Source organism: Bacillus sp. FSL W8-1127 (genome assembly GCF_038006725.1).
GTDB lineage: Bacteria > Bacillota > Bacilli > Bacillales > DSM-4216 > Bacillus_O > Bacillus_O smithii.
Genome location: NZ_JBBOVU010000001.1, coordinates 2,422,204 through 2,652,889, shown reverse-complemented (window position 1 = coordinate 2,652,889; position 230,686 = coordinate 2,422,204). Strand labels below are relative to the sequence as shown.

At 41.3% G+C, this 230,686-nt stretch carries 193 protein-coding genes, 1 tRNA gene, 1 pseudogene, 1 riboswitch and 5 other annotated features (1 of these 201 cut by a window edge); of the genes and pseudogenes, 162 read left to right on the top strand and 33 right to left on the bottom strand.

Annotation, left to right across the window (positions count from 1 at the left end; genetic code table 11):
• Window positions 1-27: 27 nt before the first annotated feature.
• From NST12_RS12430 to NST12_RS12420, 3 genes are read right to left on the bottom strand one after another with little or no spacing between them, the layout of a single operon-like run.
• On the bottom strand, window positions 28-1,185 hold the full coding sequence (locus NST12_RS12430) for an acetoin utilization protein AcuC (RefSeq protein WP_040342026.1): 1,158 nt from the start codon (window positions 1,183-1,185) through the stop codon (window positions 28-30).
• Complete coding sequence (locus NST12_RS12425; RefSeq protein ID WP_040342025.1) at window positions 1,182-1,829, bottom strand: acetoin utilization AcuB family protein; 648 nt, start codon at window positions 1,827-1,829, stop codon at window positions 1,182-1,184. Before NST12_RS12425 ends, NST12_RS12430 begins: the two co-directional genes overlap by 4 nt.
• 33 nt (window positions 1,830-1,862) lie before the next feature.
• Window positions 1,863-2,495, bottom strand: a complete 633-nt coding sequence (locus NST12_RS12420) for a GNAT family N-acetyltransferase (RefSeq protein ID WP_341101399.1) — start codon at window positions 2,493-2,495, stop codon at window positions 1,863-1,865.
• Between the two features lie 257 nt (window positions 2,496-2,752).
• Here NST12_RS12420 and acsA point away from each other — a divergent pair, with 257 nt between their 5' ends.
• Both acsA and tyrS read left to right on the top strand, forming a co-directional pair.
• Window positions 2,753-4,471 carry an acetate--CoA ligase gene (gene acsA, locus NST12_RS12415; protein WP_048623841.1) on the top strand — a complete coding sequence of 573 codons (1,719 nt, stop codon included), beginning with the start codon at window positions 2,753-2,755 and terminating at the stop codon, window positions 4,469-4,471.
• A gap of 301 nt (window positions 4,472-4,772) precedes the next feature.
• Window positions 4,773-4,983, top strand: a binding site (T-box leader).
• A 59-nt stretch (window positions 4,984-5,042) separates the two neighbouring features.
• Window positions 5,043-6,299 carry a tyrosine--tRNA ligase gene (tyrS, locus tag NST12_RS12410; protein ID WP_048623840.1) on the top strand — a complete coding sequence of 419 codons (1,257 nt, stop codon included), beginning with the start codon at window positions 5,043-5,045 and terminating at the stop codon, window positions 6,297-6,299.
• A gap of 176 nt (window positions 6,300-6,475) precedes the next feature.
• Here the strand turns inward: tyrS and rpsD are convergent, their stop codons facing one another.
• Window positions 6,476-7,078 carry a 30S ribosomal protein S4 gene (gene rpsD, locus NST12_RS12405; protein WP_003355671.1) on the bottom strand — a complete coding sequence of 201 codons (603 nt, stop codon included), beginning with the start codon at window positions 7,076-7,078 and terminating at the stop codon, window positions 6,476-6,478.
• Window positions 7,079-8,051: 973 nt separating this feature from the next.
• On the opposite strand from rpsD, the gene NST12_RS12400 reads away from it, so the two are divergent.
• Window positions 8,052-9,881: a sensor domain-containing diguanylate cyclase gene (locus NST12_RS12400; protein ID WP_341101396.1), complete on the top strand. Its 1,830-nt coding sequence runs from the start codon at window positions 8,052-8,054 to the stop codon at window positions 9,879-9,881.
• A 72-nt stretch (window positions 9,882-9,953) separates the two neighbouring features.
• Here NST12_RS12400 and NST12_RS12395 read toward each other — a convergent pair whose 3' ends face one another.
• Window positions 9,954-10,439 (bottom strand): GAF domain-containing protein, encoded by a 486-nt coding sequence (locus NST12_RS12395; protein WP_003355668.1) that lies wholly within the window; start codon window positions 10,437-10,439, stop codon window positions 9,954-9,956.
• 312 nt (window positions 10,440-10,751) lie between these two features.
• Here NST12_RS12395 and refZ point away from each other — a divergent pair, with 312 nt between their 5' ends.
• Window positions 10,752-11,399, top strand: coding sequence for a forespore capture DNA-binding protein RefZ (gene refZ / locus NST12_RS12390; protein ID WP_003355667.1), 648 nt, complete (start codon window positions 10,752-10,754; stop codon window positions 11,397-11,399).
• Here the strand turns inward: refZ and hisJ are convergent.
• Window positions 11,392-12,219 carry a histidinol-phosphatase HisJ gene (gene hisJ, locus NST12_RS12385; RefSeq protein ID WP_341030064.1) on the bottom strand — a complete coding sequence of 276 codons (828 nt, stop codon included), beginning with the start codon at window positions 12,217-12,219 and terminating at the stop codon, window positions 11,392-11,394. The two genes, refZ and hisJ, sit on opposite strands and share 8 nt — an antisense overlap.
• A gap of 649 nt (window positions 12,220-12,868) precedes the next feature.
• On the opposite strand from hisJ, the gene ezrA reads away from it, so the two are divergent.
• The 7 genes from ezrA (at window position 12,869) to rarD (ending at window position 22,075) form a co-directional block, all read left to right on the top strand.
• Window positions 12,869-14,566: a septation ring formation regulator EzrA gene (gene ezrA / locus NST12_RS12380; RefSeq protein WP_048623836.1), complete on the top strand. Its 1,698-nt coding sequence runs from the start codon at window positions 12,869-12,871 to the stop codon at window positions 14,564-14,566.
• A 212-nt stretch (window positions 14,567-14,778) separates the two neighbouring features.
• A complete protein-coding gene (locus NST12_RS12375; RefSeq protein ID WP_048623835.1) occupies window positions 14,779-15,921 on the top strand; it encodes a cysteine desulfurase family protein in 1,143 nt (380 codons plus the stop codon).
• A 2-nt stretch (window positions 15,922-15,923) separates the two neighbouring features.
• On the top strand, window positions 15,924-17,126 hold the full coding sequence (gene thiI, locus NST12_RS12370; protein WP_048623834.1) for a tRNA uracil 4-sulfurtransferase ThiI: 1,203 nt from the start codon (window positions 15,924-15,926) through the stop codon (window positions 17,124-17,126).
• 74 nt (window positions 17,127-17,200) lie between these two features.
• Window positions 17,201-17,404, top strand: coding sequence for an alpha/beta-type small acid-soluble spore protein (locus tag NST12_RS12365; protein ID WP_003355662.1), 204 nt, complete (start codon window positions 17,201-17,203; stop codon window positions 17,402-17,404).
• 383 nt (window positions 17,405-17,787) lie between these two features.
• On the top strand, window positions 17,788-19,374 hold the full coding sequence (mbcS, locus tag NST12_RS12360) for an acyl-CoA synthetase MbcS (protein WP_048623833.1): 1,587 nt from the start codon (window positions 17,788-17,790) through the stop codon (window positions 19,372-19,374).
• A gap of 66 nt (window positions 19,375-19,440) precedes the next feature.
• Entirely contained in the window at window positions 19,441-21,012 is a 1,572-nt protein-coding gene (locus tag NST12_RS12355; protein ID WP_341101391.1) for an amidohydrolase, read from the top strand.
• A gap of 127 nt (window positions 21,013-21,139) precedes the next feature.
• On the top strand, window positions 21,140-22,075 hold the full coding sequence (gene rarD / locus NST12_RS12350) for an EamA family transporter RarD (RefSeq protein WP_003355654.1): 936 nt from the start codon (window positions 21,140-21,142) through the stop codon (window positions 22,073-22,075).
• A gap of 1,009 nt (window positions 22,076-23,084) precedes the next feature.
• On the opposite strand, the gene NST12_RS12345 is transcribed toward rarD, so the two are convergent.
• Window positions 23,085-24,281 (bottom strand): MFS transporter, encoded by a 1,197-nt coding sequence (locus NST12_RS12345; RefSeq protein ID WP_341030060.1) that lies wholly within the window; start codon window positions 24,279-24,281, stop codon window positions 23,085-23,087.
• A gap of 237 nt (window positions 24,282-24,518) precedes the next feature.
• Between NST12_RS12345 and sppA the strand changes: the two genes are divergently transcribed.
• The 10 genes from sppA to argH all read left to right on the top strand — a co-directional run bounded on the left by sppA (window position 24,519) and on the right by argH (window position 34,330).
• A complete protein-coding gene (gene sppA / locus NST12_RS12340; protein WP_048623829.1) occupies window positions 24,519-25,535 on the top strand; it encodes a signal peptide peptidase SppA in 1,017 nt (338 codons plus the stop codon).
• A complete protein-coding gene (locus tag NST12_RS12335) occupies window positions 25,532-26,077 on the top strand; it encodes an RDD family protein (RefSeq protein ID WP_341101389.1) in 546 nt (181 codons plus the stop codon). The genes sppA and NST12_RS12335 overlap by 4 nt, the downstream gene beginning before the upstream one ends.
• A 59-nt stretch (window positions 26,078-26,136) precedes the next feature.
• Complete coding sequence (locus NST12_RS12330) at window positions 26,137-26,832, top strand: DUF2953 domain-containing protein (RefSeq protein ID WP_341101388.1); 696 nt, start codon at window positions 26,137-26,139, stop codon at window positions 26,830-26,832.
• 17 nt (window positions 26,833-26,849) lie between these two features.
• Window positions 26,850-27,332, top strand: a complete 483-nt coding sequence (gene ytfJ / locus NST12_RS12325; protein ID WP_341030058.1) for a GerW family sporulation protein — start codon at window positions 26,850-26,852, stop codon at window positions 27,330-27,332.
• A 198-nt stretch (window positions 27,333-27,530) separates the two neighbouring features.
• A complete protein-coding gene (tpx, locus tag NST12_RS12320; protein ID WP_048623825.1) occupies window positions 27,531-28,031 on the top strand; it encodes a thiol peroxidase in 501 nt (166 codons plus the stop codon).
• A 302-nt stretch (window positions 28,032-28,333) separates the two neighbouring features.
• Entirely contained in the window at window positions 28,334-29,314 is a 981-nt protein-coding gene (locus tag NST12_RS12315; protein WP_341030496.1) for a class I SAM-dependent methyltransferase, read from the top strand.
• A gap of 370 nt (window positions 29,315-29,684) precedes the next feature.
• Window positions 29,685-30,530, top strand: coding sequence for an EcsC family protein (locus tag NST12_RS12310; RefSeq protein ID WP_234395503.1), 846 nt, complete (start codon window positions 29,685-29,687; stop codon window positions 30,528-30,530).
• Window positions 30,527-31,045: a MogA/MoaB family molybdenum cofactor biosynthesis protein gene (locus tag NST12_RS12305; RefSeq protein ID WP_327824332.1), complete on the top strand. Its 519-nt coding sequence runs from the start codon at window positions 30,527-30,529 to the stop codon at window positions 31,043-31,045. The genes NST12_RS12310 and NST12_RS12305 overlap by 4 nt, the downstream gene beginning before the upstream one ends.
• Before the next feature lie 661 nt (window positions 31,046-31,706).
• Window positions 31,707-32,918 carry an argininosuccinate synthase gene (locus tag NST12_RS12300; RefSeq protein ID WP_048623822.1) on the top strand — a complete coding sequence of 404 codons (1,212 nt, stop codon included), beginning with the start codon at window positions 31,707-31,709 and terminating at the stop codon, window positions 32,916-32,918.
• Complete coding sequence (argH, locus tag NST12_RS12295) at window positions 32,915-34,330, top strand: argininosuccinate lyase (RefSeq protein WP_048623821.1); 1,416 nt, start codon at window positions 32,915-32,917, stop codon at window positions 34,328-34,330. The genes NST12_RS12300 and argH overlap by 4 nt, the downstream gene beginning before the upstream one ends.
• Before the next feature lie 113 nt (window positions 34,331-34,443).
• Here the strand turns inward: argH and NST12_RS12290 are convergent, their stop codons facing one another.
• The gene (locus tag NST12_RS12290) at window positions 34,444-34,890 is read right to left on the bottom strand and encodes a universal stress protein (protein WP_003355638.1); all 447 of its coding nucleotides are present in this window, start codon (window positions 34,888-34,890) and stop codon (window positions 34,444-34,446) included.
• A 1,060-nt stretch (window positions 34,891-35,950) separates the two neighbouring features.
• Window positions 35,951-37,048: a M24 family metallopeptidase gene (locus tag NST12_RS12285; protein ID WP_003355635.1), complete on the bottom strand. Its 1,098-nt coding sequence runs from the start codon at window positions 37,046-37,048 to the stop codon at window positions 35,951-35,953.
• A 226-nt stretch (window positions 37,049-37,274) separates the two neighbouring features.
• Between NST12_RS12285 and NST12_RS12280 the strand changes: the two genes are divergently transcribed.
• Together NST12_RS12280 and NST12_RS12275 are read left to right on the top strand one after the other, a co-directional pair.
• On the top strand, window positions 37,275-37,955 hold the full coding sequence (locus NST12_RS12280; RefSeq protein ID WP_003355634.1) for a metal-dependent hydrolase: 681 nt from the start codon (window positions 37,275-37,277) through the stop codon (window positions 37,953-37,955).
• A 158-nt stretch (window positions 37,956-38,113) separates the two neighbouring features.
• On the top strand, window positions 38,114-39,430 hold the full coding sequence (locus tag NST12_RS12275; protein ID WP_040341853.1) for a DRTGG domain-containing protein: 1,317 nt from the start codon (window positions 38,114-38,116) through the stop codon (window positions 39,428-39,430).
• A gap of 38 nt (window positions 39,431-39,468) precedes the next feature.
• Here NST12_RS12275 and NST12_RS12270 read toward each other — a convergent pair whose 3' ends face one another.
• The gene (locus NST12_RS12270) at window positions 39,469-39,777 is read right to left on the bottom strand and encodes a YtpI family protein (RefSeq protein ID WP_003355632.1); all 309 of its coding nucleotides are present in this window, start codon (window positions 39,775-39,777) and stop codon (window positions 39,469-39,471) included.
• A gap of 92 nt (window positions 39,778-39,869) precedes the next feature.
• Between NST12_RS12270 and NST12_RS12265 the strand changes: the two genes are divergently transcribed.
• A complete protein-coding gene (locus tag NST12_RS12265) occupies window positions 39,870-40,805 on the top strand; it encodes a DHH family phosphoesterase (RefSeq protein ID WP_048624511.1) in 936 nt (311 codons plus the stop codon).
• 31 nt (window positions 40,806-40,836) lie between these two features.
• Here the strand turns inward: NST12_RS12265 and ytrI are convergent, their stop codons facing one another.
• Window positions 40,837-41,343, bottom strand: a complete 507-nt coding sequence (ytrI, locus tag NST12_RS12260; protein ID WP_328203480.1) for a sporulation membrane protein YtrI — start codon at window positions 41,341-41,343, stop codon at window positions 40,837-40,839.
• A gap of 3 nt (window positions 41,344-41,346) precedes the next feature.
• Window positions 41,347-41,676, bottom strand: a complete 330-nt coding sequence (locus NST12_RS12255; protein WP_003355629.1) for a YtrH family sporulation protein — start codon at window positions 41,674-41,676, stop codon at window positions 41,347-41,349.
• Between the two features lie 170 nt (window positions 41,677-41,846).
• Here NST12_RS12255 and dnaE point away from each other — a divergent pair, with 170 nt between their 5' ends.
• From dnaE to pyk, 7 genes are all read left to right on the top strand, one after another.
• Window positions 41,847-45,263 carry a DNA polymerase III subunit alpha gene (dnaE, locus tag NST12_RS12250; RefSeq protein ID WP_341102222.1) on the top strand — a complete coding sequence of 1,139 codons (3,417 nt, stop codon included), beginning with the start codon at window positions 41,847-41,849 and terminating at the stop codon, window positions 45,261-45,263.
• 349 nt (window positions 45,264-45,612) lie between these two features.
• Complete coding sequence (locus tag NST12_RS12245; protein WP_048623820.1) at window positions 45,613-46,851, top strand: NAD(P)-dependent malic enzyme; 1,239 nt, start codon at window positions 45,613-45,615, stop codon at window positions 46,849-46,851.
• The gene (locus NST12_RS12240) at window positions 46,848-47,492 is read left to right on the top strand and encodes a FadR/GntR family transcriptional regulator (RefSeq protein WP_003355623.1); all 645 of its coding nucleotides are present in this window, start codon (window positions 46,848-46,850) and stop codon (window positions 47,490-47,492) included. Before NST12_RS12245 ends, NST12_RS12240 begins: the two co-directional genes overlap by 4 nt.
• An 83-nt stretch (window positions 47,493-47,575) precedes the next feature.
• The gene (gene accD, locus NST12_RS12235; RefSeq protein WP_003355622.1) at window positions 47,576-48,445 is read left to right on the top strand and encodes an acetyl-CoA carboxylase, carboxyltransferase subunit beta; all 870 of its coding nucleotides are present in this window, start codon (window positions 47,576-47,578) and stop codon (window positions 48,443-48,445) included.
• Window positions 48,439-49,419, top strand: coding sequence for an acetyl-CoA carboxylase carboxyl transferase subunit alpha (accA, locus tag NST12_RS12230; protein WP_003355621.1), 981 nt, complete (start codon window positions 48,439-48,441; stop codon window positions 49,417-49,419). The genes accD and accA overlap by 7 nt, the downstream gene beginning before the upstream one ends.
• 495 nt (window positions 49,420-49,914) lie before the next feature.
• Complete coding sequence (pfkA, locus tag NST12_RS12225; protein ID WP_340396326.1) at window positions 49,915-50,874, top strand: 6-phosphofructokinase; 960 nt, start codon at window positions 49,915-49,917, stop codon at window positions 50,872-50,874.
• Between the two features lie 24 nt (window positions 50,875-50,898).
• The gene (gene pyk, locus NST12_RS12220; RefSeq protein WP_341101382.1) at window positions 50,899-52,659 is read left to right on the top strand and encodes a pyruvate kinase; all 1,761 of its coding nucleotides are present in this window, start codon (window positions 50,899-50,901) and stop codon (window positions 52,657-52,659) included.
• Between the two features lie 908 nt (window positions 52,660-53,567).
• On the opposite strand, the gene ytvI is transcribed toward pyk, so the two are convergent.
• Together ytvI and NST12_RS12210 are read right to left on the bottom strand one after the other, a co-directional pair.
• Entirely contained in the window at window positions 53,568-54,701 is a 1,134-nt protein-coding gene (gene ytvI / locus NST12_RS12215; protein ID WP_048623817.1) for a sporulation integral membrane protein YtvI, read from the bottom strand.
• 239 nt (window positions 54,702-54,940) lie between these two features.
• Complete coding sequence (locus tag NST12_RS12210) at window positions 54,941-56,308, bottom strand: ISLre2 family transposase (RefSeq protein ID WP_003355652.1); 1,368 nt, start codon at window positions 56,306-56,308, stop codon at window positions 54,941-54,943.
• A 361-nt stretch (window positions 56,309-56,669) separates the two neighbouring features.
• Between NST12_RS12210 and NST12_RS12205 the strand changes: the two genes are divergently transcribed.
• The 23 genes from NST12_RS12205 (at window position 56,670) to NST12_RS12095 (ending at window position 81,736) form a co-directional block, all read left to right on the top strand.
• The gene (locus NST12_RS12205) at window positions 56,670-57,131 is read left to right on the top strand and encodes a DUF441 domain-containing protein (RefSeq protein ID WP_048623816.1); all 462 of its coding nucleotides are present in this window, start codon (window positions 56,670-56,672) and stop codon (window positions 57,129-57,131) included.
• 257 nt (window positions 57,132-57,388) lie between these two features.
• Window positions 57,389-58,504, top strand: a complete 1,116-nt coding sequence (gene citZ, locus NST12_RS12200) for a citrate synthase (RefSeq protein WP_341101379.1) — start codon at window positions 57,389-57,391, stop codon at window positions 58,502-58,504.
• A gap of 182 nt (window positions 58,505-58,686) precedes the next feature.
• Window positions 58,687-59,958 (top strand): NADP-dependent isocitrate dehydrogenase, encoded by a 1,272-nt coding sequence (gene icd / locus NST12_RS12195; RefSeq protein ID WP_048623814.1) that lies wholly within the window; start codon window positions 58,687-58,689, stop codon window positions 59,956-59,958.
• Window positions 59,959-60,043: 85 nt separating this feature from the next.
• Window positions 60,044-60,982, top strand: a complete 939-nt coding sequence (gene mdh, locus NST12_RS12190) for a malate dehydrogenase (protein WP_003355613.1) — start codon at window positions 60,044-60,046, stop codon at window positions 60,980-60,982.
• A gap of 197 nt (window positions 60,983-61,179) precedes the next feature.
• Window positions 61,180-61,890, top strand: a complete 711-nt coding sequence (locus NST12_RS12185) for a response regulator transcription factor (RefSeq protein ID WP_003355612.1) — start codon at window positions 61,180-61,182, stop codon at window positions 61,888-61,890.
• A gap of 326 nt (window positions 61,891-62,216) precedes the next feature.
• Complete coding sequence (gene polA / locus NST12_RS12180; protein ID WP_341101377.1) at window positions 62,217-64,847, top strand: DNA polymerase I; 2,631 nt, start codon at window positions 62,217-62,219, stop codon at window positions 64,845-64,847.
• A 21-nt stretch (window positions 64,848-64,868) separates the two neighbouring features.
• A complete protein-coding gene (gene mutM, locus NST12_RS12175; protein WP_003355610.1) occupies window positions 64,869-65,687 on the top strand; it encodes a DNA-formamidopyrimidine glycosylase in 819 nt (272 codons plus the stop codon).
• Window positions 65,688-65,710: 23 nt separating this feature from the next.
• The gene (ytaF, locus tag NST12_RS12170) at window positions 65,711-66,415 is read left to right on the top strand and encodes a sporulation membrane protein YtaF (RefSeq protein ID WP_255287949.1); all 705 of its coding nucleotides are present in this window, start codon (window positions 65,711-65,713) and stop codon (window positions 66,413-66,415) included.
• Window positions 66,416-66,468: 53 nt separating this feature from the next.
• Window positions 66,469-67,071 carry a dephospho-CoA kinase gene (gene coaE / locus NST12_RS12165; RefSeq protein ID WP_003355608.1) on the top strand — a complete coding sequence of 201 codons (603 nt, stop codon included), beginning with the start codon at window positions 66,469-66,471 and terminating at the stop codon, window positions 67,069-67,071.
• A gap of 185 nt (window positions 67,072-67,256) precedes the next feature.
• Window positions 67,257-68,288 (top strand): glyceraldehyde-3-phosphate dehydrogenase, encoded by a 1,032-nt coding sequence (locus NST12_RS12160; protein ID WP_040342004.1) that lies wholly within the window; start codon window positions 67,257-67,259, stop codon window positions 68,286-68,288.
• A 406-nt stretch (window positions 68,289-68,694) separates the two neighbouring features.
• Window positions 68,695-69,093, top strand: a complete 399-nt coding sequence (gene tnpA / locus NST12_RS12155) for an IS200/IS605 family transposase (RefSeq protein WP_003353326.1) — start codon at window positions 68,695-68,697, stop codon at window positions 69,091-69,093.
• Between the two features lie 11 nt (window positions 69,094-69,104).
• On the top strand, window positions 69,105-70,223 hold the full coding sequence (locus NST12_RS12150) for an RNA-guided endonuclease InsQ/TnpB family protein (RefSeq protein WP_341101374.1): 1,119 nt from the start codon (window positions 69,105-69,107) through the stop codon (window positions 70,221-70,223).
• 351 nt (window positions 70,224-70,574) lie between these two features.
• Window positions 70,575-70,955: an adenosylmethionine decarboxylase gene (speD, locus tag NST12_RS12145; RefSeq protein ID WP_003355605.1), complete on the top strand. Its 381-nt coding sequence runs from the start codon at window positions 70,575-70,577 to the stop codon at window positions 70,953-70,955.
• 149 nt (window positions 70,956-71,104) lie between these two features.
• The gene (gene nrdR, locus NST12_RS12140; protein WP_003355604.1) at window positions 71,105-71,563 is read left to right on the top strand and encodes a transcriptional regulator NrdR; all 459 of its coding nucleotides are present in this window, start codon (window positions 71,105-71,107) and stop codon (window positions 71,561-71,563) included.
• Window positions 71,564-71,706: 143 nt separating this feature from the next.
• Window positions 71,707-73,116, top strand: coding sequence for a replication initiation and membrane attachment family protein (locus NST12_RS12135; protein WP_341101372.1), 1,410 nt, complete (start codon window positions 71,707-71,709; stop codon window positions 73,114-73,116).
• Window positions 73,113-74,045 (top strand): primosomal protein DnaI, encoded by a 933-nt coding sequence (dnaI, locus tag NST12_RS12130; RefSeq protein WP_341101371.1) that lies wholly within the window; start codon window positions 73,113-73,115, stop codon window positions 74,043-74,045. Before NST12_RS12135 ends, dnaI begins: the two co-directional genes overlap by 4 nt.
• A gap of 297 nt (window positions 74,046-74,342) precedes the next feature.
• Window positions 74,343-75,203, top strand: coding sequence for a putative sporulation protein YtxC (locus NST12_RS12125; protein ID WP_048623808.1), 861 nt, complete (start codon window positions 74,343-74,345; stop codon window positions 75,201-75,203).
• A gap of 542 nt (window positions 75,204-75,745) precedes the next feature.
• Entirely contained in the window at window positions 75,746-77,689 is a 1,944-nt protein-coding gene (gene thrS / locus NST12_RS12120; protein WP_341101368.1) for a threonine--tRNA ligase, read from the top strand.
• A 195-nt stretch (window positions 77,690-77,884) separates the two neighbouring features.
• Window positions 77,885-78,024 (top strand) — a sequence feature (ribosomal protein L20 leader region).
• Between the two features lie 73 nt (window positions 78,025-78,097).
• A complete protein-coding gene (infC, locus tag NST12_RS12115; protein WP_169799153.1) occupies window positions 78,098-78,616 on the top strand; it encodes a translation initiation factor IF-3 in 519 nt (172 codons plus the stop codon).
• 23 nt (window positions 78,617-78,639) lie between these two features.
• Window positions 78,640-78,840, top strand: a complete 201-nt coding sequence (gene rpmI / locus NST12_RS12110) for a 50S ribosomal protein L35 (protein WP_048623805.1) — start codon at window positions 78,640-78,642, stop codon at window positions 78,838-78,840.
• Between the two features lie 31 nt (window positions 78,841-78,871).
• Window positions 78,872-79,231 carry a 50S ribosomal protein L20 gene (gene rplT / locus NST12_RS12105; RefSeq protein WP_003355596.1) on the top strand — a complete coding sequence of 120 codons (360 nt, stop codon included), beginning with the start codon at window positions 78,872-78,874 and terminating at the stop codon, window positions 79,229-79,231.
• Window positions 79,232-80,084: 853 nt separating this feature from the next.
• Entirely contained in the window at window positions 80,085-80,576 is a 492-nt protein-coding gene (locus tag NST12_RS12100) for a dUTP diphosphatase (protein ID WP_003355595.1), read from the top strand.
• A gap of 74 nt (window positions 80,577-80,650) precedes the next feature.
• Window positions 80,651-81,736 carry a M42 family metallopeptidase gene (locus NST12_RS12095; protein ID WP_003355594.1) on the top strand — a complete coding sequence of 362 codons (1,086 nt, stop codon included), beginning with the start codon at window positions 80,651-80,653 and terminating at the stop codon, window positions 81,734-81,736.
• Between the two features lie 261 nt (window positions 81,737-81,997).
• On the opposite strand, the gene sspI is transcribed toward NST12_RS12095, so the two are convergent.
• Window positions 81,998-82,204, bottom strand: a complete 207-nt coding sequence (gene sspI, locus NST12_RS12090; RefSeq protein WP_048623804.1) for a small acid-soluble spore protein SspI — start codon at window positions 82,202-82,204, stop codon at window positions 81,998-82,000.
• A gap of 385 nt (window positions 82,205-82,589) precedes the next feature.
• Here sspI and NST12_RS12085 point away from each other — a divergent pair, with 385 nt between their 5' ends.
• From NST12_RS12085 to pheT, 4 genes are all read left to right on the top strand, one after another.
• Complete coding sequence (locus tag NST12_RS12085; RefSeq protein ID WP_003355652.1) at window positions 82,590-83,957, top strand: ISLre2 family transposase; 1,368 nt, start codon at window positions 82,590-82,592, stop codon at window positions 83,955-83,957.
• 230 nt (window positions 83,958-84,187) lie between these two features.
• Window positions 84,188-84,958, top strand: a complete 771-nt coding sequence (locus NST12_RS12080) for a TrmH family RNA methyltransferase (protein WP_341101364.1) — start codon at window positions 84,188-84,190, stop codon at window positions 84,956-84,958.
• Window positions 84,959-85,096: 138 nt separating this feature from the next.
• Window positions 85,097-85,337 (top strand) — a binding site (T-box leader).
• A gap of 53 nt (window positions 85,338-85,390) precedes the next feature.
• Window positions 85,391-86,431, top strand: coding sequence for a phenylalanine--tRNA ligase subunit alpha (pheS, locus tag NST12_RS12075; RefSeq protein ID WP_003355591.1), 1,041 nt, complete (start codon window positions 85,391-85,393; stop codon window positions 86,429-86,431).
• A gap of 99 nt (window positions 86,432-86,530) precedes the next feature.
• Window positions 86,531-88,945 carry a phenylalanine--tRNA ligase subunit beta gene (gene pheT / locus NST12_RS12070; RefSeq protein WP_341030055.1) on the top strand — a complete coding sequence of 805 codons (2,415 nt, stop codon included), beginning with the start codon at window positions 86,531-86,533 and terminating at the stop codon, window positions 88,943-88,945.
• An 851-nt stretch (window positions 88,946-89,796) separates the two neighbouring features.
• Here pheT and rnhC read toward each other — a convergent pair.
• Window positions 89,797-90,720, bottom strand: a complete 924-nt coding sequence (gene rnhC, locus NST12_RS12065) for a ribonuclease HIII (RefSeq protein WP_341030054.1) — start codon at window positions 90,718-90,720, stop codon at window positions 89,797-89,799.
• Between the two features lie 84 nt (window positions 90,721-90,804).
• Between rnhC and zapA the strand changes: the two genes are divergently transcribed.
• The 13 genes from zapA to NST12_RS12000 all read left to right on the top strand — a co-directional run bounded on the left by zapA (window position 90,805) and on the right by NST12_RS12000 (window position 105,787).
• A complete protein-coding gene (gene zapA / locus NST12_RS12060) occupies window positions 90,805-91,077 on the top strand; it encodes a cell division protein ZapA (protein ID WP_048623800.1) in 273 nt (90 codons plus the stop codon).
• Window positions 91,070-91,621: a CvpA family protein gene (locus tag NST12_RS12055; RefSeq protein WP_341030053.1), complete on the top strand. Its 552-nt coding sequence runs from the start codon at window positions 91,070-91,072 to the stop codon at window positions 91,619-91,621. Before zapA ends, NST12_RS12055 begins: the two co-directional genes overlap by 8 nt.
• 151 nt (window positions 91,622-91,772) lie before the next feature.
• A complete protein-coding gene (polX, locus tag NST12_RS12050) occupies window positions 91,773-93,488 on the top strand; it encodes a DNA polymerase/3'-5' exonuclease PolX (protein WP_341030052.1) in 1,716 nt (571 codons plus the stop codon).
• A 112-nt stretch (window positions 93,489-93,600) separates the two neighbouring features.
• Entirely contained in the window at window positions 93,601-95,955 is a 2,355-nt protein-coding gene (locus tag NST12_RS12045; protein WP_341101361.1) for an endonuclease MutS2, read from the top strand.
• 288 nt (window positions 95,956-96,243) lie between these two features.
• On the top strand, window positions 96,244-97,938 hold the full coding sequence (locus NST12_RS12040; RefSeq protein ID WP_048623797.1) for a long-chain-fatty-acid--CoA ligase: 1,695 nt from the start codon (window positions 96,244-96,246) through the stop codon (window positions 97,936-97,938).
• A 117-nt stretch (window positions 97,939-98,055) separates the two neighbouring features.
• Window positions 98,056-98,643: a TetR/AcrR family transcriptional regulator gene (locus NST12_RS12035; protein ID WP_327824251.1), complete on the top strand. Its 588-nt coding sequence runs from the start codon at window positions 98,056-98,058 to the stop codon at window positions 98,641-98,643.
• Window positions 98,644-98,673: 30 nt separating this feature from the next.
• Window positions 98,674-99,447: an enoyl-CoA hydratase gene (locus NST12_RS12030; RefSeq protein WP_327796865.1), complete on the top strand. Its 774-nt coding sequence runs from the start codon at window positions 98,674-98,676 to the stop codon at window positions 99,445-99,447.
• A gap of 68 nt (window positions 99,448-99,515) precedes the next feature.
• Complete coding sequence (locus NST12_RS12025; RefSeq protein ID WP_048623795.1) at window positions 99,516-100,289, top strand: electron transfer flavoprotein subunit beta/FixA family protein; 774 nt, start codon at window positions 99,516-99,518, stop codon at window positions 100,287-100,289.
• 32 nt (window positions 100,290-100,321) lie between these two features.
• The gene (locus tag NST12_RS12020) at window positions 100,322-101,302 is read left to right on the top strand and encodes an electron transfer flavoprotein subunit alpha/FixB family protein (RefSeq protein ID WP_048623794.1); all 981 of its coding nucleotides are present in this window, start codon (window positions 100,322-100,324) and stop codon (window positions 101,300-101,302) included.
• 213 nt (window positions 101,303-101,515) lie between these two features.
• Window positions 101,516-101,830 (top strand): thioredoxin, encoded by a 315-nt coding sequence (gene trxA, locus NST12_RS12015; RefSeq protein ID WP_003355576.1) that lies wholly within the window; start codon window positions 101,516-101,518, stop codon window positions 101,828-101,830.
• Between the two features lie 297 nt (window positions 101,831-102,127).
• Complete coding sequence (locus tag NST12_RS12010) at window positions 102,128-102,298, top strand: hypothetical protein (RefSeq protein WP_341101359.1); 171 nt, start codon at window positions 102,128-102,130, stop codon at window positions 102,296-102,298.
• A 133-nt stretch (window positions 102,299-102,431) separates the two neighbouring features.
• On the top strand, window positions 102,432-104,201 hold the full coding sequence (uvrC, locus tag NST12_RS12005; protein WP_327805422.1) for an excinuclease ABC subunit UvrC: 1,770 nt from the start codon (window positions 102,432-102,434) through the stop codon (window positions 104,199-104,201).
• Between the two features lie 69 nt (window positions 104,202-104,270).
• Window positions 104,271-104,450: riboswitch (Lysine riboswitch) on the top strand.
• Between the two features lie 101 nt (window positions 104,451-104,551).
• Entirely contained in the window at window positions 104,552-105,787 is a 1,236-nt protein-coding gene (locus tag NST12_RS12000) for an aspartate kinase (protein ID WP_270583741.1), read from the top strand.
• Between the two features lie 151 nt (window positions 105,788-105,938).
• Here NST12_RS12000 and NST12_RS11995 read toward each other — a convergent pair whose 3' ends face one another.
• On the bottom strand, window positions 105,939-106,364 hold the full coding sequence (locus tag NST12_RS11995; RefSeq protein ID WP_003355572.1) for a YslB family protein: 426 nt from the start codon (window positions 106,362-106,364) through the stop codon (window positions 105,939-105,941).
• Between the two features lie 340 nt (window positions 106,365-106,704).
• Between NST12_RS11995 and NST12_RS11990 the strand changes: the two genes are divergently transcribed.
• The 25 genes from NST12_RS11990 (at window position 106,705) to NST12_RS11870 (ending at window position 137,081) form a co-directional block, all read left to right on the top strand.
• Window positions 106,705-107,313 (top strand): succinate dehydrogenase cytochrome b558 subunit, encoded by a 609-nt coding sequence (locus NST12_RS11990; RefSeq protein ID WP_003355571.1) that lies wholly within the window; start codon window positions 106,705-106,707, stop codon window positions 107,311-107,313.
• Between the two features lie 51 nt (window positions 107,314-107,364).
• Window positions 107,365-109,116 carry a succinate dehydrogenase flavoprotein subunit gene (gene sdhA / locus NST12_RS11985; RefSeq protein ID WP_341101355.1) on the top strand — a complete coding sequence of 584 codons (1,752 nt, stop codon included), beginning with the start codon at window positions 107,365-107,367 and terminating at the stop codon, window positions 109,114-109,116.
• Between the two features lie 26 nt (window positions 109,117-109,142).
• Entirely contained in the window at window positions 109,143-109,907 is a 765-nt protein-coding gene (gene sdhB / locus NST12_RS11980; protein WP_048624509.1) for a succinate dehydrogenase iron-sulfur subunit, read from the top strand.
• A gap of 534 nt (window positions 109,908-110,441) precedes the next feature.
• A complete protein-coding gene (locus NST12_RS11975; protein WP_003355567.1) occupies window positions 110,442-110,666 on the top strand; it encodes a helix-turn-helix domain-containing protein in 225 nt (74 codons plus the stop codon).
• 2,071 nt (window positions 110,667-112,737) lie between these two features.
• Window positions 112,738-113,622, top strand: a complete 885-nt coding sequence (galU, locus tag NST12_RS11970; RefSeq protein WP_327796868.1) for a UTP--glucose-1-phosphate uridylyltransferase GalU — start codon at window positions 112,738-112,740, stop codon at window positions 113,620-113,622.
• 91 nt (window positions 113,623-113,713) lie between these two features.
• Window positions 113,714-114,337, top strand: a complete 624-nt coding sequence (locus NST12_RS11965) for a sugar transferase (RefSeq protein WP_327797012.1) — start codon at window positions 113,714-113,716, stop codon at window positions 114,335-114,337.
• 55 nt (window positions 114,338-114,392) lie between these two features.
• Window positions 114,393-115,658, top strand: coding sequence for a glycosyltransferase family 4 protein (locus NST12_RS11960; protein WP_327796869.1), 1,266 nt, complete (start codon window positions 114,393-114,395; stop codon window positions 115,656-115,658).
• A gap of 51 nt (window positions 115,659-115,709) precedes the next feature.
• Window positions 115,710-116,945: a hypothetical protein gene (locus tag NST12_RS11955; RefSeq protein ID WP_327796870.1), complete on the top strand. Its 1,236-nt coding sequence runs from the start codon at window positions 115,710-115,712 to the stop codon at window positions 116,943-116,945.
• A 5-nt stretch (window positions 116,946-116,950) separates the two neighbouring features.
• Complete coding sequence (locus tag NST12_RS11950) at window positions 116,951-118,177, top strand: glycosyltransferase family 4 protein (protein WP_341101351.1); 1,227 nt, start codon at window positions 116,951-116,953, stop codon at window positions 118,175-118,177.
• Between the two features lie 27 nt (window positions 118,178-118,204).
• Window positions 118,205-119,311 (top strand): glycosyltransferase family 4 protein, encoded by a 1,107-nt coding sequence (locus NST12_RS11945; RefSeq protein ID WP_341101349.1) that lies wholly within the window; start codon window positions 118,205-118,207, stop codon window positions 119,309-119,311.
• A gap of 5 nt (window positions 119,312-119,316) precedes the next feature.
• A complete protein-coding gene (locus tag NST12_RS11940) occupies window positions 119,317-120,642 on the top strand; it encodes a UDP-glucose dehydrogenase family protein (protein WP_327796873.1) in 1,326 nt (441 codons plus the stop codon).
• A 48-nt stretch (window positions 120,643-120,690) separates the two neighbouring features.
• Entirely contained in the window at window positions 120,691-121,899 is a 1,209-nt protein-coding gene (locus NST12_RS11935; protein ID WP_341101347.1) for a glycosyltransferase, read from the top strand.
• Window positions 121,900-121,963: 64 nt separating this feature from the next.
• Complete coding sequence (locus NST12_RS11930) at window positions 121,964-123,346, top strand: sugar phosphate nucleotidyltransferase (protein ID WP_327796875.1); 1,383 nt, start codon at window positions 121,964-121,966, stop codon at window positions 123,344-123,346.
• Between the two features lie 192 nt (window positions 123,347-123,538).
• A complete protein-coding gene (locus NST12_RS11925; RefSeq protein ID WP_327796876.1) occupies window positions 123,539-124,393 on the top strand; it encodes an aldose epimerase family protein in 855 nt (284 codons plus the stop codon).
• A 27-nt stretch (window positions 124,394-124,420) separates the two neighbouring features.
• Window positions 124,421-125,368 (top strand): mannose-6-phosphate isomerase, class I, encoded by a 948-nt coding sequence (manA, locus tag NST12_RS11920; protein ID WP_327805414.1) that lies wholly within the window; start codon window positions 124,421-124,423, stop codon window positions 125,366-125,368.
• A 40-nt stretch (window positions 125,369-125,408) separates the two neighbouring features.
• Window positions 125,409-125,969, top strand: coding sequence for a DapH/DapD/GlmU-related protein (locus tag NST12_RS11915; protein ID WP_327805412.1), 561 nt, complete (start codon window positions 125,409-125,411; stop codon window positions 125,967-125,969).
• A gap of 43 nt (window positions 125,970-126,012) precedes the next feature.
• Window positions 126,013-127,761, top strand: coding sequence for a phospho-sugar mutase (locus NST12_RS11910; RefSeq protein WP_327824256.1), 1,749 nt, complete (start codon window positions 126,013-126,015; stop codon window positions 127,759-127,761).
• A gap of 17 nt (window positions 127,762-127,778) precedes the next feature.
• A complete protein-coding gene (galE, locus tag NST12_RS11905) occupies window positions 127,779-128,756 on the top strand; it encodes a UDP-glucose 4-epimerase GalE (RefSeq protein ID WP_341101343.1) in 978 nt (325 codons plus the stop codon).
• Window positions 128,757-128,785: 29 nt separating this feature from the next.
• A complete protein-coding gene (locus tag NST12_RS11900) occupies window positions 128,786-129,535 on the top strand; it encodes a YveK family protein (protein WP_327796881.1) in 750 nt (249 codons plus the stop codon).
• Window positions 129,525-130,226: a CpsD/CapB family tyrosine-protein kinase gene (locus tag NST12_RS11895; protein ID WP_327796882.1), complete on the top strand. Its 702-nt coding sequence runs from the start codon at window positions 129,525-129,527 to the stop codon at window positions 130,224-130,226. The genes NST12_RS11900 and NST12_RS11895 overlap by 11 nt, the downstream gene beginning before the upstream one ends.
• A 134-nt stretch (window positions 130,227-130,360) precedes the next feature.
• On the top strand, window positions 130,361-131,845 hold the full coding sequence (locus tag NST12_RS11890; RefSeq protein ID WP_327796883.1) for an MOP flippase family protein: 1,485 nt from the start codon (window positions 130,361-130,363) through the stop codon (window positions 131,843-131,845).
• A 16-nt stretch (window positions 131,846-131,861) separates the two neighbouring features.
• Window positions 131,862-133,115 (top strand): polysaccharide pyruvyl transferase family protein, encoded by a 1,254-nt coding sequence (locus tag NST12_RS11885; protein ID WP_327796884.1) that lies wholly within the window; start codon window positions 131,862-131,864, stop codon window positions 133,113-133,115.
• Between the two features lie 319 nt (window positions 133,116-133,434).
• Window positions 133,435-134,175, top strand: coding sequence for a hypothetical protein (locus NST12_RS11880; protein ID WP_341101342.1), 741 nt, complete (start codon window positions 133,435-133,437; stop codon window positions 134,173-134,175).
• A gap of 213 nt (window positions 134,176-134,388) precedes the next feature.
• Window positions 134,389-135,477: a hypothetical protein gene (locus NST12_RS11875; RefSeq protein WP_341101340.1), complete on the top strand. Its 1,089-nt coding sequence runs from the start codon at window positions 134,389-134,391 to the stop codon at window positions 135,475-135,477.
• A 131-nt stretch (window positions 135,478-135,608) separates the two neighbouring features.
• A complete protein-coding gene (locus NST12_RS11870) occupies window positions 135,609-137,081 on the top strand; it encodes a hypothetical protein (RefSeq protein ID WP_341101338.1) in 1,473 nt (490 codons plus the stop codon).
• Window positions 137,082-137,335: 254 nt separating this feature from the next.
• Here NST12_RS11870 and NST12_RS11865 read toward each other — a convergent pair whose 3' ends face one another.
• Together NST12_RS11865 and NST12_RS11860 are read right to left on the bottom strand one after the other, a co-directional pair.
• Window positions 137,336-138,400 carry an acyl-CoA dehydrogenase family protein gene (locus NST12_RS11865; protein ID WP_327824258.1) on the bottom strand — a complete coding sequence of 355 codons (1,065 nt, stop codon included), beginning with the start codon at window positions 138,398-138,400 and terminating at the stop codon, window positions 137,336-137,338.
• A 221-nt stretch (window positions 138,401-138,621) separates the two neighbouring features.
• Window positions 138,622-139,155, bottom strand: a complete 534-nt coding sequence (locus NST12_RS11860) for a DUF4242 domain-containing protein (RefSeq protein WP_341101337.1) — start codon at window positions 139,153-139,155, stop codon at window positions 138,622-138,624.
• Window positions 139,156-139,440: 285 nt separating this feature from the next.
• Here NST12_RS11860 and NST12_RS11855 point away from each other — a divergent pair, with 285 nt between their 5' ends.
• Entirely contained in the window at window positions 139,441-139,887 is a 447-nt protein-coding gene (locus NST12_RS11855; protein ID WP_327824259.1) for a winged helix-turn-helix transcriptional regulator, read from the top strand.
• Between the two features lie 116 nt (window positions 139,888-140,003).
• Here NST12_RS11855 and NST12_RS11850 read toward each other — a convergent pair.
• A pseudogene (locus NST12_RS11850) lies at window positions 140,004-140,661 on the bottom strand (ABC transporter permease); the annotation flags it as partial.
• 110 nt (window positions 140,662-140,771) lie between these two features.
• Here NST12_RS11850 and NST12_RS11845 point away from each other — a divergent pair.
• Window positions 140,772-142,055 carry an IS110 family transposase gene (locus tag NST12_RS11845; protein ID WP_048622726.1) on the top strand — a complete coding sequence of 428 codons (1,284 nt, stop codon included), beginning with the start codon at window positions 140,772-140,774 and terminating at the stop codon, window positions 142,053-142,055.
• A 495-nt stretch (window positions 142,056-142,550) separates the two neighbouring features.
• Here NST12_RS11845 and NST12_RS11840 read toward each other — a convergent pair whose 3' ends face one another.
• Both NST12_RS11840 and NST12_RS11835 read right to left on the bottom strand, forming a co-directional pair.
• Window positions 142,551-143,516 carry an ABC transporter substrate-binding protein gene (locus NST12_RS11840; protein WP_341101335.1) on the bottom strand — a complete coding sequence of 322 codons (966 nt, stop codon included), beginning with the start codon at window positions 143,514-143,516 and terminating at the stop codon, window positions 142,551-142,553.
• Window positions 143,517-143,626: 110 nt separating this feature from the next.
• Window positions 143,627-144,412, bottom strand: coding sequence for an ABC transporter ATP-binding protein (locus NST12_RS11835; protein ID WP_327824261.1), 786 nt, complete (start codon window positions 144,410-144,412; stop codon window positions 143,627-143,629).
• A 401-nt stretch (window positions 144,413-144,813) separates the two neighbouring features.
• Here NST12_RS11835 and NST12_RS11830 point away from each other — a divergent pair, with 401 nt between their 5' ends.
• The 8 genes from NST12_RS11830 to NST12_RS11795 all read left to right on the top strand — a co-directional run bounded on the left by NST12_RS11830 (window position 144,814) and on the right by NST12_RS11795 (window position 150,798).
• The gene (locus NST12_RS11830) at window positions 144,814-145,179 is read left to right on the top strand and encodes a PadR family transcriptional regulator (RefSeq protein ID WP_341101333.1); all 366 of its coding nucleotides are present in this window, start codon (window positions 144,814-144,816) and stop codon (window positions 145,177-145,179) included.
• Entirely contained in the window at window positions 145,145-145,813 is a 669-nt protein-coding gene (locus NST12_RS11825) for a hypothetical protein (protein WP_341101331.1), read from the top strand. The genes NST12_RS11830 and NST12_RS11825 overlap by 35 nt, the downstream gene beginning before the upstream one ends.
• A gap of 679 nt (window positions 145,814-146,492) precedes the next feature.
• Entirely contained in the window at window positions 146,493-147,308 is an 816-nt protein-coding gene (gene racE / locus NST12_RS11820) for a glutamate racemase (protein ID WP_048624508.1), read from the top strand.
• An 84-nt stretch (window positions 147,309-147,392) separates the two neighbouring features.
• Complete coding sequence (locus tag NST12_RS11815) at window positions 147,393-148,460, top strand: GerMN domain-containing protein (RefSeq protein ID WP_048623787.1); 1,068 nt, start codon at window positions 147,393-147,395, stop codon at window positions 148,458-148,460.
• Window positions 148,461-148,656: 196 nt separating this feature from the next.
• On the top strand, window positions 148,657-149,427 hold the full coding sequence (rph, locus tag NST12_RS11810; RefSeq protein ID WP_327796897.1) for a ribonuclease PH: 771 nt from the start codon (window positions 148,657-148,659) through the stop codon (window positions 149,425-149,427).
• Window positions 149,427-150,035, top strand: coding sequence for an XTP/dITP diphosphatase (locus NST12_RS11805; protein WP_048624507.1), 609 nt, complete (start codon window positions 149,427-149,429; stop codon window positions 150,033-150,035). Before rph ends, NST12_RS11805 begins: the two co-directional genes overlap by 1 nt.
• Window positions 150,032-150,520, top strand: a complete 489-nt coding sequence (locus tag NST12_RS11800; RefSeq protein ID WP_003355556.1) for a metallophosphoesterase — start codon at window positions 150,032-150,034, stop codon at window positions 150,518-150,520. The genes NST12_RS11805 and NST12_RS11800 overlap by 4 nt, the downstream gene beginning before the upstream one ends.
• 204 nt (window positions 150,521-150,724) lie before the next feature.
• Window positions 150,725-150,798 (top strand) — tRNA-Arg (locus tag NST12_RS11795).
• A gap of 519 nt (window positions 150,799-151,317) precedes the next feature.
• Here the strand turns inward: NST12_RS11795 and NST12_RS11790 are convergent.
• The gene (locus NST12_RS11790) at window positions 151,318-151,887 is read right to left on the bottom strand and encodes a manganese efflux pump MntP (protein WP_327824263.1); all 570 of its coding nucleotides are present in this window, start codon (window positions 151,885-151,887) and stop codon (window positions 151,318-151,320) included.
• 504 nt (window positions 151,888-152,391) lie between these two features.
• Between NST12_RS11790 and NST12_RS11785 the strand changes: the two genes are divergently transcribed.
• The 6 genes from NST12_RS11785 (at window position 152,392) to yihA (ending at window position 161,521) form a co-directional block, all read left to right on the top strand.
• Window positions 152,392-153,417, top strand: coding sequence for a tetratricopeptide repeat protein (locus NST12_RS11785; RefSeq protein WP_341030049.1), 1,026 nt, complete (start codon window positions 152,392-152,394; stop codon window positions 153,415-153,417).
• 154 nt (window positions 153,418-153,571) lie between these two features.
• Window positions 153,572-154,858, top strand: coding sequence for a trigger factor (gene tig, locus NST12_RS11780; RefSeq protein ID WP_048623784.1), 1,287 nt, complete (start codon window positions 153,572-153,574; stop codon window positions 154,856-154,858).
• A 262-nt stretch (window positions 154,859-155,120) separates the two neighbouring features.
• Window positions 155,121-156,392 carry an ATP-dependent protease ATP-binding subunit ClpX gene (clpX, locus tag NST12_RS11775; RefSeq protein WP_003355551.1) on the top strand — a complete coding sequence of 424 codons (1,272 nt, stop codon included), beginning with the start codon at window positions 155,121-155,123 and terminating at the stop codon, window positions 156,390-156,392.
• A gap of 215 nt (window positions 156,393-156,607) precedes the next feature.
• Window positions 156,608-158,269: an ATP-dependent protease LonB gene (gene lonB, locus NST12_RS11770; RefSeq protein WP_341101325.1), complete on the top strand. Its 1,662-nt coding sequence runs from the start codon at window positions 156,608-156,610 to the stop codon at window positions 158,267-158,269.
• Between the two features lie 346 nt (window positions 158,270-158,615).
• On the top strand, window positions 158,616-160,940 hold the full coding sequence (gene lon / locus NST12_RS11765) for an endopeptidase La (protein WP_048623782.1): 2,325 nt from the start codon (window positions 158,616-158,618) through the stop codon (window positions 160,938-160,940).
• Window positions 160,937-161,521 carry a ribosome biogenesis GTP-binding protein YihA/YsxC gene (gene yihA, locus NST12_RS11760; RefSeq protein ID WP_003355547.1) on the top strand — a complete coding sequence of 195 codons (585 nt, stop codon included), beginning with the start codon at window positions 160,937-160,939 and terminating at the stop codon, window positions 161,519-161,521. The genes lon and yihA overlap by 4 nt, the downstream gene beginning before the upstream one ends.
• Before the next feature lie 96 nt (window positions 161,522-161,617).
• Here the strand turns inward: yihA and NST12_RS11755 are convergent, their stop codons facing one another.
• A complete protein-coding gene (locus NST12_RS11755; protein ID WP_003355546.1) occupies window positions 161,618-162,103 on the bottom strand; it encodes a LiaI-LiaF-like domain-containing protein in 486 nt (161 codons plus the stop codon).
• Between the two features lie 247 nt (window positions 162,104-162,350).
• Here NST12_RS11755 and hemA point away from each other — a divergent pair, with 247 nt between their 5' ends.
• The 8 genes from hemA (at window position 162,351) to ysxE (ending at window position 172,077) form a co-directional block, all read left to right on the top strand.
• Window positions 162,351-163,691: a glutamyl-tRNA reductase gene (gene hemA / locus NST12_RS11750; protein ID WP_048623781.1), complete on the top strand. Its 1,341-nt coding sequence runs from the start codon at window positions 162,351-162,353 to the stop codon at window positions 163,689-163,691.
• 11 nt (window positions 163,692-163,702) lie between these two features.
• On the top strand, window positions 163,703-164,539 hold the full coding sequence (gene ccsA, locus NST12_RS11745; protein ID WP_003355544.1) for a cytochrome c biogenesis protein CcsA: 837 nt from the start codon (window positions 163,703-163,705) through the stop codon (window positions 164,537-164,539).
• A 15-nt stretch (window positions 164,540-164,554) separates the two neighbouring features.
• Window positions 164,555-165,475, top strand: coding sequence for a hydroxymethylbilane synthase (gene hemC / locus NST12_RS11740; protein WP_341101323.1), 921 nt, complete (start codon window positions 164,555-164,557; stop codon window positions 165,473-165,475).
• Between the two features lie 5 nt (window positions 165,476-165,480).
• On the top strand, window positions 165,481-166,272 hold the full coding sequence (locus NST12_RS11735; RefSeq protein ID WP_341101321.1) for a uroporphyrinogen-III synthase: 792 nt from the start codon (window positions 165,481-165,483) through the stop codon (window positions 166,270-166,272).
• A gap of 1 nt (window position 166,273) precedes the next feature.
• Window positions 166,274-167,260: a porphobilinogen synthase gene (hemB, locus tag NST12_RS11730; RefSeq protein ID WP_003355541.1), complete on the top strand. Its 987-nt coding sequence runs from the start codon at window positions 166,274-166,276 to the stop codon at window positions 167,258-167,260.
• A 21-nt stretch (window positions 167,261-167,281) separates the two neighbouring features.
• Window positions 167,282-168,571 (top strand): glutamate-1-semialdehyde 2,1-aminomutase, encoded by a 1,290-nt coding sequence (gene hemL / locus NST12_RS11725; protein WP_048623778.1) that lies wholly within the window; start codon window positions 167,282-167,284, stop codon window positions 168,569-168,571.
• Between the two features lie 1,273 nt (window positions 168,572-169,844).
• Window positions 169,845-171,011: a LysM peptidoglycan-binding domain-containing protein gene (locus tag NST12_RS11720; RefSeq protein WP_341101319.1), complete on the top strand. Its 1,167-nt coding sequence runs from the start codon at window positions 169,845-169,847 to the stop codon at window positions 171,009-171,011.
• A 49-nt stretch (window positions 171,012-171,060) separates the two neighbouring features.
• Complete coding sequence (ysxE, locus tag NST12_RS11715; protein WP_341101317.1) at window positions 171,061-172,077, top strand: spore coat protein YsxE; 1,017 nt, start codon at window positions 171,061-171,063, stop codon at window positions 172,075-172,077.
• Between the two features lie 153 nt (window positions 172,078-172,230).
• On the opposite strand, the gene NST12_RS11710 is transcribed toward ysxE, so the two are convergent.
• Together NST12_RS11710 and NST12_RS11705 are read right to left on the bottom strand one after the other, a co-directional pair.
• On the bottom strand, window positions 172,231-172,422 hold the full coding sequence (locus NST12_RS11710) for a hypothetical protein (protein ID WP_040341825.1): 192 nt from the start codon (window positions 172,420-172,422) through the stop codon (window positions 172,231-172,233).
• 175 nt (window positions 172,423-172,597) lie between these two features.
• Window positions 172,598-173,887 carry a dicarboxylate/amino acid:cation symporter gene (locus NST12_RS11705; RefSeq protein ID WP_341030043.1) on the bottom strand — a complete coding sequence of 430 codons (1,290 nt, stop codon included), beginning with the start codon at window positions 173,885-173,887 and terminating at the stop codon, window positions 172,598-172,600.
• A gap of 314 nt (window positions 173,888-174,201) precedes the next feature.
• Window positions 174,202-174,422 (top strand) — a binding site (T-box leader).
• Window positions 174,423-174,486: 64 nt separating this feature from the next.
• Here NST12_RS11705 and NST12_RS11700 point away from each other — a divergent pair.
• The 20 genes from NST12_RS11700 (at window position 174,487) to pheA (ending at window position 196,234) form a co-directional block, all read left to right on the top strand.
• Entirely contained in the window at window positions 174,487-177,111 is a 2,625-nt protein-coding gene (locus NST12_RS11700) for a valine--tRNA ligase (protein ID WP_445662347.1), read from the top strand.
• A gap of 165 nt (window positions 177,112-177,276) precedes the next feature.
• Entirely contained in the window at window positions 177,277-178,569 is a 1,293-nt protein-coding gene (locus NST12_RS11695) for a bifunctional folylpolyglutamate synthase/dihydrofolate synthase (protein ID WP_341101313.1), read from the top strand.
• An 855-nt stretch (window positions 178,570-179,424) separates the two neighbouring features.
• A complete protein-coding gene (locus NST12_RS11690) occupies window positions 179,425-180,426 on the top strand; it encodes an SPOR domain-containing protein (RefSeq protein ID WP_048623771.1) in 1,002 nt (333 codons plus the stop codon).
• A gap of 787 nt (window positions 180,427-181,213) precedes the next feature.
• On the top strand, window positions 181,214-181,789 hold the full coding sequence (locus NST12_RS11685; protein WP_341101310.1) for a Maf family protein: 576 nt from the start codon (window positions 181,214-181,216) through the stop codon (window positions 181,787-181,789).
• Between the two features lie 379 nt (window positions 181,790-182,168).
• Window positions 182,169-182,858, top strand: a complete 690-nt coding sequence (gene radC, locus NST12_RS11680) for a RadC family protein (RefSeq protein WP_003355529.1) — start codon at window positions 182,169-182,171, stop codon at window positions 182,856-182,858.
• 380 nt (window positions 182,859-183,238) lie between these two features.
• Complete coding sequence (locus NST12_RS11675) at window positions 183,239-184,252, top strand: rod shape-determining protein (protein ID WP_003355528.1); 1,014 nt, start codon at window positions 183,239-183,241, stop codon at window positions 184,250-184,252.
• A gap of 209 nt (window positions 184,253-184,461) precedes the next feature.
• A complete protein-coding gene (gene mreC, locus NST12_RS11670; protein WP_003355527.1) occupies window positions 184,462-185,364 on the top strand; it encodes a rod shape-determining protein MreC in 903 nt (300 codons plus the stop codon).
• Window positions 185,361-185,879, top strand: coding sequence for a rod shape-determining protein MreD (gene mreD / locus NST12_RS11665; RefSeq protein ID WP_003355526.1), 519 nt, complete (start codon window positions 185,361-185,363; stop codon window positions 185,877-185,879). The genes mreC and mreD overlap by 4 nt, the downstream gene beginning before the upstream one ends.
• Before the next feature lie 198 nt (window positions 185,880-186,077).
• Entirely contained in the window at window positions 186,078-186,755 is a 678-nt protein-coding gene (gene minC / locus NST12_RS11660; protein ID WP_003355524.1) for a septum site-determining protein MinC, read from the top strand.
• Between the two features lies 1 nt (window position 186,756).
• Window positions 186,757-187,566 (top strand): septum site-determining protein MinD, encoded by an 810-nt coding sequence (gene minD, locus NST12_RS11655; RefSeq protein WP_003355523.1) that lies wholly within the window; start codon window positions 186,757-186,759, stop codon window positions 187,564-187,566.
• A gap of 170 nt (window positions 187,567-187,736) precedes the next feature.
• Window positions 187,737-188,507 (top strand): M23 family metallopeptidase, encoded by a 771-nt coding sequence (locus NST12_RS11650; protein ID WP_003355522.1) that lies wholly within the window; start codon window positions 187,737-187,739, stop codon window positions 188,505-188,507.
• On the top strand, window positions 188,500-189,366 hold the full coding sequence (locus NST12_RS11645; RefSeq protein ID WP_048623766.1) for a M50 family metallopeptidase: 867 nt from the start codon (window positions 188,500-188,502) through the stop codon (window positions 189,364-189,366). The genes NST12_RS11650 and NST12_RS11645 overlap by 8 nt, the downstream gene beginning before the upstream one ends.
• Before the next feature lie 256 nt (window positions 189,367-189,622).
• The gene (locus tag NST12_RS11640; protein ID WP_048623765.1) at window positions 189,623-191,086 is read left to right on the top strand and encodes an Rne/Rng family ribonuclease; all 1,464 of its coding nucleotides are present in this window, start codon (window positions 189,623-189,625) and stop codon (window positions 191,084-191,086) included.
• A 47-nt stretch (window positions 191,087-191,133) separates the two neighbouring features.
• Window positions 191,134-191,212: a sequence feature (ribosomal protein L21 leader region), on the top strand.
• A gap of 13 nt (window positions 191,213-191,225) precedes the next feature.
• Entirely contained in the window at window positions 191,226-191,534 is a 309-nt protein-coding gene (gene rplU / locus NST12_RS11635) for a 50S ribosomal protein L21 (RefSeq protein ID WP_003355519.1), read from the top strand.
• An 11-nt stretch (window positions 191,535-191,545) separates the two neighbouring features.
• A complete protein-coding gene (locus NST12_RS11630; RefSeq protein ID WP_003355518.1) occupies window positions 191,546-191,902 on the top strand; it encodes a ribosomal-processing cysteine protease Prp in 357 nt (118 codons plus the stop codon).
• Window positions 191,895-192,185 (top strand): 50S ribosomal protein L27, encoded by a 291-nt coding sequence (gene rpmA, locus NST12_RS11625; protein WP_003355517.1) that lies wholly within the window; start codon window positions 191,895-191,897, stop codon window positions 192,183-192,185. Before NST12_RS11630 ends, rpmA begins: the two co-directional genes overlap by 8 nt.
• 237 nt (window positions 192,186-192,422) lie before the next feature.
• The gene (locus tag NST12_RS11620; RefSeq protein ID WP_003355515.1) at window positions 192,423-192,974 is read left to right on the top strand and encodes a Spo0B C-terminal domain-containing protein; all 552 of its coding nucleotides are present in this window, start codon (window positions 192,423-192,425) and stop codon (window positions 192,972-192,974) included.
• A gap of 314 nt (window positions 192,975-193,288) precedes the next feature.
• Window positions 193,289-194,578 (top strand): GTPase ObgE, encoded by a 1,290-nt coding sequence (gene obgE, locus NST12_RS11615; protein WP_048623764.1) that lies wholly within the window; start codon window positions 193,289-193,291, stop codon window positions 194,576-194,578.
• Between the two features lie 104 nt (window positions 194,579-194,682).
• On the top strand, window positions 194,683-195,138 hold the full coding sequence (locus tag NST12_RS11610) for an ACT domain-containing protein (protein ID WP_048623763.1): 456 nt from the start codon (window positions 194,683-194,685) through the stop codon (window positions 195,136-195,138).
• Between the two features lie 250 nt (window positions 195,139-195,388).
• Window positions 195,389-196,234, top strand: coding sequence for a prephenate dehydratase (pheA, locus tag NST12_RS11605; protein ID WP_003355511.1), 846 nt, complete (start codon window positions 195,389-195,391; stop codon window positions 196,232-196,234).
• A gap of 121 nt (window positions 196,235-196,355) precedes the next feature.
• Here pheA and NST12_RS11600 read toward each other — a convergent pair whose 3' ends face one another.
• Both NST12_RS11600 and NST12_RS11595 read right to left on the bottom strand, forming a co-directional pair.
• Complete coding sequence (locus tag NST12_RS11600) at window positions 196,356-196,895, bottom strand: transcription repressor NadR (protein ID WP_048623762.1); 540 nt, start codon at window positions 196,893-196,895, stop codon at window positions 196,356-196,358.
• A 44-nt stretch (window positions 196,896-196,939) separates the two neighbouring features.
• On the bottom strand, window positions 196,940-198,103 hold the full coding sequence (locus NST12_RS11595; RefSeq protein ID WP_341101303.1) for an IscS subfamily cysteine desulfurase: 1,164 nt from the start codon (window positions 198,101-198,103) through the stop codon (window positions 196,940-196,942).
• Between the two features lie 175 nt (window positions 198,104-198,278).
• Here NST12_RS11595 and nadB point away from each other — a divergent pair, with 175 nt between their 5' ends.
• From nadB to NST12_RS11560, 7 genes are all read left to right on the top strand, one after another.
• Window positions 198,279-199,874 (top strand): L-aspartate oxidase, encoded by a 1,596-nt coding sequence (gene nadB, locus NST12_RS11590; RefSeq protein WP_341101301.1) that lies wholly within the window; start codon window positions 198,279-198,281, stop codon window positions 199,872-199,874.
• Window positions 199,843-200,688 carry a carboxylating nicotinate-nucleotide diphosphorylase gene (gene nadC, locus NST12_RS11585; protein WP_048623759.1) on the top strand — a complete coding sequence of 282 codons (846 nt, stop codon included), beginning with the start codon at window positions 199,843-199,845 and terminating at the stop codon, window positions 200,686-200,688. The genes nadB and nadC overlap by 32 nt, the downstream gene beginning before the upstream one ends.
• 15 nt (window positions 200,689-200,703) lie before the next feature.
• On the top strand, window positions 200,704-201,807 hold the full coding sequence (nadA, locus tag NST12_RS11580) for a quinolinate synthase NadA (protein WP_341101298.1): 1,104 nt from the start codon (window positions 200,704-200,706) through the stop codon (window positions 201,805-201,807).
• Window positions 201,808-201,950: 143 nt separating this feature from the next.
• Complete coding sequence (safA, locus tag NST12_RS11575) at window positions 201,951-203,192, top strand: SafA/ExsA family spore coat assembly protein (protein ID WP_341101296.1); 1,242 nt, start codon at window positions 201,951-201,953, stop codon at window positions 203,190-203,192.
• On the top strand, window positions 203,176-204,141 hold the full coding sequence (locus NST12_RS11570; RefSeq protein WP_048623756.1) for a hypothetical protein: 966 nt from the start codon (window positions 203,176-203,178) through the stop codon (window positions 204,139-204,141). The genes safA and NST12_RS11570 overlap by 17 nt, the downstream gene beginning before the upstream one ends.
• A 103-nt stretch (window positions 204,142-204,244) precedes the next feature.
• Window positions 204,245-204,976 (top strand): YhcN/YlaJ family sporulation lipoprotein, encoded by a 732-nt coding sequence (locus NST12_RS11565; protein ID WP_048623755.1) that lies wholly within the window; start codon window positions 204,245-204,247, stop codon window positions 204,974-204,976.
• A 416-nt stretch (window positions 204,977-205,392) separates the two neighbouring features.
• Window positions 205,393-206,121 (top strand): YebC/PmpR family DNA-binding transcriptional regulator, encoded by a 729-nt coding sequence (locus tag NST12_RS11560; RefSeq protein WP_048623754.1) that lies wholly within the window; start codon window positions 205,393-205,395, stop codon window positions 206,119-206,121.
• Between the two features lie 147 nt (window positions 206,122-206,268).
• Here NST12_RS11560 and mprF read toward each other — a convergent pair whose 3' ends face one another.
• Entirely contained in the window at window positions 206,269-208,833 is a 2,565-nt protein-coding gene (gene mprF, locus NST12_RS11555) for a bifunctional lysylphosphatidylglycerol flippase/synthetase MprF (protein WP_048623753.1), read from the bottom strand.
• A 278-nt stretch (window positions 208,834-209,111) separates the two neighbouring features.
• Here mprF and NST12_RS11550 point away from each other — a divergent pair, with 278 nt between their 5' ends.
• On the top strand, window positions 209,112-209,684 hold the full coding sequence (locus NST12_RS11550) for a BofC C-terminal domain-containing protein (RefSeq protein WP_341030020.1): 573 nt from the start codon (window positions 209,112-209,114) through the stop codon (window positions 209,682-209,684).
• A 385-nt stretch (window positions 209,685-210,069) separates the two neighbouring features.
• On the opposite strand, the gene NST12_RS11545 is transcribed toward NST12_RS11550, so the two are convergent.
• Window positions 210,070-211,317 carry an MGDG synthase family glycosyltransferase gene (locus NST12_RS11545; RefSeq protein ID WP_341030019.1) on the bottom strand — a complete coding sequence of 416 codons (1,248 nt, stop codon included), beginning with the start codon at window positions 211,315-211,317 and terminating at the stop codon, window positions 210,070-210,072.
• Between the two features lie 424 nt (window positions 211,318-211,741).
• Here NST12_RS11545 and NST12_RS11540 point away from each other — a divergent pair, with 424 nt between their 5' ends.
• The 7 genes from NST12_RS11540 (at window position 211,742) to yajC (ending at window position 218,277) form a co-directional block, all read left to right on the top strand.
• Complete coding sequence (locus tag NST12_RS11540) at window positions 211,742-213,130, top strand: MFS transporter (RefSeq protein ID WP_174521033.1); 1,389 nt, start codon at window positions 211,742-211,744, stop codon at window positions 213,128-213,130.
• A 421-nt stretch (window positions 213,131-213,551) separates the two neighbouring features.
• A complete protein-coding gene (gene ruvA, locus NST12_RS11535) occupies window positions 213,552-214,163 on the top strand; it encodes a Holliday junction branch migration protein RuvA (protein WP_003355495.1) in 612 nt (203 codons plus the stop codon).
• 147 nt (window positions 214,164-214,310) lie between these two features.
• Window positions 214,311-215,312, top strand: coding sequence for a Holliday junction branch migration DNA helicase RuvB (gene ruvB, locus NST12_RS11530; RefSeq protein ID WP_341030017.1), 1,002 nt, complete (start codon window positions 214,311-214,313; stop codon window positions 215,310-215,312).
• Window positions 215,309-215,521, top strand: coding sequence for a DUF2905 domain-containing protein (locus tag NST12_RS11525; protein WP_003355492.1), 213 nt, complete (start codon window positions 215,309-215,311; stop codon window positions 215,519-215,521). Before ruvB ends, NST12_RS11525 begins: the two co-directional genes overlap by 4 nt.
• A 173-nt stretch (window positions 215,522-215,694) precedes the next feature.
• Window positions 215,695-216,723: a tRNA preQ1(34) S-adenosylmethionine ribosyltransferase-isomerase QueA gene (gene queA, locus NST12_RS11520; protein WP_048623750.1), complete on the top strand. Its 1,029-nt coding sequence runs from the start codon at window positions 215,695-215,697 to the stop codon at window positions 216,721-216,723.
• Between the two features lie 50 nt (window positions 216,724-216,773).
• Complete coding sequence (gene tgt, locus NST12_RS11515) at window positions 216,774-217,913, top strand: tRNA guanosine(34) transglycosylase Tgt (protein WP_341101290.1); 1,140 nt, start codon at window positions 216,774-216,776, stop codon at window positions 217,911-217,913.
• A 64-nt stretch (window positions 217,914-217,977) separates the two neighbouring features.
• Window positions 217,978-218,277: a preprotein translocase subunit YajC gene (yajC, locus tag NST12_RS11510; RefSeq protein WP_040341803.1), complete on the top strand. Its 300-nt coding sequence runs from the start codon at window positions 217,978-217,980 to the stop codon at window positions 218,275-218,277.
• Window positions 218,278-218,358: 81 nt separating this feature from the next.
• Here yajC and NST12_RS11505 read toward each other — a convergent pair whose 3' ends face one another.
• Entirely contained in the window at window positions 218,359-218,742 is a 384-nt protein-coding gene (locus tag NST12_RS11505; RefSeq protein ID WP_341030016.1) for a TIGR04086 family membrane protein, read from the bottom strand.
• Between the two features lie 172 nt (window positions 218,743-218,914).
• On the opposite strand from NST12_RS11505, the gene NST12_RS11500 reads away from it, so the two are divergent.
• Window positions 218,915-219,595 carry a DUF421 domain-containing protein gene (locus tag NST12_RS11500; protein WP_341030015.1) on the top strand — a complete coding sequence of 227 codons (681 nt, stop codon included), beginning with the start codon at window positions 218,915-218,917 and terminating at the stop codon, window positions 219,593-219,595.
• Window positions 219,596-219,750: 155 nt separating this feature from the next.
• Here the strand turns inward: NST12_RS11500 and spoVB are convergent, their stop codons facing one another.
• The gene (gene spoVB, locus NST12_RS11495; protein ID WP_341101287.1) at window positions 219,751-221,295 is read right to left on the bottom strand and encodes a stage V sporulation protein B; all 1,545 of its coding nucleotides are present in this window, start codon (window positions 221,293-221,295) and stop codon (window positions 219,751-219,753) included.
• Between the two features lie 109 nt (window positions 221,296-221,404).
• Here spoVB and NST12_RS11490 point away from each other — a divergent pair, with 109 nt between their 5' ends.
• The 6 genes from NST12_RS11490 (at window position 221,405) to dtd (ending at window position 230,225) form a co-directional block, all read left to right on the top strand.
• The gene (locus NST12_RS11490; protein ID WP_003355485.1) at window positions 221,405-221,722 is read left to right on the top strand and encodes a post-transcriptional regulator; all 318 of its coding nucleotides are present in this window, start codon (window positions 221,405-221,407) and stop codon (window positions 221,720-221,722) included.
• 117 nt (window positions 221,723-221,839) lie between these two features.
• Complete coding sequence (secDF, locus tag NST12_RS11485) at window positions 221,840-224,104, top strand: protein translocase subunit SecDF (RefSeq protein WP_341101285.1); 2,265 nt, start codon at window positions 221,840-221,842, stop codon at window positions 224,102-224,104.
• 137 nt (window positions 224,105-224,241) lie between these two features.
• On the top strand, window positions 224,242-226,611 hold the full coding sequence (recJ, locus tag NST12_RS11480) for a single-stranded-DNA-specific exonuclease RecJ (protein WP_341030012.1): 2,370 nt from the start codon (window positions 224,242-224,244) through the stop codon (window positions 226,609-226,611).
• Window positions 226,602-227,117 (top strand): adenine phosphoribosyltransferase, encoded by a 516-nt coding sequence (locus NST12_RS11475; protein WP_003355482.1) that lies wholly within the window; start codon window positions 226,602-226,604, stop codon window positions 227,115-227,117. The genes recJ and NST12_RS11475 overlap by 10 nt, the downstream gene beginning before the upstream one ends.
• 463 nt (window positions 227,118-227,580) lie before the next feature.
• Window positions 227,581-229,773, top strand: coding sequence for a RelA/SpoT family protein (locus NST12_RS11470; RefSeq protein ID WP_270584286.1), 2,193 nt, complete (start codon window positions 227,581-227,583; stop codon window positions 229,771-229,773).
• A gap of 11 nt (window positions 229,774-229,784) precedes the next feature.
• A complete protein-coding gene (gene dtd / locus NST12_RS11465; RefSeq protein ID WP_003355480.1) occupies window positions 229,785-230,225 on the top strand; it encodes a D-aminoacyl-tRNA deacylase in 441 nt (146 codons plus the stop codon).
• Window positions 230,226-230,260: 35 nt separating this feature from the next.
• On the opposite strand, the gene NST12_RS11460 is transcribed toward dtd, so the two are convergent.
• Window positions 230,261-230,686, bottom strand: the end of a protein-coding gene (locus tag NST12_RS11460; protein ID WP_341101284.1) for an N-acetylmuramoyl-L-alanine amidase. It continues 831 nt past the right edge of the window; 426 of the gene's 1,257 nt are visible here — the last part of the coding sequence; its start codon lies beyond the right edge, outside the window — the gene reads right to left on this strand; its stop codon occupies window positions 230,261-230,263.

Genomic DNA, 230,686 nt, shown 5'->3' with positions numbered 1-230,686 from the left:
ATATTTTTTATCAACTGACGGTTTCGTTTAATGTTCATGACGCAGCGGGTAAAGTGCTTTTTCTACGGTTAGGCGGTTTTTTTCCGTAATTTCCTGTTTACGGGGAATGGGTTTGTAGATTCCTTCAGGGTCTTCCCAAGCAGCAGGCAATGGAACAGGCGATTTTTTCGACCACTTCGATATCCATTTTTCTGGTAAAGGACCGTTAAAATGATTATTGTCGGTCATCTCCAGCCAAATTCGGGACCATGCCCGGGGAACGACTCTCCAAATATCATATCCCCCACCCCCTACGGCAATCCAGCGGCCGTCGCAATATTGATGGGCAATGGCGTGGGCCATTTTAGGAATGCGTTCATAAATTTTCATGGTAGTCGATAAGTGGGTCAAAGGATCATAATAGTGGGCATCCGCACCGTTTTGTGTCAAAATCACATCCGGTTTAAAATAGGCCGCGACTTCCCAAATGGCTGTTTCATACGCATGGAGCCAAGATTCATCTTCAGTGAAAGCATCCAAAGGGATGTTGAAGGAATAGCCGTAGCCTTTTCCGTTTCCCCTCTCGTTGATATTTCCAGTGCCCGGGAATAAATACCTTCCCGTTTCGTGGATGGACAACGTACAAACATTTGGATCATCATAAAAAGACCATTGCACACCATCGCCATGATGAGCATCGGTGTCTACATACAAAACCCTGGCATGATATTTTTCCAGCAAATACTGGATAGCGACAGAACTATCATTGTAGATGCAAAAACCGGAAGCTTTTCCGCGAAATCCATGATGCAGCCCTCCGCCTAAGTGAACGGCATGTTCGGCTTTGTCGGTCATGACCCAATCAACGGCTGTTAATGTTCCTCCTACCAACAGAGCGCTTGCTTCATGCATGCCTTTAAAAATGGGAGTATCCTCCGTGCCGAGCCCATATCCTTCGGCAATATCCGGGGATAGTTGTCCTTCTCCGGCTTTTTTTACCGCTTGAATATAAGAGGGATCGTGGATGAGGGTAAGCTCTTTTTCGGTGGCGATCCGCGGCGGAATGATATGTTCTTCTTTTAAGGCGTCAATGCTTTGCAATAAATCTATTGTCAAAGTGATTCTAAATTGATTGAACGGATGCTGATTATGGAATTTATAAGTTAATAGATCGTCTGAATAAATAAATACGGCCTTTTTTTTCATATGGAAATCCCGGGCATATTTGGCCATAAAACCGTATGCCCTTCCTTCTTTAATGCATGGATGAGTTCGAGAGGATTCATCGTTTGAACGCGAAAAACAAGAATTTTATATCGTTCATCCTTTTTGTCGGGATATACAAGAACGCTCAAAACATTGGCCTTCTGTTTATGAATCACGGTCACGACTTCGTACAGAATGCCTGTTTTATCAGGGACTTTTACTTCAATTTGGGACCCCGGCTGATTGGCTCCCGTCAATTCCACGAATGTATGGAGGACTTCTGTCTCGGAAAGGATGCCCACAAGTTTGCCGTCTTGGACAATGGGCAAACAGCCAATTTGATTGTCGTAGAAAAGATAAGCAACTTCTTCTACAAAGTCTAGAGGATGACCTGTCACCACTTTTTTGATCATAAAGGAATGAAGGGGTTTTTTCAGAATTTCTTCCCTTATTTCTTTTTGAAAAATGGAAGATGTGATATTTTTTAAATCCCGCTCGGTTACAAGACCAACTAAATGTTGTTTTTCATCCACAACCGGAATATGGCGGATTTTTTTAGATTTTAACAATTGAAGTGCATCTCGAATTGAAGCATCGGGGGGAAGGGTATAGACTTCCTTATTCATAATTTCTTCTACGATCATCATCATTTGCCTCCTTATCCTTTGACACAAACTTTAATACATAAAGCGGTTCATGAAACGAAGCTGATCGAATTTCTCAATGGATTGGGGGCTGACCCTTTTTCCTATCCTTGCCATCAAACAGTTGGCAGGGTGAGAACTGATTTCCGGATCATCGGTTGCATACCAAACAAGACCGCCGGCATTCATCATTTTTTCCATCACTTTTCGATATTCCCAAACATTTAAACCGGTGCCTTTTAAATCCCAATGCCAATAATATTCCGTCGTTATAATAATATAGTCTTCCATGGCATCATCCATCATGGAGACTCGCAAAAGATTCTTTCCTACTCCGAATCCCCGATATTCGGGAATTACTTCAATGGCTCCTAATTCAATAAGATCTTCCATGTTTCCTTCTGACCAGCGTTCTAGAGGATCAGGATATAGAAAGGTTACATAACCGACTATGGTTTGACGTTCCCGGGCGATGATAATTCTTCCTTCGGGGAGATCGGCAATTTCGATCAGCGCTTTATGCTGCTTTGAAGGCTGGCGAAAAGCGACTAAATCTTGATGAAACTCTAAGTTTGCCAGCGTGTTTGAGGAAATTGGACCTTCAATGATAAGTTCTCCTTTCGGAGTTTCCATTTTAAGAGAATGATATGTTTTTTTATGTTCCATCTGGTCACCACCTTGAAATCTTACTTTCATTATCTTATATAAGCACTATACCGGTAAACTATTTTTACAAACTTTTCAGATTGTTTTTGTTCTTTTGACAAAAATGGTATAATCAAGATAAGATGGAAAGGCAACGATGAAAAGAGGGAAATGACGGGATGGCAGAATCATGCAACATATGAAATTTTTAAAAAATTGAGAAAAAATAATAAATATAGTATAATAAAATTGTCATATTGAAAGGGGGAATCGGTCAAATGAGGTTGGAAGCGTTACCAGTCGTCGAAGGGGATTTCAATTTAAAAAATTATGAGGAAACTTATCAGTCGTTTGATTGGAAAGAAGCTGAAAAACATTTTTCTTGGTACGAAACGGGAAAAGTCAATTTGGCTTATGAAGCCATTGACCGCCATGTTGAGACTTTTCGCAAAAATAAAGTGGCTCTCTATTATAAAGACGCTGAAAGAAATGAAAAATATACGTTTAAAGAAATGAAAGAATGGACAAATCGGGCAGCAAATGTTTTGAAGGAGTATGGAGACGTTCAAAAAGGAGACAGGGTGTTTATTTTCATGCCCCGTTCGCCTGAACTGTATTTTGCCCTTTTAGGGACAATCAAGACCGGTGCCATCGTCGGTCCATTATTTGAGGCCTTTATGGAAGGGGCGGTAAGAGACCGGCTTCAAGATAGTGAGGCAAAGGTGCTGATCACTACAACGGAGCTTCTGCACAGGGTGCCCAAACAAGATCTTCCCGCTTTGAAAAAGATTTTTCTGGTTGGGAAAGATATTCAAGAAGATGAGACACATATCGACTTTTTGGCCAAACTGAAAAACGCCAGCAAACGGTTTGATATCGAGTGGGTCGATCGAAACGATGGTTTGATCCTTCATTATACTTCAGGGTCTACGGGAAAGCCAAAAGGTGTCCTTCATGTTCATAATGCGATGATCCAGCATTATCAAACAGCCAAGTGGGTGCTCGATTTGAAAGAAGACGATGTTTATTGGTGCACAGCGGATCCGGGCTGGGTAACGGGGACGTCTTATGGAATATTCGGACCTTGGTTAATGGGAGCATCAAACGTGATTGTGGGCGGACGTTTTAATCCTGAACATTGGTATAAGACGATTGAAGAGTTCGAGATTACCGTTTGGTACAGTGCTCCAACTGCTTTTCGCATGCTCATGGGAGCAGGAGATGAACTCGTGAAACAGTTCGATTTAAGTTCGCTCCGCCATATATTGAGCGTTGGTGAACCGTTGAATCCTGAAGTGGTGCGATGGGGAAAGAAAGTTTTTGATGTTCGCATCCATGATACGTGGTGGATGACGGAAACAGGAGCCATTATGATTTGCAATTATCCATGCATGGAGATTAAACCAGGATCCATGGGCAAACCGCTTCCCGGCGTGAAAGCCGCCATTGTGGATGACAGAGGAAACGAACTCCCTCCTAATCGGATGGGGAATTTGGCCATCAAAAAAGGTTGGCCTTCCATGATGTATACGATTTGGAAAAATAAAGAGAAATATGAATCTTACTTTTTAGCCGGAGATTGGTACGTATCGGGGGATTCCGCATATAAGGATGAAGATGGATATTTTTGGTTCCAGGGACGTGTGGATGATGTGATTATGACATCGGGTGAACGAGTAGGACCTTTTGAGGTAGAAAGTAAATTGGTAGAGCATCCCGCAGTTGCCGAAGCGGGGGTCATCGGGAAGCCGGACCCTGTACGCGGGGAAATTATTAAAGCGTTTGTTGCGTTAAGGGAAGGATATGAACCTTCTGATGAACTGAAGGAAGACATTCGCCAATTTATTAAGAAAGGCTTGGCGGCTCATGCCGCTCCGAGGGAAATTGAATTCCGCGACAAACTACCGAAAACACGAAGCGGAAAAATTATGCGCCGCGTCTTAAAAGCTTGGGAACTAGACTTGCCGACTGGCGACTTATCCACAATGGAAGACTAGTTCGAAATCGTTGTTTCATTGTCTGCATGTACAAAACGAAGTGAAGAGGTCTTTTCCTTCCTTTTGTGAAAAGGGCTGACTGTTTGCTTAGTCAGCCCTGTTTTTTGCTTTTGCTCATAAGAGAATGATTGACATTAAGGTCGTTGTCATAGCTAATGCCGAGATTTCTTCGATCCAAGTGATCCAACAAGCGGCTTGAATGGCAAATGACTTTGCCTAAATTTTTACGTCGCATTGACAATCCTATATAACTGTGATAAAAATTCATATATGAACGAATGTAGAATGACAAATGCATCGTGGAAAAGCCGTGAAGGGAATCAGTAGTTCGCTGTCTTTGCTTTCAGAGAGTCGGTGGATGGTGCAAACCGATACATGCAGTTGAACGAATTACCTCCCGGAGCTTTTGCCGTGAAAAGGAGAGTAGCGGCAAACGGTCTAAACCGTTAGCAATCAATGAGTGGAGAAGCAATTCTCAATTTGGGTGGTACCGCGCGAACAGCGTCCCTGCTTTTTTAGCAGGGACTTTTTTGCGTTTGGAAAAAATTTCTTGATCAAAGGAGGAACAACGGTGAATTTACTGGAAGAATTACAGTGGAGAGGGATCATTTACCAACAAACAGATGAACAGGATATTAAGGAGCTTCTTGAAAACGAAAAGATTTCGCTATATTGCGGAGTGGATCCAACGGCCGACAGTCTGCATATTGGACATTTGCTTCCGTTTTTGACACTTCGTCGTTTTCAACAGCACGGGCACCGACCGATTGTGCTGATCGGTGGAGCAACGGGGATGATTGGCGATCCAAGCGGGAAAAAAGAAGAACGCAAACTTCAAACGATTGAAACGGTTCAAGAAAATGTAAAAGGGTTGAAAAAACAATTAGAGAAAATTTTTGATTTTGATGGATCCAACGGAGCGGTGCTCGTCAATAATTATGACTGGACAAGTACGATGAACGTCATTACGTTCTTGCGTGATTATGGAAAATACATCGGCATCAATTACATGCTGGCAAAAGATACGATCGCTTCCCGCCTAGAAACCGGTATTTCGTTTACAGAGTTCAGCTACACGATTTTGCAAGGGATCGACTTTTTGCATTTGTTCGATGAGTATCAATGTAAATTACAAATCGGCGGAAGCGACCAATGGGGCAACATTACAACCGGATTGGAATTAATTCGAAAGATTCATGACGGAGCAAAAGCGTATGGTTTAACGATCCCGCTTGTGACGAAAGCAGATGGCACAAAATTCGGGAAAACAGAAAACGGTGCTGTTTGGCTGGATCCGGAAAAGACCTCTCCTTTTGAATTCTATCAATTTTGGATTAACACAGCGGATGAAGATGTAGTGAAATACTTAAAATACTTTACGTTCCTGACAAAAGAAGAAATTGAGGATTTGGAACAATCATTGAAAAAAGAGCCGCATTTGCGCAAAGCTCAAAAAGCGCTTGCGGAAGAAATGACCCGCCTTATTCATGGCCAAGAGGCGCTCAATCAAGCGATTCGCATTTCAGAATCGTTATTCAGCGGAGATATTAAACAATTATCAGCAGAAGAGATTAAACAAGGATTTAAAGATGTCCCTTCCTATGAAGTGAAGGAAACTCAAGAACTGGGTTTGGTTGATTTATTAGTCCAAGCAAAAATTTCTCCATCGAAACGCCAGGCTCGCGAAGATATTCAAAATGGAGCCATCTATATCAACGGAGAAAGAGTCACGGATACAAGCTATCAATTAACGGAAAATGACCGTATTGAGGGCCAGTTTACGATTGTCCGCAGAGGGAAAAAGAAATACTTTTTAATTAAATACTAAGAATAAAAACAGCGTCCTAAAAAGTCATGGGACGCTGTTTCTGTTATATGAATACGGATGTTAAAAGCTTTTTTCCTCAAAAGAGAAGAGATTCTTTCATTGAGGAATCGAAAAAAATGGGGAACCGACGAGCGAAGAAATGAAAAAAGAGCCTAAACAGGCTCTTTTTAAATTGATTAACGAGAGTAGAACTCAACGATAAGAGATTCGTTAATTTCAGCAGGAAGCTCAGAACGTTCTGGAAGACGAGTATAAGTTCCTTCTAATTTATCAGCATCAAAAGTTAAATATTCAGGAACGTAGTTGTTAGCTTCCACGGATTCTTTAATAATGTCAAGGTTGCGAGATTTTTCGCGAACACCGATGGTTTGCCCCGGACGAACTTGGTAAGATGGAATATCTACGCGGCTTCCATCTACAAGAATATGACCGTGGTTAACAAGCTGACGAGCTTGGCGGCGAGTACGCGCTAAACCGAGACGATAAACAAGATTGTCAAGACGGGATTCCAGCAAAATCATGAAGTTTTCACCGTGAACCCCTTTCATTTTGCCAGCTTTTACGAACAGATTACGGAATTGACGTTCATTTACTCCGTACATATGGCGTAATTTTTGTTTTTCTTGCAATTGAAGACCATATTCGGAAAGTTTTCTACGTTGGTTTGGACCATGTTGTCCAGGAGCATATGGGCGTTTTTCTAATTCTTTCCCCGTTCCGCTTAAGGAAATGCCAAGGCGACGGGAAATTTTCCATGTAGGGCCAGTGTAACGAGCCATGGAAAAACTCCTCCTTTATTTTATTTTGTTGTAAAATAAAAAACAGGCGTGAGACAGCAATTTTGGCCATTTTGTTTTCATGCACCATCGCCCCAGCAGCTAAGGGTTACGCGATGCACCTCATCCAAGATTTATTCTCATTGGATGTGAGGAACAAAATGAACGCAAAAATGTGTTCACAAAGGCTGCTTACTTTATTTTACACAAACCTCATTATATGTCGTCTTGTTGTGTGAGTCAAGGGCGTTTTAAGAAAAAGGTGAAAGTTGATTGGATAGCGAAAAGAAAGTGGGAGCACTGATTTCAGAATAAGGCATTGAAACGGAATCATTGCTTCAAAAGGATAGGATCAGCCTGCGAAATGAACTTGGAGTATCATTAAAATCGAAACAATGATTTCATAAGCAGCTGTGCTGAAATGAGTGTTTCTAATATGAAAATGAGAAAGACTGCCAAACTGCTTGCTTGAATCTGATCAATGAATTTTTTATTCCTCCTGTTTCTCTTTTCTGTTTTTGCATCCCCGACTAACTATTTTTATTGTCTTAATTAAAATTCGAGAGGAAGATAAAACTTATTTATTAGTGAAATAGTCATTTCTTTTTTCATATTTATGGAATTAAGGTAGTAAAAAAATAATAAATCAGGACAATGGAAAAAGTTTGAATAATATATATAATAATCTTTTTTTCTATGCTATACTATAAAGGATTGATTTGAAAATAATGCAAGGTGATTAAATTTATTTAATATTCCGAAAAATATTTAATTAAAAATCGTTTTGTATGATTGACATGGATCTAAATGAGGAAAATTTTATAGTTGGAAGGTACGAGTTTCAAAACCTTTACGTCAGTTGACGCAACATGATTGAAATGGAAACCGGGAATCCTTCCTTTTAAGCGTGCAGAGCTGTGTGGAGCTTTGCAGCCGCTGCAAAATCAATTGGATGGGAAACACAGGTGATTAAAGGATGGACGAAATCTTTTTGAAAAATATGATGACTTTGTACAAAGCGAAACTATATGAGCTTATCGTGGACCCGGATGAACAAAATGTTCAACAAAAATGGCTGAAATCTGTTTCTGACATTTTAAAGTCAGAAAAATTCCATTTTTTGGACAAAAGTTCGATGCAAACCGTTTCAAATGAACAGCGGAAAGAGATCGAGCATCTGTTTGAAAATAAACGATGGGTACAACGGGATATCCTGGATGTCAGTCGCTGCTATTCCGAATATTCGTTTGGCGTCCAGTTTCTTTGTGAACATGAAGTCTATGGCTGTTTATTTGTAAAAACTCCTTTGGAAGAAAAAATCACCGAAAGGTTTTTAAAAGAATTTACGGAAGAAAGCCATCGTTTTTTTCAACGTTATGCCTTTGTTTCTTCCATCTCGAATGGGGAAAAATTTTATAAAGAATTGTTTCAAGCAACAAAAAGATTTCATTCTTCAATGAATATTGAATGTGTATTAAACGAAATGGTGGACACCCTCAAACGCGTTTTTCCTCATTATTTTTATTCGTTAAATCTTACCATTGATAAAAATGACATAGAATTGCCCGTCCATTTATTTGAAATGGAAAATACTCGCTCTATGGCGATGGAAGCGTATGTAAGCGGCGAAGTAAAAGTGGAGCACTTAACGCAAGCAAACAAAAGTGTTTTATATGTCCCTATAAAAGGAAAGCAAGGGGTGTACGGACTTTTAAAAGTCGATTGTCCGCTTTTTCAATTGAACAACGAAAGAATTGAGTTTATTCGGCTGCTTGTGGAAACAGGTGGAAGCGCTTTGGAAAATGCCAAGCTTTATCAGCAATCGAGACGATTTATTGCCGATTTGCAGCTTATCAACGAAACATCGCGGCAGTTGAATTCCAATTTGCGCTTTTCCGATACTATATTGTTTTTGCAGTCCAAAATCCTTTCCTCCTTTGGAGCTTCTGCTTGCGGATTCATTTTTATAGAAAAAGATGGCTATAAAGTATTGGAAGGAAGCTCCCCGATTTTTTTGGATGAATCGGGAAAAATGTACATATCGTATGTAGGAAAGAGAATGGAAGAAGAAAAAGATTCGATATTTATTGGGGACATAGCCAGAAAAATAACGGATAGAAAATTTCCATATCGTTCATTAATGGCTGTCCCCATGTTTGAAAGCGACATGCTAAAAGGATTTTGCATTGTATTGAAAGACAGCGCCTATGGATTTACGTTTGATATGTATAAATTGCTGCAGTCCTTGATTTATCATTCCACATTGGCTTTGACCAATTCTCTTTTAAGAGAGGAACTTGAACGTCTTGTGATTACCGATTATTTAACGAATTTATATTCCCGAAACTATTTGGAGTCAAAGATGAGCGAGTCGCTGCAGAACGACGAACAAGGGAGCTTTCTTCTGATCGATATTGATGATTTTAAAAAAATCAATGACACGTACGGACATCAAGTAGGGGATGAGGTCATCGTTCAAGTGGCCAAAATTATTCAATCTGTCTCCGGTCAAAAAGGAATAGCTGCAAGATGGGGCGGAGAGGAGCTGTCTATCTATTTTCCTCATTTGACTGTGAATGAAGCAGAGAAACTTTCACAAAGGATAGTAGTAGAAGTGGAAGAAAAGACGAATCCGAAAGTGACGGTTTCTTGCGGAATGTCTCGATGGTACAAAGGAAGTGGAGAAGACGTAGAATCGTTGTTTAAAAAAGCCGACCAAGCACTGTACGTTTCGAAAGCAACCGGCAAAAACAAAATGACCATTAGTTATCATAGTGAAAACGACAGCAAAATGCCTTTTTCATAACAAGTCGGGATGAGGCGGATTCCAAATAAAATTTAGAATCCGCCTCTTTTTTTGAAAGCAAACAAGCCTTTCTTATAAAAATTCCACTAAAGCATGAACAAATTGTTCCAACATGCTTTGATCGATCTCATCAAAACGATTGATAATCGGACTGTCGATATCGAGAACACCGATTAACTGTCCCGCTTTAATCATCGGAACGACTATTTCCGATTGGGAAGCGGCATCACAGGCGATATGGCCGGGAAATTGATGGACATCTTCTACGCGGATGGTTTTTCGTTCTGCTGCGGCTGTTCCGCAAACCCCTTTTCCGAGCGGGATGCGGACGCAGGCCGGCAGTCCTTGAAACGGTCCGAGGACAAGTTCATTTTTTTCTTGTTCATATAAATAAAAACCGACCCAATTTATTTCTTTAAGAAATTGATTTAATAAAGCGGAAGCATTGCTTAAATTGGCGATTCTGTTCGTTTCGGACTCCATCAAGGCTTTCAATTGTTTGATGACGAGTTGATACTGCTCTTCTTTAGAGCCTTTGTACGTTTCTGCTTGAAACATCATGATCACCCTTCTCTCTGAAAATTCACGTCGATTCTGAAAGAAAATGTCGATAAAATTATAAAGGATTTTTACGTATGAATCCGAAATTTGATAAAGAATAAGTTTTACAGCTTTGATAGGTTGCAGACATAATCAATGGGCACGTCACCGTCATTCGCATCCTTGCAACAAAGAGAATCCCCGATTTCTCAAACGGGAAAGGCAAACAGTCAAAAAACAGAAAATTCTGATCGATCAATGAAATCAAAAATCCCAGTTTTTGTTTTGTCCTAAACATCGCGATCAATTAAGGAGAGAAGAGGGAAGAAAATGAACGCAACATTAAAGGAAACGAAAGAATTAATTATGGACGCAGCCATTGTTCTTTTTAATACAAAAGGCTATGACGGAACCGGGGTAAGGGACATAGCCAAAAAAGCGAAAGTGAACCCAGCGAATATCTCCTATTATTTTAAAGGAAAACAAGGATTATTGGAAGCGTGTTTAACCCAATTTTTTGAAGGCTATTTGTCTTGTCTGGAAGAAAAAGTATTTTTACTTGAAATGGCGCCCCCGGATGAATGTTTAAAACAAGGCTTGAAAAGCATACTTTCGTTTCAAAGAGAAAATCATTTATTGACTCGTTTTGTCTGGAGGGAAGTGTCTATTGACTCCCAAATCTCACGTGAAATTATTGCATCCTATTTAGTGAAGGAAAAATATCTTTTTCATTTGATTCTGGAACAAGGAATCAAAGAGGGAATTTTCGCCAATCTGCCGGAAAGTTTAGTGATCATTCAATTAAAATCGCTGCTGACGATGCCGTTTTTACAAAGTCAATATTTGCGGGAGGTTTGGCACACATTCCCTCAAGAAAAATATTTTGTTGAAAAATACATGATCATGATCGAGCGTTGGATCGACTCAACGTTATGCTCCTTGCAAGAAACGCGTCATTTTGACAGAAAAATTATTTGACTGTTTTGCCGGAGCCGTCCTCAAGAAGAGAAAAGATCATCTTTTTTCTGCCTTGGCCAAGATCCTTTGCTTGATGGGCGTCTGATCCATAAATAAGAGGGATGCCCATTTCAGCTGCTTTCAAAGCGATGTCATTCGACGGGTATGGTTCCAGACAATCCGGTTTGTGGACGCCTGCACCGTTGTAATCTAAGGAAAAGCTATTTTTCTTTACAGCCGATAAAATCGATTCAATCATATGGTCAAAAGATTTTCGGCAAGGAAATTTGTTTTGAAATTTGCGAACAAGCGTGACATGGCCGATTCTTGCCGGGCGATATGGGCCAAGATCTGCCGCTGTGGATTTTAATACCGTCTCGTAATAGCATTCATATGTCTTTTCAACGGAGCCGAAAACATCAACGATCTTTCCAAAGAGCTCAGCGCTGTAGTCAAGGCAGTACCACTCATTCCCTTTTTTTAGAAAGTGGACGGATAAAATGGCATCATCCAAAAGCGGCCCGTATCGATTCAAAAATTCTTTTGTTTTTTGCTCGTACCCCTCGATGTAATCCACTTCCAGTCCAATTTGGATATCAATGATCCCTTTATATTTCTTTTTCCATTCGGAAACTTCTTCTATGTAATCATCGATTTGGCCGGGATCCATACCGCTGTCTTTCGTCGGAGTCGTATCAATAAATCCGTCCGGAAGCGGGGCGTGTTCGGTAAAGGTTATTTTTTCAAAGCCAAGAGAAATGGCTGTTTCTATGTACGACTCGAAAGAATCATTGGTTCCGTGCGGGCAATAAGGAGTGTGAATATGACCATCGACCCTCATAAATAGTATTTCTCCTTTCAAATGCTCGAATTTATGATGGAAATAAGCTAAAATAAAGATTAGAAACGAAACCTTTATTATAATTGATCGGCAAAGTCAATTTTAATGAGAGAATCGAAAGTCGGATCCTCGATGAAAAGATATTTCTTTCGTATGAATAAAAGTGTATCAAATTTTTGAGTTTCCTGGTAAAAAATTAGAATTTATTTGTCAAAAAAGATCATTCACATGGTATCATATTTACATTAAGATATTTTTACGATAAAACGATGAACTATCCGTAACGGATCCTTGTTGGGTGAAGGGACAAGGATAAGTTATATACATATAAGAGCAGCGTTTGCCTTTGAATCAAAATATCTCACGGCGGGATTTGGCGGAAGGCAGAGAGCCGGAAGGGATTTTGTAACAGAGGCTTAAGCCGCAGAAGGATTAATAAAAAAGTGAGGCGACTGAAGGTGCGACAAGCACAAGACAGCTTGCGAGGTGGCGGTGTTTCAACCACCACAACAAGATGGGGGTTGACCTCGAGCACCTGGGAGCCACAACTGGATTAGTCCGTCCCCCTCTTTTACAGGCGGGAAATTATGGACAATAAAGCGGGGTTTATTTAGAGAAAGTACGGCATATGTGGAACAGGGGGCTTACGATGGAGTTCGTCATCGGCACATTCTTATTGATCATCATAATGGTCACAATAGGTTTCTTAATGAAAAGAAAAAAGTATCAAGTTGTAGATCAATTGGACAAACGCAAAATCGAAATTATGAATCGACCTGTAGCGGATGAATTGAAAAAAGTAAAAAAATTAAATATGACTGGACAAACGGAAGAATTATTTGAACGGTGGCGTCAAACATGGGATGAAATCATTACGACGGAGTTGCCGGCAATCGATGAAAAGCTGATAGATGCCGAGAGTTGCATTGACAAATACCGTTTTCGAAAAGCACAAGAAATCATGAGACAAATTGAAGAAAATTTGGACAGTGCAGAGGAGAAAATTGATAATTTATTGCAAGAGCTGAATGAACTAGTAGGCAGTGAAGAAAAGAACCGCAGAGATATGGAAGAGATAAAAGAAAAATATCGTTCCGCTCGAAAAAGACTGCTTGCTCATCGTCATACATACGGAAAAACCGCACCTATATTGGAAATAAAGCTTGATAGTCTGTCCTCTCAATTCGATCAATTTGAAGAACTGACCGCTGAGGGGAACTATTTGGAAGCAAGAGAGCTTGTATTGAATCTGAAAGAAGAAATGGCGGATTTGCTGCATAAGATGGAGCGTATACCGGTGCTGATTCCGGAATGCACAAGCTTGCTTCCTTCCCAGCTGGATGAGCTTGAAGAAGGATATAAAGAAATGGAAGAGCAAGGGTATATTCTTAATCATTTGCAGCTTGATAAAGAAATTGCGAGAATCCGGAAAGAGCTGGATCTTTATAAAGATTTAATCGCGAAAACCGAAATTCAAGAAGTAGAAGATTCGTTGAACGAGACGAGGGAAAATATTGACCTTCTGTATGAATTGTTGGAAAAAGAAGTGAAAGCAAAGCATGACATAATCCAAAACAACAACCAAACATTTGAGCTACTGCAAAAACTGAAAAAAAACAACAGAAAACTGAAAGAAGAAACCCAACTTGTTCAAGAAAGTTATCATTTAGTAGACGAACAAATTGATGTGCCAAAGAAATTAGATAAAGAATTGTCTCTGTTGGAGAAACGGTATGAAATCGTGTCCAGTAAAATATTTGCCAAACAGTCTGCTTATTCGCTGTTGAACGATGATTTAATGGAGATTCGAAAAAGCATTGAATCGCTTCAAGAAGAGCAGGAGAGATTTGCGGAGTTTTTAGGGAACTTGCGAAAAGATGAATTAGCCGCTAGAGATAAATTGGAAGAATTGAGAAGAATGATTCACGAATCCCATCGTAAAGTGGCGAAAAGCAATGTGCCCGGCTTGCCGGATTCCTATAAATCATTGATGGAGGATGCATCAGAACGAATCAATGAGGTCATTCAGTGCCTTCAAATGAAGCCGTTGAACATGAACCAAGTTCAAGACAAGCTGGAACTGGCTGTGGAAGCGGTGGAAGTTCTCAATCAAAAAACAGATGAATTGATTGAACAGGTGTTTTTGGCGGAAAAAGTCATCCAGTATGGTAATCGTTATCGGAGCCAATATCCGAACGTTCGGGAAAAACTGATAGAAGCGGAAAAAGCTTTTAGAAATTATGAATTCAGCGAGGCGCTTGAGCAAGCTGCAGCTGCAGTGGAAAAAGTGGATCCTCAATTTTTGAAAAAACTATCGGATCTATTGAATATGGATGGTAAAGACTAAAGAAAGCGGCTGATTCAAATGGATTTGGCCTCCCCATTTAAGAACAGGCTTAGATTGTGGGGAAGAGTTCGAATCTTACTTTGAATCGTCTGCTTTCTTTTTTTCTGTCTTTTAGAATGATAAGCTGCTTTCTTTCTGATTGTTCCCTACTTCAGGCTATGTTATTATTAGTATTTGAGTGTGAGAAATCATTCACAGAGAAGGTGTGAATTATGATTTACTTCGATAACAGTGCCACAACAAAACCATATAAGGAAGTAATGGAGTCATTTTTAAAAATAAATGAGAATTTTTATGCGAATCCGTCTTCCCTCCATTCTTTTGGAGGACAAGCGGAAAAATTATTGACTGAAGCGAGAAAGCAGATTGCTTCTTTGCTTCGTTGCAAACCAAGTGAAGTGTTTTTCACTTCCGGCGGAACAGAATCGAATAATTTGGCGATTAAGGGGACTGCGTTGCAATACCGCCATCGAGGAAACCATATTATCACGACTTCGATTGAGCATCCTTCCGTGCACAATGCATGCAAGCAGTTGGAGGATCTTGGCTTTGAAGTCACTTATTTGCCTGTGGATAAAAAAGGAATGGTTCGAGTGGAAGATGTGGAAAAAGCGATTCGGCCGGAAACCATTCTCGTTTCCGTTATGCATGTCAACAATGAAATTGGGTCTATACAACCGGTCGAAGAAATTGGAAAACTATTGAAAAATTTCCCGAAAATTTTCTTCCATGTTGACCATGTTCAAGGAGCGGGGAAAATTCCTTTGCCTCTGTCTGACGGAATCATTGATTTCTGTTCTATTTCCGCACACAAATTCCACGGTTTAAAAGGAACCGGCATTCTTTATATAAAAGAAGGCATTCGAATTTCGCCGCTATTTTCAGGAGGAAGCCAAGAAAAAAATGTGCGAAGCGGAACTGAAAACACCGGTGGGATTGTTGCCATGGCAAAAGCTTTGCGAATGACCATGGAAAAGCAAAAGACGGCTTTGAAAGAAATGGAAAATATTCGCCGTTATTTATTCAAGAGTTTGCGCTCTATAGAAGACGTCACGATTTATTCTCCGGATTCCGGGGCGCCTCATATCATTAATTTTGCCATATCCGGTGTTCGAGGCGAAGTGCTCGTTCATGCGCTGGAATCAAAAGGGATCTTTCTGTCGACTACAAGTGCTTGTTCTTCGCGGCAAAATCAGCCGAGCCGTACATTACTGGCTATGGGAGTACCGGAAAAAGAGGCAGATTTCAGCGTTCGCATCAGTTTATCGTATGAAAACACAATGGAAGAGGCAAAAGAATTTATCACGACGTTAAAAGAATTATTGCCTACGATTACGAAAACAAAGAGGAGATGACCATGATTTACGATCGCGTGTTAATTCGATACGGGGAGCTGTCGACAAAAGGCAGAAACCGAAATGTTTTTGTGACGAAACTGAAAAAAAATATAAAAGATATCATGAAAAATGAAGGGAATATCCAAATTCAGGCAGGAAGAGACCGCATGTATCTTCTTCTAAATGAGGCTTCCTATGAAAGAATCAAAGAAAAACTATCGAATGTTTTCGGAATTCAATCGTTTAGCCCGGTAGTACGGACGGAGAAGAACATCGAAAAAGTCAAAGAAGCAGCGCTTACGCTCGTTAAAGCCAATTTTTCGCCTGGGAATACGTTTAAAATTAATGCAAGACGTTCGGATAAGACGTTTGAAATCGATTCCCAGGAAATGAACTCTGTTTTGGGGGCTCACATTTTAAAAAACATAGACGGAATTAAGGTCGACGTGAAGCATCCTGATATTGAACTTTTAGTAGAGGTTCGAAAAGAGGGCGTATTTTTATCCTGCGAGTGGGTCAAAGGAGCTGGAGGACTTCCGGCCGGTGTAAGCGGAAAAGCAATGTTGCTGTTGTCGGGGGGAATTGACAGCCCTGTTGCAGGTTACATGATGATGAAACGGGGAGTAGAAATAGAGGCTGTTCACTTTTTTAGTCCTCCTTACACAAGCGAACGAGCTAAGCAAAAAGTCATTGATTTGGCGAAAAAATTAACATCCTTTGGTGGAACCATTAAACTTCATATTGTTCCGTTTACAGAAATCCAGCAAAAAATCCATGAAACGGTTCCGGCTAATTACACGATGACTTCGACAAGAAGATTTATGTTAACCATTGCGGATGAAATCCGGAAGAAAAACGGCGGACTTGCACTTGTCACTGGGGAAAGCTTGGGACAAGTAGCCAGTCAAACAATGGAAAGTATGCTGGCCATCAATGATGTGACCAGTACACCCGTTCTAAGACCGCTCATTGCCATGGATAAACTGGAAATTATTGAAATCTCTCGAAAAATTGGAACGCATGATATATCCATTCTTCCTTATGAAGATTGTTGCACTATTTTTACACCGCCTTCTCCAAAGACAAAACCAAAATTGGAAAGGGTGGAACACTACGAAAGCTTTTTTGATTTTGAACCTTATGTAAGAGAAGCGGTTGAAAAAACAGAAACGCTCTTGATCAGCGAAGAGTTTGAATCGAAAGAGTTTCAAGACCTATTTTGACGTATTGTGAACTGCATCGGGAATAAAGCGGACCGATTATGCACATTTTAATGAATACAGGGAGGTGAAAATGGATGGCTAGAAATAATCGGTCTAACCAGCTTTTAGTTCCCGGTGTAGAAAATGCTCTTGAACAAATGAAGGCAGAAATCGCGCAAGAATTTGGTGTGCAGCTTGGGCCGGATGCAACAGCACGCGCCAACGGTTCTGTCGGTGGAGAAATGACAAAACGATTAATCCAAATGGCAGAACAGCAGTTAAACGGTTTATCAAGATAAAGATACTATTTCCTTCGATAAAATGATTTCTTCAATAAGAACCATAAATAAATGGAAGCGTCAAACTTTAGAAGCAAGGGGAAACCCTTGCTTCTTTCTGTTCGAAACTTTGCAGTCAGTTTACAATACCCGATCGAAAATTTGATTCAAATTGTGTGGATCATTTTGATATAATGGATCTATGTGAAAAGACAAGCAGTGATAGGTACTTTAGAAGGGTCTTTTTTTATACGTAAGTGTTTATCGTGAAAGGAGCTCTTCATGAAAAAGCGAGGCGAATGCGAGCCTGCCAAATACTTCTGGCGAAAGGCCTCATGATTATGCCCCGCTCCTAAAAAGGCGAAAGCCGGGAGTAGCTAGCAAGATTAAGGAGGGATCTCTGGATGAAAAGAGAGGATTTGTTGGCGCCAGAAAAATACAATATCGTAATGGAATTCGAAAAATATGCTTCCGATCCAAAAAAAGTGGCGATCAAATGGGAAAATGAAAATGGAGATACAAGAGAAATTACATATAGACAATTGATTCAAAACGCCAATCGAATTGGAAATGCCTTTTTGAGTCGAGGCTTGAAAAAAGGGGACATTATTTTAGTCATGACCCCACGCTTAATTGAAGCTTATGAAATTTATACGGCTGCTCTAAAGACGGGATTAGTCGTGGTTCCTTGTTCGGAAATGCTAAGAACGAAAGATTTGAACTATCGTATTGAACATGGAGATGTAAAAGCCGTCGTTTCTTATCATTCCCTTGTCGGGGAATTTGAAAAAACAGAGAAGTTTATAGACGGAAAATTGCTGCCGTTTGTATTTGGCGGAAAACGCGAAGGATGGCTGTCTTTAGAAGAAGAAGCGGAAAAACAGTCTGATTCATTGGAAATGGCCGATACACGAAGTGATGATATGGCCTTTTTGCCTTATACTTCGGGAACGACCGGAAATCCTAAAGGGGTTGTTCATACTCATGGATGGGGCTATGCACATTTAAAAACGGCGGCTCCTAATTGGCTGTGCATTGGAAAAGACGATATCGTATGGGCTACAGCCGGACCGGGCTGGCAAAAGTGGATTTGGAGCCCATTTTTGTCCGTTCTTGGGTCAGGAGCAACAGGACTTGTCTATAATGGCCGATTCAATCCAAAGAAATTTTTACACCTTTTGGAAAAATATAAAGTCAATGTGCTATGTTGTACACCGACTGAGTATCGATTAATGGCGAAAGTCGACAATTTGGGCGATTATCGTCTGGATCATCTACACAGTGCTGTTTCTGCAGGAGAGCCTCTGAACAGAAAAGTCATCGAGATCTTTAAAAAACAATTTGGAATTTATGTCCGCGATGGTTATGGACAAACGGAGAGCACTCTTCTCGTCGGTGTGACGAAGGACATGGAGATTCGTCCGGGATCCATGGGAAAACCAACGCCTGGAAACCACGTGGAAATTATTGATGACGACGGGAATCCTTGTCCACCTGGCGTAGTAGGCGATATTGCCGTCCATGTGTCAACTCCGGCTTTGTTTAAACAATATTATAAAGATCCGGAAAGAACGGCTAAGCAGTTTCGAGGAGAGTACTATATTACCGGGGACAGAGCCAAAAAAGACGAGGATGGATATTTTTGGTTCGAGGGTCGAGGCGATGACATTATTATCAGTTCCGGCTATACCATTGGCCCGTTTGAAGTGGAAGATGCTCTCGTTAAGCATCCGTATGTCAAAGAATGCGCTGTTGTGGCGAGTCCTGACGAGGTAAGAGGGAATGTAGTAAAAGCTTTTGTCATCTTAAAAGAAGGAGTGGACAAAAACGATCCTAACTTAATTCCCCGATTGCAAGAACACGTGAAAAAAGTGACGGCTCCATACAAATATCCGAGAAAAATTGAATTTGTGGATGAACTGCCTAAAACGGCTTCAGGCAAGATCAGACGGGTGGAGTTAAGAAACAAAGAGCTGCAAGCATTGAGCTAAGCTTGAAGAAAAACAGGCGGCACAAGCTGCCTGTTTTCCATTTTGTTCAAAAGGAAGGAATCCGATATGAAAACCCTTTGGCATAATGGAAAGATTTTTACGATGAATAAAGAAAACGAAACATGTGAAGCAGTTGTGACAGAAAATGGCACGATCTTATTTGCCGGTTCAAAGAAGGAAGCGGAGTTGTGTCATGCCCCTTTTGACCGCACCATTTCACTGGATGGTGCCGTAATGTTTCCGGGATTTGTCGATAGCCATATGCATTTGCTGGGTCTGGGAGAAAAACTCGATCGACTGGATTTCACCGAGATGAAATCCAAGAGAGACGTTTTAGCTGCTGTCAAAGAAAAAATTTCTTCTCTAAAAGAAGGCGAATGGCTGATCGGTGAAGGATGGGATGAAAGTCGCTGGTCGACAGGCGAAATATTGACAAAAGACGATCTTGATCAAATTTCAGACACGATTCCAATTCTTTTAAAAAAGGTGTGCCGACACACGGTTGTAGCGAATACCCCAGCTTTAAAGAAAGCGGGGATTGATGAAACATCTGTTGATCCTGAAGGTGGGAAAATCGAACGGGATGAGGACGGACGATTAACAGGAATCTTAAAAGATCGCGCCATTGACAGAATGTTTCAGACGCTTCCCGAGTATACAAATGACGACTTGAAGAAAATTCTCGAAACAGGGATTCAACATTGTTGGGAGAATGGATTGACAGGAGCCCACACGGAAGACTTGAATTATTATGGAGATTTTTGGCGGACGTATCGCGCTTTTGAGCACGTGATTCATCGAAGCAACCGGAAATTCCGGACCCATTTATTAGTGCATCATGAAGTTATAGTTGAATGGAGGAAAGCGGGATTTGACTTTTTATTTGGCACTCCATTTTTGGAATTCGGAGCTATGAAAATTTTTGCTGATGGCTCTTTGGGCAGCCGAACCGCTTTATTAAGTTCGCCATATCAAGACGATCCGGAAACGAACGGTTTGGAAATCCATCCTAATGGCCAGTTGGTCGAAATGGTAAAAAAAGCGCGAGAAATGGGGCTGCCGGTTGCTGTTCATGCCATTGGCGACTTAGCTGTGGAGCGGGTATTGGATGTAGTGGAACAATATCCATCGGCGAAAGGAAAAAGAGACAGGATTATTCATGCAAATATTTTGCGACATGATTTAATCGCAAGACTAAAACAACAAAACCATCTTATACTCGATATTCAGCCTGGTTTTATTCGTTCCGATGTTTCCTATACAGGACGTTTGCCGGAATGTCTGCAGCAGTACGTATCTCCGTGGAAAACGATCTTAACAGAAGGGATACATTGTGCCGGCGGCTCGGATGCTCCTATTGAAGACGTGAATCCTTTTAAGCACATTGGCGCTGTCGTAGAAAGAGCCGATGGCCGTACGGATGAGAATCTAACTGTCTATGAAGCCATCTCGCTTTACACAAAAGGAAGTGCTTTTGCTTGTCATCACGAACACGATCGAGGCAAGATACAAAGAGGATACAAAGCTGATTTTACCATTGTGGATCGTGATGTATTCCATATTTCTCAAGAGGAGATTTCAAAAACGAAAGCAGTAATGACGGTGATAGACGATGAGATCGTTTATACTGCTTACTAGACCTATATTCAAACGGGTGAACGGCTTTTTAGTGAAAATCAACTGATTCGCCCAAGTCTTGTTAGGAAATTTATCAGTTGGGAAAATAAACATCGATATTATCATTGGACAGAAGGGGGAGACAGGGATGAAAAAAGACGAGAAATTGGGGATTGTATACGCAGGGCTTTCGTACTTGCTATGGGGATTGTTCCCTCTTTATTGGAAATTGCTGAAGCAAGTTCCCGCTTATGAAATTTTAGCGAACCGGATTTTTTGGTCTTTTCTATTTATGCTTGGTTTTCTATTGGTCACAAAGAAATGGTCGTTGTTTCGTCAAACGTTCCGGCAGCTTATTCAACAGCCAAAAATGGGGCTGACATTATTTTTCGCATCCGTGCTGATCAGTGCCAATTGGTTTTTATACATTTGGGCCGTCAATCAAAATCATATCATTGAAACAAGTTTAGGGTACTACATTAACCCGCTTGTGAGCGTACTGTTAGGCGTTTTGATATTAAAAGAAAAACTGTCAAAAGCTCAAGTAGTATCTTTTCTTTTGGCGCTTACTGGCGTTTTAATCCTTACGATTTCGTATGGAAAATTTCCATGGGTGGCCCTTGGGTTGGCTGTCACCTTTGGATTGTATGGTTTGGCCAAAAAAGTAGTCAAAGTCGAATCCGCAACGGGGTTAACGCTTGAAACGCTGTTGATTACTCCATTTTCGCTGCTATTTTTACTGTATTTAAATAGCAATGGTGAATTGATGCTATTCCACCAAAGTGTGGCGACCGATCTTTTGCTTATTGGCGGTGGAATTGTCACGGCAGTTCCTCTTTTGTATTTTGCCAAAGGTGCTCAGCGGATTCCTTTATATATGATTGGATTTTTGCAATACGTTACGCCCACCATGTCTCTGTTGATAGGGATTTTTATTTATCATGAACCATTTTCGACGATCAAATTCATTTCCTTTACATTCATATGGGCGGCGCTTTGTGTATTTTCATTATCACAAATTCGCTTCTTTCATAGAAATGGAAAGAATCCAAAAAGAAAAAGTGAGATTCCTGTTGAAAACTAGAAAATCAATGAAGGAGAGCCTTGGCTCTTCTTTTTTGACATTCATCTAAGTATTAAATAGGGAAGTCTACATTTTCGTATAAAATCCAAAAGTTCTTTCGACTATGTCGAAAGAACTTTTTTAAAAAGAACGGAACAAAGGAACATCATGAGAAGGTATGATCAGTCAGGAGGATGGACCGAAAAGATTCCAACTCTTGTTCTATTCAATTTTTTCTTCTTGGAAAAGTGATCACGCAAAAGGGATTGGTGACTCTTGGCCAATCCTTTTTATGTGCGCCCGGCATGTACATGAACTATAGGGTGTAAGTCCCGAACCCCGAAGACAGAAGTAGAGGTTAGCCAAGAGCAAGGGTGTCCGTGGTGACGCGGAATCTGAAGGAAGCTGGAGGCAAAACACCGGTCCGAGGAACACGAACCTCATATAAGGCTAGGTATGATTGAGTGAGTTTGCATAACAAAACAAAGCTCTTTCTGTCGAAGGTCATATCGAGTAAATGAGGCGGATAGATGGTGTGAAAGTGCATGTACTTACCCGGGGAGGTCTGGCGGATATGTGAAGTACTCTTCATAACCTACTTAGTGATAAGTAGCTGAACCGTCAGAAGTCAGCAGAGGTCATAGTATTAGTTGGTCTAGAACAACTAAGAAGGACCGAACAATTAAGAGAGAATAGCCCTTGGTATTCAGTGAGTCATGATGAACACAGAAAACGTAGTACCTCACTTGAGGGAGGAAGCGGTGAATCCCGTGGGAGACCTCTTGGAGGGTGGAGTGACCACTGGCATAAAGAGAACAGCTATTCACGGAAGTTATAAAGACTTGCGTCAATTATCTTAATTGAACCGCCGTATACGGAACCGTACGTACGGTGGTGTGAGAGGACGGGAGTTAATCGCTCCCTCCTACTCGATAAAAGGTCTAAGAAGAATTTTTAACCAATATGGTTCAAACAGCGATAGGAATTTTTTCAGCGCTCTTTGATTACGTTGTGAAATTGGCTTTATCGTTCAGGAAGCTTTTTTGATGGTTTTATCCTTATGTTTGTTTATGACAAAAGTAAATGTATATATCATGATTAACAAAAGTATAGGAAGAACACTATATGCATACATGGTGTGGTATCCGGTTGAGTTGGCCACAACCCCTAATCCGGAGGAGCCAATCGCTATACCAAGATCCATGGAAGAGAAGAACATGGCGTTGGCAGTCCCTTTTTTGTCTTGCGCCACTCTGCTTACAGCCAGTGCTTGGAGGGAAGGCTGAATAACTCCATATCCAAGGCCGTAAAAGAAACCTGCTATTAATAAGGTCGCCGTATTATAAGTGAAATATAATAACATTAGACCGATAATGCCTGCCATTGCGGCAGGATAAATAAGTACTTTATGTCCAAAATGATCATACAGGCGGCCCGAAATGGGACGTATCACAGTCATAACGATGGCATTGGTCAGAAAGAAAAGAGAAACCGTTCCACCCAGATTCGCTTCTTTTCCTAATTCATTCATGAAACTCACGACACCGCCAAGAGAAATAAAGTAACAAACAATTAATAAACAAGGCAAAAGGGCTTGTTTGTCGAAAGCATATTGAATAAGTGACTGTGCTTGGCTATTTGTCGGTTTGCCGTCCGTCTTTGAAGAGCTTTTGATTGAAAAGCTGAGAATGAGAATAATGGCTGTAAACAACACAGATAAAAAGATAAGAACATGAAATGAGAAGGCTGCCATCAATGACAATGCCAGCATAGGTCCCAAACTTGTTCCTAGGCTGGTGGAAAGCCCGTAGTAGCCAATCCCTTCTCCAAGACGATGATTCGGAATAATATTGGTTGCCATGGTGGACAACAGAGTTGTGATGATTCCAAAACCGATGCCATGGAAAACTCTCAAAAGGAGAAGGATCGGAACGGATTCCAATTTATAGCTTAATGCGATTGCCAACAGGACGAAGATGAGCGAAAAAATCGCCATCCGCTTCACATTCAGTTTATGCATCAGTATTCCGATAAACGGGCGTGTTACAATCGCCGCTGCCATAAAGGCAGTGGTCATCAAGCCTCCTTGTGCAGGGTTATGTTTAATATCCGAAATGAAGGCGGGATAGCCTGCTGTCAGCATTTGGAGGCAAATAAAAAAGAGAAATGCCATTAATAAGATGACGATAAATTGTTTTGTCCACAATTTTGAGGACTGATGATCCATTGTGATTCCTTCTTTCTATTCTAATTATTCCCTGATGTGTACTATTTTAAATGAAACGATGCATAAAAGCTTCATAAAATCCGTAAACTCAGATTTATGTGTTGGCAAATTCAGTGAAATGGACGAAAGGCTGTATGGGGCGAAAAAGCAAAAAAGGCTTTTGGTAGGTTCAAGTGGTTTGCTACAATAATTGACAGGAATGGAATTTCTTTATTTTAGAATTGGAGGACAGGATGGATGAATAGGAAAAGAATAATAGCTTTGGCTATTGCGGCTATATTGTTCGCAGTTTCTGTCATTGTCAATTTAGCCAGCATCACGCTGACTGCAGACGTTGAAAACCTTTTTGAAGGACTGACAAACCAAGATGGAAATTTCAATGAAGATGTCATCGAGAAAGGAAACACATTGAAGAAAATTGCGGTTTTGGAAGTAAATGGCGTGATTCAAGATACGGGTTCGACTGCCTCATTTTTTGAGACGGGATACAACCACGAAAATTTTATGAAAATGCTTGATAAAGTGGAGCATGATAAGAGCATCAAAGCGATTATATTGAGAGTCAATTCCCCGGGCGGCGGGGTGGCCGAAAGTGCAGAAATCCATGATAAATTAATGGAGATTAAGCAAAAGGCAAAAAAACCGATTTATGTTTCTATGGGCCCGACGGCGGCTTCAGGTGGCTATTATATTTCAACTGCCGGAGATAAAATTTTTGCCAGTCCTGAAACTTTAACGGGCTCTTTAGGAGTGATTATGAACACTGTGAATTACTCCAAATTGGCGCAAAAGTTCGGTGTGGATTTTGTGACTGTTAAAAGCGGTCCTTTCAAGGATATCGGCAGTTCTACCCGCCCGATGACAGAGAAAGAGAAACAAATTTTGCAAACGATGATTAACAACTCTTATCAACAATTTGTAAAAGTGATTTCAGAGGGGCGGCATATTCCGGAAGAACAAGTCAGAAAAATCGCTGACGGTCGTGTGTACGATGGCAGGCAGGCGAAGCAGCTTCACTTAATTGATGAATTCGGTTATTTGGATGATACAATCAAACAATTGAAAAAAGATAAACATTTGAGCGGTGCCGAAGTATTTCGTTATGAAACGAACAGCGGGCTTTCTTCCTTTTTTGCAGCCAGCGCGCAAAAAATGTTTCAAAAGGACGGCGAATGGAACGTGCTGATGAATCTTTTGACTCACTCACAGTCTCCGCGGCTCATGTATTTATATTCTGAGGAGGGATCGTTATGAATGAATCAAGGCACGATCCTGAATTAGAAAAGCCAATAGCCGCTGAAACGAAAAAAGAGGCGGATGACGGATATCATGAGGGCGCAAAGTCTTTTTTGTACGGCCCTCACTATGCTGGCTTTTGGATGCGTTTTTGGGCGTATTTACTTGACTTAATCGTGATTGGAAGTCTTAAACGGATATTGATTTTGCCGGTTTTCCGCTGGCTTGATCTACCCGTTTTTGCCCATGAACTGTTTGCCCCCATCCATGTGGCGAGTGCCGTTCTCTTTTACGGCTATTTTCTTCTATTCACGAAATTCACCGGACAAACGATTGGAAAAATGGTATTTGGCTTAAAAGTCGTCCCGCTGACAGAAGAACGTTTAACTTGGACTGTTGTTTTGTTTCGGGAATTGATCGGGCGCTTTATTGTAACCACTATTGTCATTCTGTATTTAATGGTTGCTTTTATGCTGAAAAAACAAGGATTGCACGATTATTTCGCTGATACAGCCGTTATTCATGAGAAAACGGTGGAAGCTTTAAAACCTGCTTCATAAAGCAGGTTTATTTTTTTGGGGTTTTGTCGATAATGGTGGAAAGGCAAGGGGGCTGCAGTATGGCAATTGTCATGACAATACTGATCTCGATCGTCGTATTGATCGTCGTTATTTCGGCAACGGTGCTTCATATCAACATCGTTTTTTGCCATGAGAAAGAAAATGACTACGTTCAGATCCAATTCAAGATTTGGTTTGGCCTTATAAGATATACGATTAAAGTGCCGTTTTTAAAGTTGGTAAAAAACCCCGAAAATAATGAATGGAATTTACAATATGAAACCAACGTCTCTTCTGAAAATCAAAAAAGGACGAAGTACCACTCCCGAAACAACTTGACTCCTGAAGAACTGGTACAAATGATACATAAGGGAAGAGAATTTTTAAAAAAAGTAAAGGATCTCCAGGAGATTGTGAAACACTTTTGCCGTCATATATCAGTTGATTCATTGGTGTGGGAATCGGCTATTGGTGTAAAAAACGCTGCATGGACCGGCATATTAACGGGAACACTATGGGCAGCCAAAGGTGAATTCATCGGTTTATTGAGTAAGTGGATACGATTAAAGACGATACCGAGATTAAATGTTGTTCCTACTTTTCAATCTCCTTACACAAAGACACGACTTGAGTGTATGCTTCATTTTCGAATAGGATATGCTATTATTGCCGGATTGAAAATAGTCCGTTTTTGGAAGGGAAAACCATCAGAACGTGAGTCTTCTTTCGCAAACAATAAACATCATTCTATCTAACAGGAGGTTGGATTCCCATGTCGGAACATCCGATTAAAGGTTTAATGACAACAGCTATGGAAAATTTAAAAGAAATGATTGACGTGAATACCATTATCGGAGATCCTGTTGAAACACCGGACGGCAGTGTCATATTGACAGTTTCAAAAGTTGGATTTGGTTTTGCGGCAGGAGGAAGTGAATTCAAACTGGATCAAAATGAGCAAAACAGCCAAGAAGAGAGCCTTCCTTTTGGAGGGGGAAGCGGCGGCGGTGTTTCCATCACACCCATCGCTTTTTTAATCGTCAACTCCCAAGGCTACAAGATGCTTCATGTAGATGAAAACACCCATTTAATGGAGCGGATTTTGGATGTAGCGCCTAATGCAATGGAGAAAATCCAAGGGATGTTTAAAAACAAAGATGGGGGAAGCGCAAACCAAAACAACAGCCAAACGAATAGTCAAAACAACGGTCAAAATAATGGACAGCAATCACAAAATTTGGACTTTAATATTTAAAGGAACAAAGGGGAGCTTTCTATGTGGAAGCTGCCTTTTTTGTGATGAGGCCTGCCTCATCTTATAAAATGAATGAAATCCATCTTCCTATATAAGGCAGCCCTGTTCGAAAAATAGGGAATAAAAAACAGGAAATTTGCATTTCTTTGCCGAATTTCTTTATGATGAAGTTGTAGACCTTAAATAGGAGGAAAAGATATGGCGAAAATTACATTTAAGGGAAATCCCGTTACTCTTTTAGGAAATGAAGTAAAAGTAGGAGATCAAGCGCCGGACTTTACCGTACTTGCCAATGATTTGTCAGAAGTCAAATTATCCGACTATAAAGGAAGCGTGCGGATTTTAAGCTCTGTTCCCTCTCTGGATACGGGAGTATGCGATGCTCAAACCCGCCGTTTTAATGAAGAAGCAGCCAAATTGGATGGAGTGAAAGTTTTAACGATATCAGCGGATCTGCCATTTGCCCAAAAACGTTGGTGTGCTTCAAGTGGATTGGAAGATGTGATTACGCTTTCCGACCACCGCGACCTTTCCTTCGGCAATGCCTACGGAGTCGTGATGAAAGAACTTCGTCTCTTAGCACGGGCTGTCTTTGTGGTTGACAGTAATGATAAAATTACCTATGTTGAATATGTGAGCGAAGGAACCAATCATCCTGATTACGAAGCTGCCATTCAGGCTGCTAAGGAAGCAAAATAATGGCTAACGTCTTTAGCGAAAGAGTATCTCCCAAATAGGACGTTCATCATACAATGTTCATTGCATAAAAAACAAAACGACATGATGGCCTGTGAAAAGGTATCATGCTTTTGTGAGCAAACAGTTGAAATTTTGCCGATCGTCCGAAACGGAATGCAGCTTTTACGGACGCTAATCAGGAAGAAACGGAAAAAACATGCCGAATAGGGATGCGATCTCTGTTCGGTTTTTTATTGAATGGGCTCTGTATTTTAATGAGAGATAAAGGAGGTATGTCGGTGAGTACCAATACAACATCTTCCATGGAATCGTTATTCTATGTTTTAGATCAAACAACGGACATGCTGCAAAAGGCTCTTTCTTGCACCTATCTGGAAGCTCTTGCGGAAAGTGCCGACAACTTGTTTCAAGGTATGGTGCTGCAAGAAGAAATCAGCGAAAAGACAAAAAAGGAGCTTCAAACGCAATACGATCGTATTTCATTAGATTCGATGCCAAAAGAACATATTCGAAAAGCTTATCAACTGGCCATCCTAAAAGGAATGAAAAAAAACATTCAGCCAAATCACCAAATGACGCCGGACTCCATTGGTTTGTTTGTCAGTTATCTCATGCAAAAATTTATGGCAGACTACGATCAATACAGTCTTTTGGATCCTGCGGTCGGAACCGGAAATTTGCTGACGACCATCTTGAATCAGCAATCTGATCAAAACATCCATGCAACCGGAATTGATGTAGATGATTTATTAATAAAGCTTGCCTATGCAGGGGCCAATCTGTTAAAGCATCCGATTCAATTTTATAATCAGGACGCTTTGGAACCGCTTTTCGTTGATTTGGCAGATGCAGTGGTGTGCGATTTGCCTGTCGGCTATTATCCAAATGACGATCAAGCCCAAAATTATCGGTTAAAAGCGAAGGAAGGCCATTCCTATGCTCACCATCTTTTTATCGAGCAAAGTATCCGCTATACAAAACCCGCCGGATTTTTGTTTTTTTTGATTCCAAATTTTCTTTTTGAATCGCCTCAGGCTGATCAATTGAGAGGCTTTTTGAAAGATGAAGTATATATACAGGCAGTGATACAGCTCCCTCTTTCCGTTTTTAAAAATAAAAATGCGGCCAAAAGCATTTTGATTTTGCAGAAGAAAAGCGAAGATGTAAAAGCACCTGAACAAGTGTTATTAGCAGACTTGCCATCTTTGACCAATAAAAAAGCGATGGAAGGAATGATCGCGAAAATTGAAAGCTGGTTTTTAGAGAAAAAACGCGGTCAATAATAAGCTGATTTCGTTCAGAAGGAGAGGGCTTGCAGAAGCGATGCCGTTCAAATCCCCCCTTATTGGCTGCAATAGAATCATGTTAAGATCAAACTTTTACCATGTTTTGTTTCAAGACTGACATTTGCCTGTTTAAGGCCAACATCAGCATTTAGCGCTCCTATAAAAATTCGAAAGGAGGGAGCATAGGGGTTCAATGGCTAGCGTGTGTTGGGACAATGGGGTATACCATCGCCGGACGGTATACGGTGGTTTACATTGTCCATGTGTCTAGGGAAAAAAGATGATGAATGAAAATCATTTCGTTTTGGACATGTTTTTCTTTCATCATCTTCTTGGATGCATAAAGTTGGAGTCCCCTGTGCGAATAATGATGAATTGGACCGAGCGAGACGAAGCCGTTTGGGAAGAAATTCTGAAATGGGAACAAACATTATTGGAATATGAAGGAAATGACCTCCAAACAACGTACATAAAATGGCTTGAACGTACCTTTGCCTCTTTTCCTGAGGAGTGGCAGGAAGCGTTTTTAACCAAACTGGATCAATGGATGTTTCAAGTTCAATCGCTGCTTCAAGGATCGCAAATTCAAGAAGAAGCTCGGGAAAGAATCCTCGTTTCAGCTCGCGCTTTTGATGATTCCGTCGTGGATATTCCGGATTTGCGGAAATTGACGATTGATCAGCTCCATTATTTAAACAGACAACATTCGGCTCGGCACCGTTTGTATTCGTTTATTCAAGGAGGAATGACCGGAAAAGGCGGCTTTTTGTCGGCCGTTTCCGATTTTCCCATTCTTATTGCCATTAATGTTCGGGCTGTTCAACTAACGGCTATGACTTACGGATTCGATGTTCAATCTCCTTATGAAACGATGATCTCCTTAAAAGTCTTCCATGCAGCAGTGTTGCCGAAACAGGTTCAAATTTACGGATGGAAAAAATTATTGGAAGATCTGGAAAACAAACAAGATGTTTATTTTTACGATGATTCTGAACAACTTGCGGACCCCCTGTGGTTGAATGAAATCGTGAAACAGCTGATGAAGCTGATGGCCATCAACATGTTTAAAAAGAAGCAAAATGACAAATTTCCTCTCATCCGGATGGCCATCGGTGCCAATTTCAATTATCAATTCACAAAAAAAGTAACGGAGTATGCAGAGAAGTACTACCAATACCGCTTGTTGTTGGATAAGAAAGGAGATATGAAATGAGTGCGTCAGACCATAAAAAGGGAGGGCCTCAACATGTGAAGGCTGCTGTCATTACGGTGAGCGATACTCGGACTCAAGAAAACGACAAAAGCGGAGCGCTTATTCAAAAACTATTGCTGGAACATCATCATGAAGTGGTTCAATATGAAATCGTCAAAGATGACAGTCTATCCATTCGCCGTCTTGTAACGGAAATTATTCGCAAAAAAATAGCGGATTGTATTCTTTTAAATGGAGGTACCGGTATTTCAAAGAGAGACGTAACAATTGAAACCGTTAAGCCGCTATTTGAAAAGGAATTGGCAGGTTTTGGAGAATTGTTTCGAATGCTCAGCTACACAGAGGACATCGGTTCTGCGGCTATTTTATCGAGAGCAGCAGCAGGTGTATCCGGCGGTGTCGCTATTTTCTCCATGCCTGGATCGACCGGGGCGGTGAAGCTGGCGATGGAAAAATTGATCTTACCTGAAATTCGCCATATTGTAAATGAAATTCGCAAGCAGGGGCTGTCCTAAAAGCTCCTTTTAAACAAGAAACCTCGACGAGATAAAACAATGTATCTTGTCGGGGTTTCTTTGTATCAAAAAGTTATGGGCGATGGCAATTGACCCTAATTCGATCGTTGCCTTAGTCGGTCCCATGTTGTATTTAATCAAAGCAGCTGAAAAGTGACTTGAAAGAATCACTTCATTCAATGTCAGCTTGGCGATTACATGATAATGAAAGGACGATTTTTTGCACCGGACTACGTGAAATTTTAGGTGATGATCTTGAAACCGGCGAGACTCCTGCGGGAAAAGGGAGCCAGGCGGACCCCGCAGCGAGAGACGAGCGAGGAGGTTTGCGGATCGGCCGCGGAAAGCACCTATGTCATTTTGAAACAATCCCTTTTTTGTTTTCAATATGCTCGTATTCTTATACACCTCCATTTGGTCGCGAAAATATTTTTTCAATCCCGAACGTTCTTCCTTCTTTTCAATAAGATATTTATTGTATACAGCCAGTGTTCGCTAAAACAAAGCATTGTTTGAAAAAGTATTGAATAAAAAATAAAATTAGAAAATTTTTATTCAATGGCCCTTGAAAGAAGAAACGGAAAATGATATTCTTATAGACATATAAAAAAGGAATAAAAATAACTATTGATGAATATTTATACGACCAAAAGGGGGATCCATGATGGGTAAAAAAGTTGTGCTCGCTTATTCGGGCGGTTTAGATACATCGGTGGCCATCCAATGGCTGAAAGATCAAGGGTATGATGTTGTTGCCTGCTGCCTTGATGTAGGGGAAGGAAAAGATTTGAAATTTATTCAAGAAAAAGCGTTGAAAGTCGGAGCTGTGGAAAGCTATGTCCTCGATGTAAAAGAAGAATTTGCTAATGAATACGCTCTGTTGGCTTTACAAGCTCATGCTCTTTATGAAGGAAAATATCCGCTGGTTTCAGCTCTGTCAAGACCGCTCATTTCCAAAAAATTGGTGGAAATAGCTGAAAAAGAAGGTGCCGTGGCGGTGGCGCATGGCTGCACGGGCAAAGGGAATGACCAAGTTCGCTTTGAACTTTCGATCAACGCTTTAAATCCGGATCTTGAAGTGTTGGCTCCTGTCCGTGAATGGAGCTGGTCGCGTGAAGAAGAAATTGAATATGCCAAACAAAAAGGAATTCCTATTCCGGTTGATTTAGACAGTCCTTTTTCCATTGACAAGAACTTATGGGGAAGAAGCAATGAATGCGGGATATTGGAAGATCCTTGGGCTGCTCCGCCGGAAGAAGCATATGAATTGACCACAAGTATTGAGTTTACGCCGGATACTCCGGAAATCATAGAAATCGATTTTGAAAAGGGAGTGCCTGTAGCTTTAAACGGCAAGCGTTACGCGCTTTCGGAACTGATTTTGGAATTAAACAAAATCGCAGGAAAGCATGGAGTGGGACGTATTGATCACGTTGAAAACCGACTTGTCGGAATCAAATCAAGAGAAGTGTATGAATGCCCAGGCGCGATGACATTAATTTTAGCCCATAAAGAATTGGAAGATTTAACGCTTGTAAAAGAATTGGCTCATTTTAAACCTGTCATTGAAAAGAAACTAACGGAAGTCATTTATGAAGGCTTATGGTTTTCCCCCATTAAAGACGCATTAAAGGCCTTTTTGCAAGAAACGCAAAAATTTGTCACCGGCACTGTCCGTGTCAAACTGTTTAAAGGCCATGCCATTGTAGAAGGAAGAAAATCAAATTATTCTCTTTACAACGAAAAACTGGCAACGTATACGGTTGAAGACGAATTTGATCATCAAGCAGCAGTCGGCTTCATTAAATTGTTCGGCTTGCCGACGAAAGTAAATGCGATGGTTCATCAAGAAAAGGAGAAGGTTCAAGCATGAAAAAATTATGGGGCGGGCGCTTCCAAAAATCAGCAGAAGAATGGGTAGACGAATTTGGCGCATCCATTTCGTTCGACCAAGAGCTCGTTCTTGAAGACATAGAAGGAAGCCTTGCACATGTCACCATGCTCGGAAAGTGCGGCATCCTTTCCCAAGAAGAGACGGATAAAATCAAAGAAGGGTTGCTCCGCTTAAAAGAAAAAGCGGAAAGAGACGAACTCACCTTTTCGATTTCCGAAGAAGATATCCATTTAAATTTAGAAAAAATGCTGATCGAAGAAATCGGACCTGTTGGTGGAAAACTTCATACCGGGCGGAGCCGAAATGACCAAGTGGCCACCGATATGCATCTTTATTTAAAAAAACAAGTTCAGTCGATTATCCAATTGATTACTTCTTTCCAAGAAACGATTATTGAAAAAGCGGAGAGGCATGTGGAAACAGTGGCGCCCGGGTACACACATTTACAGAGGGCGCAGCCGATTTCTTTTGCTCACCATTTGATGGCATATTTTTGGATGCTTGAGCGGGACAAAAAACGATATCAAGAATCGTTAAAACGTATTGACGTTTCTCCGTTGGGGGCCGGGGCGCTTGCCGGGACCACCTTTCCTATTGATCGGGAATATTCGGCCGCCTTATTGGGATTTTCAAGCATTTATCAAAATAGCTTGGATGCAGTAAGCGATCGCGATTTTATCATCGAATTTTTAAATGATTCCTCTATTTTAATGATGCATCTTTCGCGATTTGCAGAAGAGCTTATTTTATGGTCAAGCCAAGAGTTTCAATTCATTGAATTGGATGATGCGTTTTCAACCGGCAGCAGCATCATGCCTCAAAAGAAAAATCCGGATATGGCTGAATTGATTCGTGGTAAAACGGGCAGAGTCTACGGGCATTTAATTTCTTTGTTGACGGTATTAAAAGGATTGCCGTTAGCTTATAACAAAGATATGCAGGAAGATAAGGAAGGAATGTTTGACGTTGTCCATACGGTTATGGGTTCATTGAAAATCTTTAACGGAATGGTACGGACGATGAAGGTGAATGAATCGAAGCTGACGGAATCTGTCCATCATGATTTTTCGAATGCGACGGAACTCGCCGATTATTTGGCGGCAAAAGGAATCCCTTTTCGAGAGGCGCATGAAATTGTCGGAAAACTAGTTCTCCATTGCATCCAAAAGAAATGTTATTTGGCCGATTTGTCATTGGAAGATTTGAAGGAAGCCTCTCCGGTCATTGAGGAGGATATTTATCAAATTCTCTCACCCTACCAAGCAGTCAAAAGAAGAAATTCTTTAGGCGGGACCGGGTTTGAACAAGTGAAGCAGCAAATACAATATGCGAAAGAGCTTCTTTCACAACCGTTATCTAATGATAAAAGACAAATGGATCTCCCGGTGTAAAGGCTTCATTTCTACTAAAGGCTGAATACGGTGACTGCGCTAAAAAAGCATGCTTTAAGCATGCTTTTTTAGCGCAGATATCGGTCAAGCAAATCTTTGAAAAGTTTTGCCGATTATGATTTGTTTGTGCGGACAATTAAAACGTCGCATCGGGCTGATCGTGCGATATGTTCGGAAACGCTTCCAATCAAGAATCGTTCAACAGCATTCATACCTGTGGCTCCACAAATAATCAAGTCCGCTTCGACTTTTTTAGCGACATCTCTGGGAATGACCGCTTTAGGAGAACCGTGTTCTAAAAACGTAACGATATTTTTTACACCCGCTTTTTCGGCTTTCTTTTTGTAGTCTTCCAGAAGCTCCTGTCCGTATTTTTCAGCTTGTGCGGTGATAGTGTAGTCATAGGCTTCAACGCCTGCAAATACTCGGGTGTCGATGACATGAACCAAGTAGATGGTGGCTTCATTGCGCTTGGCGATTTCGATGGATTTTTTAAAGGCCCATTCCGCCTCTTGAGAACCGTCGACTGCTACCAGAATATGTTTATATTGGGTATCCATTTCTTATACCTCCTTTTTCTTCATTGTAAAACAAATAGGAGTATATATGTGTGGAATTTTTTCGAAAAATGTAGCAATATCATTATCATATGTGTGAAAAAGGAGAAAATGTACATTTGAAAATCTTTTTTGGCAAGGTCGAAAGTCAGGGGAGCCTAAAACGAATTTCTCATAAAGTGGAAGAGCAGGCCGCTACAGAAGAGTTATCATTGAAAAATCCTTTTTATCAGTCTTTTTTCTTAGTGAAAAAGAACTTGTCTATAAAACGGACAAGTTCTTTTATGTGCGCCCGGCATGTACATGAACTATAGGGCGTAAGTCTTGAACCCCGAAGACAGAAGTAGAGGTTAGCCAAGAGCAAGGGTGTCCGTGGTGACGCGGAATCTGAAGGAAGCTGGAGGCAAAACACCGGTCCGAGGAACACGAACCTCATATAAGGCTAGGTATGATTGAGTGAGTTTGCATAACAAAACAAAGCTCTTTCTGTCGAAGGTCATATCGAGTAAATGAGGCGGATAGATGGTGTGAAAGTGCATGTACTTACCCGGGGAGGTCTGGCGGATATGTGAAGTACTCGTCATAACCTACTTAGTGATAAGTAGCTGAACCGTCAGAAGTCAGCAGAGGTCATAGTATTAGTTGGTCTAGAACAACTAAGAAGGACCGAACAATTAAGAGAGAATAGCCCTTGGTATTCAGTGAGTCATGATGAACACAGAAAACGTAGTACCTCACTTGAGGGAGGAAGCGGTGAATCCCGTGGGAGACCTCTTGGAGGGTGGAGTGACCACTGGCATAAAGAGAACAGCTATTCACGGAAGTTATAAAGACTTGCGTCAATTATCTTAATTGAACCGCCGTATACGGAACCGTACGTACGGTGGTGTGAGAGGACGAGAGTTAATCGCTCCCTCCTACTCGATTTACAGGATGGAGGCGACATCGCGGAATCTCAGGGGAAGCGCAAAGCCGGCTCTCGTGCGACTGCAGCCAGTCTGTTAAGAGAAAGACTTTGTCACTCTAATCCCCGAATGTATTGCTTTTATTCCGCTTTCCCTATTTACTTAATAATTTGCAATTCTTTCGGATATTTCGTCAGCACTTCCACACCTTTGTCAGTCACGACAACATCATCTTCGATTCGGACACCGGCTTTTTCTTGGACATAAATGCCAGGTTCAATCGTGAAGACCATGCCTTTTTTTAAGGCTAAATCGTTTGTCTCCGTCACATACGGATATTCGTGGACGCTGATTCCTAATCCGTGACCGAGGCGATGGGAAAAATATTCTCCGTATCCAGCTTGTGAAATGATATTTCTCGCTGTCAAATCCAGTTCTTTCAATGGAACGCCCGGTTTGACCGCTCGGACTGCCGTTTGCTGGGCTGTTAAAACCGTTTGGTAAATGGTTTCTTGTTCATCTGTTATGTCCCCGTAGGCGACGGTTCGTGTAATGTCTGAGCAATATCCTTTATAAACAACACCTAAGTCAAACAATACTAAATCGCCTTTTTTCACTTTAGACGCTCCAGGAGTTCCATGCGGGGATGAAGCATTTTTTCCTGTTAAGACCATCGTAGCGAATGACATTTCCGAAATTCCTTTTTTCTTGAGTTCATATTCAATCGCGGCGATGATCTCAAGCTCGGTTTTTCCCTCTTTTAATTCTGAAACTCCCACTTGAACAGCGTAATCAGCATATTCTGCCGCTTTTCTCATCAGCTGTATTTCTTCCACATCTTTGATCATTCGCAGTTGGTTTAATGTATCATCCAATCCAGTAAAGGACGCATCAGAGAATCGGGAAGCCAGTTGTTCATATCGGCTAATATTTAAATGTTCCTTTTCCAGCGCGATTTTTCGTACGGAATTGAGCCGTGACTTGACGGCTTTTTCGATTTCTTCCCACGGATTCACAATGTCGCTGTAGCCGATGATTTCATGCTCCCAGCCGGCCTTTTTCGCTTCTTTCGCTTCCATCTGCGGACAAATCAAAAAAGGTTCCTCCCGTTGAAAAACGCCAACGGCTAAAACACGTTCGTGAGGATCGCTTCTATAATTCGTAAAATAAAAAACATTATCAGGCAATGTAATGAAAGAAAAGTCAATCTCTGTTTCTTTCATCCAATCTATCAAATTTCTCAATCGGCTGTTCATGGTTATATCCCCCTCATTGATTCCTTAAATATAAGCGTAACAGCAAAATATAGGAAAGTAAACAAAGATGTAGGCAGAGTGTTTTTTGATAAAATTTGGGCAATTTTGACAATACAGTAAATGATGGAATCTCAAAAAGAAATCTTATAAGGCAGGATTTTTGGACGTTGCCAACGAAATATGCAAAAATGAGAAATATAAATAGTGTAAGAAAGGAGATTGAAATATGAAAATTTCTTACCACGGCCACTCTATCGTTAAAATTGAAACAAATGGAAAGACGATTCTGATTGATCCATTTATCACCGGAAACGAATTAACGGACTTGAAGGCTGACGAGGTAAAAGCGGATGCGATTATTTTAACGCATGGTCATTCGGATCATGTAGGAGATACGGTTGAGATTGCCAAAAGAAATCATTCCCAAGTGATCGCCATTAATGAACTGGCTGTTTATTTAGGAAAGCAAGGACTGAACACTCATGGCATGAGCATTGGGGGAGCTTATGAATTTGATTTTGGAAAAGTCAAATTCACACAAGCGTTTCACGGAACCGGGTTTGAAACAAAAGATGGACAGATCCTTTATATGGGGATGCCGGCAGGCGTACTGGTCATGGCTGAAGGAAAAACGATTTTCCATGCGGGAGACACCGGGTTATTTTCTGATTTGAAACTGATCGGCGAAAGACATCCGATCGATATTGCGTTTTTGCCCATTGGAGATAACTTTACGATGGGACCGGAAGATGCGGCGATTGCAGCTAAATTTTTGGGAGCTAAGACTGTCGTACCGATTCATTACAACACGTTCCCGGTTATTAAACAAGATCCCGCTCGCTTTATTGAATTGCTGGAAGATCAAAACGGCAAAATTCTGGAGCCGGGTGACAGCATCGAGCTGTAATCAAATGACAGTAAGGAGCTGGCTGATCAAGGGAAATGCCTACCTTGTTTCGGTTCAGCTCTTTTTAGATGGTTTTCTTAACGGTCTCCATGCTAATTGAATCGCTCTGTTTTTCACTTTATAATGGGAATAGATGATGAAAGGGAAAGGTGAAAAACTTGGCGACCAAACATGAGCAGATTTTAGAGTATATAGAAGGACTTCCTATAGGTGAAAAGATTTCTGTAAGACAAATTGCCAAAGCGTTAAATGTAAGCGAAGGAACGGCTTATCGGGCTATTAAAGATGCGGAAACGAAAGGATTCGTCAGCGCCATTGAAAGGGTAGGAACCATTCGCATCGAGAAAAAGAAGAAAGAAAATATCGAGAAACTTACCTATGCGGAAGTAGTCAATATTATTGACGGTCAAGTGCTGGGCGGTCGTGCCGGGTTGTATAAAACGTTGAACAAATTTGTAATCGGAGCGATGAAGCTGGATGCCATGATGCGGTATACGGGAGCGGGCAATCTGTTGATTGTCGGCAATCGCACCCAAGCTCATGAATTGGCGCTGCGGGCGGGGGCAGGCGTACTGATTACCGGAGGATTTGACACAGAAGACCATGTGAAAAAATTAGCTGATGAATTAGAACTGCCGATTATATCGACCAGTTACGATACATTTACGGTGGCTACCATGATCAACCGTGCTATTTACGACCAGCTGATCAAAAAGGAAATTATTTTAGTTGGAGATACTTTGACTCCCGTTGAAAAAACAGCGTACTTAACGTTATCCGACACCGTTGGCGACTATCATGAAAAGAATAAGAAAACAGGCCACGGACGGTTTCCTGTTGTGGATCAACAATTGAAAGTGGTAGGCATTGTCACAACGAAAGATATTATGGGATATGAATCGGATGTATCGATTGAAAAAGTCATGACGAAAAAGCCTTTGACCGTAAGCCAACGGACGAGTGTCGCTTCGGCTGCCCATATGATGATTTGGGAGGGAATCGAAGTATTGCCGGTCGTCGATGATCAGAATAAGCTGCAAGGGATTATCAGCAGACAAGATGTATTGAAGGCCCTGCAGATGAATTCGCGCCAACCTCAAGTAGGGGAAACGATTGATGATCTGATTACGAAGCAATTCGATATTTCCACTTCCAATCAAGAACAGTCGAACGTGTATAAATTTGAGGTCACCCCCCAAATGACAAACCAGCTGGGTACTATCTCCTATGGAGTTTTTACAACATTAGTGACGGAAGCAGCCAATCGGGCATTAAAAGCGCAAAAAAAAGGCGATCACGTTGTGGAAAATATGACGATTTACTACTTTAAGCCTGTCCAATTAGAAAGCATGATCGAAATCCATCCGAAAGTATTAGAGGCTGGAAGAAAATTTGGGAAAATTGATATTGAAGTATTCAATGAGAACAAACTGGTCGGAAAAGCTCTGTTGATGGTTCAAATGATCGATAGATGACAGCTGTCCGCCAAAACGAGCAGCTGTCGAAAGAAATTTCAAGAGGATTTGTCCCATTCTGCTGCTTCTTGTTTGACATACGGGGTAAAATGACGGTAAGCTTTGAAGCCGGCCCATACGCTGGAAAATCCAAGAACTATAAAGATCGTCGCTATCGCGTAGGCCACTGTCGATTGCTGAACGAAAAACGTGTTGATGCCGAACAAACCTACAAAAAGACCCAGCATCATGCTTGATTTTGCGGAGAGCCATTTTCTTTCCATTGGACGGTTGCTTCTTACGTACTGAATTTTATAGAAAAGATAAAAAGCCAGCGATAAAACAATGAAAAAAACAAAAACGGGCATTTGCATTCCTCCACTAGTACATTCTCATTCCATTGTATCGAATTACGAACGGAAAAAAAAGGAAATATCGTGAATAAAGAAGGGAATTTATGATGAAAAAAGAGATACTAGAAAAAATCAAACAGTACGAAACCATTATTATCCACCGGCATATTCGCCCCGATCCCGATGCATACGGATCTCAAGGAGGATTAGCGGAAATTTTGCGCGCTTCCTTTACGGATAAACATATCTATACGGTCGGACAAGAAGATCCTTCTTTGCACTTTTTAAACCGCATGGATCAAATTGAAGATCAAGTTTATAACGGAGCGCTTGTCATCGTTTGCGACACGGCCAATCGTGAAAGAATCAGTGATGAACGTTATCAACTCGGAGATTTTATCATTAAAATCGACCATCATCCTAATGAAGATCCTTATGGCGATTTGCTTTGGGTGGACACGTCGGCCAGTTCGGTCAGTGAAATGATCTACGAATTTTACTTGGAATGCAAAGACGAAGGATTAAAGATGACCAACGATGCCGCTCGACTTATTTATGCCGGCATTGTCGGAGATACGGGTAGATTCCTTTATCCAAGCACGACGGAAAAAACGTTTCGATACGCTGCCGAGTTGATTCAATATGGATTTAACCGCAGCTTGCTTTATACACAGTTGTATGAAATGGATTTCAACTTATTAAAATTAAAAGGATTTATCTTGCAAAACTTTGAACTCCGTCCGAGCGGCGCCGGCAGTGTCATCATTAAAAAAGATCTCTTGGAGCAATTCCAAGTCAGCGTTTCCGAAGCTTCACAACTGGTGAGCGTTTTGGGAGACGTAAAGGGAATCAAAGCGTGGGCTTTCTTTATTGAAGAGGGAGATCAAATCAGAGTGCGATTGCGTTCGAAGGGCCCCGTTATCAATGGATTGGCGAAAAAGTACAAAGGTGGCGGCCATCCGCTGGCTGCGGGAGCTTCCGTTTATTCATGGGACGATGTGGAACAAGTGATTGAAGATTTGGATGAACTGTGCAGAAAATAAGCATAAATCGGCGCTTAAAAGGCGCCGATTCTTATTTGACCAGTTCCAATTCCAAGTAGATTTCAACGGTCGTGTAAAAATACACTTCTTTTACTTTTAGATGAAATCTTTTATTTTGAATTTTTAACATCTTGTTTTCGATAAGCTCCTTAATGATTTGCTTATTGGCGAAAACGGTTTCTAAGTTTTTGGCTAATAAGGCGTCCAAATCTTTTTTGATTAGCTCTTCCGCTTCAAATTGACTATGTGAATCTTTGATTCCATATTTTTCGAAATTTATGATTTCTACATCAATGTTTTGTACGGTTAGCATTTCTTGATTTTTCTTGTTCAGCTTCTTAAACTCTTCCTGCCAAATGGAAAGGTGATCGTTCAAATCGCTGATCTCTTCTTTTTGCCTTTCAATCGTATTCGTTTGTTTTTCTTGAAGAGAGCCGAACATGTACAAAAAAACAAGCCAGCCGACGCATGCTCCGATGGCGGTTCCTGCTATAAATATTTGCCAATTCTTTTTGTGATAAAGAGGCGGAATTCTCATCGTTTAAATATGCTCCTGGGTCAACCATTGGATAATGGCAGCGCCGGTCTGAGCCCCGCCCATTGCGGACAAAATCAAAAGAAATTGACGGATGAGTTCTTTTGTTTCACCTTGCAAAAAGCCTTTTTCAAAGCTGTACAAAGTGTCAAATGTTCCGCCGATCGCAGCGATGATCGCCCATATACGGACATTGTTGGAAATATTATAGATTTCCGTCATGGGTGGTTTACCAGTTATAAAGGACGCAAAACCGCCAATCAAGGATCCCCCTAATAGAACACCAAGAGCAATAAAAAAACATTTGAAAAATTCCGGGAAAAATGCTTCATTCACGTTTATCCTCTCCCGCTATTAAAAGTTTGCTACATTATGTATATGGACATACCGATTCATGTATGTAAAACATCGATGGTTTCCTTTTCATCCGTACAATTGTTCGTATGGAATTTTCCCTATATAATAAGCTGTAAGGCAATATCCATTCTTGGAGGTACGCGTTGAGGATGGAAAAAGAAGCGGGAAACAGGTCAGAAAGGAGGGACAAGCTGTTGTTTGCCCATTTGCAAATTAAAACGGGTTACAGTTTGTTATCAAGCACCATTATGCCTGACAAATTAGCGGAGTACGGTAAAAAACTAGGACTAAAAGCGCTGGCATTGACGGACCATAACGTCATGTACGCAGCCGTTCCATTTTATAAAGCATGCAAAGCAAACGGAATTAAACCGATTATCGGTTTGACGGCTGACATCCAATCTCCTATTGGACAAGGACGATCGTTTCCGCTTGTCCTTCTCGCAAAACATAATACCGGCTATCAAAATTTGCTGAAGATTTCCAGCTTGATCCAAACAAAGTCGCCTCAAGGACTTCCTATCAAGTGGCTAAAAGCTTATTCAAAAGGACTTTTCGCTTTTACTCCGGGGATGGAAGGTGAAATTGAACAGCTCATTCTGAACGGAGAATTTGAAAAAGCGGGCCAAGTCGCCCACGTTTTCAAGAACATTTTCGAACAGGAAAGCTTTTATTTTTCGCTTCAAGACCATTTGCTCTCCCAGGAAGAAGAAATTCGCGCCGGTTTGACGGCTTTAAGCAAAGAAATGGAGATCTCCTGTATCGTCACTCACGATGTCCAATATTTGGATAAAGGCGATTCTTTTTCTCATGAATGTTTGTTGGCGATACGAGACGGAGCCAAACTGGCAGATGAAAATCGGAAGACGCTTGCCACTGATGAATATGATTTAAAGCCGCCTGCCGAAATGTATAAGCGTTTTTCCGGATATCCTGATGCACTGGAAAATACGCTGAAGATTGTGGAGCAATGTACGGTTGAAATTCATTTTCACCAGCAGCTGCTTCCTAAATATCCGCTTCCGGACAATGAAAATGCCAAAGAGGTTCTTTACCGGCTGTGTATGCAAGGTCTTGAAAAAAAAGGCAAGAAAGAAGATCCTCATTATTTGGAACGGCTCTCCTATGAATTAGCGGTGATCGATAAAATGGGATTTAACGATTATTTTTTGATTGTCTGGGATTTTATGAAGTTTGCAAGATCACAAGCTATTTTGACGGGGCCTGGACGGGGGTCTGCAGCTGGCTCGCTGGTGGCTTATTTGTTGGAAATAACGGATATTGATCCATTAAAATACGGGTTATTATTTGAAAGGTTTTTAAATCCGGAAAGGGTGACAATGCCGGATATTGATCTTGATTTTCCGGATCATCGAAGGGATGAGGTCATACGGTATGTCGCCAAGAAATATGGAAACATTCATGTCGCTCAAATCATCACATTCGGAACATTGTCGGCGAAAGCGGTTATAAGGGATATTGCAAGAGTGTTCGGATTTCAAACGAAAGAATTGGATCGAATTTCCAAAATGCTACCGTCTCGCCTCGGCCTGACTTTATTGGATGCTTACAAGGATTCTTCGATGTTAAGAACATGGGTAGAAAGTGATCCGGTGCATAAACAAATTTTTGAAACGGCATTGAAACTTGAAGGGCTGCCGCGGCATGCGTCCACCCATGCAGCCGGCGTGGTGATCACGGAACAGCCGCTTGTGGAATTGATCCCCATTCAACAAGGTCATGATGAAATGTATATGACACAATTTACAATGGATATTTTAGAAGAATTAGGCCTTTTGAAAATTGATTTTCTCGGGCTCCGTAATTTAACGATTTTAGAAAGAATTTTAGAGTCGATTCAATACTCGTCAGGAGAAAAAATGGATCTCAGCGAGATTCCGCTCAATGATCGCAAAACCTTTGAACTGCTTGGCAAAGGACAAACAACGGGTGTTTTTCAATTGGAATCAGAGGGGATGCGCAAAGTGCTGATGCGGCTGAAGCCGAGCGATTTTGAAGATATTGTGGCCGTTAATGCTTTGTATCGTCCGGGACCAATGGAAAATATCCCTCTTTATATTGAACGGAAGCACGGGTTGAAAAAAATCGAGTATCCCCACCCCGACTTGGAAGGAATTTTAAAACAAACATATGGCGTTCTCATTTATCAAGAGCAAATTATGCAAATCGCTTCCAAAATGGCGGGATTTTCTTTAGGAGAAGCCGATTTGCTGCGTCGAGCTGTCGGGAAAAAGAAAAAAGAAGTGTTGGCGGAAGAAAGAAAACATTTTATTGAGGGCGCTGTTCGAAACGGCTACAGCAAGGAAACGGCCGATCAAATTTACGATTTAATTGTGCGATTTGCCAATTATGGTTTTAATCGCAGCCATGCAGTCGCCTACAGCAAGATCGCTTATCAGCTCGCTTATTTAAAAGCGCATTATCCGTTGTACTTTATGGCCGCCCTTTTGACATCGGTGATTGGGAGCGAAAAAAAAATAGCCCAATATGTGAGAGAAGCAAAAGAAATGGGAATTCAGATTTTGAGGCCTTCGATTCAGAGCAGTCAATTTTTTTTCAAAGCCGAAAAAGAAGGAATTCGCTTCGGTCTTGCTGCGATTAAAGGAGTGGGGGCGGCCGCCGTTAAGGAAATTTTAAGAGCCCGCAAGGAAAAGATGTTTGAAGATTTGTTTGATTTTTGTCTGCGTGTTTCACCGCAGGCTGTGAATCGCAGGACGATAGAATCTCTTATTTTAGCAGGGGCATTTGATGATTTTGGAAAAGACCGCGCGACATTGCTTGCAAGTGTGGATGCAGCGATAGACCATGCGGAATTTATGAGACCTGATCCAGATGAAAACGGCCATTTCGAATTGTTTGCAGATGAGAGTTTTTTTCCAAAACCTAAATATACAGAAGTGGAACCAATGCCGGATGATATGCGCCTGAAATATGAAAAAGAAGTGCTTGGCCTGTATTTATCCAGCCATCCGGTCTCTGTGCATAAGTCATTGTTTCAAAAGCTTGGAGTCGTCGATATCGCTTATTTGAAAAGCCAAAGGAAAAAAATGATCATCGGTGTCTATATCCATGAATTTCGAGTGATTCGAACGAAAAAAGGAGAAAAAATGGCCTTTTTGAGCATTTCGGATGAAAGCGGAGAAATGGAAGCCGTTTTGTTTCCTGAAATCTACCGTAAATTTTTCGGAATATGCGAAAAAGGGACCGTTGTCTTAATGGAAGGGACAAATGAAGAAAGAAACGGTAATGAACAATTTATTGTCTCAAACGCATACGGAATAGAAGAAGCAGAAGAACTGGCCGCTAGAATGAATCAGCGCCTTTACTTAAAAATTACAAAAGAAAAAAAAGAGAAAGAAACGCTTCAAGCTGTGTATCGCATTTTAAAAAAATACAAAGGGGAAACGGCGGTATGGGTTCATTATGAGGATGAGCATCGGACGATTCAGCTTCTTAAGGATCGCTGGGTCAATCCGACAGAAGCTTGCATAGTGGAGCTTAAAACGGTATTGGGAAGCGAAAACGTTGTATTAAAAAGAATATAGTTTTCCAACCAACTGACTTATGGTATAGTGGTAAATAGACATTAAAAATTGGTCTGACCACAAAAAATCATGCATTTGAGAATTACAACATTGGTTCAAAGAATAAGAGAGCTAGTTCGCTGTTTAGGACAGATCATGGAACAAAAGGTTAGACAATACAGACGATAGCGCCATCGTTTATAGCTGGCCTTGCCAGAATGGAGATGGCGCTTCGGAAAAGAAGTCACGGCCAGGCGGAAAAGTAGGAGACGGTTCAACGAAGGTTCAACAGCCGAGAGAATCCAAATGACGAACCCCTTTTCTCCAATCGATGGAATGCCGGCGTAGTACGGATGAAGGAGTGAATATTTTGTCATTAAGAGAAGAAGCTTTGCACATGCATAAGTTGAATCAAGGAAAATTGGAAACCGTGGCAAAAGTTCAAGTCATGAATCAAAAAGACTTAAGTCTTGCCTATTCTCCTGGAGTGGCTGAGCCGTGTAAAGAGATCTACGAAAAGCCGGAAACGGTTTATGATTACACAATGAAAGGGAACACAGTAGCCGTCGTTTCCGATGGAACGGCGGTTCTTGGATTAGGAAATATTGGTCCGGAGGCGGCTCTTCCCGTAATGGAAGGAAAAGCAGTGCTGTTTAAAAGTTTTGCCGGCGTTGATGCTTTTCCAATTTGTTTAAATACGAATGATGTGGAAAAAATTGTCGAGACAGTGAAGCTATTGGAGCCAACATTTGGGGGCGTTAATTTAGAAGATATTGCGGCCCCGAATTGTTTTATCATTGAAGAACGACTGAAAAAAGAGACCAATATTCCGGTATTTCATGATGATCAACATGGAACGGCGATCGTGACCGTTGCCGGCTTGCTGAATGCCCTTAAAATTGTCAATAAAAAAATGACAGAGATTAAAGTAGTGGCAAACGGTGCGGGAGCTGCTGGAATTGCTATTATTAAACTTTTGTATCATTATGGTGTAAGGGACATTATCATGTGCGATTCCAAAGGAGCCATCTATGAAGGCCGTCCGGAAGGCATGAATAAGGTAAAAGAAGAGGTAGCCAAGTACACCAACCGCGAGCACAAAAAGGGAAGTTTGGCAGATGTGATAAAAGGCGCTGATGTATTTATAGGAGTTTCCGTTGCCGGTGCACTGACAAAAGAAATGGTTCGTTCCATGAACGATCAACCGATTATTTTTGCGATGGCGAATCCTGTTCCGGAAATTATGCCGGATGAAGCGAAAGAGGCCGGAGCGATGGTTGTCGGGACAGGTCGATCCGATTTTCCAAACCAAGTGAATAATGTGTTGGCTTTCCCGGGTATTTTTCGGGGAGCGTTGGATGTGCGAGCTACTCATATAAATGAAAAGATGAAACAAGCAGCGGTGGAAGCCATTGCGAGTCTCATTTCAGATGAAGAACTTGATACAAGCTATTGTATCCCCGGTCCTTTTGATCCGAGAGTTGCACCGCGGGTAGCGGCGGCGGTCGCCAAAGCGGCGATGGAAACAGGAGTGGCAAGAAGAAAGGTAGATCCTGAAGAAGTATATGAACGGACCATGAGATTGGCGGCTATTGGAAAAGGTGAGTGAAACGAGCTGTGAAAGACGCTCTTCCAAAATCCAAGTTTGTGGAAATCGTACAAGAAATTAGAAAGATGATTGAAAAAGATGGGCTGCTTCCCGGAGACAAAATTCCATCTGAACGGGAATTGTCGGAACACCTGGACGTTGGGCGTTCCTCCGTCCGGGAAGCGCTGAGAGCCCTCGAACTTCTGGGATTGATTGAAACAAGAAGGGGAGAGGGAACTTTTTTGCGTCATTTCCATGACCATCGTCTTGTTGAACTTCTTGGCATGTTTATATTGCAAGATCCAAAGATACAAGACGATGTCGTGAAAGCAAAAGAAATCATGGAAGTCGGAGGGCTGTCATTGGCTCTTCAACATCGATCTCTCCATGAAAAGATAAAAAAGGCTCGGGAAAGTCTTGAAAAGGAAGAATGGTCGGAATATGACTTTTTTTCTTTTATTTTGGATTTAGGAGAAAATCATTTATTAAAAAAGATTTGGCTGATTGTCTCAGACTATGCAACTTCCATTCAAAATCAACATTGGACAATTGAAAAATACAAACCCTATTATTTAAAGCTTTTAGAAGCAATGGAAAAACAAGATTTCTTTGCTTGCTATCGTGTTTATCAGGAAATTCAAAAGTTGTCGAATGGAAGGTGACAAACTTTTGCGTATTTTTTAAAAAAATTTGTGTAAAGTGGAGACAATCTTTAGAAGCGAAGCCTAACAAGGGAGGATTCACCTTGATTAAAGATTTCTTTAATAAGCCAAAGAAGCGAAAATATGTCACCGTTCCTTCTGATGCACCGAAGCATGACGTACCCGAAGGAATTATGACAAAATGCCCCCAGTGCAAGAAAATTATGTATACGAAAGAGTTGAAAAAAAATCTCCATATATGCCTTCATTGCGGATATCATCATCAAATGTCTGCTTATGAACGGATTGAGTCGTTGATAGATGAGGGAACTTTTACAGAAATCAATGCCGAACTTATGACAGAAAATCCTTTGAACTTTCCTCATTACCTGGAAAAAATTGAAAAAGACCGCCAAAAATCAAAATTAAATGAGGCTGTTGTGACGGGTATTGGAGAAATAAACGGATATAAGACTGCCATTGCGGTAATGGATGCTAAATTTCGCATGGGAAGCATGGGATCCGTTGTCGGGGAAAAAATCGTCAGAACGGTAGAAGAAGCCGATCGTTTAGGGATTCCGTTTATCATCTTCACTGCTTCTGGCGGTGCACGAATGCAAGAAGGTATAGTATCTCTTATGCAAATGGCGAAGACGAGTGCTGCCTTGAAGCGATTCAGTGACAACGGTGGGCTTTTCATTTCCGTGATGACCCACCCAACGACCGGAGGGGTTTCTGCTAGTTTCGCTTCCTTAGGAGATTACAATTTTGCGGAACCTGGTGCGCTGATTGGATTTGCCGGGCGCCGAATCATCGAGCAAACCATTCGGGAAGAGCTTCCGGAAGATTTTCAAACAGCGGAGTTTTTGTTGAAACATGGACAACTGGATGACGTCATTCCAAGAAATGAACTGAAGGATAAATTAACTGTCCTTTTAGATATTCATCAGCCAAGGGGTGAGCTGGCGTGGTAAACAGTCTTGAATTTGAAAAGCCGATTATTGAACTACGGGAGAAAATCGCGGAATTGAAAGAATTCACGGCCAAATCGGATGTGGATTTATCAGATGAAATTGAAACGTTGGAGAATCGGCTGGAAAAATTGGAAAAGCATATTTATGACAATTTAAAACCTTGGGATCGTGTGCAAATGGCCAGACACCCGCAACGGCCAACTACCCTTGATTATATTGAACATTTATTTACAGATTTTATCGAGCTTCATGGAGACCGCCTTTTTGGGGAGGATGAAGCCATTGTCGGCGGAGTGGCCAAATATTACGGTCTGCCGGTTACGGTAATTGGACACCAACGCGGAAAAGATACGAAAGAAAACATCCGTCGGAATTTTGGCATGCCTCATCCGGAAGGATACCGAAAGGCTCTTCGTCTTATGAAGCAAGCGGAAAAATTTCACCGTCCCATCATTTGTTTTATTGATACAAAAGGAGCTTATCCGGGTAAAGCGGCAGAGGAACGCGGACAAAGCGAAGCGATAGCCAGAAATTTGTTTGAAATGGCCGGATTAAGAGTGCCGATTGTCTGCATCGTGATCGGTGAAGGCGGAAGCGGGGGTGCTCTAGCTTTAGGGATCGGCAATCATTTATTTATGCTTGAGAACTCTACGTATTCTGTCATCTCGCCTGAAGGAGCAGCAGCTCTTTTATGGAAGGATGCTTCAAAAGCAAAATTGGCAGCCGAAACGATGAAAATTACGGCTCCAGATTTGAAAGAATTGGGAGTTATTGATGATGTGATTAAAGAAGTGCGCGGCGGCGCGCATCGCGATCCTAAAAAACAAGCCGAATTTATTGACGAAACGCTGAAACGTTCTTTAAAACAGCTCATTTCGTTGAGCGAGGAAGAATTGGTGAATCAGCGCTACGAAAAATATAGAGCTATTGGTGAATACACCGTTTTAAACGAATATATAGGAACTCATAAATAACGCGCTTCTCTTAACGGAGCGCGTTTTTTCATATACATCCATCCTCGGATTTTCCTTTTGGTGTCATCCTCCTGAGCATGAACCTTTCTATGATTGGCCGCTCGATTTTTGCAGGTATGATCAGATCAGCGTTTGGAATTGTTTCTGAAATTGGAAAGAATAAACATTCGATGGTATGGTAATTTTTTCACATTATGTATCTTGAGTCCTTTATTAGGAAATAAATTGAAATGATTTTGTTTGTCGGAGAGAATAAAAAACGCTTCCAGTTCACCGACAATTTTGTCTTTTTGAAAGGATTGTTAGGTATATTGTGAACACCTTTCCTTCGTGGTATTTTAAAGAGGGATATTGCTAGCAGAACTGTAGAAATGCTGTAGACCTCGATCAAAAATAGAGGATTGCCCGCATGAGGAAACAGGATTTCTACACTTGGACTTTAGAAAACAGAATAAAATGAGTGGCAGTGCAAATTACTTTGTAGAGGTGATGATGATGAAAAGAATCGGCGTTTTAACAAGCGGGGGCGATGCTCCGGGAATGAATGCCGCGATTCGGGCGGTCGTAAGGAAGGGAATTTTTCATAATTTAGAAGTTTTTGGGATTTATCAAGGTTATACTGGTTTAATTAACGGACATATTGAAAAACTTGAATTAGGTTCTGTTGGTGATATTGTTCATCGCGGAGGAACGATTTTACGATCAGCACGCTGCCCGGAATTTAAAACCCCGGAAGGTCAGAAAAAAGGGGTGGAACAGTTAAGAAAACACGGGATCGACGGTTTGGTCGTGATTGGCGGAGACGGTTCTTATCGCGGGGCAAAAGCTTTAACGGAACTTGGTTTTCCATGCATCGGGGTTCCGGGAACGATTGACAATGATATCCCGGGAACGGAATTTACGATCGGTTTTGACACGGCTCTCAATACAGTGATTGATGCTATTGACAAAATCAGAGATACGGCAAGTTCCCATGAAAGAACCTTTATTATTGAAGTAATGGGAAGAGATGCCGGTGATTTAGCGTTGTGGGCTGGATTGGCCGGCGGAGCTGAAACGATTGTGATTCCGGAAGAACCTTTCAATATGGATGAAATCATCGAACGGTTAAAGAATGGTCAAAAACGCCACAAAAAGCATAGTATTATCGTAGTAGCGGAAGGTGTTATGAGCGGGACAGAGTTTGCGAAATTGATCCAAAAAGAATGTGATATAGAAGTTAGGGTTTCTGTGCTCGGACACATTCAGCGTGGAGGATCGCCGACAGCTACAGACCGTGTGTTGGCTAGCCGCCTAGGAGCCAGAGCAGTGGAATTGTTGATCGAAGGAAAAGGCGGACGAGCAGTCGGTATTGAAAAAAATCAACTTGTCGATTATGACATTATAGAAGCACTTGGCAGAAAGCATCAATTGGATCTAAACATGTACAAGCTTTCAAAAGAACTTTCTATTTAATTTGTGGATATGGGGTGGTAAACCGTGAGAAAAACGAAAATTGTATGTACGATTGGGCCAGCAAGCGAAAGCGTAGAAATGTTGGCAAAATTAATGGAAGCCGGAATGAACGTCGCTCGATTAAATTTCTCTCATGGAGATCATGAAGAACATGCTGTTCGGATTCGAAATATTCGTGAGGCTGCTAAACAAACCGGCAAAACGGTAGGCATTTTGCTGGATACAAAAGGACCGGAAATTCGCACGCATAATATGGAGAACGGTGCTGTCGAACTGAAAAAAGGCACAAATGTCATTGTTTCAATGAAAGAAGTAACTGGAACGGCAGAAAAATTTTCGGTTACTTATCCAAACTTAATCGATGATGTAGAAATAGGATCGAGAATCTTGCTGGATGACGGTTTGATAGGATTGGAAGTTGTTTCTATCGACAAAGAAAATGGAGAAATTCATACGAAAGTATTAAACAGCGGTGTTCTTAAGAATAAAAAAGGAGTAAATGTTCCTGGCGTTTCGGTTAATTTGCCTGGTATTACCGAAAAGGATGCAAAAGATATCATTTTTGGAATCCAGCAAGGGATTGATTTCATTGCTGCTTCCTTTGTAAGAAGAGCGTCCGATGTCTTGGAAATCCGACAAATTCTTGAGGAACATAATGCGACACATATTCAAATCATTCCTAAAATCGAAAGCCAAGAGGGCGTTGAAAACATCGATGAAATCTTGGAAGTATCCGATGGGTTAATGGTGGCACGAGGCGATTTGGGAGTGGAAATTCCAGCTGAAGAAGTTCCGCTTGTCCAAAAAGAACTGATCAAAAAATGCAACGAGATGGGGAAACCGGTTATTACTGCGACACAGATGCTGGATTCCATGCAAAGAAATCCGCGCCCTACCCGTGCGGAAGCTAGTGACGTGGCCAATGCCATCTTTGATGGTACCGATGCGATCATGTTGTCAGGAGAAACCGCAGCGGGAGCGTATCCGCTTGAGGCCGTACAAACGATGCACCGGATTGCTTCACGAGCGGAAAAAGCTCTGAACTATCCTGCCATCTTGACCGAAAGAAGCAAGAACACAGGACATAATATGACCAATGCCATTGGACAGTCCGTTGCCTATACGGCTCTTAATTTAGATGTTCATGCGATTATCGCACCAACCGTAAGCGGCCATACAGCCAAAATGATTTCACGCTACAGAACGAAAGCGCCGATTATTGCGGTTACTTCTAGTGAGCAAGTTTGCCGCAGTCTTGCCCTTGTGTGGGGAGTTTATCCGCAAAAAAGTAAAGCAGCTGAATCCACTGATGAAATGTTGGAGTTGGCCGTTCTTGCAGGATTAGATTCCGGCATGATCAAACAAGGAGACTTGGTTGTGATTACGGCTGGGGTTCCTGTAGGTGAATCCGGTACGACCAATTTAATGAAAATCCACGTTGTGGGAGATATCCTTGTAAAAGGGCAAGGAATTGGAAGAAAATCAGCTGTAGGGAAAGTAGTCATCGCCAAAAATGCAAAAGAAGCATTAGAAAAAGTGCAAGAGAATTCCATTTTAGTCACAATAGGAACGGATAAAGACATGGTTCCAGCTATTGAAAAATGTGCGGCACTTATAACGGAAGAAGGCGGAATAACCAGCCACGGGGCTGTTGTAGGATTGAATTTAGGGATTCCTGTTATAGTGGGAGTAGAAGATGCCATGAAAAATTTAAAAGAAGGACAGGAAGTCACCGTCGATGCCGCCTGCGGTGTGGTTTATAACGGACGTGCCAGCGTGCTTTAACGAATAAGAAGAAGCTGGGTTCCCAGCTTCTTCTCTTCTTATGTGCGCCCGGCATGTACATGAACTATAGGGTGTAAGTCCCGAACCCCGAAGACAGAAGTAGAGGTTAGCCAAGAGCAAGGGTGTCCGTGGTGACGCGGAATCTGAAGGAAGCTGGAGGCAAAACACCGGTCCGAGGAACACGAACCTCATATAAGGCTAGGTATGATTGAGTGAGTTTGCATAACAAAACAAAGCTCTTTCTGTCGAAGGTCATATCGAGTAAATGAGGCGGATAGATGGTGTGAAAGTGCATGTACTTACCCGGGGAGGTCTGGCGGATATGTGAAGTACTCTTCATAACCTACTTAGTGATAAGTAGCTGAACCGTCAGAAGTCAGCAGAGGTCATAGTATTAGTTGGTCTAGAACAACTAAGAAGGACCGAACAATTAAGAGAGAATAGCCCTTGGTATTCAGTGAGTCATGATGAACACAGAAAACGTAGTACCTCACTTGAGGGAGGAAGCGGTGAATCCCGTGGGAGACCTCTTGGAGGGTGGAGTGACCACTGGCATAAAGAGAACAGCTATTCACGGAAGTTATAAAGACTTGCGTCAATTATCTTAATTGAACCGCCGTATACGGAACCGTACGTACGGTGGTGTGAGAGGACGGGAGTTAATCGCTCCCTCCTACTCGATTATATGGTCATGGGTTAAAGTCAAAGATCAACGTGATGCAGAAATTTTTTCGATTGGAGTCTTTAAAAAAACCAATGAATTTTTCGTTTATCTGGTGACGCTTCGCTCTTGGTGAATTACGTTCAAGTTTTCATTTCGTTTTTAGCGGGAAAATGTTAAGAATCGTCTTTTGTGAATAGAAGAAAGATGGAACGATCCGTCCTATCATAAAAAAATGTCAGCTTTATCAGCTGACATTTTTGTCTGTGGAGCTTCCTTTGATGATATAGTTCCATAAATCTTGAAATACATTGGCTTGGTGGAGGGTCTTGATGATGACAAGAACGACCGGCCCTAATATGAGGCCAAGAAATCCGACGACTTTGAAGCCGACAAATAAGGCGATCAATGTGGCTAAAGGATCCAAGCCAATGCTGGAAGAAAGAACTTTTGGTTCCATGAATTGTCGCTGCGCAATGACGATTATATAAAGAACCGAAAGACCGATTCCGAGCGAAACTTCCCCGGAAATAAATTCGTAAATAATCCACGGGACAAAAACGACTCCCGTTCCAAGGTATGGCATAAGATCCACGAGTCCTGTGACTAATGCAATCGTGATGGCGTATTTAACCCTCAAAATAAGCAATCCAATTAACACGATCACGGCCGTCATCGAAATGAGTGTGAGTTGGGCACGGACAAAACCAAAAAGTGCTTTTTTGAGGTCCACAAATACCCGCTCGCTGCTTGAACGTGCCTTTTTGGGCATATATTTTTCAAATCGATCTTTTAGTCTGTCCCAATCTTTGCTGATAAAAAAAGTGGCTAGCAATGAAAAGATTAGAACAGTAGCTGCATTAGGAATCCAAGAAATTAGATCAGGAAGCTTTAAGAAGAAATTTTTTAAAAACTCTCCGGCACTTGTAGCAATTTTTTGGCCGACATTTTGAATATTGTTCAAAATGGTTTCTTGTTGGTTGGCGCCCAAATTTTTGAACAGTTTTGAAGCTTGATCATATAACGGGATGATTTGGCCGGCAATAAAATTTTCCGTGTACTTGACAATCGTTTCCACATGTCCCGGGACTACGTTTGCCAAATAATTCGCGCCCGCTACAATTTCTGTTATCAGCAAGGAAATGATGCCGATAAAAATAGCAAAAATAATAAGGATTGAGGCAATTACCGCAACGGGTCTCGGAAACTTCAGGCGCTTTTCGAGGACATTCACGAGTGGGTTAATCAAAAAAGCGATCGCCAGCGCAATAATGAACGGATAAGTTACTTTTGACACGACAAAGAGCGCGTACAACAACAGCAAAACAGCTCCAACCACAATAAAAAAGCGCAAAACACGATATAGCTTTTCAGGATTCAATCGACTTTTCTCTCCTTATACCAAATAAGATCTTGCAATCTATTTGTATTGTAGCAGTTACCCCGTGAGAATAAAAGTGTTATCTTTTTTTAGAGTCAGTCAAGACTTTGTGGGAATTTTTTTGGTTCGCTGAAAATAGATGTAAGTCATAGGTTAGCGAACCATTTTTTTGAATTTCATCCGTAAGCGCTTTCGGACTCTCATCCCTTGCCATGACAGACGAATATGTATACCTTTTTTTACCATCCCTTGAATTCAGACAGGGCATGATAGATCGGAGTCCCGGACGATTGCTGTAAATATGGCACGTTATTCCGCGTTACCTCTGGAAGAAGACGGCGGATGCGTTGTTTCGCCTTGTTCACGATCGTCTGTTTGGTAGATGCCGTTTCCTCCGCCGGATGCGACGATTCTTCTCCTAAACGATGTCCGAAAAGACGAATCCCATCCATCCGGGCAATCATTGCCTTGAAAAACGCCCTGAGTCCCTTGTCTGTCCAACTGCGGCGGTATTTCACCCGATACGCCAGCTGGCTCATCACGCTTTCAGCCCTCCCCATCGGATACATGCCCGTTGTGTCCACTCCTTGCTCCTTCAGCCATTCCCGGTAATCACGGATGCATCCCGGCATCGATTCGATCCGGTGGATCAAGGCAGCCAGCTGTTGTTCTTTCGCTTCGTCCCCCAGCGTGCCGAGGGCGCTGTTCAGTTCCACAAGCAGCTTCTCTTCATCCTGCTTCGCCAGCTTTTGCCGAATCGCCTGCCACCGTGGATGGCCCGAGAGGCATTGGCGCAACTCACGCGCCACGTGGAATCGATCCAATTGGAAGCAGACCCGTCCTTTGAAATACTCCCGGCACGCGGTAATCCATGGAGCGCCGTCCCCGTTGATGACAAGAAGATCCCGACACGGATCATAGGCATATTCGTTCATCAAAAATTCCTCGAAGCCTTCCCACACCTCCCCCTTGCCTTCATGGACGTAATGGCGCTGATTCACGAATTCGATCCGTGAGCCGTTACGCTTCCATCCTTCGTGAACGGTCAGGATTTTGTCTTCCTTGGCCCGTTTTCCCTTCCCTTGGAGAGAGACAAACAGTCCATCGGCCTCCACAAACAGCACCCGTCCATATCGCTGGTCAACCGGGCAGTGCAGCGGAACTTCAGCCTCGAGCACCAACTGGCGGATCGTCTCATGGCTCATCACCGGATACCCGACCATCTGGGCAAGCGTATGAGCCGCTTTGCGATAGGAAGAGCACTCCACAGCCAATCCCATCGCCGTTTCTTCTAGACAAGGGCTGATTGACTGCGATCCATCAAACGCTAAAAAGGAATCAAGCAAAAACGTGTAACGGTTTTGTTCTCGGTCTAAATAGTAGTTTCGCTCAAAGGTAACTTCGCCAAACAAGGTTTGAATCGTGGTGCGTCGTTTGTCTTTCAAGTGGTACCGGCGCTTGTCCCGGGTTTCCGCCAATTGTCGGTCGATGTCCTCCAACAGAGCCGTAAACAGCTCGGTGAAGGCGTTTTGCAAGGCTCGAAACAAATCAAGTTCGATCTCTTTCCATGTCAACGAATTTGTGGTAAGATGTTGTTGAATATTCATAGGACTCTCTCCTCCTGTTTGATGGTGTGAACAATGATCATCTTACCAGGGAGAGAGTCCTTTTTTCATGTTTCCTGCTTGGGATCCTACCGCGCTTTGCTTGGTGGCCCCGATGAGGGGGATTGCGAACCTACGTTCCCAACCCCCTCATCGGGGAATTCTAAGAATTTCTCCCACAAACATTTTACTCACACCTTTTTTTATAGCGTGTTAGAATCCATAAAGGCCCCTTTGCATGATTCGGATGAATAACAGTCGATTTTTTAATCAAAGAGAGGATGGCAGAATACCATTCATTCCATATGGACATGGAAAATGATTCTTTTCCTGAATTAAATCTTAAAGAAAGGAATGCATCATGATGTCACAACAACCTTTTTTATTTTTACTGCTGCTATTAGCGATCGGTTTTATTTCCAAAAACCAATCTTTAATGGTGGCGATAGCTGTATTATTAGTTTTAAAAGTCATCGGTACGGATGATAAAATTTTTTCATTGATCCACTCAAAAGGAATCAATTGGGGAGTGACCATCATTACAGTGGCTGTCCTGGTGCCTATTGCAACAGGCGAGATCGGTTTCAAAGATTTAACGGAATCCTTAAAATCTCCTTATGCATGGATTGCGTTAATTTCCGGTATTATCGTTGCCATTTTAGGAAAGCATGGGGTATCTTTACTGGCCGAATCTCCTCATATCACGACGTCACTTGTGTTGGGGACGGTTTTGGCGATTGCCCTCTTTAAAGGAGTGGCTGTCGGTCCTCTTATTGGGGCAGGAATAGCTTATACAGCAATGAGAATCTTTAGTTTTTTTCACTAGAAAAAAATATCCGACTATTTTCAATAAAGAAAGTCATTTTTCTAAAAAAATAATTTTTTTAATTTTAAGCGCTTTTGGTTCACAAAAGTCAGATAATTAGTTATAATAAGACGTGTAAGCGCATCCTTTAGTATGGATTGAATATAAAGGAATTTGTCCGCAAATAAGCGAGCGCATAAGAAAATTTTTTTACTATTTATTCATTATTTGCAAAAAAAGTGGGTAATGGGGAAATTTAAGACAAAGGAGAGATGGGTATGACTGCAACTCGTGGTCTGGAAGGAGTAGTTGCCGCTTCTACTTCTGTAAGTTCTATTATTGATGATACCCTTACATATGTGGGTTATAACATTGATGACTTAGCGGAAAATGCTTCGTTTGAAGAAGTGATATATCTGCTGTGGCATCGCCGTTTGCCGACAAAAACGGAATTAGACGAATTAAAAAATCAGCTTTCTGAAAACTATGAAATTCCTCCAGAAATTATTGACCATTTTAAAATGTATCCAATTGATAAAGTCCATCCCATGGCCGCGCTTCGCACTGCAGTATCTTTTTTAGGATTGTATGACGAAGAAGCTGACGATATGAGCGAGGAAGCGAATTATCGAAAAGCAATCCGTCTGCAAGCAAAAATGCCTGCATTGGTCACAACATTTGCCCGCATTCGTAAAGGGCTTGAACCAATTGCGCCAAACAAAAATTTAAGCTTTGCAGCGAATTTTCTTTACATGCTGAACGGAAAAGAACCGGAAAGTATTGAAGAAGAAGCATTTAATAAAGCATTGATTTTACATGCCGACCATGAATTGAATGCTTCTACTTTTACTGCGCGTGTATGTGTAGCCACCTTGTCAGATATTTATTCTGGTATTACCTCAGCGATCGGTGCTTTAAAAGGACCTCTTCATGGCGGTGCAAACGAGCAAGTAATGAAAATGTTGACGGAAATCGATTCCGTTGAAAACGTGGAACCATATATTCGGAAAAAACTGGCCAACAAAGAAAAGATAATGGGATTTGGTCACAGAGTATACCGCAAAGGTGACCCTCGTGCAAAACATTTAAAAGAAATGTCCCGAAAATTAACAGCTCTCAGAGGAGAACCAAAGTGGTTTGAAATCTCTACTCGAATTGAAGAAATTGTGACGTCTGAAAAAGGTTTGCCGCCGAATGTCGATTTCTATTCTGCATCTGTTTACCACAGCTTGGGAATTGATCATGATCTTTTCACGCCAATCTTTGCCGTCAGCCGTGTTTCAGGATGGATTGCCCATATATTAGAACAGTATGACAACAACCGTTTAATTCGTCCGCGGGCTGAATACATCGGTCCTTCCAAACAAGTGTATGTTCCGCTGGAAGATCGTTGATAACAGGCTATAAGTGGTTTAACGTCGTTCGTTGAACGATTGGTAGCGCTTGCTTGGGGAAAGCAAGTTCGTGAATCTATTGTTTACAAATGCGCGAATTATTGGTGTAATAAGAATAGTTGCACAAAGGTTAGATGCAGATGGCTTCTAACCTTTGATTCTGAAATTGGAGGTATAAGAGCATGTCACAAGGGGAAAAAATCACAGTACAGAACGGAGTTTTAAAAGTACCTAATAATCCGATTATTCCATTTATTGAAGGGGATGGAACAGGCCCTGATATTTGGAGAGCAGCTTCACGCGTTTTAGATGCGGCGGTGGAAAAAGCTTATAAAGGCGAAAGAAAAATCGTTTGGAAAGAAGTATATGCCGGCGAAAAAGCTTTCAATAAAACAGGTGAATGGCTTCCGCAAGAAACATTGGATGTCATCCGAGAATATCTCATTGCGATTAAAGGGCCTTTAACAACTCCGGTAGGCGGTGGAATTCGTTCTTTAAATGTTGCTTTACGACAAGAACTCGATCTTTTTGTGTGCCTGCGTCCAGTACGTTATTTTGAAGGAGTACCTTCACCGGTAAAACGCCCGCAAGATACCGATATGGTCATTTTCCGTGAAAATACGGAAGATATTTACGCTGGAATTGAATATCAAAAAGGCACTCCTGAAGTGAAAAAAGTCATTGATTTTCTTCAAAATGAAATGGGCGTCAAAAAAATCCGCTTCCCAGAAACTTCTGGAATCGGCATTAAACCGGTTTCGGAAGAAGGATCTAAGCGTCTTATAAGAGCGGCTATTAACTATGCAATTAAAGAAGGCAGAAAATCTGTTACATTAGTACATAAAGGAAATATTATGAAGTTTACAGAAGGTGCCTTCAAAAATTGGGGATACGAATTGGCGGAAGAAGAATTCGGCGATAAAGTATTCACGTGGGCTCAATATGACCGCATCAAAGAAGAACAAGGAACAGAAGCTGCCAATAAAGCTCAACAAGAGGCAGAAGCAGCCGGAAAAATTATTGTAAAAGATGCGATTGCGGATATTTTCTTGCAACAAATTTTAACACGTCCGCGTGAATTTGATGTAGTGGCCACTATGAATTTAAATGGAGACTACATTTCTGATGCTCTTGCTGCTCAAGTAGGCGGAATCGGTATTGCTCCAGGGGCTAATATTAACTATGAAACTGGACATGCTATTTTTGAAGCAACACATGGTACGGCTCCAAAATATGCTAATTTGGACAAGGTGAATCCATCATCCGTTATTTTGTCCGGCGTATTAATGCTTGAACATTTAGGTTGGAATGAAGCGGCCAACTTAATTGTCAAATCGATGGAAAAGACCATTGCTTCCAAAGTGGTCACATATGATTTTGCGCGCTTGATGGAAGGGGCTAAAGAAGTCAAAACATCCGAATTTGGGTCACAATTAATTGCGAATATGGAATAATGTCCATTTGTTGGATAGAAGTCGGGCTCTTAAATCGTTGAGAGCCTGCTTCTTTATATAAATCCATAATAAGGAGGAACTTCTCTTGGCGTTGAAGCGTAAAAAAATCTCTGTAATCGGTGGCGGTTTTACGGGAGCAACTACAGCGTTTTTACTTGCTCAAAAAGAACTTGGAGATGTCGTTTTGGTCGATATTCCTAACATGGAAAATCCTACAAAAGGGAAAGCTTTAGATATGCTGGAAGCTAGTCCTGTCCAAGGGTTCGATGCCAATATTACGGGTACTTCCAATTACGAAGAAACAAAAGATTCAGACGTTGTGGTCATCACAGCTGGAATTGCCCGTAAGCCTGGTATGAGCCGCGATGATCTTGTACAAACAAACCAAAAGATAATGAAAGCCGTTACGAAAGAAGTGGTGAAATATTCTCCAAACTGCTACATCATTGTGCTGACAAATCCTGTCGATGCCATGACATATACGGTTTTTAAAGAATCCGGATTCCCTAAAAACCGTGTCATTGGTCAATCAGGGGTGCTCGATACTGCTCGTTTCCGTACTTTTGTCGCGCAGGAATTGAATGTTTCCGTAAAAGATGTCACTGGTTTTGTTCTGGGCGGGCATGGCGACGATATGGTTCCGCTTGTGCGCTACTCTTATGCCGGGGGAATTCCGCTTGAAACGTTAATTCCGAAAGATCGCTTAGATGCCATTGTGGAACGCACTCGCAAAGGCGGCGGTGAAATTGTCAATCTCCTTGGCAATGGGTCTGCTTATTACGCACCTGCAGCCTCTTTGGTAGAAATGGTGGAAGCCATCGTGAAAGACCAACGCCGCATTCTTCCGGCCATTGCCTATTTAGAGGGTGAATACGGATTTGAAGGAATCTATCTTGGAGTTCCGACCATTCTTGGCGCAAACGGAATTGAAAAAGTGATCGAATTGGAGCTGACGGAAGAAGAAAAAGCTGCACTAGCTAAATCGGCAGATTCCGTACGCAACGTCATGGCTTCTTTAGTATAAACTTTCATTCGTTAGGAAAAGCTCTATGAAGCGCGATCGTTTACCGAATCGTTCTCATAGAGCTTTTCTTTTTGCCTTTTTTCAATCAATCCCTTTATCTCTTGCAAATAATCGTGAAAAGAGCTTTTGACAGCGAACGATTACTAATATAATGGAAGAGAAGAAGCAAAAATGAAAAGAGGGCGGGATTCATATCCATGAAAAAAAACATTTTGATTGTCGATGATGAATCATCTATCGTTACATTGATCCAATATAATTTAGAGCAAGCGGGGTTCCAAACAAGTTCTGCGTATGACGGTGAAGAGGCTCTGCAAAAAGTATTCAATGAGAAACCGGATTTGATTATATTGGATTGGATGCTTCCAAAATTGGATGGCATGGAGGTTTGCAAACAGCTTCGACAGCAAAAAATCATGACCCCCATTTTGATGTTGACCGCCAAAGATGAAGAAGTGGATAAAGTTCTTGGATTGGAACTTGGTGCTGATGATTATATGACGAAGCCATTCAGCCCTCGTGAATTGATGGCCAGGGTGAAAGCGATCTTAAGAAGACAGCAGTTTCTTACGGAACCACAAAGTGAACAGTCGCAAGAACCTGATTTTCTGCAAGTCGGCGATGTGACCATTTATCAACATCTGTACGAGGCTTATTATAAAGATCAACTTTTGGAATTGACGCCAAAAGAATTTGAGCTGCTCCTATATTTAATTAAAAACAAAGGCCGAGTTTTATCAAGAGACCAGCTTCTAAATGCGGTTTGGAATTATGATTTTGCCGGCGATACGCGAATTGTAGATGTTCATATTAGCCATTTGCGTGAAAAAATCGAAAATAATACGAAAAAACCCCAATATATTAAGACCATCAGAGGAATCGGCTATAAATTTGAAGAGCCAAAATAAACAATTAGTTTAACAAAAGCTGCTATCCGGATTTCATTATAAAAGTCATAAAGATCGTAAAAAGGATGGACGGCCGCTTATCGCCCTCTGATAGATCTCTCCGCTTGAAATCAGCTCATTGAATCCAATTGGAAAACAAGCTTTTGTCATATAAAATAGTTTTGTTAAATGGTGGAACGTCCTTGGTACCCGATTAGTGAGAAATGGCGCATTTTCATGATCGAAGGGGCCTCCATAAAGAAAAAGCGGGTGGAAAACCGCTTTTTTCTTTTCGGTTCTTTGCATGGTAGAATAACAAGTAGGAGAAGACAAAGGGAGGTTGCCTAGTGAAGAAGAAACTGATTTTGATAGATGGAAACAACATTGCATACCGTGCTTTTTTCGCCCTTCCGTTATTAAATAATGAAAAAGGTATTCACACCAATGCGATTTACGGCTTTACGATGATGCTGAACAAAATATTAGAGGAAGAAAAGCCAACCCATATGTTGGTGGCATTTGATGCCGGCAAAACGACTTTTCGACATGAAACATTCAAGGAATATAAAGGCGGCAGGCAAAAAACGCCTCCGGAACTATCGGAACAATTTCCGTTTATCCGCGATTTATTAAAGTCTTTTCACATTCCGCAATTTGAACTAGAAAATTATGAAGCGGATGATATCATTGGTACCCTTTCATTAGAAGCGGAGAAAAAAGATTTTGAAATCAAAATTTACAGCGGAGACAAAGATTTGACCCAATTGGCTTCGGAGAAAACAACGGTTTGTCTCTGTCGAAAGGGAATTACCGATATTGAAGAATACACTCCGGAACATGTAAAAGAAAAATACGGTCTTACCCCTCAACAAATTATCGACATGAAAGGTTTGATGGGAGACTCTTCGGATAATATTCCTGGAGTCCCTGGAATCGGCGAAAAAACGGCGATTAAACTGTTAAAAGAATTTGAAACCGTTGAAAAGGTAGTCGATTCTATTGATGAAATCAGCGGAAAAAAGCTAAAAGAACGGCTTCAAGAACATAAACAACAAGCTTTAATGAGCAAAGAACTAGCAACCATTAAAAGAGATGCTCCTTTAGGGATTACGGTTGAAGAACTTGAGTATCAAGGACCGGACTGGGAAAAAGTTCAGAGCATTTATAAGGAACTTGGATTCCAGTCTCTGCTGGAGAAAATAGATCAAACTCAGGAAACAGAAGTGCAGCCATTAGAAAAATTGGAGTATCAAACTGTCGAAGAAATCACGGAGGATTTGTTCGAACAGGAAAATTCTTTTTATTTAGAGATGATTGGTGAAAATTATTTCATTAGCGACATTGTCGGTATGGCTGTTCAAAATGAAAAAGGAATTTTTTATTTGCCGACAGAATCAACTTTAAAATCTCCTGTTTTTAAAAAATGGGCTGAAGACGAAACGAAAAAGAAAACGGTGTTTGATGCTAAGCGTACGGTTATTGCCTTGCGGAGGCATGGAATTGAACTGAAAGGGATTGAATTTGATTTACTGCTAGCTTCTTATTTAATTAACCCGTCTGAATCCCCTTCCGATTTTGCCGATGTAGCTAAGCTTCATGGTTTTAATGAAGTGCAATCCGACGAAGCGGTCTACGGAAAAGGGGCGAAATTAAAGCTCCCGGACAGAGAATTTTATGAGGAGCATATTGCAAGAAAAGCGGTGGGGCTTACTAAATTGGCGGAAACATGTCGAGATGTTCTGAAAGAAAATGATCAGCTCTCTCTTTTTTACGATTTAGAAATGCCGCTTGCTTTGATTTTGGCCGATATGGAATGGACAGGCGTAAAGGTGGACGTGGATCGGTTGACAGAAATGGGTGACGAACTTCACAACAGGCTGCAGGAAATCGAAAAGGAAATCTATGAATTGGCCGGACAAGAGTTTAACATTAACTCTCCTAAACAACTAGGGCATATTTTATTTGAAAAAATGGGGCTGCCGGTGATAAAGAAAACGAAAACAGGTTATTCCACATCCGCCGATGTATTGGAAAAATTGGAAAGCAGTCATGAAATCGTTCGCTACATTTTGGAGTACCGCCAGCTAGGAAAATTGCAATCCACTTATATAGATGGGCTGTTGAAAGTCGTTCACCAAAATACTCATAAAGTGCATACTCGCTTTAATCAAGCTCTTACACAGACAGGCAGACTGAGTTCCGCAGATCCTAATTTGCAAAACATCCCGATCAGACTCGAAGAAGGAAGGAAAATCCGCCAAGCTTTTGTCCCGTCTGAAAAAGATTGGGTCATCTTTTCAGCGGATTATTCACAAATCGAATTGCGGGTTCTCGCTCATATATCCGGTGATCAAAAGCTTATTGAAGCCTTCCGAGAGGATATGGATATCCACACCAAAACGGCCATGGATGTTTTTCATGTACAAAAAGAAGAAGTGACATCCAATATGAGGAGACAGGCGAAAGCCGTTAATTTTGGGATTGTCTATGGAATCAGCGATTATGGACTCTCACAAAATTTAGGGATTACGAGAAAGGAAGCCGGTCAGTTTATTGAACGTTATTTTGCTTCTTATCCGGATGTAAAAGAATATATGGATGAGATTGTTAGAGAAGCGAAACGAAAAGGTTATGTAACCACATTGCTTCATAGAAGACGATATTTGCCGGAGATTACAAGCCGAAATTTCAATGTACGCAGCTTTGCAGAGCGGACGGCCATGAATACGCCAATACAAGGAAGCGCTGCTGATATTATTAAAAAAGCAATGATTGATATGGCAGAACGATTGAAGAAAGAACAGCTTAAATCGAGAATGCTTCTTCAAGTGCATGATGAATTGATTTTTGAAGTTCCTCCCGATGAGATAGAAACGATGAAAAAAATCGTACCAGATGTAATGGAACATGCGGTTGAATTGAAAGTTCCGCTAAAAGTGGATTATGCCTATGGCCCCACTTGGTATGATGCTAAATAGGCGGTTTGGAGGTGATAGGTTTTGCCTGAAATGCCGGAAGTAGAAATCGTTCGGCGAACATTGCTTCCTTTAACCACGAGGAAAACGATAAAAGACGTGACGATCCGTTGGCCGAAAATGATTCAAAATACAGACGCAGACACTTTTCGAAAAACGTTGAACGGACAGACGATCCATGATATATCCAGACGAGGGAAATTCTTGATTTTCCATTTTGATGACTATTCTGTTGTATCGCATTTGCGGATGGAAGGTCGCTATCGTGTGGAAGAAAAGATAGAGCCGGATCCTCATACCCATTTAGTGTTCCACTTTACTGACGGTACGCATCTGTTGTACAGAGATGTACGGAAATTTGGAACGTTTCATTTGTTTCCAAAGGGAGAAGAATTTTTTGCTCCTCCTTTATCGCACTTAGGTCCGGAGCCTTTTTCTGATGCATTCACATTCGCCTTTTTAAAAGAACAACTGAAAAAAACCAGCAGATTGATTAAAGCTGTTCTGCTGGATCAAAAAGTAGTGGTTGGACTCGGCAATATTTATGTCGATGAAGTGTTGTTTCGTTCCGGGATTCATCCGGAGCGGAAAGCACAGGATTTGAATGATAAGGAAATAGAAAAGCTAAGAGCGGAGATCATCACTACGTTGAAAGAGGCCATCGATAAAGGCGGAAGCACGGTCCGCTCGTATGTGAATTCACAAGGAAAGAAAGGGACGTACCAGCTGCAACTGTTCGTGTATGCGAGAAACGGGGAGCCTTGCCGGATCTGTGGGCGTCCTATTGAAAAAATAAAAGTCGCTGGCCGCGGCACACATTTTTGCTCAAACTGTCAGCATTGACATTGTCGGCCGTTTGAAAACGAATGAACAATGGGCGAGCTCCTTCCATATATTATTTTCAGGCAGATAGGAAGGAGATTGCACAAATGGGATCATTCTTTTCTTTACTCTTACTTGCGTTTGCGGTTAGTCTTGATAATTTCAGTACGGGACTTGCCTACGGCATCAAACAAATGAAACTCCCTTTGAAGTCTGTCGTGATTCTTTCTTGCTGTTCAGGTGTGGCTTTGCTGCTGGCAATGATGATCGGCCGCTTATTCGGCCAGATATTGTCCCCGCATTTGGCATCGCTGATTGGCGGCATTATTTTGATCGGTTTGGGAGCATGGGCGCTTTTTCCGCTTTTTCGCAGCCATCAAAAAGATGAAGAAGAGCTTCCGCATGAAAAGATGATTTTTAAATTGGAATTAAAGTCCGTCGGTTTAGTGATTAGTATTTTAAAGACGCCGACAAAAGCGGATTTTGATCGATCGGGAACGATTACGGGCCTGGAAGCGGTCATGCTTGGAATTGCTTTATCCCTTGATGCTTTCGGAGCCGGATTGGGAGCGGCCATGCTTGGCTATTCTCCCGTTTTTTTATCCGCATCCGTTGCCATTATGAGTCTAATATTTGTTTCTGCCGGGCTGAAGATGGGGTCCGTATTTTCCAAGAGGCAATGGGTGCAAAGATTAACGTATCTCCCCGGATTGCTGTTAATGTTAATTGGATTTTGGAAAATTGGTTAAAAGAGACCTAGTATCTTTCATACGATGACAAGAATGGAAAAGGGGGGACGCAAATGGCTGCCATTATCGGTTTAACCGGCGGCATCGCCAGTGGAAAAAGCACGGTATCAAGTCTTTTGAAAGAAAAGGGCTTTACAGTGATTGATGCCGACGTTGCCGCAAGGATTGTCGTTCAACCTGGAGAAGAGGCTTATAAAAAAATAGTGGAGACATTCGGAAAAGACATTCTGTTGGAGAATGGGGAAATTAACCGACCTAAGCTTGGCGACCTCGTATTTCGCGACGAGCAGAAAAGACTTCAACTGAACGCTATTGTACATCCGGCTGTTCGAAAACAGATGCTTTTGGAAAAAGAGCAGGCCATTCGGAATGGAAAGCAAACGATTTTTTTAGATATTCCGCTTCTTTTTGAAAGCGGACTGACATGGATGGTGGATAAAACCATCGTGGTCTATGTAGATGAAAACATACAGCTTCAACGACTGATGAAACGAAACGGTTTAGATAAAGAGGCTGCCGAGATTCGAATCTCGGCACAAATGCCTCTTGAAGAAAAAGCCAGTAAAGCGGATGCAGTGATCAATAACAATGGGACCATTACCGAAACAAAAAAACAGTTGGAACATATCATCGAAATATGGGCCCTCCGCCCGTAAACAAAAGGCTGTCTGAAGATTGGACAGCCTTTTTGTTTTATGGATAGCATGGTGAACTTTTGTGATGGTATAAAAAGGGATGGTCAAAAAAATATGCAAAATAATCATTCCATTAAAAATGAAATATGTTATACTAATTTTAGTTAATTCCCTTAAAAGTATAACATATAGGAGGAGCCGGAATGATGAAGGCGAGAATAGCAATCAATGGCTTTGGCCGCATAGGAAGGATGTTTTTACGAAGAGCCATTTTAGAAGAAAAATTAGATATTGTAGCCATTAATGCAAGCTACCCTGCTGCTACTTTAGCTCATCTCATTAAATATGACTCCAATCATGGAAAGTTTGAAGGAGAGGTCGAAGCAGAAGACAACGCCATTATTGTCAACAACAAAAAAATTCAATTATTAAACAACCGAAATCCAGCAGAGCTTCCTTGGGGAGATCTTCAAATAGATATCGTGATTGAAGCAACTGGCAAATTTAATTCCCGTGAAAAAGCGTCTCTTCACCTTGAGGCCGGAGCGAAAAAAGTCATTTTGACGGCGCCCGGCAAAAATGAGGATGTTACGATTGTCATGGGCGTGAATGAAAGCGATTTAAACATAGAAAAGCATCATATTATTTCCAATGCTTCTTGTACAACCAACTGTCTGGCGCCGGTAGCGAAAGTGCTGGATGAAGAATTCGGCATCGAAAATGGGTTGATGACAACCGTTCATGCTTATACAAATGATCAGAAAAATATTGATAATCCTCACAAAGATTTGCGAAGAGCCCGCAGCTGCGGCCAGTCCATCATACCGACCACTACAGGGGCGGCTAAAGCGCTGGCGCTTGTGCTGCCGCAATTGAAAGGAAAACTGCATGGGATGGCGCTGCGCGTGCCGACTCCGAACGTGTCTTTAGTGGATTTAGTGGTGGATTTGCGCCGGGAAGTTACGGCCGATGAAATTAATCAAGCGTTTATTGCCGCCAGCCAAGGTCCTTTAAAAGGAAAACTTGGATTCACTACCGAACCGCTTGTTTCCATCGATTTTAATACCGATTCACGTTCTGCCATAATCGATGGATTATCCACGATCGTCATCGGCGGAAAAAAGGCAAAAGTGTTGGCTTGGTATGACAATGAATGGGGTTATTCCTGCCGTGTAGTGGAGTTGGCCACTTTTGTCGCGCAAGAAATGGAAAAAAAAGCTGAAATGAAAATTGGTTGAAACGTAAAAACTGAAAAAAGCTAGTTTTCGTGTTTAACAAGATGCACCATAGCTTCGCATATGTTTTCCAGCTAGAAACTGTTGTTTTACAGGGGTTGACTGGGCCAGGCTCCCTCTTTGTGCTTTGGAGAGGGGCGACCTATAAAGTCAGCCTCTTTTTTATGGGATACGTTTAGCTTTATTGTGATATGGATGAGCTTAATCCAGCGAAAGGTTCTATCCCATTGAGACTGAAAATCATGCCATATGGAGCTTTTTTATTTAACATTATTTCCGAAAGAAGTCTCCCACTTCAAGCGTGTGAAGGGCGATAGCCCAACGATAAGTGGGGAGATGAATTTCGGTTGGCGTTAGCCAAAGATTTTGGTATAATCAGTCTTAGATATATAAAAGGGTTGATATATTAATGAAATTGGATAATAATAATCATTCAGTGTTCTTATTGCACTATCATCTTGTATTAGTTGTAAAGTATCGCAAAAAAGTATTCACCAATGAAATATCTGATTTTGCAAAAGATATGTTCATAGAGATTGGAAATAAATATAACATTACCTTGATTGAATGGAATCATGATAAAGACCACATTCATGTCTTATTCAAAGCACATCCTAATTCTGAATTGTCAAAGTTTATCAACGCCTATAAGAGTGCGAGTTCTCGACTGATAAAGAAAAACTTTCCTCATGTCCGAAAAAGACTCTGGAAAGAAATGTTTTGGTCAAGAAGTTATTGTTTACTAACAACAGGCGGTGCACCAATTGAAATAATAAAAAAGTATATTGAAAGTCAAGGGCAGAAGTGAGGTGAATTGATATGACCAAGCAAAACAAAGCATTCAAATTTCGCTTATATCCAAATAAAGAACAGGAAGAGTTATTGGCAAAAACGTTTGGCTGCGTTCGTTTTGTCTACAACAAGATGCTGGCAGAACGTAAAGAAATATATGAAAAGTTCAAAGACGACAAAGAGAAACTTAAAGAACAAAAGTTTCCGACACCGGCAAAGTACAAAGATGAATTTCCATTCCTAAAAGAAGTGGATTCTTTAGCTTTAGCAAACGCACAAATCCATTTACAAAATGCTTATAAGAACTTTTTTGAAGGTCGTGCAGGGTTCCCTAAATTCAAAAGTAAAAAACACAAGCAATCCTATACAACTAATATGGTCAATGGAAATATTAAGATTGAAGATGGTCATATCAAATTACCAAAGTTCAAAAAGCCGATGAAAATGAAGCAACATAGAGAGATTCCAGTTGTTCATAAAATCAAATCTTGCACTATTTCTAAAACAAAAACAGGTAAATACTATATTTCAATTTTGACAGAATATGAGAAAGATATCCGTCCAGTAAAAATTCAGAAAGTAGTTGGTTTAGATTTTGCTATGGATGGTCTATATGTCGATAGCGAGCAGGGTGAGAAAGCCAATTACCCACGTTACTATCGGCAAGCTTTAGACAAATTAGCAAAAGCACAACGAATGCTTTCTCGAAGAAAGAAAGGTTCTACAAGATGGGAAAAGCAACGTCTGAAAGTAGCTAAGCTGTATGAAAAGACAGCTAATCAGCGCAGAAACTTTCTTCATCACAAGTCAAAAGAATTAGCCGCAAACTATGACGCTGTGATTATTGAGGACTTAGACATGAAAGGCATGTCTCAAGCCCTCAACTTTGGAAAAAGCGTTCATGATAACGGCTGGGGTATGTTCACCACTTTCTTGGAATACAAACTAAAAGAACAAGGAAAACAGCTTGTGAAAATTGATAAGTGGTTTCCTTCGACAAAAAAATGTTCCCGTTGTGGGAACGAAAAAGAAATGCCATTATCTGAACGTGTATATAAATGTACTTGCGGCATTGTATTAGATCGTGATCACAATTCAGCAATCAATATCAAAAATGAAGGATTGCGCTTGTTAGAATTAGCATGAAAATACAAACTCCCGGAACAGGAGGGTTAGCTCGGTCAATTTCCTGTCATGAGACAGGATTACCCGAGAAGCCCCCACTTCAAGCAACCCGAAAGGGTGGTAAGTGGAGGGTAGTTCACCCGGGTTGGTCCTTCTTAACGGTACAAACGATTTTTGCCTGCATTCGACAAAAACATTATTGCAAAAAGATATTAAACCAAGTATACTATGATTCGTGAACTTCTTATAATGGAATCATAACTACTTAAAGGGTTAGGACCTCTTCGGACTAACTTTCCCCCGTGGTAGTTATAAAACTTTTAAAAATATTCTTTTGATCGAAAAAAATTTTGTAAAAGGGGGAAACGATCAATGGAAACAATGGGTCGTCATGTCATTTCTGAACTTTGGGGCTGTGAATTTGAAAAACTGAACGATGTGGAACAAATTGAAAAAATCTTCGTGGAAGCCGCATTGAAATCTGGTGCAGAAATCAGAGAGGTAGCATTTCATAAATTTGCTCCTCAAGGCGTAAGCGGGGTAGTGATTATATCAGAATCACATTTAACGATTCATAGCTTCCCAGAGCACGGATATGCAAGCATTGACGTTTATACATGCGGCGATTTGAATCCGAATATTGCTGCTGATTATATAGCTGAAGCATTAGGTGCCCAGACTCGTGAAACCATTGAATTGCCGAGAGGGATGGGCCCGGTACAAGTGAAGTCTCAAAATATAAAAGCATTGTAAAATTCAAGGGTGCATGGCAATCATGCACCCTTTTACTTATCTCTGGCAATGTCGCTTCTTTTGAAAGAAAAATTGCGTTCAAAAACTCCATTATTATATAATCATTCTAGGTAGAATGCGGGAATATTGAGATGAGACGGAGTGATTTTATGAGATGTCCAGCATGTCAGCACAACGGCACCCGCGTGGTGGATTCAAGGCCGGTCGATGAAGGAAGATCGATACGCAGAAGGCGCGAATGCGAAAGCTGTTCCTATCGATTTACCACGTTTGAACGTGTGGAAGAGCTGCCGCTGATCGTGATCAAAAAAGAAAATACTCGGGAAGAATTCAGCCGAGAAAAAATATTACGCGGTCTCATTAAAGCTTGCGAGAAGCGTCCGGTCTCTCTTGAGCAGCTGGAACAGATCACGCTCGATATCGAAAAAGAAATCCGAAATGAAGGTGTATCAGAAGTTCATTCAGAGAAAATCGGTGAAATGGTGATGGATCGTTTGGCGAAAGTGGATGAAGTCTCATATGTCCGCTTTGCTTCCGTTTATCGTCAATTCAAGGATATAAATGTATTTTTAGAAGAATTGAAAGAACTGATCAAAAAAGAAAAATAAAAAGCTGGAGTTTGAACAAATCTCTGGCTTTTTTTCTTCTAGCCTCGTGCATACATTCCGTTTCGGCCTGCAGCTAAAAGAGACCCCAGATACGCATAATTCCTGTACGTAAACATGAATGAGTTTAGAAAGGTTCGATTAAAATGAAACCGTTTTGGAATGAATTGCAACCAGTGGATGAGTATTCGGTCAAATTAAGCGGAATCCTTCATGACACCGATCGAAAAATTCTTACCTTTCTGTATCAACCGTTAATCGGCTCTGCTTGTTTTAGTTTATATATGACGCTTTGGGCCCAAGCGGAGGAAAATCGGCTTTGGTCCAAAACTTCCAATCATTATGGGTTGATGAATTTTTTAAATATGAATTTAAAAACGATTTATCATGAACGATTAAAATTAGAAGGAATCGGATTGTTAAAAACATATGTAAAAGAAATGGGAGACTCCCGAAGCTATATTTATGAGTTATTGCCGCCGCTGACGCCGGAACAGTTTTTTCAAGATGGGATGCTGAACGTCTTTTTATATCGCAAAATCGGTCGTTCTCAATTTTTGCGATTGAAGAAATTTTTTTCAAATGAAACGATTGAACATGAATCTTATAAAGAAGTGACAAGATCATGGCCGGAGGTGTTCTCTTCTTCGCCGTCTGCCGTTATGGATTCGGAAGCACTTTCCGATAGCCAATCTGAAACGGGGGAAGAATTTTTAAAAAGACCGGAAAATCCCGGACTTACACTGAATGACGAACAATTCGATTTTCAGCTTTTGGAAAGCGGATTGAAAAGTGTCATGGTGCCGAAACAAACGCTTACTCCGCAAGTGAAAGAAACGATTTTGAAGTTATCCCATCTATATGGCATCAATGAATTGGAAATGAAGAATATTCTTTTAAGCGCATTGGATGAGAACGATGAGGTGGATATTGATCAATTACGAAAATCAGCCAGAGATTGGTACCAGTTAAAGGTAAATCCTGAACTTCCGGAACTAGTGGATTTAGTGCAGCCTCCCGTATTGCGAAGCCAAACAAAAGGAGACAGCCCTGAAGATGAACTGATTGCATACTTGGAAACGACTTCTCCACGACAGCTGTTGATTGACATATCGGGAAGTATGCCTTCTAAAGCTGATTTGCAGGCGATTGAAGAGATTATGTTCCAGCAAAAGCTCTCGCCGGGTGTCGTTAATGTTTTGATCCAATACGTATTGTTAAAAACAGATATGAAATTGTCAAAGGCTTACTTGGAGAAAGTGGCCGCACATTGGGCACGAAAGAAGATAAAGACGGTAAAAGAAGCGTTGGAATTGGCCAAAAAAGAGCATCGCCAATATTTGGAGTGGGCGAATCAGAAAAAGACAACGAACCAAACGAACCAAATGAAAAAAAAGCCCGTCCGTATCGAAAAGCTGCCTGATTGGTTTCAAGAATACGAATCGAAAAAATCAGCCTCGAAGGAAGAGGACGAAGATTTTGACTTTGAGGCGGAAAAACGGAAGTTGGAAGAAAAATTAAAGAAAAGAAAAACGGCGGGAGGTGAACATAAATGAAACGTATCCAAGATTCGCTAAAACGGCTTAGTTCGCCCGATTTTCACAAAAGATACCAGGCGGTGCGCAAGGATATCTTGGGAAATCCGGATGTTTCCGACTTTTTGGAAAAGCATCGAGACGAAGTGGACTCGGAAGTTTTGGATAAAAGTTTAGGAAAATTATATGAATATATAACCCAAAGTAAAGGTTGTCAAGGCTGCCCCGATTTAAGCCAATGCAGAAATATGATGCAGGGGTATGAACCTGTGCTGGTCATGCGAAAGGGCAGTATTGATATCGAATACAGACGCTGCCAAAGAAAAATCATCTTTGATGAGCAGCGGAAAACAGAAAAATTGATTCAAAGCATCTATGTTCCGAAAGAAGTGTTGAAGGCTTCATTTGAGACGTTCGATTTCAATACTCCTGGGAGAATTAAAGCGCTCAAATATGCCGAAGAATTTGTTGCGGGCTATCATACTCAAAAGCAACAGAGGGGTTTATATTTGTACGGGCATTTTGGCGTTGGAAAATCTTATTTATTAGGAGCAATCGCCAACGAGTTGGCAAATGTCGGTGTTCCCTCGTATATTGTTTATTTTCCTGAGTTTGTAAGAGAAATGAAGCAGTCATTAAACGACCATTCCATCAATGAAAAACTCGATATGATTAAAAAAACACCGGTTCTTATGCTGGACGATGTCGGTGCAGAATCCGTGTCCAGCTGGATGCGAGATGATATTCTGGGCCCCATTCTTCAATACCGCAGCTTGCAAAGACTGCCTACTTTTTTCAGCTCCAATTTTGATTATGATGAACTGGAGTTTCATTTTTCTCATTCGCAAAGAGGAGAAGAAGAGAAGTTGAAGGCCGCCAGAATTATGGAACGAATCAAATTTTTGACCATCGCTGTAAAATTGGATGGTCCTAATAGAAGAGAAAGGTAGGAACGATTTTTTGACAAGCGTAGGCATCTCTCTTTAAAAGAAACGATGCAAGCTTTGTTTCCTCTCTCAAATAATCATCTTCTTAAAGCCACAAGCTGCAAAGGAGCTTTCCTTCTTGTGGTTTCTTTTTTTCTAAATGAACTATACCCCTCGCTAGATATGCTTATGAAAGGAATGAATGTCCAAAACAAAGCTCTGTCTATTTGGTACTAACATCAAAGCAAGAAAGTCTATTCTAAAACCATTGGGTCCCCCATATATATGAAATATAAAGTTTACGGACAAGGGGGGGCCATCTTGATTGAAATTTTATTTTCCAACCAGCTTGATGCTTTCAAATGGAGCGAGTTCTCGAAAAAGAATCATGTGAAAGTTGAGCTGCAGCAAAAGCGATTTTCAACCGCTCCGTATTTCGTTCGCCATCCGCAAAAGACATGGAATTCGAGTTCGATTTGCACGGTGTTTATAGAATTTATGTTGGAATGGAAACGAATCCAATGGGCAAAACAATTATTAGAAACGTCTTATTGGTACAAGGATAAAGAAGAAAGCCAACGAATTCTGGAGATTATTTGCGAGATGTTTTCCGGTGAAAGAAAGGAACTGATCCAACTGCTGGAAGAGTTTCCTGAAGTACCGTTCTTGCGGGATTCTTTTCTTTCTTTGCCGGAGAATGAGTCCCATGTTCATTTTGAAGGATTCGCTAAATTTCGGCTTAAACCGTTTTGGGATCGAGTGGGCAAATACGTGGAACTGGCTATTGATGAATTTAAAATGGAGCAGGAATATCAAGTATTCATTCATATGCAACGAGAATTTTTGCGGAAGAAAGAACAGCAAATCCCCATGTTAAGAGTGTATTTACACGAAAACGAACCGATCTTTTACGATGAAAGCTTTCAAAGGCTCCATCAAGATGATTTATTAAGAGTTTTGGATAAACGGTTATTAGTGAACCGTCCGCTGACGGTAGATTGCTTTACATTGGTGCCGTTATTATCGCTTGCCCCCGGCCACATCCGACTGTATACGGATGAAGGGGAATCAGGGCTTTCCAGAACGATTCAAAATATTTTTGAAGAGAGAGTGACCTTGCTTCCTGCTCGTCAATTTTGGGAAGAGCAATGGAAGATTGGATCAAAAGATGCCGCCAATTAATAATTTACCATCCAGATCTTGATTTTGTCGGGAAAAACCCCTATAATATTGTACATACAAGAACATACTGCACAAGGTAATGATAAGGACATGAGCGTTCTATTACGGTTTATCAGAGAGGAAAAGCGAGGCTGAAACTTTTCCAACACGAATGGAATGCTTACCGCCTTTAAACCGCAGCCAGGAACGGCAATAAGATTGCTCAGTATTGGCTTGACGGCCGCAGCCGTTATCTGATCTGGAGCCGAATTTTTGCAGTCATAACGGCAAAAATTCGGGAAAGCAGGGTGGAACCGCGATGAACAACCTCGCCCCTCATGAGAGGGACGGGGTTTTTTGTTGGCCAAAAAAATCTTTTGGCGCTTGAGCCTGATGACGAACGTTTTTCACCGGCTTGATATGGATAAAAGTCAAATCGCGGATAATGAATGTAGGAGCAAGCCGATGTTCTCCGTTCATTCGTCCCGTATGAACGAGAATGAATACGGTACATGGAATCATCCTAGTAAAAAATATCATGGGAATAAGGAGTGAATGGACAAATGTCAAACATGTTGAAAATTACATTTCCTGATGGGGCTGTAAAGGAGTTTCCAGAAGGAATTACAACGGAAGAGATCGCCGCTTCCATCAGCCCTGGACTCAAAAAGAAAGCCATCGCCGGCAAGCTGAACGGGAAGCATTTGGATTTGCGTACACCGATCAAAACGAGCGGTGCTATTGAAATCATTACTCCTGATCAGAAGGAAGCGCTGGATATTCTTCGCCATAGCACAGCACACTTAATGGCGCAAGCGATTAAACGACTATATAAAAATGTGAAATTAGGCGTTGGCCCTGTTATCGAAGACGGATTCTATTACGATGTCGATTTGGAAGAGCTGCTGACTCCTGAAGACTTGCCAAAAATTGAAAAAGAAATGAAGAAAATTGTGAAAGAAAACTTGGAGATTGTCCGCAAAGAAGTCACACGGGAAGAAGCGAAACGAATTTACGAAGAAATTGGCGATGAGTATAAACTAGAGTTAATTGATGCCATTCCGGAAGGAGAAACGGTTACCATTTATGAACAAGGGGAATTTTTTGATCTCTGTCGCGGTGTCCATGTTCCTTCCACCGGGAAAATCAAAGAATTTAAACTCTTAAGCATTGCCGGAGCGTACTGGCGCGGTGACAGCAACAATAAAATGCTGCAGCGTATTTATGGAACTGCCTTTTTCAAAAAAGAAGATTTGGAACATCATCTTCAAATGTTGGAAGAAGCGAAAGAACGCGATCACCGCAAGCTAGGTAAAGAATTGGATCTGTTTATGAATTCCCAAAAAGTGGGACAAGGCTTACCGTTGTGGCTTCCTAACGGTGCGACGATCCGACGCGTAATAGAGCGCTATATTGTAGACAAGGAAGAAAGTCTGGGCTACCAGCATGTATACACTCCTGTGTTAGGCAGTGTGGATCTTTATAAAACAAGCGGACACTGGGATCATTATCAAGAAAATATGTTTCCTGTCATGAAAATGGACAATGAAGAGTTAGTCCTTCGTCCGATGAACTGTCCTCATCATATGATGATTTTCAAAAACGGCATTCACAGTTATCGAGAGTTGCCGATCCGGATTGCGGAACTTGGAACGATGCATCGCTATGAACTTTCAGGTGCGCTGAGCGGTTTACAGCGCGTGCGCGGAATGACATTGAATGACGCTCATATTTTCGTCCGTCCTGATCAAATTAAAGATGAATTTAAACGTGTCGTTCGCCTCATTCTTGAAGTTTATAAAGATTTCGGCCTGAATGAGTATTCTTTCCGGCTGTCGTACCGCGACCCTGAGGATACAGAAAAATATTATGATGATGACGAAATGTGGGAAAAAGCCCAAGGCATGCTGAAGGAAGCAATGGATGAGCTTGGTCTGGATTATTATGAAGCAGAAGGAGAAGCTGCTTTCTATGGTCCGAAATTGGATGTCCAAGTTCGAACTGCACTAGGCAAAGATGAAACTCTTTCTACTGTTCAGCTCGATTTCTTGCTGCCGGAACGCTTTGATTTAACATATGTCGGGGAAGACGGCAAGCCGCATCGACCTGTTGTCATCCACCGCGGCGTCGTTTCAACGATGGAGCGCTTTGTCGCCTTTTTAATAGAAGAATACAAAGGGGCATTCCCAACTTGGCTCGCACCTGTCCAAGTAAAAGTGATTCCGGTTGCGGCTGATGCGCATTTTGAATATGCTAAAACCGTTCAAGAAAAACTTCGGGCAGAAGGAATTCGTGTGGAAATAGACGACCGTGATGAAAAAGTAGGCTATAAAATTCGGGAAGCGCAAGTCCATAAAATTCCGTATATGCTCGTAGTCGGCGATCAAGAAATCGAAAACAAAACCGTTAACGTCCGCAAATACGGTGAAAAACAATCTGAAACCATCCCGTTTGAGCAATTCGTTCAAATGATTAAAGAAGAGGTTAGCCGACGTTCAGCTAAATAATGGCATCAAACGAAGCGGAGCATCCTCCGCTTCGACATAAGCTCTAGTTGAGCGTTTTTTCTTGTTTGTTTGAAAAAAGCTTGCTTTTGTGAAAGGTCTTTGTTATTATGGAGTTCGTGATTGATTTGTAAATAATTTGACCAATATTTAAAGATATGATATATTTTGAAGCGACAATGGAATAGAATACACGTGAAGAACAAGCAGAAGCAAGCCCGCTTCTCACCTGAACTGACGCCTATAAGCTGTTGGCAGGTTAAACGGAGTCAATCGAAATCATATGGCTTGATCCATTTTTATGCGGGTTTTCTGTATACCCGCATTTTTTTATGCTTTCCCGACTCCTAAGCCCTTTCTGTAGCTTGTTTTTGCAAGGTGTATTCCCTGAAAAATTTTTGGAGGTGGCTCATTATTAGCAAAGACATGATCGTAAACGAGGGCATTCGTTCTCGTGAAGTCCGTCTCATCGACCAAAACGGCGAGCAATTGGGCATTAAATCAAAAAATGAAGCTTTGGAAATTGCGGCCCGCGCCAATCTCGACTTAGTCTTGGTTGCCCCTAATGCCAAACCGCCTGTTGCCCGAATTATGGATTACGGCAAGTACAAATTTGAGCAGCAGAAAAAAGAGAAAGAAGCCCGCAAGAAACAAAAGGTTATCAACGTCAAGGAAGTGCGCCTAAGCCCGACGATTGAAGAACATGATTTTAATACGAAGCTTCGCAATGCCCGCAAGTTTTTAGAAAAGGGCGATAAAGTGAAAGCGTCCATTCGTTTTAAAGGGCGCGCCATCACGCATAAAGAGCTGGGACAAAAGGTGCTTGATCGTTTTGCTGAAGCCTGCGATGATGTGGCGACAGTCGAAACTAAGCCGAAAATGGACGGCAGAAGCATGTTTATTGTTCTGGCGCCAAAATCTGAAAAGTAACAACTTGATAGGAGGAATTCACAATGCCAAAAATGAAAACTCACCGCGGCGCTGCAAAGCGTTTCAAAAAGACTGGTTCTGGGAAATTAAAACGTTCTCATGCTTACACTAGCCACTTATTTGCAAATAAATCTACGAAACAAAAACGGAAACTTCGCAAATCTGCTATTGTATCAAGCGGAGATTTTAAACGGATTCGTCATATGCTTGACAACCTTAAATAAGATTGACAAGAATTTTTAGGAGGGAAATAATATGGCACGCGTAAAAGGCGGTACAGTAACTCGCAAACGTCGCAAAAAAATTCTAAAACTGGCAAAAGGTTATTATGGTGCAAAGCACACTTTATATAAAGTTGCTAATCAACAAGTAATGAAATCCTATATGTATGCTTACCGGGATCGTCGTCAAAGAAAACGCGACTTCCGTAAGCTATGGATTACGCGTATCAACGCTGCTGCAAGATTGAACGGACTTTCTTACAGCCGTTTAATGCATGGCTTAAAACTTGCCGGCATTGAAGTAAACCGCAAAATGCTAGCTGACCTTGCAGTAAACGATGAAAAAGCATTTGCTCAATTAGCGGATACTGCTAAAGCACAACTTCAAAAATAAGAAAAAAACATTCAACACCCATTCTGAAAAAAGAATGGGTGTTTTGTTTATGTGCGCCCGGCATGTACATGAACTATAGGGTGTAAGTCCCGAACCCCGAAGACAGAAGTAGAGGTTAGCCAAGAGCAAGGGTGTCCGTGGTGACGCGGAATCTGAAGGAAGCTGGAGGCAAAACACCGGTCCGAGGAACACGAACCTCATATAAGGCTAGGTATGATTGAGTGAGTTTGCATAACAAAACAAAGCTCTTTCTGTCGAAGGTCATATCGAGTAAATGAGGCGGATAGATGGTGTGAAAGTGCATGTACTTACCCGGGGAGGTCTGGCGGATATGTGAAGTACTCTTCATAACCTACTTAGTGATAAGTAGCTGAACCGTCAGAAGTCAGCAGAGGTCATAGTATTAGTTGGTCTAGAACAACTAAGAAGGACCGAACAATTAAGAGAGAATAGCCCTTGGTATTCAGTGAGTCATGATGAACACAGAAAACGTAGTACCTCACTTGAGGGAGGAAGCGGTGAATCCCGTGGGAGACCTCTTGGAGGGTGGAGTGACCACTGGCATAAAGAGAACAGCTATTCACGGAAGTTATAAAGACTTGCGTCAATTATCTTAATTGAACCGCCGTATACGGAACCGTACGTACGGTGGTGTGAGAGGACGGGAGTTAATCGCTCCCTCCTACTCGATTGTTATTGTTTTTACCGACAAAATGTCGAATGTTGCCCTTAATGAAGCCTTTTTCGTTTGTTCTATGGATAGAAGACAATCTTTCCGCTTGGAAACGAAAATGCTGCCAGACTCACTTCTTTGATATAATGGCGAAGAAGAGAAAAAGAAAGGGGTCAGACGATGAACCTGTCAAAATTATATGACATGCAAAGAGCTCTGGACGAATACATTGAACAAGAAAATCATGTCGCGAATGAAAACTTGCTCAGCCACAAACTGCTTGCCCTTTTAGTCGAATTGGGAGAGCTTGCAAATGAGACGAGATGTTTTAAATTTTGGAGCAAAAAAGGGCCGAGTGAAAAAGAGATCATTTTAGAAGAATATGTAGACGGGATTCATTTTCTGCTATCGATCGGCTTGGAGCTCAAGTTTGATTCTTTTACACAAATCAAGGATCCCACTTCTACTTCCAATGATTTAACGGACCAATTTCTGGCAGTTTACGAAGCTTTCCATCATCTGAAAAAGGAAAAAACATTGTCTTCTTATGAAAAAGCGTGGGAGGAATACGTTCTGTTGGCAAACATGTTAGGCTTTTCAACAGAAGATATAGAACGTGCATACATTGAGAAAAATGAAGTAAATTATAAAAGGCAGCGCGAAGGATATTAGGTAAAAGTTTTGTATTGTTTTCCATTTTTCTATATAATTTAAAGAATAAAGCTTATGAAAAAGGAGGGCGTCTCATGCCGAAATTGGATGAAACGTTAATTATGCTAAAAGAGCTGACTGACGCGAAAGGGATCCCGGGAAATGAACGGGAAGTACGCGAAGTCATGAGAAAATACATAGAGCCATTATCGGATGAAATTACCACTGATCATCTTGGAAGCTTAATTGCGAAAAAAGTGGGAAACGAGAAAGGCCCTAAAATTATGGTTGCGGGCCACTTAGATGAAGTCGGTTTTATGGTGACGCAAATTGACGAGAAAGGTTTTTTGCGCTTTCAAACAGTCGGTGGCTGGTGGTCCCAAGTCATGCTTGCCCAACGGGTGACGGTAGTGACAAATAAAGGCGACATTACCGGCATTATCGGGTCCAAACCGCCGCATATTTTATCGCCGGAAGCGAGGAAAAAACCGGTCGAAATCAAAGACATGTTTATTGATATTGGCGCCTCAAGCCGCGAAGAAGCAATGGAGTGGGGGGTTCGCCCCGGAGATATGGTGGTTCCTTATTTTGAATTCACCGTGATGAACAATGAAAAAATGCTTCTTGCCAAAGCTTGGGATAATCGCATCGGCCTTGCCATTGCCATAGGAGTGCTAAAATATTTAAAAGATAAAAAACATGAAAATATCGTGTATGGAGTAGGTACGGTACAAGAAGAAGTAGGTTTGCGCGGTGCGAAAACAGCCGCTCAAAAAATCCAGCCCGATATTGCTTTCGGTGTTGATGTCGGCATTGCCGGAGACACTCCGGGCGTTTCGGAAAAAGAAGCACAAAGCAAAATGGGAAAAGGACCGCAAATCATTTTATACGATGCTTCCATGGTCTCCCATAAAGGATTGCGCGATTTTGTCACCAATGTAGCAGATGAATTAAATATCCCTTATCAATTTGATGCCATTGCCGGCGGCGGCACCGATTCCGGATCGATTCATCTTACCGGACAAGGAGTACCGACGTTATCGGTTACGATCGCGACCCGTTATATTCATTCCCATGCCGCGCTTCTGCATCGAGATGATTATGAAAATGCTGTGAAGTTGATTGGAGAAGTGATTCTTCGTCTCGACCGCGAGGCTGTCAATAAAATCACATTTGATTAATCTTTTTATCAATTTGACAGAAAATGATCGTATAAGTGGCAAAACAGCCACCTTTCTGCTAGAAAGGTGGCTGCTTTCATCATGAAATAAGCGATGAAAGGATAAGACGATTCAGATTCAATTGGAAGCCAAGCATGAACACAAAAGAAGAATGTTTAAGTTCCAATGAAAATGAGCGAGTAATATAGTGAGATGGATCCCTGGGAATGATTGGCGATCATGAGCCATAAGGAAAATCCCGTAAAGTTTTTTTGCTTTGTTTTATTTTAGTCCCGCGGATAAAGTATCGAGCATCATCTGCTTTTCTTTTTCACTGGCGTTTTTCCAAATGACTTCAAATAGTACACCGAGTCCGGGGAGCATTTTTTCCTCTCCGCTTTGAATGGCATCCACGATGGTATCTTCCAACTGATCAGGCGTATTGCCGGAAACATTATGAAGGATGGCCTTTCGCAAATCCAAATTCATGCATTTCCTCTCCTTTCACATACTTTCATGTCTATTTTCCCCTTCATTGCTTAGGCTATGTAAGAAAAATAAATCATTCTGCCAAAAGCCCATTTGAAAGGTAAGTTCCTTTTCATTTGATTATAGGAAAAGAAGGGAGTCCTCTCTTTTCAAAGCGGTTGATTGGCAAAAATCATATCTAGCTGATCGTGGTGTGAGTAAAATGTTTGTGGGAGAAATTCTTAGAATTCCCCGATGAGGGGGTTGGGAACGTAGGTTCGCAATCCCCCTCATCGGGGCCACCAAGCAAAGCGCGGTAGGATCCCAAGCAGGAAACATGAAAAAAGGACTCTCTCCCTGGTAAGATGATCATTGTTCACACCATCAAACAGGAGGAGAGAGTCCCATGAATATTCAACAACATCTTACCACAAATTCGTTGACATGGAAAGAGATCGAACTTGATTTGTTTCGAGCCTTGCAAAACGCCTTCACCGAGCTGTTTACGGCTCTGTTGGAGGACATCGACCGACAATTGGCGGAAACCCGGGACAAGCGCCGGTACCACTTGAAAGACAAACGACGCACCACGATTCAAACCTTGTTTGGCGAAGTTACCTTTGAGCGAAACTACTATTTAGACCGAGAACAAAACCGTTACACGTTTTTGCTTGATTCCTTTTTAGCGTTTGATGGATCGCAGTCAATCAGCCCTTGTCTAGAAGAAACGGCGATGGGATTGGCTGTGGAGTGCTCTTCCTATCGCAAAGCGGCTCATACGCTTGCCCAGATGGTCGGGTATCCGGTGATGAGCCATGAGACGATCCGCCAGTTGGTGCTCGAGGCTGAAGTTCCGCTGCACTGCCCGGTTGACCAGCGATATGGACGGGTGCTGTTTGTGGAGGCCGATGGACTGTTTGTCTCTCTCCAAGGGAAGGGAAAACGGGCCAAGGAAGACAAAATCCTGACCGTTCACGAAGGATGGAAGCGCAACGGCTCACGGATCGAATTCGTGAATCAGCGCCATTACGTCCATGAAGGCAAGGGGGAGGTGTGGGAAGGCTTCGAGGAATTTTTGATGAACGAATATGCCTATGATCCGTGTCGGGATCTTCTTGTCATCAACGGGGACGGCGCTCCATGGATTACCGCGTGCCGGGAGTATTTCAAAGGACGGGTCTGCTTCCAATTGGATCGATTCCACGTGGCGCGTGAGTTGCGCCAATGCCTCTCGGGCCATCCACGGTGGCAGGCGATTCGGCAAAAGCTGGCGAAGCAGGATGAAGAGAAGCTGCTTGTGGAACTGAACAGCGCCCTCGGCACGCTGGGGGACGAAGCGAAAGAACAACAGCTGGCTGCCTTGATCCACCGGATCGAATCGATGCCGGGATGCATCCGTGATTACCGGGAATGGCTGAAGGAGCAAGGAGTGGACACAACGGGCATGTATCCGATGGGGAGGGCTGAAAGCGTGATGAGCCAGCTGGCGTATCGGGTGAAATACCGCCGCAGTTGGACAGACAAGGGACTCAGGGCGTTTTTCAAGGCAATGATTGCCCGGATGGATGGGATTCGTCTTTTCGGACATCGTTTAGGAGAAGAATCGTCGCATCCGGCGGAGGAAACGGCATCTACCAAACAGACGATCGTGAACAAGGCGAAACAACGCATCCGCCGTCTTCTTCCAGAGGTAACGCGGAATAACGTGCCATATTTACAGCAATCGTCCGGGACTCCGATCTATCATGCCCTGTCTGAATTCAAGGGATGGTAAAAAAAGGTATACATATTCGTCTGTCATGGCAAGGGATGAGAGTCCGAAAGCGCTTACGGATGAAATTCAAAAAAATGGTTCGCTAACCTATGACTTACATCTATTTTCAGCGAACCAAAAAAATTCCCACAAAGTCTTGACTGACTCCTGATCGTGGATCAATGCGCGGCGTCGCGGACATTATGCTATAATGATGTAATTGAATTCTATGGTCGAAAGGTGAGAAAAAAGTGAAAGTGATCCAATCCGTTAAAAATCCACAAGTCAAGCAGTGGAGGAAGCTGGCGACGAGAAAAGAACGAGATAAAACCGGGCGATATATGATGGAAGGATTCCATTTAGTTGAAGAGGCACTTTCCTATAAAAATGAGATAGAAGAAATCATTATGGAGGAAAACATTGTTTTGCCTGCAAAATGGAATATGGACGGTATTCCGATCACGATTGTGACAGCAGAAGTGGCGAAATCTCTGGCTGAGACGGAAACGACGCAAGGGATTTTTGCCGTTTGCAAAAAACGGGATTCAAAAAACGCTCTTGAACAAGGTACGACCTTTTTGCTGATTGACCGTGTTCAAGATCCCGGAAATATCGGGACGATGATACGGACAGCGGACGCAGCGGGAATCGATGCGGTCGTACTAGGAAAAGGAAGCGCCGATCCCTATAATCCGAAGGTATTAAGAGCTGCCCAAGGAAGCCATTTTCATGTCGACATCGTACAGTCACCTTTAGAAGAAGCGATCAGCTTGATTCAAAAAAAGGGTGTATCTGTTTATGGGACGGCTTTGCAAAATGCAGAAAATTATCGGGATATCCAGCCTTCTAAAGGATTTGCTGTATTGGTCGGCAACGAAGGCAGCGGCGTTTCGCAAGAGTTATTATCATTAACCGATCACAATGTATATGTACCGATTTACGGGAAAAGTGAATCGCTAAACGTAGCAGTTGCAGCCGGCATTTTGCTGTATCACTTTCAGGATTCGACAAAAGGGGTTTGAAATTGCCAATGAAATTGCTATAATGATACCTATAATACGAACTTAGCTTAAATGGGCGGAGAGAAAATAACGCTTTTTTGAGAGACGAATCCTTTTAAAGGACTTCATTCAGAAGAAACCAATCAAATTTAAATAGGGTTAAAGACAATGACAGAGAAAAGTAGTTTGCTTCCTTCCATTCAGGGAGAAAATGCCGTGACTGAAAGCATTTTTATGTGAAGAGCAAACGAAGTTCACCTCTCGAGTCGGCGTTTGGACCATTTCCGAGGAAATGTAAAGACGCCCCGGTTCAATAGCCGTTATTTGTATGAAGAGAGTATGCCGCGAACGGTTCGGCATGCTAAAAAGGGTGGTACCGCGATCCAACCTCGTCCCTTTCCTTTGGGGCGAGGTTTTCGTTTGGAAAAATAATGTAAAAGGAGGAGCATGACAGTGGAGCAGAAGTTAAAAGAATTGGCTCAAGAAGCGTTGTCAAAAGTGGCAAGTGCTCAAGACTTAAAAGAATTAAATGACATTCGTGTCAGCTATTTAGGTAAAAAAGGCCCCATTACAGAGGTTTTGCGTGGAATGGGGAAGCTGTCTGCAGAAGAACGTCCAAAAATCGGGGCTTTGGCCAACCAAGTGAGGGCTGAAATTGCCGAGCAAATCGAGAAAAAGCAAAAACAGCTGGAAGAAGCGGCCATAGAAAAGCAATTAAAAGAAGAAGCGATCGATGTTACATTGCCGGGACGTCCTGTCAAAAACGGCAATGCCCATCCATTGACCAAAATAATAGAAGAAATAGAAGATTTGTTTATCAGCATGGGGTATCAAGTAGCGGAAGGACAAGAAGTGGAAACAGACTACTATAACTTTGAAGCGCTTAATTTGCCGAAGGATCACCCAGCCCGCGATATGCAGGATTCGTTTTATATAACGGAGGAAATTTTGCTTCGCACGCATACTTCCCCTATTCAAGCACGGACAATGGAAAAACACAAAGGAAAAGGCCCGGTTAAAATTATTTGTCCAGGAAAAGTTTACCGCCGCGATAACGACGATGCGACTCATTCTCATCAATTTACTCAAATTGAAGGTCTTGTGGTCGATGAAAACATACGCATGAGTGATTTAAAAGGAACGCTTGAAGTGTTTGCTAAACGGTTTTTCGGCGAGGATCGGGAAATTCGTTTGCGTCCGAGCTTTTTCCCGTTTACCGAACCTTCGGTGGAAATGGATATTTCCTGTAAAATTTGCCATGGCAAAGGATGCAGCGTATGTAAAGGCACTGGATGGATTGAAATATTAGGAGCCGGTATGGTTCACCCGAATGTGTTGGAAATGGCCGGTTTCGATTCGAAAAAATATACGGGCTTTGCTTTCGGAATGGGTCCGGAAAGAATTGCTATGCTTAAATACGGAATAGATGATATTCGTCATTTCTATACGAACGATATTCGCTTTTTAAAACAATTTTCCATCCACGAATCTTAACGCAAGGTGCTGTTGCTTTAAAAGCACTTGTACATAAACGGATAACGATTGCCTGTAAAAAGGCAACATGGTTCATTGAGAAAAGGAGGTATTCTGAATATGTTGGTTTCACTGAAATGGCTTCAAGATTACGTGGATCTTTCGGGAATTTCCGCGAAGGATCTGGCGGAAAAAATAACCCGATCCGGCATTGAGGTAGAAAGCGTGGAAATACCGGGAGAACATATTAAAAATGTAGTGATCGGCCATGTATTAAAATGCGAAAAACACCCGGCTGCCGACAAATTGAACAAATGTTTGGTAGATATCGGTGAAGGAGAACCGGTTCAAATTATTTGCGGTGCACCGAATGTAGCTGCAGGCCAAAAAGTGGCAGTAGCCAAACCAGGTGCTCGCCTTCCGGGAGGCATAAAAATTAAAAAGGCCAAACTGCGCGGCGAAGAATCGAACGGCATGATTTGTTCTCTACAAGAACTCGGTATTGAAGGAAAATTGGTGCCAAAAGAATTTGCCGAAGGGATCTTTGTGTTTCCGGATGATGCTGAAGTGGGGGCGGATGCGATCACAGCGTTGAACTTGGACGATTGTATCATCGAACTAGGATTAACGCCGAACCGCTCCGACTGCTTAAGCATGCTCGGTGTCGCTTACGAAGTGGCGGCCATTTTGGATCGTGATGTGAAACTGCCTCATCCCGTTTACCATGAAAGTACAGAAAAAGCCAGTGATTACATAAAAGTGACAGTGGAAGCAAAAGAAGATAATCCGTTCTATGTCGCCAAAGTGGTTAAAAACGTAAAAATAGGCCCTTCTCCATTATGGATGCAGGCACGGCTTATGGCAGCTGGTATTCGTCCACACAACAATGTGGTAGATATTACGAACTATATCATGCTGGAATACGGACAGCCTCTCCATGCGTTTGACTACGATCGCCTTGGTTCTAAAGAAATTCTGGTAAGACGCGCTTATGATGGAGAAGAAATCGTGACATTAGATGATGTAAAACGTACTTTGACGCCGGAACATCTCGTGATCACGAACGGTTCCAAACCCGTAGCATTGGCTGGAGTGATGGGGGGAGCCAATTCCGAAGTTCAGCAGGATACGACAACCGTCTTAATCGAATCTGCTTACTTCAACGGAACAACTATTCGAAAGGCATCTAAGGATCACAGCTTGCGCAGTGAAGCGAGCGCCCGCTACGAAAAAGGTGTCGATCCAAACAGGGTCAAAGCTGCGGCGGAAAGAGCTGTTGAACTTCTGGAAAAATATGCTGGTGCGGAAGTGCTGCGAGAAACGGTTGTCGCCGGAGATTTAGAGGCAGAACCGAAAAAAATAACGATATCGCTTTCCAAAATCAACCGCGTTTTGGGCACCAATCTTTCGAGTCAAGATGTTGTCGATATTTTCCGGAGACTCCGTTTCACTGTCGAAACTAGCGACGACTTGTTCACTGTCACCGTTCCGACTCGAAGAGGGGACATTACGATTGAAGAAGATTTGATCGAAGAAGTAGCTCGTTTATATGGATATGACGAATTGCCAAAAACGTTGCCGGTAGGAGCTGCCTCTCCGGGAGGTTTAACCCCTTATCAACAGAAGCGTCGCGTCGTGCGCAAGTTTCTGGAAGGAGCGGGGCTGTATCAGGCCATCACTTATTCTTTGACCAGTCGGGATATGGTTCATCAATTTGTACTGGATAAAACGGAACCGGTCGAAATCGCCATGCCTATGAGCGAGGAAAGAAGTCTTCTTCGCCAAAGCTTGGTTCCTCATTTGTTGGAAGCAGTATCCTATAATGTCGCTCGCCAAAATGATTCAATCGGGTTATATGAGATCGGGTCGGTTTTTCTGAAACAAATCGGCCAAGAACTGCCGCAGGAAGATGAACATATTGCCGGAGCCATTACCGGTGTGTGGGAAGCGAACGAGTGGCAAGGAGAACAAAAACTGGCAGACTTTTTTGTTTTAAAAGGAATATTAGAAGGGCTGTTCGCAAAACTTGGCCTTGGCGATGCCGTTGAATGGAAAAAAGCAGAACTCCCTGATATGCATCCGGGACGGACTGCTGAAATCTTTTTAAATGGCAAAAGACTAGGTTTTATTGGTCAAGTGCATCCTCAAAAGCAAAAACAATTAGACTTAAAAGAAACCTATGTTTTTGAATTAAAAGCGAGCATCTTGTTAAATGAACAAGCGCTGGAACTGCAATACGATCCGATCCCTCGCTTCCCTTCGATTACACGCGATATTGCCTTAGTGGTGGACAAAGACACGGAAGCTGGAAAATTGCAACAAATCATTTGGCAAGCAGGTGGAAAACTGCTGAAGGAAGTCCGCATTTTTGACTTATATGAAGGGGAACATTTACAACCAGGCAAGAAGTCGATTGCTTTTTCTCTTAAATACTATGATCCGGATAAAACGTTAACAGATGAAGAAGTCATGAATGTCCATGAAAAGGTGCTTGCTGCCGTAAAAGAAAAAACAGGAGCAGAATTAAGAAGTTAAAAGGATCATTACATGAAAACAGACTCAACATCACCGTTTCTTTGGATGTTGAGTCTGCTTTTATGTGCGCCCGGCATGTACATGAACTATAGGGTGTAAGTCCCGAACCCCGAAGACAGAAGTAGAGGTTAGCCAAGAGCAAGGGTGTCCGTGGTGACGCGGAATCTGAAGGAAGCTGGAGGCAAAACACCGGTCCGAGGAACACGAACCTCATATAAGGCTAGGTATGATTGAGTGAGTTTGCATAACAAAACAAAGCTCTTTCTGTCGAAGGTCATATCGAGTAAATGAGGCGGATAGATGGTGTGAAAGTGCATGTACTTACCCGGGGAGGTCTGGCGGATATGTGAAGTACTCTTCATAACCTACTTAGTGATAAGTAGCTGAACCGTCAGAAGTCAGCAGAGGTCATAGTATTAGTTGGTCTAGAACAACTAAGAAGGACCGAACAATTAAGAGAGAATAGCCCTTGGTATTCAGTGAGTCATGATGAACACAGAAAACGTAGTACCTCACTTGAGGGAGGAAGCGGTGAATCCCGTGGGAGACCTCTTGGAGGGTGGAGTGACCACTGGCATAAAGAGAACAGCTATTCACGGAAGTTATAAAGACTTGCGTCAATTATCTTAATTGAACCGCCGTATACGGAACCGTACTTACGGTGGTGTGAGAGGACGGGAGTTAATCGCTCCCTCCTACTCGATTAAGGAAGGATTTTCTCTTGTTAGCGTAAAATCATGCATTGAAAGCGGAGGAGTTAAGATTTCACCGCCGAGAAAAACAACAGCCTGAAAAATAAAAAAGCGAACTTCTATTAGCGGATATTCTCTTATCGATGACAGAAGTTTCGCTTATTTTATCAACCGCAAAGCCTTTTCCGTATTTGCAAAATGCCTTTTGGCAAAATAATTTAAGCTTTCTTCGCCTTTTTCGGCGATGAGTCGAGCGGCTGCTTCATCGACGATGGAACCGGCGCCTTTTGGAAGGGTGAAGCCAGCTTCCTTTGATAATTTTTCTATTTCTCTTAAAAATGCAAAGCGGGCGAGAATGGAAGCGGCAGCCACAGCAATATGGACGTTTTCACCTTTCGTTTGAAAATAGACGTTTTCCTTGCAAATTTCTTTTTCTTTTTCTAAATATCGGAAGTAAAGAGGCTCTTCCGCAAATTGATCGACCAGTATGGCGTCTGGTTTTTCAGGAGAAATTTTGTGCAATACATTTAAAAGGGCGCGATTGTGAAGAAGAGCTTTCATTTTGCCTTGGGACATTCCGTTTTTCTGAAGCTCATTATATTTTTCGTTATGCAACACCAATAAACTGTATGGAATGGTGTGGACCAATTGTTTTGCGATATCGATAATACGCTGATCGCTGAGCTGTTTCGAATCTTGCACACCTAAATGTTTAAGATCAAGGATCTTATCTTTTCGGACAAAGGCCGCAACAACAGTGATCGGGCCAAAATAGTCCCCTGTACCGACTTCATCACTGCCGATAACGGAAAGCGATGAAAAACCGGAAGGCAAGACAGAACTTTTGCTCATGGATGATTTTTTTTCAGATGGAAGGGAGTCTTGTTCCCACTTTTTGGATTCTTGCTCGGCGCTGTTTCCTTGAAAAAGGACTTTTCCGCTTTTGTAAGCGGTGATTGTGCATCCATTTCGTTTAGCGCAAAAAACAGCACCTGTCGGCAGTTTTGCGGTTAAATCGTCTGCATAGTGTGTTTTCATGGACGAAAGAACAGAATGAGATACTTTCAGTACTATATTCGACAACATAATTCTCCTTTTTCTTTTCAAATGATGAATGTTGATGTTAATATAAAGGTTAGGATTCTTTTAGAATGGAGGCATTCTACATTGTCTGAAAGGAAAAAAAACCGAATTACCGTTGACATATATGGACAGCAGTACGTCATTGTTGGCGAGGAATCAGCCAGTCATATTCGGCATGTCGCAGAGCTGGTCGATGAAAAAATGCGCGAAATCAACTCCAAGAATCCTTCCCTTGACACTAGTAAATTAGCGGTTTTAACAGCCGTTAATGCCATACATGATTATGTAAAACTCCAAGAAGAATATCTCCGTTTGAAAGAAGAATTCAATAAGTTAAAGGGTGATGACAATGCTTGATTTGCTTCTGGCTTTTTTTCTCATCAGCGGTATTGTGATCGGCTTAAAACGCGGGTTGATTAGCCAGCTTTTCCATATGACCAGTTCGATTCTCGCTCTAATCGCGGCTTATGCTGCGCATGATGCTGTCGCAGCAAGGCTTTCCGGATTATTTCCTGCTCCTTCATTGGATGGAAACGGCAGCAGCGGCCTTCTCTTTTTTGCCCATGCTGTCAACGTGGATAAATTATTTTATGGAGCCATTGCCTTTGTGATTATTTTTGTTGCTGTCAAAATCGCTCTTTCCTTTTTAGCTTCCATGCTCAGCATTGTGGCCAATCTGCCCGTTATTCGTCAGTTCAACATGATCGGCGGGGGAATCCTCGGTTTTTTAGAAATATATGTTGTTTTGCTTGTGCTCATCGTTCTAGGCACATTCCTCCCGGTTGACAGTATTCAAGCTCAGCTGCAGCAATCTGTCATTGCCGGAGCGATGATCAACCATACGCCGATTGTTTCGGACTATGTGAAACAGCTGATTGCATTCAACCCAACAACGTTGTAAAAACTTCTCTGAATAGGAGAAGTTTTTCATTTCCTGTGTTTCTGATAGTATATAGGAAGAATACCAAGTTTTCAATAGACATAATGGCATGATATGTACAGCCGATAGATGAAATATTTATCGATTTTTTCCAAATTGCGGGTGAGAATGGATGATCAACAATAAAAAAAGCGTTGTTCGGCTTCTGGAAAATATTGCGATCTATATGGAGCTGAAAGGGGAAAATTCCTTTAAAGTGTCCGCTTTTCGAAAGGCCGCGGCCGCCCTTGAAAAAGATGAACGCGGTTTAAATGAGATAAAAGACTTTACATCAATCCCCGGCATTGGAAAGGCTACTTCCAGTGTCATCGAGGAATTTATAGAAACGGGAACCTCCTCTGTTTTGGAACAATTGCAGCAGGAAGTGCCGAAAGGTTTAATTCCTCTTTTGCAGATTCCGGGTCTTGGAGGCAAAAAAATTTCCAAACTTTATCAAGAGCTTGGGATTACGAATGCGGAGGAACTAAAGACCGCTTGTGAAAAAGGGGAGGTGCAAAATCTTCCTGGATTCGGGAAAAAAACGGAAGAAAAAATTTTAGCGGCCATAAAGCAAGTTGGCGATCGACCGGAACGACTACCCATCTGGCATATGCTTGAACTGTGCGAACAAATCGAGAAGAACCTTGCAAACATCGATGGAATCCTACAATTTTCCCGTGCCGGAAGCATTCGCAGGTTACGGGAAATGGTGAAAGATTTGGATTTTATCATCGCTGCGGCTGATCCACAAAAGGTTGCGGATGCACTGATCCATCTTCCGGGAATCAAAGAAGTAACAGCAGCCGGAAAAACGAAAGTGTCGGTTGTGCTTGAGGATTCATATGGTGTTTCGGTTGATTTCCGAATTGTGGAACCGGAACAATTTGCCACGGCGCTTCATCACTTTACAGGTTCAAAAGATCACAACGTTCGGATGAGACAGCTTGCCAAACAACGAGGAGAACGAATTAGCGAATATGGCATCGAAAACAAGGAAACAGGAGAAACTGTGACCTTTTCTACAGAAGAGGACTTCTACCGCCATTTTGGCTTGCCTTGGATTCCTCCTGAAATTCGAGAGGACGGAACCGAAGTCGACCATTATCGTGAAAGCTTGGATCTAGTGAGAATGGAAGATTTGAAAGGCGATATGCATATGCACACTACGTGGTCGGACGGGGCTTATTCCTTGGAGGATATGGTGGAAGCGTGCAGAAAGAAAGGGTATCAATATATGGCCATTACCGACCATTCCCAATATTTAAAAGTGGCAAACGGTTTAACGCCTGATCGGCTCAAGAGACAAATAGAAGAAATCAAAAAATTAAACGAAAAATATACGGATATTGAAGTTTTTTCCGGTATTGAAATGGATATTTTACCGGATGGAACGCTAGATTTCGACGATGAATTATTATCGCAGCTGGATTTCGTCATTGCATCCATTCATTCGCATTTTTCCCAATCCCGTTCTACTATTATGAAAAGGCTGCGGACGGCTTTGGAAAATCCGTATGTCCGATTAATTGCTCATCCGACTGGCCGACTGATTGGCAGAAGACAAGGATATGATGTCGACATCGATTTATTGATTGAATGGGCGAAAGAAACGAATACGGCTTTAGAATTGAATGCCAATCCGCACCGTTTGGATTTATCTGCGGATCATTTGCGAAAAGCTCAAGAAGCAGGTGTGAAATTTTTTATCAACACGGATGCCCATGCCGTTGACCAATTGCGGTTTATGGAAATCGGAGTGAAAGCGGCAAGAAAGGGCTGGATCAAACGGGAAAATATATTGAATACATTGGATGCAAAACAGATGAAACGCTTTTTACAGATCCCTTAATATTGTCATTTGGATGGTTCATTTTGGAGAATACTTATGGTATGAGATCCATCAACCTTTTTCAGCATAGCCTTATACAAATCGAATGATGCTTGATGGGAGAGATTGCTCATTGAATAAGAAAGTATTGGCAACGTTAGAATTTGATAAAATTAAGCAACAATTGGAACAGCACGCCTCTTCTTCATTGGGAATTGAAAAAATCGACGCTCTCTTTCCTTCTGCTGATTTTTCTGAAGTGGTTCACTGGCAGGAGGAAACGGATGAAGCGGCAACCGTTTTACGAGTAGCAGGACATGCTCCTCTAGATGGGCTGCATAATATCCGTCCACACGTGCAAAGAGCCAAAATCGGGGGATTGCTCAATGGCGAAGAGTTGATTCAAATTGCTGGAACGATATACTCAGGACGAATGATGAAAAAGTTTATCGCCGAACTGGTTGAAAACGGGGAAAAGTTACCTATTTTGTCAGAACAAACAGAACAGATTCCTGTGTTGACGGAGTTGGAGCATGACATTAAACGCGCTGTTGATGAAAACGGAGAGATTTTGGATTCTGCCAGTTCGACATTAAGAGAGGTCCGCAGTCAAATCAGGATTCATGAAGGAAGAATTCGCGAACGTCTGGAAAGCATGATTCGATCCAAAAATGCGCAGAAAATGCTTTCGGATGCCATCGTTACGATTCGGAATGATCGCTACGTCATTCCGGTGAAACAAGAATACCGTCACCACTATGGCGGGATTGTCCATGATCAGTCATCTTCAGGACAAACTCTCTTTATTGAACCTGAATCGATTGTTCAATTAAATAATCAATTAAAGCAATTGAAGCTGAAAGAACAGGAAGAAATTGAAAAAATTTTAAGAGAGTTGTCGGCGAAAGTGCAGGAAAATGCCGATGAACTGCTGGTCATTGTTCAAGTGATGGGTGATTTGGATTTTATTTTTGCCAAAGCGAAATTGGCCAAGAGCATGAAAGCTTCTAAACCGTTGATGAATCGAGAAGGATATATAAGGATTCATCAAGCGCGTCATCCCTTGCTGCCGATAGAGGAAGCCGTACCCAACGATATTGAACTGGGGAAAGATTATACAGCGATCGTCATTACCGGACCGAATACCGGAGGAAAAACCGTTACGCTGAAAACCATCGGTCTTTTAACGTTAATGGCACAATCTGGTCTGCAAATACCGGCTCAGGAAGGTTCGGAAATGGCCGTTTTTCATTCCGTATTTGCCGATATCGGGGATGAACAATCCATTGAACAGAGCTTAAGTACGTTTTCTTCCCATATGGTGAATATTGTAGATATTTTAAAGGAAGTGACGGGGGAGAGCTTGGTTCTGTTTGATGAACTCGGGGCAGGAACTGATCCGCAGGAAGGAGCGGCTCTGGCCATTTCGATCCTGGATGAAGTGCTTGAAGTAGGGGCCAGAGTAGTGGCAACCACCCACTATCCTGAATTGAAAGCCTATGGATACAACCGAGATGGAGTAATCAATGCCAGTGTTGAGTTTAATGTGGAAACATTAAGCCCAACTTATCGTTTGCTCATCGGCGTTCCCGGACGCAGCAACGCTTTTGAAATTTCCGAGCGTTTAGGATTAAATCACAAGATCATTGAACGGGCAAGACAATATACGGGTGCCGATACTAACGAAGTAGAAAATATGATTGCTTCTTTAGAGAGAAGCAGAAAATTGGCCGAAAAAGAAGAACAAGAGGCAAGAGATTATTTAAAATCGGCTGAAAAACTTTTAAAAGATTTGCAAAACCAGATGCAAGAGTTTTATGAGAAAAAAGAAGAAATGTACAGCCGCGCTGAAAGAGAAGCTTCAAGGATTGTCGAAAAGGCGAAAGAAGAAGCGGAAGAAATCATTCGCCATTTAAGAAAACTGCGCCTGGAAAAGAATGCAGAAGTAAAAGAGCATGAATTGATCGAAGCGAGAAAGCGGTTATCTGATGCCGTGCCGGAGATAGAGAAAAAAACACCGCAACCAAAAGCGAAAAAGACTCGTTCCTTCATGCCGGGAGACGAAGTAAAAGTGTTGTCCTTCGGTCAAAAAGGAACGATACTCGAAAAAGTCGACGGGAACGAATGGCTCGTTCAAGTCGGCATTTTAAAAATGAATGTCAATGAATCGGATCTTGAATACATTCCTTCGCAAAAAAAGGTCGATCCGAAACCGTTGGCTACCGTAAAGGGAAAAGATTATCATGTGGGCTTAGAACTGGATTTGCGCGGGGAACGCTATGAAGATGCTTTGATAAAAGTAGAAAAATACATTGACGATGCCGTATTGGCCGGATATCCGCGTGTTTCCATTATTCACGGGAAAGGAACAGGGGCTTTAAGAAAAGGAGTACAAGAGCTGTTGAAGCGTCATCGATCAGTGAAAAGCATCCGTCTCGGAGAAGCGGGGGAAGGCGGCAGCGGCGTCACAGTGGTTGAACTGAAGTAAAATCCATATTGGCAAGTCTTCGCCTTTTTCCTTCTCTTTAAACAAGCTCCACAACGTATTGGGGAGATGAAACAATGGAAAAATTGGCCAAAGTGCTGCTTGTTTGCTGCGGAGCATTTTTTATTCTTGGAATCATATATTTAGTCTTTTTTGCTTAAAAAGGTCGAACCTCTTTCGATTTTGGAGGGAGGTTCGATCTTTTTTCTTTGATTGTAAATAGGATAAATATATTGTATAATTCGTATATAATATTTTAAATTTTCCAAAAAATATCGAAGGGGGAGTTCGATGACGGATAAACCATGGCTTAAACATTATCCGGAGGAAATTCCTGCTACACTTTCATATGAGCCTATTCCGATTCAATCCTATTTAACTCGAGCAGCCGAAGAATATGCCGAGAACACGGCCATCCAGTTTATGGGGAAGAAAATGACCTTTCTAGAAGTGTATGAATCTGCTTTAAAGTTAGCGGGATATTTGCGCAAAATTGGCGTGCAAAAAGGAGACAGAGTGGCGATCATGCTTCCTAATTGTCCCCAAAGCGTGATCGGATACTTCGGTGTACTATACGCTGGTGGCGTCGTCGTACAGACAAATCCGCTCTATATGGAAAGAGAACTGGCATACCAAATGGAGGATTCAGGTGCAAAAGTGATTTTTACGCTGGATGTTCTTTACCCTCGAGTGGCGAAGATCATGGACAAGACGGACATTGAACATGTCATTGTCACAGCTATCAAAGATTATTTACCCTTTCCTAAAAATACTATCTATTCTCAAATGCAAAAAAAACAAACAGGAATATTGGTAAAAGTGCATCATAGAGGGAATATTCATTTATTTGATGTGGTTTTGAAAAACGAAACGGCGAATGAAATCGATGAAGATTTCGATTTTGAAGAAGATCTTGCTCTTTTGCAGTACACGGGGGGAACAACGGGATTCCCAAAAGGGGTCATGCTGACTCATAAAAACCTTGTTGCAAACGCTTCCATGATTGACGCTTGGCTGTACAAGTGCCGCAAAGGGGAAGAATCGGTATTGGCGCTGCTCCCATTTTTCCATGTTTATGGAATGACGGCTGTCATGATTTTATCCGTTATGCAAGCTTATAAAATGATTATATTGCCGAAATTTAATGTCAAAACGACACTAAAGACGATTGAAAAAGAACGTCCCACTTTGTTTCCCGGTGCGCCAACGATGTACATTGGTTTGCTCAACCATCCTGATATCAGCAAATATGATCTTTCCTCCATTAAATGCTGTATTAGCGGATCGGCTCCATTGCCGTTAGAAGTCCAGAAAAAATTTGAAGAAGTGACAGGCGGAAAATTAGTGGAAGGTTACGGATTAAGCGAATCTTCTCCTGTTACCCATGCCAATTTACTGTGGGGCAGAAAGGCGGAAGGAAGCATAGGGCTCCCTTGGCCGGATACAGATGCAGCTATTTTATCGCTGGAAACCGGAGATCCGCTTCCCCCTCATGAAATTGGCGAGTTGGCTGTAAAGGGGCCGCAAGTGATGAAAGGGTACTGGAATCGTCCCGAGGAGACAGCGGCCGTTTTGCGAAACGGCTGGCTTTTGACAGGGGATATCGGTTACATGGACGAAGAAGGATTTTTTTACATCGTCGACCGCAAGAAAGATATCATTATTGCAGGAGGCTATAATATTTATCCTCGCGAGGTGGAAGAAGTTCTGTACGAACATGAAGCGGTTCAGGAAGCTGTCGTAGCCGGGGTTCCGGATCCTTACCGTGGGGAAACTGTCAAGGCCTATGTTGTACTGAAAAAAGGCGCGGTTGCAACGGAAAAAGAGTTGGATGCTTTTGTCAGAAAACGTTTGGCAGCCTACAAAGTACCACGAATTTACGAGTTTCGGGAAGAATTGCCGAAAACCGCAATGGGAAAAATATTGCGGCGTGCTCTTACAGAAGAAGAAAAAGAAAATTTAGGCAAAAACGAAAAAGAAAGCTGAATAAGAAAAAATAATGATGAACCTTTCTATTGACAGTATGGGAGAAAAAAGATAAGATTCATTTATGAATGAATGATCATTCATAAATGATGATGTGTAGTTTGAAAGGGGATTGTCTTGAGAAGAAACAAACCGAAATACCATCAAATCATTGACGCGGCCGTGATTACGATTGCCGAAAACGGTTATCATCAAACACAAGTTTCAAAGATCGCCAAGCAGGCGGGAATAGCCGACGGCACCATTTACTTGTATTTTAAAAATAAAGAAGACATTTTAATTTCATTGTTTCAAGAAAAAATGGCGAATTTCATCGAAAAAATTAAAGAAGTCATAGCAGGGAAACAAACGGCTGCAGAGAAAATATTCATGATGATAGAAAATCATTTTCGAATTCTTTCTCAAAACCCGAAATTGGCAGTAGTAACGCAGCTGGAACTAAGGCAGTCCAATCAAGAATTACGCCGACGCATCAATAATGTGTTGAAAGAATATTTAGATTTTATAGAGCAAATTCTTCGCGAAGGAGTGGAAAGCGGGGAATTTGCTCCTGATCTTGATACTCGCATAGCTCGTCAAATGCTGTTTGGGACGATCGATGAAATCGCTACAACATGGGTCATGAACAAACAAAAATATGACCTTGTGGCTCTCGCACCAACTGTAGCCAAACTGTTATTAAAGGGGTTTTTAGGAGAAAAATGATTTTCCGTTGTATAAGGGGATGGTAAAGAAATGGAATATCTTTCATGGCAACGACAAGGAAATGTGGCGGAAGTGATCTTGGATCGCCCGCCTGCAAACGCTTTAGCGAATGAGGTCATTTCAGAATTGGATTTGCTCTTGGATGAATTGGAGAACGAGCCGAATGTCCGAGTGGTTCTTATTTACGGAAAAGGGAGATTTTTTTCCGCGGGAGCGGATATTAAGGAATTTGCAACTGTCAAAGATGGCAAAAAATTTTCTTCTCTCGCTTCTCATGGGCAGCAAGTGTTTAATCGCATTGAACATTTCTCCAAACCTGTAATTGCCGCTATTCATGGAGCGGCATTGGGGGGAGGTTTGGAATTAGCCATGAGCTGCCACATTCGCCTTGTGACGGAAAATAGCAAATTAGGTTTACCGGAGCTTAGCCTTGGGTTAGTCCCTGGTTTTGCCGGCTCCCAGCGACTGCCTCGTTATGTCGGTACCGGAAAGGCAGCCGAGATGCTTTTTACAAGTGAACCGATTTCGGGAAGTGAAGCGGTTCAATGGGGGCTTGCCAACGATGTTTGCAAGGAGGAAGAACTTCTACCGCGGGCACGGGAATTAGCAGCAAAAATTGCGAAGAAGAGTCCGCTTTCACTGAAAGCGGCTATTGAACTATTAAATTATTCCAAGCAAGGCGATTTTCAAAAAGGGATGGAGAAAGAAGCTGAATGGTTCGGCAAAGTTTTTGAATCGAAAGATGGGCAAGAGGGGATAAAAGCTTTTATCGAAAAACGAGCTCCTGTTTTTAAAGGAGAGTAGACATTTTGTCCATTTAATTATCCGAACATTATTAAAAGGATGAATATTATGATACAGGAGGGAGACGAATGAACATCTTTGTGTTGTTAAAAAGAACGTTTGACACGGAAGAAAAAATCACGATTACCAATGGATCCATTGATGAAGAGGGTGCGGAATTCATCATCAATCCATATGATGAATACGCCGTTGAAGAAGCTATTCAAATCCGTGATGCTCACGGCGGAGAAGTGACTGTTGTAACCGTCGGAGGCGAAGAAAGTGAAAAACAACTGCGCACTGCTCTTGCGATGGGAGCTGACAAAGCGGTTTTAATCAATGTTGAAGACGATTTAGAAGACGGGGACCAATTTACAACGGCGAAAATTTTGGCTGAATTTTTAAAAGATAAAGAGGCGGATGTGATTTTAGCGGGGAATGTGGCGATAGACGGCGGCAGCGGGCAAGTGGGGCCGCGTGTAGCAGAACTATTAGGCATTCCATATGTGACAACGATCACTGAGATTGAAATAAAGGGGACGCAAGCAAAATTGATCCGTGATGTGGAAGGGGATTCGGAAGTCATTGAAACTTCCCTGCCGTTGCTCGTAACGGCACAGCAAGGATTAAACGAACCTCGTTATCCGTCGCTTCCCGGAATCATGAAAGCGAAGAAAAAGCCGCTTGATGAATTAGAACTGGATGATTTGGATCTTGAAGAAGAGGATGTTGAGCCAAAAACGAAAACGATTGAAGTGTTTCTGCCTCCAAAAAAAGAAACAGGAAAAATATTGGAAGGCGATTTAAGTGATCAAGTAAAAGAGCTGGTTCAATTGCTGCATACGGAAGCAAAAGTGGTGTAATGGAAAGGGAACAAGAAACAGGAGGGTCGAATATGGCACGAAAAGTGTTGGTATTAGGAGAAGTTCGTGAAGGAGCACTCAGAAACATTTCGTTTGAAGCTTTGTCTGCGGGTAAAACAATAGCGGAAGGCGGAGAAGTAGTTGGCGTGATCATAGGTGATTCGATAAAAAACTTAGGGGAACAGCTCATCCATTACGGAGCGGATCGAGTGGTTGTGGTTGAGAATGAACAATTAAAACAATATACACCAGATGGATATGCTCAAGCTTTTTTGGCAGTGGTCGAATCAGAAAAGCCAGATGGCATTGTCTTTGGTCATACGGCACTGGGGAAAGATTTGTCCCCTAAGATCGCCAGCAAACTGAATACAGGGCTGATTTCCGACGCGACAGCGGTCGAAATTGCAGGGGGAAACATCGTCTTTACTCGCCCGATATATTCGGGAAAAGCGTTTGAAAAGAAAATAGTCACGGATGGAATCGTTTTTGCTACAGTCCGCCCGAATAATATTATACCTCTTGAAAAAGATGAATCCCGGACCGGCGAAGTCACATCTGTTCAAGCCGATATTAAAGACATACGCACCGTGGTAAAAGAAGTGGTGCGGAAAGCGAGCGAAGGAGTAGATTTAACGGAAGCTAAAGTGATTGTTTCCGGGGGACGCGGCGTAAAAAGCGCAGAGGGCTTTAAAGTGCTGAAAGAACTGGCGGATGTCCTTGGCGGTGCGGTGGGAGCTTCTCGAGGAGCGTGTGATGCGGGATATTGCGACTACTCTATGCAAATTGGACAAACGGGAAAAGTGGTTACGCCTGATCTTTATATTGCTTGCGGCATATCGGGAGCCATTCAGCATTTGGCCGGGATGTCCAACTCAAAAGTGATTGTAGCCATTAATAAAGATCCGGAAGCAAATATTTTCAGCGTAGCCGACTACGGAATCGTTGGAGACTTGTTTCAAGTAGTGCCGATATTGACAGAAGAATTCAAAAAATTAAAGATAGCTTCTTCGTAATCCAATCAAAAAACGGCCATGGATTTGTCGAGGCCGTTTTTTGATTGGATGTTTGATTAAAAACGTTCGTCCGCTGCTTTTGTAATAGAGATAAAGAATAGAATTCAAGTAGATCGGGGAAAATGCAATTTGCAAACAAAAAATTAGCATTCCAATTTAAAGGATGGTATACTGTCCCTAGTACCTGAAAGGAAATAAGGAGGATTGGTAATAATGGCTATTGTTAAAGCTACTGATCAAACATTTGATTCTGAAACAAGCAGCGGTCTTGTTTTAGCTGATTTTTGGGCTCCGTGGTGCGGACCTTGTAAAATGATTGCTCCAGTTTTGGAAGAAATTGATGCAGAAATGAATGATAAATTAAAGATCGTGAAACTGGACGTGGATGAAAACCAAGAAACGGCCAGAAAATTCGGTGTTATGAGTATCCCGACTTTATTCTTGTTTAAAGATGGAGAAATAGTGGATAAAGTCATCGGATATCAACCGAAAGAAGCGTTAACTGAACTCATTAATAAACACGCTTAATGAATGTTGCCGCACTCATAATTCTCCGTCATTTCGAGGAATGCGGTAAAATCGAAGGTAAGCATCTCAATGTTATTGAGTTGAGGGCTTGCCTTTTTATTTTGGATCAGCATGATTTTGGTTTTTCATGAAATGGAAAAGACTTAACTTTTTTCAATGAAAGGAATATTAACGAGTGTCTCAACAGGACGATGACAACCGTTTTCTTGAAAATGGCTGTTTTGCTTTTTCCAAATGGAATAGGGTGACCCGTTTCATTTGGAAAGGGTAGCCTTCTTAAAATGAGAAGAATGGCGGGTGAATTGCCGAGTATGCATGCCAAAACAGCCAAAGCAAGAAAAAATCGGGTGCGTGATTGTTTTCTCCATTCGTTTGCGAGAAGTCTCCCATTTTCACGGTGAAACGAATCAATACAGAAGAAACGAAAATGGTATCAGCGATCCAATGTATGAACATGAACGTTTTTGAACATGGGAAAACATAAAATGGTTCTTGTATATAGGCAATCGTTCAGCTAAAATATACGAGTCTTTAAAGAAGCTCTCACTACAAACAGATGAAAGTGAAATTGGTTCACCAGGTGGTCCAGGAGGTGGCGATCATGAACGATATAATCAAGCATAAATTAGCTCTTCTTCCCGACCAGCCTGGCTGCTATTTAATGAAAGACCGTCATGGAACGATCATTTACGTCGGAAAAGCAAAAGTGTTGAAAAATCGGGTTCGCTCTTATTTCACCGGGTCTCATGACGGGAAAACCCAGCGGCTGGTCAACGAGATTGAAGACTTTGAATATATTGTAACTTCTTCTAACATTGAAGCGTTAATATTGGAAATGAATTTAATAAAGAAGCATGATCCGAAATATAATGTCATGCTCAAGGATGACAAAAGCTATCCTTATATAAAATTGACGGCGGAACGGCATCCTCGCCTGATTACAACAAGAAAGGTAAAAAAAGATAAAGGCAAATATTTCGGACCATATCCGAATGTGGGAGCGGCGAATGATACGAAAAAGCTGCTCGATAGGCTGTACCCTTTGCGAAAATGTTCCACTCTTCCCGATCGAGTCTGCTTATATTATCATTTAGGCCAATGTTTAGCTCCTTGTGTCAATCATGTCCCGGAAGAAACGTACAAAAAAATGACGGAGGAAATTACCCGTTTCTTAAATGGCGGCTATCAAGAGATTAAAGATGAATTGATGAAAAAGATGTCTGAAGCGGCGGAAAATCTCGAATTTGAACGAGCAAAAGAATATCGGGATCAAATTGCCCATATCGAGGCGACGATGGAAAAACAAAAAATAACAACGAACGACTTTACGGACCGTGATGTATTCGGTTATGCCGTTGACAAAGGTTGGATGTGTGTTCAAGTCTTTTTTGTCAGACAGGGGAAGCTGATCGAAAGAGATGTTTCGATGTTCCCCATTTACAATGAAGATGAGGAAGAATTTTTAACCTTTCTCGGACAATTTTATTCCAAAGCCCATCATATAAAGCCAAAAGAAATTTTGCTGCCTGAAAACGTGGACATCGAGTTGGCGGAACAACTGATCCAAGTCAAAATGATTCAGCCGAAAAAAGGGCAAAAAAAAGAATTAGTTAAGATGGCGGTAAAAAATGCGGCGATCGCTCTTCAAGAAAAATTCTCGCTTATCGAAAGAGACGAAGAAAGAACGATCAAAGCGGTTGAAAAACTAGGGGCAGCGATGGGAATATCCACCCCATTGCGAATTGAAGCATTTGATAATTCGAATATTCAAGGCACGGATCCTGTTTCCGCCATGGTTGTTTTTATCGATGGAAAACCTGAAAAGAAGGAGTATCGCAAATATAAGATTAAATCCGTTCAAGGTCCGGACGATTATGAATCGATGAGAGAAGTGGTTCGAAGACGATATACAAGGGTATTAAAGGAACAATTGCCGCTTCCCGATTTAATTTTGATCGATGGTGGAAAAGGGCAAGTCGAAGCCGCAAAAGATGTATTGGAAAATGAACTCAATTTGTCGATTCCGGTTGCAGGGCTTGCTAAAGATGAAAAACACCGCACATCAGAGTTATTATTTGGCGATCCTCTGCAGATTGTCCCATTAAAGCGGAACAGTCAAGAGTTTTATTTGCTGCAAAGAATTCAGGATGAAGTGCATCGTTTTGCCATTACCTTTCATCGGCAGCTGAGGGGAAAAACCGCTTTTCGATCCGCACTTGATGATATTGAGGGAGTCGGACCGAAAAGGAAAAAACTTCTGCTAAAACATTTCGGATCATTAAAAAGAATGAAAGAAGCAGAATTAGAAGAGTTTACGAAAATAGGTATTCCCGAAAAGATCGCCCGCAACATTAAGGAAAAGTTGAAATAGCGCGTTGTCATAAAAATCCCATTATGCTATAATGTCCTAAAATTAAATAAAATCACTTTCATACGTAAAAGTGATGATAGAGGCGCGGAGTTCAAGAGTACAAGCTTGGAGAAGAATGAGCTTCCATGAAAAGTTTGGAAAGGGGACGGCCGCCGAAGCAGTGAAAGGCTCATTCCTTTTTCTGCTGGTTCTGTGTTTAAGAAATGCAGAACTGTCAAGATGGAATCGTCTTGGAGAGCTATCTCACGCTTGATGTATTTTCTTATTACATCTTCACAGGCAATGAGATTTGGTTCTCATTGCCTGTTTGCGTTTTAGAAGTGAATCAATGAAAAGGCAGGGGATCTTTGTTGGGACTTATTGTTCAAAAATTTGGAGGAACATCTGTCGGTGATATAGACAGAATTTTCAATGTGGCCAATCGTGTAATCGAAGAAAAAAAGAGAGGAAATGATGTGGTGGTCGTCGTTTCCGCAATGGGGAAAACGACCGACCAGCTTGTCCAACTCGCTAAGGCCATCGATGATCATCCTCCCAAAAGGGAAATGGATATGTTGCTGTCGACTGGAGAACAGGTGACGATTTCGCTCTTGACAACCGCTTTGATCAAAAAAGGGTTTGAGGCCATTTCATTCACTGGATGGCAAGCCGGCATTCAGACGGAAAAACTTCACGGGAATGCGCGTATACTCAAGATTGAAACAAAAAAGCTGACTAGTTTGCTTGAAGAAGGAAAGATAGTGGTCGTAGCCGGTTTTCAAGGCGTCACAGAAGACGGTGAAATTACGACTCTCGGGCGAGGAGGATCGGATACAACGGCAGTGGCGCTGGCGGCGGCGTTGAAAGCGGAACGCTGCGACATTTATACCGATGTGACTGGCGTGTTCACCTCAGATCCAAGATATATAAAAGGGGCGAGAAAACTTTCTTCCATTTCTTATGATGAAATGTTGGAGTTAGCCAATTTAGGAGCAGGTGTTTTGCATCCGCGCGCGGTCGAATTTGCAAAAAATTACAGCATCCCGCTTGTTGTAAGATCGAGCATGGAAAGGGAAAATGGAACGATCATTGAGGAGGAAGTATCGATGGAACAGAATTTGGTGGTAAGAGGCGTAGCATTTGAAGATGACATTACGAGAATTACCGTAGAAGGCTTAAAGGATGAAATCAACAGCTTATCCTCCATTTTCGGCGTTCTGGCGGATCATGGCATCAACGTCGATATTATTATTCAAAGCCGCATCCATGATCAAACTGGCAGTGTGTCGTTCTCTATCAAAACGGATGATTTGCATGACACCATCCATGTGTTGGAACGAAATAAAGAAAAGCTTGGATTTGATTCGATTACATATGAGGAAGGATTGGCAAAAGTTTCGATTGTAGGATCCGGAATGATTTCCAACCCAGGAGTTGCCGCTGAAATGTTTGCCATTTTGGCTGAAAACCATATCTCTGTCAAAATGGTCAGCACTTCGGAGATTAAGGTGTCTACGGTCATAGATCAAAAAGATATGGAAAAAGCCGCTCAAGTCCTTCATGACGGTTTTGGGCTGGCTCAACAAAAAACAAAAGCGACGATCTGATCGTTGTCAAATGATTAAAAGACGGATGTTTTATTGCCCATCCGTCTTTTTGGCTTATGTAGAAAAAAGAAAGAAGCTGGGGAAAGCAGATTCTCGAAACCATAGTTTCTAAGAAAACTATTTTAATGCAAATAGACGAGAAAAGATGCCGTTATTCCCATTTCACGAGAAGACGGACTTTTTTGGAACGTTTATGTACCTCTTCTATCGCTTCGGCAGTCACGTTTTTCTGCGTTTGAATTTGTTCCGCTAAAAAACCTGCTTCCAACGAAAAAAATGGTTCAGAATATATGTCAAATTTTCGTAATACAATAGGACCTGATAATTCAAACAGCAACTCTTTTTTTTCTTCTTTTATCACCTGGAGCGTTCCCCAGCAAGCTTCTTCAAAAAAAGAGCAGATTTCATCTATAGATAGAAGAGGAAATTTTCTTGCAAGCTGTTTTCCTGCCCAATAGAAAATGTCCGCCGTGTCTTTGCCGAATATTTCCGGTAACAAAATATCCCGGTACAGCTCATAGGCGAACATCGAAACAGATTGCGGCTCTTGTGGAATAATGTCTTTATGATTCTCCATTTGAAATCCCTACTTTCTGTATCCATTATATACAAGACTGATGGAGATGAAAAAACTTTTTTTCATTCCACGATCGATTTTTTATAGGTGTGGAATATTTGTCTCTAAGCTGAAAAATATTTATATTCTGCTAAAATACATTCTGTTGAATTGATCGACTTTTTTTATAATTGGTCATTTTATTAATATAGAAAAATATGTAGACGTTTTCTTGACGCTTTCCAGTGATGGGGTTACAATGAACTTGTCAAATAATTGTTACAAAATGATGGCAGTTGCCAGAAAACATTTCTTTTTGTAGAAATGTTGATTGGCGGCTCATAACCAAGGGGGGTACCGTATGGCAGGAAATCGTGAATTTTTTAATCGAAGGCTTCATTCTTTACTAGGTGTAATTCCGATAGGATTATTCCTGACTGAACACTTGATTGTGAACCATTTTGCCACTAGGGGAGCGGAATCTTTTAACCGTGCGGCGAAGTTTATGGAAAGCTTGCCGTTGCTTTATTTATTGGAGATCGTGTTAATCTTTTTGCCGCTCTTATATCACGCAATTTACGGCTTATATATTGCGTTTACGGCGAAAAATAATTTGGGAAATTTCGGTTATTTCCGAAATTGGATGTTTTTCTTGCAGCGTTTAACAGGAATTTTCACGCTCATCTTTGTTGTATGGCACGTTTGGGAAACACGCGTTCAAGCAGCCATGGGGGAAGAAGTTAACTATGATATGGTAGCTAATATTCTATCAAATCCATATATGCTAGCTTTTTACATAGTAGGGGTTGTATCGGCCATTTTTCATTTTTCGAACGGCTTATGGTCTTTCTGCGTAAGTTGGGGAATCATTGTGACGCCTCGTTCTCAACGCGTTTTCACGTATGTTTCACTGTTGGTATTCGTATTGCTTTCGTATGTCGGCCTTTCTGCTTTGTTCGCTTTTGTATGAGATAGGCAGATGGATGATGTACATCATTAGGTAAAAAAGGAGTGAGTGTCCATGAGTAAAGGAAAGATCATCGTAGTTGGAGGCGGCTTAGCCGGCTTAATGGCAACAGTGAAAATAGCGGAGTTAGGAACTCCGGTGGATATATTTTCATTAGTTCCGGTAAAGCGTTCTCACTCTGTTTGTGCTCAAGGTGGCATTAACGGAGCTGTCAATACAAAAGGTGAAGGAGATTCGCCATGGATTCATTTTGATGACACGATTTACGGAGGAGACTTTTTAGCCAATCAGCCTCCTGTAAAAGCAATGTGTGAAGCGGCGCCTGGAATTATCTCGCTGTTTGACCGCATGGGCGTTATGTTTAACCGGACACCGGAAGGATTGCTTGATTTCCGCCGTTTCGGAGGAACTCAACATCATCGCACAGCATATGCCGGTGCGACAACTGGACAGCAACTTTTGTATGCTCTTGATGAACAAGTGCGCCGCTATGAAGTAGCGGGATTAGTAACGAAGTATGAGGGCTGGGAATTTCTTGGCCTTGTCTTGGATGATGAAGGAGTTTGCCGGGGCATCGTAGCACAAAACTTGACTACTATGGATATTCAAACATTCCGTGCTGATGCCGTTATTATGGCTTCCGGCGGACCGGGAATCATTTTTGGAAAATCTACAAACTCCATGATCAATACTGGTTCTGCTGCATCGATCGTCTATCAACAAGGCGCTTATTATGCTAATGGTGAATTTATTCAAATTCACCCGACCGCCATACCGGGCGATGATAAACTTCGTCTAATGAGCGAATCGGCTCGTGGTGAAGGCGGACGTGTATGGACATATAAAGATGGAAAACCGTGGTATTTCCTTGAAGAAAAATATCCGGCTTATGGAAACCTTGTTCCGCGTGATATAGCGACACGTGAAATTTTCCACGTCTGTGTTGATTTGAAACTAGGAATCAATGGGGAAAACATGGTATACCTCGATCTTTCCCACAAAGACCCGCATGAATTGGATGTAAAATTGGGCGGTATTATCGAAATCTATGAAAAATTCATGGGTGAAGATCCGCACAAAGTTCCAATGAAAGTATTCCCAGCGGTTCACTATTCAATGGGTGGACTATGGGTTGATTATGAACAACGTACAAATATTCCAGGGGTATTCGCTGCAGGTGAATGCGATTATTCACAACATGGAGCGAACCGCTTAGGAGCTAACTCATTGTTATCGGCCATTTACGGTGGAATGGTTGCCGGACCAAATGCTGTGAAATATATCAATGGCTTGGAAAAAAGCTCTGATGCTATATCTTCTACTTTATTTGATCGTTACAGAAAACGAGAAGAAGAAAAATGGAATCAAATTCTTAAGATGGACGGAACGGAAAATGCCTATGTTCTTCATAAAGAACTCGGCGAATGGATGACCGCTAACGTAACGGTTGTGCGTTACAATGATAAACTATTAAAAACCGATGAAAAAATAGTTGAATTGATGGAACGCTGGAAAAATATCAATATTAACGATACTGCTAAGTGGAGTAACCAAGGGGCCAGCTTTACACGTCAATTGAAAAATATGCTTCATCTTGCTCGAGTCATTACCATTGGTGCTTATAATCGAAATGAAAGCCGTGGAGCCCATTATAAGCCAGAATTCCCTGATCGTAATGATGAAGAATGGCTAAAAACAACAATGGCGAAATTTACTGGAGAAGACAGTGCGCCAGCTTTCCACTATGAAGATGTCGATATATCTTTGATTAAACCGCGTGTTCGTGATTACACGAAAAAACACTAAACTATGGAGAAAGAGGCGACATAATGATGAGTGAAAAGAAAACGATCCGCTTAATTATAACTCGCCAGGATAATCCGGATTCAGCCCCTTATGAAGAAGAATTTGAAATTCCTTATCGTCCGAATTTGAATGTCATTTCCTGCTTAATGGAAATTCGCCGCAATCCGGTCAATGCTAAAGGGGAAAAAACAACTCCGGTTGCTTGGGATATGAACTGTTTGGAAGAAGTGTGCGGAGCTTGTTCGATGGTGATCAATGGAAAACCGCGTCAAGCATGTGCTGCTTTGATCGACAAATTGGAACAACCTGTTCGTCTTGCGCCGATGAAAACATTTCCGGTTATTCGCGATTTGCAAATCGATCGCAGCCGTATGTTTGATTCGTTGAAAAAAGTGAAAGCTTGGATTCCAATTGATGGAACTTGGGATCTTGGACCTGGCCCACGGATGCCTGAGAAAAAACGCCAATGGGCTTATGAATTGGCAAAATGCATGACTTGTGGTGTTTGTTTAGAAGCGTGCCCAAACGTTAACAGTCATTCAAACTTTATGGGACCTGCTCCACTGTCACAAGTACGGTTATTTAACGCTCATCCAACCGGTGCTATGCACAAAGACGAACGTCTTGATGCTATCATGGGGGATGGCGGTCTTGCAAACTGCGGAAATGCGCAAAACTGTGTACAAGCATGCCCGAAAGGCATCCCGCTCACAACTTCCATTGCGGCGCTAAATAGAGAAACGACCATCCATTCCTTTAAAAAATTCTTCGGAAGCGATTATATGGTGTAATGTCTTTCCAAAAGCCTCAAAAGCCTTCAACCAAGTGTTGGAGGCTTTTTTTACAGACCTAAAGTCCAGAATAGATCATATTGCCTTAATAAGCGAGAGTTAGTCAGATTCATATGTGAATTTTATATGGTGAGATGAGAATGCCCTTTTCTTTTGATGATGAGAATTTTTTGGAAAGGATTTTATACCATATTTAATCACTTGAGCTAAAACAATACCTTGCATGGAATCCACATTTTGGAAGTGAATCACAAAAACGCAGTATGAGCATATAAGAATACAATGAAAGAAAAATGGTCAGGTGGGGGATTATATTATTTTTGTCGGACAATGATCGATCATGCTGTTCTTAAAAAAGAACGTTGATGGCAGACTGAAGCGAATGTCTTAGGAGAAAAAACTATTTTTCGCCTATTTCGCAACCCTTGCCTTTGTGAAGTCACTGATATGCTGGATTTTTCATATGATATCATGACGACGCTAGACCCATCCCTTTTGTTTTAAAGCTGGCGAAGGCAAGGAGGGTAATTATAGTTGAAGGATCGCGAATTTTCACATAAACCATTGCTGACCAAAAGAGAAAAAGAAGTTTTCGAGCTATTGGTTCAAGATAAAACAACAAAAGAAATCGCCAAAGAACTATTCATCAGCGAGAAAACTGTCCGGAACCATATTTCGAATGCCATGCAAAAATTAGGTGTCAAAGGTCGTTCTCAAGCAGTAGTCGAACTCCTACGTATGGGTGAATTAAAACTATAGCGGCGACCGGCGTGTCAATGGGCATGCCGGTTGTCTGTCTGTCCATACTTGAATACGTTAACGTACGACTATAGGTGATTTTTCGGATCATTAACAGATATGTTGATCATTGTGATTTCATCTATCTGTTTGATCTCAACGATTTTAACACTGTACAACCAACGATTATTGGATGCGCAAGTTTTTGAAGCTGTTTATTCAATAAGTTTTTGAGTTTACCATGGATGAATGATTTCAAACAAGGCCAAATGCCTTTTTATGAATCTTGAATCTGTATTAGAATTCATCAATGCCTTAATCCAACCCACCAAAGGACTTGCATTTAAGTGAGGAACAGCTGCTTTTCGTTGGTAAGGATAATATAAATGAACCTTTTATCAACATTCGTTAAAAAGATGTTGAGAGCCGGTAAACAGAATGGAGCATTCAAGTAAATCAGTTCTTTCAGATGCTGTAGCCTTTTAGAATTCATTTGCTGTGCATCTGATGGCAGCTGTTTTTTCGAAGAGGAACAATGGACTGGCTTATGTGGAATTTTTTAACACTTCCAGTCCTATCTTTTTGTTTAGGTGTGCATTTTTTTGAAGGAAAAGCCCGTCTCATAACGGAGGAATGGTTGGAAAAAAGGATAGAACGAAGGGGACAACTTGAAGAAGAAATTTGTGACGTAGATCGGAAAACACATGTTCAAATTACGTTTTCAATCGATCTGTGGTTTGAGATGGTGAATGGCAAAGTTGTAACCAGCTATCAGTCTACCCCATTCAGCTCGATCTGTTAAAAAAGAATATAAATAGAATGAAGAGATTGCTTCAAAATGGTGGGATTTCCTTTTGGGGCAATCTCTTGTTTTTGCGCGGTTACTTACTTATATAATTTGACTTATATAATTTCAATAAGATTTGGCTATGTTTTAAAATCCCCGATGTTGTGATGAATGGAAACAAATTAGTAAAAGCAGAAATAACAGGATCGTCTTTGGTATTCAGAAAACTTCTTTCTCGATCCAATTTGATCTGTGTTTATCGGATTAAAACGTAAAATGTTAATTCATTTTTATTCAAAAGCTTTTTTGTAAACAAGAGAAAAATTACGAGAAATATCATAAGAAATCGAAATCATTATATTCCTATAGAAAGTGAAAATGGGTATTTATAACTCTTATGAAAGAAACTCCTGCAAAGTAAGGCTTTTTGGTTAAATTTGAGACCTGTTGTTCATTTAAATAACCAATTTTCAACAAAATACACAAATATTTAACAATTTTTTAACAGTATTTTTTTTCCATTTTTCTGGCCAAAAAAGTAATAAAAGCATAGGTAATTAGATAGAAATTTTATCCATTCTCCATCTTTTAAGAAGCATTCAAAATATATAAACTATTTGATAATAATAAGCATGTAATCGCTAACAAAAAAACGTTGCTGTTAAAAATTAGTAGATATGTAAGCATAAGACTCTGTACTCAAGCGATGTGTATTTTTTTGTGCTATATTCTCTGTAGGTTTCCAGAATATTCCCCGATTAGTTATGATTCACCATAACATAAAAATCTTTACACTGTTTTAACAGTAGTGAAACAAAAGAAATAAAGTACATAAGAGCAAGGAGATTCATTCTCATATTCTTCGAGGTATTCGCTAAGTTCTAAATAAGATGTCCGAAAGAAAATGGCAGCAACTCTCGCCATTTCACACGATCAACGATAAGGATATGAGGATGTGGCGGAATGAAAAAGATGATCCAAAATCGCATATCTTCCAGGTAAGGTTCGTGTTGATATACATGTTTTCGTTTTGTTTAAAATCAAGGGATCTTAAATGAGCCGGATATCAACGGGAAATGGTTGAAAAAGTCAAAATCATCCCAATAAACGTTATGTTGTTGCTTGTCATGCGTAGAAAAAACGGTGATGTCGCCTTACCGTTATCAATGGTGGCACTCGGTCATGCTGTGGGTGTAAAAAATTTGCACCTTAGACGCTGGTCGTCGATGGTGTGACGTGAGGACGGGTTAGATGCCCATTAATATACAAACAACTACATAACATAATAAGAGAGAGGGATGGAATATGAAAAAAGTCAGAAAAGCGATTATACCTGCTGCGGGGCTTGGAACAAGATTTTTGCCTGCAACAAAAGCCATGCCTAAAGAAATGCTTCCCATCGTGGACAAGCCTACGATTCAATACATTGTGGAAGAAGCAATTGAATCAGGGATTGAAGACATTATTATTGTGACTGGTAAAGGAAAGCGCGCCATTGAAGATCATTTTGATTCTGCTCCGGATCTTGAACAAAATTTAATGGAAAAAGAAAAGTATGAATTATTGGAAAAGGTTCGGCAAGTATCAAACATGGTGGACATCCATTATATTCGTCAAAAAAATCCAAAAGGATTGGGACATGCTGTTTGGTGCGCACGTAATTTTATTGGCAATGAGCCTTTTGCCGTCCTGCTCGGAGATGACATCGTTCAAGCAGAAAAGCCGTGTCTGCGACAGTTAATGGATGAATATGAAAGAACATTAGCTTCTATCATAGGTGTACAGACGGTTTCTGATGAGCAAACGCAGCGTTACGGAATCATTGATCCTCTTTCGCGTGATGGACGCCGCTATCAGGTAAAAAGATTCGTCGAAAAGCCCAAACTTGGCACTGCCCCTTCCAATTTAGCCATTATGGGCCGTTATATTTTAACGCCTGAAATTTTTATGTTTTTGGAAAAACAAGAGGCTGGCGCCGGTGGTGAAATTCAACTAACAGATGCCATTCAAAAGTTAAATGAAATACAACGAGTATTTGCCTATGATTTTGATGGAAAACGTTATGATGTAGGAGAAAAGCTTGGATTTATTCAAACTACAATTGAATTTGCACTAAACAGACCGGATTTAAAACCTCAGCTTCTAAGCTATTTAGAAGAATTATTACAAGAGCATACCGTTGCTCAATAAAGTAAGGGGGGCTGTTTAGGTGGAAGCAGCAAAAATCGTAAAATTTGATGTAGCCTATCCAACAGAGAACAGTGAAAGCAAACTAGTCATTATGCCGAAACAAAAGAAAAGAGTTTATTCTTTCACAAAGCGTTTGGTGGATATTGTGGGGGCTTCCGTTGGCATTATTCTATTATCCTGGGTATTTCTCATCATCGCCATTGCCATCAAAATAGAGGATCCGAAAGGACCGGTGTTCTTTAAGCAAAAGCGAATCGGAAAAAACGGCAAAGAATTTTATATGTTGAAATTTCGTTCAATGGTGGTAGACGCAGAACAAAGATTAAAAGATTTGCTGAAACAAAATGAAGTGCAAGGCGCTATGTTTAAAATGAAAAACGATCCGCGGATTACGAAAGTAGGAAAATTTATCCGCAAAACGAGTCTTGATGAACTGCCTCAGCTACTTAATGTTCTTGTTGGAGATATGAGTCTGGTCGGACCAAGACCTCCATTGCAAAGAGAAGTAGATGAATATACAACCCATGATAGACACAGACTGCTTGTCAAACCGGGATGCACAGGTTTATGGCAAGTAAGCGGAAGAAGCAACTTGTCTTTTTCCGAAATGGTTGAACTTGATTTGTATTATATTAAAAAGAGATGTCTGCTAATGGACTTCAAGATTATGCTTAGAACAGTGGTAGTCATGTTAACTGCGAAAGGTGCTTATTAATTGATGATCTTACGATGACAGAAAAAGCAAAGTCTACAATGAAAAAGGTGAAAGTGTGAAAAAGATCTTATTTTTAACTAATAAGTTGCCTTTTCCGAAAACAGATGGCAGAAAAAACATCTTAATGCAGTACATCGAAGCCATCAAAGAAATCGATCCAGACATATCGATTTTGAACGCTTCTTTTATAGATGATGAAAAATATCTTTCTTCTATACCAAAAGAGATTGATAAGGTCTTGCCGTTAGAAAGACCTGGCATCATAGAAAAAGCAAAAAACGTGTTGCTCCATTCACTTTTATTGCGGAAATGGCCTCTACAAGTATCGGTTTTTTACAGCAAGAGCACGCACCAACAACTATTGGATTTTATAACAACAGAAAATCCGGACTTTATTATTTATGATATGGTGCGAGTGGCAGAATATTTACCTGTTCATAAACGGGTGCATTTAGTGTTGAATTACGATGATTTGCTATCTTTACGTTATAAAAGGCAGCAAAGCTATATTGAGTATATTCCTTCAATTTTTGGCGGGTTCACTGAAAAATTGCCAAAGTCAGCAAGGAAAATTTTCAATACAAAAAAATTGCAAAAAACGATTTTAAATTTTGAAAGCAAACTGCTGCAAAAATACGAAAATAAAGTGGCGAAAAAGTTTCATCATCTTGTTTTCACATCGCCAAAAGAAGCGGCAGAGTTTGCTCAAGAAATTAATCACAGTTCTTGCACAGGAATACCGATGTCATTTGAAGTGAAAAATGACATCACGAGAAAAAACAACTACAATCCACATAAATTATTGTTTGTAGGAAAGATGGATATCGCCCATAATGTAGCAGCCGTGCTGTATTTTTGTGAAAACATTTGGCCAATAGTGAAACAGAAAAAACCAGAACTGGAATTCTGGATAGCTGGAAAAGATCCAGCCAAAGAAGTACTTCAACTGCAAGACCGCTTTGATGGCGTCAAAGTGCTAGGTCCTGTAGATGATATTAAGAAAGAGATCGTCACTTCGGCGGTATTTGTCGCACCCTTGGTATTCGGGACAGGGATTAAGACAAAAGTAATCGAAGCGTTATCTCTAGGTGTACCCGTTGTTTCTACAAGCATCGGCGCTGAAGGCATTAAATATACAAACGGCATTAACATGTACGTAGCGGACGATATCCATCAGTTTGCCGATTACATTATCGAATTGGTTAATCATCCGGAACGAAACAGACAACTTGCAAGAAACGGCAAGAAAATGGTTCAGGAAGATTATTCAAAAGACAACATGAAACAAAAATGGCAAAGAATTTTAGCTAACGTTCATTAATGGTTCCAAAATCAAAGGAAAAGGTCGAAATTCTACTATATAGGTGGTTACATGAATAACCCTTTGGCAAATCCAAGCAGACGCTGGATTTTCTGGTTTAAGTTCTTAGTTATATTTTTGACAATTGGACAGAGGCTTGTCATAAAGGTTAGCGGGTTTCAAGTGCCAATTGTCCTCATTTTATTATATATCACATTAGTCATATTCACAATAGATCGCAGAGTAAAAATAAGCCTTACCAAACTCTCTTTGTTTACTCTGGCAATAGGAATTTTGGCGTTGTCAGCATTGGCGGCTAATTCTAATTATCCGCCTTACTCTTTGTTCTATTTAATTTTAATCTATTTACCATTGATTTTTATATACAAAGGTTCTGAGGATCTATATATTCCGGTTCTTTCATTTTACCAAAAAGTAATGGTTTTTATCACGTGTTTAGGCATCGTCCAATTTACTCTCCCTTTTGTAGGAATTCCCTACAACGATATCTGGGGGTATTTGCCTTCCAGCATCGTAGCAACGGGATACAATACGTATTATCCAATAGAGTACGGATCACCTATTTATAAATCAAATGGAATGGTTCTTCTGGAACCTTCCTTTTTCTCGCAATTTTTAGCAATGGCTATTATCTTAGAAGCTCTATATTTTAAAAAAATATGGAGAATAGCGCTCTATCTAACAGGAATAATCATCAGTTTTTCAGGAACAGGATTGCTTCTGTTAGGTGTATTTCTCATCATCTATATCCTGAAACAAGGGTGGAAAACGAAGCTATTCGTCATAGGAACCATGTGTCTGTTGTTTTTTGCCTTAAAAGACACGTATTATGCACAGGTTTTGATTGGAAGAGTAGGCGAATTCAGTATGCACTCAAATTCGAGTGCTAATTTCCGCTTTATCTCTCCTTATGTGGCAATAGAAAATGTCGGAATGCTAAGCAAGGATGTCTATTTATTTGGATTAGGACCGGGTATGGCGGATCGGGCCTCCATTCCCTATATTTCTGCAGATACGAATTATCCAGTATTGTCAAAGCTCATCATTGAATACGGGGTCATTTCATGCTTTGCGTTTCTGGTGTTTGTTTTGCATTGCTTTTATACGGGAGCCAGAAGCAAGACATTATTTGTGGCCATTTTCATGATGTACGCTTTGTTGTCAGGAAGCTTGCTTCAACCGCAAACCGTCTATTTTTTGTTTATCTTGTTTTGTTTTACTTCCAAGTTGGAGCAAAGCGATCAAAATCAAAACTCGACATTTGAGAAATATGCAGTTTGGAGGTGAGATAGTTGAAAACCATTTTGTTTGTCACGCATTTGTATCCTTATCCTCCAGATGACGGAGGCAGGATTGTCACGTATAACACGATAAGAGAACTCGTTAGGTATGGCCATAAAGTCATTCTATGTTCATTTGCAGAAGAGAATCAAACGATAGAGCCTTTGCCTTTTGAAATAGAAACTCATACGATACCGATTTCTTATGCGAATTCCTATAAAAAGGCGATTATGAATCTATCCAAGTCGTTGCCTTACAATATGGAAAAATATATTCATGACCGAATGGCAGATCTAATATTACAAATTGTGAAGCGACGAAAAATAGACATTCTGTACATTGATCATCTGCATATGGCGTATTATGCCCGGATGGTGAAACAAAAAGGGTATGACTTGTTCACGATTTTACGGCAGCATAACGTGGAAAGCACTATTTTCCAGCGCGCGATTGAAGAAGAGGATAATGTGATCAAAAAAGCGTATCTTGGGATCCAGTATAAAAGGCTGTATCGTTACGAGAGCGAAATTGTGAGCTTGTTTGACGTTGTTTATACGATTACAGATGAAGATTCTGAAAGAATGAAAGATATGAATCGCCATGTTGTAGCCAAAACTCTTCCGGCAGGGGTCGATACAGAGAAGTATTTCCCAATGGAAAACAATAAAAAAGATGAAGGTCCTGTATTAATGTTTTTGGGTACGATGAGTTGGCTCCCAAATGTGAATGGAATCACATGGTTTATTGAAAGCATTTTTCCGAAGGTTTTACAGAAATATCAAAAGACGAAACTTTATATAGTAGGAAAAAATCCACCGGAAAAATTATATAAGTTTCACAGCCAATATCCAGATAACATCGTCATTACAGGATATGTAGAAGATGAACGTACTTATATCGCAAATAGTGATGTATTCATCGTTCCTCTTAAAATTGGCGGAGGCATGCGGATAAAAATTTTAAATGCCCTGGCAATGAAAAAGCCGATTGTTACGACTTCCGTTGGTGTGGAAGGCATTAAACTTCATCCTTTTAGCTTGCTCGTCGCCGATGAAGAGGAAGAGTTTGCGAACGGGATCATAAAGCTTCTGTCAGAAAAAGAATTCGCCGATCAAATGAGTGAAACAGGATTTCGAAGCGTGAAAGAAAGCTATTCAAATAGTGCGATTTTTAAAAGACATGCGGAAGAAATAAATCAATACAACACGAGACGTGCAACTGAACTTGTTTCATTATGATCGTGTTTTCCTAAAAGGGAGAAGATTATGAGTAAAGTAAATGTCTTGTACGTGACCCACTCTAATAAAAAAGGCGGAGCGGAACAAAGTCTGATTCATCTTATGAACTATCTCGATGTTACAAAGTACAATGTGTACTTAATGTGTCCTGAAAATACTGAATATCTTGATGAAATCACCATTCCCATAAAGGTGATTCCTATGGAGCTAGGAACGTTAAAAGAGAAGTGGGGCGCTGTCTATCTAAAAAAAATATTCTCGATTCAAAAGATTATTCGTGACCATCATATACATATTGTTCATGCGAATGGATGGAGAGCACCTTGGTATGCTGCACCTCTGAAAATACTGACAAAAGCCAAGACGATTTGGCACCATCGGGACAATGCTCCGTCCAAAATGTACAACTACTTGTTACCTTTTTTCTTTCATAAAATCATTTGCATTTCTGAGTATGTGAAAGGAACCATTGATAAAAGACATGAGAATCGTTGTGTCGTTGTCTATAACGGAATTGATCCTCAAAAAACGACTTACTCTTCCAATAAAAAGCCGTTCAAATTGGAAAATCAATTTGTTGTTGGAGTGTTTGGACGAATCGTGGAATGGAAGAGATTGGATGTCATTATTGATGGAATAAAAAGATTAAAAGACCGAATTGGAGATGGTTGTAAGTTATGCATTGTGGGGGGAACAGCCATTGACGGTTCGGAAAATTATTTGAATCAATTAAAAAATCAAGTGAAAGCTCTTGGTCTTGAAAATAATGTCGTATTTTACGGTCATGTGAAAAATCCGTTAGAAATGATGAGCCAATGTGATGTAACTGTGAACTATTCGGACAGGGAGCCGTTTGGACGAGTGATCATTGAATCGTTGCTGGCGAATACCCCTGTCATAGTGGCCGATTCGGGAGGCGCCCCGGAAATTATTCGTCATACTCATGGAGGACTGATCAGTAAAGACGGGGATCCGGAAAGTTTGGCGGAGAATTTGGAAAAAGTGTATCGCATGACTAAAGAAGAATACACGGCTCTTTCCGAAGAAGGCCATCGAAATGTTATGAAAAAATTTAACATGTCTCATTTGATTAAAGAAATCGAAGAAGTTTACGAAAAACTACTAAAAAGGTGATAACGATGAAAATTTGTGTGATAGGAACAGGTTATGTAGGATTAGTAACAGGTGTGTGCTTGGCAGATATTAATCATTCCGTTACATGTATTGACAATAACCATGAAAAAGTTCAACTGATGAAAAAAGGAATATCACCTATTTACGAACCAGGTTTAGATGAGTTAATGAAGCGAAATATTGAAAGAGGAACTCTCACTTTTACAGAATCTTATGAAGAAGGGATTCCGAACTCGGATGTCATTTTCATTGCCGTTGGAACTCCTCAGAAGGAAGATGGGTCAGCAGATCTGCAATATGTAGAGGACGTTGCGGCGAAAATCGGCCAACATATTTCTCCTAATACGATTGTGGTCATTAAAAGTACGGTGCCAGTTGGAACAAACGTTCATGTGAAAGAATGCATAAAGCGTCATATGCCTGTTTCTGTTCCATTCCATATGGCGTCGAATCCAGAGTTTCTGCGTGAAGGATCAGCTATCTATGATACGCTGCACCCAGATCGAATTGTAATAGGTGCGGAAAACGAAGAAGTGGCACAACGGCTCAAAGAACTTTATGAACCGTTTGAGGCTCCATTTTTCGTTACAGATATCGCTAGTTCAGAACTTATAAAATATGCATCCAATGCGTTTTTGGCGACGAAAATTAGCTTTATTAATGAAATTTCAAATATTTGTGATAAAGTTGGAGCCAACATTGAGGACGTTGCAGATGGAATGGGGTACGATCGGCGGATCGGTCGTTCGTTTTTAAATGCCGGAATCGGATACGGAGGTTCTTGTTTTCCAAAAGATACGCATGCATTAGTGCAAATAGCAGGCAACGTGAACCATGATTTTGAATTATTGCGGTCTGTTATTGAAGTAAACAATAAGCAGCAGCGGCTGTTAATTGAAAAGATCGAAAAACGTCTTGGATCTTTAAAAGGGAAAAAAATTGCCTTGCTTGGTCTGGCGTTTAAACCGAATACAGACGATATGAGGGAAGCGGCTTCTATTGTGATTGCAAAAGAACTCGTCCAAAAAGGAGTGAAGGTAGCGGCTTACGACCCTATTGCGATTCCGAATGCCAAAAAACTTCTTCCAGAAAGTGTCGAGTTTACTAATACTTATAAGGATGCCATTCAGGAAGCAGATGCGGCTGTCATCGTGACGGAGTGGGATGAATTTAAAGAAATGGATTTAACGGAACTGCATCAATATATGAAAGAACCGCTTCTGTTTGACGGTCGAAATTGTTTTACATTGGACCAAGCCAAAAAAGCTGACATTGAGTATCACTCTATTGGAAGAAAAGTGGTCGAAAGAGAACAAGCAATAGTTCGCTAATAACTTTTCCTTCCCAAAACGATCGAAAAAGGAAAAGGGTGAACTTTAATGAAAAAGATTTTGTTTATTGTCGGAGAATTTCCTAAGCTATCGGAAACATTCATTCTAAATCAAATCACTGGATTAATCGATTACGGGCATGACGTGACGATTCTTGCACAAAAACCAAAGCACATTGGGACGGTGCACGAAGATGTCGTCAAGTACGGATTAATGGAGAAAACGATTTATTATGAGTATTCAGATAAAAAAGGAGAGAGGATTGCCCGTTTCTTGAAGCTTTTGCCGTCCAATCCGTGGAAAGTCATCCAGTCTGTCAATGTGATGAAGTACGGAAAAGAGGTCTTATCCATGAGACCTCTTTTTGCCTATCATTCACTGAGACGTCTTAGCGGCGATTACGATATCATTCATTGCCATTTTGGACCGAACGGTATTTTAGGAGCGGTGCTGAGAGATTTAGGTGTGATCAAAGGGAAAGTGTTTACGACATTTCATGGATACGATATGACGGCATATATAGATCACCGCGGGAAAGAAGCATATCGATATTTATTTGAAAAAGGTGACGGTTTTTTGCCTATCAGTGTTTTTTGGAAAAATCGTCTTATTTCCTTAGGATGCGATGAACGAAAAATTATTGTGCATCCGATGGGAATTGATATAGAACGATTCCGTTTTATCCAAGCTTCGTCTGATGATCCGGTTATCAAAATTTTATCCATTGCAAGATTAGTTGAGAAAAAGGGACTGATTTACGCCATCGAATCTGTCTCCAGATTGATTAACGAAGGCGTTCAAATCGAATATAACATTATTGGAAACGGTCCGCTGGAAAATCAGTTGAAAGAAAGAATTTCCCAATTAGGAATGGAATCACATATTAAGCTGTTAGGGCCGAAAACACAACAGGAGACGATCAGGCACTTGCAAGAGTCTCACATGTTTTTGCTTCCTAGTGTTACAAGCAGCGATGGAGACATGGAAGGAATTCCTGTTGTGTTAATGGAAGCGATGGCGATGGGAAAACCGGTCATTTCTACGTATCACAGCGGAATCCCCGAACTCATTACAGATGGAAAAGACGGACTGTTGGTTCCTGAACGGGATTCCGAGACTCTCTATCAAAAATTAAAAAGTATGATTCAAGATAAATCTCAATGGGAGCTGATGGGGAAACAAGCCAGATTGACGGTAAGTAAAAAACATGACATTCATCAATTAAATAGGAAGCTTGAAAGCATTTTTCAATCATGATCACGAATAGACGAATGAGGCCTGCTGATGAAGCAGGCTTTTCTATTTCATGGGAGGCGGGAAGATGAAATTAGTATTGTTGTCAGGCGGATCGGGAAAACGATTATGGCCGTTATCAAATGATACACGCTCCAAGCAATTTTTACGTGTACTGGAAAATGAAAATGGCGAGCTTCAATCAATGGTACAGCGCGTATGGGGGCAGCTGCAAAATGTCGGGCTGGCTGACAGCACCGTCATTGCTACAAGCAAAGCACAAGTAGACATGATTCAAAGTCAGCTTCAAGGTCAGGCTGAATTAATTATTGAGCCATGCCGACGTGATACATTTCCAGCTATTGCTCTCGCTGTCACATATCTCTATAGCATTCAAGGCGTAAGCCCGAATGAAGTGGTAGCCGTATTGCCGGTTGACCCATTTGTGCAGGACAGCTTTTTTGAGCGAGTAAAAGATTTGGAACAAGTTGTCACTGACAGCGGTGCAAATCTAGCCTTGATCGGCGTTAAGCCGACATTCCCTTCCTCCAAATATGGCTATATCGTGCCGAAAGCGAAAAGTGAAGAAAATTACATGTCTGTCGCACGTTTCACAGAAAAGCCAAGGGAGGAAGACGCGGCAGAGTTGATTCAAATGGGAGCATTGTGGAACTGCGGAGTATTTGCTTTTCGTCTTCAATACGTACTTTCCATTTTAGAAGAGAAAGGTCTTCCGATTCAATACGAACAAATGCTAAAGCAATATGATCAGATGCCGAAAATCAGCTTTGATTACGAAGTAGTGGAAAAGACGGAGCACATTGTCGTCCTTCCATATAGTGGCTATTGGAAAGACTTAGGTACATGGAACACGCTCACGGAAGAAATGGGAACGAGTCAAATTGGAACTGGAATTATCAGCCATGATTGTGTGAATACTCATTTAATCAATGAACTGGATATTCCAGTAACGGTTGTAGGAGGTTCCAATTTAGTCGTTGCTGCGAGTCCGGATGGCATTTTAGTTTCTGATAAAGCGGCAAGCCCGCGGATAAAAGACTTAGTTGGCCAGTTTGCGAACCGACCGATGTATGAAGAACGAAGATGGGGTTGGTACCGTGTATTGGATTACAAAAAATTTAAAGACGGCAACGAAGTATTGACAAAGCGCATCGGAATCGCAGCGGGCAAAAACTTGAGCTATCAGGTTCACGATCATCGTAATGAAGTGTGGACAATCATCAAAGGAGAAGGCGAATTTGTGTTAAATGATGAGTTGTATAACGTCAAAACCGGTGATGTGATTGAAATCAAGGCGGGAGACAAGCATGCGATCAAGGCTGTGACAGATTTAGAGATTATTGAAGTGCAAACAGGAACTCAGTTAATTGAAGAAGATATTGTGAGGTTGTATATGAGCTGGGACGATATTCAACAACATGTACTGAAATCGCAAAAATCCCTGCTATAAATGGAATCAATATGGCTGTGACGAGCCGTTAGGTGCTCTTTTGTACAGTTTCATCTTGGTTAAAGCAAAAAGGAAGCAGATTTCGCTTTCTTTTTGCTTTTTCACTTTGAAACGATCGTGGATATACGTGTACCTATTGTTATCATCCATTTTTTCTTCGAAAGAGTAAATCATTTTCAGGGAGGACCCGATATGTCTCATTCCATGAAGACTCAATACAAGATGTATCACTACAGACATCTCCCCACGAATTCCTGGTTTACGATTTGTCCTGAACGAGGAGGCATTGTCACGAGTCTTGGGTTGAATGGCCAAGAAATTTTGTATTTAAATAAGGAAACATTTGAGAACCCCGCTTCAAATGTAAGGGGAGGTATCCCTATTTTATTTCCTATTTGCGACAGGCTGAACAATGGGGTGTATGAAATAGATGGCCAGATCTATCAATTGAAAAACCACGGTTTTGCGCGAAATGTCTGCTGGGAGGTACTGGAAAGCAACGAGGAAGAATGTCTCATCAAACTTGGGCTTTCGAGCACTCCGGAAACAAAAGCCGTCTATCCATACGATTTTCAACTGACTTTTACGTTTCAGCTGAGGGATCAGGAGCTGACGATCTTTCAGGAATATGAAAATCGATCCGTTCAAAATATGCCGATGTATGCAGGGTTTCATCCTTATTTTTTGACCCAAGACAAACACATGGTCTTTCAAACGGATGCAAAGAACTATTTGGATATGCACGATCGGTTCCAAAAAAAATATGAAGGATCCCTACATTTGGAGACATCGACAGAAGCGTTCATTTTAATGAATACGAAACAACGCCATATTCGTTTTTCTTTGTCATCTGTCTCTAAACCTATTGTATTGAAATACGGAAAAGAGTTTCGCTATGTGGCAGTCTGGTCTGAGCCTGGAAAAGACTTTGTTTGTGTAGAACCATGGATGGCAAAGCCTGATTCTTTAAATACAGGAGAAGACCTTATATTCGTCAAGCCGAACGAAACCCTTCGCACGTTTTTTACTATTTCGCTTGATCAATAGCTTGCTACCAAGAAGGAGTGTTCAACGTTGAAAGCACCGTTATTTCTGACACCAATTTTTCAGGAAAGAATTTGGGGAGGAACAAGATTACAAGATCTATATGGATATGACATTCCGAGTCGCAAAACGGGTGAATGCTGGGCAATTTCCGCCCATCCTAACGGCCCTAGCATCGTCCGCAGCGGTGAATATGAAGGAATGACACTGTTAGAATTGTGGGAAAAGCATCCTGAGCTTTTTGGTCATTATGAAAGTGACCGTTTTCCTCTTTTAACCAAAATCATCGATGCGAATGATGATTTGTCTGTGCAAGTTCATCCGGATGATGAATATGCCCGTACAAATGAAAACGGAGAATTAGGAAAAACAGAATGCTGGTACATTATTGATTGTGAAGAAGGGGCTGAAATTATTTTTGGCCATCATGCTCGAACAAAGGAAGAGTTTGCCGGCATGATAGAAGAAGGAAGATGGAACGATTTGCTGCAACGTGTCCCCATTTCGCCCGGGGATTTTTTCTATGTTCCAAGCGGCACCCTTCATGCTTTATGCAAAGGAACCATCGTGTTGGAAACACAACAAAGCTCTGATATTACATATCGTGTCTATGATTATGATCGTCGCGATCAAGATGGGAACACGAGAGAGCTGCACTTGGGAAAAGCTTTGGAAGTGACCACTGTTCCTCACACGTTTCATAAAGCGGAACCGGCTATTATCAAAACTAAGCAATTTACCATTACAACATTCGTAGAAGAACGATATTTCACGGTATATAAATGGGATGTACATGAGGAATTAAACATGATGCAAGAAAAGCCGTTTATTTTGGCGAGCGTCATTGACGGACAGGGGGTCCTTCATACGGAAGACAGCCGATATGCTCTTCAAAAGGGCGATCATTTTATTCTTCCTTATCAAATGGGATCGTTTTCTATAAAAGGAGATATTCAATTGATAGTATCTCATCCATAAAGAAAATGATAGATAAACATAGACGTTGGAGAAGAAATATATGGAAAAGATAGGGTATTTAACAAAGAATATATTTTTTACTGTTAGAGGGTTTTGGAAGCTCGCAGGCAAAGCAACACCTGCCAATTATTTGCGGAAAATTGTAGGAAAAGTGTTTATCCGCAATAAAGGGACGTTTCGAATGGGACATCACGTTTCTCTGTATGCAAAACCCTTGCCCATTAGTATTACCGTTTCTCCAAAAGCAGAATTAACGATTGGTCATCATACGTTTATTAATTATGGGGTAGATATTGGAGCGACCACGAACATTCATATCGGGAATCATGTAAAAATCGGTCCTTTAACGAATATCATAGACAGCAATTTTCATCAAGTGGAGCCCCATGAACCTGTTTTTCAAAAACCGATCAGGATCGAAGATAATGTATGGATTGGCCGTCAATGCATCATATTACCCGGTGTGACAATTGGAAAAAATTCCGTCATAGCGTCAGGAAGTATTGTAACAAAGGATATTCCAGAGAATGTGCTGGCAGCAGGTGTTCCGGCCACGATCAAACGAAAATTGACAATAGAAGAGAATTGGATTCGAAAATAGACAAATGAGAAGTTTACATAATGAAGTTAGGAGGAATACACACATGACATGGCAGACAAAAGCAGAAAAATGGTTCACGTTTGAAAAGCTGGATCAGGATATGAAAGCACAACTGGACCAAATCAAGGACGATGAGCTCATTCTTGAAGATTGCTTCTATAAAAACTTAGAGTTTGGGACAGGCGGAATGCGCGGGGAAATCGGACCCGGTACAAATCGTATGAACATTTATACAGTCAGAAAGGCGTCGGAAGGGTTGGCTCGTTATATCGAAGAACAAGGGCCGGAAGCAAAAGAACGCGGCGTAGTCATCGCCTATGATTCTCGCCATAAATCACCGGAGTTTGCCTTGGAAGTAGCGAAAACCCTTGGAGCACATCATATCAAAGCATACTTATTCGACGCGCTTCGGCCGACACCGGAATTATCATTTGCGGTGCGTTACCTAAATGCCTTTGCAGGGGTTGTCATTACTGCAAGTCATAATCCTCCGGAATATAACGGATATAAAGTGTACGGACAAGACGGTGGACAAATACCTCCTAACATGGCTGATAGGATTATCGGCTATATCGAGAAAGTAGAGGATGAGCTGACCGTTCAAGTGGCAGATGAGAAAAAGCTGAAAGAAGAAGGAATGCTGGTGTCGATTGGAAAGGAAATCGATGATGCTTATATTGAACAGCTCAAAACGATTCAGCTAAATCGTGAAGTCATACAAAAAGTGAAGGATGATTTTAAAATTGTTTTTACTCCTCTCCATGGCACATCGAATCATTTAGTACGAAGAGGTTTAGCTGCTTTCGGATTTGAAAATGTTGTCGTAGTTGAAGAACAAGAACAGCCTGATCCAAACTTTTCCACCGTTCAATCTCCGAATCCGGAAGAACATGCGGCGTTTGAAATGGCTATTCAATACGGAAAGAAAATAAACGCCGACATCCTCATGGGAACGGATCCGGATGCCGACCGTTTAGGGGTGGCTGTCAAAAATGATAAAGGCGAGTACCAAGTCCTCACAGGCAATCAAATGGGAGCATTAATGCTTCATTATTTGTTAACTCAAAAAGAGAGAAAAGGAGAACTTCCGCGAAACGGTGTCGTGGTAAAGACGATCGTAACGTCTGAGATCGGTCGTGTCATCGCAGCTCAGTTTGGTCTTCCGACTATTGATACGCTGACTGGCTTTAAATTTATCGGTGAAAAGATTCATGAGTTCGAGAAAACAAATGAGTACACGTTCCTATTTGGATACGAAGAAAGCTACGGATATTTAATTGGAGATTTCGTGCGTGACAAAGATGCAGTGCAATCAGCTGTTTTTGCAGCGGAAGTCGCTGCTTATTATAAATCGAAAGGAAAAACATTATATGAAGGGCTGTTGGAAATATTTGAGCAATACGGCTATTATCAAGAATCCCTTCAGTCCTTAACGTTAAAAGGAAAAAGAGGGGCGGAACAAATTAAAGCCATACTTGCTCAATTCCGTACAAATCCTCCGAAAGAGATCAACGGTGTACCGATCATAGCGATGGAAGATTATCAAGCTCAAAAACATATGGATTTAATCGCAGGACAAGAAAGAATGATCGATCTTCCAAAATCAAACGTGTTGAAGTTCTTCTTGGGTGATGATTCATGGTTTACGGTTCGACCTTCTGGTACAGAGCCAAAGGCGAAGTTTTATTTTGCCGTCAAAGGGACTTCATTAGAAGAAAGCAAAAAGAGACTGGAAGCATTGCAGCATGCAGTGATGGATCTTGCTCAGGAAATGATGAAGGCAGGAGTTTAATAGAGGAGGAATAGCAGATGATACTTGTTATAGGTGGTGCAGGCTACATCGGTAGTCACGTTGTAAAAGAACTTGTGCAAACAAAAGACGTGTTGGTCCTGGATAACTTCTCTACGGGCCATCGTTGGGCGGTTCACGAAAATGCGACGATGATTGAAGGGGATATGGGTGATAAAGATATTTTAGAAAATATCTTTACTCACTATCCAATTGAAGCTGTTATGCATTTTGCCGCATACAGCCTTGTAGGAGAATCGGTTCAGGAACCGGGTAAGTACTATCAAAATAATGTAGCTGCCACTTTGAATTTGCTGGAAGTCATGGTGAAGTCAAACGTCAAAAAAATTATTTTCTCGTCCACTGCCGCAACGTATGGAATACCGGAAGGGCCTGTCATTACAGAGGAAACACCAACCAATCCTATTAATCCTTACGGGCGTTCCAAATTAATGATGGAGTCTATTATGAAAGATTTTTCAAAGGCTTACGGGTTGGAATATGTCATTCTTCGTTATTTTAATGCGGCAGGTGCTGATGAATCGGCTAAAATCGGAGAAGCGCATGATCCTGAGACCCATCTTATTCCGCTGATTCTTCAGAATTTGGCAGGGGATCGTCCGTCTATTTCTATATTTGGAACGGATTATGACACGCCGGATGGTACGTGCATCCGTGATTATATCCATGTGACTGACTTGGCCCGTGCTCATATTTTAGCGTTGGATGCATTGTTGGAAGGAGCGAAGAAGAACGCCATTTATAATCTGGGAAATGGACGAGGTTATTCTGTACGAGAAGTCATTGAAGCATGCGAACGAATCACTGGTAAGAAAGCGAATGTCACCATGGCGCCGCCGCGTGAAGGAGATCCGGCACGCCTTGTTGCCTCCTCTGAGAAAATAAGCCGTGAACTTGGGTGGAAAGCTCGTTATTCACTGGATGATATCGTGGAAAGTGCATGGAAATGGAACAAGCAATTAAAAGCGACTGTGTGAAGTCACGCAATTATTTAATGGAGGTCATCATGGAAGAAACGATTAGTATAGCAGAATTGCTTCAAACTGTGAAGAAGCGCCTTTGGCTGATCATATTATGTGTGTTCGTAGCTGTGTCGATCAGTGCCGTCCTTAGCTTTTATGTATTCACACCCGTTTATCAAGCTTCTTCTCAAATTTTGGTGAACCAGGCAAAAAACGGTCATGAACTTTATAACTTCAATGAAGTTCAAACGAATGTTCAATTGATCGGCACATACAGTGTCATCATTAAAAGCCCGACGATTTTAGAAAGCGTGAAGAAACAATTGCACTTACCCGATTCCGTCAACACGTTAAACAACAAAATTTCGGTTGAGAGCGACAAAGAATCTCAAGTATTTTCCGTCGTGGTAGAGGACACTGATCCAAGAAAAGCGGCTGATATTGCAAATGCAACAGCCATTTCTTTTAAACAAAAGATTCCCCACATTATGAATGTGGATAACGTTAGTATTCTGTCCAAAGCGGATATGCCTCCTCATCCCTCTCCGATCAAACCGAAACCTACTTTAAATTTAACGGTTGGGTTAATAGTTGGTTTGATCGTGGGGATCGGTTTAGCGGTGTTGCTAGAGTATTTGGATAATACGGTGAAACGAGAACAAGATATTGAGAAGCTGCTGGGAATACCGGTGATTGGTTCCGTTACCATGATCCGGCAAGTCCAGGAATCGGCTGCATCCACTCCAAAAGTGCATCATCAATACAGTGCAGGAGGTAAGTCAGTTGGCTCTTAGGAAAAAGAATGAACTTCAGTTTATTGCAAAAAAACGATTGCTGTCTCACTTAAATCCTAAATCGCCTATTGCGGAACAATACCGGACCATTCGCACGAACATTCAATTTTCGAATGTAGAAAAAGAAATGAAGTCCATCGTTGTGACATCTTCGAGTCCCGGTGAGGGAAAGTCGACAACGGTTACCAATTTGGCGATTGTATTTGCCCAACAGGAAAAACGCGTGCTTTTAGTAGATGCCGATTTAAGAAAGCCGACGATTTATTCTGCTTTTCGAATGTCCAATCATATTGGTTTAACGAATGTGTTAACGCAGCAATCTACATTGCAAGCGGCGATCAAAACAACAGAAGTGCCGAATTTATCCGTACTGGCCAGCGGTCCTGTACCGCCAAATCCTGCTGAGCTGCTAGGGTCCAGCAGGATGAAAGAAGTTTTAGAGGAACTTTATCAAATGTACGATGTCATTTTAATTGATACTCCGCCTGTTTTGGCCGTAGCTGATGCTCAAATTCTAGCTAATCTATGCCATGGAATTGTAATGGTCATAAGCAGCGGCAAAACGAAAATTGAACATGCGAGAAAAACGCGTGATTTGTTATCACAGGCAAAAGGAAAATTACTCGGTGCGATCTTAAACAACAAACGAAAAAGTGATGCTGATCTTTATTATTATTACAGCAGCAATTAATAATCGACGTAAAAGAAGAAAGAGCAGTATGTCCATGCTGCTCTTTTTTTAATGTCTACAGGATAAAAGGACACAGGTACTTCCATTCACTCGTACATACAAGGGAAACTTTCATACAAAGAAGGTAGAAAAACATGTCGTTAAAACAAAAAGCTATACAAGGGGTAAAGTGGACGACGGTTTCGACGGTCATAACGATTTTATTGCAGCTTTTGCAGCTCGTTGTGTTAGGGAGACTGCTCGATTCCTCTGCATTTGGCCTTATGGGGATGGTACTTGTGATAGTCGGATTCGCTGATCTTTTTATGGATATGGGGATATCGAATGCGATTATTCAGCGCCAAGACATTTCGAAAAAGGAGCTGTCCAGTCTTTATTGGCTGAACGTGATATCTGGCGCGTTCATTGCTGTCCTCATTTGGTGCTTTTCACCCGTTATTGCTGACTTATTTAAAGAACCCAAAATGAGCGATTTAGTAAAATGGATTGCCGTCATTTATTTGATTACCCCCTTAGGACAGCAATATCGGGCGCTTCTTCAAAAGGAACTGCGCTTTAATTTAATTGCCAAAGCAGAGGTGCTGTCAGCTGTACTGGGAGTAGGGCTCTCGATTGTGGCCGCCTATTATGGCCAAGGCGTGATGTCTCTTATATGGGGACAGCTTGTGATTGCGCTGGTGAAAACGGTGATCTTTATTGGATCGGGAATGAAATACCATAAACCAGGTTTGCATTTTCGCTTTTCAGAAACAAAGCGGTTTTTAAGCTTTGGAATCTATCAAATGGGAGAGAGTGTGCTTAATTATTTTAACTCCAAAGTAGACTCCGTCATTATCGGTCGTACGTTAGGATCGGTAGCTCTTGGTTATTACACGATGCCTTTCAACATTATCATCATGCCTTCAACAAAAATTAATCCGATCTTAACTCGCGTTTTATTCCCGTTGTTTTCAAAAATGCAGGATAATCAGGAGCGTCTAAAGCAAAATTTCTTTAAACTGTTGACACTGGTTAGCCTTGTAAATTTTCCGATTTTTTTCGGGTTGTTTGTGACCGCTCCGTTGTTTATTCCTGTTATTTTTGGCGACAAGTGGATGAACAGCATTCATCTATTGCAGCTGTTATGCGGGGTGGGTTTGCTGCGATCGGTAGGAAACCCCATTGGTTCTCTGTTGATGGCAACGGGACAAGTGAACATCAGTTTTCGTTTCAATGCGTTCAAAATGTTCACGCAAATTCCCGGCATCATCATAGGAGCTTATGCAGGCGGACTTACCGGTGTGGCCGTTGCTTATTTAATTCTTCAAGTCTTTTATACGATTTTAAGCTATCGTTACATGATTTATCGAGCAGTAGGTCCCAGCCTTTCGGCATACATTCAATCGTTTATTCCCGGGACTGTTGCCAGTGCGATAATGGGAATCGTGGTATGGCTGATCGGCCGCGTCTTAACCCCTCTTTCTGATGTATATCAGCTTGCAGTGGAAATCATCGTTGGCATCGTCACCTATATTGTGATGATGATGTTCTCACGAAATGAAGTGGCAGTCGAGTTAAAGCAGATGGTAGGGAAAAAACTGGGCTTTGCCAAGAGTATCAAGATGTCAAAAGCAAACTAATGAAAAAGGTAGTGAAATGAAAGTGAAGATTCTCATCATTAATGCTCACTCATCTCGAAATAAAGGGGATGCGGGTATTATTTTATCGATGATTGATTCGATGAAACGGAACATTCCTAATTGCCAAATCCGAATTAAAACAAGATTCCCTGATGTAGACAAAACAGCTTATAATGCACCGGTGTCAGAAGCTGTACACAATATCATTGTGGGAGACCACACATCCAAATTTGAAAAGCTGAAACTCGCTTGGGGCATGTATAAAATTCTAAAGAAAAATAATGGGAAGCCGGCTGTCGCCGATCCTGATTATGAATGGGCCGATGTGGTCGTTAGCTGCGGCGGCGGGTTTTTATTAACACACGGTTTCAGCGTCATGACTGTGCAGCATCTTGTTCAATTGAAAATCGCCTTTGATTATCAAAAACCGGTGATCATTTATTCGCAATCCATTGGTCCTCTCTACAATAAAGTCATTGCCCAATGGACCAAGGAGATATTGGATAAGGTCGATAAAATTTTTGTTCGTGAAAAAATATCTGAGAAACTGCTTCAAGAGATGAATGTTCAAGCACCTATCGAGGTTGTACCGGATTCTGCTTTCAGTATGGATTTAGTGCAATCCGATTTTGTGGATGAAGTAGTGGACTTCATCAAAAAAGAATCGAATGGTCCTCTCGTGGGAATCACAGTAAGAGATTGGAAGTTTCCAGAAGTGAATGATTCCGATTTTCACCGCAAAAAGTATATCAAAAGTATTCAAGCAGCTATTCAGCATTTAGAAACGAAGTACGGAGCAAAAGTATTGTTGATGCCCCAAGTTCTCGGACCAAATGCGTTTAATGATGACCGAAATATCAGCCGGGAAATCTTAAATGGCATGTCCAACACAAAAGCACAGCTGATTGATATTGATTTCCATCCGCGTGAGTTGAAATATTTCTACTCTAAAATGGATATGTTTATCGGGACACGAATGCATTCGAATATCTTTGCCCTCTCAAGCGGCATTCCAACCGTGGCGATTAACTACGAGCATAAAACAAGAGGAATTATGGAGCTTTTAGATTTGAAAGAGTATGTGATTGATATTAGTGCGATCACGCCGGAAGACTTGATTGCGGCAGCAGATAAATGCTGGAATAACCGTAATCGGCTGAGACACCATCTTGAAATGCGAATTCCGGGAGTCATTTTTGATGCTCAGCTGCCGGCAATGTATTTGAAGCAGTTAATGAAAAAACAAAAAAAGCAGTTGGTGAATAGCTAAACTTACATAAATCAAGGAAGAACTGAAACATTTTTGTTCTATGATCTGAAGCTTGCAAGATGCTTTCACGATTGTATGGTTCAGCTTTATATTCTATTTTTCAGCTGATCTTTCACAGAATCGATGGAACTTTACAATCATTCTTGGTTGGAGGTTCTGCCGCAGACAGAGGTTATGCCATTGGACCCGTTGGTTGAAGTGCCTAGAAATCATATTATCGTTTTTCGATCTCTCCGATGAAATCCAACGTATTTTGGCGAGAGACGGTATTTCTGAAAGTGGCACTTTTAGAATTATTTAACAAGGAGAGCGACTAAAAATGCCCATGATGAAAGAGATTTGGACACCTATGAAATGGATAGGTGTCCGATATTTTAAGGACAAACATCAAAATGTCTATTATAAAAAAGTAAGGAATCGCAATCGTGTGCCGACGAAGCCGTTTTGGACTTACAAACCCCTTATTGTCTTAGTAGCTGCCGCTATTCTGGGTGGCGGCGGGTATGGCGGCTATCGATATGCAATGAATAAAATGTCAGAACAATTATTGTCGGAAGTATCCAAAGAAATAGACAACCAGGATGTACAGAAAATGCTGAAAGATCCGGACGTCCAAAAAGCGTTGAAGGAAGGAACGGGAACAGGCGATTCGACAGCAGTGGCGGATTCAGATAACGCAGCAAGCCAGAATGCTTCAATGTCAGCCGACAAACAGCAAGCTTTATCTCAGCCTGTTTCAGCGGATCCGTCATCAGGACAAGCTGCCAAAACGTCTAAGCAAAATGAGGCTTCTTCCGGACAAACAGGCAATTCTGCTGAGAAGACCACTCAAACGAAGAGCGATCGATCGACAGGCTCAAGTTCAGGCATTCATTTTCATTCCAAACAAGAAGCAACTCGTTTTGTATTAAGCAAGTTTTCTGTGTCTGAACTTTACCAGATGAAAAACATGTATCAAAAAGGCGAAAAAGAAGAAGTAAAATCGAAAGTCTTTTCCCGACTATCACCAGCGGAAATAAAAGCGCTGGAAGAAGTGGCTGCAAAAGAGTCGAAAAAGTAAACTTTCCCCCTGCTATATTTCTGGCAGGGGGATTTTACGAGAATAAAAGAGCGTATCAGTTCTTTTATTCTCGTAAAAGCAGACAGCAACTATTGGGAATATAACTGGTTGCAAGTGCTTCTATTGAGTTTCATATGTGATGGAAAAGCTGAACAAAAAATTGGTTCAGTTTTTTCATAAATAAAATTTTTAACGAAGAGGAGTGGAAAAAAGATGAAAGAATTTCGTTGGGGTAGAAAAGCTATGACCGCAGTACTGGTGACATCCATAGTTTCTGCACCGTTGTTGCCGACAGAAAGCATTTTCTTGCCTAAGGCGGAAGCGGCATCTGTTGCGACCAGCAATGTAAATGCAGAGATTGACCAGATTGCCAATCGTTTCTTTAAATTTTATCAGTATGCAGATGCAAAGACATTGGGGAATGTACAGTATAACATCCGTAAGCTCAATCAAGCAAATGTACTCAGTGCTTTTGCTGCTGCGGGCGGGGATTTGTCGAAACTTAAATCAAAGGAAAAGAAAGAGGCATTTGTAACATTAGTCAAACAAACCGCAGCCATTGTCTATACAAAGCATCAAAGTCCAGAAGCCTTGTCGCATGCCATTAAAAACTTCCAAGTTCAAAACCGCGATGCCTTTAATACGTTATTTGATCAAGACGGCACAGTAACGGCGGATGAACTTGTCCGTTTCTTGAAAGACTTAGAACCTAATTTAGAATTATCGATTATTGCGGGGATAAAAAATGGCGATTCGTATGATCAAGTGGTAGAAAGAGCTGTACGAAACACGTTAAAAAACAAAGAATATGCAAACTTAAACGGCCGCTTAGCCAATGCGGGTCTCAATGTTCAAACGTTGTTTAAAATGCAAACCATTTTAAACGACCGCTTCGTAGATCCTGCCAATAAACAAGGGATAAAACCGGGACGTTCCACGTTATTATCCAGCGCTTTTAAAGCAAAAGGCGCAGCTTTAACAAAAAATCAACAAAATCAGCTTTCGTTTAGTGTTCCGGTTTATCCGATCGGGAATGTGGATTTAACAAGAGCATTGACTTGGAGTGTCGATAAGCCTAAAGTGGCAACTGTAAAAGGAAATCAGCTTTATATTAAGAAAGCCGGTGATATTACGGTATCAGCTATTCTAGGAAAGACTGGAATCGTACTCGGTTCTCAATCCTTCCATGTCGACCCTACTTCACACGGGAAAGACAAGGGAGATAAGCCACATAAAAATAAAGGACCAAAACACGTTCTTCAAAATGTCAAAAACTTGCATCATGCTCTCTTGAACAAGTAAAAACGGATCATGAACAACTCATTTGCAAGAAACATATTGAAACAAGAATCTTGATTTGCACTTCGGCCCTTACGTATACTACGCAAGGGCCATTTTTATCATCTGATTTTATTCAGAAAAGAGGTCCAGTGATGAAAAAACTGCTTCTTCTTTTTCCCATTATTCTGTTTGTCGCTGGGTGCAGTATGAGTGAACAATCAACGAATAAACAAAGCGTTGCCGTAATTCATAATCTGACAGCGGAAAAAGCCGATAAATCCGCTTATAAGGCTTATGGGGACGGACGAAGCCATCCACTAAAAAAGAAATTTTCCACACGATTAGAAGCGGAAAAAGAATATCCTTTTCTAAGAAGCTATTTACGCAAATATCCTAATGTAGATTGGAAAAATTTAGAGGTTGATTTTTGTGCGATTCAGCAATCATTGATGGATGGCCATGAAACGAGAATCCCTCCAGGTACCTACCTCATAAATAGGCCGATTGAACAAGAGAATATGCGCCTGATCGGTGAGGGAAGAGGCAAATCTAAATTGGTTCAAACGGACACCACTCAGCCTGTGCTCATCACAGGTGGCGTTCCATACATATCTGATTTATACATCGGTCATTCTTCCCTTCCTTCTTCTAAAGAGAAAGTTCCCAATGGCACCGGAATCTACTTAAAAACTGGATTACGAGACGGAGCGGTTCTGGAACGATTGTATATTGAAAGCAATACTAGCGGCATCTATCTTTGTGAAAACAGCAAAGTTCATCTCTATTCTTCCTCTATTCGTGATATCCGTATTACTCGTTTTCGTCACTCCGCCATGTTTTTGGCAAGCAGGGGAAACACAGGAAATGTCATTTCGAATATATATGCGGTGAATTGGAATGACTACAACAAAAAAACAAAACTGCAAGCGAAATACGGTATGGTACTTAAAGGATTTGATGATGGGATTATTATGCAGTTGAATATCGAACATGGTTTATACGGCAAGGGAATCATTTTAAGCGGAAGCAACATCGATCTTGACAGTATTCACTTTGAAGGATACGAACCGAGTGAAAACTATGGTTCTTTTTTCTATATAGACGGAGATTCGAAAACCACTATCCGAAACACATCTCTTGTCTACAGCCGATTCGATGAAAAGAAAGCGCCGAATTACTCCATTCTTTCCGTGGGAAATAACGCCAACATCGTCATGGACGGTTTTCGTGAAAGAAAAAATAACGTTATCGGATCCCCGCGTTTACGAAAATTTTACGGAACCTCTACAATCGAAAACAAAGCGAGTATCAAAGCGGATAATTTTTATATGGAAGACAGGCTGTTTCGATCGGATGATTACTTTCCCATCCATCCTGTGATCCCGATCGTCAGGCAGTACAATAATGAACGATATTTTTGGATGGAAGGAGACACAAGGCATTTTGTGAAATCATCCATGCCTCAAAGCGGCACCTATCAAAAAGGAGATATTGTTCATAACGCAGATGCCGCTAAACAACTAGCTAAAGGCAAACCATTTGTCGAAGAATGGATTCGTCTAACAAACGGAAACCACCATATATTAGGAAAAGACTGGATGGAAGTCAAAAAACAAGTAAAATAGCCCTTCTTTTTTCATTTTTCAAGCTGAAAACCGTTACTCCATAAGGAATCAATTTTTGTAGGGTAAGGTTGCTTGTGTTGATGCAATGAAAAGTATGATGGATTGATTTAATATTGGAAAGTACAACGAGAAACTTCGAATGATGTATCACTATATTTCTGAAAAAGGCAGGAGTAGAAAATAAGTTTTAATCAAACCTTTTCCACCTCTATTATAACCGTTTTGATTTCGGTAAGGCGTTTGTTTCTTCAAATCTAGCTATTTAGCAGTTTCTCCAAATGTTTAACAGTAGGTGTTAAGTTTACAAGAAAATAGGATTCTCTTAATCTGCGAGATGGATCGCATTGTTGAAAATAGCCAGCTCCTCCATGATGTAACATCGCACCATGTACTGCTTTTAGAGTTAAATATGCGATATTTAACCGAATTTCCAATAAGTCCTCCCAATGTTGAGTCAGATCGGAATTTTGAATTAGGTGGAATGTCTTTTCACGAATCGATATCAGTTCATTTTCTAATTCGTCAGGTTGAATAGGTAAATATTGGTTGCATCCATTTTGTTTATTTTGTATTTTTTTCATAGATTGGATGGATGCGTCTGTGACTCCCAATCCTAGTGGGATTTGATACATTACGAATTTAGGACGAATTTTTTTGACGAATTCATCTGCTTGCTTAGAAATGATCCATTGATCCGGAATAAACACTTCATTAAAGGTGCAGGAATAGGTTGCACTTCCGTTTAACCCTAAATATTCTTGTTTTCCTTTTAATTCTAATCCTTGAATGTTACATGGAACAAACGCCATGACCTGCTTTTTTTCATGAACGGATGCGACAATACCGAACCAATGGTTTTGGCCAAGGTTTGAGACAGATGGTAAATGCCCATTAATGACAAATCCTTCTGAAACACGTTCTGCTTTCAAACGGAGAGATTCAAGTCCTGCGTAACTTTTCATAGGATTTGAAAGTCCGGTTGCGCCAAGTACCTTTCCATTTTCAAGGAGTGGTAAAAGAAGATTCTTGAGATAAGCATTTTCACACGTTCGCAAGTATGTTAGTGCCGCTAAGTGGCACCAAATAGTAAAAGCTGTTGTCATGCAGACTTTAGCCGTTTCTTCGACTAATTTCATTTCTCTGATAAGAACGTCTGTTGCAGGAAGGCCAGTTGATAAAAAGAAACCATGTTTTCCAAGGCTTTCTAAATATTCTCGAGGATAATAGGCATTAACGTCAATTTTTTTTACCAAAGGCTTTAATTGTTTATAAAGCAATTCTTGTAAAGTTTTTTTTGCTCCGGATTCCATTACAGCCATTCACCGATAACCTCCTATCTGATATGGCATTGTTTATCAAATCGTTGGCAGAAGGAAATATCATTTAAGGTAATAATAAAAATGAATGTTTCGAAAAATGAAAATATACTTTGTAAAAGGCTTTTTTTCAAAATAGTGTCAGCAGGGAAGCAAGATTCACCTCATTATAGTCAAGCCTCAGCCGGAATATAAAAATTCCAGCTGAGGCTTTTTCAATATGATTATTTTCCGGGCAAAATTTCTGTGATGGTATCGATAGGCGTTTTCACCGCTTCACGAGCCTTTTTGACGGCCGATTCGTCAGGGGCGTCATAAAAACAAAGACATTTTGTCATGTCTTCGCAAACATAGGTCCTAGAGAACGTAACTTCCGGAACCTCGGCATAATGTACGGAATTCTTTTTCTTTCTATCTAAGTATTCCTCCATGGTGAGATTCTCGGGAAGATTCCATTCAACTAAGTAATTCACCGTATCCGCTTCTTTTTTAACTTCTTCAATACTTTTTCCAACTATACGGACTGGTTTAATGAGAGTAATAGGAATGCCTAACTCTCTTAATTTGTTATTCAGAATACTCCGTTCTTTGCATTCGAAAATGAAAAATGCTCTTGAAAAATCTTTGGATACTTGCACTTCTATTAGACTTGTATCATTCTGGCCAAGTGCTGTCTGAATATCAGAAACTTTTTTTTCAAAACTTTCTTTATTTTTTACTTTTCCGTTAAAATATGATTCCACTAAGTAAAGAGCCATAACAGCGCCTCCTTTATCATTATAACCTAAAATTCCTATAGAGATAATATGATTTGATAAGGTAATTTTATTATAGTTGATTCAAAAAATCAACCTTAAAATCAATTTAATTGATAAAATTCAGAATTATTGATCAGGAAATAAACTTATAGAACAGAAATCTTCTAAGCAAGGCATTTGGAATTTCATTTTATAGGAAATTTTGATTACCTTTGCATAGAACAAAATTTCTATTCTATGAAAGTTGAGTTATAATTTAACGAAAAAGAGAACTGGGGGTTTTTTATGAGGGAAAAATATGATTTACCTTGTAATATTGCTCAATCATTGAATATTATCGGTGACCGCTGGACTTTATTGATTATTCACGAAATTTTATTAGGGCATAATACATTTAGCGAAATCAGAAAAGCCTTGAAAGGGATATCTTCTAATCTATTATCGGATCGTTTGAAATATTTAGAAGAAAGTGGTTTGATCACTTCGACTTTATATTCTGAACACCCACCAAGATACAAATATATGTTAACGGAAAGCGGGCAGGATTTGGAAATGGTGTTTAATGCCTTAATCCTTTGGGGCAGAAGGCATTTAAAAAAATGTTACAAAAAATTAGTCCATGCATCATGTCAACATGAAGTGGAAATCTCTTATTATTGTCCTCACTGTAAAACCAATGTAGAAGACCTAGCCGTTGTAGAAATAGAGGGCGACAATAAAGATATTCAATAAAAATGAGAAAAGAGGATATTCAGTTCTACAAAAGAACGTATATCCTCTTTTTTGAAAATATAACATTTTTTGCATTTATTTTGAGAATAGATCTATTTCCATTTTTTCATTCGTTATTATTTGACCACATTCCCCCAATGTTTTTCTACCCATTTTTCCAACAAACGTATAGCTTTATCAAGAATAAGTCCTAAAATACCGATTAAGATAATTCCGGCTAAAACAAGCTCCAAACTTAGCGAGTTTCTTGCATCGACGATTAAATAGCCCAATCCGGACTGCGCTCCGACCATCTTCCCCTGCAACGAGGAAAATCCAAGCTGTACCCAATGCGAGGTGAAGACCATTGGCGATAAACGGAAAAGCCGCTGGAAAAATGATTTTGGCCATTAAATAAGGTTGCTTAATTTCAAAGTTTTCTGCTACTTTTAAGTACGTACGATCCACTTTTTTTACAGCGGAAACGGTTGAAAGTAAAACCGGGAAGAATGCGGCGATAAATATAATCATAATCGCAGGGATATTTCCGATTCCAAACCATAAAACAATAAAAGGTGACCAGGCAATGGGTGAGATTGGTCTTAGGACTTGTACGATTGGATCAATGATATTCCATAATTTTTCTAGGTTGCCTAAAATGAGACCCAATATAACAGCGGAAACCACTGCTGATAAATAGCCGATGAAAAATCGGATAAGACTCACTTTCAAATGGACAAATAGAGTTCCGGTGGTGATAAGAGTCCAAATTCCTTTACATACTTTTAAAGGAGCATTCCTGTAATGAGGAAATTTGAGGTTTGATAAAAAAAAGTCCCCTTGGTATAGTACAGGGTGTCAATGCGCGTTGACCCCGAATTTCAATAAACCAAGGAGGACTCAAAATGAATTATACACAAAATCAAAAAATCTCTCAAATTACACCATCAACTCTCATTGTAGGTATTGATGTAGCTAAAGAAAAGCACGTTGCCCGTTTTCAAGATGACCGAGGCTTAGAATTTGGCAAGAGATTGATCTTTGAAAATCGTATACACGGCTTTCAAACCTTATTAGATTGGGTTAATCATATTCAAAAAGAAAATCATAAGGACCACGTGATTTTTGGAATGGAGCCAACAGGTCATTATTGGCTAAATCTTGCCTACTTTCTTAAGGCAAAAGGATATGATGTAGTGCTAGTGAATCCCATGCACGTCAAAAAAAGTAAAGAGCTTGATGACAATTCGCCTACAAAAAACGATACAAAAGATGCTCGTGTCATTGCACAGTTAATGAAAGATGGGCGATACTCCGTACCGAACCTATTAGAGGGCGTATACGCTGAACTAAGGGAAGGCGTCAAATTACGAGATCAGCTCATCAAACAGCTTATGATCATTGAAGGGCGGATTGAAAACGTCATTCAGCGCTTTTTCCCAGAGTTTTTCGATGTGTTTGGAGATTGGAAAGGTAAAGCAGCCTTTTATACCTTGCGCATGTTTCCATTTCCCTCTCATATTCAAAAGTTGTCACCAGAAGAAGTGCTGCAAAAATGGAAACCGTATGTACAGCGTGGGGTTGGGCTGAAACGAGCAACCCGACTCGTAGAAGTAGCGAAAAAGAGCGTTGGGATTGAGACAGGAATCCAGTTCGCAAAAAGAGAATTGGATTGCCTATTGGATCAATATGAGCTTTACAAGAAACAGTTAGCACAACTAGATGAAGAACTAGAAGGTGTTGTTGAAAGCATACCAGGTGCGAAACAAATGACCAATATCCCGGGACTTAGTTACACTACCATTGCTTTGTTCTTTGCGGAAGTAGGAGATTTAACCAAGTACAATCATCCGCAACAATTAGTCAATCTGGCAGGGCTTTCTTTAAGAGAACACAGTTCAGGAAAGTATAAAGGGCAAACACGCATAACCAAAAGGGGTCGAAGACGTTTACGAAAAGCATTATACCTGGCCATTCGACCATTGGTTGCCCATAATCCTGTATTTAAAGCCTTGCATCATTACTATACCAATCGGCCAGACAGGCCGTTAAAAAAACAACAGTCTCTGATTGCCTTGTGTTGTAAATTATTACGTGTGTTATTTGCCATTGGTAAGAAACAGTGTGAGTTTGATGGATTAAAGCTATTAAAGGGATTACCTCAAATAAAAGCATTACAGGCTGCATAAAAGCTTTCAAACGACTTGTTATTCTGACAAACACCAATAGTGCAGAGTTGGAGTATATTTTCACCATTCGGGCATTAGACCCTGTAAAGGAGCATATCCAACCTCCACCTCATGGATACGCAGGACGAAGGAATGTGTGGATCTTATAATCCAGTGATACATGGGAGGGTGAGCGACCATGAGAAGTGTGGAGACTTCTTGCACGGTCATACATGATATTACAGATATTGTAAATCTGTATTATAGGATGCACCTTACCATGTAAATATATTGAATAAATACAAGAAATTTACACTCATTTGAGGTGAAGAAGCTATTATGTGTTAGCGAAATTTAAAGAAAACGCGAGAATTTTGAAGAAAATTAAAGTTTATAGAGGGAGGAGGGAAGAGGGCCTCATCGTAGTTTCCCACCCAAATGATGGTTTGCCATAAAGCAATGAGTATTGTAAATCCGATGATGATGTTTGAGATTTTTTTGGCAATGTTCATGTTCTCACTTCACTTTATCTATTAATGAATTATCGACAAATTCCGTATAGGATGGAGGATTTTTAGACATTCCTGTTTCTATCATGTACTTTCTAAGTTCTTGATAGGATTTCTTGTCCAGTTTTAAATCTTGGAATGAAATCCATTTTAAGGATAAATCAAGCACCTTTTTATTGACGTTCATATATTTGGAGGCAACCTTATAGGTGTAGGAATCTTTTAATTCTGCTTTTTTTCCGGCTTTAACATATTCATCCACGAATTCTTGAGCGGTATTTCTTTTATGACGGATGAAATCATTTCTTAAAACTAGTACACAGCATACAGAATCTTTCCACAAATCTTTTGATTGAAATAACACTTTCCCTTTATTCATCGCTACAGACAGGGCTCCAAAAGGTTCTGCGACTGCGTAGCCAGATATTCTACCTTCAGAAAGGGCCGCTGGCATTTCAGCGGGCGGAAGTTCGACGGTCTTTACATCTTTATAGTTGAAACCATCCCGCTTCAACATTTGATAGAGCAATATATTATGTGTTGAAAACTTATGAGGAATGGCGAAGCTTTTTCCTTTTAAGTCTTTTACATTGTGAATATCTTTAGACGTGACGATGACATTTCCGTCTCTGTGGCCTAGAGCTATTGCCTTTAAATCAATGCCTTGTTCTTTTGCTTTTATCGCCAGTTCAGCCAATACACTTGCTCCATCAATTCGCCCTGTATTCAATGCATCCATCAGTTCAGGCCATGAACCGAATTTAATGAGTTCAATATTGAAAGGAGATTGACTTTTTATTTGTTCTTTTTCTATATATAGAGGAATGGCGTGGGTAATCGGCAAGTACCCTATTTTGATTGTTTGCTTTTCATTTACGTGGGAATCAGTAGGATCAGATTGACAAGCAGATAAGCTGCTGAAAACGAACGTCAGGATGAATAGAGTGATGATTTGTTTCCTTAATTTTTTCATGAAATAAGCCTCCTTTTGATAGTTCCGTTTCCTTGCAGTGGAATGGTTATTTTTATCTAAATATTTTGTTAATTGCGGCGAAAAAGATGTTCATTTCCTGGTTTAGTCAGTTAAATATGATAATCAATAGGAGAAGTCGGATGATGAAAATGAAATTCTTCAAGAATGATCTTTCGATAATATTGGAAATCTGAGTGACCCCGATCTCTAGGTCTAGAGTTCTGAATTTTCAGTTCTCGATGGATTTGCCCGGGATTTGCGCTCATCATGAACACTCTGTCTGATAGGTACACTGCTTCGTCGATATCATGAGTCACTAGAACGATGGTTGTCTTTTCTTTAGCTTGAAGCCGTAAAAGTTCATCTTGCAAATAATAACGATTAAAAGTATCCAAAGCCGCAAACGGTTCATCCATCAAAATGACTTCTGGCTGAAGAGCGAGCGCACGAGCGATTGCAACTCGTTGTTGCATTCCTCCGGATAATTCATTAGGAAAGCGGTCGGCATTTTCATGTAAGCCAACTAGTTTGAGATAATCGAAAGCCCGATCTCTACGCTCTTTGGGGGCTAACTTTAAACTTTCAAGGCCCAGCTCTACATTTTTAAGAACGGAACGCCAAGGAAGGAGACCATAATGTTGGAATAGCATAACACATCGTCGGCTTGGTCTTTCCACTACTTTTCCGTCAAACAGGACACGACCTTGGTCTGGCTTTTCAAAACCGCCGATTATGTTTAAAAGTGTAGTTTTTCCGCAGCCGCTTTGACCTAAGATCGAGATGATCTCCCCTCTTTCTATATGAAAAGATATTTGTTGGAGGACTGGTTCCGGTTTTCCTTTATTCGGAAAACTTTTATTCAAATTTTCCACTTGAATAATGGTTGCACTCTCCATTTCCTTACCACCTTTCGTCATTTCAAAAATGTAAATAAATCATTTAAGCTATGAATTTGTTTCCATCGGCACCCTAAAAACATTAATTCCTATAGGTTTAATTGTATTAATATTTGCTAGTCATTTTATTATAGTTTGTTCAAAAAATCAACTGTATTTTACGACCTTTCTAAATATTCTTGAATCGACCAAAAATCACCCGTCAATACCAAAAAGAGCGGTATCTGTACAAGATCAAATCTTGATTTCTTCCACTTAGATTGATATGATTAAGTCACTACCTTATTTAGCAAGATAGCAGATTTTTGGTTGAGTAACTTGTTTAACAAGATACCGTGTTTGATCATGGTTTTGATCTTCCTAAGTTTTAGCAAGATAGAGGAATGTGTGGTGAATGATCTTTGTCATTAAAAAGTCAATTGCTGAAAGGAGTTTTAGAAGGATGTATTTTGGCGGTGATTGCCCGTGAAGAAATTTATGGGTATGAATTAAGCATGAAGCTGGTCGAGTATGGATTGACGTTTGTGAGTGAAGGAAGCATTTATCCGGTGCTTCTGCGCATGCAAAAAGAGAATCTTATTTCTGGAACTCTGAAAGATTCTCCGAACGGTCCAAAACGAAAATATTACCGGTTGACCGATTCAGGGCGACAACAGTTGGAAGAATTTAAAGAAAATTGGATGGACCTGAAGGTTGCAGTCGATCATATTTTGAATCAAAGGAGTGAGAACTATGACAGCAGAAGAGATGATCCAAGTAAACAATGAACGACGGAAGCAATTGAACGAGGAAAACAGGAAGTATTATGAAAACATGCTTGTTTATTTGCGGCTCAGTTCCATTCCGGAAAAAAAGACGGAGGAACTGCTGCTGGAAATGCTGGACCATTTGCTGATCGCCCAAGAAGAAGGGCGGTCGGCGGAAGACGTATTTGGCAAAAATCCGGAATCCTATTGCAAAGAAGTCGTGCAAACAATGGGCAAACAATCGTATTTCAGGTTCAGTCGTTTTGCCTTCATCTTTGGGATCGGCTTGTATATTGTTTTTTTCATAGACGGCATTTCCCGATTGATCATTTATCCTTTGTTAAACCAATTTACCGATCTGCCTCCGGTAAAAGGGTTTTCTGTTGATTATTTCTTTACACCTATTTTTATGTGTCTTGTCATCGACATTATTTTACTGTTTCTGAGGGAATCCACGTTTAAGAAATTTAGCGTCCGCGTATTATTAGGATATGTTTTTCCTATTACGATCGCCTATTTTTTACCGCTCGTCATCTATTTTTTCTTAAAAGATATTCTGCCTGTCATTCCAATACCTGCATGGGCTAGTTTGCTGATCGGCCTTTTGCTTTGGATAATCCATAAAGTTGTGTTTAAGCATGTGGATATATATTGACAGCTGTTTTTCTAATAAGCAAAAAGGTCATGTAAAGACGCTTTTAACAAAAGGAAGTCCCTCAACGATTGAGGAACGGATGAGTGATTAAAAATGGAAGAAAGTTGTACACATCTGAAAGAAACCGGGATGGTTTTTAACCATAAGAGTGAGTTTCTTGTCTGTTGTTTTTTGAAAAATAAGGATATTCCCGCATTGTTCCGTGAAAAAATAGGCGAATCTTCACTCTTGAAAAACAAAGTAAAAAACGAGAAAATGTTTGATAGACTGCTGAAGCTTCTTTTCTCATAGAGTTCGTTAAGAAATGAAGAAACTAGGAAACTTTTAGAGCGAAAAGAATGTCGGTTTAGGAATGAAAATTTTCATATATACATAAAGAAATAGAACAAAGAGGCATTCTCAATGGCTCATGGAGATAAAGGATTTAGTCTTTGAGTTTTGAAGCATTTCTTTTCAGAAATTGAAAAAACGAACGAAACGTTTGTAAAACGGCGCTGCCATTTGCCAATAAGAAAATATTGCGGAAGATCCGTTCGTGCCGTTTAAGGCAGAAAAAATGAAAAAAGTGTTTCAGCAGCAATGGTTTTTATCGCATATTTAGAGAGTGATCATCTAAAACGGATGACATGATCAGAAAGATGCAACCAGAAAATACAAAAGAATGAGGCGAGATACATTGATAAACAGGCCAATAGGTGTAATAGATTCCGGAGTTGGGGGTCTTACAGTTGCTATTGAGATCATGAGGCAGCTCCCTCATGAAACGATATATTATATTGGTGACACAGCCAGATGTCCTTATGGGCCTAGACCCGTGGAAGAGGTCAAACAATTTACTTGGGAAATGACCCGCTATTTGCTTCGTTATGATATCAAGATGCTCGTGATCGCTTGCAATACAGCAACGGCTGCTGTTCTGGATGAGATTAGAGAAGCACTCGACATTCCGGTTATTGGAGTCATTCATCCCGGAGCGAGAGCGGCTATTAAAATGTCAAAACATTTTCGTATTGGGGTTCTAGGTACGATCGGCACCATTAAAAGCCGTGCGTATGAAAAAGCTCTTCATTCTATCAATAAGAATGTAAAGATCTTTCCGCTTGCATGTCCTAAGTTTGTTCCTTTGGTAGAAAGCGGGGAATATCATAGTGCCATGGCCAAAAAAATTGTAGCGGAAACATTGCTGCCGCTCAAAGATAAACAATTGGATACGTTGATATTAGGCTGCACTCATTATCCGCTTCTTGAACCGATTATTTCGTCATTCATGGGTGAAAATGTTGCGGTGATTAGTTCAGGAGAAGAAACAGCAAGAGAAGTGAGCGCCATATTGCATTATAAAGAACTTTTAAACATGGAGAAATCTTGTCTCCCTAATCGCTTCTTTACAACCGGATCTAAAGAGCTGTTTTATAAGATCGCTTCCGATTGGCTCCAAGATCCAACGATAGATGTTTCTACGATTCGTTTAGATGAAAATGAACTCGTTTTTTAAACTGCGGCGAATTTCTTTTGGAAAACGGTCTAATTTTCCTCACCAGCTCGTATACATGTAGTACAAACTGTGTGAGGAGGTTTCATGATGGTCAAAAAGAAAACTCTCGTCGCGGCGGCTGTCATTTTATCGTCTATTTATTTGACAGGATGCGGATTGCTCGGCAGCAATGAAAAGAAAGAGAACATTGATCCACCGCAAAAAGTAACTTATTTAAAAGAGGACGGGTCCTTAAAAGAATTGCAACATCAATCTGCTCAGGACATGAAAAAAGAAGACGTAATGATGACAGATTTGTATCTGATAGATAAAAACGGTTATGTAGTATCGCAGACGCTGCCGCTTCCCAAAACGCAAAGCATCGCCAAAGAAGCGCTTGAATATCTGGTAGACGACGGGCCGGTGTCAAATATGCTTCCGAACGGGTTCAGAGCGGTGCTGCCGGCCGGCACGGAAGTACGAAGCGTTCAAATTAAAGATGGAAAGGCCATCGCGGACTTTTCTCCTGAATTTAAAGAGTACAAAGCGGAAGACGAAAAGAAAATTTTACAGGCTATTACTTGGACGTTGACGCAGTTTGACGCGGTGAAAAAAGTCGAACTGAGAGTGGACGGCCAGCCATTAAAAGAAATGCCAGTGGATGGGACAGCGATTGATCCCAATGGATTATCCAGAAACATCGGAATTAATTGGGATGTTGAAAACGTGGTCGACATCACGAATACAAGACCGATCACCGTTTATTATTTAGCTCAAGACGGAGAGAATTATTATTACGTCCCCGTCACAAAAAGAGTGAGCAACAATAATAAAGATAATGTTACGGCGGTCGTCAATGAGCTCATCAAAGGACCAAGCCCTTCGTCTGAACTGGTAAGCGAATTTATGCCGGATGTGAAACTGATTAGTGCTCCGGTGGTGAAGGATGGAAAAGTCACATTAAATTTTAATAAATCGATTTTAGGTAGTTTCGAGGAAAAAATGATCTCAAAAAATACGTTAAATCCTCTTGTGCTTTCTTTGACAGAACAGAAAGGGATTAAAAGTGTAACCGTTGAAGTGGATGGCAAGACGAACTTAGTAGACGACAAAGGAAAACCCATCAGCGAAACCGTTTCAAGGCCCGAGCATGTCAACACCGGTAGTTTCTAAAAAAATTTTTTTGGTATATTATATAATAGATCAAAACAGAGGTTGGCAAATGCCACCTCATTTTTATTGGACATATCGAAAAAGCGAAGCGACTGAAGAGTCAATAAAAAATCGTTCTCACGGTAATGGTGGAAGTTTCGGCCTTGCGGGGATTTTGCCGTGGGACAGGAGCTGCAGCTTAAAAGGAGGATCTATGGTGCGAGTAGATGGGAGACAAAAAAATGAATTAAGAGCGGTTAAGATCGATACGGATTTTTTAAAACATCCGGAAGGCTCCGTGCTTATCACCGTTGGAGATACACGGGTTATTTGCACCGCTAGTATCGAAGACCGTGTTCCCCCTTTTATGAGAGGGTCCGGTAAAGGATGGATTACAGCGGAATATTCCATGCTGCCACGGGCAACTGAGCAAAGAAATATAAGAGAATCTTCCAAGGGAAAAGTATCAGGAAGAACAATGGAAATTCAACGATTAATTGGGAGAGCTCTTCGGGCGGTTGTCGATTTGGAATCCATTGGCGAAAGAACGGTATGGATCGATTGCGATGTCATACAAGCAGATGGCGGAACACGCACCGCTTCGATTACCGGCGCCTTTGTAGCGATGGCAATGGCGTTGCATCAATTATCTATTCAAAAAGAAATGTCGACTTTTCCGGTGACCAATTTTCTGGCTGCTACTAGCGTAGGCATTTTACAAGGAGAGGGAGCAGTATTAGATTTAAATTATAAAGAAGATAGTGAAGCAATGGTGGATATGAATGTGGTCATGACTGGATCCGGAGATTTTGTAGAAATTCAAGGAACAGGAGAAGAGTCCACATTTTCCCATTCGCAGCTTCAAGAATTATTGTCATTGGCAGAAAAAGGGTTGCAAGAATTGATCGACATTCAAAAGCAAGCGCTAAGCGAAATAGCAGTGAAGATAGAAAGAAATATGTCAAAAGGTGGAGAAGCAAATCGATGATGCGAGAAGTTGTGATCGCCACGAAAAATAAGGGGAAAGCACTTGAATTTGAGCAAATGTTTCAACCGTTTCAGATTCAGGTAAAAACGCTTCTTGATCTTCCTGAATTCCCGGAAATCGAGGAAACGGGTGCGACATTTGAAGAAAATGCGATCATCAAAGCGGAATCGGTCATGAAAGAGACAAAAGCCATGGTTATGGCAGATGATTCAGGTTTGGTGATTGACGCGTTAGACGGCCGGCCGGGCGTGTATTCGGCCAGATACGCAGGTCCTGAAAAAGATGATGAAGCCAATATACAAAAGGTGTTAAGGGAATTGGAAGGAGTTCCTCTTTCGAAACGGACAGCTCGTTTTTATTGTGCTCTGGCTCTTGCAATTCCGGGACGAGAAACCATAACAGTGAACGGGACATGTGAAGGATTCATCACCTTTGAGAAAAAAGGGGCAAATGGGTTCGGATATGACCCTATTTTCTTTGTCCAAGGTTATGAGCGTACGATGGCGGAATTGCTTCCAAATGAAAAAAATAAAATCAGCCACCGCGCCGAAGCGTTGGCAAAAATGAGAACGATATTGGAACAATTGGAAAGGGAAAGTGTACTATGAAGCTTCTAGTTGTAAGTGACAGTCATGGGGACACGGAAATTTTAAAAGATTTAAAAGCACGCTACGAGCAAGAGATGGATGCCATGTTTCATTGTGGTGATTCTGAACTTCCGGCAGACAGTGAAGTAATGAAAGGCTATATTGTGGTTAGAGGAAATTGCGATATGGATGATCGCTATCCTTATGATATCGTGGAAGAGATAAAGGGTAAGAGAATATTTATGACACATGGACATCGCTACGATGTCAAAGCGTCTTTCTCGAAACTGAAACAGAAAGCAAAAGCAAACAAAGCTGATTTTGTGTTTTTCGGTCATTCTCATCAAGCGGTAGCGGAAAAAATAGGCGAAACGTTGTTTTTGAATCCGGGGAGCATTCTCTTGCCGCGAGGTAGAAAAGAAAGAACCTATGCAATCGTGGAATTGGATGGAGACGATTCGGTTGTTCATTTTTATAACGAACAACATCAGCTGTTAACGGATTGACAAGCGGCATTTAATACATAGAGAAGAACAAACGGGCAATGGTTTTGCCTTTTGTTCTTCTTTATCTGAAAAAATAATCGAATGTTCTTTTTCAACTTTTTATAAAAGCGGGAAAAAATTTTTTCGGTTTGTATAAAAAAACAATTGACATTTATTTTTGATGTTAATATAATTAAAAATGTCCTTGATGAAATTGAAAAAAATGTCCCAGTAGCTCAGCTGGATAGAGCAGCGGCCTTCTAAGCCGTCGGTCGGGAGTTCGAATCTCTCCTGGGACGCTTCTAAGTTAATTTTGAATAAGATAATTTTTTTATGGGCTCATAAACGTTGATTTATCAACGTTTATGAGCTTTTTTCTTTTTTTGAGAATATGATAAGAAAAGAAAAAAAACGAAACCATTTTACACATTTTTTACACATACATTCTTCTAAATATATCGGAACTTAATTTCTCATCACGCTGCCTTAATTCTTTTTGTAGTATGAATATGTGTTCATTGTTGTTTCTAAATCCGTGTGGAACGCCAGAAAGCAGTATTGACATTTACATAAGCGTTAAAATAAGGCTAGATACTGTCGGAGACAGTAAACGTCTTCCATTGTGAACGTTAGACGGCAGGAAGCGTATCCGTTTGACGGAAACCGACTAAAAAGGCAGGCTGTTCACAATGAAGAAGCGTTTTTTTATGCGGGGAAAACAGCAAAGAATAAAGAAGCAACCAAATAAAAGTGAATGTAGGACAGTTCGTTTGAATAATTGATTCGAGCAAAATCGGAAGTGAAGTGATGCGGCATGATTACAAAATTTGATAAACTGCCACCAAGATAAAAAGAAGCCCGGAAACAAGAGATGAGTATTTACCTAATAGTTTGGAGATCGTTCCCTTTCCGATTTTATTACCAAGCCAAATCGTGATAATCCCCCATATGGTGATACTGATCACTGTAGGCCAGATAAATAAATGATTGGAAATGGCCGCTCCAAAACCAGTGATAATATTTGAAAAGGAAAGAGTGAATCCGAGAAAGATGCCTTGACGGATTCCAAGATTTTGAATCTTTATATGTTGTTTTTTACCGAAAATCAATTGATGACCGTATTCACTATAAACAATAAATAGGCCAATGCTACATAAGACACTGAATGAAACCCACGCAGCCTCCTCCGAAGAAATATATCTTGCAATAAACGATCCTAAATATACACCAATGAGCGCAGTGACAAACCCAATCAAGTTGACAATGAAATTAAGCCAAAAAGGAAATCGAATATTTTTTAGACCATACGCTATTCCCACACTCGTGTTATCCAAATTAGAACTAATTCCGATGAGATTGATAATTATAAAAAGTTTGAACCAATCCAAATTATGATCCCTCTCTTTTCGAAATGTCATTTCTCCGTAAGTATAGGTATATGAACATATATCGTTTTCAAGGCTAGTCTTATCCTATGATGAAAAGATGAAATGATATAGGACAAACACAGAGGGTCATTAATGTCATATATAAAATTAGACTTTTGATTGGCGTTGGACAAACACTGTTGACTTCACGCCATTTTTCGGTTTGATAAAATATATGAATTTATATAAAATCATATCCGAAAGAAAAGCGCAGCTGGCAGGCATTAAGAAAAAAAGGTCGGTCATATTCGAAGTAAAATCATTATCGGCATGAACAACGCGAAAGAAAGTGGCCGATTCACAAGAAAAGTATAATAAATAGCTTTTGTTGATAAAAGTCAGCTTTAGTCGAATGTGCCGGGGAAAACTTGCCAAAGTGATCGTGAAAACGATTTCTTTTGTTTTTTCTGCGTTTCCGTGCTAAACTTATGGCAACTCCATTTGAAAAAGGCGGTTCATATAAGAATGGGCAGAAGAAAGAAAAATCTCCAAAGATTTGATAATGTTGTTGTATTGCCTGGTACACGGGAAAGATTGGTTGAAAAGGGAATCCAAGCTTTGCAGGAAAAAAATTATGAAGAAGCTTCTGATTTTCTTATAAAGGCTTTGCATTTTTCCGAGGATCCCGGTGACGATGAGATTCAAATGGCCTTGTTGCTTGCCCTTTATGAATGTGGTCAATATGATGAGGCGAAAGAATTGTGCGAAGAAATGCTTCAAGCGGGAAACGGCGATTATTACGATGTAATGGATTTATACATATCAATTCTCTTTCAAATGAAGGAATATCAGCGAGCTTACATTACGCTATCTGCTCTCTGTGAGGAAAACCAAATTCCTTCCGATAAAAAAGAGCATTTTGAGAAACTTTTGCAAATAAGCCGGAAAATGGCTTCTACTTCGGCGAAAAATGAATATCAATCTGACTTTGACCGTGCACCTAAATTGTTTTACGAGGATGAATCAATTGAGCAGCAAACGTTAAAAGCGGCGGAGCTAGTTCAACGAAATATTGCTCCGTATCTAGACGAATTGATTGATATCATCGGGGATGCACATTCCCATCCATTTTTGAAAACTCTTCTCCTCAATATAATGAGGGAGAAGGGAGTGGATAAAGAAATTTTCGTTCGAAAGCTTCATTTTTCAAAACGATTGATCCCAAATCAGTTGGAAGAAGTTTTTCAAATGACCTATTACAAACAAGTTTTAACCAAATTAGAGGAAGCCGTTTCTCAATCTAATCCCGTATTGTTTTCCCAATTAACAGAATTGGTGAATCGCCACTTTTTTCTTCTTTATCCATTCGAACCTGAGTTCAGCGTGGACACTTGGGCTGCCTGTACGCTCCAATTGGCTTGTGAATATTACGGGGAAGCGGAAGAAGCAGAAATTCTATGTCCGCAGCTCTTCTCTCATGACGATGCTGATCGAGAAAAATGCATGGCTTATTTGAAAGAGTTAGATGAATTTTCTGCTCCCGTCTCTTAGCTTTTTATTGAAAGACTTAGTTCGTATGTTATAATGTAATGGTTATAATATGTACTTTTCTGCTTGGCTTTCTTTTTGTACACTAAAAGTACGAAATTGATAAATGATTCATTTTTCAACTATCAACTTATAGATTTGTTGTGGAGGGAATTGTATGTCAGTGAAATGGGAAAAACTAGAAGGAAACCAAGGTGTCCTTACTGTAACGGTGGATGCCGACAAAGTGAATGAGGGATTGGACTATGCCTTCAAAAAAGTCGTCAAAACGATTAATGTCCCTGGTTTCCGCAAAGGAAAAATACCGCGTCCTTTGTTTGAAAAACGATTCGGAGTAGAATCGCTTTACCAAGACGCGCTCGATTATATCTTGCCGGAAGCTTATGCAAAAGCGGTGGAAGAATCCGGAATTGAACCGGTTGATCGTCCGGAAATCGACATCGAACAACTGGAAAAAGGAAAAGAGTTAATTTTTAAAGCAACTGTCACAGTTAAACCGGAAGTAAAACTCGGCGAGTATAAAAACTTAGAAGTGGAAAAAGTAGATACAGAAGTAACAGACGAAGATGTTGAAAATGAATTAAAAGCATTGCAAGAACGCTATGCTGAACTTGTCGTAAAAGAAGACGGCAAAGCAGAAGAAGGAGATACGGTTGTTATTGATTTCGAAGGGTTTGTTGACGGCGAGCCGTTTGAAGGCGGTAAAGCGGAAAATTATTCGCTTGAACTAGGTTCCGGCTCTTTCATTCCTGGCTTTGAAGATCAATTAATCGGAACGAAAGCAGGGGATGAAAAAGATGTGGAAGTCACATTCCCTGAAGAATACCATGCTGAAGAGCTTGCTGGAAAACCTGCCGTGTTTAAAGTGAAAGTTCATGAAGTAAAAGCGAAAGTATTACCTGAGCTTGATGATGAATTTGCAAAAGATGCGGATGAAGAAGCAGAAACGTTGGAAGATTTGAAAGCAAAAATTAAAGACCGTTTGAAACATCAAAAAGAACATGAAGCGGAACATGCTTTGCAAGATGCAGTGGTTGAAAAAGCAACAGCAAATGCAGAAATCGATATTCCTGAAGTCATGATCGAAAATGAAATCGATCGGATGATGCAAGAGTTTTCTCAAAACCTTTCCGCTCAAGGAATGAACCTTGAATTGTATTATCAATTCTCCGGTCAATCGGAAGAAGATCTTCGCAATCAAATGAAAGAAAATGCTGAAACTCGTGTTCGGACAAGCTTGACGCTTGAAGCCATTGCGAAAGCAGAAAATATCGAAGCCAGCGAAGAAGACGTAGAAAAAGAATTGCAAAGAATGGCCGATCAATTTAACCTATCAGTAGAAGACATTAAGAAAGCACTCGGCGATCTGGAAAACTTAAAAGCAGATTTAAGAATCAATAAAGCAGTTGAATTTCTTGTGGAAAATGCAAAAGTTGTTGCATAATAGTAGTAAAACGGTATAAAAACAAGGCGCGGGTTATACGTGCCTTGTTTTATACACCAATACATAAAATATTTTTAAAATATTTTGGTAATGAGCTCGGCATATTGCACATTATATATAACACTAAGCTTTTTATTTCGTGTCTTGTGTAAAATGTGTTAAAATGCTGTACATAACTCTTTGAGGGCTTTGAAACAACGGAACGTGGCAAAGCGAAGACTCGGCAATAATTGGTTTAAGAAGAATTGAGGGGTGAAGTAAATTGTTTAAATTCAGTGATGAGAAAGGACAACTGAAATGTTCTTTCTGTGGCAAAACACAAGACCAGGTCCGTAAGCTGGTCGCCGGACCTGGTGTTTATATATGTGATGAATGCATCGAATTGTGTACGGAAATTGTGGAAGAAGAATTGGGAACCGAGGAAGAAGTAGAGTTTAAGGATGTGCCGAAGCCGCGTGAAATCCGTGAAATTCTCGATGAATACGTCATTGGGCAAGACCAAGCGAAGAAATCTTTGGCTGTTGCTGTCTATAACCACTATAAGCGGATCAACTCCAACAGTAAAGTCGACGATGTAGAACTGGCAAAGAGTAATATTTGTTTAATCGGTCCTACTGGGAGCGGCAAGACTTTGTTAGCGCAAACATTAGCGCGCATCTTAAATGTTCCTTTTGCGATTGCCGATGCGACTTCTCTTACGGAAGCAGGGTATGTCGGAGAAGATGTAGAAAATATTCTTTTGAAACTGATTCAAGCCGCCGACTATGATGTAGAAAAAGCGGAAAAAGGAATTATTTATATTGATGAGATCGATAAAGTCGCCAGAAAATCGGAAAATCCGTCCATCACCAGGGATGTTTCCGGTGAAGGAGTTCAACAGGCTTTGTTAAAGATTTTGGAAGGAACAGTGGCAAGTGTTCCGCCTCAAGGAGGAAGAAAACATCCTCATCAAGAATTTATCCAAATTGATACGACCAATATTTTGTTTATTTGCGGCGGGGCCTTTGACGGCATTGAACAAATTATCAAACGCCGTCTCGGTCAAAAAGTGATCGGTTTCGGATCGGATCCGACGAAAGGAGAAATCGAAGAAAAAGATCTGCTTTCCAAAGTGGTTCCGGAAGATTTGCTGAAGTTCGGATTAATTCCTGAATTCATCGGCCGTTTACCGGTTATCGCAAGTCTGGAACCTCTTGACGAAGAAGCGTTAATTCAAATTTTGACGAAGCCGAAAAATGCGCTCGTCAAACAATATCAAAAAATGATGGAACTTGATCATGTTGAATTAGAATTTGAACAAGAAGCACTTGTTGAAATCGCAAAAAAAGCAATCGAAAGAAAAACGGGTGCACGTGGATTGCGTTCCATCATCGAAAGCATTATGCTGGATGTAATGTTCGATTTGCCTTCAAGAGAAGATATTTCAAAGTGTATCATAACAAAAGATACCGTTTTAAATAACAGCATGCCAAAGTTAATCGGGACGGACGGAAGAATTATTCAAGAAACAGAAGAACGAAAAACGTCTGCATAACGAAGGAGCCGATATGTTCGGCTCCTTTTTCCCCTATTTATGTGAAAAAGATAAACTTTACCGCTTCACTTGATCAAACCTGTTATCTGTTCGACGATTGAACCGTGAAAACGGTGAAAATGGTCGGCGCCAGGTGCTTTTGATTTATGTTTATTCCCCTCGTGTCCAGGAGATACTAGCCGTATATCGATGGTTAATCAGGAGGGGGATATAGTATGAATTGGACAGGTATTGCATTAATGATTCAAATGTTTTTTGGTGTCGTCATAGGGCTGTATTTTTGGAATTTGTTGAAAAATCAACGCACCCAAAAAATATCCATTGACCGTGAATCAAGAAAGGAAATGGAACAGCTTCGGAAAATGCGGTCGATTTCCTTAACGGAGCCTTTGTCGGAAAGAGTCAGGCCTACTTCTTTTTCTGATATCATCGGACAAGAAGATGGTATAAAAGCTTTAAAGGCAGCGATATGCGGCCCCAATCCTCAACATGTCATTATTTATGGTCCTCCCGGGGTCGGAAAAACAGCGGCGGCCCGTTTGGTGTTGGAAGAAGCGAAAAAAAACCCGAAAACGCCATTTTCTCCATCGGCCGTATTTGTGGAGATGGATGCGACTACTGCCCGGTTTGATGAACGGGGAATAGCTGATCCGCTTATAGGGTCTGTGCATGATCCCATTTATCAAGGAGCCGGAGCCATGGGACAAGCAGGCATTCCCCAACCGAAACAAGGAGCTGTAACCAACGCTCACGGCGGCGTCCTTTTTATAGATGAAATCGGTGAGTTGCATCCTATTCAAATGAATAAATTGTTAAAAGTGTTGGAGGACAGGAAAGTTTTTTTGGAAAGCGCCTATTATAATGAAGAGAATACACAAATTCCTGCCCATATCCATGATATTTTTAAAAATGGCTTGCCTGCGGACTTTCGATTAATCGGAGCGACAACCAGAACGCCTGAGGAAATACCGCCGGCGATTCGTTCTCGCTGCATGGAAGTGTTTTTTCGAGGATTAGAACAAGATGAGATCATCCAAGTAGCCAAAAAAGCTGCAGAAAAGGTCAAAATGAGCATGAGCGACAGTGGATTGAAAATTTTGAGCTCTTATGCACGAAACGGCCGTGAAGCCGTTAACATTGTTCAAATTGCAGCCGGCTTGGCGATAACGGAAGGCAGGAGAGCCATTAAGGATAAGGATATCCAATGGATCGTGCAGTCTAGCCAAATGACGCCCCGTTATGAACAGAAAATTAAAGATCATTCTGCAGTCGGCATTGTGAATGGTTTGGCTGTAATAGGATCGAACAGCGGAGCTTTGTTGGAAATTGAAGTGGCTGTCATCCCGGCAGACAAAAAAGGGACGCTGACGATTACTGGCATTGTCGAAGAAGAAAGTATAGGCGGCCAAGGAAAATCCATACGGCGAAAAAGCATGGCAAGAGGCTCGATTGAAACTGTACTCACGGTTTTACGATCAATGGGTGTGCCTTGCCATCAATATGACATTCATGTGAATTTTCCAGGCGGAATTCCGGTGGATGGACCGTCCGCAGGAATTGCCATAGCCACCGGTATTTATTCCGCTATTTACAAGATGCCCGTTTCTCATAAGATTGCTATGACTGGAGAGATCAGCGTCCACGGGACAGTAAAGCCAATTGGAGGCGTTATGCCGAAAATAAGGGCTGCCAAACTGGCGGGTGTCGAGAAAGTGCTTATTCCGAAAGCGAACATGCAGGAAATCATCAAAGAATTCGATGGTATTACGATTATTCCTGTGGAACATATTCGCGAAGTCATTGAACAGGCGATTGAAAAGAAAGCGGATGCAGAAGGAACGATTACGCATTGGCATAATAACCAGGAAATGCTCTGAATTTGTTAGGTCGTTCGTATGGCCTTCTGAAAACGGCTTAGCTTTTGGAATACAATCGAATATCCGTACTTATGTGATGATGTAATGGCAGGATCTGTGTTCTTTTTGTTTGAATTTCTATAAATGGAGCGGGGAAGTCTGCTTGCATGAAGAAAGAAACATCCGTTTTCGGCAAGCGATCATAGAAAAGCATCATTCAGTTTCAAGACCTCCAAAGGGTTCCATTGGATTTTTCTGATTCAGCTGCATTTGATCAGAAGAATTCCAAATGGACAGGTGTTTATAAATAAGTTAGAATTGTACAAAGATCATACGAAAGTAACATAGAGATTACGGAGGTGCCAATATGAGTGAACAAACGGTCTATTCCATCCCCCTCCTTCCGTTAAGAGGATTATTGGTTTATCCTACAATGGTTTTGCATTTGGATGTTGGCCGCGAGCGTTCGATTGAAGCGCTGGAGCGTGCCTTGATGGATAATCATTTGATTTTTTTAACGACCCAAAAAGATATGAATATAGATAATCCCTCTGAAGAGGACTTATATAGGATAGGAACGTTGACAAAAGTCAAGCAAATGTTAAAGCTTCCGAACGGAACGATCCGCGTGCTTGTGGAAGGTCTTCGACGGGGCAGAATTAAAGAGTTTTATCATGAAGAAAAGTATTTTCACGTCGTCGTTGAAACCTTTGAAGAAGAAAAAATGAAAGATATCGAAACACAAGCTTTGATGCGAACGCTGCTGGATTCTTTTGAACAGTACATAAAGATGTCGAAAAAAATTACCGCTGAAACGTTCACGACCGTTTCGGACATTGAAGAACCGGGAAGGCTTGCTGATATAATCGCTTCCCATTTGCCGATTAAAATCCATCAAAAACAAGAAATATTGGAAACAGTGGCGATCAAGGAACGGCTGCAAAAATTAATCGACATTCTCCATAACGAAAAAGAAATATTAAATCTTGAGAAAAAAATTGGACAGCGCGTAAAGCAATCTATGGAACGCACCCAAAAAGAATATTATTTGCGGGAACAAATGAAAGCTATTCAAAAAGAGTTGGGCGACAAAGAAGGGAAAACCGGAGAAGTCGAAGAGCTTACGAAACGAATTGAAGATGCCGGAATGCCTGAACATGTAAAAGAAACAGCCATGAAAGAACTCGGCCGCTATGAAAGCATTCCGACCAGTTCGGCGGAAAGCGCAGTGATCAGAAATTATCTAGAATGGCTGATTACGATTCCTTGGTCCAAAGCAACCAAAGATGACTTAAACATAAAAAAGGCCGAACGTATATTAAACAGGGATCATTACGGCTTAGAAAAAGTAAAAGAACGGGTTTTAGAATACTTAGCTGTCCGAAAACTGACACGATCCGTTAAGGGGCCGATATTATGCCTTGTAGGACCGCCGGGTGTAGGAAAAACAAGTCTCGCTCGTTCCATCGCAGAGTCGCTTAATCGTAAATTTGTCCGCGTCTCCTTAGGCGGTGTACGGGATGAATCTGAAATTCGCGGGCATCGCCGAACTTATGTGGGGGCCATGCCGGGACGAATTATAAGAGGGATGCAAAAAGCGGGGACAATCAATCCGGTATTTCTGCTGGATGAAATTGACAAGATGTCGAGCGATTTTCGCGGCGATCCATCCGCGGCCATGCTCGAAGTACTCGATCCGGAACAAAATCATGCATTCAGCGATCATTTTATTGAAGAACCATATGATTTGTCGAACGTGATGTTTATTGCGACAGCGAATGATTTATCAACGATTCCAGGACCATTGAGAGACCGTATGGAAATTATCAGCATTCCTGGTTATACGGAATTGGAAAAGATTCATATTGCAAAAGACCATCTTCTTCCTAAACAATTGAAAGAAAACGGATTGAAGAAGGGACAGCTGCAAATTCGAAACGATGCCATTCAAGACATTGTTCGCTATTATACAAGAGAAGCGGGTGTTCGCGGACTTGAACGTCAGTTGGCGGCCATATGCCGGAAAACGGCAAAAATGATTGTAGCCGGAGAGAAAAGGCGTGTGATCGTGACAGAAAATAATCTGGAAGAATTTTTAGGGAAAAAGATATTCCGTTATGGATCAGCGGAAAAAGTGGATCAGATTGGCGTAGCCAACGGACTAGCCTACACCCCTGTTGGTGGCGATACACTGCAAATCGAGGTTTCTTTGGCGCCGGGAAAAGGAAAGCTAGTTTTAACAGGAAAACTAGGAGATGTGATGAAAGAGTCGGCCCAAGCTGCTTTTAGCTATGTCCGCTCCAATGCGAAAGAACTGGGCATTGAAGAAGATTTCCATGAAAAATATGATATTCACATACACGTACCGGAAGGCGCCGTTCCAAAAGACGGACCTTCGGCAGGAATTACGATGGCAACTGCTCTTGTTTCTGCATTGACGAATCGCCCCGTTCATAAAGAAGTTGGAATGACGGGAGAAATAACGCTTCGTGGCAGAGTACTCCCGATTGGCGGACTGAAAGAAAAATCGTTGGGAGCTCATAGAGCGGGATTAAAAACGATTATCGTTCCTCAAGAAAACGAAAAAGATTTGGATGATATTCCGACAAGCATTCGGAAAGATTTGCATTTTGTGCTTGTTTCTCAAATGGATGAAGTGCTAAAAACGGCGTTGGCGGGTGATAACCAATGAACGTTCATGAAGCCGAATTAGTGATCAGTGCTGTCAAGCCCGAACAATATCCGAAAGAGGATCTTCCGGAATTTGCGCTTGCGGGTCGTTCAAATGTGGGGAAATCCTCTTTTATTAACAAAATGGTCAATCGCAAAAGTTTAGCCAGAACATCATCCAATCCGGGAAAAACACAAACGCTTAATTTTTATCGAATCGAAAACAAGCTTTATTTTGTGGATGTTCCGGGCTACGGATATGCAAGGGTTTCCAAAAAAGAGAGAGAAGCATGGGGGCAAATGATTGAAACTTATTTGACGACGAGAAAACAATTGAAATTGGTGTTGCTTTTAGTGGATTTGCGCCACCCACCGACAAATGATGATGTAATGATGTACGATTTTTTAAAATACTATGATATCCCATGCATGGTCATTGCCACAAAGGCGGACAAAATTCCAAGAGGAAAATGGCAGAAACATGTGAAGCAGGTCAAACAGACATTGAAATTCGATCCGGCTGATGAAATCATCATTTTTTCTTCGGAGACCGGAGAAGGAAAAGATAAGACTTGGAATCTTCTTGAAGCCTATTTGCGTTAATTCGGAGTCGTTATGAGCGGCGTCTTGCGATTTTAGCATTGCTGTGTTTCTGTTTAAAGGTTTCAAAATGTCAATAAGGAGGCATGCATTGCCTCCTTATTTTCGTTTTACAAATAATAAGTAAGCTCCTACTAGAATGAGCAGTATTGGCCAAAAATGCCATAAATCTTCTTGCCCGCTCCTCAGCAATCCAAGCCAAGCAATGACATTTTGATAAAAGAGCGACAATAGGGCAAGAATGAAAAATAACATACTGTATAGGAAGCCCTCTTTTGTTTTTTGAGATTGAAGAAAGAAACCGATGGCGATGATCAAAACAAAAATTCCGATCTGATCAGGCCAATTTGGAAACTGACGAACAAGATGAAAATGGATGCCAAAACCTGTCAAAATAACGCCAGGCAGAATAAACTGATAGTCTTGTCCGCCATAAGCTTGAAAAAGAAAAGCCAATCCAACAATTAAGAGAATGGTCGGCCAAGTAAAAAAGCCATCGAATAATAGGATATTGGATTTTTGCAGATAAAAATAAGCTCCAAATCCCATTAAAATGATCCCTGGGAAAAAACGCTGTTGTTTCATTCGTAAATCCATTCCTTTCGAAAAGGTCAATGATTTGATTCTTTCGGGATAGTTTGGTATTGTAAACTTGAAATTAAAAATAAATATAATATGATAATTATTTTAAAAATGGATGTCTTTCCATTTAGCCATTTTAAGGGTAAAACTAATATCTATGTTACCATATGTTCATAATTTTTTGATTCAGTAATTTTTGAACATGGTATAATAAAAATAGTATTGATTTTTGGGGGTGTCACTGTCGGCCATGCATATCATAGTAGCAGGACTTCACTATAAAACGGCCCCAGTCGAAATAAGAGAACGGCTTACTTTTGACGCAAATGATCTGGATGAAGCGCTTCGTACGCTGAAAAATAAAAAAAGCATTCTGGAAAGCGTCATTCTTTCTACTTGCAACCGGACGGAGATTTATGCGGTCGTAGATCAAATTCATACTGGACGCTATTATATAAAGGAATTCCTTTCCGAATGGTTTCATATCGAAATGGATGAATTCGCGCCGTTTCTCTTTGTTTATGAAGAAGCGGACGCGGTTGAACATCTTTTTAAAGTAACGTGCGGTTTAGATTCTATGATTGTCGGGGAAACGCAGATTCTCGGACAGGTACGCGATAGTTTTCTGCAAGCACAGCGTTCTGAAGCGACTGGAACGATTTTTAATCAATTATTTAAACAAGCGGTTACATTGGCTAAAAAAGCTCATTCTAAAACAGAAATTGGAGCGAATGCCGTTTCCGTCAGTTATGCCGCCGTGGAACTGGCGAAAAAAATATTTGGAAACTTAAACGGCAAACATGTATTAATTCTCGGTGCGGGAAAGATGGGGGAATTGGCCCTTAAAAATCTGCAAGGAAGCGGAGCGACGAAAGTAACGGTCATCAACCGTACGTTCGAAAAAGCTGCCTCGTTAGCGGAGCGATTTTCGGGGACGGCGAAAGAACTGCGGGAATTGCAATGTGCTCTTTTAGAAGCGGATATCCTCATCAGTTCAACCGGATCAAATGACTTTGTTATTTCAAAGGATATGATGTCCGGAGTCGTTAATTTGAGAAAAGGACGGCCTCTCTTCATGGTCGATATAGCGGTTCCGCGGGATATCGATCCGGAAATTCATGAGCTTGAAAATGTCTTTTTGTATGATATTGATGATTTGGAAGGCATTGTAGAAGCGAATATGGCAGAACGGAAAAAAGCAGCTGAAAAAATCATGATCATGATAGAAGAAGAAATTTCGGAATTTCATGAGTGGCTGAATATGCTTGGTGTGGTGCCTGTTATTGCGGCGCTTCGGAAAAAGGCGCTTGCCATACAAGCAGAAACGATGAAAAGCTTGGATAGAAAGCTACCCGATTTGACCGACCGTGAACGGAAGATTATTAATAAACATACAAAAAGCATTATTAACCAGTTGTTAAAAGATCCAATCCTGCAAGCGAAAGAATTGGCAGGACAAAAGGGCGCAAAAGAGAAATTGGAGTTTTTTACAAAAATCTTTAATATTGAGGAACAAGTGATAGCAGAAAATCAGCAGAAAGCAGAAGACGTAAAAACGGGGGCCATCGTGGCTTCTTCTTATCAAGTGTAAGGGGTTCATTTATGGCTTTTGTACACGGTATGACAAGATTGCATGAACTCATGATTCTATTGTATGCGGTCAGTATTTTGCTCTACTTCATTGATTTTCTTCATCGAAATCGGAAGGCGAATTCGTTCGCCTTCTGGACTTTAGCGATTGTTTGGGTGCTTCAAACAATTTTTTTGTTTCTTTATATGTTCAAGACAGGAAGGTTTCCGGTCCTGACCATTTTTGAAGGGCTTTATTTTTATGCATGGGTGTTGATCACATTTTCATTATTGATCAATCGGTTTTTACGAATGGATTTTTTGGTGTTTTTCACCAATATACTTGGATTTGCCATTATGGCGATTCATACATTTGCGCCTATGCAAATGCAATCGGACGCTATGGCAGAAAGATTAGTCTCTGAGCTTTTGCTGATTCATATTATAATGGCGCTGCTTTCTTACGGGGCTTTTTCGCTGTCCTTTATTTTTTCGTTGTTATATTTGCTGGAGTATCGGCTTTTGAAAGAAAAAAAGTGGAGTCAGTGGTTGTGGCGGATTGGCGATTTGACGAAGCTTGAGCAGCTGTCCTATATATTAAATGCAATTGGCGTGCCAATGCTGCTATTGTCGTTGATTTTAGGGCTGCAATGGAAATTCACAAAACTCCCTAATGTGGAATGGTATGATCCAAAAATTATCAGTTCTTTTATTTTATTGATTGTTTACAGCATGTTCCTTTACTTTAAAGTTCGGAAAAACAAGCAGGGAAAAGCGCTCGCTTTATTCAATACAGCTGCGTTTCTCATTGTGCTTATCAACTTCTTTTTAGTTAGCCGCTTATCGGCATTTCATTTTTGGTATATGTGATTGAAGGAGGCCGTTATGAGAAAAATTATCGTAGGGTCGCGTAGAAGCAAATTGGCGCTGACACAAACCAAATGGGTCATTCAACAATTAAAAAGGCTAAATCCTTCCTATGAATTTGAAATAAAAGAGATCGTGACAAAAGGCGATAAGATTCTTGACGTTACCTTATCCAAAGTGGGCGGGAAAGGATTGTTTGTCAAAGAGATCGAGCAGGCCATGCTGAACAAAGAAATTGACATGGCTGTACATAGCATGAAAGATATGCCTGCATATTTGCCAGAAGGGCTTACGATCGGCTGTATTCCTGAACGGGAAGATCACCGTGATGTCTTGATTTCTAAAGACGGGCTCACGATGGACCAATTGCCGGCTGGGGCGAAAATTGGGACAAGCAGTTTGCGGCGCGGAGCTCAAATCTTGGCGCATAGACCGGATGTGAAAATTCAATGGATCCGCGGAAATATTGACACACGTCTAAAAAAACTGGAAACCGACGACTATGATGCGATTGTTTTGGCCGCTGCCGGCTTGTCGCGCATGGGCTGGACAAAAGATGTCGTGACACAATTTTTAGATCCGGATATTTGCCTTCCGGCTGTTGGACAAGGGGCGCTAGCCGTTGAATGCCGGAAAGACGATGAAGAGCTTTTGTCCCTTCTCCAAGGATTAAACAGTACCGATACCGCCCAATCAGTCGCTGCTGAACGAGCTTTTCTTCAAAAAATGGACGGCGGATGCCAAGTGCCGATTGCCGGCTACGCTCATGTAAAAGGAGAAGAAGTAGTATTGACTGCACTTGTTGCCTCACCAGATGGGAAAACCGTTTACAAAGAAATGGCGGTAGGAAGAAATCCCGAACAAGTGGGGGAAGAAGTAGCTCGTCGCATGATTCGAATGGGAGCCAAACAGCTGATTGATCAGCTTGCTGGGGAGTGAGCTTTATGGGAGGGAGTCTTCCATTAGCCGGAAAGCAAATTTTGATTACCCGCGGCCAAAAGCAAGCAGCTGGTTTTGCTGCCGAAATTGAACAGCTTGGCGGTATTCCCCACGTTGTACCGTTAATCGCGTTTCAACCTGTTCACGATCAAAGGGAAGAAGAATTTTTGCGAATGCTCGAGATGTTTGACTGGGTGATTTTCACAAGTAAAAACGGTGTGGATTTCTTTTTTCAAATTCTGTCGGAAAGAGCCGTTAACCCGCAAAAAAGCCTATTAGCCAAATTTGCCGTGGTAGGGGCAAAAACAGAACAAGCTTTAAATAAACATAGCTTTCATGCGGATTTTGTTCCCGACCGGTATACGGCAGATGAGTTTGTCCGCTGCATTCAAAACGGACGTTTTCGTGCGGAACGCGCGCTCATACCAAAAGGAAATTTATCCAAAGAATCTATCGCAAGAGCGTTGCGGTCAACTGGTGCGTCTGCGGAAGAATGGATAGTCTATGAAACGATTTTCCCAAAAGAATCGGAAGAGAAGCTCGTTTCATTGTTGAATCACGATATTTTGGATGTCGCATGTTTTACAAGTCCATCGACCGTTCGCCATTTTATGAGAGTAGTAGAAGAGCATCAATTAAAACGACACTTAACACGGATTTTGTTTGCCAGCATTGGTCCGGTCACCAGTAAAGAGCTTAGGCAATACCGTCTTCCTGTGCATATTTGTCCAGGTGAGTATACGATGGATGCCTTGCTGGCAGAAATTTGCGCTTTTTACCAAAAGGAGGAGACATAATATGGAACTGCAATTTAAACGTCATCGCCGTCTTCGTCAATCGTCGAATATGCGTGCTTTAGTGCGTGAAAATTTCGTTCGAAAAGAAGACTTAATTTATCCAATCTTTGCGGTTGAAGGAGTCAATATAAAAAACGAAGTGAAATCGATGCCTGGTGTTTACCAATATTCCATCGATCGTCTAAAAGAAGAAATGGATGAAATTGTGGAATTAGGGATTAAATCGGTGATCGTTTTTGGTGTACCGAAAGAAAAAGACGAAGTGGGATCAGGGGCCTACCATGACCATGGCATCGTTCAGGAAGCGATTCGCTATATTAAAAGCCATTACCCGGACATCGTCGTAGTGGCGGACACTTGTTTATGCGAATACACAAGCCACGGCCATTGCGGCGTTGTAGAAGGCAGTCAAATATTAAATGATCCGTCTCTTGATTTATTGGCCAAAACAGCAATAAGCCAAGCAAAAGCAGGGGCGGACATTATCGCTCCTTCCAATATGATGGATGGATTTGTGGCGGCTATCCGCAAAGGTCTGGATGAATCAGGATTTGAATATGTGCCGATTATGTCTTATGCGGTGAAATATTCCTCCAGTTTCTACGGACCTTTTCGCGATGCTGCCGATTCTACTCCGCAGTTTGGCGACCGCAAAACTTATCAAATGGATCCGGCCAATCGTCGTGAAGCGCTTCGGGAAGCGGAGTCAGATATTGAAGAAGGCGCAGACTTTTTAATTGTGAAGCCTGCGATGTCTTATTTGGATATTGTGAGAGACGTCCGTAACAGCTTTAATGTGCCGATTGTCGCTTATAATGTCAGCGGTGAGTATTCGATGGTCAAAGCGGCCGCTCAAAACGGATGGATCGATGAAAAAGCCATTGTGATGGAAAAATTAACGAGCATGAAACGTGCAGGTGCCGATCTCATCATTACTTATTTTGCAAAAGATGTCTGCCGTTACCTTCAAGAGGATTCTGTTTTGTAATTAAGAAAATGGGGGATAAACATGCGTTCTTACGAAAAGTCCAAACAAGCTTATAAAGATGCCGTTAAACTCATGCCCGGTGGAGTCAACAGTCCGGTCCGTGCTTTTAGATCGGTCAATATGGATCCGATCTTCATGGAGCGGGGAAAAGGCTCCAAAATCTATGACATTGATGGAAATGAATATATTGATTACGTTCTTTCCTGGGGTCCGCTTATTTTAGGACATGCAAACGATCAAGTGATTGAAGCCATTAAGAAAACGGCCGAAAATGGAACGAGCTTTGGTGCGCCTACGATTATGGAAAATAAATTGGCAAAACTCGTTCAAGAACGAGTTCCATCTATAGAGATCGTTCGGATGGTGTCTTCCGGTACGGAAGCCACGATGAGCGCGCTGCGGCTGGCAAGGGGATATACGGGACGAAATAAAATTGTAAAATTTGAAGGATCGTACCATGGACACGGCGATTCTTTGCTGATCAAAGCGGGTTCAGGAGTGGCTACTCTCGGGCTTCCTGACAGTCCGGGAGTGCCTAAAGGAGTAGCTGAAAATACGATTGCTGTCCCTTATAACGATCTGGAAGCTGTTAAGCAAGCTTTTGAAAAATACGGTGAGGACATCGCTTGCGTGATCGTGGAGCCGGTGGCAGGGAACATGGGCGTTGTTCCGCCGGTTCCAGGATTTTTGGAAGGGCTGCGGAAAGTGACGAAGGAATACGGATCGCTTTTGATTTTTGATGAAGTGATGACAGGTTTCCGTGTTGATTACCATTGTGCTCAAGGATATTTCGGAATAACGCCGGATCTCACTTGCTTAGGAAAAGTCATTGGAGGCGGACTGCCTGTTGGCGCTTTCGGTGGACGAGCGGACATAATGGAGAAAGTAGCACCGAGCGGCCCGATTTACCAAGCCGGAACACTTTCCGGAAATCCTCTTGCGATGACAGCAGGATATGAAACCCTTCGTCAGCTTACTCCTGATCTTTACAAAGAATTTGTCCGTAAAGCAGACCGGCTGGAAGAAGGCATTCACGCAGCGGCTGAAAAATACGAAATTCCGCATACTATCAATCGTGCCGGTTCGATGATTGGTTTGTTCTTTACGAACGAAAAGGTGATCAACTATGAAACAGCGAGAACATCTGATTTAGAGCTGTTCGCCAGCTATTATCGGGAAATGGCCAATGAAGGGATCTTTCTGCCTCCTTCTCAATTTGAAGGAATTTTCCTATCGGCTGCCCATACGGACGAAGACATTGAAAAAACGATTGCTGCTGCTGAAAAAGCGTTCAAAAAGATTAGAGGATAACGCGCTTGGGCAGAGAGAGCGACAATCAAGCTTTGCTAAATGAACCGCAATATGGTTCAAATGCTCGTTAAAGGATGCAAGTTAAGATTGTTTCAAATAAAAATTATTATGGGGTGGCCTAAAAGCCCCCTTTTAAAAACAAGAAAACCCGACGAGATGATATCATTCTTGTCGGGTTTGTTTATGTGCGCCCGGCATGTACATGAACTATAGGGTGTAAGTCCCGAACCCCGAAGACAGAAGTAGAGGTTAGCCAAGAGCAAGGGTGTCCGTGGTGACGCGGAATCTGAAGGAAGCTGGAGGCAAAACACCGGTCCGAGGAACACGAACCTCATATAAGGCTAGGTATGATTGAGTGAGTTTGCATAACAAAACAAAGCTCTTTCTGTCGAAGGTCATATCGAGTAAATGAGGCGGATAGATGGTGTGAAAGTGCATGTACTTACCCGGGGAGGTCTGGCGGATATGTGAAGTACTCTTCATAACCTACTTAGTGATAAGTAGCTGAACCGTCAGAAGTCAGCAGAGGTCATAGTATTAGTTGGTCTAGAACAACTAAGAAGGACCGAACAATTAAGAGAGAATAGCCCTTGGTATTCAGTGAGTCATGATGAACACAGAAAACGTAGTACCTCACTTGAGGGAGGAAGCGGTGAATCCCGTGGGAGACCTCTTGGAGGGTGGAGTGACCACTGGCATAAAGAGAACAGCTATTCACGGAAGTTATAAAGACTTGCGTCAATTATCTTAATTGAACCGCCGTATACGGAACCGTACGTACGGTGGTGTGAGAGGACGGGAGTTAATCGCTCCCTCCTACTCGATTTCTAGGAGTTCTTTTTGAAGGAGTCTTGTTTCAGAAAGTGTCTGGGTGATGGCAACCGCCAGAATTCGATGTTCACTTTTACCGGCACTGGCAATGAAAATTTGCGGATCGTCCGCGGAGGGCAAGTGAATTTTGCGATCATCAACGCTGCCTAATACATGAAAAAAGCGGTGTTCCCGGAATATTTTACTGAATTTGGGCAGTTTATTTCCTTCTTTGATAAAAAATCAATTATTACGCAAATAAACATATTCCAGAAAACTTGAGCATAGATTGAAAATAAAGCGAATCTTGAGAGCAGCGGGTCTTTGTTTTAGGGCTGATGAAAAATCGGCTACTGGATGGAAAACTTCGATGACGTACTTGAGCAGAATCAAAGGATACCGGATTTTTGCTGATAGTAAGTTCTTTTATAAAACAGTTTGAACTTGGAAAGGAGGAATCCGTTTGGTACAGAATGATCAATCAAGTTTGCGATTTTCTTTGGAAGAAACGCTTTGGTTTCGAAAGGGACAGGAAGTAGAGGAATTGATATCCATTTCTTTGGATCCCGAGATTGTAGTTGAAGAACAAGAACATTTCGTTGTCATTCGAGGGCAGTTAAGGCTGTCGGGTGAATATCTTTCCGTAGAAGAAGCAATCGAAGAGGAAGATCAGTTAACCAACGGGAAGTATGTTCAAGAAGTGAGGGTGGACGACGAAGGAGGGATGGAGTTTTTCCACGGCTTCCCCATTGATATATCGATTCCAAAAAGCAGGGTGCATTCATTGGAAGATATTGAAGTAAGCATTGAAACGTTCGATTATGAAATACCGGAAAAATCTTGCTTAAAGCTGACAGTGGATTTAACGATTGACGGTACAGTCGCAAGACAGACAGATAACGAGACGTTCTCATTGGAAGAAGAAATAGAAGAAGTGGAGGTGTTTCCTCGGGAACGGCATCAAGATATATTAGAAGAGGAAAAGAACGAACAGGAAAGAATTTACCCGCTTTTTTCGGAACAAGATGCAGAACTAGAGGAAGAAGAAGGAACGTTTTATGCTGAAGCAAAAAGAAAGGAAAAAACAGAAGACTTTCCAGAGGAGGAAGAAGAAGCTTCTATAGGAGAAAGGTTTTCGGAAGAGGAAGAATGGAAAGAACTGAAAAATCAATCAGGAGAGGCGCCACGTAAAGAGCAAGCTGATCGAAAGGAAGGGTATTCCGAGAAAGAACCAGCATTTTTTGATTCGGAAGAAGAAAACATATTCATTGAAAATGCAGCCGAATACAAAGGTGAAACGTCTCATCAAAGTGAAGCGGAGGAAAACGAATCGACGGAAGAAGAGGATTCGAAAGAACAAGAAGAGGAAAAGCCTAAACAAAAGATTTTCAAAAAGAAAAAGCATTATGAATCCATATCGCTCAAAGAATTTTTTGCCAGGAAGGATGAAGAGAAGCCTGCAAAATTAAAAGTTTGCATTGTCCAAAATGGTGAAACGATTGACCAAATTGCGGAGCGGTATGAAGTAAGCGTTCAACAAATTATAAAGGAAAATCAGTTAGAAACGACACAAAGTGTCTCCGGTGGTCAAGTTCTGTATATTCCGGAATCCAAAACGGCAAAACATTAGACGTCGAGCAGGTTTATTCCTGCTCGCTTCTTTTAAAGCAGGTGAAGGTATGGAGGATATGCAAGCGATACTTCAAAACTATGGATTATCTCTGACCTTCTATGAGCTTTTTGGGAAAGTGGCGAAGGTCCATACCGATAAAGGAGTGTTCGCCGTCAAAAGAATTCCAGCAAACGAGGGGATGGAATTTATCCGCTCGCTTCAACTTCTGTTTCAAAAAGGCTATCATCGCCTCATTCCGATTTATCCGACATTGGATGGACGCTACGGGGTTCTTCATGGCCATCATCTTTATTATTTAATGCCCTGGCTAACCGGCAATGAAAAGGAAGGGAGAAGCCAACGCCATCAGCAAATGTTCCGTGAGCTCGCAAGACTCCACACTTTGTCCACACGGGAAATACCGGTGGATCAGGAGGAAAGAAAGCAGCACTTTGAAAGAATGAAAGCAGAGTGGGAGAAACAGGAAGAATTTTTAGAACAATGGATCACAAGCTGTGAACAAGAAATTTATATGTCGCCTTTTCAACTGTTATCCAGTTTGTACTATATTCAAATTTTGCAAGCTCTTCAATTCTCAAAAGAAAAGTTGGAAGAGTGGTATGAAGCGTCAAAAGAAAATAAAACGGTGCGTACGGTGATCATACACGGAAAACTGTCGCCGGAACATTTTCTTTATAATGAAGACGGACTAGGTTATTTCTCCAACTTTGAACGTTCACAAACGGCCCTTCCGATTCGGGATCTTCTTCCGTTCTTATCCCGGACCCTAAAAACGTATCCAACAAAGCACGACGAATGTTTGGAATGGATTATGACTTATTTTGCCTATTTTCCGTTGAAAGAAGATGAAATGTCGTTATTTCTTAGTTATTTATCTTACCCCGGACAAATTTTATCGACTCTGGAAAAGTATTCGGAAACCGATGTGAATAAGGATGAAAAACAGTTTGTCCGCACTCTTCAACATGACTATTGGCAGCTTCGAAATGTAGAATATATCGTCATGCGGATATTGGAGAATGAACAAGCAAAAAAAGAAAAACAGGGAGGCAATTCTTCATAAAAAATGTAAAGTGGCATGAAACGGTGAGCTTTGCTGCGGTTGTTTGGAAGGAACTTTTTTCGTTTTGTTTCATGTGAGGATGGAAGTCTTTAACAACGGCTCCCCGCTTTTCGTTGGAATGGGCATAGCAGCCTTCTTTTAGAAATGAAGATTCTAAATCCATTCCCAATATAAGGCAATGGCAAGAAGGACAAATATTGAGAGTAAAATAACATCAAAAGTGGTCGGCAAAAAAATCGTCCGAATCGCTTGGAAAATGGTAAAGGGAATGATTAATTGCCGAGCAACTGCTCTTACGACTTGGAGCCATGGCGGCAAGAGGAGAGGATTATACTTTTTTCGCATACTGGACACCTTCCTGAGTAGTGTACTATATCCTATGTCAATCGGGATAATTGGTGAGGAAACAAAAAAAGCCGGCTTAAAGTTCAACACTCTTTCTACGAGCACTTATGATTCTTGTTAGAACCGATATGCTCCCTGTTGCAGAAAGATTGAACTTTTATGCCAGCTTTTTGTTTTATTTGGTTATAGACTGTTCTGAATTCGTCCCCCAATGTTTTTCCGTACTTACTACAGGATGAGTGGAGAAGCGATCAAATTCTTTTTCTGTTTTGGATATGACAACCGTTGCAACTGCATTTCCAATGATATTCGTAATGGCGCGCGCTTCTGACATAAATCGATCGACGCCGATTAACAATGCGATTCCTTCAACGGGTATCATCGGAAAAGCTGAAAGCGTCGCTGCGAGCGTAATAAAACCAGAGCCGGTCACCCCAGCTGCTCCTTTTGAGGTCAACATCAAAAGAGCAAGCAGCATAATTTGATGTCCGATGGTTAAATGAACCCCGTAAGCCTGGGCAATAAACATCGCTGCCATCGATAGATAGATGGCTGTTCCATCCAAATTAAAGGAGTAGCCGGTTGGAACGACAAGACCCACAACGGATTTAGAACAACCGAAATTTTCTAATTTTTTCATTAAAGTCGGTAAAGCGGATTCAGAAGAAGACGTACCTAAAACGAGCAGTAGTTCTTCTTTAATATAAGCGATAAATTTTAAAATATTAAATTTAAACAATTTGGCAATCAATCCGAGAATAATGAAAACAAATAGGAACATAGTTAAGTAGATGGAACCCATCAGTTTTCCAAGGTTGACAAGGGATCCGACTCCGAATTGTCCGATGGTGTAGGCCATGGCTCCAAATGCAGCAATCGGAGAAAATTTCATAATCATATTGACAATTTTAAAGAAAATATCTGTTAATTGTTCAAACAATTTGATGACAGGTGATACTTTTTCTCCCAAGGACGCTGCTGCGAGTCCAAATAAGACAGCAAAAAATAAAATAGGAAGTAAATCGCCTTTAGCCAACGCTCCTACAACGCTGTCCGGAATGATGCTGGAAATAAAATCAATAAAACCGTGCCCTGTTTCTTTTGCTTGTGATACATACTGGGAAATATCTTCGTGTTTAGCACCGGATAAATCAAAGCCTTTGCCTGGTTGGACGATATTGACGACGATCGTGCCGATCGCTAATGCTATAGTGCTGACGACTTCAAAATAAATAAGGGCCTTTCCGCCGATCCGTCCGACTTTTTTCATATCTCCCATGCCGCCGATTCCTGTGACAACGGTTAAGAAGATAATAGGCGCTATCAACATTTTAATTAATTTAATGAACCAATCAGCTAAAATTTTTAGCTTTGATGCAAATTCTGGAAATAGGATGCCGACAATGATTCCTAATAAAATTCCAATAATAACCCTTACGGTTAAATTATTGAAGTTGATCCTCACTTTGGTGTTCCCCCTTTTCGTGATCGCTTTCAAAATCTATTATATAACAGGTTTAAATCTTCGTCATTACTATATAATAATATTTTTTGCAAATTTTTATCGAAACGAAATATTCGAAAAATAGTTTAAACTTCTCAACTTCCGTTTTAATTTTTATATCGAAAAAGACAACAGCATTGTCTAAAAAACAGGAAAAATGGCGATAATCATTGACGAACTGGTAGCAAATTCGCTAATATAATGGTTGAAACAGAAGGAACGCTGTTATTGCGACAACGAAAAAAGATAAAAGCTGAATGATAATATAGTATCGATTAATGGCTTGGAAAGGGAGGAGTACGGTGATCACCGCTCTTTTAGAGAGGGAATCCATGGCTGAAAGATTCCTGAGCGGATTCATCGGAAGGTCGCCCTCGAGCTGCTTCTGTGAAACGATTTAGTAGCCGAAGCCGGGAAAACCCGTTATCCGAAAGAGTGCCGGATTTCGATCCGGAAAAAAGGTGGTACCACGAAGACAACTCCTTTCGTCCTTTTGGCGATGGGAGTTTTTTATTTTGAATTGAAAAGGAGGAAACGCTGTGGAGAATCACGATGTGAAGATGCCGCCAAAGTATGACCCGCGCGCTGTAGAAGCGGGAAGATACGAATGGTGGGTAAACGGTAAATTTTTTGAAGCAAAAGATGATCCAGAAAAACAACCTTATACGATTGTGATCCCGCCGCCCAATGTGACCGGAAAGCTTCATTTGGGGCATGCTTGGGATACTACTTTGCAAGACATTTTAACGCGTATGAAACGCATGCAAGGTTACGATGTCCTTTGGCTTCCGGGCATGGACCATGCAGGAATTGCTACGCAGGCAAAAGTGGAGCAAAAACTTCGGGAAGAAGGAAAGTCCCGCTACGATCTAGGCCGGGAAAAGTTTTTAGAGGAAGTTTGGAAATGGAAAAAAGAGTATGCCGATTTTATTCGTAAACAATGGGCTAAACTCGGCCTTGGCCTGGACTATAGCCGTGAACGTTTTACTCTCGATGAAGGACTTTCAAAAGCGGTTAGAAAAGTGTTCGTTTCTCTTTACCGCAAAGGGCTCATTTATCGCGGAGAGTACATCATCAACTGGGACCCGGTGACGAAAACAGCTTTGTCCGATATTGAAGTCGTCTATAAAGAAGTAAAAGGCGCTTTCTACCATATGAAATATCCGCTCAAAGACGGTTCTGGCTATATTGAAGTGGCGACTACCCGTCCGGAAACGATGCTGGGTGATACGGCGGTAGCTGTTCATCCGGATGATGAACGGTATAAGCATCTTATTGGCAAAACGGTGATTTTGCCGATCGTTGGCCGGGAAATCCCGATTATCGGCGATGAATATGTCGATATGGAATTTGGCTCCGGAGCCGTAAAAATTACGCCGGCGCACGATCCGAATGACTTTGAAGTGGGCAACCGCCATAATTTGGAACGGATATTAGTCATGAACGAAGACGGCACCATGAATGAGAATGCCCTTCAATATCAAGGAATGGATCGCTTTGAATGCCGTAAGCAGATTGTTAAAGACTTAAAGGAACAAGGTGTTCTTTTCAAAATTGAAGAACACATGCATTCAGTTGGGCATTCTGAACGAAGCGGCGCGGTTGTTGAACCATTTTTATCAACACAATGGTTCGTGAAAATGGAACCGTTGGCCAAAGCGGCTATTGAATGCCAAAAAGGAAAAGACAAAGTTCACTTTGTACCCGAACGATTTGAAAAAACGTACTTGCATTGGATGGAAAACATCCGCGATTGGTGCATTTCCCGTCAGCTATGGTGGGGCCATCGAATTCCGGCTTGGTATCATAAAGAAACCGGTGAAATTTACGTTGACATGGAACCGCCTAAAGATATTGAGAATTGGGAGCAGGATCCGGACGTTCTTGATACATGGTTCAGCTCGGCGCTTTGGCCATTTTCCACTATGGGTTGGCCGGATACAGAAGCATCGGATTACAAACGCTATTATCCGACTGATGCTCTTGTCACTGGGTATGATATCATTTTCTTCTGGGTCTCAAGAATGATTTTTCAAGGATTGGAATTTACTAGGAAACGGCCGTTTAAGGACGTTCTTATTCATGGACTTGTCCGTGATGCGGAAGGCCGAAAAATGAGCAAATCGCTTGGAAACGGGGTAGACCCGATGGATGTCATCGATCAATACGGGGCTGATTCACTCCGCTATTTCCTTGCAACGGGAAGTTCTCCGGGACAAGATTTGCGTTTCAGTATTGAAAAAATTGAGTCTGTCTGGAATTTTGCCAATAAAATTTGGAACGCTTCCCGATTTGCCATGATGAATATGAACGGGCTCACGTATGAAGAAATTGATTTAACCGGAGAGAAATCAGTGGCGGACAAATGGATTTTAACCCGCTTGAATGAAACCATCGAGCTTGTGACAAATCTTGCTGAACGCTATGAATTCGGGGAAGTCGGCCGAGTATTATATAATTTTATTTGGGATGACTTCTGCGACTGGTATATCGAAATGGCCAAATTGCCTCTTTATGGCGATGATGAAGCGTCCAAGAAAACGACTCGTTCCGTTTTGGCGTACGTATTGGATCAAACGATGCGGTTGCTGCATCCGTTCATGCCGTTTATTACCGAGGAAATATGGCAAAATCTTCCTCATAAGGGAGAGTCGATTACCGTTGCGAGCTGGCCGGTCGTTCGTCCGGAACTTTCTGATCCGGAAGCCGCTGATGAAATGAAGCTTCTGGTGGAAATCATTCGTTCTGTCCGTAATATCCGGGCGGAAGTGAATACGCCTCTTAGCAAGCCGATTAAAATGGTGGTACAAGCAAAAGATGAACATATTTTGTCCGTTCTGGAAAAAAACCGTGTGTATCTTGAACGTTTTTGCAATCCAGAAACGTTGACGATTGCAACGGACATAGAGGCTCCGGAAAAAGCGATGACGGCGGTTGTAACGGGAGCGGAAATTTTCTTGCCGCTTGAAGGCTTAATCAACTTGGAAGAAGAGATTGCCCGATTGAAAAAAGAATGGGAAAAATGGAATAAAGAAGTGGAAAGAGTACAGAAAAAACTCAGCAATGAAAACTTCGTGAAAAAGGCGCCTCAAAAAGTGGTTGAGGAAGAGCGTCAAAAAGAAAAAGACTATCTCGAAAAACGAAAAGCTGTCGAAGAAAGAATTAACGAATTACAAAATTTATAATAGCCAGCAGAATGTGCTTTCCGTAAAAGAAAAAGGACTGGAAAATGAGGAGGAATGGATTTGCTTCTGCAAAGCCATTATTCCCCCTTCCTTCCAGTCTTTTTTTGTATTCTTTTTTGAAATCGTTTTTCTCAAGTAGTATTGTAATAAAGGGGGGATTGAAAAATGATTCATACATACGAAGAAGCGTTAGAATGGATTCATGGAAGATTGAAGCTTGGAATAAAACCGGGTTTAAAGAGAATGGAATGGATGATGGAGAAGCTTGATCATCCGGAGCGCCGCTTGAAAGCCGTACATGTCGGAGGGACAAATGGCAAAGGGTCAACGGTTGAAATGATCCGCTCCATTTTGCAAGAAGCGGGCTATCATGTCGGAACTTTTACTTCCCCGTATATCGAACAATTTAACGAACGAATCAGCGTGAACGGCAAACCCATTAGCAATGAAGAGATTGTCCAGCTGACCAATGTGATTAAACCATTGGCGGAAGAACTGGAAAATACAGAATGGGGTGGTCCATCAGAATTTGAAGTCATTACGGCGATGGCTATTTATTATTTTGCCAAAATCCGCCCGGTTCCTCTAGTCATTTTTGAGGTGGGTATGGGAGGACGATTTGATTCCACCAACGTGATTATTCCGATATTGACGGTGATTACGAATATTGGAATGGACCATATGGAGTATTTGGGGGATACTGTTGAAAAAATTGCATTTGAAAAGGCAGGAATCATTAAAAACGGAATCCCTGTGATCACGGCGGTCCATCAAGAGGATGCTCTTGCTGTCATTCAAAATAAAAGCAAGAAAGGCCGTTCCAGCCTTTATCGATTGGGGAAAGAGTTCTCGGTCGAACATGTTGCTTCTGTTCCGGAGGGTGAAAAGATCAACCTCTCATCCGTTTTAGGAAGCTGGGACCATTTAATTGTCGGATTAAAAGGAGTCCATCAAGTCGAAAATGCTGCTCTTGCATTAATGGCGGCTTCCTACTTGAAAACGTTCTTTTCTTTCTTAATTGAAGAGGAGCATATTCGCGACGGATTAAAAAATGCGTTTTGGCCAGGAAGAATGGAAGTTTTGTCCGAGAAGCCTTTAGTCATGATGGACGGCGCTCATAATCCTGACGGGATCAAGGCGCTTACCGAAACGATAAGGCAGCGTTATTCGGAATATAAACTCACGATTCTTTTTGCGGCGCTGAAAACGAAAAAAATAGACGACATGGTGCGATCGCTTGAAGAAATCGCGGATGAACTTGTTTTTGCCACATTTGATTTTCCGAAAGCAGCCGGACAAGAAGAATTTTCAGGCTGCAACGGAACGTATATTGGAGAAGGGTGGCCGTCTTTCTTGAAGGAAAAAACAGCCTCTCTTCAAGAAAACGAAATGCTCATGATTACAGGCTCGCTGTATTTTCTTTCAGAAGTGAAAAAAGCATTCCAAAAAAACAAATAAAGTGACACTTCCATTCATGGAACATGAATGGTTAGTGGAACCAATCGGGCATTAGGGGCAGTTGTCCTCCAATTGGAGCTCTATTAGTCCTATATGTTCTGGAGAGGAAGGAACTTACTGCCCCTTCATGCGGGATAAAGTGACACTTCCATTCATGGAACATGAATGGTTAGTGGAACCAATCGGCATCAGGGACAGTTAGCTTTATTGAGAAGAGGTCTTACTGCCTTTTGCAGGAAAAACGATCAGGAAGACTCGTAGCGGGTCTTCTTTTTTTGCTCGAAATAGTTTTCTTGTTGTTGAATCAAAATTGTTATTCTCATATAAAAATCGACTGTCCGGGCGAAGGAGAAACTATTTTTTGATAGCTTTTTTATCCAACGATTATTCTACCATTCGACACGTATTTTCTTGATTAAAGATTTGTCGTCATAACGAGTCAATAAATCCATTTTGATGATAGCAAGGGAATCTACATATGCGGCCTTCCCGTGATGCAACAACTACCCTTCAAAATAACGTTTATAAGTCAATGGCGATGCCATAACTTAGAGACTTCATCAACTATACATAAGAAAAAATTTTTGCTTGCTATTGAAATAAAGTTTTGTAATGATCTTGAGAGAATGATTCGTGATCTTAACATTTTTGGCGGAAAATAAGGGACATTTCGAGTGGGCAAGCGAATATTTTAGAAAATTTACGACCGTTTTCTCATGCATGCCTTGCGAAAATAGAAAAGCAGTGAAAAAATTTGACGACAAACTGCCTTTAAAAGACGACAAAACTCTTGTTCTTTTTTTGATTGAGTGTGCTAGGATAAGGCAATAAGAATGCACGGGGAGGGCAGGCAAATTGGACGAGCAAAAAAATCGCACGATCAAAATTGTACTAGATGGGAAAGAATCGGAAAAGAAGAACTCAATCACTCATCGTTGGAATACCAGTCAAAAGGAGACTGCTGCGGCGATTGAAAAAAACAGTGGCGAAGAAAATGAATCTTTTGCGTGGGTCCTTCCAGAAGAAGAAGTTCAAAAAATGGGAGAGGATCAAGGCTTTCATAAAATAGAATATGTTTCAACCTCTAAAGGAAAGAAAAAAAGCGGAAAAAGATCAGTGGGAGGAAAACAGGCTGCATCGCTTGCGTTATCCATAGTCAGCGCTATGATTGTCGGCATCATGCTCGGCTTTGTGATTGTTAAAGTTGTCACGAATGCGGATGCGGGAACACCGGTTAAGCAGGTCCGCTCTTCCCAGCAAGGAACTGTGCCGGCAAAAAGCAATAAGGAGGAAACGCTTGTACTTCCAGAACTTTCGGCGTCGATTGTTCAGGGAGGTATTTTCAGCAAAGAAGAAGCAGCGCAAGAGGTGCTGAAAAAAGTGAAAGATAAAGGGGTCCCTGCCGAAACGTTCATGCAGGATGGACAATACGTTCTTCTATTGGGTACGGCTGGATCGATTGAAGATGCAAAGAAGTTAGGCAGTCTTTGGAAAGAAAAAAAAGTGGATGTTTATGCGAAAACTTTTACGATACCGGAAAGAAAGATCCAAGCTGCTAAAAGCGACACTGGCCTGGTGGAGCAATACGTTTCTTTGTTTCAGCTGCTTTCGGCGGAGAGTGCCAATATTGTTCTGAACAAAGGAGCCGATTTAGCCAATCGAGACATCATTCAATCTAATTTGCAAAAAGTAGAAAAACAAACTCCTAAAACAACTGCTTTAAAAACCATGCAAAAATCACTATTAGAGGCTGGAAAGGATATCGTTCATTTGAGCAAGCAAGCGGATCGACAAAAAGGCATTGATGCCCAAGAACAACTGTTGAAATTTATCGGCGCCTATTCCTCTGCAAAGTAGTTTTTGATTCTTTGCAGGGCGTCCGTCAAAACGGAAAGTCAGTTGGATGCAGTATTGAATTCGCTTCGATAAGGATCTGGTTTTTGTTGTTCTGTCGCTTAAACGGTGAGTAAAATCAAGTAAACTAAAAGTAGATAACTCTAAACAAGCAACATTGTATTTTACGTCGGGACTCCAATTAGGGATTTTGGTGGTTGAAACGGCTGGTTAAGAGCAACAATTAAAGGAAAACGTTGTACTTCCATAAAATAAGGGAGGTACTGGAATGATCGTTTCAAGCGTAGTATCAGTATTGTTTTTTGCAATGGCAATGTTTGGGGTAGTCAAGTTTACTCAATTACTTAGTGGCAAAAAGAATTTAAAACATAACTAGCATTGTTTTTTTTTAGGGATTCCTAAAATAAAGGAATCCCTAAATTTTTGCTTTAATACTTATTATCACGACCTTAGTTTTACAGGTAAAGAAAACTTTTGCTTGCTGTTTGTCAACGGTAAATCGGACTGAGTGAAGGATGAACAAAGTAGAATTTAAGGAGTTGACAAACTAACTACACCCGAACCCTCTTGGAATTGTCTGAATTTTTTGTTTTTATACCCTGTAAATTTTTTAAATGAAAGAATGACAAAACAGTTTCCTATGTTTACAAAAAACAAAGGATTGGTCCTACTTAAATCGTCAAAATTTAAAGTAAAAGATGAATGGTGAAAGGATTGAAGGATTTGTACTATAAGGTGAATATTGGTAAAATAGACGTGTATCTCCCTGACATGAAAGGAACGTGAAGGTATGCAAAAATTGATTTTGGCTTCTAGTTCTCCACGCAGAAAAGCACTTCTTCAAAGACTGAATATCCCCTTTACAGTTGAAATCAGCCATGTAGAAGAGAAGATCTCACCAGAAGCTCCCCCTGATGAAGCGGTAATGTCTCTTGCCCTCCAAAAAGCAAAAGTAGTGGCATCTCATGCACCGGAAGCTTTTGTTATTGGGGCTGATACAATGGTGTCTATTCACAATCAAATTTTAGGAAAACCGAAAAGCCGTGAGGAAGCTAAGAACATGTTGAAGATGCTGTCTGGACAAACCCACTCCGTTTATACCGGAACAGCCATTGTACATGGGGAGCAGCAACGCGTTTTCTATGAACGGACGGATGTTACCTTTTGGACATTGCCTGATGATGTAATAGATGACTATCTCAACAGCGGGGAATCGTTTGATAAAGCGGGTGCATACGGAATCCAAGGTCTGGGGTCAATATTCGTCAAAGAAATTCATGGCGACTTTTTTTCGGTGGTAGGACTGCCAATAGCAAGGGTATTCTGGACATTAAAAGAAATGGGATATCGGCCATTTGTTTCATGAGATGAAAGAGGAAGACAGAGCCTTTCATCTAAGAAAGTGGCATTGGAGCTGTTGTAAAAACGGATTGGCTTGTCAGGAACCGCTATTACACGCAAGTTTATTTCTATGCGAATCTTCCAAAAAGAAAAGACACCCCTGAAATTTTCCTTGTCATGGCTTGCCCGATCTTTTACCAAGGAAATGAAGGCATCGTATTGGAATCCCCTTTATTAGAACCTCTGATATAACGGGGATGATCACGATACCGTTCTATTCTTTCCTCCTCATTTTACAAATAGAAAAGTCCGGCGAACCAAAGCACAATTCCTTTTTTGACTCCGTTTTCATGAGTGAGCGGAGAACAGATGATAAACCAATATTGATACAAGGAGGATCAAATTTGTCAAAAGAATCGCTTAGGATCCATAACGTTCCACGTGAAGATCGGCCGCGGGAACGACTGATATTAAAAGGAGCGCACAGCTTGTCCAACCATGAATTGATCGCTATTCTTCTTCAGTCGGGGACAAAAGAAGAGTCCGTCTTGCAGCTGGCAAATCGGCTATTAAATCAGTTCGAAGGATTACGAATGTTAAAAGATGCTACTTTAGAAGAAATTACCTCTATTAAAGGAATTGGTCGGGCGAAAGCTGTTCAAATCATGGCGGCGCTGGAACTGGGCAGACGTATCCACAGTCTTTCATTAGACGAACGGTATGTTATCCGCTCTCCCGAAGACGGTGCAAATTATGTCATGCAAGAAATGCGGTTTTTAACACAAGAACATTTCGTGTGCCTCTTCCTTAACACCAAAAATCAAGTTCTCCACAAACAAACCATTTTTATCGGTAGTTTGAATGCTTCGATTGTTCATCCTAGGGAAGTGTTTAAAGAAGCGCTTCGCCGCTCCGCTGCCTCCATTATTTGCTTTCACAACCACCCATCCGGTGATCCGACGCCTAGCCGAGAAGATATTGAGGTGACCAAACGTTTAGCTGAGTGTGGAAAAATCATCGGAATTGAAGTTCTCGATCATCTCATTATCGGCGACCAAAAATACATTAGTTTAAAAGAAAAAGGCTACTTATAATGCTATGATTTTTCTGGGGGTTACGCTATAATATAATTTATGATTTTTACAAGTTTTTTCGAATTCCAATGGAGAATAGGGCCATCAGAATCTAGAGGGTTAGGCGCGTTTTGAAAGCCTTGCCTTGGTTTTTTCTGCTCACATTGCCGCTGTGGGAGAAACGACAGTTTATCAAGTTGTGGCACTAAAGGGGCATCAGTTGGAATGAGAACCACAAAAAGGCAATTCAAGCATTCGAACTGGTTCGCTTCTTTAACAGTCTTTTTTAAAGCGGGAAATCCTATTAGGCAGCAAAAAAACGTGCTTACCTAATGGATGGCTTTTGCAGAGATCACATTTTCAATTGCTATTTCGTATCAGTTAGAAAGGGAGATACAACAATGTTTGGAATTGGAGCAAGAGACTTAGGAATCGATTTGGGAACGGCCAATACACTTGTTTATGCAAAAGGAAAAGGAATTGTCGTACGGGAGCCTTCCGTGGTCGCCATTCAGACAGATACAAAACAAATTGTGGCAGTGGGAAATGATGCTAAAAATATGATCGGACGGACTCCTGGAAATGTGGTGGCTACTCGTCCGATGAAAGACGGAGTCATCGCGGATTACGAAACGACAGCTACCATGATGAAGTATTACATTTCTCAAGCAACTAAGAATAAAGGCTTTTTTACGCGAAAACCATATGTGATGGTATGCGTTCCTTCGGGGATTACGGCAGTGGAAGAAAGAGCCGTGATCGATGCCACTCGTCAAGCGGGTGCAAGGGATGCCTATACCATTGAAGAACCGTTTGCAGCGGCTATAGGCGCTAATTTGCCGGTATGGGAGCCGACGGGAAGCATGGTTGTGGATATTGGCGGAGGAACGACTGAAGTAGCGATTATTTCCTTGGGCGGCATCGTGACGAGCCAGTCATTAAGAGTGGCAGGTGATGAAATGGATGAAGCGATCATTGCGTACATTCGTAAGCAGTATAATTTATTAATTGGAGATAGAACAGCGGAAATTGTTAAAATGGAAATCGGATCGGCAGATGGTGAAGCGGAAGTCGAAAAAATGGATATTCGCGGCCGAGACCTGTTAACAGGATTGCCAAAAACGATTGAAATTTCCGCGAAGGAAATTGCCACTGCCTTAAAAGATACCGTCTATGCTATTGTGGATACCGTGAAAAGCACGTTGGAAAAGACTCCTCCGGAACTGGCTGCTGATATTATGGATAGAGGAATTGTATTGACTGGGGGAGGAGCTCTGCTTCGCAATTTAGACAAAGTGATTAGCCAAGAAACGAATATGCCTGTGATCATTGCCGAAAATCCTCTTGATTGTGTAGCCGTTGGAACGGGTAAAGCGCTCGATCATATTCATATGTTCAAAAATAAAGCAAGATAAGATTGATTTTTATCGCAAATAGGATTCCCTTCCGCCCGTGAAAATGGGGCGGCAAGCGGCAAAAGAGGCGGCTGGCGCACAGTAAATAAAAAAGTTTTCTCATTCTTGAAACCAGCTGCCCCTGTTTTTTTGCCGATTGGGAAGCCTATCTGCTGATGACTTTTGATTTCATCCGTTGATGAAAAAAGGATAAAATAGAGGTGTACTTCATGCCACAGTTTTTTTCGAATAAACGTCTTATAGTTCTTCTTGTCAGCATTATCGTTCTCGTGGCATTGATCGGATATTCCCTGCGCAATAAAGCAAATATCTCTTGGCCGGAACAATTTGTAAAAGATATTGTTGGTTTAGGACAATCCGTTGTTTCAAAGCCTGCTGGCGCTATAACGAATTTTTTTGAAGATATTCAGAATTTAAAAAATACATATCAAGAGAATGAAAAGTTAAAAGCCCATTTAGCACAATTGGGGCAAATTGAAAGTGAAGTTAACCGATTGAAAAAAGATAATCAAGAGTTGCGGGCAGTCTTGAAAAAACAAGAAAGCCTGTCAGATTATAGCGTTATACAAGCAACGGTCATTGCGCGTAATCCGGACCGGTGGTTTGATCTTGTCACGATCGATAAAGGAAAAGCGGCAGGGGTAAAACCCGGTATGGCGGTTCAAACGGCGAATGGATTGATCGGCAAAGTAAAAAGTGCGGCAAAGTTTACGGCTTCGGTTGAATTGTTGAGTGCGCAAGATCCAAAAAACAGAATTTCAGCGGTGATTCAATCGAAGAAAAACGTTTACGGCCTCATTGAAGGTTACGATCAAGATAAAGGATATTTGCTGTTAAAGGATATCCCGTTCAATGCGAAAATTAAAAAAGGAGATAGCGTCATCACTTCTGGACTTGGCGGTGTTTTCCCGAAAGGGCTTTTAATTGGCAAAGTGAAAAAATTGGTGCCGGACCAATTCGGTCTGACGCAAACAGCTTATATCAAACCGGCGGCAGATATGTATGATCTTGAACACGTGATGGTTGTCAAACGGAAAATGAGAACCGCGAGTATGGCTTCAGATAATTCACAACAGCAGCAAAGCACAGTTGATGGGGAGGGGGAAATGTGAAACAGTTTCTTCTTCCTCTTATTATGGTTGCATGTTTCCTGAGTGAAAATGTGTTTTTTAACTGGACCCCGGAATCTGTGCTGGATGGCAGGTGGATATTAGCTCCCCGTTTTTTTGCGGTGGCTCTTATTTTAATGACGATTTTTTACAATCGATCCACAGCCATAAAATATGGATTTATATTTGGTCTGCTATTTGATGTGTTCTATACCGAAATGTTAGGTGTCTATATGTTTGTTTTCCCGTTTATTGTTTATATTACATCCAAATTGATGAAGGTCTTGCAAAGTGATTTTTTGATCGTTGCTTTGGTTGTGGTGATCGATCTTTCCGTTTTAGAATCCATACTTTATGCTTTAAATTTATTAATCCAGCGCACGGATCTTACATTTGGACAATTTTTGTCTGATCGGCTATGGGCGACTCTTATTCTGAATCTTGCTTTTTATCTAGTATTCGGAGGACTGTTAAAAAATGTGTTCACTCGTTTGAGGCGAGAGATTTTGGATGCGTAAAGCAATGTTTCATTTTTAGTGGGAATGGACGATATGGTAAAGCCCTGTATCAAAAAGCACGTTGGAACCAACGCAACAAAGAATGCGAAACGAATCGTTCTCTTTTATATGGAATTCACATAATCGGAACATGACTATAAAAAAGGAAAACGCCGAATGGATGTCGAATTATTGGACGACAGAGGTGAATAGTGCGCCATGAAGAAAAGCCAAAATGTTGTGATGAAAGGAACAAAGGACGGATTGACCCTTCATTTAAATGATCGTTGTTCCTATGAAGAACTGCTTGAAGAATTGCAGGAAAAAATATTGTTGGATCATCAAGACGACGATTCACCGCTTATCTCCGTGAAAATCCAAACAGGCAATCGTTATTTGACAGACCAACAAATTAATCAAATTAAAGAGTTGATCGGTTCAAAAAAGAATTTAATTGTAGAAGATGTTTCCATGAATGTAGTCTCAATAGAGGAGGCTATGCGATGGAAACAAGAAAGCGAAATTATCACCATCGCCAGCATTGTTCGTTCAGGTCAAGTGATCGAAGTTCCGGGTGATTTGCTGTTGGTTGGAGACGTCAATCCTGGCGGTATGGTGATGGCGGGCGGCAATATTTTTATTATGGGATCCTTAAAAGGGATTGCTCACGCCGGATGCTATGGCAATGATGAAGCGGTTATTGTCGCTTCAAAAATGGTTCCAACACAGTTAAGGATTAGCAACTGTTTAAATAGAGCTCCTGATGAATATAGCGAAGATGAGAGTCATGAAATGGAGTGTGCCTACATAAATGAATCCAACCAAATTGTCGTCGATCGTTTGCAAGTTTTAAAACATCTTAGACCAAATATTACGAGATTTAAAGGGGGACAATAAAGTGGGTGAGGCGATCGTCATAACATCTGGAAAAGGCGGAGTCGGAAAAACAACCACTTCTGCCAATTTAGGGACAGCTCTTGCTCTATTAGATAAAAAAGTATGTTTAGTAGATACAGATATTGGACTACGAAATTTAGACGTGGTATTGGGATTGGAAAATAGAATTATTTACGATTTGGTGGATGTTGCAGAAGGGCGTTGTAAAATTCATCAGGCTCTCGTGAAAGACAAGCGGTTTAATGATCTGCTTTTTCTGCTTCCAGCTGCGCAAACGAGCGACAAGTCGGCTGTTTCTCCGGAACAAATAAAAAAGCTGGTTGAAGAATTGAAACAGGATTTTGATTATATCTTAATCGATTGTCCTGCAGGCATTGAGCAAGGCTATCGAAATGCAGTGGCAGGAGCGGATAAGGCCATAGTGGTTACCACTCCCGAAAAATCGGCGGTACGGGATGCTGATCGGATCATTGGTCTTTTGGAAAAAGAAAGTCATATTGAGCCACCTAAGCTTGTGATCAATCGCATTCGCAGCCATATGGTGGAAAATGGTGAAATGTTGGATGTCGATGAAATTACAACCCATTTGTCCATTGATTTGCTCGGAATCGTGGTAGATGACGATGAAGTGATTAAATCTTCGAATGCAGGGGAACCGATTGCACATGATCCGAATAATCGGGCGTCTATTGCTTTTCGGAATATTGCCCGGCGAATCCTCGGTGAATCCATCCCTCTTCAACCGCTTGAAACAGAAAAAGAAGGAGTTTTTTCGCGAATTAAAAAGTTTTTTGGCATTCGGAGCAAATAAATTTTGAAAGAACATTTTCAGGAAACGATTCGGCTTTGCTTTGGGATATTCTGACCAAAGAAGAGGCCGATTTTTTTTGTCTCTCCTTTCTTTGAAATGATGGGCAATAGTCATACTCTCTCTGGACAAGTCATAAGATGGAACATAAACGGAGCAAAGAGGGATGAGAGATGAAGGATCGAAAAAAGGAAATTAAGAAAAGAATTGCGAAACGAAACAGGGAAAAACGACGTCAAGCCAATCAGCGCGCCTTTCAGCCTATCAATATGGCATTTGGAGAAGAAATGGAATTTGATCACCAAGCCATTGATTACGAAGCTCCAAATGATGAGTACAGGCCTTTCGTGAAAAAGGAATGGTTTCTCTTTAAAATATTGGCTTCGGGAGCGCTTGTTTTGGGGACCGCGATTGTATTTAAAAGCCAATCACCTGTGATGGTCGACAGTCAAAAGTGGATACGCCAAGCAATGGAAACAGACATTCAGTTTGCCTCCATTGCCAACTGGTATGAAAAACAGTTTGGGAAGCCCTTGGCCATATGGCCGCAGAAAGAAAAAACAGTCACAGTGGACAAACCAAAAAAGGATTTGGCCGTTCCGGCGTCCGGAAAAGTGGTGGAAACATTTCAAGCGAATGGAAAAGGAGTCATGGTGAAGACAGGAAAAGGGGAAGTAGTAGATGCGATGAAAGGTGGGCTTGTCATCTTTGCCGGGAAAGAAGCCGAAACGGGGAATACAGTAGTCATTCAGCATCCTGATCAATCCGAATCTTGGTATGGGCAATTGCAATCCATTTCTGTGGAGCCCTATCAACGCGTTCAAGCGGGGGAAGCAATCGGAAAGGCGAAAGACCGGGCAGACGGAACTTCTGGTGAATTTTATTTTGCAATCAAACAAGACGATCATTACATCGATCCAAACAAGGTGATCAAATTTGAATAAAGCCGTCACTTTTTTTTCAAAAATTCATATTCATCCTCTTCTTTGGCTGGTGATCGGAATTAGCGTTGCCACTGGATACTTTTTCGATTTAATCATGGTGTTATGTATTATTGCCATCCATGAAATGGGGCACTTTTTTACAGCCCTGTTTTTTTCGTGGAGAATCAGAAAAGTATCGTTGCTCCCGTTCGGCGGAGTGGCGGAAATGGATGAACACGGAAATCGACCTTTGCATGAAGAATTGCTGGTCGTCATCGCTGGTCCGATTCAACATGTATGGATGATGGGATTAGCCGCACTGTTGTATTCTTTTCATATAGTTCCGAAAGTATTTTATGATGATTTTCTTATGTACAATTGGATGATTCTTTGTTTTAATTTATTGCCGATTTGGCCGCTGGATGGCGGAAAATTAATCTTGCTCATACTGTCAAGAGTCAAAACTTTTTTGAGCGCTATGCAGTGGACAGTCGTTAGTTCCTTTTTTTTGCTCGTTTGCCTGCATGCAATGGTTTTGATATGGGCTCCGTTTCAACTCCATCTTTGGATTGTTCTCTCATTCTTATATTTTTCGCTTTGGCAAGAATGGAAACAACGTCATTATGTGATGATGCGCTTTTTGCTTGAACGTTATTACGGAAATCGAAGGGGGATACATCAGCTTAAACCGATCACTGTATCGAGCGATACGGTTTTATCGACTGTATTAATGCAGTTTCAACGGGGAGTCAAACATCCGATCATTGTGATGGAAAATGGAGAAGAAAAAGGAAAATTAGATGAAAATGAAGTGTTACACGCCTATTTCTCTGAAAAACAAACAACGGTGAAAATTGGCGACCTTCTTTATTATTATTGACGGGTGCTGACGAAATGAGTAAAGTATAGTGGACGAGGTGCTGTTTTTCCATTTACATGATAAATCTTTTTTTGACAGACGTACATGGATCGAATATGGATGTGACCAATCGGTTATGTTCAGATTTTTGCTGAGATATCAAGGAAGGTGGAATGTTTCTTACAGATAGATTTGAGACATTTGCACCTATTTTTTTATCTTCCAGCGACAAAAAGTTTTTTTGTTTTAATGTGGATATGTTGAAAAGGGTGGAATGATGAATCAAATTATCGTAAGTGCAAAAGGCCGGGAAAAGCGCATGGCAGTTCTCCGCGACGGAAAAGCGGATCAATTTCATATTTTTCAGCCTTCGCATCAATCCATTGTCGGAAATATTTATTACGGGGTTATCCAAAAAATTGAGCCGGGCATGAACGCTTGTTTTGTCGATATCGGAATCGGAAAAAACGGTTATTTGCCTAAAGATCAAATTCCTGATTCCCGCCAATTGCCGATTTCACAATTAGTGTTCGAAGGGGAAAAGATAGCGGTTCAAGTAAAAAAAGATGCCACTGATCATAAAGGTCCTGAGTTGACGGCCCTCATAGAATGGCCCGGGATGTATTTAGTCTATATACCGGCAGGAAATCATATCGCCGTTTCAAGAAAAATGGGTCAAGAAGAACGAGAAAACTGGAAACAATGGGCACAACAAATGAAAAAAGAGCAGGAAGGCGTCATTTTAAGAACTTCTGTTGCCGCTGGTGAAAAAACAGAAATTGAAAAGGAATGGGTGGCGTTGCGGGAAATGCATAGAAAGGTATTGTCCCAAATACCGAATAAAAAAGCCCCTTCTTTATTATTTCAAAGAGATCCGTTTAAGGAAGAAGCGATCGCTCAAATGATCAGATTAAAGAGCGGGTCGCTGATTGTGGACGATCCTGCTTTTCAAAAGTTGATTACTAGCGATGCCCGTTTCTCCAGTCAACATTGGCGTTGTGAGCTTCATCATCATCCGCAAGATCTTTTTTCCACTTTTGACCTTGATGCGGAGATACAAAAGGCATTAAAACAAATTGTCTGGCTTCCAAGCGGCGGATATGTCATTATTGAAAAAACGGAAGCGATGACAGTTATTGATGTAAATTCGGGGAAATATACGGGGAAAAGCGATTTTCGTCATACTGCTTTTCTCTCAAATATCGAAGCAGCAAGGGAAATTCCAAGGCAGATTCGATTGCGTGATATAAGCGGCATCATTTTAATCGATTTTATTAATATGGACTCGGACAAAGATAGAGAACAAATCCGGGCAGTGCTGGAGGAAGAAACAGCAAAGGATCCGAAAAGCGTGAACGTGTACGAATTTACTTCTCTCGGATTACTCCAGCTGACAAGAAAGAAAACGAAAAACTCCCTGCTGGAAACGTTGACGGAGCCTTGCCCTGTTTGTATGGGGAAAGGAAGAGTTTTAAGCGCAGCAACGACTGCTTTTCAAATGGAGAGAGCTCTTTTCGAATATGCGAGACAGGATCAAGAAGCTGTTTTGCTTGATGTAACGGAGGATGTCAAAAAAGCATTTGCCGGCGAACAAAATGGCGATCATTTTCATTTAGAGAATCTTCTAAAGAAAAAAATATTCTATAGGATTGTCAATCGGCCACATCCTTTTGGAGAAATCAGCCGACTGGGAACAGAGGAAGAAATGAAATTGCTAGGAGAAAGACCGAAAAAAGGTTGACACTCTTTTATAAAAGATGGTAAAATCTCAATGTTATTATTGTAGCACCCGTGCTACAACCGCTCATAACAGGTTTTAAGTTTTCGCTTTGCGAAACACCTGCCATTGGCGAGTCTTAGTTATTAAGGAGGTGCAGTAAATGTACGCTATTATTGAAACTGGCGGAAAACAGTTGAAAGTGGAAGAAGGTCAAACTGTTTATATCGAAAAAGTGGATGCTGCTGAAGGAGAAACTGTGACTTTTGACAAAGTTTTATTCGTAGGCGGCGAAGATGTAAAAGTAGGCACTCCACTTGTAGAAGGTGCAACGGTCACTGGCAAAGTGGAAAAACATGGCCGCGGCAAAAAAATCGTTGTTTTTAAATATAAACCAAAGAAAAATTATCGCCGCAAACAAGGTCATCGTCAACCTTACACAAAAGTCGTGATTGAAAAAATCAACGCGTAAGGCGATATAAGATGATAAATGTCGTGATCGAAAAAGATCGTTCCGGCAAAATTCGTTCATTTACAATGGACGGACACGCCGATTTTGCTGAATATGGCCAAGATATCGTTTGCGCGGGGGCATCAGCTGTGTCATTCGGGGCCATTAATTCCATCATGGTGTTGACAAATGTGGAACCGGAGATTGAACAAAAAGGCGGCGGAGGTTTTCTCCGTTGCGTTATTCCTGAAACGACGACGGGAAAAGAATTGGAAAAAGTTCAGTTTCTTTTGGAAGCCATGGTGGTGTCCTTGCAAACGATTGAACAGCAGTACGGAGATTTTATCAAGATCGTATTTAAAACTGTAGGAGGTGGAAAGAATGCTTAAATTAGATCTTCAGTTTTTTGCATCGAAAAAAGGGGTTGGGTCTACTAAAAACGGCCGCGACTCTATCGCAAAACGCTTGGGCGCTAAACGTGCGGATGGACAATTTGTAACAGGCGGTTCTATTCTTTATCGCCAACGCGGTACGAAAGTCTATCCTGGCGAAAACGTTGGCCGTGGCGGAGACGACACGCTATATGCTAAAATTGACGGCGTTGTTCGTTTTGAACGATTCGGTCGTGACAAAAAGAAAGTTAGCGTCTATCCTGTTGCGAAAGAAGCATAATCCTTTTTCTGTTAGGGGTGCCCAAAGGGAAACTTTTGGGCGCCCTCTTTTTTTGTTTTAAGGAGCATCGGAAGCGGTAAAAAGCGTTTGGTCGTTCATTGGTTGCATGCAGCTGCTTTTTAATAAGCAATCCTCTGTATCTCATTTCAATCTTTTCTGTTATACTTCATAATGAAGAAGAATGGGAAAACCATTGAGTGTGGGATGGTTACTATATGACAAAATAGGAGTAAAAGAATGAATAATGACTGGACGCTGCTGGAAGTTTTAAAATACGTGCGGCATGATTGGATGAATCGCATCCAGTTAATCAAGGGCAATCTTGATTTAGGACATACAGAAAATGCAAAACGTGTCATTGACGAAATTATTTTAAATAGCCGTCAGGAAACAAGGCTGACCAATTTAAATTTACCATGTTTGGCTGAATGGATCATGACTTACAATTGGCGGTCTCGACAACTGACGCTAGAATACGAGATTTTGGATGATTATCGCAACGTTTCGTTAAACGATCAGCTCATAACAAAATGGATGTGCACTTTGTGCCAAGAAATCGAAAAGAGGGTGGATCCTCGAGGAGAGAATCATTTATTTCTTTCTATTCAAGAAAGAGGCAAGGCGCATTGTTTCTTTTTTGACTTAAGTGGGATAATAAAAGACAGCCATGAACTGGAAAGATGGATTGAGCAATCCGTCAAATCGCTTTTCGAAACAGAGGTGGAATTCATCGAATCAACAGATGAGAACTTGCAATTTCAAGTTTGTTTTTCTCCTATGGAAAGATAATCATCAAGTGTGGCTGGCACAGGACATAACCATTCTGTTTTGAAAGAAGTCCAATGATGATGAAGAAATAAATGGATTCTGGATGCTTAGGTGAGCAGTCCCCAGCTCTCCCTCGTGTTAAAAAAATTTGCAGCGCTCTTCAAAAAAGAGCGGCAACCTTTTAATAAAGATAAACTTTGTCAAAGAAGACCATCTGTTCTTCGTTTTTTTGATAAGCGATCTTTACACACGTATAAGATAAAAAACTTGTATGGTACCATTTAGAATAAAACGATCTTCAATAGACTTTATTGGGAAGTAAATGGAGGTTTTCTATGTTTGTCGATCAAGTCAAAATCTATGTTAAAGGCGGAGATGGCGGAAATGGCATGGTAGCGTTCCGACGTGAAAAATATGTGCCTAAAGGCGGTCCTGCCGGGGGAGACGGCGGCAAAGGAGCCGATGTTGTGTTCGAAGTCGACGAAGGACTGAGAACGTTGATGGATTTCCGCTATCAGCGCCATTTTAAAGCGCCGCGCGGAGAAAACGGAATGAGTAAAAATCAGCATGGAAAAAATGCGGAGGATATGGTGGTCAAAGTACCGCCGGGAACGGTTGTGATCGATGATGATACAAAAGAAGTCATTGCCGATTTAACGGAACACGGCCAGCGTGTAGTGGTAGCTAAAGGAGGAAGAGGAGGAAGAGGAAATACCCGTTTTGCCACTCCCGCGAATCCGGCTCCGGAAATTTGCGAGAAAGGCGAACCGGGAGAAGAACGATATGTCGTTCTTGAATTAAAGCTCCTTGCCGATGTTGGTCTTGTCGGTTTTCCAAGTGTAGGAAAATCTACGCTGTTATCTGTAGTGTCACGCGCAAGGCCTAAAATTGCCGATTACCACTTTACGACGATCGTTCCTAACCTTGGCGTGGTAGAAACAGAAGACGGCCGCAGTTTTGTGATGGCTGACTTGCCCGGGCTGATTGAAGGAGCCCATCAAGGGGTTGGATTAGGACACCAATTTTTGCGTCATATTGAGCGAACGCGTGTGATTGTCCATGTGATCGATATGTCGGCGTCAGAAGGTCGAGATCCATATGAGGATTATGTAACGATCAACAATGAGCTAAAAGAATATAACTTACGGTTAACCGAAAGACCACAAATTATTGTGGCTAATAAAATGGATATTCCAGAAGCACATGAAAATTTAAAACGGTTTAAAGAAAAACTTCAAGAAGACTATCCTGTTTTTCCTATTTCAGCTGCAACGAGAGAAGGAATACGGGAGCTATTGTTTGCGATTGCGGATAAGCTGGAAGAAACACCTGAATTTCCTCTTCATGATGCCGAAGAAAAACAAGGCGTTCACCGAGTCGTGTATAAATACGAACGGCCTGAAGAGGAGTTTACCATTACAAGAGATCCTGATGGCGCCTTTGTTCTGAGTGGGGCAAAAATTGAAAAGCTGTTTAAAATGACAGACTTTACCCGTGATGAATCCATCCGACGCTTTGCTAGACAAATGAGAAGCCTCGGAGTCGATGAGGCTCTCAGAGCAAAAGGAGCGAAAGACGGGGATACTGTCCGTTTATTGGATTACGAATTTGAATTTATCGAATAATGATGGAGTCGGGCCGGACTATTCGTTAAGCTATGTTCGGCCGAAGATTCTTTTCCACTAGCACTGCCAAAAGTTTTATTTTATCGCAATTGGGGGAAAATGCATTGCGAAAAAAGGATCTGAATCAAAAATTTTACTTAGTTCGTGAGGATGTCCTGCCGGAAGCCATGAAAAAAACGTTGGAAGTGAAAGAACTTTTGGAACGCGGAAAAGCCGATTCGGTCCAAGATGCTGTAAACAAAGTTGATTTAAGCCGGAGCGCCTTTTATAAATACAGGGATACCGTATTCCCTTTCCATACGGTTGTAAAAGAGAAGATCATTACGTTGTTTTTTTATTTGGAGGATCGTTCAGGGACGCTGTCACAATTGCTCGAGGTAGCGGCTCGTTTCCATTGCAATGTGCTGACCATCCACCAGACGATTCCCATTCAAGGCCGGGCGAATGTCACTCTTTCGCTTGACGTGACCAATATGTCAACGGACTTGGATGACTTGCTCAACAAGCTGAAAAAACTGGAATTTGTCGAAAAAGTGGAAGTGCTAGGTTCGGGTGCATAAAAATTAGGTATATTATTCCCACATTAAGGGACAGTAAGCCCTTTTTAGGAGATGTGCAGGAGAAAAAAGAGAAGGGGAAAAGGTCTAACTGCCTCTAAATGCCCGATTGGTTCCACTAACCATTCTTGTTCCCGCATGGAGGGGCAGTTGCCTCTGATGCCTAAATAGCTCCATTAATCATCCGTGAAACACCGATGGGAGTGTCACTCCATTTTTCATAATTTTCTTGACAGAGGGAGAGAGAAATCAAATGAAGATATCTTATTTAGGACCTGCGGCGACATTTACAGATTTAGCCGTTTGTTCTGCTTTTCCAAAAGCGGAAAAAAAAGCATGCATGACCATTCCGGAGTGTATGGATGAGGTTATGGAAGGAAAAGCGGATTTGGCAGTAGTACCGCTGGAGAATACATTGGAAGGAACCGTGAATTTAACCATTGATTATTTAACCCAAGAAGTCGATTTAAAAATTATTGCAGAGTTGATTGCCCCCATTCGGCAGCATTTATTAATGCATCCTCAAAATGCAGAGCGTTGGAAGAACATCGAAAAAGTGATGTCTCATCCTCATGCCATTGCCCAATGCTATAAGTTTTTACATACATATTTTGAGAAAGTGCCATGTGAAGAAGCAGCATCGACTGCTGCCGCTGCACGTTACGTAAGTGAACATCCGGAAGAGCTCACCGCTGCGATTGGGAATTCATTATCCGCCGAAAAATACGGCTTAACCATCGTGAAGGAAAATATTCACGATTATGATTTCAACCATACCAAATTTATTGTGCTGTCCAAAGAAGAACAAAAGCTGGAATTACCTTATGAGTCTGGTGTGGAGAAGACGACGATTATGGTCACATTGCCATCGGATCAAGCGGGGGCGCTTCATCAAGTGTTATCAGCGCTTGCTTGGCGAAAAATCAACTTGAGCAAGATTGAATCCAGGCCGGTCAAGACCGGACTGGGAAACTATTTTTTCATTATCGATATTAATCAAAGGATGGACGACATTTTGCTTCCCAACGCCTTTGCTGAGATGGAAGCGCTGGGTTGTACAGTCAAAGTTCTTGGAAGCTATTTATCGTATCAAATTTAAATATGGAAAACGGGCATCCAGCCAAAAAGGCTTTTGATGCCCTTTTTTCATAAATGAAATGAAAAGAGCGATTAAGCCAGGAAATTCAATAAAACCTTTGCGGGTGCTCCGAGGCGTCAAACTATTCGTCTAAGAGAAATCCTGCTTTTTTCAGGGCTTTTTCCGCTGCGTCAAGAGTGCGGGAATCCTTGGCACTGACAGTATGGAGATGCACACCGTCGGTCAACTCCGACAAAAAGGCAGCGTTCGTTTCGCGAATTCTGGCCATAAACTGTTCGACCTCTTTGCGATTGGATACCATTATGGATGCTGTTAAATCACCGTATACAGGATGTTCGATTTTCACATCTTTTACGGTAAGACCATAGTCCACAAGCAAATTAAGCTCCGCTTCCGCTTCATCCGGAGAATGATAACAGGCGATCGTCCGCTCAAAAACGCCATCATTGCCTGACTGAGGTAAATACATATATCCTTGGCTTGTGGCAATAATCGGTTCATTTCTTGCTTTTAAAATAGTAATATCGTTAACAATCACTTGACGGCTAACGTTGGTTTTTTTCGCTAGTTCGCTTCCAGTGATCGGATCAGACGATTGTTTTAAATACTGCAAAATAAGCGTTCTTCTTTCTTCCCCTAAAATTTTTCTGCCGGAAGACAACAAAATCCCTCCAATTGCTTCAATATCTTTTAGCCGATTTTCTACTACGATTGTATCATAGTTCGTTGAGCTAGCGAACCCGGAGAGAACCGGCGAGCGATGTCATAAAGTGTTTTTGCCAGCTCTATGATATCAACATCAGGCGTTTGATCGCTGAAGGATATTCGGAAAAACTGTTTTGCAGAAGCATCAGGTTCTCTCATGGCGGTAATCGTTTTGGCTCCTTCTCCTTTTCCTTCTGAACACGCACTGCCGGTGGAAATGGCAAAGCCAAGCCGGTTGCATTCGAGCATGACAAGCTGCCCTTCTATTCCGTCCATGGTCATTCCGATAATGGATGGAAGCTGGACGCTTTGTTCCGCCTCATAAATGGTGTATGGGAAGTCTGGCAAGGCGGAACGAAAAAGTTTACGCTTTCTTGAGCATTCTTTCCAGTAAGATGGAGGATCTGTTTTGGCAGCAGCTAACGCGAAGGCGGCAATTCCGGGTACGTTGATCGTTCCGCCACGGAATCCGTCTTCTTGCGAAAGAAGCGGAAAGACCGGTTCATAGGAGCAGTCTGGGCGAATATAGACGGCTCCGACTCCTTTCGGTCCGCCGATTTTGTGAGAAGCAACGGAGAGACTGTCCACATAAGGAATGATTTCTCGTATATCGACTTTTCCAAAAGATTGGACGCAATCTGTGTGAAATAACACTTTTTTTCGATCGATAAGCCTGCTGATTTCCTGTATAGGTTGAAGTGTTCCGATTTCTTGATTCACGTGTTGGATGGAAATCAATATCGTGTCAGGACGAAGATTTTCAAGGACTTGTTCGGTCGATATTTGACCGTTTTTTTCCATTTTCAGTTTGGTTATTTGAAATCCCTCTTTTTCCAGAAAGTGAACGGCGGAAAGGACAGAAGCATGTTCACTTTCAGCCGTAATGATATGGTTTCCTCTGCCGATTTCCCGCGCTTTTCTGGCTAGTGATATGATGGCAAGCAAATTGCTTTCTGTTCCTCCTGAAGTAAAAAAAAGTCCTTTAGGTTCTACACCCATTTGTTCGGCAAGAATGGAGCGGCCGTTCTCCAATACGTCCCGGGCGCTGATCCCGATGTTATGATGGCTTTTGCTGTTTCCAAAATATATTTTGCTGATTTCCACATAGGCAGAAAGAGCTTCTTCGTCCATTGGAACAGTGGCCGCACAGTCAAAATATTTCATTTTTCCCACTCCTTTCGATTCTGTCAAAAAAAACGATTTCAAAAAATGCTTGTCAATAGTTTAATTTTATGCAAATATATGTGTCAAGACATCTGTAAAAATTCAAATAAAAATCTCCGGGGGAGTATAGAGGAAAATGTTACAGGCGTGTAGAGACAAAAAGGAGAGATAAAGAATGGAGAAAGAAGCGGATGTAGTGATTATCGGGGGAGGGGTGGCGGCTCTTCAGCTTGCTCGCTATCTTCATCCGCAATTTCATGTAGTGATCATGACAAAAAGCAAAATCCGAAACAGCAACTCTTACAAGGCACAGGGAGGGATTGCTGCGGTTGTTTCCGAGACGGATCGATTGGATTTGCATGTTCAGGATACGTTAGTTGCCGGAAGGTACCACCAATCTACTAAAGTAGTGGATAGCCTCGTGCGGGAAGGTTCTGAAGTGGTGAAAGAGTTAATCAAAAGCGGTCTTCCTGTTGACCGGAATGAAACGGGAGAGGTGGCGTTAGGACTTGAAGGAGCCCATAGTCGCCGCCGAATTGTTCATTGCGGCGGGGATGCAACAGGTCGTTATTTAATTGAATTTTTATTGGATCGGTTACCGCCAAATGTTGAAATAGTGGAGAATGAGCTGGTTTTTGAACTACTGCTTACAAACGATCGAAGCCGATGTATCGGCGTAGCGGCAAAATCAGTTGACGGTTCTGTTCATCGCTATTTTGGCCGTCATATTGTTCTGGCAACAGGGGGAGCAGGCGCACTTTATCCGTATACATCCAATCATCCGCGAATGATCGGAGATGGAGTGGCGATGGCTTACCGAGCTGGAGCGGCAGTGGCTGATATGGAATTTGTTCAGTTCCACCCAACATTGTTATACGTAGATGGAGCAACAAAAGGTTTAATTTCAGAAGCGGTAAGAGGAGCCGGAGCTATTTTACTGGACAGTAAAGGAAGGCGGATCATGGAAGGAGTTCATCCGCAAAAAGATTTGTCTCCGAGACATATTGTCGCCTATGAGATTTACAAAAGAAGAGCAGAACAGCAGGACGTTTTTTTAGATATAAGCGGAATATCTCATTTTGAAGAAAAGTTCCCGAGCATTTCTCAATTATGCCGCGAGCAGGGTGTGGATCTTAAGGAAGGAAAAATCCCGGTAGTGCCCGGAAGCCACTTTTTAATGGGCGGAATCGTCATCGATTCCTTTGGACGAACTTCGGTCAATGGATTATATGCGATCGGGGAAACAGCATCCAGCGGGGTCCATGGAGCCAATAGGCTGGCCAGTAATTCTCTTTTAGAAGGGCTTGTGTTTGGGAAAAGAACAGCTGAGTTTATCAACCATGAATCTCACGTTTCGTCGATACGATCCGTTCTTTATGACTATCCGTTGAAAGTGAAAGAAGACGAAATGCCAAATCTCGATTCAGAACAGTTGAAATGGAACATGATCGAAAATGTAGGCGTCATCCGAGATGAAGCCGGACTTAACAGACAATTGAATTGGCTGCCGGTTCAGTTTTTGGAATCTTTGATGGAACAATCTTTGGAAAGGCTATCAATCGAACAAATTCAAACGATTTTTATGTTTATCAATAGTTTTATCATGACGAAGTCGGCATTGATTCGGAAAGAGAGTCGCGGTGCCCACATACGAAGCGATTTTCCAAATGAAGACCTTTTTTGGAAAGGTCGGCGCATTATCCATGAACAAACGAAAATAACATGGAGGAGAGGGTCTTATGAATCGCATCAAACTGGAATCCATGCTTAAAGATTTTTTTATCGAAGATATTGGGGACGGGGATATAAGTGCAGAAGCCATTTTTACGGCTGATGATCGCGGCTCTTTTTACTTTTTGTCAAAGGCGGACGGCGTTTTTTGTGGCAGTGATGTCATTAAGACAGGTTTTCGTCTGATCGATCCCACTTCGGAGGTAACCGTATATCGGAAAGATGGCGATGTTGTGGAAAAAGGAGAACTCATAGCTGAAATCAAGGGTGCGATGCGCGGCCTTCTCCAAGGCGAAAGGGTGATCTTAAATTTGATTCAAAGGATGTCCGGGATTGCCACAGTAACGGCTAAGGCAGTTGAAATCGTTAAAGGGACGGGGGCGAATATTTGCGATACAAGAAAAACAACTCCCGGTCTAAGGATGCTTGAAAAATATGCCGTTCGAGTAGGCGGGGGCTATAACCATCGCAAAGGACTTTTTGATGCCATTATGTTAAAAGATAATCATATTGCATTTGCAGGGAGTATTTTGTCTGCGGTGAAAAGGGCAAAACAGTTTGCTGGGCACACGACGAAAGTAGAAGTGGAAATTGAAACGAAAGAACAGCTGCTGGAAGCGGTAGAAGCCGGTGCCGATGTTATTATGTTTGATAATTGCACTCCGGAACAAATACGCGATTGGATCATTTATGTGCCGAATCATATTCGTACAGAAGCTTCAGGAGGCATTACTTTGTCGAATTTGAGAGCGTATGCCGAAACGGGTGTACAATGGATTTCTCTTGGCTTTTTGACCCACTCTTACCAAGTGCTCGATATCAGCGCAAAGGTGCAGCCAAATTTTATATCTTAAAAGGGGGATTGGATGATGAATTTGTTGCAGGCGCTTCAACAAACAACGGTGATTCCGGAGCATTATAACAAGATGACCATTCAAGAGATGGAAGAAAGAGTCCGAGAATTGAAAACTCGTTTAGGAGAACGATTGTTTATTCCCGGGCATCATTATCAAAGGGATGAAGTGATTCAATTTGCGGATGCCGTTGGAGATTCTTTTAAGCTTGCGAGGATTTCCGCTGATAATAAAAAGGCGGAATACATCGTCTTTTGCGGTGTTCATTTTATGGCGGAGACGGCTGATATTTTGACCGCGCCTGATCAAAAAGTGATATTGCCCGATAGGAAAGCCGGCTGCTCGATGGCGGATATGGCGGATATCCATCAAACAGAGAGGGCATGGAACAAGCTGGCGAATTGGTTTGGCGACACCGTTTTGCCATTAACATATGTGAATTCCACGGCGGAGATCAAAGCATTTGTTGGCAGAAACGGCGGAGCCACGGTCACTTCTTCCAATGCCCATAAAATATTGAAATGGGGATTCTCGCAAAAAGAACGAATTCTGTTTCTCCCGGACCAACATCTTGGACGAAATACCGCTTATGATTTAGGTGTCGATCTTCAACAAATGGCTCTTTGGGACCCGTTGAAAGACGAATTGATCTACGATGGGGATGTGAATGAGATTAAAGTGATTTTATGGAAAGGGCATTGTTCTGTACATGAAAATTTTACTATCCATAATGTCCGGGAAGTACGGAATAAATATCCGAACATCAATATTATCGTACATCCGGAATGTCGTCGGGAAGTCGTGGAGGCTTCGGATAGCAGTGGTTCCACGAACTACATTATCCGAACAATTGAAAAAGCGGCGCCGGGAACATCTTGGGCGATTGGAACAGAAATGAATCTCGTCAGTCGTCTGATCAAACAACATCCGGATAAACATATTATTTCCCTTAACCCGAATTTTTGTCCGTGTATGACGATGAACCGTATTGATCTTCCCCATCTGCTTTGGTCATTGGAGTCCATTTACAAAGGAGATTCCGTCAATTTCATCAAGGTGCCTGAACAAGTGGCGATCGAAGCCAAACTTGCGCTTGAACGAATGCTTGCACTTGCATGATTCAAAATGGCCGCCTATCATGTCTTTCCGAGCAGGAAAGGCATATTTTTTTGGAAAAAAACATAAATTTTTGTGTAAGTTCAATCGCATTTTGGGATCTGAGGCATACAATATATGGACTTACGCCTAAGGAGGGAAAAATGTTGAAGATCCATATAGTGCAAAAAGGTGATACGCTGTGGACGATCGCAAAAAAATACGGCGTGTCTTTTGAAGAATTAAAAAAGATAAATTCTCAGCTCTCCAATCCGGAAATGATTATGCCTGGCATGAAAATTAAAATACCCGGAACAGGGGGAAACGTAAAAAAAGGGCCCAGCCATCATCATGGCCACCATGGACATCATGGAAAAGAAATAAAAAAATACGAACATCCATTTAAAGAATCGAAACCTCCTACTATTCCAACCGCAGAAACGCCCAGCCAAGTCACCAAAAAAGAAGTCCCGAAAGAAAAGCCCAAACATGTCGCCCCCATAATGCCGCAGCCAATCGTTCCGGATATAGAAATCAATCAGCATTTTGACGTGACAATGGAGCAAATGAACAAACAAATTAGTCAACAAACGCAAAAAGAAATTCATAAGGTGCCGCCCAATATATTTCCCGGACTGGAGGAGTCAGTGGAATTCACGGAAGAAAAGGAATCATCGTCTCATCATCATCAAATCGCCCAATTTGAATGTGGCGGGAACTTTCCATATGTAAGTCCATACTATACGAATTGTTATCCCGCTCCCGTCCCGGTTTATCCGTATCAACCGCAGTGGTCGCATCCCGTCCCGGTTGTTCAACCTGCCGAGAATCCGGTTTTTCACCAGCCTTCCTATCCGTACGGACTTCCCGGAGCGGGGATGAATGAACCAATGGAAGAGTCCTCCTCAGCGCTGCTGCCTTTTACGGAAAGTCAGGCTCCAGGAATGTATCCTCCGGGTGCTTACGGGAACCAGCCGAATTATGTTCCGATTTCCCCAGTGGCACCGGGAACTGGATATGATCCTTATTATGGTGCTTCTTATCCTGGTGCAGTCTATCCGCCGATGCCAAATCAACCGATGCCAAATCAGATGCCAAACCAACCAATGCCAAATCAACCAATGCCTTATCAACAGGCAGGACCGACGGAGGGTAAATGGTCAAATGATTGCCATTGCCAAGATCAAAGCGGACAACAAATCCCGTCTTATCCAGGAGGGACTTTCATGCCGGTTCAGCCGGCGCCTTATCAGCCCCTGTATCCGCAGGCACCATACGGTTTTTATGGCCAGCTCAGTTCAGGACCGGCGGCTCCTTACGGGGAACAGGGATATCCGCCGGCGTCTGATCAAAATTCAGATTTTAGGACCTCTAGAACGGATGATGAGAGTCATGATGATGATCAATGATGTATGTAGTGGGGACGATTTTAGTCATCGTCTCCTTTTATCTGTTCAAAATGTGTTGAAAGAACCCGTGCTGTCCTATAAGCCTATAAAAGAAGGAAAATGGAAAATTTTTTTGCCGTCAGGACCATGGTTTCTGAAGGAATTTTCTTCAGAAACAAAATGGAAACAACAACAAGCACTTATTCGTTCGCTTCATAGCGTTCATTTTTTAAAAACAGCAGAGCCTCATCCTATGCAAACGGAAGAAGTCATCTCCTTTCAAAAACGATTTTATGGCGTTTTCCGATGGATCGAATCATCCATTCCCCCTTTTTCCTATAAAAGAGAAGAAGAAAGAATTCAAGCTCTTTCTGTTTTAAATGAATTCCACGCTTGCACAGAGACATTTTATTCCTCTTTTTTGTCTGTTATTTCGCAGTTTGATCAAACAAAAAAATGGAAAGAGAGGCATCATGAATTTGAGGCCAATAGAAAGAAACTGGAATGGTATTTATCTTTGAACGCGATCAAAAAGTATTTATGGATGGGGGAACGAGCGATAGAGGCAATATCGAAATTCACGATACAAGATGAAATGGCGATCATTCACGGAGACGTCGCCCATCATAATTTTATCAAAGATCGCTCTAATCGCTTGTTTATTACGGATTTCGACCTGATTGCCATTGCTCCGAAAACATATGATTACATTCAGTTTGCCATGAGAGTTTTGCCCATTCTTCATTGGGATGAATCCCTTCTTTGGAAACATCCTTTTTTGGACAAATATCAAGATGATCCATTTTTTCTTGCTCATTTGCTGTTTCCAAGCGATATCTTTAGAGAATGGAACCGTTTTTTCAAACGCCCTCGAAGCGGTCATTTACCGTATTTATATCAAATAACCGTCAAGGAAATGGACGAACGCACGGCCTTTTTTAACAAAATATTCGCTAGAATGTTCAAATGACGTATCGTTTTTCGAATCCATTCCCTCGTATAGTTTTTTTTAAGCCCCGCACACTATAAAATGAGCTGATTGTCGAGCTCACTATGTGGCAAAAGAGGGGATAATGGTGAAAAAAATTTACCAATCTCTCGTTTCGGGAGTGATGGTTTTGAGTCTTGCCGCTTGTTCAGGAGGAGAAGACGCTTATGGAGGCGACCGGGCCAATTATCATCCAAAGGGTGTTTTTTCCAACGAAGGGCATGGCGGCGATACGAATGACCGGCATGATGGCCCGATGACAGAACTGTATGACCACTCTGTCGGCAGAGAAGGTCAGGCCATTCGTGAACATAAAAGAAGATATTTGCAAGTGCGTGATGATAACGGAAATCCTCCCAACCCGACCGTTCCGCTTGCGAAAGATGATAAAAACTTTTGGGCCAGAGATAATCAGTTCAGTCGTAAAGATGCAAACTATCATGGACATTTGCAAACTCAATTGCCTCAGACCAAAAATTCATATTATCAAGCTTATGAAGGGAAAATGGCAGAGAGACTGGCCGCTAAAGCGGTAAAAGTCAATCATGTTCAAGATGCAAGAGCCGTCGTTTATAACAAAGATGTGATCATTGCGGTCATAACCGAAAACGGATCGGCTAAAGAAAAAGTCAAATCAAGCGTCAAAAAAGCAGTCCAACCGTATTTAAACGGGCGCCGATGCACTGTTGTTACGGGTATAGGCAATTTCGGCCGCGTTCGCAATATAGATAATGAACTAAGGGACGGCGGACCAAAAGATCAAATAGAACTTGATTTAAAAGAAATGATGCGAACTTTACGCCATCAGGAAAGATAAAGAAAAAGGGGATGTCCCGAAAGTCAGTAATATGACACAGGGGCACCCCTTTTTTGAGTAAAGCTTTCTATCGTGAAATTCACTCGCTTTCCGTGTGTCTTCTCGCTCTCGGGCCTCGCCTGGTCCGCTTTTTCCACTGATTCTCGCCCACCGCGGTCATCTACAATTTCACTTAGTTAATGCCAAACAGCGCTTTTTCCATTATTCCGTAGAAATCAAAGAGGAGACCGGCACATCCATTATCATTCGGCGTTGGAAGGAATAAAAAGCAAAAGCGAAGAAGAGGAAGAGCCTTTGGTCTGTCGAGGCTGCGCTCGTGTTCGCCTGAACGGTCCGTAATCCCCAGGAACTTACCAAAAGGAAATAAAATGTGCTATATTATTGTCGGAAAAACAGATTTGAGAGGGGTATTTAGGATGGCAGGTCATTCTAAATGGAAAAATATCCAACGGAGAAAAAATGCGCAGGATGCGAAAAAAGGGAAAGTGTTTCAAAAGCTGGCGAAAGAAATCTACGTAGCCGCTAAAAGAGGGCTTCCTGATCCTGACGCTAACCCTGCTTTACGGCTTGTCGTTGAAAAGGCGAAAGCGGCAAACATGCCAAATGACAATATAAAACGAGCCATTGAAAAAGCTCGCGGCAATCAAAATGGAGAAAATTACGAGGAAATTGTGTATGAAGGATATGGCCCCGGCGGTGTTGCCATCATGGTCACGTGCTTGACTGACAACAAAAACCGCACGGCATCAAATGTGCGGATGGCTTTTTCGAAAAATGGAGGAAATCTTGGGGAAACAGGCTGTGTTTCCTATTTGTTTGACCGCAAAGGCTATTTGGTCATTGAAAGAGAAGATTTGAATCTCGACGAAGATGATATGCTTCTGCAAGCTATTGAAGCCGGAGCGGAAGAAATGGAAACGAGCGAGGAAGCTTTTGAAATTTATACGGATCCGGAGAACTTTATGGAAGTGAAAGAAAACTTGGAAAAAGCGGGATTTACTTTTGCAACCGCTGAAATCACGATGGTTCCGCAAACTTATACGGTGCTTGATGATGAGCAATCAGCCAAAATGGAAAAATTGCTCGACATGCTCGAAGACAACGATGATGTGCAAGAAATTTATCATAACTATCAAGAAGCTTAATAAGTTTCATCCATCATCCATTTGGAGCAAGGCCTCGTTTTTCGATTTTATATAAAAGCTTTTTACGTGAGCGTTCATGATAAAAAAAGGACATGTTGGCAATCTGCGATAAACGCGTAGAATGCCGGCATGTCCTTTTTTGCTGTATCATTTAGAAGATGATGGTTTCGGTTTCCCGCGATTGATGAGTCTTGCGACATCGATCATCGAGAAAGGCAAGAAGCGGTATTTTCGGTAAGCCATATATCTTGGCTCCCAGTTTGGATCATATTTTTCTTTGAATTTTCGCAGTCCGGCGAAATGGTAAATATATTGAATATGATGAAACATATGGGAAGCAATCCGTTCCGGCCAAAAAGCAGTTTCGGTTTGGCCGACATTGGAAAGCGGCGTCATACCTAAGTTGAATGTGGTATAGCCGTGTTCTTGTGCCCATTCAATCATGGCAATCAATAGACCGTCCATAATGCCGGGAGGAGCATCGGGTACATATCGCATTAAGTCGATGGAAATAATTCCTTCCTGGTAAGTCGGCATTAAGCTGGCAAAGGCCATGATCTTTCCTTCTTCCGTTTCCAATACCGCGACGGGGGCAAGCGAGAGATAGTCTCGATCAAAATAACCTAAAGAAAATCCTTTTTCTTTTTTCTTACCGAGCCATTGATTAGAGACTTCTTCAAGATTATGGAAAAATTCGTCTGTAAATGGTGGTTCCACCATCCGAAAGCGTATATTTTCTCTTTTTAATCTGTTTTTGGTGGATCGAAGTCCTGCCTTTCGCTTTCCTCTCAAGGAAAATGAAGTTAAATCGACGATCGCTTCCTCTCCCAGTTTAAAGAAGGAGTTGCCAAAGTCATGGTACATCGGCATGTATTTAGATTGGACTTGATAAAAAATGATATGATAACCGAAACGATCCGCTTTTTTATAAAGATCATTCAACAATGAATAAAACGAGTCTTCGTTTCCCACCGGATCGCCAAGCACCACCACTTTATCGCGAATGATCGAAAATTGAATAAAGGCATTTCCATCTTTGGACAAGAAAAAGGATTTGTCCCCTAAAAACGCCAGATGGCTTAAATAATTTCCCCCATAATGATGAAGCAATTCCAAAAGCTTCTCATCGGAAACTTCCATTTCGAATTTTTCGTTGTGCTTGGATTCAAAAGTGTAATAAAAAATGATATTCAGAATGAGGAAGATAGCGGTGCTCATTCCAAATGTCAATTCGACATCATTTTTTTGTACGGTCATTCCTAGTTCATATGCATAATCAGGAAGACTGTTTAACGTAATAAAGTAGATCCAATAAAACAACATAAACAAGCCGACAAGAACCAGTTTCCGGACTCCCGTTACAGGACGGCGGATGCGGTCGAACTTTTTCTTCGAGTAGCCAAAAAGCAAGATCATGCCAATCAGCCAAATAACCTCTAAAACGGTTCCCGCTGTTAAGAGAACAAAAAGAAGCGCCAGAACAAAGCTGTTGAAAACAAAGTGGCGAGCTCTCTTCGTCCCTAAATAAACCCCTTTGACACTTAATATCAAAGTGATGGAAAGAGCGACCAGAAAGGCGTCAAACAATAATTTGATATAACGAGTATAATCTTTGCCGGCGATTGAATGATCAAAATGATAAGGCTCAATTCCATATAAAAATAAGTAGACTCCGCTCAAAAACACCAAAATGGAAAAAGACAAATACGGAATTTTTTGCACCCAGCTTTTTTGCAAGGACAAGACGACGCTCGAAGTATCAATCGCCGGTCCAAGAATCGGTTTCATTTCCGGCTTTTTCAATACGTTGCCGCTGAATTCGTAAATGGTAAAGATAAGCCCTAGAAGAAAAGGCAAAAAGTAATAAACAGTACGATACAATAACAGAGCGGATACAATCGTTTCTTCTTGATAGCCCAATTCTTGAAAACCGATTAAATAAATAACATCAAAAGCGCCTAAGCCTCCGGGAATCATACTGATTAATCCGGCAGCAGCTGAAGTGAAGAAAATGCCGCAAGCTGTTCCAAACGGTACATGGATCCCCAAAACCCGCAACGAAAAAAAGGCGACAATGGCCGCTGACAGCCATTCGATAATAGAAGCGACCATATATTGTACCGATAAAGTGAAAGAAGTAGCGTCTTTCCCTTTGATGCGAGACAGAAGAAAAAAGGCGGGCAAATAGAGCGCGATGACGACTACTACGATGTCGAGCCACTTTTTGCTGGCAAGCAGAGGTTTGGCATGAAAAAAGTTCAAGAGCACGAATAGACAATAAAACGACAAGCCGGCAAGGGTGCCTGTCGCCATCCAAGCAATTCCCCTCAACAGCTTAGATTCTTCTTTCGTATGCTGCTTATACAACATCATTCTTAATCCCGCGCCGATGATGCCGCCAAAGCCCAAAATTCCGTTAAGCGTATTGGCAATCCAAGAGATGCGGAATATTTTTCCCGTACGAATATTCAAGTTCAAAAAACGAAGAAGAAAGAAATCATAAAGAAACATCGTACTGACCGCGAGCAAGCCTAATAATACAACTACCGTCACTTGGTAGGATGAAAGACTTTTTAATAAGCGGATGGAATCGCTAATGGAGATGTTGGAAAGTTCTCTTTTTCCTTGAAAAAAGACAAATACAATGATGGCTAATGAAAAGAAAAATTTTGCTGAACTGCGTAGCCTTTTGAATGTAAGGAATTGTTGCAATATGATCTTCTCCTTTGCTCCGCATAGTCCGTCCGTCAGTTCGTTTCGCTGCGTCAGCGACGACGGACGCTTTTTCCTTCCTTCATTCTATAATAAGTAAGCCAAAGATAGAATTTTTTTCTTCTGCTGTCAAGAGGCCGTATCCTTGGCAAAATGAGAGAAAAAAAGGGGATAGTCGTCCGTTGAAAGGACTATATTTGCTCTTTCGATTATGATTATATTTCTCCTTTTTGGAACAAACTATCAACAAGAGTTCATTACATTTAGGTGGTGTTTACATGACGCTGTTTACAAGAATCAGTTTTATGATGTTATTGGTGGCAGGAGCGTTTTTCCTTACGATTTTCCACGATGAAGCCAAAACGGATACGAGCAAAAAATCGGCCGAGAGTGAAGAAAAGCCAATAAGTACTGCCGGTGTCGTGTCGCCCAATGTTTCTGAAAAAAAGATGACCGTGATTTTAGACAGAATTTATTTGGATGGAGAGGTCAGCGAAGAAATCCGGACAGAGCCGTTCATTTCTATTGGAGATATACTTGAACGTTATAAAAACTGGAAATTGGTAGAAATGGATGATACAGAAGCTGTGTTTCAAAAAAAAATAAACGATATATCTCCTTTATTAAAAGCTAACGGATATTTTGGCATTACGGACAAAGGGGTTTTATCCATTTTCAAGGGAAAACCGGAAGGAAAAAACGCCCAAATTATTCAATCTTTTTTTCAAATTGATGTTCATAAACTTGAAAGCGGCGTTCAAAAAGAATTACGACACGGAATTCCCATTAAGACAAAAGAAAAATATACGAAAGTAATTGAAACGTTTAAGCCATACTCCATCGAAAAATAAAAACAGGATGATTTTGACCTTTGTTCATTTCAATCCAAGCTTTTGGATACAGTATTCAATCACAGTCGTTTTCAAGAAAATAAACGACCTTTCCTCGACTTAACACTGAGAAAAGGCCTTTTTATTTTTACTTATAAAGAGCTCGCGGCAAAAAAGCCGTGAAAAGGAGAGTGCTGAAAATATTGTTATCTTGCTGTCAAAGGGGATTTGACTATTCAGATTCAAATGACTTTCTGGAAAAAGAAAAGAAACGAACCCGATATAACAAGTATTCGTTTCTCGTAGTGATTTGTTTGTCAAATATATTGGTAGGCGGGTGACAGCGGTCCCCTAAAAAGATCGTTCTGTCAACTAGCCATCCGTTAAACCGATGTCCGGTTGAAGTTTATTTAAAAGAAAGACCGGCTGCAACTTCCATTTGCTGATCTTTCACTTCTAAAACAAATTGTAAAATATCTTCTGCTGCATGCGGATTGATGAATTTTCTTTGGCTATCGATAATATGATTGAGTTTTTCTCCATCATTTTTAAGCAATTCGGTCATTGTCTGTTTGATATCGTCTGTCTTATTGCACACTACTCCCAAATTTGATTTTTCGGCAAAGTAGGGGTTGTCCTCTTCTTGGCCGGGCAACGCACCGGTTATAATCATCGGCGTATTGGAAGCAATGGCTTCAAACATGACGTTAGGACTCCCTCTTGTAAAGACGATATCAGAGGCAAACATCAGTTCATGGATATTTTTCGTGAAACCGTATATCTCTACTTTATCTCCATATTGTGGAAAAAGGGATTGCTCTAACTTTGCTTTCAGCTTCGCATTTCTCCCTGCCACAATTTTGACGGTGCAATCAAAATGATCGAGCAAAATTTCCGCAATCTTCTTCATATTGCCTACACCTTCGCCGCCGCTCATAATCAAGCATTTTAAAGGGGCGCCTTTTTGATAACGGACCTTTCTATTGGTGTTGTTTCTGAAAAACCTGGAACGAACCGGAAATCCTAAAATTTTTATATTCTCCGCTGGAATGCCGTATTCCATACACTTATCCGCCGCTTCCACGGTCGGGCTGATGATATAATCAGCTCGAATATCTGCCCATAACGGGCTAATGTTGACAAGATCAGCTATCAGTGTAATGAATGGGATTTTAATATTTTGTTTCTCTAAAATATTTAAAATCGAGCCGTTAAAATTAGGGTGCACCGACAAAATCAAATCGGGTTTTACTTCATCCAGCAAATGCAGAAAGTTATTTTTGATTAATCCTTCTATAAAATAGTTGATTAACGTTGGGTTATCAGCTGATATGTTATATACCATCTTCCATAAATTTTCGGCTTTTCTCGTGATCGGTCCATATAGTTTGCCGATCGACAGCAGAGTTTGTCCGCCAAGCGAAAAGCCATCCACAACGTGTATGTTGATGTCATGGTCCCTTCCAATTTTTTCGCATAAAGATTCTGTAATGCTTTTATGCCCATGACCTGTATGATCAGAGGAAATGATCAGCACTTTTACGCCCATTTTACCAAGCCTTTCTTCACATTGTATAATATAATCATACCAATAAATGATAGGGAGAATACTAAAATTTTCTTCCATTTTGATCAAGCAAAAAAAAGAAAACACTTTTGAATTCCTGAAGGTAGTATTGTACTACTCAAAAATAAAAACGGAGTTCTTTCTGTGTTTTCACTAAAAAAGACTTCCAAAATAGAAATATGTTCTTGCTCCAAATAGTATGTAAAGAAAAAATAGACGGCTGTCTTGCATTCATCCCTGTTTAACCAATAAAAAAGCAGGATGAACCTTAGTCATGATCTTTTGTTTGAAATGATCTGTAGATATAATATCATATTGATGAAATGCCAAAGAAGTTTTTTTGCAAACTGCACTTCCATTGGCTGGACGAATCTGAAAGGAAATGCATGTTGACAATAGCTGCCGCATCTTGCTGCATAAGAAATCTTGTATTATAGAAATCCAATTCGTGTTGACGATCTTAAAGCAAACCATATCATCAAATTTTTAGACAAAGGAGCTTTCATTATATTTGAAACGTACGAAATGGAGAATCATCTATACGATCTTTGTTTTTATTGCCCTTGCGGCATTTGACAATATCATCATTGGATTATTTCCTCCGCTGTTTCGCTATATAGCAAAAGATTTACATGTGGAAGTTGCGAAATTAGGAGTTGTTTCAGCTGTTAACATTTTAGTTACAGCGGTTTCCTCCGTTTATTGGGGGTATCTTTCCGGAAAATATAAACGTAAGAGACTGATTATGATTGGGACCTTTATTTGGGTCATATCTGTATTTTTAACGGCCTTTAGCCAAAGTTACGGGCAGCTTTTACTGTTTCAAATCATAACAGGAATCGGTTTAGGCTGTATTGCTTCTATTGGTTTCAGTGTTTTAACGGATTATATCCCCTATCAAAAGCGGGGGATGGTGTTAAGCCTTTGGGGCATGGCACAAGGCTTAGGCGGTATTTTAGGGTCTCTGATGGCTTCTTTAACGGCCATTAATACGAGTTGGAGATGGCCTTTTGAAATCGTTGGGTTGATCGGTTTTTTTCTCATTATTCTTTACGTTTTTGTAGAAGAACCGTCCAGAGGCCAGTCAGATCCTGAGTTGAAAGATTTGATGAGAAATGGACAATCTTACAACTACATAATAGAGGCCAAGCATCTTCCCGCTATTCTTCTAAAAGGCAGCAACGTGTTTTTGTTTTTGCAGGCATTTTTTATGAATATTGCAACGGGTAGCCTCATTTGGATTCCAACTTTATATATTTATAAAATTCAGCAGCAAGGGTACAGTTTGGAAACAGCCATGATTGCATCAGGTTATCTTTATGCGATTTTTCAAATCGGCGGGATGACTTCCGCTTATTTCGGCCATCTTGGTGATCAGTTGCAAAAGAAAACGTTTAAAGGAAGAGCTTTATTAACGGCTGTTTTCGTATTTCTGACGATGCCTCTTTATATACTCATGTTTTTCATTCCGTTGGATCATCTGTCATTGCCGAATGATCATAATGCTTTATCGGTTTTAGGCGGTTTAATCACACAAATATTCACAAATCCATGGATTGCTTTATTGTTTGCTTTATCGCTTTTGGCATCTGCTGCTCAATCTGCCAACACGCCAAACTGGCTGGCGCTGATAACAGATGTGAATCTTCCTGAGCACAGGGGGACAGCATTTAGCGTCGCTAATCTTTTCAATAGTTTAGGCAGAACTGTCGGTAACGTAGGAGTTGGAATTGTGCTTGGCATCGTTTCTACTTCTTATCATGAACCATATAGCTATATGATCACGTTGTCACTGCTGCAGCTGTTCCTTGTTCCGTCTGCATTCAGTTATATTTTAATGGCCAATCAAAATGTATCTGACATCAAACGAGTGAAAAAAATCTTGAAAGAAAGATCGTAGCGGCTGCATTGTCTAAAGTCGGCAAATGATACGGAAAGATAAGGGTTCCGTATGGCGAAAGCAGGATCGCCACTTTTCTTTTAAAAAAATAAATTCCGTCGGTTTCTTGGTTTCGTTTTCGATTGGTCTGTTTTTTGTTTTCTATTTTTTCTGTTAGAATAAGAACAGATGTTTTGTTAAAGGAGATGAAGGATGAAATCTACTTCGGCTTCCATCATTGCCGATTAGTTGCCGCAACGGCTGTTATAAAAGTTGCACGGCCTTGTTTCGGCCGTTTTGACAACATAGAAGGATAGGAGTGAATGCTGCGCTTCTTTTCTTTTTTGTTCCTGACAGTCCCATTCATTCTCTCCCGTTTTTTTTTCGCTTCACAAATCAAGATGTGGTACAATCATGGTTAGCATAAAAGGAGAGAGTTGGTTTGTTTGAATATATTAAAGGTGTTATTGAATATGTAAGTCCTGAATATATCGTCGTCGATCATCAAGGAATAGGCTATCAAATCATGATGCCGAATCCATTTGTGTTTTCAAAAGAGCTGGGACGCGAGAAAAAAGTGTACATACACATGCATGTACGGGAAGATTTGCTTGCTTTGTACGGTTTTGAGTCAGCCGAAGAAAAAAAGTTATTTCAAAAATTATTAAATGTCTCAGGTATCGGTCCAAAAGGAGCTTTGGCCATTTTGGCTTCGGGAGCCCCTCAACAAGTGATCGCCGCCATTGAAAACGAGGATGAAAAATTTTTGACGAAATTTCCTGGCGTTGGCAAGAAAACGGCAAGACAAATGATTTTAGACTTAAAAGGCAAATTGCAAGATGTCGTTCCCGATTACTTTCCTAATTTATTTTCCTCCTCATCACCTGAATCTCCTGCTGAATTTTCTCCTGAATGGGAGGAAGCCGCTCTTGCGTTGGAGGCGCTTGGGTATTCCCGCAACGAAATTCAAAAAGCGGCTCATGTGTTGAAAGGAAAAGCCCTTTCAACGGATGAATATATAAAGAAAGCTTTACAAGTACTGTTGAAAATATAGAGTGACACTTCCAGCCGTGGGATGGAAGCAATCGGGCATATGGGGAAGCCTTCCCTTAAAAAGGGTGTCTTCTGTGCTGCAGTCCCAAGGAAGGGGAAGGGACGTATTGCCCGTTAATATGGGATATAAGGAGGGAGGAGATGAACGGTGGAGGAAAGGATTGTGTCGGGTGAAGCAGATTGGCAAGAAGCTGCAATGGAACCGAGTCTGCGCCCGCAAACACTGAAGCAGTATATTGGTCAAGACAAAGTAAAGAGAAATTTGGAAATTTTTATTGAAGCCGCTCGAATGAGACAGGAAACTTTGGATCATGTGCTTTTGTATGGCCCGCCGGGATTGGGAAAAACCACGCTGGCTCAAGTAATCGCTAATGAAATGGGTGTCCGTCTGCGGTCGACTTCAGGACCGGCGATTGAGCGTCCGGGTGATTTGGCGGCTATTTTGACATCGCTTGAGCCCGGAGATGTTTTGTTTATTGATGAGATTCATCGTCTTCCAAGGGCCATTGAAGAGGTGCTTTATCCTGCCATGGAAGATTTTTGCTTAGATATCGTCATCGGCAAAGGTCCGAGTTCTCGTTCTGTCCGGCTTGATGTACCTCCTTTTACGCTTATCGGAGCGACGACGAGAGCTGGATCGCTTTCAGCTCCTTTGCGGGATCGATTTGGGGTCTTAAGCCGGCTTGAATATTATAATCAAGAGCAGTTGAAAGAAATCGTTTTGCGGACCGCCGATATTTTCCATACGGAAATTGAAGAGAGAGGGGCGATGGAAATCGCCAGACGCTCGCGGGGGACGCCGCGAATAGCGAATCGCCTGCTAAAGCGAGTTCGCGACTATGCACAAGTTCGCGGAAATGGATTGATTACGTACGATATTGCCGCTGAGGCGCTTGAGTTGCTGCAGGTGGATCAAATGGGGCTGGATCACATTGACCATAAGCTGCTTTTAACCATCATTGAAAAATTTCGCGGCGGCCCTGTTGGTTTGGATACAATTGCGGCAAGCATCGGCGAAGAACCGGGTACAATAGAAGAAGTATATGAGCCGTATTTATTGCAAATAGGTTTTTTACAACGGACGCCTAGGGGAAGAATGGTTACGGAACTTGTTTATCACCACTTTCAAATGGAGGTTCCTAAAGAATGAGCGGTTTAGGAAAAACATTGATGATTGTTGGAGGCATTGTTTTTTTGGTCGGTTTTCTCATGCAGTTTATCAAAATTGGGAGACTGCCGGGAGATATTCTCATAAAAAAAGGGAATATGACCTTCTATTTTCCCATTGCTACGTCCATACTGTTAAGCGTCCTGTTGTCCGCGATCTTCTATTTTTTGTCGCGTTTTAACCGGCCGTAGCATCTTCATTCAAGGCTTATGGTCGTTTGGAATACCCAATCATTTTGCCAATCGCAGGCGGCCTGCCTCGATTTGGCAAAAGATGTTCTTCCAATCCTGCATATAGGATGGGAAACGTTTAGAAACAAGAATTTTTCTGCTTAGAAAAGATTGAATTGAAAAGGTGACATCGAATGAATGTAGAAGATTTTGATTTTGAATTACCAGAAGAATTAATAGCCCAAACTCCTTTAAAAAATCGTTCAGAAAGCCGGCTGATGGTGTTGGATAAGGAAACGGGTGAAATCAAGCATGATATTTTCAAAAATTTATTGCACCATCTGAATCCCGGTGATTGTTTAGTATTGAATGATTCAAAAGTTCTTCCGGCTCGATTGTATGGAGTAAAGAAGGATACGGGTGCTCATATAGAAATTCTGCTTTTAAAACAATTGGAGGGGGATCGCTGGGAAACGTTGGCGAAGCCGGCCAAAAGGTTAAAAGAAGGAAGCCAAATCATTTTCGGAGATGGTCAATTGACAGCGGAGTGCGTTGGGAAGCTCGATCATGGCGGCAGAGTGATCGAATTTCATTATGACGGCATTTTTTACGAAATTCTTGATCAGCTTGGAGAAATGCCGTTGCCCCCTTATATAAAAGAAAAGCTTGAAGATCAAGACCGTTATCAAACCGTGTACGCAAAAGAACGCGGGTCGGCTGCCGCACCGACAGCTGGACTTCATTTTACGGAGGAACTTCTTAAGGAGATTGAATCTGCAGGAGTTCATCTGGCTTTTCTTACTCTGCATGTAGGTCTTGGAACGTTCCGTCCTGTGTCGGTAGATAGGGTGGAAGATCATGATATGCATGCCGAGTTCTATCAAGTGTCTAAAGAAACGGCGGATTTAATTGAAAAAGTTCGTAGAGAAGGCGGGAAAATTTATAGTGTTGGAACTACTTCAACTCGAACGCTCGAAACGATTGCCAGGGATCACGACGGAAAAATTGTTCCCGCTAGCGGTTGGACGGATATTTTTATTTATCCGGGATTTCAATTTCGCGCGATCGACGGGTTGATTACGAATTTCCATCTTCCTAAATCGACGCTGATTATGCTTGTGAGCGCCTTGGCAGGGAGAGAAAACATCCTGAATGCCTATGAAACCGCCGTGCGGGAAAAATATCGTTTCTTTAGTTTTGGAGATGCGATGTTTATAAAATAAATTGATTTGGCAGACAAAGTTAGCATCAAAAGAGGAAGGAGCATGGAACATTGCCAGCCATCAAGTATGAATTATTGAAAACTTGTAAGCAGACGGGTGCAAGGCTTGGTAGAGTGACGACGCCGCATGGAAGTTTTGAAACGCCCATGTTTATGCCCGTTGGAACGTTAGCGACAGTGAAAACCATGTCCCCGGAAGAATTAAAAGAGATGGGGGCTAAGATTATTCTAAGCAATACGTATCATCTTTGGTTAAGGCCCGGCCATGATATTATCCAAGAAGCGGGCGGCCTTCATTCCTTTATGAATTGGGATGGAGCGATTTTAACCGATTCTGGCGGTTTTCAAGTATTCAGCTTGAGCAAACTTCGTCGCATTGAGGAAGAAGGAGTGTATTTCCTCAATCATTTAAATGGGGAAAAACTGTTTTTATCTCCTGAAAAAGCGATGGAAATTCAAAACGCTCTTGGATCAGACATTATGATGGCATTTGATGAATGCCCTCCTTATCCGGCTGAGTTCGATTATATGAAAAAGTCGATAGAAAGGACTTCGCGATGGGCTGAGCGCTGCCTGAAAGCTCATAAAAGACCGGATGACCAAGGGTTGTTTGGGATTGTGCAAGGGGGAGAGTATAAAGAACTTCGTCGGCAAAGTGCCAATGATTTAGTGTCTCTTGATTTTCCGGGCTATGCGATCGGTGGACTGTCGGTGGGAGAACCGAAAGAGGTCATGAATGAAATGCTGGAATTCACGACGCCGCTTTTGCCGGCTGATAAACCACGCTATTTAATGGGAGTAGGGTCGCCGGATTCTTTAATTGATGGCGCCATTCGGGGAATTGATATGTTCGATTGTGTACTTCCAACGCGAATTGCCAGAAACGGTACGCTGATGACGAGCCAAGGTCGGCTTGTGGTGAAAAATGCAAAATACGCTCGCGATTTTCGGCCGATTGATGAGCAATGTGATTGCTATACGTGCAGAAACTATTCGAGGGCGTATATCCGTCATTTAATTCATACGAATGAAACATTGGGAATTAGGTTGACGACTTACCACAATCTTTATTTTCTGTTAAAATTAATGGAGAAAATCAGACAAGCTATCCGGGAAGACCGGCTTGGTGATTTTAGAGAAGAGTTTTTTGAACAGTACGGTTTTAATCGTCCTGATGCCAAAAACTTTTAAAAAGGAACGTAAGCTTGAACCTCAAGCTTTAAGTGTTTATTGTACTTAGAAAGGGGTGAATGGATTGGGTAGTTTAGGAACATTTTTGCCTTTAATTATCATGTTCGTTCTGTTTTACTTCTTGCTTATCCGTCCTCAGCAAAAACGGCAAAAGCAAGTCATGAATATGCAGAACAGCTTGGAAAAAGGAGATAAGATCGTTACGATTGGCGGTCTTCATGGCATCGTCGATTCGCTGGATGAAAATACGATTGTCATTCGATGCGGAGATGGCAGCCGTTTGACATACGACCGGTCAGCGGTTCGTGATGTGATTGAAAAAGCCAAAAGTTCTTCGACGAACTCGTCTTCAACAAACTCGTAATAAAAAAAGAAGCAATTTGGTCATTCGAATTGCTTCTTTTTTATGGATAGATTAAAGCGCAAAACAGAGGTCAGAAACTTGCTAAGACTCTTTCGTTTTCCCGCCGGAAAGATTGACGCCCAATACGCTTCCTAGCATGGCGGTGGCGATATAGCAAAGATGGAAGATGAGTTGCTTTAAAGAAAAGATGGAGTCGTATCCGAGAAACTGATATAGAAAAATAATGGAACTATAAATGATTCCTGTAATCGCTCCAAGAAGCAATCCTTTTTCCTTTCCTTTTCCTCCTGTGATATATCCCCCGATGAATAGGCTAAAAAAAGAGATAATGGTGACAAGCAAATGAATAGATTGTTCGGTTAATTGCGAAAAACGTAAAATGGTTGCAAATATAAGACTGCTTACCACCGCCATGATCAGGATAGCGATGACCCCGTATAAAACTGCACTAATTTGCCTTTGCATAAAACGGCTTCTCCTCCCGCCTTGAAATTTAAATTTTCCCAGTACAAGCTTATGCACTTCTTTTTTGGAATAGAAGCATCATTTTAAATTCTAAATTCCAGCTTCTTCCTTAAATCTTTGATCCTTGTTCACACATACTAAAAAGGTGAACGACATCCAGGGAGGGAATTTCGTGACTTATTGGTTGATCGGAATTAGAACGATTTTTCTTTATATCGCCATATTAGTTATTTTTCGGTTAATGGGGAAACGTGAAATAGGAGAATTGAGTATTTTAGACTTGGTAGTATTTATCATGATCGGGGAAATGGCGGTTATCGCGATAGAGAAACCGAATGCGCCGATCATGTACACATTGTTCCCTATGTTGATTATTATGGTCGTTCAAATTTTATCTTCTTATATTTCATTGAAAAGCGCGCGCTTTCGCAAAATGATGGATGGACAACCGGCGATTATTATCAACAAAGGAAAAATTGACGAAAGAGTGATGAAAAAAAATCGATATAATTTTGATGACTTAATGGTCCAACTTAGAGAAAAAAATGTCAGCAATATTGCCGATGTAGAGTTTGCTATTTTGGAGCCTTCTGGAAGCCTATCCGTATTAAAAAAAGACAACAAAAAAAGAGAGGAAAATTCTTTTACACTTCCTCTTATTTTAGACGGTGTCATACAAGAGGAAAATTTAAAAATGATCCATAAAACTCCTTTTTGGCTGAAAAGGGAGCTGCGTGAAAGAGGCTTAAAAAAAATCAAAGACATTTCTTTTTGCAGCTATCAGGACGGAGAATTTTATATTGATATCAGCGATCCTCCACCTAAAAAAGATGGAAATCATCAACGAGATTGAATGGTTTGTTTGTACGGGCAACACTAGAAACAGTTCTTGCTTGTCGTTTTCACCATTCAATCGGATCCATTGACCATTAGAGCAACAGGTGGGTTAATGATTTGCTGTATTGGTTGGTAAGCCATTGCTGAATAGTGAGAACCGATCATAACGTTTTATACCCATCTTTTTACAAAAGGGATTTTTAGCAGATCTCTTTTTTTAATTAGACCGGCCGCTCCGGAACAAATGATGTAGAGGACGGAAGTGAAAGTGGCTCCCGCCAAAAAACGAATGAATGGACTTTCCGTGGTGAGTACATATTGATCTGCCAGTTTGGAGAATATAATGACAACCACGACGACAAATATAAAATGAAGATAATCTCTTACATAAATCGTTAAAGATAATTTTTTAACGGCTGTCATTAGATGAAGCAACGTCACTAACATGGTTCCCGTCACAATCCCAAGTGCCGCTCCGTAAATGCCGAATGAAGGCTGGGAGGCGAGTACGAAAATAACGGCCAATTTTACAAAAGAGCCGATAAAGCTGTTGATCATCGCTGCATCCGCAAGATTCAGCGCCTGCAGAACCGCCTGAAGAGGTCCTTGATAATACTGGAAAAGAAAGAAAGGAGCCATCAATTGAATAAACACTGCCCCTTTATTTGATCCATACATTAGCTGCATCAATGGTTCGGCATACAAATAAAGAATAATGACAGCCAGTCCTCCGGTGACTAGACAAAATCGCAAAGCTTCTTGAACTTGGTATTCCAAAAGCCGATAGTTTTTATGGGCATTGGCCTCGCTGATCGCCGGTACTAATGAAGTAGATAAAGAAGTGGTAATAAAAGAAGGCAGCAGTAATAGCGGCAACGCAAAGCCCGTTAACATCCCGTATTGCTGCGTGGCCACACCGGAGGCGATTCCAGCGATGGCCAGACTGCGGGAAACGACAATCGGTTCTAAAAACCACGACAAGGAGCCGATCAGTCTACTGCCCATCGTCGGAATACCCACAATCATTAATTCTTTAAAAACATCTCCCCCTGAAAAAATGGTTTTCAAAAAATGGTTTCGCACGCGGAATCTCTTTTTCATTTTAAACATGGTAAACAGATATAACAGGGATCCAAGTTCGCCGAGCACGGAGGCGATCATCGCTCCTGCGGCCGCAAACTCAACGCCGTATGGTAGGAAGGCTTTTGTCATAACGGCGATGAGAGCGATCCTAATCGCCTGCTCCAATACTTGTGATATTGCGGATGGTTTCATATTTTGCCTACCTTGAAAATAGCCCCTTAAAACCGAGGAGACGGCAACGACAGGGATAACGGGAGCGATGGCCAGAAGCGGATAGAAAGTCCGTTCATCTGTAAACAAAGTTTTGGAGATAAAAGGCGCACATAACAGCAATCCCGGTGTAAAGACGAGCGAGAGAGAAATCGTGACTCCAAGTGAGACGACAAGGATTTTCTTGATCCTCCGAAAATCGCCTCTTGCTTCAGCTTCCGCCACACTTTTGGAGATAGCCACAGGAAGCCCCATTTGCGTCAATGTAACCGCTAGTATAAAAGTTGGGTAGGCCATCATGTATAATCCGACTCCCTCTTCGCCGATGGACCGAGCGATCACAATTCTATTGATAAACCCTAAGATTCTGGTCACAAAGGTCGCTATTAATAATATGAGTGTTCCTCTAAGAAACTTCGACATTTTCCTCCCTGCCTTCTCAACTGTACCGTTATCTTTTACAATGATATATATGCAAACAAATGGACAAAGCATGACAAGATGTTCATTTATCGGAAAAGGCGGGATGAAAATGAAAAAAAATCATCACCCATATCAGCGGTTTTATCATCGATTAACACCAGCTCTTGTCAGCAAGGTGGAAGAATTTCGGCTGTTAGGCTATGAGTCGGTTCAACTGGATTCATTATGGAATTATTTCATCAAGAAAAAATGGAAGAATGCCCAACAAGATGTTCGGATCTATCAATTAGTAAGCGATATTATTGCACTGAAACCTGGAGATTTTATGAATTATGCAACGGTGGAAGCGTATCGTTCCTCTCCTTTGTTGACAGATCAAAATCGAGAAGAAATCCAATACCTTTTTCATCCACAAAAAGAACGATGATAAATTGACAGCTTCTTTTTTCTGCTTCATAATAAATACGTTGAGCGATTCTGGTGCCTTATTCGCCAGAATTTTTTTGTATCTTTGCAGTACATATTTAAGGAGGCTTTAATTGGAATGGTAAAGCGGAGCCGTATTGTTGCCTTTTTTTTGATTGTGATTCTAATCGGAAGCTTGGCGGGGGCAACAACTAAAAATATTTTGAATCATATCAGGCTGGGCCTTGATTTGCAGGGCGGTTTTGAAGTTCTGTACAAAGTCGAACCAGCGAAAAAAGGACAAAAAATTACGGATAAAGTAGTAGCGGATACAGCCGAAGCCCTTGATAAGCGGATTAATGTTCTCGGGGTAAGCGAACCGAGTATTCAAATTGAGAATGGTCATCGCATCCGCGTCCAGCTGGCAGGGGTGGAGGATCAAAATCAGGCTCGTGAAATGTTATCGACTCAAGCTAACTTGACGTTTCGCGATGTCAATGACCATGTGATGCTTGATGGTTCGGATCTTGTCTCCGGAGGAGCGAAGCAATCATTTTCGCAGGATGGCAAGCCGAACGTTGTGCTTAAATTAAAGGACCGGAATAAATTTAAAAAGGTCACTCAAAAAATTGTAAGCATGGCTCCCAATAACCAGCTTGTCATTTGGCTTGATTTTGAAGAAGGAAAAGATTCCTTTAAAAAAGAAATTCAGAAAAAACATCCGAAATTTATATCCGCGCCTAACGTAAACGAAGTATTAGACACGGATCAAGTGACGATCGAGGGCAACTTCACCACCAAAGAAGCCCAAAACCTTGCTTCTTTGTTAAATGCTGGCGCATTGCCGGTGAAGCTGAAAGAAGTTTACTCGACATCGGTCGGCGCCCAATTCGGTGAACAAGCGTTGCATGATACCGTTCTTGCCGGAATCATCGGGATTGCGATCGTTTACTTATTTATGATTTTTTACTATCGGTTGCCGGGTATCATCGCTGTGATTGCCCTTTCCATCTATATTTATTTAGTACTTTTGATATTCGATTGGATGCACGCCGTGTTGACCCTTCCGGGAATAGCGGCTTTGATCCTTGGGGTTGGAATGGCGGTCGATGCCAACATCATCTCGGCTGAACGGGTGAAGGAAGAGATAAGGGTTGGAAAAAGCATTCGGTCTGCCTTTCAAGCCGGTAATAAAAACTCTTTATTGACCATAATTGACGCCAATATTACGACTCTTTTGGCGGCTGCCGTTCTCTTTTTCTTCGGGACAAGCTCTGTCAAAGGTTTCGCGACCAGTTTAATTGTCAGCATCATCGTCAGCTTTATCACCGCTGTCTGGTTATCGAGAGTTTTGCTTGGATTAATTGTTCAAAGCGGACTGGTCAAGAACCGTCCAGGATGGTTTGGAGTTCGCAAAAAAGATATCCACGATATAAAAGAAAACGTAGATACATTAGATTTGAGTACGAAATTTGACCGTTTTGATTTTGTCAAGCATCACCGCAAGTTTTTTGCTTTTTCATTGATTTTGATCATTGCCGGTATGATCGTGTTGGGAATCTACAGGTTGAACTTGGGTATTGATTTTACGAGTGGAACGAGATTGGAAATTATGGCGAATCAGCCATTGACGGAGGAAAAAGTAGCGAATGAGCTGAAAGCTGTCCATCTGAAAGCAGATCGAATTTTGATATCCGGCGATAAGAAAAATATCGGGGCAGCAAGATTTAAAGAAGCGTTGACCAAAAAAGAAATTGCCCAAGTAAAAGAACATTTCCACAAGAAGTTTGGAAACGAGCCGAATGTGAGCAGCGTATCTCCTATTGTCGGAAAAGAGCTGGTGAAAAATGCGATTTACGCTTTGATCATCGCTTCCATAGGGATCGTTATCTATCTTGCATTTCGCTTCGAAATTTACATGGGGATTTCTTCCATTGCGGCCTTGCTGCATGACGTATTTGTGATTGTATCCGTCTTTAGTTTAACGAGACTGGAAGTAGATCTTACATTTGTCGCCGCCGTGTTGACAATCGTCGGTTATTCCTTAAATGATACGATCGTCACGTTTGACCGGATTAGGGAAAATCTGAAAAAACGCCGCCGCATTAAATCGTATGATGAATTGGCTGATATTGTAAACCGCAGCTTGCGGCAAACGTTGACCCGTTCGGTGAATACGGTTTTAACCGTGTTGATTACTGTTGTGGCGCTGCTTCTTTTCGGAAGCGAATCGATTCGCAATTTCTCCATTGCTCTTTTCATCGGATTGATTTTCGGAACCTACTCTTCCTTGTTTATTGCCGCTCAATTATGGTTGGTGATGAAAAAAAGAGAATTGAAGAAGAAAGGTTCCTTAAAAACGTATAAAGAAAAACGCAAATGGAGCGACGAACCGCAAGTATAAATGAAATAAATAACATCTTTTAAAAGCTGCAGGATCATCCTGCGGCTTTTTTCATGGCATCGAACTGTGGGGGGTGAATCCGTCATTGAAAGCAGAATATGAGTTTTGTATAATAGGATGAGTTGAGGGGTGAACGTATGTTAAAACCAAAAACCCGATGGATTGTTCGGAAACATCTCTCGGATGAGACTGTTCGAACATTGTCAAATGAACTGGCTATCAGCCCTCTTTTGGCCGAACTGTTAGTGAACCGTGGTATTACCGAGGTAGAATCGGCACGGTGTTTTTTATTTGATAAAGGAGAAAGCTTTCATGATCCATTTCTCTTAAAAGATATGGATAAGGCAGTTCGTCGCATAAAAGAGGCCATTAAAAACGAAGAAAACATTTTGGTATATGGAGATTATGACGCCGATGGTGTGACAAGTACATCGGTTATGGTTACCGCTCTACAAGATTTAGGAGCGAATGTTGATTATTACATACCGAATCGATTTACCGAAGGATACGGACCTAATGAAAATGCTTTTCGATTGGCAAAATCGCGCGATATTCATTTGATCATTACCGTAGATACGGGGATAGCGGCTGTGAAAGAAGTGGCTCTGGCAAAGGAATTGGGTATGGATGTCATTATAACGGACCATCATGAACCTGGTCCTGTCATTCCTGAAGCATTTGCCGTTATTCATCCCAAGCATCCGGAAGGAAATTATCCGTTTCCTTATTTGGCAGGTGTAGGAGTGGCATTCAAGACGGCACACGCTTTATATGGCGAGCTGCCGGAGAATCTATTAGATTTAGCCGCCATCGGGACAGTTGCTGATTTAGTGCCGCTTTTGGGAGAAAACCGTTCTCTTGTAAAAGCAGGCTTAAAAAAACTGCAGCAGACAAGTCGTTTGGGCATTCAAGCGATTTGTCGATTAAACGGCGTATCCTTAGAAGAGATCAATGAAGATACTATTGGTTATATGATAGCCCCTAGACTGAATGCCGCCGGAAGATTGGATTCTGCTTATCCCGCCGTTGACTTGCTTCTTGTGGAAGATCAAGAAACGGCTCTTTCCATTGCAGAAGAGATTAATCGGATGAATGCAGATCGGCAGCAAATGGTAAATGAGATGACGAAAGAAGCAGTGGAAATCGTTGAAACTTCCTATCCGCCAGACCGGAATCCCGTCCTTGTGATCGGGAAAGAAGGTTGGAATCCCGGCGTTATCGGGATTGCTGCTTCTCGGCTTGTTGAAAAATACTATCGACCCGTTATTATTTTAAGCTTTGATCGGGAAAGCGGGCTTGCAAAAGGATCTGCCCGCAGCATTCAAGGATTTAACTTGTTTGATAGCTTATCGGAGTGCCGCGATCTATTGCCCCATTTTGGCGGACATACGATGGCAGCAGGAATGACGATGAAAATCGAAGACGTAGATCGATTGCGCAGCCGAATGATCGAATTGGCTCGAGAACAGCTGAATGAGGAAGATTTTATACCACAAACGGAAGTGGATATGGCCATAAACCTGGAGGATGCCGAGCTGTCGATGATTGAAGAACTTCAGCTGCTTGCCCCTTTTGGTACGGAAAATCCGAAGCCAACGTTTTTACTGGGGGATCTGGCTTTTCGCAACATGCGGAAAATCGGTGCAGATCAATCTCATTTGAAAATGCAGCTCGCCAGTGGTGACGCCTCTTTGGACGCTATCGGTTTCGGCATGGGAGAAATGGCTGATCACATAGCTCCTCAATCGAAGGTTTCGGTTATCGGAGAACTTGGCATCAACGAATGGAATCATATCAAAAAGCCGCAGATCGTCCTGCAGGATATTCAAGTAAAGGAATGGCAGCTGTTCGATGTCAGGGGAATGCGGCAACTCGATAAGTGGATGGATCTTGTTCCGGATGACAGGATTTTGATTGTCTTTCATGAAGACACGATAGCCCGGCTTCGACTTCAACCTCTTGAAAAAGATCTTGTCGTCGTTTCTAATTTGGAAACAGCCGCTAATCTCGATATTTCCGGTCGAAATATCGTTTTTATGGATTTGCCTCCAAAAAAAGAATATATGGAAATCTTGCTTTCTCATAAGAGTCCGAACAGAATTTATGCCCATTTTTATCAAGAAAAGCAGCATTATTTCAGTACAGTGCCCACAAGGGAGCATTTTAAATGGTATTATGCTTTTCTTCTCAAACAGAAAACTTTTGATTTAAAACGATACAGCGGCGATTTGGCTAAATACCGGGGATGGTCGAAAGAAACGATTGAGTTCATGTCCAGAGTGTTTTTAGAACTCGGATTTGTTACAATAGAAGATGGCCTTATTTCATTAAATGAAGCGCCGGCTAAGCGAGATTTAAATGAATCCAAAGCTTATCGCGAAAAACAGGAGCAATATCAAATCGAGAACGAACTGTTATATTCAAACTACGAACAATTGAGAGATTGGTTTAATCAATATTTTTATTTGTCTCAAAATCATGAGGAGGAAACTAAAACATGGATTTGAAAAAGTATATTGCTGTCGTGCCTGACTGGCCTCAGCCTGGAGTGCAATTTAAAGATATCACGCCGCTCATGGATAATGGCGAAGCGTTTAAATTTGCGACTGATCAAATCGTAGCCTATGCAGAAAAGAAAAAAGTAGATATAGTCGTAGGACCTGAAGCGCGTGGGTTCATTGTAGGCTGTCCTGTTGCTTATGCTCTTGGAGTTGGATTTGCGCCTGTAAGAAAAGAAGGTAAGCTTCCTCGAGAAACGGTAAAAGTAGAATATGGCCTTGAATATGGAAAAGATGTGTTAACCATCCATAAAGATGCCATTAAACCGGGGCAAAGAGTATTGATTATCGATGACTTATTGGCAACCGGAGGAACAATCGAAGCAACGATTAAACTGGTGGAACAACTCGGCGGTATCGTTGTTGGCATTGCCTTTTTAATCGAATTGGCCTATCTGGAAGGACGCAAGAAGCTGGACGGGTACGATATTCTGGCGTTAATGAAATACGAATAAACGACTCTCTTTTATGAGAGTTTTAAGGTATGGCACTCTTTTTTCGAGTGTTTTTGCTGATGCGACTCGATCAAATGTAGAGAAACGCTCATTTTTGATGGAAAACGCTTGGACAATTTTGTTTTAAGCGGTACAATAATGTTACTAGCCGAAGACGAAAAAATGGATGAAAAGCCCTTTTTATAAGGGCTTTTTGGTCTTCTTAAAAAGGTCGAACGATAACGAAAGATGAATCCTTTTCATTGTCCAGCGGGCAAGGCAGAGAAAATGGCGGCTCAGATTGGCAGGAGATAATGGCGAAAAGGGCTGTAATAAAGATTAATCGACAAAATTCAACATTCTTTTCAATAAATTTGAATAGATGACTTTACATCTATTCTTTTTTTAAAGATAATAGAAAAATAAAGTTATTTTTAAAACTCAATACCCAAATATTTTTAAAATTACAAAGGTGAGTATTTATATGGCGAAAGATCAGGTATTAACCGCCGAACAAGTAATCGATCGGGTGAAACAATATTTAAATGAAGAGCATGTAGCTTTAGTATATAAGGCCTATCGTGTGGCAGAAGAAGCACACAAACATCAATACCGGAAATCCGGGGAACCTTATATTATGCATCCGGTGCAGGTTGCAGGCATTTTAGCGGATTTGGAAATGGATCCTGCAACAGTGGCAGCGGGTTTTTTGCATGATGTCGTGGAAGATACGGAAATGACCCTCGACGATTTAAAGAGGGAATTTAATGAAGAAATTGCCATGCTTGTGGATGGAGTCACGAAGCTTGGCAAGATTAAATATAAGTCTCATGAAGAACAGCAAGCGGAAAATCACCGGAAAATGTTTTTGGCCATGGCTCAAGATATTCGAGTGATTTTGATTAAGCTTGCTGATCGTCTGCACAACATGCGTACGTTGAAACATTTGCCGGCTGAAAAACAACGCAGAATCGCCAATGAAACGCTGGAAATTTTCGCCCCGCTTGCTCACCGGCTGGGAATTTCTAAAATCAAGTGGGAGTTGGAAGATACCGCACTTCGCTATTTAAACCCGCAGCAATATTATCGAATTGTCAATCTGATGAAGAGAAAGCGGGCTGAGCGCGAAGAATACTTGGAAGAGGTCGTTGAAGAAGTGAGGGAGCGGCTGAAAGAAGTCTCGATTGAAGCGGAAATATCAGGCCGCCCTAAACATATTTACAGCATTTACCGGAAAATGGTCATAAAAAACAAACAATTCAATGAAATATACGACTTATTGGCTGTAAGAATTTTAGTCAACAGCATTAAAGATTGTTACGCGGTGCTTGGAATTATTCATACATGCTGGAAACCGATGCCGGGGCGTTTCAAAGATTATATTGCCATGCCGAAGCCTAATATGTACCAATCGCTGCATACGACTGTCATCGGTCCGAAAGGCGATCCTTTGGAAGTTCAAATCAGGACTTTTGATATGCATCGCATCGCTGAATATGGGGTTGCTGCCCACTGGGCATATAAAGAAGGAAAAACGCTTGATGAAAACTCTTCTTTTGAAAAGAAACTTTCTTGGTTCCGTGAAATTCTTGAGTTTCAAAAAGAATCGGCCAATGCGGAAGAATTTATGGAATCTCTGAAAATTGACTTATTTTCCGATATGGTATTTGTATTTACTCCAAAAGGAGATGTCATCGAGCTTCCGTCCGGCTCTGTTCCGATCGATTTTGCCTATCGCATTCACTCGGAAATCGGCAACAAAACGATCGGTGCAAAAGTCAATGGAAAAATGGTGACTCTTGATTACAAGCTGAAAACTGGGGACATCGTGGAAATATTGACGTCCAAGCATTCTTACGGTCCAAGTCAAGACTGGATTAAATTGGCCCAAACGTCCCAAGCGAAAAATAAAATTAAACAGTTTTACAAGAAACAACGGAAAGAAGAAAACATTGAAAAAGGTCGGGAGCTTGTAGAAAAAGAAATCCGCAATATGGATTTTGATTTAAAAGAAGTAATGACGCCGGAAAATATTAAAAAAGTAGCTGAAAAATTCAATTTCTCATCGGAAGAAGATATGTACGCAGCTGTCGGCTATAATGGCATTACCGCTGCCCAAATCGCCAACAGATTGACGGAAAAATTGAGAAAACAGAGAGATGAAGAAATCAGTGTTCAAGAATCGGCGATCAAAGAGCTGAAAACATTCCCGACTACTAGTAAAACGAATGTCGGTGTTCGAGTAAAAGGAATCGATAATTTGCTGCTCCGCCTTTCAAGATGCTGCAATCCGGTTCCTGGAGATGACATCGTCGGCTATATTACGAAAGGACGCGGTATTTCCGTTCATCGTGCGGATTGTCCTAATATCCATACTGAAGAGACGAAAGATCGTTTAATTCCGGTCGAATGGGAAAGCAATCCGGAAAATCATAAAGAATACAACGTAGAAATCGAAATATCGGGTTATGACCGCCGCGGTTTATTAAATGAAGTCCTCCAAGTGGTCAATGAAACAAAAACCAATATTTCAGCGGTTACCGGCCGATCCGATCGCAATAAAGTAGCTAGAATACACATGTCGATTTTCATACGCAACGTCAGCCACTTGCATAAAGTGGTGGAACGAATTAAGCAAATACCAGACATTTATGCGGTAAGAAGAATTATGAATTAAGGGTGTGGAAAATGAGAGTCGTACTGCAAAGAAGCAAAGAAGCTTCCGTCGAAGTGGACGGAAAAACGGTCGGACAAATTTCATCCGGTTTTGTCCTTCTAGTTGGAATCACTCATGAAGATACAGAAGAAGACGCCGCTTATTTAGCGGAAAAAATTGCCGGGCTAAGAGTATTCGAAGACGATAAGGGAAAAATGAACTTATCCATCCTTGATGTAAATGGAGAAATTCTTTCCATATCGCAATTTACTTTATATGGCGATACGAGAAAAGGACGGCGTCCCAATTTTATGAACGCCGCTAAACCGAGCCATGCAGAGCCTTTATATGATCGTTTTAATGAATTATTGCGCGAAAAAGGCGTGCACGTGGAAACCGGCCGATTTGGAGCGATGATGGACGTCAAATTAGTCAACGATGGGCCGGTCACCTTAATATTGGAAAGCAAATAACGTGATTTTAAGAGGATGGCCGACTGGCCGCCTTTTTATTGTGAAAAATAAGAAATGAGACCGTTGTAAATGCCGGTTGTTGCCTGCTCTTGATAGGGAAGGGTGATAATGGTTTGCTCTTCCTGTGGATTGCTTAAAAAACCAAGTTCAAGCAAAACAGAAGGTTGACTGTTTTCTCTTAGTACGTAAAAATCGCCTTTTTTAACGCCGAGAGAAAAAAGCGGACTTGCTTTTTTTACTTGCATTTCCACCGCTTGAGCCAGCCTCTGTTGATAAGGATGATAGTAATAAGTGGTAAAGCCCCGAATATTTTGATTGTGGTTGCTGTCAAAGTGGATGCTTATGAAGGCATCGGCTCCTAAAATTTGGGACATGGCCACTCTCGAAGCCAGCGGAATATAGGAATCATCCTCTCTTGTTAAAAAAACATGCGCCCCAGCCCGTTCCAATTTTTCGTATAA

Excerpts from the sequence above, each read along its gene's own strand:
- NST12_RS12430 (WP_040342026.1), bottom strand. The coding sequence starts at position 1,185 with ATGAAAAAAAAGGCCGTATTTATTTATTCAGACGATCTATTAACTTAT.
- NST12_RS12425 (WP_040342025.1), bottom strand. The coding sequence starts at position 1,829 with ATGATCGTAGAAGAAATTATGAATAAGGAAGTCTATACCCTTCCCCCC.
- NST12_RS12420 (WP_341101399.1), bottom strand. The coding sequence starts at position 2,495 with ATGGAACATAAAAAAACATATCATTCTCTTAAAATGGAAACTCCGAAA.
- acsA (WP_048623841.1), top strand. The coding sequence starts at position 2,753 with ATGAGGTTGGAAGCGTTACCAGTCGTCGAAGGGGATTTCAATTTAAAA.
- rpsD (WP_003355671.1), bottom strand. The coding sequence starts at position 7,078 with ATGGCTCGTTACACTGGCCCTACATGGAAAATTTCCCGTCGCCTTGGC.
- NST12_RS12400 (WP_341101396.1), top strand. The coding sequence starts at position 8,052 with ATGGACGAAATCTTTTTGAAAAATATGATGACTTTGTACAAAGCGAAA.
- NST12_RS12395 (WP_003355668.1), bottom strand. The coding sequence starts at position 10,439 with ATGTTTCAAGCAGAAACGTACAAAGGCTCTAAAGAAGAGCAGTATCAA.
- refZ (WP_003355667.1), top strand. The coding sequence starts at position 10,752 with ATGAACGCAACATTAAAGGAAACGAAAGAATTAATTATGGACGCAGCC.
- hisJ (WP_341030064.1), bottom strand. The coding sequence starts at position 12,219 with ATGAGGGTCGATGGTCATATTCACACTCCTTATTGCCCGCACGGAACC.
- ezrA (WP_048623836.1), top strand. The coding sequence starts at position 12,869 with ATGGAGTTCGTCATCGGCACATTCTTATTGATCATCATAATGGTCACA.
- NST12_RS12375 (WP_048623835.1), top strand. The coding sequence starts at position 14,779 with ATGATTTACTTCGATAACAGTGCCACAACAAAACCATATAAGGAAGTA.
- thiI (WP_048623834.1), top strand. The coding sequence starts at position 15,924 with ATGATTTACGATCGCGTGTTAATTCGATACGGGGAGCTGTCGACAAAA.
- NST12_RS12365 (WP_003355662.1), top strand. The coding sequence starts at position 17,201 with ATGGCTAGAAATAATCGGTCTAACCAGCTTTTAGTTCCCGGTGTAGAA.
- mbcS (WP_048623833.1), top strand. The coding sequence starts at position 17,788 with ATGAAAAGAGAGGATTTGTTGGCGCCAGAAAAATACAATATCGTAATG.
- NST12_RS12355 (WP_341101391.1), top strand. The coding sequence starts at position 19,441 with ATGAAAACCCTTTGGCATAATGGAAAGATTTTTACGATGAATAAAGAA.
- rarD (WP_003355654.1), top strand. The coding sequence starts at position 21,140 with ATGAAAAAAGACGAGAAATTGGGGATTGTATACGCAGGGCTTTCGTAC.
- NST12_RS12345 (WP_341030060.1), bottom strand. The coding sequence starts at position 24,281 with ATGGATCATCAGTCCTCAAAATTGTGGACAAAACAATTTATCGTCATC.
- sppA (WP_048623829.1), top strand. The coding sequence starts at position 24,519 with ATGAATAGGAAAAGAATAATAGCTTTGGCTATTGCGGCTATATTGTTC.
- NST12_RS12335 (WP_341101389.1), top strand. The coding sequence starts at position 25,532 with ATGAATGAATCAAGGCACGATCCTGAATTAGAAAAGCCAATAGCCGCT.
- NST12_RS12330 (WP_341101388.1), top strand. The coding sequence starts at position 26,137 with ATGGCAATTGTCATGACAATACTGATCTCGATCGTCGTATTGATCGTC.
- ytfJ (WP_341030058.1), top strand. The coding sequence starts at position 26,850 with ATGTCGGAACATCCGATTAAAGGTTTAATGACAACAGCTATGGAAAAT.
- tpx (WP_048623825.1), top strand. The coding sequence starts at position 27,531 with ATGGCGAAAATTACATTTAAGGGAAATCCCGTTACTCTTTTAGGAAAT.
- NST12_RS12315 (WP_341030496.1), top strand. The coding sequence starts at position 28,334 with ATGGAATCGTTATTCTATGTTTTAGATCAAACAACGGACATGCTGCAA.
- NST12_RS12310 (WP_234395503.1), top strand. The coding sequence starts at position 29,685 with ATGATGAATTGGACCGAGCGAGACGAAGCCGTTTGGGAAGAAATTCTG.
- NST12_RS12305 (WP_327824332.1), top strand. The coding sequence starts at position 30,527 with ATGAGTGCGTCAGACCATAAAAAGGGAGGGCCTCAACATGTGAAGGCT.
- NST12_RS12300 (WP_048623822.1), top strand. The coding sequence starts at position 31,707 with ATGATGGGTAAAAAAGTTGTGCTCGCTTATTCGGGCGGTTTAGATACA.
- argH (WP_048623821.1), top strand. The coding sequence starts at position 32,915 with ATGAAAAAATTATGGGGCGGGCGCTTCCAAAAATCAGCAGAAGAATGG.
- NST12_RS12290 (WP_003355638.1), bottom strand. The coding sequence starts at position 34,890 with ATGGATACCCAATATAAACATATTCTGGTAGCAGTCGACGGTTCTCAA.
- NST12_RS12285 (WP_003355635.1), bottom strand. The coding sequence starts at position 37,048 with ATGAACAGCCGATTGAGAAATTTGATAGATTGGATGAAAGAAACAGAG.
- NST12_RS12280 (WP_003355634.1), top strand. The coding sequence starts at position 37,275 with ATGAAAATTTCTTACCACGGCCACTCTATCGTTAAAATTGAAACAAAT.
- NST12_RS12270 (WP_003355632.1), bottom strand. The coding sequence starts at position 39,777 with ATGCCCGTTTTTGTTTTTTTCATTGTTTTATCGCTGGCTTTTTATCTT.
- NST12_RS12265 (WP_048624511.1), top strand. The coding sequence starts at position 39,870 with ATGAAAAAAGAGATACTAGAAAAAATCAAACAGTACGAAACCATTATT.
- ytrI (WP_328203480.1), bottom strand. The coding sequence starts at position 41,343 with ATGAGAATTCCGCCTCTTTATCACAAAAAGAATTGGCAAATATTTATA.
- dnaE (WP_341102222.1), top strand. The coding sequence starts at position 41,847 with ATGGAAAAAGAAGCGGGAAACAGGTCAGAAAGGAGGGACAAGCTGTTG.
- pfkA (WP_340396326.1), top strand. The coding sequence starts at position 49,915 with ATGAAAAGAATCGGCGTTTTAACAAGCGGGGGCGATGCTCCGGGAATG.
- NST12_RS12210 (WP_003355652.1), bottom strand. The coding sequence starts at position 56,308 with ATGAATATTCAACAACATCTTACCACAAATTCGTTGACATGGAAAGAG.
- NST12_RS12205 (WP_048623816.1), top strand. The coding sequence starts at position 56,670 with ATGTCACAACAACCTTTTTTATTTTTACTGCTGCTATTAGCGATCGGT.
- citZ (WP_341101379.1), top strand. The coding sequence starts at position 57,389 with ATGACTGCAACTCGTGGTCTGGAAGGAGTAGTTGCCGCTTCTACTTCT.
- icd (WP_048623814.1), top strand. The coding sequence starts at position 58,687 with ATGTCACAAGGGGAAAAAATCACAGTACAGAACGGAGTTTTAAAAGTA.
- NST12_RS12185 (WP_003355612.1), top strand. The coding sequence starts at position 61,180 with ATGAAAAAAAACATTTTGATTGTCGATGATGAATCATCTATCGTTACA.
- ytaF (WP_255287949.1), top strand. The coding sequence starts at position 65,711 with ATGAACAATGGGCGAGCTCCTTCCATATATTATTTTCAGGCAGATAGG.
- coaE (WP_003355608.1), top strand. The coding sequence starts at position 66,469 with ATGGCTGCCATTATCGGTTTAACCGGCGGCATCGCCAGTGGAAAAAGC.
- NST12_RS12160 (WP_040342004.1), top strand. The coding sequence starts at position 67,257 with ATGAAGGCGAGAATAGCAATCAATGGCTTTGGCCGCATAGGAAGGATG.
- tnpA (WP_003353326.1), top strand. The coding sequence starts at position 68,695 with ATGAAATTGGATAATAATAATCATTCAGTGTTCTTATTGCACTATCAT.
- NST12_RS12150 (WP_341101374.1), top strand. The coding sequence starts at position 69,105 with ATGACCAAGCAAAACAAAGCATTCAAATTTCGCTTATATCCAAATAAA.
- speD (WP_003355605.1), top strand. The coding sequence starts at position 70,575 with ATGGAAACAATGGGTCGTCATGTCATTTCTGAACTTTGGGGCTGTGAA.
- nrdR (WP_003355604.1), top strand. The coding sequence starts at position 71,105 with ATGAGATGTCCAGCATGTCAGCACAACGGCACCCGCGTGGTGGATTCA.
- NST12_RS12135 (WP_341101372.1), top strand. The coding sequence starts at position 71,707 with ATGAAACCGTTTTGGAATGAATTGCAACCAGTGGATGAGTATTCGGTC.
- dnaI (WP_341101371.1), top strand. The coding sequence starts at position 73,113 with ATGAAACGTATCCAAGATTCGCTAAAACGGCTTAGTTCGCCCGATTTT.
- thrS (WP_341101368.1), top strand. The coding sequence starts at position 75,746 with ATGTCAAACATGTTGAAAATTACATTTCCTGATGGGGCTGTAAAGGAG.
- rpmI (WP_048623805.1), top strand. The coding sequence starts at position 78,640 with ATGCCAAAAATGAAAACTCACCGCGGCGCTGCAAAGCGTTTCAAAAAG.
- rplT (WP_003355596.1), top strand. The coding sequence starts at position 78,872 with ATGGCACGCGTAAAAGGCGGTACAGTAACTCGCAAACGTCGCAAAAAA.
- NST12_RS12100 (WP_003355595.1), top strand. The coding sequence starts at position 80,085 with ATGAACCTGTCAAAATTATATGACATGCAAAGAGCTCTGGACGAATAC.
- NST12_RS12095 (WP_003355594.1), top strand. The coding sequence starts at position 80,651 with ATGCCGAAATTGGATGAAACGTTAATTATGCTAAAAGAGCTGACTGAC.
- sspI (WP_048623804.1), bottom strand. The coding sequence starts at position 82,204 with ATGAATTTGGATTTGCGAAAGGCCATCCTTCATAATGTTTCCGGCAAT.
- NST12_RS12085 (WP_003355652.1), top strand. The coding sequence starts at position 82,590 with ATGAATATTCAACAACATCTTACCACAAATTCGTTGACATGGAAAGAG.
- pheT (WP_341030055.1), top strand. The coding sequence starts at position 86,531 with ATGTTGGTTTCACTGAAATGGCTTCAAGATTACGTGGATCTTTCGGGA.
- NST12_RS12055 (WP_341030053.1), top strand. The coding sequence starts at position 91,070 with ATGCTTGATTTGCTTCTGGCTTTTTTTCTCATCAGCGGTATTGTGATC.
- polX (WP_341030052.1), top strand. The coding sequence starts at position 91,773 with ATGATCAACAATAAAAAAAGCGTTGTTCGGCTTCTGGAAAATATTGCG.
- NST12_RS12040 (WP_048623797.1), top strand. The coding sequence starts at position 96,244 with ATGACGGATAAACCATGGCTTAAACATTATCCGGAGGAAATTCCTGCT.
- NST12_RS12030 (WP_327796865.1), top strand. The coding sequence starts at position 98,674 with ATGGAATATCTTTCATGGCAACGACAAGGAAATGTGGCGGAAGTGATC.
- NST12_RS12025 (WP_048623795.1), top strand. The coding sequence starts at position 99,516 with ATGAACATCTTTGTGTTGTTAAAAAGAACGTTTGACACGGAAGAAAAA.
- NST12_RS12020 (WP_048623794.1), top strand. The coding sequence starts at position 100,322 with ATGGCACGAAAAGTGTTGGTATTAGGAGAAGTTCGTGAAGGAGCACTC.
- trxA (WP_003355576.1), top strand. The coding sequence starts at position 101,516 with ATGGCTATTGTTAAAGCTACTGATCAAACATTTGATTCTGAAACAAGC.
- uvrC (WP_327805422.1), top strand. The coding sequence starts at position 102,432 with ATGAACGATATAATCAAGCATAAATTAGCTCTTCTTCCCGACCAGCCT.
- NST12_RS11995 (WP_003355572.1), bottom strand. The coding sequence starts at position 106,364 with ATGGAGAATCATAAAGACATTATTCCACAAGAGCCGCAATCTGTTTCG.
- NST12_RS11990 (WP_003355571.1), top strand. The coding sequence starts at position 106,705 with ATGGCAGGAAATCGTGAATTTTTTAATCGAAGGCTTCATTCTTTACTA.
- sdhA (WP_341101355.1), top strand. The coding sequence starts at position 107,365 with ATGAGTAAAGGAAAGATCATCGTAGTTGGAGGCGGCTTAGCCGGCTTA.
- sdhB (WP_048624509.1), top strand. The coding sequence starts at position 109,143 with ATGAGTGAAAAGAAAACGATCCGCTTAATTATAACTCGCCAGGATAAT.
- galU (WP_327796868.1), top strand. The coding sequence starts at position 112,738 with ATGAAAAAAGTCAGAAAAGCGATTATACCTGCTGCGGGGCTTGGAACA.
- NST12_RS11965 (WP_327797012.1), top strand. The coding sequence starts at position 113,714 with ATGCCGAAACAAAAGAAAAGAGTTTATTCTTTCACAAAGCGTTTGGTG.
- NST12_RS11955 (WP_327796870.1), top strand. The coding sequence starts at position 115,710 with ATGAATAACCCTTTGGCAAATCCAAGCAGACGCTGGATTTTCTGGTTT.
- NST12_RS11945 (WP_341101349.1), top strand. The coding sequence starts at position 118,205 with ATGAGTAAAGTAAATGTCTTGTACGTGACCCACTCTAATAAAAAAGGC.
- NST12_RS11940 (WP_327796873.1), top strand. The coding sequence starts at position 119,317 with ATGAAAATTTGTGTGATAGGAACAGGTTATGTAGGATTAGTAACAGGT.
- NST12_RS11935 (WP_341101347.1), top strand. The coding sequence starts at position 120,691 with ATGAAAAAGATTTTGTTTATTGTCGGAGAATTTCCTAAGCTATCGGAA.
- NST12_RS11930 (WP_327796875.1), top strand. The coding sequence starts at position 121,964 with ATGAAATTAGTATTGTTGTCAGGCGGATCGGGAAAACGATTATGGCCG.
- NST12_RS11925 (WP_327796876.1), top strand. The coding sequence starts at position 123,539 with ATGTCTCATTCCATGAAGACTCAATACAAGATGTATCACTACAGACAT.
- NST12_RS11915 (WP_327805412.1), top strand. The coding sequence starts at position 125,409 with ATGGAAAAGATAGGGTATTTAACAAAGAATATATTTTTTACTGTTAGA.
- NST12_RS11910 (WP_327824256.1), top strand. The coding sequence starts at position 126,013 with ATGACATGGCAGACAAAAGCAGAAAAATGGTTCACGTTTGAAAAGCTG.
- galE (WP_341101343.1), top strand. The coding sequence starts at position 127,779 with ATGATACTTGTTATAGGTGGTGCAGGCTACATCGGTAGTCACGTTGTA.
- NST12_RS11900 (WP_327796881.1), top strand. The coding sequence starts at position 128,786 with ATGGAAGAAACGATTAGTATAGCAGAATTGCTTCAAACTGTGAAGAAG.
- NST12_RS11890 (WP_327796883.1), top strand. The coding sequence starts at position 130,361 with ATGTCGTTAAAACAAAAAGCTATACAAGGGGTAAAGTGGACGACGGTT.
- NST12_RS11885 (WP_327796884.1), top strand. The coding sequence starts at position 131,862 with ATGAAAGTGAAGATTCTCATCATTAATGCTCACTCATCTCGAAATAAA.
- NST12_RS11880 (WP_341101342.1), top strand. The coding sequence starts at position 133,435 with ATGCCCATGATGAAAGAGATTTGGACACCTATGAAATGGATAGGTGTC.
- NST12_RS11875 (WP_341101340.1), top strand. The coding sequence starts at position 134,389 with ATGAAAGAATTTCGTTGGGGTAGAAAAGCTATGACCGCAGTACTGGTG.
- NST12_RS11870 (WP_341101338.1), top strand. The coding sequence starts at position 135,609 with ATGAAAAAACTGCTTCTTCTTTTTCCCATTATTCTGTTTGTCGCTGGG.
- NST12_RS11865 (WP_327824258.1), bottom strand. The coding sequence starts at position 138,400 with ATGGCTGTAATGGAATCCGGAGCAAAAAAAACTTTACAAGAATTGCTT.
- NST12_RS11860 (WP_341101337.1), bottom strand. The coding sequence starts at position 139,155 with ATGGCTCTTTACTTAGTGGAATCATATTTTAACGGAAAAGTAAAAAAT.
- NST12_RS11855 (WP_327824259.1), top strand. The coding sequence starts at position 139,441 with ATGAGGGAAAAATATGATTTACCTTGTAATATTGCTCAATCATTGAAT.
- NST12_RS11845 (WP_048622726.1), top strand. The coding sequence starts at position 140,772 with ATGAATTATACACAAAATCAAAAAATCTCTCAAATTACACCATCAACT.
- NST12_RS11840 (WP_341101335.1), bottom strand. The coding sequence starts at position 143,516 with ATGAAAAAATTAAGGAAACAAATCATCACTCTATTCATCCTGACGTTC.
- NST12_RS11835 (WP_327824261.1), bottom strand. The coding sequence starts at position 144,412 with ATGGAGAGTGCAACCATTATTCAAGTGGAAAATTTGAATAAAAGTTTT.
- NST12_RS11825 (WP_341101331.1), top strand. The coding sequence starts at position 145,145 with ATGACAGCAGAAGAGATGATCCAAGTAAACAATGAACGACGGAAGCAA.
- NST12_RS11815 (WP_048623787.1), top strand. The coding sequence starts at position 147,393 with ATGATGGTCAAAAAGAAAACTCTCGTCGCGGCGGCTGTCATTTTATCG.
- NST12_RS11805 (WP_048624507.1), top strand. The coding sequence starts at position 149,427 with ATGCGAGAAGTTGTGATCGCCACGAAAAATAAGGGGAAAGCACTTGAA.
- NST12_RS11800 (WP_003355556.1), top strand. The coding sequence starts at position 150,032 with ATGAAGCTTCTAGTTGTAAGTGACAGTCATGGGGACACGGAAATTTTA.
- NST12_RS11785 (WP_341030049.1), top strand. The coding sequence starts at position 152,392 with ATGGGCAGAAGAAAGAAAAATCTCCAAAGATTTGATAATGTTGTTGTA.
- tig (WP_048623784.1), top strand. The coding sequence starts at position 153,572 with ATGTCAGTGAAATGGGAAAAACTAGAAGGAAACCAAGGTGTCCTTACT.
- lonB (WP_341101325.1), top strand. The coding sequence starts at position 156,608 with ATGAATTGGACAGGTATTGCATTAATGATTCAAATGTTTTTTGGTGTC.
- lon (WP_048623782.1), top strand. The coding sequence starts at position 158,616 with ATGAGTGAACAAACGGTCTATTCCATCCCCCTCCTTCCGTTAAGAGGA.
- yihA (WP_003355547.1), top strand. The coding sequence starts at position 160,937 with ATGAACGTTCATGAAGCCGAATTAGTGATCAGTGCTGTCAAGCCCGAA.
- NST12_RS11755 (WP_003355546.1), bottom strand. The coding sequence starts at position 162,103 with ATGAAACAACAGCGTTTTTTCCCAGGGATCATTTTAATGGGATTTGGA.
- hemA (WP_048623781.1), top strand. The coding sequence starts at position 162,351 with ATGCATATCATAGTAGCAGGACTTCACTATAAAACGGCCCCAGTCGAA.
- ccsA (WP_003355544.1), top strand. The coding sequence starts at position 163,703 with ATGGCTTTTGTACACGGTATGACAAGATTGCATGAACTCATGATTCTA.
- hemC (WP_341101323.1), top strand. The coding sequence starts at position 164,555 with ATGAGAAAAATTATCGTAGGGTCGCGTAGAAGCAAATTGGCGCTGACA.
- NST12_RS11735 (WP_341101321.1), top strand. The coding sequence starts at position 165,481 with ATGGGAGGGAGTCTTCCATTAGCCGGAAAGCAAATTTTGATTACCCGC.
- hemB (WP_003355541.1), top strand. The coding sequence starts at position 166,274 with ATGGAACTGCAATTTAAACGTCATCGCCGTCTTCGTCAATCGTCGAAT.
- hemL (WP_048623778.1), top strand. The coding sequence starts at position 167,282 with ATGCGTTCTTACGAAAAGTCCAAACAAGCTTATAAAGATGCCGTTAAA.
- ysxE (WP_341101317.1), top strand. The coding sequence starts at position 171,061 with ATGGAGGATATGCAAGCGATACTTCAAAACTATGGATTATCTCTGACC.
- NST12_RS11710 (WP_040341825.1), bottom strand. The coding sequence starts at position 172,422 with ATGCGAAAAAAGTATAATCCTCTCCTCTTGCCGCCATGGCTCCAAGTC.
- NST12_RS11700 (WP_445662347.1), top strand. The coding sequence starts at position 174,487 with ATGCCGCCAAAGTATGACCCGCGCGCTGTAGAAGCGGGAAGATACGAA.
- NST12_RS11695 (WP_341101313.1), top strand. The coding sequence starts at position 177,277 with ATGATTCATACATACGAAGAAGCGTTAGAATGGATTCATGGAAGATTG.
- NST12_RS11685 (WP_341101310.1), top strand. The coding sequence starts at position 181,214 with ATGCAAAAATTGATTTTGGCTTCTAGTTCTCCACGCAGAAAAGCACTT.
- NST12_RS11675 (WP_003355528.1), top strand. The coding sequence starts at position 183,239 with ATGTTTGGAATTGGAGCAAGAGACTTAGGAATCGATTTGGGAACGGCC.
- mreC (WP_003355527.1), top strand. The coding sequence starts at position 184,462 with ATGCCACAGTTTTTTTCGAATAAACGTCTTATAGTTCTTCTTGTCAGC.
- minC (WP_003355524.1), top strand. The coding sequence starts at position 186,078 with ATGAAGAAAAGCCAAAATGTTGTGATGAAAGGAACAAAGGACGGATTG.
- NST12_RS11650 (WP_003355522.1), top strand. The coding sequence starts at position 187,737 with ATGAAGGATCGAAAAAAGGAAATTAAGAAAAGAATTGCGAAACGAAAC.
- NST12_RS11640 (WP_048623765.1), top strand. The coding sequence starts at position 189,623 with ATGAATCAAATTATCGTAAGTGCAAAAGGCCGGGAAAAGCGCATGGCA.
- rplU (WP_003355519.1), top strand. The coding sequence starts at position 191,226 with ATGTACGCTATTATTGAAACTGGCGGAAAACAGTTGAAAGTGGAAGAA.
- NST12_RS11630 (WP_003355518.1), top strand. The coding sequence starts at position 191,546 with ATGATAAATGTCGTGATCGAAAAAGATCGTTCCGGCAAAATTCGTTCA.
- rpmA (WP_003355517.1), top strand. The coding sequence starts at position 191,895 with ATGCTTAAATTAGATCTTCAGTTTTTTGCATCGAAAAAAGGGGTTGGG.
- NST12_RS11620 (WP_003355515.1), top strand. The coding sequence starts at position 192,423 with ATGAATAATGACTGGACGCTGCTGGAAGTTTTAAAATACGTGCGGCAT.
- obgE (WP_048623764.1), top strand. The coding sequence starts at position 193,289 with ATGTTTGTCGATCAAGTCAAAATCTATGTTAAAGGCGGAGATGGCGGA.
- pheA (WP_003355511.1), top strand. The coding sequence starts at position 195,389 with ATGAAGATATCTTATTTAGGACCTGCGGCGACATTTACAGATTTAGCC.
- NST12_RS11595 (WP_341101303.1), bottom strand. The coding sequence starts at position 198,103 with ATGAAATATTTTGACTGTGCGGCCACTGTTCCAATGGACGAAGAAGCT.
- nadB (WP_341101301.1), top strand. The coding sequence starts at position 198,279 with ATGGAGAAAGAAGCGGATGTAGTGATTATCGGGGGAGGGGTGGCGGCT.
- nadC (WP_048623759.1), top strand. The coding sequence starts at position 199,843 with ATGAATCGCATCAAACTGGAATCCATGCTTAAAGATTTTTTTATCGAA.
- nadA (WP_341101298.1), top strand. The coding sequence starts at position 200,704 with ATGAATTTGTTGCAGGCGCTTCAACAAACAACGGTGATTCCGGAGCAT.
- NST12_RS11570 (WP_048623756.1), top strand. The coding sequence starts at position 203,176 with ATGATGATGATCAATGATGTATGTAGTGGGGACGATTTTAGTCATCGT.
- NST12_RS11565 (WP_048623755.1), top strand. The coding sequence starts at position 204,245 with ATGGTGAAAAAAATTTACCAATCTCTCGTTTCGGGAGTGATGGTTTTG.
- NST12_RS11560 (WP_048623754.1), top strand. The coding sequence starts at position 205,393 with ATGGCAGGTCATTCTAAATGGAAAAATATCCAACGGAGAAAAAATGCG.
- NST12_RS11550 (WP_341030020.1), top strand. The coding sequence starts at position 209,112 with ATGACGCTGTTTACAAGAATCAGTTTTATGATGTTATTGGTGGCAGGA.
- NST12_RS11525 (WP_003355492.1), top strand. The coding sequence starts at position 215,309 with ATGAGCGGTTTAGGAAAAACATTGATGATTGTTGGAGGCATTGTTTTT.
- queA (WP_048623750.1), top strand. The coding sequence starts at position 215,695 with ATGAATGTAGAAGATTTTGATTTTGAATTACCAGAAGAATTAATAGCC.
- NST12_RS11505 (WP_341030016.1), bottom strand. The coding sequence starts at position 218,742 with ATGCAAAGGCAAATTAGTGCAGTTTTATACGGGGTCATCGCTATCCTG.
- spoVB (WP_341101287.1), bottom strand. The coding sequence starts at position 221,295 with ATGTCGAAGTTTCTTAGAGGAACACTCATATTATTAATAGCGACCTTT.
- NST12_RS11490 (WP_003355485.1), top strand. The coding sequence starts at position 221,405 with ATGAAAAAAAATCATCACCCATATCAGCGGTTTTATCATCGATTAACA.
- secDF (WP_341101285.1), top strand. The coding sequence starts at position 221,840 with ATGGTAAAGCGGAGCCGTATTGTTGCCTTTTTTTTGATTGTGATTCTA.
- recJ (WP_341030012.1), top strand. The coding sequence starts at position 224,242 with ATGTTAAAACCAAAAACCCGATGGATTGTTCGGAAACATCTCTCGGAT.
- NST12_RS11475 (WP_003355482.1), top strand. The coding sequence starts at position 226,602 with ATGGATTTGAAAAAGTATATTGCTGTCGTGCCTGACTGGCCTCAGCCT.
- NST12_RS11470 (WP_270584286.1), top strand. The coding sequence starts at position 227,581 with ATGGCGAAAGATCAGGTATTAACCGCCGAACAAGTAATCGATCGGGTG.
- dtd (WP_003355480.1), top strand. The coding sequence starts at position 229,785 with ATGAGAGTCGTACTGCAAAGAAGCAAAGAAGCTTCCGTCGAAGTGGAC.